This is a genomic window from Arthrobacter sp. TMS2-4, from assembly GCF_054511075.1.
In genome coordinates this window covers 1-194,280 of record NZ_JBTNDI010000007.1, presented here as the reverse complement: position 1 = coordinate 194,280, position 194,280 = coordinate 1, and the positions used below count along the sequence as shown (strand labels likewise).

Annotated in this window: 176 protein-coding genes and 1 tRNA gene; 65 read left to right on the top strand and 112 right to left on the bottom strand. The window is 69.2% G+C overall.

Annotated elements, in window-relative coordinates:
- Nucleotides 1-87: 87 nt before the first annotated feature.
- The 3 genes from ACX80F_RS11270 to ACX80F_RS11260 form a co-directional block, all read right to left on the bottom strand.
- A complete protein-coding gene (locus ACX80F_RS11270) occupies nucleotides 88-2,007 on the bottom strand; it encodes a DEAD/DEAH box helicase (RefSeq protein ID WP_459336478.1) in 1,920 nt (639 codons plus the stop codon).
- 337 nt (nucleotides 2,008-2,344) lie between these two features.
- Nucleotides 2,345-3,001: an MOSC domain-containing protein gene (locus tag ACX80F_RS11265; RefSeq protein ID WP_459336477.1), complete on the bottom strand. Its 657-nt coding sequence runs from the start codon at nucleotides 2,999-3,001 to the stop codon at nucleotides 2,345-2,347.
- A gap of 169 nt (nucleotides 3,002-3,170) precedes the next feature.
- On the bottom strand, nucleotides 3,171-4,499 hold the full coding sequence (locus ACX80F_RS11260) for a glycosyltransferase 87 family protein (RefSeq protein ID WP_459336476.1): 1,329 nt from the start codon (nucleotides 4,497-4,499) through the stop codon (nucleotides 3,171-3,173).
- Nucleotides 4,500-4,642: 143 nt separating this feature from the next.
- Here ACX80F_RS11260 and ACX80F_RS11255 point away from each other — a divergent pair, with 143 nt between their 5' ends.
- From ACX80F_RS11255 to ACX80F_RS11245, 3 genes are all read left to right on the top strand, one after another.
- Nucleotides 4,643-5,842 carry an amidohydrolase gene (locus tag ACX80F_RS11255; protein ID WP_459336475.1) on the top strand — a complete coding sequence of 400 codons (1,200 nt, stop codon included), beginning with the start codon at nucleotides 4,643-4,645 and terminating at the stop codon, nucleotides 5,840-5,842.
- A gap of 9 nt (nucleotides 5,843-5,851) precedes the next feature.
- The gene (locus ACX80F_RS11250; protein WP_459336474.1) at nucleotides 5,852-6,268 is read left to right on the top strand and encodes a hypothetical protein; all 417 of its coding nucleotides are present in this window, start codon (nucleotides 5,852-5,854) and stop codon (nucleotides 6,266-6,268) included.
- A gap of 230 nt (nucleotides 6,269-6,498) precedes the next feature.
- Nucleotides 6,499-8,046 carry an LTA synthase family protein gene (locus ACX80F_RS11245; protein ID WP_459336473.1) on the top strand — a complete coding sequence of 516 codons (1,548 nt, stop codon included), beginning with the start codon at nucleotides 6,499-6,501 and terminating at the stop codon, nucleotides 8,044-8,046.
- Nucleotides 8,047-8,153: 107 nt separating this feature from the next.
- Here the strand turns inward: ACX80F_RS11245 and ACX80F_RS11240 are convergent, their stop codons facing one another.
- The 3 genes from ACX80F_RS11240 to ACX80F_RS11230 form a co-directional block, all read right to left on the bottom strand.
- On the bottom strand, nucleotides 8,154-9,317 hold the full coding sequence (locus ACX80F_RS11240; protein ID WP_459336472.1) for a cystathionine gamma-synthase: 1,164 nt from the start codon (nucleotides 9,315-9,317) through the stop codon (nucleotides 8,154-8,156).
- A gap of 21 nt (nucleotides 9,318-9,338) precedes the next feature.
- Complete coding sequence (locus tag ACX80F_RS11235; protein ID WP_459336471.1) at nucleotides 9,339-10,715, bottom strand: cystathionine beta-synthase; 1,377 nt, start codon at nucleotides 10,713-10,715, stop codon at nucleotides 9,339-9,341.
- 98 nt (nucleotides 10,716-10,813) lie between these two features.
- On the bottom strand, nucleotides 10,814-12,064 hold the full coding sequence (locus tag ACX80F_RS11230; RefSeq protein WP_459336470.1) for a CapA family protein: 1,251 nt from the start codon (nucleotides 12,062-12,064) through the stop codon (nucleotides 10,814-10,816).
- Nucleotides 12,065-12,265: 201 nt separating this feature from the next.
- Between ACX80F_RS11230 and ACX80F_RS11225 the strand changes: the two genes are divergently transcribed.
- Both ACX80F_RS11225 and ACX80F_RS11220 read left to right on the top strand, forming a co-directional pair.
- Entirely contained in the window at nucleotides 12,266-13,240 is a 975-nt protein-coding gene (locus ACX80F_RS11225) for a DNA-3-methyladenine glycosylase family protein (RefSeq protein WP_459336469.1), read from the top strand.
- Nucleotides 13,241-13,378: 138 nt separating this feature from the next.
- Nucleotides 13,379-13,666, top strand: coding sequence for a putative quinol monooxygenase (locus ACX80F_RS11220; protein WP_459336468.1), 288 nt, complete (start codon nucleotides 13,379-13,381; stop codon nucleotides 13,664-13,666).
- 72 nt (nucleotides 13,667-13,738) lie between these two features.
- On the opposite strand, the gene trxA is transcribed toward ACX80F_RS11220, so the two are convergent.
- Nucleotides 13,739-14,128 carry a thioredoxin gene (gene trxA, locus ACX80F_RS11215; protein WP_459336467.1) on the bottom strand — a complete coding sequence of 130 codons (390 nt, stop codon included), beginning with the start codon at nucleotides 14,126-14,128 and terminating at the stop codon, nucleotides 13,739-13,741.
- An 85-nt stretch (nucleotides 14,129-14,213) separates the two neighbouring features.
- On the opposite strand from trxA, the gene ACX80F_RS11210 reads away from it, so the two are divergent.
- Nucleotides 14,214-14,648, top strand: a complete 435-nt coding sequence (locus ACX80F_RS11210; RefSeq protein WP_459336466.1) for a DUF1810 domain-containing protein — start codon at nucleotides 14,214-14,216, stop codon at nucleotides 14,646-14,648.
- Nucleotides 14,649-14,668: 20 nt separating this feature from the next.
- Here the strand turns inward: ACX80F_RS11210 and ACX80F_RS11205 are convergent, their stop codons facing one another.
- A complete protein-coding gene (locus ACX80F_RS11205) occupies nucleotides 14,669-15,112 on the bottom strand; it encodes a MarR family winged helix-turn-helix transcriptional regulator (protein ID WP_459336465.1) in 444 nt (147 codons plus the stop codon).
- Between the two features lie 107 nt (nucleotides 15,113-15,219).
- Between ACX80F_RS11205 and ACX80F_RS11200 the strand changes: the two genes are divergently transcribed.
- Nucleotides 15,220-15,657, top strand: a complete 438-nt coding sequence (locus tag ACX80F_RS11200; RefSeq protein ID WP_459336464.1) for a DUF6314 family protein — start codon at nucleotides 15,220-15,222, stop codon at nucleotides 15,655-15,657.
- Nucleotide 15,658: 1 nt separating this feature from the next.
- On the opposite strand, the gene ACX80F_RS11195 is transcribed toward ACX80F_RS11200, so the two are convergent.
- The 6 genes from ACX80F_RS11195 to ACX80F_RS11170 form a co-directional block, all read right to left on the bottom strand.
- Complete coding sequence (locus ACX80F_RS11195; protein WP_459336463.1) at nucleotides 15,659-16,708, bottom strand: acyltransferase family protein; 1,050 nt, start codon at nucleotides 16,706-16,708, stop codon at nucleotides 15,659-15,661.
- A gap of 612 nt (nucleotides 16,709-17,320) precedes the next feature.
- Nucleotides 17,321-20,401: a type ISP restriction/modification enzyme gene (locus ACX80F_RS11190; protein ID WP_459336462.1), complete on the bottom strand. Its 3,081-nt coding sequence runs from the start codon at nucleotides 20,399-20,401 to the stop codon at nucleotides 17,321-17,323.
- A 1,749-nt stretch (nucleotides 20,402-22,150) separates the two neighbouring features.
- Nucleotides 22,151-22,951, bottom strand: coding sequence for a DNA-processing protein DprA (locus ACX80F_RS11185; protein WP_459336461.1), 801 nt, complete (start codon nucleotides 22,949-22,951; stop codon nucleotides 22,151-22,153).
- 369 nt (nucleotides 22,952-23,320) lie between these two features.
- Nucleotides 23,321-23,746 (bottom strand): hypothetical protein, encoded by a 426-nt coding sequence (locus ACX80F_RS11180; protein ID WP_459336460.1) that lies wholly within the window; start codon nucleotides 23,744-23,746, stop codon nucleotides 23,321-23,323.
- A complete protein-coding gene (locus ACX80F_RS11175) occupies nucleotides 23,743-24,150 on the bottom strand; it encodes a hypothetical protein (RefSeq protein WP_459336459.1) in 408 nt (135 codons plus the stop codon). The genes ACX80F_RS11180 and ACX80F_RS11175 overlap by 4 nt, the downstream gene beginning before the upstream one ends.
- 514 nt (nucleotides 24,151-24,664) lie before the next feature.
- A complete protein-coding gene (locus tag ACX80F_RS11170) occupies nucleotides 24,665-25,384 on the bottom strand; it encodes a hypothetical protein (RefSeq protein WP_459336458.1) in 720 nt (239 codons plus the stop codon).
- A gap of 361 nt (nucleotides 25,385-25,745) precedes the next feature.
- On the opposite strand from ACX80F_RS11170, the gene ACX80F_RS11165 reads away from it, so the two are divergent.
- Nucleotides 25,746-26,390 (top strand): hypothetical protein, encoded by a 645-nt coding sequence (locus ACX80F_RS11165; RefSeq protein WP_459336457.1) that lies wholly within the window; start codon nucleotides 25,746-25,748, stop codon nucleotides 26,388-26,390.
- Complete coding sequence (locus tag ACX80F_RS11160) at nucleotides 26,383-27,606, top strand: tyrosine-type recombinase/integrase (protein ID WP_459336456.1); 1,224 nt, start codon at nucleotides 26,383-26,385, stop codon at nucleotides 27,604-27,606. The genes ACX80F_RS11165 and ACX80F_RS11160 overlap by 8 nt, the downstream gene beginning before the upstream one ends.
- Before the next feature lie 106 nt (nucleotides 27,607-27,712).
- Here the strand turns inward: ACX80F_RS11160 and ACX80F_RS11155 are convergent.
- Nucleotides 27,713-27,794 (bottom strand) — tRNA-Tyr (locus ACX80F_RS11155).
- A gap of 290 nt (nucleotides 27,795-28,084) precedes the next feature.
- On the opposite strand from ACX80F_RS11155, the gene ACX80F_RS11150 reads away from it, so the two are divergent.
- Entirely contained in the window at nucleotides 28,085-28,573 is a 489-nt protein-coding gene (locus ACX80F_RS11150) for a YajQ family cyclic di-GMP-binding protein (RefSeq protein WP_104051037.1), read from the top strand.
- Between the two features lie 78 nt (nucleotides 28,574-28,651).
- Here the strand turns inward: ACX80F_RS11150 and htpX are convergent, their stop codons facing one another.
- The 3 genes from htpX to ACX80F_RS11135 all read right to left on the bottom strand — a co-directional run bounded on the left by htpX (nucleotide 28,652) and on the right by ACX80F_RS11135 (nucleotide 31,699).
- Nucleotides 28,652-29,533, bottom strand: coding sequence for a zinc metalloprotease HtpX (gene htpX, locus ACX80F_RS11145; protein ID WP_459336455.1), 882 nt, complete (start codon nucleotides 29,531-29,533; stop codon nucleotides 28,652-28,654).
- 118 nt (nucleotides 29,534-29,651) lie between these two features.
- Entirely contained in the window at nucleotides 29,652-30,938 is a 1,287-nt protein-coding gene (locus ACX80F_RS11140; RefSeq protein ID WP_459336454.1) for an MFS transporter, read from the bottom strand.
- Nucleotides 30,939-30,994: 56 nt separating this feature from the next.
- Entirely contained in the window at nucleotides 30,995-31,699 is a 705-nt protein-coding gene (locus ACX80F_RS11135; RefSeq protein ID WP_459336453.1) for an esterase/lipase family protein, read from the bottom strand.
- A gap of 92 nt (nucleotides 31,700-31,791) precedes the next feature.
- Here ACX80F_RS11135 and ACX80F_RS11130 point away from each other — a divergent pair, with 92 nt between their 5' ends.
- From ACX80F_RS11130 to ACX80F_RS11115, 4 genes are all read left to right on the top strand, one after another.
- A complete protein-coding gene (locus tag ACX80F_RS11130) occupies nucleotides 31,792-32,274 on the top strand; it encodes a Fur family transcriptional regulator (protein ID WP_459336452.1) in 483 nt (160 codons plus the stop codon).
- Nucleotides 32,275-32,281: 7 nt separating this feature from the next.
- Nucleotides 32,282-33,769 carry a catalase gene (locus ACX80F_RS11125; protein WP_459336451.1) on the top strand — a complete coding sequence of 496 codons (1,488 nt, stop codon included), beginning with the start codon at nucleotides 32,282-32,284 and terminating at the stop codon, nucleotides 33,767-33,769.
- A gap of 193 nt (nucleotides 33,770-33,962) precedes the next feature.
- Nucleotides 33,963-34,973 carry an adenosine deaminase gene (locus tag ACX80F_RS11120; protein WP_459336450.1) on the top strand — a complete coding sequence of 337 codons (1,011 nt, stop codon included), beginning with the start codon at nucleotides 33,963-33,965 and terminating at the stop codon, nucleotides 34,971-34,973.
- An 87-nt stretch (nucleotides 34,974-35,060) separates the two neighbouring features.
- Nucleotides 35,061-35,432 (top strand): hypothetical protein, encoded by a 372-nt coding sequence (locus tag ACX80F_RS11115; protein ID WP_459336449.1) that lies wholly within the window; start codon nucleotides 35,061-35,063, stop codon nucleotides 35,430-35,432.
- Here the strand turns inward: ACX80F_RS11115 and ACX80F_RS11110 are convergent.
- From ACX80F_RS11110 to ACX80F_RS11095, 4 genes are all read right to left on the bottom strand, one after another.
- Nucleotides 35,429-36,442, bottom strand: coding sequence for a glycine betaine ABC transporter substrate-binding protein (locus ACX80F_RS11110; protein ID WP_459336448.1), 1,014 nt, complete (start codon nucleotides 36,440-36,442; stop codon nucleotides 35,429-35,431). The genes ACX80F_RS11115 and ACX80F_RS11110 overlap by 4 nt on opposite strands.
- Nucleotides 36,439-37,203, bottom strand: a complete 765-nt coding sequence (locus tag ACX80F_RS11105) for an ABC transporter permease (RefSeq protein WP_459336488.1) — start codon at nucleotides 37,201-37,203, stop codon at nucleotides 36,439-36,441. The genes ACX80F_RS11110 and ACX80F_RS11105 overlap by 4 nt, the downstream gene beginning before the upstream one ends.
- Before the next feature lie 64 nt (nucleotides 37,204-37,267).
- Nucleotides 37,268-38,563: an ATP-binding cassette domain-containing protein gene (locus ACX80F_RS11100; protein ID WP_459336447.1), complete on the bottom strand. Its 1,296-nt coding sequence runs from the start codon at nucleotides 38,561-38,563 to the stop codon at nucleotides 37,268-37,270.
- Complete coding sequence (locus tag ACX80F_RS11095; protein ID WP_459336446.1) at nucleotides 38,556-39,197, bottom strand: ABC transporter permease; 642 nt, start codon at nucleotides 39,195-39,197, stop codon at nucleotides 38,556-38,558. The genes ACX80F_RS11100 and ACX80F_RS11095 overlap by 8 nt, the downstream gene beginning before the upstream one ends.
- Nucleotides 39,198-39,415: 218 nt before the next feature.
- Between ACX80F_RS11095 and ACX80F_RS11090 the strand changes: the two genes are divergently transcribed.
- A complete protein-coding gene (locus tag ACX80F_RS11090) occupies nucleotides 39,416-40,051 on the top strand; it encodes a YitT family protein (RefSeq protein WP_459336445.1) in 636 nt (211 codons plus the stop codon).
- 101 nt (nucleotides 40,052-40,152) lie between these two features.
- Here ACX80F_RS11090 and ACX80F_RS11085 read toward each other — a convergent pair whose 3' ends face one another.
- Both ACX80F_RS11085 and ACX80F_RS11080 read right to left on the bottom strand, forming a co-directional pair.
- Nucleotides 40,153-42,708 (bottom strand): MMPL family transporter, encoded by a 2,556-nt coding sequence (locus ACX80F_RS11085; protein ID WP_459336444.1) that lies wholly within the window; start codon nucleotides 42,706-42,708, stop codon nucleotides 40,153-40,155.
- A 56-nt stretch (nucleotides 42,709-42,764) separates the two neighbouring features.
- On the bottom strand, nucleotides 42,765-43,415 hold the full coding sequence (locus tag ACX80F_RS11080) for a TetR family transcriptional regulator (RefSeq protein ID WP_459336443.1): 651 nt from the start codon (nucleotides 43,413-43,415) through the stop codon (nucleotides 42,765-42,767).
- An 83-nt stretch (nucleotides 43,416-43,498) separates the two neighbouring features.
- Between ACX80F_RS11080 and ACX80F_RS11075 the strand changes: the two genes are divergently transcribed.
- Nucleotides 43,499-44,413: a cation diffusion facilitator family transporter gene (locus tag ACX80F_RS11075; protein ID WP_459336442.1), complete on the top strand. Its 915-nt coding sequence runs from the start codon at nucleotides 43,499-43,501 to the stop codon at nucleotides 44,411-44,413.
- Nucleotides 44,414-44,415: 2 nt separating this feature from the next.
- Entirely contained in the window at nucleotides 44,416-44,790 is a 375-nt protein-coding gene (locus ACX80F_RS11070) for an ArsR/SmtB family transcription factor (RefSeq protein WP_459336487.1), read from the top strand.
- Here ACX80F_RS11070 and ACX80F_RS11065 read toward each other — a convergent pair.
- From ACX80F_RS11065 to ACX80F_RS11045, 5 genes are all read right to left on the bottom strand, one after another.
- On the bottom strand, nucleotides 44,787-45,188 hold the full coding sequence (locus ACX80F_RS11065; protein ID WP_459336441.1) for a DUF779 domain-containing protein: 402 nt from the start codon (nucleotides 45,186-45,188) through the stop codon (nucleotides 44,787-44,789). The genes ACX80F_RS11070 and ACX80F_RS11065 overlap by 4 nt on opposite strands.
- A gap of 8 nt (nucleotides 45,189-45,196) precedes the next feature.
- Nucleotides 45,197-46,720 (bottom strand): acetaldehyde dehydrogenase ExaC, encoded by a 1,524-nt coding sequence (gene exaC / locus ACX80F_RS11060; RefSeq protein ID WP_459336440.1) that lies wholly within the window; start codon nucleotides 46,718-46,720, stop codon nucleotides 45,197-45,199.
- A gap of 129 nt (nucleotides 46,721-46,849) precedes the next feature.
- Entirely contained in the window at nucleotides 46,850-48,913 is a 2,064-nt protein-coding gene (locus ACX80F_RS11055; RefSeq protein ID WP_459336439.1) for a M23 family metallopeptidase, read from the bottom strand.
- 129 nt (nucleotides 48,914-49,042) lie between these two features.
- The gene (locus ACX80F_RS11050) at nucleotides 49,043-50,395 is read right to left on the bottom strand and encodes a GAF domain-containing protein (protein WP_459336438.1); all 1,353 of its coding nucleotides are present in this window, start codon (nucleotides 50,393-50,395) and stop codon (nucleotides 49,043-49,045) included.
- A 61-nt stretch (nucleotides 50,396-50,456) separates the two neighbouring features.
- Nucleotides 50,457-51,878, bottom strand: coding sequence for an FAD-dependent oxidoreductase (locus ACX80F_RS11045; protein ID WP_459336437.1), 1,422 nt, complete (start codon nucleotides 51,876-51,878; stop codon nucleotides 50,457-50,459).
- Between the two features lie 197 nt (nucleotides 51,879-52,075).
- Here ACX80F_RS11045 and rarD point away from each other — a divergent pair, with 197 nt between their 5' ends.
- Nucleotides 52,076-53,038 carry an EamA family transporter RarD gene (gene rarD, locus ACX80F_RS11040; RefSeq protein ID WP_459336436.1) on the top strand — a complete coding sequence of 321 codons (963 nt, stop codon included), beginning with the start codon at nucleotides 52,076-52,078 and terminating at the stop codon, nucleotides 53,036-53,038.
- A 23-nt stretch (nucleotides 53,039-53,061) separates the two neighbouring features.
- Here rarD and ACX80F_RS11035 read toward each other — a convergent pair whose 3' ends face one another.
- The 4 genes from ACX80F_RS11035 to ACX80F_RS11020 all read right to left on the bottom strand — a co-directional run bounded on the left by ACX80F_RS11035 (nucleotide 53,062) and on the right by ACX80F_RS11020 (nucleotide 57,877).
- Nucleotides 53,062-53,904 (bottom strand): universal stress protein, encoded by an 843-nt coding sequence (locus tag ACX80F_RS11035; protein ID WP_459336435.1) that lies wholly within the window; start codon nucleotides 53,902-53,904, stop codon nucleotides 53,062-53,064.
- A gap of 99 nt (nucleotides 53,905-54,003) precedes the next feature.
- Nucleotides 54,004-55,524 carry an APC family permease gene (locus tag ACX80F_RS11030; RefSeq protein WP_459336434.1) on the bottom strand — a complete coding sequence of 507 codons (1,521 nt, stop codon included), beginning with the start codon at nucleotides 55,522-55,524 and terminating at the stop codon, nucleotides 54,004-54,006.
- Complete coding sequence (locus ACX80F_RS11025) at nucleotides 55,521-56,411, bottom strand: universal stress protein (RefSeq protein ID WP_459336433.1); 891 nt, start codon at nucleotides 56,409-56,411, stop codon at nucleotides 55,521-55,523. The genes ACX80F_RS11030 and ACX80F_RS11025 overlap by 4 nt, the downstream gene beginning before the upstream one ends.
- 2 nt (nucleotides 56,412-56,413) lie before the next feature.
- Entirely contained in the window at nucleotides 56,414-57,877 is a 1,464-nt protein-coding gene (locus ACX80F_RS11020) for a flavin monoamine oxidase family protein (RefSeq protein WP_459336432.1), read from the bottom strand.
- Between the two features lie 84 nt (nucleotides 57,878-57,961).
- On the opposite strand from ACX80F_RS11020, the gene ACX80F_RS11015 reads away from it, so the two are divergent.
- On the top strand, nucleotides 57,962-58,633 hold the full coding sequence (locus ACX80F_RS11015) for a TetR/AcrR family transcriptional regulator (protein WP_459336431.1): 672 nt from the start codon (nucleotides 57,962-57,964) through the stop codon (nucleotides 58,631-58,633).
- Nucleotides 58,634-58,756: 123 nt separating this feature from the next.
- On the opposite strand, the gene gabT is transcribed toward ACX80F_RS11015, so the two are convergent.
- On the bottom strand, nucleotides 58,757-60,142 hold the full coding sequence (gene gabT, locus ACX80F_RS11010) for a 4-aminobutyrate--2-oxoglutarate transaminase (RefSeq protein WP_459336430.1): 1,386 nt from the start codon (nucleotides 60,140-60,142) through the stop codon (nucleotides 58,757-58,759).
- Nucleotides 60,143-60,170: 28 nt separating this feature from the next.
- Nucleotides 60,171-61,601 carry a gamma-aminobutyraldehyde dehydrogenase gene (locus tag ACX80F_RS11005; RefSeq protein WP_459336429.1) on the bottom strand — a complete coding sequence of 477 codons (1,431 nt, stop codon included), beginning with the start codon at nucleotides 61,599-61,601 and terminating at the stop codon, nucleotides 60,171-60,173.
- A 168-nt stretch (nucleotides 61,602-61,769) separates the two neighbouring features.
- Between ACX80F_RS11005 and ACX80F_RS11000 the strand changes: the two genes are divergently transcribed.
- Both ACX80F_RS11000 and ACX80F_RS10995 read left to right on the top strand, forming a co-directional pair.
- Nucleotides 61,770-63,227 (top strand): PucR family transcriptional regulator, encoded by a 1,458-nt coding sequence (locus ACX80F_RS11000; RefSeq protein WP_459336428.1) that lies wholly within the window; start codon nucleotides 61,770-61,772, stop codon nucleotides 63,225-63,227.
- Nucleotides 63,228-63,325: 98 nt separating this feature from the next.
- Entirely contained in the window at nucleotides 63,326-64,579 is a 1,254-nt protein-coding gene (locus tag ACX80F_RS10995) for an ATP-binding protein (RefSeq protein WP_459336427.1), read from the top strand.
- Nucleotides 64,580-64,626: 47 nt separating this feature from the next.
- Here ACX80F_RS10995 and ACX80F_RS10990 read toward each other — a convergent pair whose 3' ends face one another.
- On the bottom strand, nucleotides 64,627-66,312 hold the full coding sequence (locus ACX80F_RS10990) for a sensor histidine kinase (protein ID WP_459336426.1): 1,686 nt from the start codon (nucleotides 66,310-66,312) through the stop codon (nucleotides 64,627-64,629).
- A 220-nt stretch (nucleotides 66,313-66,532) separates the two neighbouring features.
- On the opposite strand from ACX80F_RS10990, the gene ACX80F_RS10985 reads away from it, so the two are divergent.
- The 3 genes from ACX80F_RS10985 (at nucleotide 66,533) to ACX80F_RS10975 (ending at nucleotide 68,529) form a co-directional block, all read left to right on the top strand.
- The gene (locus ACX80F_RS10985; RefSeq protein ID WP_459336425.1) at nucleotides 66,533-67,633 is read left to right on the top strand and encodes a PP2C family protein-serine/threonine phosphatase; all 1,101 of its coding nucleotides are present in this window, start codon (nucleotides 66,533-66,535) and stop codon (nucleotides 67,631-67,633) included.
- 109 nt (nucleotides 67,634-67,742) lie between these two features.
- Nucleotides 67,743-68,075, top strand: a complete 333-nt coding sequence (locus ACX80F_RS10980) for an STAS domain-containing protein (protein WP_459336424.1) — start codon at nucleotides 67,743-67,745, stop codon at nucleotides 68,073-68,075.
- Nucleotides 68,068-68,529: an ATP-binding protein gene (locus tag ACX80F_RS10975; protein ID WP_459336423.1), complete on the top strand. Its 462-nt coding sequence runs from the start codon at nucleotides 68,068-68,070 to the stop codon at nucleotides 68,527-68,529. The genes ACX80F_RS10980 and ACX80F_RS10975 overlap by 8 nt, the downstream gene beginning before the upstream one ends.
- 42 nt (nucleotides 68,530-68,571) lie before the next feature.
- Here the strand turns inward: ACX80F_RS10975 and ACX80F_RS10970 are convergent, their stop codons facing one another.
- Nucleotides 68,572-69,540 carry an alpha/beta hydrolase gene (locus tag ACX80F_RS10970; RefSeq protein WP_459336422.1) on the bottom strand — a complete coding sequence of 323 codons (969 nt, stop codon included), beginning with the start codon at nucleotides 69,538-69,540 and terminating at the stop codon, nucleotides 68,572-68,574.
- 116 nt (nucleotides 69,541-69,656) lie between these two features.
- On the opposite strand from ACX80F_RS10970, the gene ACX80F_RS10965 reads away from it, so the two are divergent.
- From ACX80F_RS10965 to ACX80F_RS10955, 3 genes are read left to right on the top strand one after another with little or no spacing between them, the layout of a single operon-like run.
- On the top strand, nucleotides 69,657-70,277 hold the full coding sequence (locus tag ACX80F_RS10965; RefSeq protein WP_459336421.1) for a trimeric intracellular cation channel family protein: 621 nt from the start codon (nucleotides 69,657-69,659) through the stop codon (nucleotides 70,275-70,277).
- A 59-nt stretch (nucleotides 70,278-70,336) separates the two neighbouring features.
- Nucleotides 70,337-70,762: a hypothetical protein gene (locus ACX80F_RS10960; protein WP_459336420.1), complete on the top strand. Its 426-nt coding sequence runs from the start codon at nucleotides 70,337-70,339 to the stop codon at nucleotides 70,760-70,762.
- The gene (locus tag ACX80F_RS10955) at nucleotides 70,762-71,235 is read left to right on the top strand and encodes an HIT family protein (protein ID WP_459336419.1); all 474 of its coding nucleotides are present in this window, start codon (nucleotides 70,762-70,764) and stop codon (nucleotides 71,233-71,235) included. The genes ACX80F_RS10960 and ACX80F_RS10955 overlap by 1 nt, the downstream gene beginning before the upstream one ends.
- A 109-nt stretch (nucleotides 71,236-71,344) precedes the next feature.
- Here ACX80F_RS10955 and ACX80F_RS10950 read toward each other — a convergent pair whose 3' ends face one another.
- From ACX80F_RS10950 to ACX80F_RS10940, 3 genes are read right to left on the bottom strand one after another with little or no spacing between them, the layout of a single operon-like run.
- Nucleotides 71,345-72,433: a polyprenyl synthetase family protein gene (locus ACX80F_RS10950; RefSeq protein WP_459336418.1), complete on the bottom strand. Its 1,089-nt coding sequence runs from the start codon at nucleotides 72,431-72,433 to the stop codon at nucleotides 71,345-71,347.
- A 9-nt stretch (nucleotides 72,434-72,442) separates the two neighbouring features.
- Nucleotides 72,443-73,759 carry a geranylgeranyl reductase family protein gene (locus ACX80F_RS10945; protein WP_459336417.1) on the bottom strand — a complete coding sequence of 439 codons (1,317 nt, stop codon included), beginning with the start codon at nucleotides 73,757-73,759 and terminating at the stop codon, nucleotides 72,443-72,445.
- Nucleotides 73,760-74,524, bottom strand: a complete 765-nt coding sequence (locus ACX80F_RS10940) for a demethylmenaquinone methyltransferase (RefSeq protein ID WP_459336416.1) — start codon at nucleotides 74,522-74,524, stop codon at nucleotides 73,760-73,762.
- A 102-nt stretch (nucleotides 74,525-74,626) separates the two neighbouring features.
- On the opposite strand from ACX80F_RS10940, the gene ACX80F_RS10935 reads away from it, so the two are divergent.
- From ACX80F_RS10935 to ACX80F_RS10920, 4 genes are all read left to right on the top strand, one after another.
- Nucleotides 74,627-75,967, top strand: a complete 1,341-nt coding sequence (locus ACX80F_RS10935; RefSeq protein ID WP_459336415.1) for an isochorismate synthase — start codon at nucleotides 74,627-74,629, stop codon at nucleotides 75,965-75,967.
- Nucleotides 75,968-76,085: 118 nt separating this feature from the next.
- On the top strand, nucleotides 76,086-76,874 hold the full coding sequence (locus ACX80F_RS10930) for a basic amino acid ABC transporter substrate-binding protein (RefSeq protein WP_459336414.1): 789 nt from the start codon (nucleotides 76,086-76,088) through the stop codon (nucleotides 76,872-76,874).
- Between the two features lie 84 nt (nucleotides 76,875-76,958).
- Nucleotides 76,959-77,744, top strand: a complete 786-nt coding sequence (locus tag ACX80F_RS10925) for an amino acid ABC transporter permease (RefSeq protein ID WP_459336413.1) — start codon at nucleotides 76,959-76,961, stop codon at nucleotides 77,742-77,744.
- Nucleotides 77,745-77,749: 5 nt separating this feature from the next.
- The gene (locus tag ACX80F_RS10920) at nucleotides 77,750-78,517 is read left to right on the top strand and encodes an amino acid ABC transporter ATP-binding protein (RefSeq protein ID WP_459336412.1); all 768 of its coding nucleotides are present in this window, start codon (nucleotides 77,750-77,752) and stop codon (nucleotides 78,515-78,517) included.
- Here ACX80F_RS10920 and menD read toward each other — a convergent pair.
- The 3 genes from menD to ACX80F_RS10905 form a co-directional block, all read right to left on the bottom strand.
- Nucleotides 78,514-80,316, bottom strand: coding sequence for a 2-succinyl-5-enolpyruvyl-6-hydroxy-3-cyclohexene-1-carboxylic-acid synthase (menD, locus tag ACX80F_RS10915; protein WP_459336411.1), 1,803 nt, complete (start codon nucleotides 80,314-80,316; stop codon nucleotides 78,514-78,516). The two genes, ACX80F_RS10920 and menD, sit on opposite strands and share 4 nt — an antisense overlap.
- A 76-nt stretch (nucleotides 80,317-80,392) precedes the next feature.
- Nucleotides 80,393-82,555 carry a PhoX family protein gene (locus ACX80F_RS10910; protein ID WP_459336410.1) on the bottom strand — a complete coding sequence of 721 codons (2,163 nt, stop codon included), beginning with the start codon at nucleotides 82,553-82,555 and terminating at the stop codon, nucleotides 80,393-80,395.
- A gap of 110 nt (nucleotides 82,556-82,665) precedes the next feature.
- A complete protein-coding gene (locus tag ACX80F_RS10905; RefSeq protein ID WP_459336486.1) occupies nucleotides 82,666-83,607 on the bottom strand; it encodes an o-succinylbenzoate synthase in 942 nt (313 codons plus the stop codon).
- Between the two features lie 175 nt (nucleotides 83,608-83,782).
- On the opposite strand from ACX80F_RS10905, the gene ACX80F_RS10900 reads away from it, so the two are divergent.
- From ACX80F_RS10900 to ACX80F_RS10890, 3 genes are all read left to right on the top strand, one after another.
- Nucleotides 83,783-84,694 (top strand): phosphatase PAP2 family protein, encoded by a 912-nt coding sequence (locus tag ACX80F_RS10900; protein ID WP_459336409.1) that lies wholly within the window; start codon nucleotides 83,783-83,785, stop codon nucleotides 84,692-84,694.
- 106 nt (nucleotides 84,695-84,800) lie between these two features.
- Complete coding sequence (locus tag ACX80F_RS10895) at nucleotides 84,801-85,949, top strand: zinc-dependent alcohol dehydrogenase (RefSeq protein WP_459336408.1); 1,149 nt, start codon at nucleotides 84,801-84,803, stop codon at nucleotides 85,947-85,949.
- 9 nt (nucleotides 85,950-85,958) lie between these two features.
- Nucleotides 85,959-86,549 carry a hypothetical protein gene (locus ACX80F_RS10890; RefSeq protein WP_459336407.1) on the top strand — a complete coding sequence of 197 codons (591 nt, stop codon included), beginning with the start codon at nucleotides 85,959-85,961 and terminating at the stop codon, nucleotides 86,547-86,549.
- Nucleotides 86,550-86,766: 217 nt separating this feature from the next.
- On the opposite strand, the gene ACX80F_RS10885 is transcribed toward ACX80F_RS10890, so the two are convergent.
- From ACX80F_RS10885 to ACX80F_RS10835, 11 genes are all read right to left on the bottom strand, one after another.
- On the bottom strand, nucleotides 86,767-87,999 hold the full coding sequence (locus ACX80F_RS10885; RefSeq protein ID WP_459336406.1) for an MFS transporter: 1,233 nt from the start codon (nucleotides 87,997-87,999) through the stop codon (nucleotides 86,767-86,769).
- Between the two features lie 41 nt (nucleotides 88,000-88,040).
- The gene (locus ACX80F_RS10880) at nucleotides 88,041-88,514 is read right to left on the bottom strand and encodes a VOC family protein (protein WP_459336405.1); all 474 of its coding nucleotides are present in this window, start codon (nucleotides 88,512-88,514) and stop codon (nucleotides 88,041-88,043) included.
- Nucleotides 88,515-88,523: 9 nt separating this feature from the next.
- Nucleotides 88,524-88,904: a fluoride efflux transporter CrcB gene (gene crcB, locus ACX80F_RS10875; RefSeq protein ID WP_459336404.1), complete on the bottom strand. Its 381-nt coding sequence runs from the start codon at nucleotides 88,902-88,904 to the stop codon at nucleotides 88,524-88,526.
- The gene (locus ACX80F_RS10870; protein ID WP_459336403.1) at nucleotides 88,901-89,374 is read right to left on the bottom strand and encodes a fluoride efflux transporter FluC; all 474 of its coding nucleotides are present in this window, start codon (nucleotides 89,372-89,374) and stop codon (nucleotides 88,901-88,903) included. Before ACX80F_RS10870 ends, crcB begins: the two co-directional genes overlap by 4 nt.
- Nucleotides 89,375-89,455: 81 nt before the next feature.
- Complete coding sequence (locus ACX80F_RS10865) at nucleotides 89,456-89,863, bottom strand: DUF1801 domain-containing protein (RefSeq protein WP_459336402.1); 408 nt, start codon at nucleotides 89,861-89,863, stop codon at nucleotides 89,456-89,458.
- Nucleotides 89,864-90,680: 817 nt separating this feature from the next.
- Nucleotides 90,681-91,589, bottom strand: a complete 909-nt coding sequence (locus ACX80F_RS10860) for an aldose 1-epimerase family protein (RefSeq protein ID WP_459336401.1) — start codon at nucleotides 91,587-91,589, stop codon at nucleotides 90,681-90,683.
- Complete coding sequence (gene arfA / locus ACX80F_RS10855; RefSeq protein WP_459336400.1) at nucleotides 91,586-93,097, bottom strand: arabinosylfuranosidase ArfA; 1,512 nt, start codon at nucleotides 93,095-93,097, stop codon at nucleotides 91,586-91,588. Before arfA ends, ACX80F_RS10860 begins: the two co-directional genes overlap by 4 nt.
- Before the next feature lie 45 nt (nucleotides 93,098-93,142).
- Nucleotides 93,143-94,072, bottom strand: coding sequence for a carbohydrate ABC transporter permease (locus ACX80F_RS10850; RefSeq protein WP_459336399.1), 930 nt, complete (start codon nucleotides 94,070-94,072; stop codon nucleotides 93,143-93,145).
- A 3-nt stretch (nucleotides 94,073-94,075) separates the two neighbouring features.
- On the bottom strand, nucleotides 94,076-95,026 hold the full coding sequence (locus tag ACX80F_RS10845; protein WP_459336398.1) for a carbohydrate ABC transporter permease: 951 nt from the start codon (nucleotides 95,024-95,026) through the stop codon (nucleotides 94,076-94,078).
- Between the two features lie 101 nt (nucleotides 95,027-95,127).
- Nucleotides 95,128-96,474, bottom strand: a complete 1,347-nt coding sequence (locus ACX80F_RS10840; RefSeq protein ID WP_459336397.1) for an ABC transporter substrate-binding protein — start codon at nucleotides 96,472-96,474, stop codon at nucleotides 95,128-95,130.
- A 279-nt stretch (nucleotides 96,475-96,753) separates the two neighbouring features.
- Entirely contained in the window at nucleotides 96,754-97,770 is a 1,017-nt protein-coding gene (locus ACX80F_RS10835; protein WP_459336396.1) for a LacI family DNA-binding transcriptional regulator, read from the bottom strand.
- A 143-nt stretch (nucleotides 97,771-97,913) separates the two neighbouring features.
- Between ACX80F_RS10835 and ACX80F_RS10830 the strand changes: the two genes are divergently transcribed.
- Nucleotides 97,914-99,182: an FAD-binding protein gene (locus ACX80F_RS10830; protein WP_459336395.1), complete on the top strand. Its 1,269-nt coding sequence runs from the start codon at nucleotides 97,914-97,916 to the stop codon at nucleotides 99,180-99,182.
- Between the two features lie 13 nt (nucleotides 99,183-99,195).
- Here the strand turns inward: ACX80F_RS10830 and ACX80F_RS10825 are convergent, their stop codons facing one another.
- Both ACX80F_RS10825 and yczE read right to left on the bottom strand, forming a co-directional pair.
- Entirely contained in the window at nucleotides 99,196-100,059 is an 864-nt protein-coding gene (locus ACX80F_RS10825) for an MBL fold metallo-hydrolase (RefSeq protein ID WP_459336394.1), read from the bottom strand.
- Nucleotides 100,056-100,688: a membrane protein YczE gene (yczE, locus tag ACX80F_RS10820; protein ID WP_459336393.1), complete on the bottom strand. Its 633-nt coding sequence runs from the start codon at nucleotides 100,686-100,688 to the stop codon at nucleotides 100,056-100,058. The genes ACX80F_RS10825 and yczE overlap by 4 nt, the downstream gene beginning before the upstream one ends.
- Before the next feature lie 61 nt (nucleotides 100,689-100,749).
- Between yczE and yczR the strand changes: the two genes are divergently transcribed.
- Nucleotides 100,750-102,162, top strand: coding sequence for a MocR-like transcription factor YczR (gene yczR / locus ACX80F_RS10815; RefSeq protein WP_459336392.1), 1,413 nt, complete (start codon nucleotides 100,750-100,752; stop codon nucleotides 102,160-102,162).
- Between the two features lie 15 nt (nucleotides 102,163-102,177).
- Here yczR and ACX80F_RS10810 read toward each other — a convergent pair whose 3' ends face one another.
- The 5 genes from ACX80F_RS10810 to pdhA form a co-directional block, all read right to left on the bottom strand.
- Complete coding sequence (locus ACX80F_RS10810; RefSeq protein ID WP_459336485.1) at nucleotides 102,178-104,724, bottom strand: excinuclease ABC subunit UvrA; 2,547 nt, start codon at nucleotides 104,722-104,724, stop codon at nucleotides 102,178-102,180.
- Between the two features lie 91 nt (nucleotides 104,725-104,815).
- Nucleotides 104,816-105,157, bottom strand: coding sequence for a hypothetical protein (locus ACX80F_RS10805; RefSeq protein WP_459336391.1), 342 nt, complete (start codon nucleotides 105,155-105,157; stop codon nucleotides 104,816-104,818).
- 47 nt (nucleotides 105,158-105,204) lie between these two features.
- A complete protein-coding gene (locus ACX80F_RS10800) occupies nucleotides 105,205-106,857 on the bottom strand; it encodes a dihydrolipoamide acetyltransferase family protein (RefSeq protein WP_459336390.1) in 1,653 nt (550 codons plus the stop codon).
- A 1-nt stretch (nucleotide 106,858) separates the two neighbouring features.
- Nucleotides 106,859-107,935, bottom strand: a complete 1,077-nt coding sequence (locus ACX80F_RS10795) for an alpha-ketoacid dehydrogenase subunit beta (RefSeq protein ID WP_459336389.1) — start codon at nucleotides 107,933-107,935, stop codon at nucleotides 106,859-106,861.
- Nucleotides 107,932-109,128, bottom strand: coding sequence for a pyruvate dehydrogenase (acetyl-transferring) E1 component subunit alpha (pdhA, locus tag ACX80F_RS10790; RefSeq protein ID WP_459336388.1), 1,197 nt, complete (start codon nucleotides 109,126-109,128; stop codon nucleotides 107,932-107,934). Before pdhA ends, ACX80F_RS10795 begins: the two co-directional genes overlap by 4 nt.
- Nucleotides 109,129-109,336: 208 nt before the next feature.
- On the opposite strand from pdhA, the gene ACX80F_RS10785 reads away from it, so the two are divergent.
- Nucleotides 109,337-109,780, top strand: coding sequence for an Lrp/AsnC family transcriptional regulator (locus ACX80F_RS10785; RefSeq protein ID WP_043441957.1), 444 nt, complete (start codon nucleotides 109,337-109,339; stop codon nucleotides 109,778-109,780).
- A 63-nt stretch (nucleotides 109,781-109,843) separates the two neighbouring features.
- Here ACX80F_RS10785 and ACX80F_RS10780 read toward each other — a convergent pair whose 3' ends face one another.
- From ACX80F_RS10780 to ACX80F_RS10770, 3 genes are all read right to left on the bottom strand, one after another.
- Nucleotides 109,844-111,595, bottom strand: coding sequence for an alkaline phosphatase D family protein (locus ACX80F_RS10780; RefSeq protein ID WP_459336387.1), 1,752 nt, complete (start codon nucleotides 111,593-111,595; stop codon nucleotides 109,844-109,846).
- Nucleotides 111,596-111,707: 112 nt separating this feature from the next.
- A complete protein-coding gene (locus ACX80F_RS10775; RefSeq protein ID WP_459336386.1) occupies nucleotides 111,708-112,835 on the bottom strand; it encodes a serine hydrolase domain-containing protein in 1,128 nt (375 codons plus the stop codon).
- Between the two features lie 102 nt (nucleotides 112,836-112,937).
- Nucleotides 112,938-114,146 carry a cysteine desulfurase-like protein gene (locus ACX80F_RS10770; RefSeq protein ID WP_459336385.1) on the bottom strand — a complete coding sequence of 403 codons (1,209 nt, stop codon included), beginning with the start codon at nucleotides 114,144-114,146 and terminating at the stop codon, nucleotides 112,938-112,940.
- A gap of 414 nt (nucleotides 114,147-114,560) precedes the next feature.
- On the opposite strand from ACX80F_RS10770, the gene ACX80F_RS10765 reads away from it, so the two are divergent.
- Nucleotides 114,561-116,048 carry a peptidase M16 family protein gene (locus ACX80F_RS10765; RefSeq protein ID WP_459336384.1) on the top strand — a complete coding sequence of 496 codons (1,488 nt, stop codon included), beginning with the start codon at nucleotides 114,561-114,563 and terminating at the stop codon, nucleotides 116,046-116,048.
- A 161-nt stretch (nucleotides 116,049-116,209) separates the two neighbouring features.
- Here the strand turns inward: ACX80F_RS10765 and ACX80F_RS10760 are convergent, their stop codons facing one another.
- Nucleotides 116,210-116,908: a DinB family protein gene (locus tag ACX80F_RS10760; RefSeq protein ID WP_459336484.1), complete on the bottom strand. Its 699-nt coding sequence runs from the start codon at nucleotides 116,906-116,908 to the stop codon at nucleotides 116,210-116,212.
- Nucleotides 116,909-117,267: 359 nt separating this feature from the next.
- Between ACX80F_RS10760 and ACX80F_RS10755 the strand changes: the two genes are divergently transcribed.
- On the top strand, nucleotides 117,268-117,927 hold the full coding sequence (locus ACX80F_RS10755) for a dihydrofolate reductase family protein (protein ID WP_459336383.1): 660 nt from the start codon (nucleotides 117,268-117,270) through the stop codon (nucleotides 117,925-117,927).
- A 17-nt stretch (nucleotides 117,928-117,944) separates the two neighbouring features.
- Here ACX80F_RS10755 and ACX80F_RS10750 read toward each other — a convergent pair whose 3' ends face one another.
- From ACX80F_RS10750 to ACX80F_RS10720, 7 genes are all read right to left on the bottom strand, one after another.
- Entirely contained in the window at nucleotides 117,945-118,724 is a 780-nt protein-coding gene (locus ACX80F_RS10750; protein WP_459336483.1) for an enoyl-CoA hydratase/isomerase family protein, read from the bottom strand.
- A gap of 60 nt (nucleotides 118,725-118,784) precedes the next feature.
- Nucleotides 118,785-119,915 carry a 1,2-phenylacetyl-CoA epoxidase subunit PaaE gene (paaE, locus tag ACX80F_RS10745; RefSeq protein WP_459336382.1) on the bottom strand — a complete coding sequence of 377 codons (1,131 nt, stop codon included), beginning with the start codon at nucleotides 119,913-119,915 and terminating at the stop codon, nucleotides 118,785-118,787.
- Nucleotides 119,915-120,427: a 1,2-phenylacetyl-CoA epoxidase subunit PaaD gene (gene paaD, locus ACX80F_RS10740; RefSeq protein ID WP_459336381.1), complete on the bottom strand. Its 513-nt coding sequence runs from the start codon at nucleotides 120,425-120,427 to the stop codon at nucleotides 119,915-119,917. Before paaD ends, paaE begins: the two co-directional genes overlap by 1 nt.
- Before the next feature lie 21 nt (nucleotides 120,428-120,448).
- On the bottom strand, nucleotides 120,449-121,273 hold the full coding sequence (gene paaC, locus ACX80F_RS10735; protein ID WP_459336380.1) for a 1,2-phenylacetyl-CoA epoxidase subunit PaaC: 825 nt from the start codon (nucleotides 121,271-121,273) through the stop codon (nucleotides 120,449-120,451).
- Nucleotides 121,270-121,563, bottom strand: a complete 294-nt coding sequence (gene paaB, locus ACX80F_RS10730) for a 1,2-phenylacetyl-CoA epoxidase subunit PaaB (RefSeq protein WP_459336482.1) — start codon at nucleotides 121,561-121,563, stop codon at nucleotides 121,270-121,272. Before paaB ends, paaC begins: the two co-directional genes overlap by 4 nt.
- A 54-nt stretch (nucleotides 121,564-121,617) precedes the next feature.
- Entirely contained in the window at nucleotides 121,618-122,595 is a 978-nt protein-coding gene (gene paaA, locus ACX80F_RS10725; protein ID WP_459336379.1) for a 1,2-phenylacetyl-CoA epoxidase subunit PaaA, read from the bottom strand.
- Nucleotides 122,596-122,745: 150 nt separating this feature from the next.
- The gene (locus ACX80F_RS10720) at nucleotides 122,746-123,198 is read right to left on the bottom strand and encodes a helicase associated domain-containing protein (RefSeq protein ID WP_459336378.1); all 453 of its coding nucleotides are present in this window, start codon (nucleotides 123,196-123,198) and stop codon (nucleotides 122,746-122,748) included.
- 170 nt (nucleotides 123,199-123,368) lie between these two features.
- Between ACX80F_RS10720 and ACX80F_RS10715 the strand changes: the two genes are divergently transcribed.
- Entirely contained in the window at nucleotides 123,369-123,983 is a 615-nt protein-coding gene (locus ACX80F_RS10715; protein WP_459336377.1) for a TetR/AcrR family transcriptional regulator, read from the top strand.
- Nucleotides 123,984-124,442: 459 nt separating this feature from the next.
- Nucleotides 124,443-125,252, top strand: coding sequence for a type IV toxin-antitoxin system AbiEi family antitoxin domain-containing protein (locus tag ACX80F_RS10710; RefSeq protein ID WP_459336376.1), 810 nt, complete (start codon nucleotides 124,443-124,445; stop codon nucleotides 125,250-125,252).
- A 178-nt stretch (nucleotides 125,253-125,430) separates the two neighbouring features.
- On the opposite strand, the gene paaZ is transcribed toward ACX80F_RS10710, so the two are convergent.
- The 4 genes from paaZ to ACX80F_RS10690 are packed head-to-tail and all read right to left on the bottom strand — an operon-like array spanning nucleotide 125,431 to nucleotide 130,476.
- Nucleotides 125,431-127,518, bottom strand: coding sequence for a phenylacetic acid degradation bifunctional protein PaaZ (gene paaZ, locus ACX80F_RS10705; RefSeq protein WP_459336375.1), 2,088 nt, complete (start codon nucleotides 127,516-127,518; stop codon nucleotides 125,431-125,433).
- A 53-nt stretch (nucleotides 127,519-127,571) separates the two neighbouring features.
- Entirely contained in the window at nucleotides 127,572-128,531 is a 960-nt protein-coding gene (locus ACX80F_RS10700) for a 3-hydroxyacyl-CoA dehydrogenase family protein (RefSeq protein WP_459336374.1), read from the bottom strand.
- Nucleotides 128,528-129,268, bottom strand: a complete 741-nt coding sequence (locus ACX80F_RS10695; RefSeq protein ID WP_459336373.1) for an enoyl-CoA hydratase/isomerase family protein — start codon at nucleotides 129,266-129,268, stop codon at nucleotides 128,528-128,530. The genes ACX80F_RS10700 and ACX80F_RS10695 overlap by 4 nt, the downstream gene beginning before the upstream one ends.
- Nucleotides 129,268-130,476, bottom strand: coding sequence for a thiolase family protein (locus ACX80F_RS10690; protein ID WP_459336372.1), 1,209 nt, complete (start codon nucleotides 130,474-130,476; stop codon nucleotides 129,268-129,270). The genes ACX80F_RS10695 and ACX80F_RS10690 overlap by 1 nt, the downstream gene beginning before the upstream one ends.
- 146 nt (nucleotides 130,477-130,622) lie before the next feature.
- Between ACX80F_RS10690 and ACX80F_RS10685 the strand changes: the two genes are divergently transcribed.
- Nucleotides 130,623-132,818 (top strand): S9 family peptidase, encoded by a 2,196-nt coding sequence (locus ACX80F_RS10685; RefSeq protein WP_459336371.1) that lies wholly within the window; start codon nucleotides 130,623-130,625, stop codon nucleotides 132,816-132,818.
- Here the strand turns inward: ACX80F_RS10685 and ACX80F_RS10680 are convergent.
- The 5 genes from ACX80F_RS10680 to ACX80F_RS10660 are packed head-to-tail and all read right to left on the bottom strand — an operon-like array spanning nucleotide 132,749 to nucleotide 138,487.
- Complete coding sequence (locus ACX80F_RS10680; RefSeq protein ID WP_459336370.1) at nucleotides 132,749-133,828, bottom strand: LacI family DNA-binding transcriptional regulator; 1,080 nt, start codon at nucleotides 133,826-133,828, stop codon at nucleotides 132,749-132,751. The two genes, ACX80F_RS10685 and ACX80F_RS10680, sit on opposite strands and share 70 nt — an antisense overlap.
- Nucleotides 133,828-135,297, bottom strand: coding sequence for a glycoside hydrolase family 1 protein (locus ACX80F_RS10675; protein ID WP_459336369.1), 1,470 nt, complete (start codon nucleotides 135,295-135,297; stop codon nucleotides 133,828-133,830). Before ACX80F_RS10675 ends, ACX80F_RS10680 begins: the two co-directional genes overlap by 1 nt.
- A complete protein-coding gene (locus ACX80F_RS10670; protein ID WP_459336368.1) occupies nucleotides 135,294-136,208 on the bottom strand; it encodes a carbohydrate ABC transporter permease in 915 nt (304 codons plus the stop codon). The genes ACX80F_RS10675 and ACX80F_RS10670 overlap by 4 nt, the downstream gene beginning before the upstream one ends.
- Nucleotides 136,205-137,191 (bottom strand): carbohydrate ABC transporter permease, encoded by a 987-nt coding sequence (locus ACX80F_RS10665; RefSeq protein ID WP_459336367.1) that lies wholly within the window; start codon nucleotides 137,189-137,191, stop codon nucleotides 136,205-136,207. The genes ACX80F_RS10670 and ACX80F_RS10665 overlap by 4 nt, the downstream gene beginning before the upstream one ends.
- 3 nt (nucleotides 137,192-137,194) lie before the next feature.
- Nucleotides 137,195-138,487 (bottom strand): ABC transporter substrate-binding protein, encoded by a 1,293-nt coding sequence (locus ACX80F_RS10660; RefSeq protein ID WP_459336366.1) that lies wholly within the window; start codon nucleotides 138,485-138,487, stop codon nucleotides 137,195-137,197.
- Nucleotides 138,488-139,010: 523 nt separating this feature from the next.
- On the opposite strand from ACX80F_RS10660, the gene ACX80F_RS10655 reads away from it, so the two are divergent.
- Together ACX80F_RS10655 and ACX80F_RS10650 are read left to right on the top strand one after the other, a co-directional pair.
- Nucleotides 139,011-139,382 carry a hotdog fold thioesterase gene (locus ACX80F_RS10655; RefSeq protein ID WP_459336481.1) on the top strand — a complete coding sequence of 124 codons (372 nt, stop codon included), beginning with the start codon at nucleotides 139,011-139,013 and terminating at the stop codon, nucleotides 139,380-139,382.
- Nucleotides 139,383-139,508: 126 nt separating this feature from the next.
- Nucleotides 139,509-140,447, top strand: coding sequence for an SGNH/GDSL hydrolase family protein (locus tag ACX80F_RS10650; RefSeq protein WP_459336365.1), 939 nt, complete (start codon nucleotides 139,509-139,511; stop codon nucleotides 140,445-140,447).
- Here ACX80F_RS10650 and ACX80F_RS10645 read toward each other — a convergent pair.
- Nucleotides 140,444-141,247 carry a tyrosine-protein phosphatase gene (locus ACX80F_RS10645; RefSeq protein WP_459336364.1) on the bottom strand — a complete coding sequence of 268 codons (804 nt, stop codon included), beginning with the start codon at nucleotides 141,245-141,247 and terminating at the stop codon, nucleotides 140,444-140,446. The genes ACX80F_RS10650 and ACX80F_RS10645 overlap by 4 nt on opposite strands.
- A 120-nt stretch (nucleotides 141,248-141,367) precedes the next feature.
- On the opposite strand from ACX80F_RS10645, the gene ACX80F_RS10640 reads away from it, so the two are divergent.
- Genes ACX80F_RS10640 through ACX80F_RS10630 form a run of 3 tightly spaced genes read left to right on the top strand, consistent with a single transcriptional unit; the run spans nucleotide 141,368 to nucleotide 144,395 of the window.
- Nucleotides 141,368-142,321 (top strand): 1,4-dihydroxy-2-naphthoyl-CoA synthase, encoded by a 954-nt coding sequence (locus tag ACX80F_RS10640; RefSeq protein WP_459336363.1) that lies wholly within the window; start codon nucleotides 141,368-141,370, stop codon nucleotides 142,319-142,321.
- Between the two features lie 7 nt (nucleotides 142,322-142,328).
- Nucleotides 142,329-143,459 (top strand): AMP-binding protein, encoded by a 1,131-nt coding sequence (locus ACX80F_RS10635; protein ID WP_459336362.1) that lies wholly within the window; start codon nucleotides 142,329-142,331, stop codon nucleotides 143,457-143,459.
- 48 nt (nucleotides 143,460-143,507) lie between these two features.
- Complete coding sequence (locus tag ACX80F_RS10630; RefSeq protein WP_459336361.1) at nucleotides 143,508-144,395, top strand: 1,4-dihydroxy-2-naphthoate polyprenyltransferase; 888 nt, start codon at nucleotides 143,508-143,510, stop codon at nucleotides 144,393-144,395.
- Between the two features lie 37 nt (nucleotides 144,396-144,432).
- Here the strand turns inward: ACX80F_RS10630 and ACX80F_RS10625 are convergent, their stop codons facing one another.
- Nucleotides 144,433-144,738 carry a DUF4229 domain-containing protein gene (locus ACX80F_RS10625; RefSeq protein ID WP_459336360.1) on the bottom strand — a complete coding sequence of 102 codons (306 nt, stop codon included), beginning with the start codon at nucleotides 144,736-144,738 and terminating at the stop codon, nucleotides 144,433-144,435.
- A gap of 30 nt (nucleotides 144,739-144,768) precedes the next feature.
- On the opposite strand from ACX80F_RS10625, the gene ACX80F_RS10620 reads away from it, so the two are divergent.
- The gene (locus ACX80F_RS10620) at nucleotides 144,769-145,218 is read left to right on the top strand and encodes a PLD nuclease N-terminal domain-containing protein (protein WP_459336359.1); all 450 of its coding nucleotides are present in this window, start codon (nucleotides 144,769-144,771) and stop codon (nucleotides 145,216-145,218) included.
- Between the two features lie 598 nt (nucleotides 145,219-145,816).
- On the opposite strand, the gene ccsB is transcribed toward ACX80F_RS10620, so the two are convergent.
- From ccsB to ACX80F_RS10595, 5 genes are all read right to left on the bottom strand, one after another.
- The gene (ccsB, locus tag ACX80F_RS10615; RefSeq protein WP_459336358.1) at nucleotides 145,817-146,842 is read right to left on the bottom strand and encodes a c-type cytochrome biogenesis protein CcsB; all 1,026 of its coding nucleotides are present in this window, start codon (nucleotides 146,840-146,842) and stop codon (nucleotides 145,817-145,819) included.
- The gene (resB, locus tag ACX80F_RS10610; protein ID WP_459336357.1) at nucleotides 146,842-148,563 is read right to left on the bottom strand and encodes a cytochrome c biogenesis protein ResB; all 1,722 of its coding nucleotides are present in this window, start codon (nucleotides 148,561-148,563) and stop codon (nucleotides 146,842-146,844) included. Before resB ends, ccsB begins: the two co-directional genes overlap by 1 nt.
- 51 nt (nucleotides 148,564-148,614) lie before the next feature.
- Entirely contained in the window at nucleotides 148,615-149,370 is a 756-nt protein-coding gene (locus ACX80F_RS10605; protein WP_459336480.1) for a cytochrome c biogenesis CcdA family protein, read from the bottom strand.
- A gap of 57 nt (nucleotides 149,371-149,427) precedes the next feature.
- Nucleotides 149,428-149,997, bottom strand: coding sequence for a TlpA family protein disulfide reductase (locus tag ACX80F_RS10600; RefSeq protein ID WP_459336479.1), 570 nt, complete (start codon nucleotides 149,995-149,997; stop codon nucleotides 149,428-149,430).
- 90 nt (nucleotides 149,998-150,087) lie between these two features.
- The gene (locus tag ACX80F_RS10595; protein WP_459336356.1) at nucleotides 150,088-150,765 is read right to left on the bottom strand and encodes a histidine phosphatase family protein; all 678 of its coding nucleotides are present in this window, start codon (nucleotides 150,763-150,765) and stop codon (nucleotides 150,088-150,090) included.
- Nucleotides 150,766-150,917: 152 nt separating this feature from the next.
- On the opposite strand from ACX80F_RS10595, the gene ACX80F_RS10590 reads away from it, so the two are divergent.
- Nucleotides 150,918-151,475, top strand: coding sequence for a YceI family protein (locus ACX80F_RS10590; RefSeq protein ID WP_459336355.1), 558 nt, complete (start codon nucleotides 150,918-150,920; stop codon nucleotides 151,473-151,475).
- 201 nt (nucleotides 151,476-151,676) lie between these two features.
- Nucleotides 151,677-152,312, top strand: coding sequence for a hypothetical protein (locus ACX80F_RS10585; RefSeq protein ID WP_459336354.1), 636 nt, complete (start codon nucleotides 151,677-151,679; stop codon nucleotides 152,310-152,312).
- A gap of 25 nt (nucleotides 152,313-152,337) precedes the next feature.
- On the opposite strand, the gene ACX80F_RS10580 is transcribed toward ACX80F_RS10585, so the two are convergent.
- The gene (locus ACX80F_RS10580) at nucleotides 152,338-153,024 is read right to left on the bottom strand and encodes a redox-sensing transcriptional repressor Rex (protein WP_459336353.1); all 687 of its coding nucleotides are present in this window, start codon (nucleotides 153,022-153,024) and stop codon (nucleotides 152,338-152,340) included.
- A 196-nt stretch (nucleotides 153,025-153,220) separates the two neighbouring features.
- Nucleotides 153,221-153,484, bottom strand: a complete 264-nt coding sequence (locus ACX80F_RS10575; RefSeq protein WP_459336352.1) for a glutaredoxin family protein — start codon at nucleotides 153,482-153,484, stop codon at nucleotides 153,221-153,223.
- A gap of 53 nt (nucleotides 153,485-153,537) precedes the next feature.
- On the opposite strand from ACX80F_RS10575, the gene ACX80F_RS10570 reads away from it, so the two are divergent.
- Nucleotides 153,538-154,350, top strand: a complete 813-nt coding sequence (locus tag ACX80F_RS10570; protein ID WP_459336351.1) for an HAD family hydrolase — start codon at nucleotides 153,538-153,540, stop codon at nucleotides 154,348-154,350.
- 111 nt (nucleotides 154,351-154,461) lie between these two features.
- Here the strand turns inward: ACX80F_RS10570 and ACX80F_RS10565 are convergent, their stop codons facing one another.
- The 4 genes from ACX80F_RS10565 to ACX80F_RS10550 all read right to left on the bottom strand — a co-directional run bounded on the left by ACX80F_RS10565 (nucleotide 154,462) and on the right by ACX80F_RS10550 (nucleotide 156,939).
- A complete protein-coding gene (locus ACX80F_RS10565; protein WP_003792170.1) occupies nucleotides 154,462-154,560 on the bottom strand; it encodes a 30S ribosomal protein bS22 in 99 nt (32 codons plus the stop codon).
- A 194-nt stretch (nucleotides 154,561-154,754) separates the two neighbouring features.
- Nucleotides 154,755-154,967 carry a helix-turn-helix domain-containing protein gene (locus ACX80F_RS10560; RefSeq protein WP_459336350.1) on the bottom strand — a complete coding sequence of 71 codons (213 nt, stop codon included), beginning with the start codon at nucleotides 154,965-154,967 and terminating at the stop codon, nucleotides 154,755-154,757.
- Between the two features lie 164 nt (nucleotides 154,968-155,131).
- Nucleotides 155,132-155,677 carry an ArsR/SmtB family transcription factor gene (locus tag ACX80F_RS10555; protein WP_459336349.1) on the bottom strand — a complete coding sequence of 182 codons (546 nt, stop codon included), beginning with the start codon at nucleotides 155,675-155,677 and terminating at the stop codon, nucleotides 155,132-155,134.
- Between the two features lie 59 nt (nucleotides 155,678-155,736).
- Nucleotides 155,737-156,939, bottom strand: a complete 1,203-nt coding sequence (locus ACX80F_RS10550; protein ID WP_459336348.1) for an acetoin utilization protein AcuC — start codon at nucleotides 156,937-156,939, stop codon at nucleotides 155,737-155,739.
- A 135-nt stretch (nucleotides 156,940-157,074) separates the two neighbouring features.
- Between ACX80F_RS10550 and ACX80F_RS10545 the strand changes: the two genes are divergently transcribed.
- The 3 genes from ACX80F_RS10545 to ACX80F_RS10535 are packed head-to-tail and all read left to right on the top strand — an operon-like array spanning nucleotide 157,075 to nucleotide 160,445.
- Nucleotides 157,075-158,487 carry a TrkH family potassium uptake protein gene (locus tag ACX80F_RS10545; protein WP_459336347.1) on the top strand — a complete coding sequence of 471 codons (1,413 nt, stop codon included), beginning with the start codon at nucleotides 157,075-157,077 and terminating at the stop codon, nucleotides 158,485-158,487.
- Nucleotides 158,480-159,148 carry a potassium channel family protein gene (locus ACX80F_RS10540; RefSeq protein WP_043441864.1) on the top strand — a complete coding sequence of 223 codons (669 nt, stop codon included), beginning with the start codon at nucleotides 158,480-158,482 and terminating at the stop codon, nucleotides 159,146-159,148. Before ACX80F_RS10545 ends, ACX80F_RS10540 begins: the two co-directional genes overlap by 8 nt.
- The gene (locus ACX80F_RS10535; protein WP_459336346.1) at nucleotides 159,132-160,445 is read left to right on the top strand and encodes a glycosyltransferase 87 family protein; all 1,314 of its coding nucleotides are present in this window, start codon (nucleotides 159,132-159,134) and stop codon (nucleotides 160,443-160,445) included. Before ACX80F_RS10540 ends, ACX80F_RS10535 begins: the two co-directional genes overlap by 17 nt.
- Here the strand turns inward: ACX80F_RS10535 and proC are convergent.
- Both proC and ACX80F_RS10525 read right to left on the bottom strand, forming a co-directional pair.
- Nucleotides 160,414-161,268: a pyrroline-5-carboxylate reductase gene (gene proC / locus ACX80F_RS10530; RefSeq protein ID WP_459336345.1), complete on the bottom strand. Its 855-nt coding sequence runs from the start codon at nucleotides 161,266-161,268 to the stop codon at nucleotides 160,414-160,416. The genes ACX80F_RS10535 and proC overlap by 32 nt on opposite strands.
- A 304-nt stretch (nucleotides 161,269-161,572) precedes the next feature.
- Complete coding sequence (locus ACX80F_RS10525; RefSeq protein WP_459336344.1) at nucleotides 161,573-162,127, bottom strand: TetR/AcrR family transcriptional regulator; 555 nt, start codon at nucleotides 162,125-162,127, stop codon at nucleotides 161,573-161,575.
- Nucleotides 162,128-162,190: 63 nt separating this feature from the next.
- Between ACX80F_RS10525 and ACX80F_RS10520 the strand changes: the two genes are divergently transcribed.
- Nucleotides 162,191-163,072 carry an alpha/beta fold hydrolase gene (locus ACX80F_RS10520; RefSeq protein WP_459336343.1) on the top strand — a complete coding sequence of 294 codons (882 nt, stop codon included), beginning with the start codon at nucleotides 162,191-162,193 and terminating at the stop codon, nucleotides 163,070-163,072.
- A gap of 93 nt (nucleotides 163,073-163,165) precedes the next feature.
- On the opposite strand, the gene ACX80F_RS10515 is transcribed toward ACX80F_RS10520, so the two are convergent.
- The 5 genes from ACX80F_RS10515 to trhO all read right to left on the bottom strand — a co-directional run bounded on the left by ACX80F_RS10515 (nucleotide 163,166) and on the right by trhO (nucleotide 170,543).
- On the bottom strand, nucleotides 163,166-163,963 hold the full coding sequence (locus tag ACX80F_RS10515) for a sugar phosphate isomerase/epimerase family protein (protein WP_459336342.1): 798 nt from the start codon (nucleotides 163,961-163,963) through the stop codon (nucleotides 163,166-163,168).
- A 1-nt stretch (nucleotide 163,964) separates the two neighbouring features.
- Nucleotides 163,965-164,978 (bottom strand): Ppx/GppA phosphatase family protein, encoded by a 1,014-nt coding sequence (locus tag ACX80F_RS10510; RefSeq protein ID WP_459336341.1) that lies wholly within the window; start codon nucleotides 164,976-164,978, stop codon nucleotides 163,965-163,967.
- Nucleotides 164,979-165,036: 58 nt separating this feature from the next.
- Nucleotides 165,037-167,784, bottom strand: a complete 2,748-nt coding sequence (gene topA / locus ACX80F_RS10505) for a type I DNA topoisomerase (protein ID WP_459336340.1) — start codon at nucleotides 167,782-167,784, stop codon at nucleotides 165,037-165,039.
- 120 nt (nucleotides 167,785-167,904) lie between these two features.
- Nucleotides 167,905-169,617 carry a DUF7059 domain-containing protein gene (locus tag ACX80F_RS10500; protein WP_459336339.1) on the bottom strand — a complete coding sequence of 571 codons (1,713 nt, stop codon included), beginning with the start codon at nucleotides 169,615-169,617 and terminating at the stop codon, nucleotides 167,905-167,907.
- Nucleotides 169,617-170,543, bottom strand: coding sequence for an oxygen-dependent tRNA uridine(34) hydroxylase TrhO (gene trhO, locus ACX80F_RS10495; protein ID WP_459336338.1), 927 nt, complete (start codon nucleotides 170,541-170,543; stop codon nucleotides 169,617-169,619). Before trhO ends, ACX80F_RS10500 begins: the two co-directional genes overlap by 1 nt.
- Before the next feature lie 84 nt (nucleotides 170,544-170,627).
- Here trhO and ACX80F_RS10490 point away from each other — a divergent pair, with 84 nt between their 5' ends.
- Together ACX80F_RS10490 and ACX80F_RS10485 are read left to right on the top strand one after the other, a co-directional pair.
- Entirely contained in the window at nucleotides 170,628-171,278 is a 651-nt protein-coding gene (locus tag ACX80F_RS10490) for a GNAT family N-acetyltransferase (protein ID WP_459336337.1), read from the top strand.
- A 47-nt stretch (nucleotides 171,279-171,325) separates the two neighbouring features.
- Nucleotides 171,326-173,806 (top strand): DEAD/DEAH box helicase, encoded by a 2,481-nt coding sequence (locus tag ACX80F_RS10485; RefSeq protein WP_459336336.1) that lies wholly within the window; start codon nucleotides 171,326-171,328, stop codon nucleotides 173,804-173,806.
- A gap of 175 nt (nucleotides 173,807-173,981) precedes the next feature.
- On the opposite strand, the gene ACX80F_RS10480 is transcribed toward ACX80F_RS10485, so the two are convergent.
- From ACX80F_RS10480 to ssd, 7 genes are all read right to left on the bottom strand, one after another.
- Nucleotides 173,982-174,380, bottom strand: a complete 399-nt coding sequence (locus ACX80F_RS10480; protein ID WP_459336335.1) for an Rv3654c family TadE-like protein — start codon at nucleotides 174,378-174,380, stop codon at nucleotides 173,982-173,984.
- Between the two features lie 94 nt (nucleotides 174,381-174,474).
- Nucleotides 174,475-174,858 carry a TadE/TadG family type IV pilus assembly protein gene (locus ACX80F_RS10475; RefSeq protein ID WP_459336334.1) on the bottom strand — a complete coding sequence of 128 codons (384 nt, stop codon included), beginning with the start codon at nucleotides 174,856-174,858 and terminating at the stop codon, nucleotides 174,475-174,477.
- On the bottom strand, nucleotides 174,858-175,190 hold the full coding sequence (locus tag ACX80F_RS10470; RefSeq protein ID WP_459336333.1) for a DUF4244 domain-containing protein: 333 nt from the start codon (nucleotides 175,188-175,190) through the stop codon (nucleotides 174,858-174,860). Before ACX80F_RS10470 ends, ACX80F_RS10475 begins: the two co-directional genes overlap by 1 nt.
- Before the next feature lie 403 nt (nucleotides 175,191-175,593).
- Nucleotides 175,594-176,286, bottom strand: coding sequence for a hypothetical protein (locus ACX80F_RS10465; RefSeq protein ID WP_459336332.1), 693 nt, complete (start codon nucleotides 176,284-176,286; stop codon nucleotides 175,594-175,596).
- Complete coding sequence (locus ACX80F_RS10460) at nucleotides 176,283-176,963, bottom strand: type II secretion system F family protein (RefSeq protein ID WP_459336331.1); 681 nt, start codon at nucleotides 176,961-176,963, stop codon at nucleotides 176,283-176,285. Before ACX80F_RS10460 ends, ACX80F_RS10465 begins: the two co-directional genes overlap by 4 nt.
- A 101-nt stretch (nucleotides 176,964-177,064) precedes the next feature.
- Nucleotides 177,065-178,309, bottom strand: coding sequence for a TadA family conjugal transfer-associated ATPase (locus tag ACX80F_RS10455; RefSeq protein WP_459336330.1), 1,245 nt, complete (start codon nucleotides 178,307-178,309; stop codon nucleotides 177,065-177,067).
- Nucleotides 178,310-178,476: 167 nt separating this feature from the next.
- Nucleotides 178,477-179,550 (bottom strand): septum site-determining protein Ssd, encoded by a 1,074-nt coding sequence (gene ssd, locus ACX80F_RS10450; RefSeq protein ID WP_459336329.1) that lies wholly within the window; start codon nucleotides 179,548-179,550, stop codon nucleotides 178,477-178,479.
- Nucleotides 179,551-179,655: 105 nt separating this feature from the next.
- On the opposite strand from ssd, the gene ACX80F_RS10445 reads away from it, so the two are divergent.
- Both ACX80F_RS10445 and ACX80F_RS10440 read left to right on the top strand, forming a co-directional pair.
- The gene (locus tag ACX80F_RS10445) at nucleotides 179,656-181,350 is read left to right on the top strand and encodes a bifunctional 3'-5' exonuclease/DNA polymerase (RefSeq protein ID WP_459336328.1); all 1,695 of its coding nucleotides are present in this window, start codon (nucleotides 179,656-179,658) and stop codon (nucleotides 181,348-181,350) included.
- 102 nt (nucleotides 181,351-181,452) lie between these two features.
- Nucleotides 181,453-182,943 carry a hypothetical protein gene (locus ACX80F_RS10440; RefSeq protein WP_459336327.1) on the top strand — a complete coding sequence of 497 codons (1,491 nt, stop codon included), beginning with the start codon at nucleotides 181,453-181,455 and terminating at the stop codon, nucleotides 182,941-182,943.
- Here the strand turns inward: ACX80F_RS10440 and ACX80F_RS10435 are convergent.
- The 3 genes from ACX80F_RS10435 to ACX80F_RS10425 form a co-directional block, all read right to left on the bottom strand.
- Nucleotides 182,855-183,535: an NUDIX hydrolase gene (locus tag ACX80F_RS10435; RefSeq protein WP_459336326.1), complete on the bottom strand. Its 681-nt coding sequence runs from the start codon at nucleotides 183,533-183,535 to the stop codon at nucleotides 182,855-182,857. The genes ACX80F_RS10440 and ACX80F_RS10435 overlap by 89 nt on opposite strands.
- A gap of 96 nt (nucleotides 183,536-183,631) precedes the next feature.
- Nucleotides 183,632-184,435: an endonuclease III gene (gene nth, locus ACX80F_RS10430; protein ID WP_459336325.1), complete on the bottom strand. Its 804-nt coding sequence runs from the start codon at nucleotides 184,433-184,435 to the stop codon at nucleotides 183,632-183,634.
- A 50-nt stretch (nucleotides 184,436-184,485) separates the two neighbouring features.
- Nucleotides 184,486-185,874, bottom strand: a complete 1,389-nt coding sequence (locus ACX80F_RS10425) for a cation diffusion facilitator family transporter (protein ID WP_459336324.1) — start codon at nucleotides 185,872-185,874, stop codon at nucleotides 184,486-184,488.
- Nucleotides 185,875-186,161: 287 nt separating this feature from the next.
- On the opposite strand from ACX80F_RS10425, the gene acs reads away from it, so the two are divergent.
- Entirely contained in the window at nucleotides 186,162-188,120 is a 1,959-nt protein-coding gene (gene acs, locus ACX80F_RS10420; protein WP_459336323.1) for an acetate--CoA ligase, read from the top strand.
- Between the two features lie 79 nt (nucleotides 188,121-188,199).
- Here acs and ACX80F_RS10415 read toward each other — a convergent pair whose 3' ends face one another.
- Entirely contained in the window at nucleotides 188,200-188,622 is a 423-nt protein-coding gene (locus tag ACX80F_RS10415; protein WP_459336322.1) for an organic hydroperoxide resistance protein, read from the bottom strand.
- Between the two features lie 83 nt (nucleotides 188,623-188,705).
- On the opposite strand from ACX80F_RS10415, the gene ACX80F_RS10410 reads away from it, so the two are divergent.
- The 5 genes from ACX80F_RS10410 to ACX80F_RS10390 all read left to right on the top strand — a co-directional run bounded on the left by ACX80F_RS10410 (nucleotide 188,706) and on the right by ACX80F_RS10390 (nucleotide 194,193).
- Entirely contained in the window at nucleotides 188,706-189,308 is a 603-nt protein-coding gene (locus tag ACX80F_RS10410; RefSeq protein WP_459336321.1) for a TetR/AcrR family transcriptional regulator, read from the top strand.
- A gap of 82 nt (nucleotides 189,309-189,390) precedes the next feature.
- Nucleotides 189,391-190,755: an MFS transporter gene (locus ACX80F_RS10405; RefSeq protein ID WP_459336320.1), complete on the top strand. Its 1,365-nt coding sequence runs from the start codon at nucleotides 189,391-189,393 to the stop codon at nucleotides 190,753-190,755.
- 3 nt (nucleotides 190,756-190,758) lie between these two features.
- Nucleotides 190,759-191,241 (top strand): type II 3-dehydroquinate dehydratase, encoded by a 483-nt coding sequence (gene aroQ, locus ACX80F_RS10400; RefSeq protein WP_459336319.1) that lies wholly within the window; start codon nucleotides 190,759-190,761, stop codon nucleotides 191,239-191,241.
- A 55-nt stretch (nucleotides 191,242-191,296) separates the two neighbouring features.
- Nucleotides 191,297-193,153, top strand: a complete 1,857-nt coding sequence (locus ACX80F_RS10395) for a dipeptide ABC transporter ATP-binding protein (RefSeq protein ID WP_459336318.1) — start codon at nucleotides 191,297-191,299, stop codon at nucleotides 193,151-193,153.
- Nucleotides 193,154-193,236: 83 nt separating this feature from the next.
- Nucleotides 193,237-194,193, top strand: a complete 957-nt coding sequence (locus ACX80F_RS10390; RefSeq protein ID WP_459336317.1) for a DUF5996 family protein — start codon at nucleotides 193,237-193,239, stop codon at nucleotides 194,191-194,193.
- Nucleotides 194,194-194,280 lie beyond the last annotated feature (87 nt).

Genomic DNA, 194,280 nt, shown 5'->3' with positions numbered 1-194,280 from the left:
AACCGCGAGCTCCTCGTTGGGGTGACCCCCGGCTCCCGTGTCGGCCCGGGAGGGGAACTGCTCCCGACGGGGTCGATCAGCTAGGTCCTACCACTGCTCGGACTGCGTGGCGGGGCGTCCCGCCCCGGCGCCGGCACCCTTGGCCTGGCGAGGCTTGCGGGTGGTGTCGCCCGAGAAGCGGGTGTCGCCGTCGCGCTTGGGGTAGTCCTTCTTGAAGGGCTTCTTGAACTCGCCCGCACCACGGTTGCCCGCGGGCTTGCGACCCTTGTCGAGCTCCAGGTGGATCAGCTCGCCACCGATGCGCGTCTTGGAGAGCGCACGCAGCTGGTCCTTGGAGAGATCCGCCGGGAGCTCCACGAGGCTGTGGTCCGCACGGATGTCGATGCCGCCGATCTGCGAGGAGGACAGGCCGCCCTCGTTCGCGATGGCCCCGACGATCGAGCCCGGCATGACGCGCTGGCGGCGGCCCACGGCGATGCGGTACGTGGCGTTGCCCTCGGTGAGCGTGCGCGTGGGGCCGCGGGACCCGAAGGCATCCTTGCGACCGTCGGCGCGCTCGCGCTGCCCGGCGGGAGCCACCGGGATGTCCTTGACGAGCACGGGCTGTCCACCCTGCGCCATGATGGCGAGGGCTGCGGCGATCTCGGCTGCGGGCACGTCGTGCTCGCGCTCGTAGTTCGCGATCAGGTCGCGGAACAGCGAGACGTCCTCGGTGGCCAGCGTGGTGGTGATCTTGTCCGCGAACTTGCCGAGGCGCAGCTCGTTGATCTTCTCCGTGGAGGGCAGCTGCATCTGCTCGACCGGCTGGCGGGTCGCCTTCTCGATCGAACGGAGCAGGTACTTCTCACGAGGGGTGATGAAGAGGATCGCGTCGCCGGAACGGCCCGCGCGGCCGGTACGGCCGATGCGGTGCACGTAGGACTCGGTGTCGTGCGGGATGTCGTAGTTGACGACGAGCGAGATGCGCTCCACATCGAGGCCACGGGCAGCGACGTCCGTGGCGACGAGGATGTCGATCTTGCCGTCGCGCAGTGCCTCGACGGTGCGCTCGCGCTGCTGCTGGGGGATGTCTCCGTTGATGGCGGCAGCCGAGAAGCCCCGTGAACGCAACTTGTCCGCCAGGTCTTCGGTCGCCATCTTGGTGCGGACGAAGGCGATGATGCCGTCGTAGTCCTCCACCTCGAGGATGCGGGTCATCGCGTCGAGCTTGTGCGGGCCCATGACCTGCAGGTAGCGCTGACGCGTGTTGGTGCCCGTCGTCGTCTTGCCCTTGACCGAGATCTCGGCGGGGTCGTTCAGGTACTTCTTGGCGATGCGGCGGATGGCCGGGGGCATCGTCGCCGAGAACAGTGCAACCTGCTTCTCCGCCGGGGTCGAGGCGAGGATCTTCTCGACGTCCTCGGCGAAGCCCATGCGCAGCATCTCGTCGGCCTCGTCGAGCACCACGTACTCGAGGTTGGACAGATCGAGCGAGCCCTTCTCGATGTGGTCGATGACGCGACCCGGGGTGCCGACGACGACCTGCGCGCCGCGGCGGAGCCCGTTCAGCTGGGGGCCGTAGGGCGATCCGCCGTAGACCGGGAGGACGGTGAAGCCCTCCATGTGCTTGGCGTAGGAGGTGAAGGCCTCCGCGACCTGGAGCGCGAGCTCGCGGGTCGGTGCGAGGACCAGGACCTGCGTGTTCTTGCTCGGGCCGCCGTTGACGTCGGCGAGCTCGGCCATCTTGGACAGCGCGGGGATGGCGAATGCGGCGGTCTTGCCGGTGCCGGTCTGCGCGAGTCCGACGACGTCGCGACCCTCGAGCAGCGCGGGGATGGTCGCTGCCTGGATGGGTGAGGGCTTCTCGTAGCCGACGTCTGCCAGGGCGGCGAGGACGCGCCCGTCGAGCTTCAGGTCGGTGAAGCGGATCTCCACGGCGTCGTCGTCTGCCGGTGCTGCCGGGGCCGTCGCGGTCTCGTCGGTGACGGGCGTGGAGTCGGTGATCTGTTCGGACAGGTTTTCAGGCACGGGAAATAATCCTCCAGGTAGGTGCCGGACGGCCCTGGCAGGATGGAGCCCGCAGTGCCGAATGAACGTAGGAATTCGGCACTGTTTCAATCCCGGCGCCGAACTCCGGGCCACACGGTTCTCTCTGCTCTCTCAGCAGTGACGTGTGACGTTTCTTCTAGCCGGCGCTCCCTGATGAATCTGCTCGCGAGTCTGTGCTCCGAGCCCCAACACAACCAATCCGGCCCGAAAGGGCGGATATAAAGGGAATACCGGTGTGGGGGATGCTCCCAGTCTACGGCACGCAGGCATCGCACCGCGCCACGAGGCCGACGACGGACGGGTGACGTTCGGCACGTCAGGCCGGGGTCGCGACCCTCAGTGCCTGCAGGGCGGCCTTGCGCACCTGCGGCGTGAGCGTCAGGGAGCCGTCCGTCGCGGCATCGAGGAGCGCCAGGGCCCTGGGCTCGTCGAGGCCGGCGTAGACCTGGGCGGCGGTGACCCCGTGGTCCGGGACGCTGTGGACCCGGACGGTGTCCCCGGCCGTGATGCTGCCCTTCACCACCACGCGCAGGTAGGTGCCCACACGGTTGGCCTCACTGAAGCGCTTCACCCAGGACTTCTCCCCCAGGTATCGCGCGAAGTTCACGCATGGTGTCCGCGGCATGGTGGCCTCGAGGACCACCGTCTCCCCCACGCTCCACCGTTCGCCGATGACCGCGTTCGAGGCGTCGATGCCGGCGACGCGGAGATTCTCGCCGAAGAGCCCCGGCGAGATGTCCCGCCCCAGCTGTGCAGCCCAGAAGTCGGCATCATCCTGCGAATAGGCATAGACGGCCTTCGTGGGCCCGCCGTGGTGCTTGCGGCTGGCCTGGATGTCTCCCGTGAGTCCCAGCGGGTGGACGTTCACCGGCCCCGCCACGGCCCGCTTGTCGATCGCGGTCACGCCGGTCGAGTCCCGGGTGGGCAGGAGTTCGTGTACGCGGCATACCGCGAGGAGGGTGCCGGAGGTCATGGCGTCCATCCTAGGTCGCCGGCAGGGCACAGCCGGGGAACCCGGCGACGACGGCACCCACGGCTCGGGTTCGGGCACCATATCGCCCTCCATGACGAGCCGCATCGCGCACTGCTGGGCGGCGCCGCGTTGCCGGAGCCCTGCACCGACGGCCCGCCCGCCCAGGCCATCAGCGGTGCGGGGTGCCCGGGACGACGTCGTCGGGCGCTGTCGGGCGGTGTGCCCTGGACGCGCCGTGGCCCGACCCTGCGGGTACCGGCAAGGACCGGCGCGCACGGGACAGAAGGACCCAGAAGACGGTGATCGCGAGCGCGCAGAAGACACCCGCGCTGGAGGCCATGAGCCAGCCCGTGGTGAGCTGCGAGTTCAGGTCCTCGGCACCGAGGAGCAGGCCGATCGTCTTGGGCGAGTAGATGAAGACGACGAGCGTGACTACGCACAGGACCGTCGCGACCGTCCGGTAGGTCGACAACCGCGCAGGGAGGCGGGCGGCCTGGCCGGCGAGGACCGCGAGGACGACGACGATCCAGACCCAGTGGTGGGACCACGAGATCGGCGAGATGAGCAGCATCAGCAGCGAGGTCATCGCGGTGGGCAGGAACCGGTCGCCCTGGTGCTTCGAGGCCCGGATGACGTAGGCGGTTGCCCCGACGAGCAGGAGGGAGACCACCAGCCACGGGACGGTGGAGGGAAAGTCGGAGCCCAGGAAGTGCAGGATGGCACCGCGGACCGAGAGGTTGTCCACATACCCCTCACCACCGATGCGCCCGGTGTCCCGCAGCATCTGGAGCCAGTAGGTCAGGGACTCCCGCGGCAGGAGGAGGAAGCCGAGGGCGATGGTCCCGAAGAAGCCGCCCGCCATGGTGAACAGCTGCTTCCATTCGCCGCGGACGAGGAAGTACAGGCCGAAGACCAACGGCGTCAGCTTGATCCCGGCCGCAATGCCGGTGAGCAGTCCCGTCGGCATCCGGCGGTGCGGCCCCGAGAGGAGATCGACGGCGATCATGGCGAAGAGCACGATGTTGATCTGCGAGAAGGCCATGGTCTCCCGCCAGGGGCCGAGCAGGCACACGAGGCCGGTTCCCGCGATCGCGAGCGGCAGGGCGGTCGGGTGACGGAGCACGTCACGGACGGCGGAGAAGCCGCCGAGGTAGCGGGTGATCAGCAGCGACGTCGCACCCGCGATCGCGACGGACAGCGCGACGAAGAGGGCGGCCCCCGTCTCGGCGCTCACCAGCGTCAGCACGGTGAACGCCAGCGCCGCGAACGGCGGGTAGGTGAAGAGCAGGGAGCCCTCGCCCTCCCCGAACGACCGCGAGTACAGCGACCCGTCGGCGTCGACCACGGACTGTCCGCCCATGCGGTACACCCGGAAGTCGAGGCCGATGAAGTCCGCCCAGGCGAACGCCCAGGCTGCCAGTGCTGCGGCCACCACCACCGCGGCCACCAGGCCCAGCGCCCGCATCCTCGCCGTCATCGGAGCGCTGCGGTGGCTCATGCTTCTCCATTCGAGGGATCGGGTTGTGGAACCGGCCCGGGAAGCCCGACGAACGGCTCATCCAGTGTAGGCACGCCCCGGCATACCGTCCCGCGTGCCGATATGGTGGAAATCACCCACCCCCTGTGAAAGGTCTCCTCCCGATGTCGCACTCCAGCGGAAACACCGCGCCCGTCACCGCCATCACCAACGCGCACGTCGTCCCGATCGACGGCGAGCCCTTCGACGGCACCGTCGTCGTCGAGGACGGCCGCATCACGGCCCTCGGCACGTCCGTCTCCGCGCCCGACGGCGCAACCGTCGTCGACGCAGCCGGCAAGTGGCTGCTGCCCGGTTTCGTCGATGCCCACGTCCACCTGGGCACGCATGAGGAGGGCGAGGGCTCCGCGGGCGACGACACCAACGAGATGACCAACCCGAACACCGCCGGCGTCCGCGCGATCGACGCGATCAACCCCTTCGACCCGGGGTTCGACGACGCCCTGGCAGGCGGCGTGACGACCGTGAACGTGAACCCGGGGTCCGGCAATCCGATCGGCGGGCTGGCCGTCGCCCTCCACACGCACGGCCGGTACCTGGAGGAGATGGTGCTGCGCTCCCCCAGCGGCCTGAAGTCGGCGCTGGGCGAGAACCCGAAGCGCGTGTACGGGGGCAAGGACAAGACGCCGTCGACCCGTCTCGGCACTGCGCTCGTGATTCGCGAAGCGTTCATGAAGGCCCAGAACTATATGGGCAAGGCCGACGAGAACGCCCGCGACCCGCACCTCGAGGCACTCGCCATGGTGCTGCGCCGCGAGATCCCGTGGCGCCAGCACGCACACCGGGCCGACGACATCGCGACTGCGATCCGGATCGCCGACGAGTTCGGGTACGACCTCGTCCTGGATCACGGCACCGAGGCGCATCTGCTCGCTGACGTTCTCGCGGAGCGCGGGACCCCGGTGCTGATCGGCCCCCTCTTCACCACGAAGTCCAAGGTGGAGCTGCGCGGCCGTTCGATCGCCAACCCCGGCAAGCTCGCCAGGGCCGGTGTCGAGATCTCGATCATCACGGACCACCCGGTCATCCCGATCAACTTCCTCGTGCACCAGGCGACGCTGTCCATCAAGGAGGGCCTCGACCGCGAGACGGCGCTGCGCTCCATCACCATCAATCCGGCGAAGGTCCTCGGGCTGGCCGACCGCCTCGGCTCGCTCGCCGTCGGCAAGGACGCGGACCTCGTGCTGTGGAGCGGTGACCCGCTCGATGTCATGCAGCGAGCCCTGCAGGTCTGGATCGGTGGCACGGAGGTCTACTCCTACGACACCGAGACCCGCACCGGCACCGTCGCACCGCGGGTCTAGGGACTCTCCTTGGCGAAGCCCCTGCCGCCACGGCCGTTCACCCTGCGCGCCGCCGTCGTGCTGTGGCTCGCGATCGCGGTCCTGCTGCTCGTCGCTGCCGGCACCTTCATCACGTCGGCCGCCGTACAGGACGCCGACCGCGCAGGGTTCATCGGCCTCGGTGCGCTCTTCGGGGCTCTCGCCGTCCTGCAACTGGTCCTCCTGCTCCCGCTGCGCCGGGGCAGGAGGAGCGCCCGCGAGCTGCTGAGCACCGTCGGTATCATCGCGGGCGTCCCGATCGTGGTCCGCGGGACGCCCGGACTGTCGCTGATCGCGGGGGCGATGCTCGTCGCCGTCCTGCTCATGTGGCTGCCGCAGAGCAGTGACTACTTCCAGCTGACGCAGCCGAAGGCGAAGAAGCGCCTGCGGCTGCCAGGATCCAGGTAGCCGCGCGACGGCGCGGCACGGTCATCCTCCGACCGTTACCCGGGCAGGAAGTCACCCACCGGCCCGTCGAGCCACTGAAACTGGGAAAAGCATGTGAACGGTTCACCACTGACGGGTGAACCGGAGTTGAACGGGTAGCGTGACGATACTAGGATCTTCCGAACCCGGGAACGGGTGCATTGTCAAGGGTGTACGGCGAACACGCGGGCATCTGGAACGCGAGGTGGCGCATGTCTGACCCGATTCTTCCCCGGACCCGATGGGTCGGCGTCACTGCGGGACGCGTCCTGCTCTACGTGCTCCTCTGGGCCGGACTCGCGCTGCTCATCGCGGCCGCCGGCATCCGTTTCCTCTGGGGGGAGATCTCCGTCAACCAGATGCTCCTCAACCTCGTCTCCGTGGAGACCGATGGTGGGGGCGGCTCGATCGTCTGGTTCGGCATCCTGGGCGTCGGAGTCCTGCCCCTCCTGATCACCGCCGGGGTCGCCGTGTGGCAGCACATGCGACGTCGCCGCCTCCGCGAGAGCGAGGGGACTCGGCGCCCAGCGTGGGTCGGACGCACCGTGTCCACGGCCCTGGTCGCAACGGTGGCCGTCGGCGGCACCACCGCCTTCAGCAGCGCCGTGGGGATGGGCGACTACATCAAGGCGGCGAGTTCCGAGTACGACCTCGGCGAGTACCACGTGGATCCCGTCGTCACCGGTCACGGGCAGAAACGCAATCTCGTGCTGATCTACCTGGAATCGGGCGAAGCCACCCTCGCCGACGACCAGCTCTTCGAGAAGGACGCGTTCGTGCCCCTGAAGGACGCCACGAAGGCCGAGGACGGCTGGCAGAGTATCGACGATCTCCAGCAGTACAGGGGTGGAGGCTGGACCATGGCCGGCCTCGCCTCGACCCAGTGCGGCATCCCGTTGAAGGGCGGCGGTCCCGCCGCGACGAGCGGCTCCCCCAACGAGCTCGGCAATGACGTCGACACCTACCTGGGAGGGACGACGTGCCTCGCCGACGTCCTGGCGACGCACGGTTACAAGAGCGTGTTCATGGGCGGTGCCAATGCCGCCTTCGCTGCGAAGGAGACGTTCCTCCGCAGCCACGGGTACTCCGAGGTGAAGGATCTCGCCGACTGGCGTGCAGCCGGCGAACCCGTCACGAGTTTCCGCAGCGACTGGGGCCTGAGCGATCAGCGCCTCCTGGCCCGCGCCCGGGACGAGGTCGATGCGCTGCACGCGGAGGCGGAGGCAACCGGCACCCCCTTCAACCTGTCCATCCTGACGCTGGACACCCACGAGCCGGTGCACGTCTACGACTACTGCCCGGTGGACACGCAGAACGCGGTCACGTCCGTGTTCGCCTGCTCCATGACCGAGGTGGCCGGTTTCGTGGACCATCTGGACGAGCAGGGCTACCTCGAGGACACCGCCGTGGTGATCATGGGTGACCACCTCAAGCACATGAACGCCGGAGACGCCTTCCACGAGCAGCTGGACGACCACCCCAACCGGACGATCTTCAACCGGATCTGGATCCCGGGCGCCACGGGCGACACCGGTGACAGCACGCTCCGCCCCGGCATCGACCAGCTGAACATGTACCCGACCCTCCTGGAGGCCGCGGGCCTGACCCTGCAGGACGGGCAGGCGGGGATCGGGGTGTCCGCCTTCGCTGCGACGATCCCGGACGAGTCGGCGCAGGCCATGAGGCCGGGTCCCTACGCCGAACTGCTGGACTCGCGCTCCGCGAACTTCTACGCCGACGCCTGGACCGCCGCTCCGTAGCACCGGCGGATCAGGCCGGTCGCACCACCCCTGGGAGCAGCGGGTGAGCGTGTGGCACCGGGACATGGAGAAGGCCCCTTCCTGAGAAGGAGCCTTCTGCGTGCGGTCTAGCGGAGGGCCGCGATGGCCTGTTCGAGGTCGCCGATCAGATCCTCGACATCCTCGATGCCGACGGACAGGCGGATGAGGTTCTCGGGGACCGCCAGCTCGGTGCCCTTCACCGACGCATGCGTCATGTCGCTCGGGTAGTTCATGAGCGACTCGATGCCGCCGAGGGACTCCGCGAGCGTGAACACGTGCGTGGACTCGGCGACCTTCTTCGCCGCCTCCGCGCCGCCCTTGAAGGTCACGGAGATCATGCCACCGAAGTCCTTCATCTGGGCTGCGGCGAGATCGTGGCCGGGGTGCTCCGGCAGACCGGGGTAGAGCACGCGCTCCACCTCGTCCTGCTCCTGCAGCCAGCGGGCGATCGCCGTCGCGTTCGAGGAGTGGCGGTCCATGCGGACGCCGAGGGTCTTGAGGCCGCGGGTGGTCAGCCAGGCCTCCATCGGCGCGGACACGGCCCCGACGGCGAACTGCACGAAGCCCACCTTCTCGGCGAGCGCGTCGTCGTTCACGACGACGGCCCCGCCGCTGGCGTCGGAGTGCCCACCGATGTACTTCGTGGTCGAATGCACGACGACGTCGGCCCCGAAGACGAGTGGCTGCTGCAGGTACGGCGAGGCGAACGTGTTGTCGACGACGAGCAGGGCTCCCGCCTCGTGCGCGAGGTGGGCCGTGGCCGCGATGTCGGTGATCTTCATCATCGGGTTGGACGGCGTCTCGACCCAGACCATCTTCGTGTTGTGCGCCGCGATGGCCGCCTCGACGGCGGCGGTGTCCGCCATGTCCACGGCGGTGTTCGTGATGCCCCACTCGGAGAGGACGCGGTCGATCAGGCGGTAGGTGCCGCCGTAGGCGTCGTTGCCGAGCACGATGTGGTCGCCCGGACGCAACGCGGCTCGGATCAGGGCGTCCTCCGCGGCGAGGCCCGAGGAGAAGCTGAAGGCGTGCTTCCCCCCTTCCAGCGCCGCGATCTGGACCTGCAGCGCATCCCGGGTGGGGTTGGTACCGCGGCCGTACTCGTAGCCGTTCCGCAGTTGGCCGATGCCATCCTGCGCGAACGTGGTCGTCTGGTACAGGGGCGGGATGACCGCTCCGGTCGTCGGATCGGGGGTCTGGCCTGCGTGGATGGCCCGGGTGTTGAAGCCCTGGGCGTCAGAGTGCGTCACGATGCTCCTGGAGTTCGGCGGTTACTTGCTCATGTAGGTCAGCACGTCGTGGCGGGTAAGAATTCCCACCGGCGCGCCGACGGAGGTCACCATCAGCGTGTCGTGGTGCTCGAGCCGCTCGCGGGCCGTGTCGACGGGTTCGAGCGACCCGATGAGGGGCAGCTTGGCGTCCAGGTGTTCCGAGACCGGGTCCGTCAGCTTGGCCTCGCCGCGGAAGATCTTCGCCGTGAGGGACCGTTCGTCGATCGACCCGAGCACCTCACCCATCTTGACCGGCGGGGCCTGCGACAAGACGGGGATGCTGGACACGCCGTATCGGCCCATGACCGAGATGACGTCGCGCACCGTCTCGGTGGGGTGCGCGTACACGAAATCGGGCAGGACGCCGCTCTTGGCGCGCAGCACCTCCCCCACGTGCTCGCCCTCACCGCCGTCCATGAAGCCGTAGGACTTCATCCACTCGTCATTGAAGATCTTGCCGAGGTAGCCGCGGCCGCCGTCGGGCAGGAGGACCACGACGACGTCGTCCTCCGTCAGGTCCTTCGCGACGCGCAGCGCGGCGACGACGGCCATGCCGCACGACCCACCGACCAGCAGGCCCTCCTCGCGGGCGAGGCGTCGGGTCATCGCGAAGCTCTCGGCGTCGGTGACGCCGTGGATCTCGTCCGGCACGGAAGGGTCGTAGGAGTCCGGCCACATGTCCTCGCCGACCCCCTCGACGAAGTAGGGGCGGCCGGTGCCGCCGGAGTAGATGGAGCCGTCCGGGTCCGCACCGATGATCCGGACGGGGCCGCCCTCGCGGTCGGCGGAGACCTCCTTGAGGTACCGGCCCGTCCCGGTGATGGTCCCGCCCGTACCGACGCCGGTGACGAAGTGCGTCAGTGTGCCGTCGGTGTCGTTCCAGATCTCTGGCCCGGTGGTCTCGTAGTGGCTGAGCGGACCGTTCTGGTTGGAGAACTGGTCCGGCTTGTAGGCGCCGGGGATCTCGCGGACGAGGCGGTCCGAGACACCGTAGTAGGACTCCGGGCTGTCCGGGGCGACGGCCGTGGAGGTGACCACGACCTCCGCGCCGTACGCCTTCAGGACGTTGCGCTTGTCCTCGCCCACCTTGTCGGGCACCACGAACACGCATTTGTAGCCGCGCTGCTGGGCGACGAGGGCGAGGCCGACACCGGTATTCCCGGAGGTCGGTTCGACGATGGTGCCGCCGGGCTTGATCTTTCCCTCGGCCTCTGCGGCGTCGATGATCTTCGCCGCGATGCGGTCCTTCACCGACCCGCCGGGGTTGAGGTATTCGACCTTCGCGAGAACGGTGGCCCTGATGCCCTCGGTGACGGAATTGAGCCTGACCAGCGGGGTGTTGCCGATCAGGTCGACGATGGAATTGGCGTACTTCATGGTTACAAAGCTACCGGCTGGCTCCCCCAACCTCCGCGCCGCGGTTACGCTGCGGGTCGTACGACGGTATGACGACGGCTCGGCGCCACCGTCCCGTCCTAGCGACCCTCGGCAGACAGCTCCCACTGGCGGGCTCCGGCGCCGGCTGCACCGAGGGATTCGACGACGCTCCGGGTGCGCTCCCGAACGGCTGCCTCCTGCTCGGGCGACGAGCAGGCGCCGACCGGCCGGTCCGGAGCGAGGGAGCACCAACGATAGGGGCCGCTGACGATCAGGGACGGCAGCCAGTCCAGCCCCGAGACCGACCAGGTGCCCGCATCGTCTCGGCTGAGGCGGGCCCGGACCATCAGCCCCTCGTTGTTGACGTCATGGACCGGTGACAGCTCCGTGACACCGTTCCCGAGGCCGTACACGATCCAGGTGCCCTTGTACCGCTCGATGGGCAGGACCGAGTGGGTGTGATGGCCGTAGATGAAGTCAACCTGGCCGCTGTCGGCGAGCGCATGCGCGATCTCGGCCTGCTGGGCGTTCGGCGTCGAGGCGTATTCGTCGCCCGCGTGCACTGCCGCGATCACCACGTCCGCTCCCTGCGCCCTGGCGGTCCGTGCCTTGGCGATCATCGTCGGCGCATCGAGCAGGTCCACCCGCCAGGGCTGATCGGGGACGGCCCCGTTCAGACCGTAGGTCGCTTCGATGACCGCCACCTTCACCCCCGCGCGATCGAGGATCAGGATCTCCTCCGCGTCCGCGGCACTGGCGTACGAGCCGGTGTGTTCGAGGCCCTCCGCGTCCAGGGCTGCGAGCGTCCGCTCGACGCCCTCGGGTCCCCAGTCCAGGGAGTGGTTGCTGGCGGTCGTGCAGGCGTCGTAGCCGACGTCCCTGGCGGCGCCGATGATCTGTGGGGGGACGTTGAACCGCGGGTACCCCGCGAAGGGTCCGTCGGCGTCGGCCACCGGCGTCTCGAGGTGGCAGATCCCCAGCGTGGCATCCGAGAGGTACGGGCGCTGGGCCGCGAGCAGCGGCTCGAAGTCGAGCGGAAGCTTCCCCGTCACCGCCGCATCCACCGCTGCCTGCTCCCACAGCTGCGGATGGACCAGGAGGTCCCCGGTGAGGACGATACTCGCGCAGTCCTCGCACGCCTCGGCAGTCGGCACCGGCACTGGAGTCGGAGCCGTCGACTCCCGGTCCGCACCCGTCGCCCGTGGTGCCGGGGTCTCCGCCGCGCCGCCGGACCCGTTCCCCGCGCAGCCGCCGCACAGAAGAGCCACCCACAGGAGGACGACGAGACGCATCGCCCTGCTCGGCATCGGACGGCGCACGTCAGGCAGGACCGAGGAGATTCTCCTCACCCGATCCCTGAGCCAGCTGTTGTCCTCATGACGATTCCACCGCATTCGATGCTACTCCCGTGTGGACGGTGGGAGGGCGGTCGTGTCCACGCAGGCCCTGCGTAGCGGTCACGGACCCGCGCTGGTAGCCTCGGCGCCCGTTGCCGCAGGAGGGAGCGTTCCTTACACCGGACCGTCCGAACCCCGTGGCACGATTGACGTATGACCATCGCTCCCGCCGTCGTGCCGTCGGGCGCCGAGGCCACGGAGTGGGTGCCCGACGGCCCGTACAGCCTGGCCAGGACGATCGGCACCCTGCAGTGCGGGCCACACGACCCGTCCTTCATCGTGCAGGGCCCCGACCACTGGCTCGCGTTCCGGACCGCCGACGGCCCGGTCACGCTGGCCCTGCGCCAGCGCGGGTCACTGAACGAGAGCCGCGTCCAGGCGACGGCGTGGGGACCCGGCGCGGCCTGCGCGCTCTCCTCCGTTCCCCGGCTGCTCGGCGCCGACGACGACTGGAGCGCCTTCGACGCCTCGGAGTTCCGGGCCACCCTCCCCGATCTGGCCCGCAAGGGCCGGTACCTCGCTCCCGGACTGCGCCTGCCGTCGTCCGGGCGCATGCTCGACACGGTCGCGCGCGCGGTCCTCGAGCAGAGGGTGACCGGCATCGAGGCCAAGCGTGCCTGGCGCTATCTGCTGCTCCGGTACGGGGATGCCGCCCCCGGCGCCGGCGGGGCCGCACCCGCTGCGCTCCGTCTCCCGCCGACCGCCGAGCAGTGGCGCCGGGTCCCGTCCTGGGAATGGCACAAGGCCGGCGTCGACGCCCAGCGCTCCTCCACCGTCCTGAAGGCGGCCCATGTGGCGACCGGCCTCGAGCGCCTGGCGTCGCTGCCGGGAGGCGACGCCGTCCGGACCGGCCTGCGGTCCGTGTCGGGGATCGGCGTCTGGACGGTGGCCGAAGTGGTGCAGCGGACGCACGGCTGCCCCGACTCCATCTCGGTGGGCGACTACCACCTCGCCGCCTACGTGGGCGCCGCGCTCACCGGCCGACGCACCGACGACGCCGGCATGATCGAACTCCTGAAGCCGTGGAAGGGCCAGCGCCAGCGCGTGGTCCGCTCCCTCTATGCCAGCGGATTCCGCAAGCCCACGTTCGGTCCGCGGCTCTCGCCCGAGGACCACCGCCGGCGCTGATCCAGCAGTGACCCCTGCATCGGCCGACCGGTGCGGGCCTGCACCGATGCGGGCCGGTTCCGCTGCGGGGTGCGGGGCAGGTTAGGGCATGACCCGTAGTGGTCCGGCGGACCGGCGGACCACCGCTAGGGTTGGAGGATGAGCCAGCCCGTAGACGTCACAGCAGTGTTCACCCCGCTCGACGGCGAATTCTTCCGTGTGAAGCTCGCCCTCGACATCGCCATCGAACAGGTGGTGGAGGAGCCCGGCTGCATCCGCTACGAGATCACGGACGCCCAGGAGGACCGCATCGTGCTCACCGAGCAGTGGGAGTCCACCGAGCTCCTCGACCAGCACCTGCGCGGCCCCGCCGTCCAGGACCTCGGCGAGTCCCTGAGCGCCCTGCTCGCCCGGCCGGTCGACGTCGTACGCTCCGACCAGGCCTGACCGCGCGCCGCTGCACCGACGAAGAAGCCCCGCACTCGATGGAGTGCGGGGCTTGCCTCGTTCCGGGGGCGACTACTGACCGTCGGCGGCTGCGGGCCCGTCGGCCTGCTGCTGGGCGATCTGCTCGTGCACGGCCTTCATGTCCAGGCCCTTGACGGCGTCGACGAGTTCGCCGAACTGGGTCGCATTCAGGGCGCCGGGCTGCGAGAAGACGAGCACCTTCTCGCGGAACGCCATCAGCGTGGGGATGGAGGTGATGCCCGCGGCCGCGGCGAGCGACTGCTCCGCCTCGGTGTCCACCTTCGCGAAGGTGACGTCCTCGTGCTGCTGCGACACGGCATCGTACACCGGCGCGAACTGCTTGCACGGGCCACACCATTCGGCCCAGAAGTCCACGAACACGATGTCGTTACCCTCGATGGTTTCTGGGAAGCTTGCCTCAGTGATATTGATTGTCGACATCCTTCAACGCTAGCGACCGAGCGCAGCCATGTCAGGTGTGTTCGCTACCGATGAAGACCCAGCACCACCGATCCCGGAGGCACACATGACCGACGACCCCTATGATCTCGCGCGGTTCGTCGCGGCCCAGGACGCCCAGGGTACCTACGCGCAGGCCCTGGCCGAGCTGAACCGGGGCCGGAAGACGAGCCACTGGATGTGGTTCGTCTTCCCCCAGATCGCAGGTCTCGGCAGCAGTCCGACGGCGGTCCGGTACGCCGTCGCGTCACTCGACGAGGCGGAGGCCTATCTGTCGCATCCCGTGCTCGGGCCCCGGCTGATGGAGAGCACGCAGGCCCTCCTCAGCCTCGACGGCAACGACCCCGTGGCGGTGTTCGGCGGGATCGACGCGCGCAAGCTGCAGTCCTGCATGACGCTGTTCAACCGGGCTGCGCCCCAGGAGCCGTGGTTCCAGGCGGTGCTGGACCGCTACTACGGCGGAGTCGAGGACCCGGCGACGACGTCGATCCTCGCCGGCTGACGCCGTCGGGCCTGCCCCCCCTACCCGAGGGAGTGGTTGATCTTCTCGATGACGGGCAGCGCCGCGGCGAGCGTCGCCCGCTCCTCGTCGTCGAGCCGGTCGAGCAGCGCCGCCACACGCGCGTTGCGGCGCCGGCCGGCCTCCTCCCAGGCTGCGCGGCCCTGCTCGGTGAGCTGGACCAGGACGGCACGGGAGTCGGTCGGATCCGGCCGGCGGTCGACGAGGCCGGCCTGCTCGAGCTTGATGATCTGCTCGGTGGCGGACGGGACCCGGATGCCGAGATTCGCGGCGACCCGGCTCACGCGCAGCGGGGCGTCCGCCGCCATGCCGAGCGTGCTCAGCTGCATCGTGGTGATGTCGCTCTCGCTGTCCATGGAACGGCTCAGGTAGACGGCGTGGCGCAGCGTGGTGCGGAAGGACTGCGCGAGGGCCAGGAGGTCCCGGTCCGAGGTATCGGGGCTCATGATGAGGCAGCCTAACATTATGGGTGTCAGGCGGACGCCGCCACTCGTGCCGTACCGCGGTGGACGACACCGACCGGAAGGGGAACCATGCAGGAGGAGATTCCGTGATGCGCGCCGGCCTGGTAGGCGTGGACGATCCGCTCGCCTTTCTCACCGGCGCCTGGGCCACGGAACGGACCCTCCTGGACCGGTCGGGCGGCGGGACGGGCACCTTCACGGGCACCACGATCTTCACGCCCGACGACGGCGGCCTGTGCTGGGACGAGGAGGGCCTCGTGCGCTTGCCCCACTTCCACGGCACGGCCTCGCGCTCGTACCGCGTTGTCGCCGACCGCACCGGGATGGTGGTGACCTTCCCGGATGGACGGGTGCTGTGCCGTCTCGATCTCCGCACGGGGACGGCACGCGACGAGCACCTCTGCACCCCTGACACCTACCGGGTGGACTTCGCCGTGCCGTCGCCCGACACCGTGCGGTACACCTGGGACGTAACCGGACCGGCGAAGGACCTCCTGCTGACCACCACGCTCACGCGCCGGGGCTGAACTACTGGCCCGTCAGGGAATCCCGGGCGCGCGGCGCGTCCGGCGCGGCCCGGTGGGGACGGCGCTTGAGTGCGGGCAGCTCGAACAGCAGCGTCACTGACGCGTGCTCCCGCCGGGAGTACGCCCAGGCGAGCCCGCCGGGGATCCCCACCCCGGCGAGCAGGAGCACCGGCAGCAGCCACGTCCCGGTGACACCGATGGCGTCCGCGAGCGCGAGCACGCCCATGATGGGTCCGAGGTGCACGACATAGAAGACGATGGAGTGTCGCCCGACGAACTCCAGGGCCGCCGTCGCCCGGTTGTTGCCGAGCCGCGGGAAGAGCCAGCACACGACACCGAGCGCGCCCAGCACGCCCCAGGCGAATTCCGACCGGTAGAGCACGTCCCTGCCCTCGACGTTGAGGACGCCCACAGTGATGGCCGAGGCTGCCGCCAGCGCCAGCACCCACAGCTTGCCGATGGCACGTTCCACCATGCCCGCGTGCTGCGCGCACCACGCGCCGAAGAAGAAGAAGGCGGCGAGGAAGGTCATCGTCGCGGGACGGCCGCCGTCCGGGAGCACGAGTGACGCGGCGAGGGTTGCACCAGCGACCCCCAGCGGAGGGATGCGTCGCAACGGGTAGGCGGCGGCGTAGAAGATGAGGATGAACCACAGGTACCAGAGGTAGGTCGGCGAGAGGTAGGCGATCTCTGCGACAGCGCCTGGGCTGAGGCCGCCGGTCGCGGTGAGGATGATCAGCGACCAGAGGAGGTACGGCCACGCCACCAGCGAGAGCTTGCCGGCGAAATAGGTACGGGCGGGCTTGGCCACCGACCGCGGCAGCAGGATGCCGGAGAGGAACATCAGCACGGGCATGCGGAAGGGCTCGAGGAAGAGGTTGACCTGGTCGAGGCCGGGCGTCGGCCCGGCCGTCATCCTGAGAGCTTCGCCGGCGTGGAGCAGGACGACAAGGAGGATGGCGACGCCGCGAAGGCTGTCCAGCCATCCGATTCGAGCCTGTGTGGTGCTGCTGATCGTGGTCCCCCGCCGTCGAGCGTCAACTGTACGCATGCACAGGGAGTTCGTCGGACCCGCCCGGGGGGATTGCCCACGTCGACGATCCGTGCCGGGCGGCTGGCATCGGAAGCGTCAACGGCGAAGGGCCCGCTCCGGTTGGAGCGGGCCCTTCTCTTGCTGTGGCAGATGAGGGATTCGAACCCCCGTAGGCGTTGCCAGCTGATTTACAGTTGCCACTTCCCAATGGTCACCCGTGGCCCGCAAGCATCAGCAGCGCCACTTCCTCCCCTGAACGCTGCGAGAACTTGCCCCTCAGTGATCTCCTTTGTGCTGGGTTGGCTTCCTCTTCCCCATCATTTCCCCAGCACTATGACAGCGCCACACAAGACATCCTCCGAGGGACTCCCGCGCGCCGCTCCGGATCAAGCTCCGCTACGCCAGCCCTGGCCAGGGCCGGTTGACGCCAGTCCCACTAACCCATGGGCACATTGCTGCCGGGCCAGACGCGTCCCTGAATGAGGCATAGTGCCTACGCTTCGCCTCAATTAACTTCCAAACGATGTGTACGCCGCGGGCCAGGGAGGTGGCTGCAGCTGATGCAGTCCTCGTTCGGCAGGGAAGAGAGCCAGAGCCACCGCAACGTCGATCCGCTTCGGCTACTCAGCCTCAACCTACGTCAAGAGTCATTTCACGTCGCGGCGTTGCTTTGCTGGTAGGCCAATGGACACCCGCCGCGCCTAGTTCACGCTTTCCAAGCACTGGCTCTTCTACAATCCTACCGAGCAGCGCAGCCTGCGAAGGCTCGAGATCGACCAGCCTTGTTAGTACCGCAAGAAGTTCAGTCAACTCCAACGACCATTCTGCTGGCCAATCCTCCTGGACTATCAGATCGAGATCAGAAACACCCTTCGTGATCGGTGACTTGAGGCGGTACTTGAACCAAGTCTCAATTATATTCTTTCCTCCAACCTCGTAATCTCGAACCGCTTGGGTCACGCCATGCCATTCGCCCTTGATTCCTACATGCAGAACCTCTGAAGTGGAGTCATAACTGATGCTCTCTGGCATCTCATCCACCGACTTCTGATAGGAGGGCAGTTTGAGTCGGGAGGATGACACGATAGAGGCATCTTCTTGGCCGTCAACGTAAGACTCCCCATAGGTGTGTAGCCAAAGAACAACTTTGCCTAGTCGAACTGCCTCCGTCCACAATTCCCCGTTCGAGGTAAACGGAATCCGAATGCCCGGAGTCATAAGCTCTTCAGCAAACTGGACCGTAAACCCGGGATGACTGGCGACACCGGCAATGTAGGCAAGAACATCTTGTGCTGAAACTGACTTACCTAAGATATTTGTAAGCGTCGCTGTCAGCCCTTTCACGATATTAGGTTCTCCGTTAGGGTGAAGCAACGGCAGTACTCGTCCGCCGCGCATATTGAAGTGATGCATGTCAGGCACCAAATTGGTAAATGTGAGCGCCGGACCCCCTTCAATAGTCGAGGTGTGCTGCTCGGTAACAAACACTTGATCGGCACCCCGACTCTCCCACAGGTGCGGGCGGGGATTATGAATTACGCGCTTGTCCGCAATAACCCACTGACGATCGAAGGATCGATACCCAATCCTTTCGTACGGTGGTTCTATGAGGCCCAATTCCTTATCGAACGGCTGGGTTGGATCGACCGCTGTCTTCACAGATGGCAGGTAATTTTGTCCCTTGCCGAGATGTGTGTCCCGGTTCTCGGTGAAGAGTGCGCTCTTCAACTGCTTGTTCGTTTCGAGCGCGACACATCGCCACCTCTGCCAGAGGACTTGCTTACTTGGCGCATAGACCCAGGTTCGCGCGGCCACCATTCCTTGCTGCCACCATCCGAAAATATCGTGCATGGCCGGGAAATCATCCCAATCGCCTTGCGCGGCAGCAGTAAACGGGGAGGTCCACCCGGTTCTGGCGTTCTTCCAAAGCGGTGAATCCAAAGTAAGTTCACTCAGCTTTGCGAACTTCTCTTCCCGCGTGCCACTCAATGAAATGTACTTTATATCCGCCGGGACACTACTAGAGGTGTTGGAGTCACGAACGAACATTCCAATTCCAACAGGAGTCTCGATAGAGAAAATTGCGTTTTTCTGAGGTGGCCGCTTGTCCTCAGGAGTTAGGTTGATGATCCACCCCTTGGATGCTTGTTGGCGCATGTGACGCCGCATGCCAGCGAAACCAGGACCGGTCAAATAACCCTGCGCAGTGATGAATGAGACTATGCCTGTATCACCATTTGGCTCTTGGGGTGAGTTAGTCGACTCAAAGACTTTCCAAAAGGCCCACCGCCAAAAGTAGACATACAGATTCTTCGCCTTCCGTTCGTATACGCCTTTACCTGCCTCCTTGAAATCCGCCATCAGGGAGTACTCACCTTTGAGGCCATTTCCGTTCTCAACCCAATCCCCTAGGCCGCCAGCATTCTCCATATAGGGTGGGTTGCCGATGACAACTTGGATATTTTTCTCTCGTTTGACTTCGCTTGCTCTCTGGGATTGCTGAGCAATGAGTTGCAAAGCGCTTCCCAAGTTTTGCTGCTTTGACTCTGGATCAGACAAAGTGTTTGTAACGAACAACTGCAGGCCAGCTTTGGGGAGTTTTGCTCCACTTTCTTTTAGTAAACCGGAGATTCGAAGCTCGGCCACGGAGAATGGACCTGACTGCAGTTCGAATCCATACAAGCGGGACATGAGATTGTTCAGCGCTTCGGGAGCTGCCCCTGGGCCGTGGGTCTTACTCGCTTGGTCAGCGGCACGCCGCATAATTGACAAGGGATACGTGCCGGTTCCCATGGCGGGATCAATCACGCTCACTCGAGGATCTCGGAATTTGTCGGGGCGATCCAAAACCTGCTCGAGTACGTCCTCGGTCAGGCGGACCATCTGGTCAACAACTTCGACGGGCGTATAGTACGAGCCCGTTTTTTTCCGTGCCTCATAGTCATAAACCTGAAGGAAGTTTTCGTACAGGTGTAAGTAGACGTCGTTCTTGCCAGTCTCTATATTGGCCCAATTGACTGCGGAAATGACCCTCATCATCAACTCGACGGCAGTCAAGAACTTATCGTCAAGTTGATCAGTGAGTAGTTGAAGGGTGCGGCCCATTAGCGAGTGGCTTTCATGCAAGTCTTTTCCTATGGCATGAAGATCCTCCTTTAGGAGATCAACGCCTTCCGCTTGTGCCAATAACAGCGCAAACGTGATGGACTGAGAGTAACCATCTGCAAATTCTTCGTCAGTGGCCCTGGGGAAAAGGAGGTTACGCCAGTCTGATCGAAGGCCAAGAAATACCTGCTGATCCACCGGTTCGCCCGCTCGAATTCTCATGCGTTCGAGAGCAAGTTCTTCTCGAACCTGGTCTTTCAGATGCCGGGTTAGGGGTGCAACCGCCTCAACGAGCTTGGTTACGGTATTTATCGGTGATGGTTTCCATCGAAAGAAGTCAGTCAGTATCTCGATGAAGTTTGGGGTGGCGGCCAGCTTCCCTTTAGCTTTTGTAAGGTCCGCGGCTCCGGTCAGATGTGCGACACTTCCGACAAGTTCCCCTTGACGCCACAGGCGCCATTCAATCCCGTTGGTGTAGATCAGGTTGGGCAGCTCGCGCAGCTTTTCCCACTGCTTGTAGTTATGAGTGGTTTTCCCATAGGTGGATGGGTCGAGTGACACGCCTGGAGCCTTCAGCTCCACGTGGCCGGTGATCACGCCGTTCACGTTGATCGCATAATCAGGGCGGACCGTGCCGTCGACCTCGGATACTTCGTCGTGGGGGACGACCTTCAGTCCTAGTACGTCACCGCACCGTTTCAAAAGGTTATCGAGGGGGCTCCTTAGAAGTGCTTCGCGTTGCCCCGGACCCCCAAGCTTCGTTGCTGCTTCATCTCCAAAGGACCGGACGGCACTGTTGAAATCCTGCATAGTCTCCCCGTTTCGTTTGAACCCAACTGTAACTTCGCTGCTCCAGTGAACTGGGGCAAGAACTGCCACTCACCCGGAAATGTTGCGCTAGGTACGCACGAACGGAACTGCACGGATCGACCTAGATCACGATGCCCTAAGGTTTTTTTGCCGCTTTCGCGACAGAGGTGTCTCATCTGTGGATCAGGCAGAAACGCCCGCATTGACGCCGATGTCGTGATGACTGTCGTTGGGACGCTGATCTCCGAGCGCGGCGAGCACGACGTCGCCCTGTGCCGCGCGGCTGAACTTTTGAGAGAAGGCTAGGTAAGCGCTCGGGCTTCCTCCATCCGACGGAAGGAGGAATCTCGATGAGAAGCTACACGTCGAAGTTGATGTTGGGGCGCGTCGGCGGCGGCAGCACTGGCCCGATGCCACGGAGGGGTTGCAGTGGATCATCGACAAGAAGCCGCCGTGGAGAATCCCACGGTGTCGGCAAGGCGTTTGCGAGATAGTCCATAAGCGACGCTCCCCTGTAGCCCCGTGGTGGGCGTAGCGGCGTCTAAAGGTAGCCTGCCGCGCGGCTCGACGTAGAGAGCCAAGGCGTCAGGGTGCTTGTCATTGTTCCAGGCATACACGTCGGCCCCTCTCCTCGGACTTCTCAGGTGCAAAAATTCAGTGCAGCTCGTTTCGCTCAGAGTCAGTCATCTGACGCGCGAGTGAGGCGGGAGCCTGACGGGATAAAGCGTAAGGGCGCGCATGCTAGCCGGTCGCGTTCACCTCTCACTTATGCAGGGCAGGCCCCGCGTGTGACTGGGCAGAAGGACATGTCGAAGGGCACGTCCGAGACACTTGTTGCCAACCACTCCGCTGTCGGTGGGTGCTGGCGCCGGAGGTATCGTGCGATGGAAACGATCGACACCTCGGTTGCACCTCGTCGACGGGCTTGTAGGGCAACTGCTAGGGCGTTGTTCCCTGAAACCCATGAGTCTTCAAGGATCAACAGGTGATCGTCTACGGGGTCTGTCGTGAAGGAGAAGTCGTCTGGCCGTATACCTTCTGCCCGTCCGGTTCGCACCTCGCCAACATAGGCGGCCTTGCTCTTCTTCAGCCGATCAGGGAAGTACATCAGAAACAAGTCCAACGGATGCGGGTCGCGCCCTTTTCCCGAAGGGACCGTCAACACGGAACTGATCGGCATCCCGACAGTCTTGCGAATGCAGCCGGAGTGGAGCTCTGTAAAGTACTTCACCAGGATGCTAAGTCGGCGGACGGCAGGAGCGTTCGGAGGCGTGTCCTTGTACTGATAGACGTCCGATAAAGACTGGCTGGTAGCGCCCGCGTAAGTAAGGGGCACGACTATCGAAGGCAACTCTTGACTGTAGGACTGACGTGCTGAGTTACATGCCCAACAGTAGGAGTACCCAATGGCAACCTGAGTCGCGCACATTTCGCAGTAGTCGATCGTCGGTAATGCGCCATTCGGACCCGCCATGATCGGCATGCCTGGGTTCCTCATGATCTGCGCAACCTCAGGCAGCAGAGCGATGTGGTCAGCGGACGGCTCTACCACTCCGCGTCGACCAGTTCTTGGGACGGCTTTGCAACATGAATTGGTTGCGCTTTTGCGGCCGCGGCGCGAATCGCTTCTTCGAGCGAGTCGACAACGGTCACGTCCAAGCGCTTGGGATCGCTAGACAGCTTCTGACCCCATGTCGTCTGTGAGGCGACCTTTCTCGACAGGATCAAGGGCCTTCCATGGGCAATGGCACGGAAAGCTTGATGGCGCGTGCCCGATTTCTCGGCTGCTTCTACGATGACCGTTGCCCGGGAGAACGCGGACATTACGACGTTGCGCATAGGAAAGCTGAACTTTGTAGCCGATGATCCGGGCCAGAACTGCGATAGGACGAGCCCCTCACCACTTTCCATCCGTCGTTGCAGGCTCTCCGACGATTTCGGGTAGTACCGATCTATACCAGTGCCAATCACTGCAACGGTTCGTCCATGAGTCTCAAGTGCAGCAGCATGAGCCGCTGAATCGATTCCCGCGGCCAACCCGGACACCACTGAGATACCGCGTTCGACTAGCGCCTTCGCTAGGCGTGCAGCATCTCGTAGTGCCGGTGAAGAGGCGTCGCGCGAACCGACGATACTGACCCCGCGCTCGGCTTCCGCCATCATATTCAACGTTCCCCGCGCGAACACGAAGGGAGGGAGATCGTGCACCTCCCGCAGCTGTCGTGGGTATTCCGGGTCTAGGTAGGTGAGGAAACGGGTGCCGTCAGACTCCCAGCGCTGAATACGGAGAGCAGCAGTGGACAGCTCGGCGTCGAGGGCGCTAGCGCTGGCGCTGGCTTCGACCAACCTTTCTCCTAGGATCTGGCTAGGCAGTAGCTCGTCCTCGAGGAGTGAGTCTCGCAGCGGCGCCCATTTGAAGTCACGGGGCGGATGCAAGAGAGCAACTAACGAGGCTCTCTCACGTGCCAAATCGACCATAAATCTCACATCCTTCCGGCGAGCAGGGTCACCCTCACACGTTAACACTTAGTGATGCCTCGATGTCATGTCCTCGATGGGCTGCCCTCGCGCAGGCCCTCGCCGTTCTCCCTAGCCCTCTCAGGGTGAGTGGCCAGCCCTTGAGGGCCGATCGTGCCGGCCTGGCGGCGATGCCCACAACGTAACCGGCGCCTCCGACAAATTTGGACACCAGAGTGTGTCCCGCTCTCTTCCCGCTCACAGGTACTCGAGACCGCACAGTTCCACGTACAGAGCCATAGCGTCAGGGTGCTTGTGAGCGTTCCAGGCGTACGCGCCCGGTCCGTGCTCGGGCTTCTCGGCCGCGAAGATGCGGTGCAGCTCGGCCCGCTCAGAGTCGGTCAGCCGCTCTGGGTGGAAGCGTGCCGTAATCGAGAACGCGACGGCCTTCAACAGTTGATGCTCGTGCGATTCCTGCAGCCCAAGCTGCGAGTACCCATGACGGTCAAGGCTCACGTCTTCGTCATAGGCGATCCAGGCATGCGCGCTCAAGAGGTCCAGCCGTGTCGGTTCCGTGAGGGGGACGCCGTTTCGCTTGCTCTTGGCGATAATGCGCGCTTGCACCTCCAGGTCTGTCAGCCGCTTTCTCTGCTGCGTTCTCTGCGCTGCGGTCAAGGCCATCACTGCCGCCCTCCCTCAGCCTGATCCAGCATCTGCTGCGTGAAACCGCGCTCGAGTTCGGATAGCCGTTCATCGACGTCCTGCTCCCTCAGCTGTATCCCCGCTTCGAGCAGGCGAGACGCCGCCCGGAACTTCACGGTTTCGCTGTCGTCATTCAGCTGCTCCCACAGCACGTTCACGGCCTGCAATTGTGCCGCCCGGAGCGCTTCCAGTGACTGCTCGCTGTTCTGTCGTGCCTGCTCCCGAAAGGCTGCCCTGAAGGGAGGCTGGTGAATCCAGCGGCGGATTGTGCGCTCCGTGACTCCAGCCCTTACCGCCGCTTTCCCGGTGTTATTGCACAGGGCGAGCTCGATCACCGCCTGCTGCTGCTGCGGTGTCAGCCGGTCATTTTGGTCGTTTCCGGTCATTTCCACCGACTCCTCCCCGTGCCTTGATCCTGCGAGGGACAAATTCCGCGTTCTACTGGCTCTTTTAGTTCTTCCACCCGGGTGCTGATTTCCCAACTTGGCGCGGCCTCAGCGGACTCCTTGGCGCGCTCGGCCCTCGCATCCTTGGTCGGCAGGGGCTGCGGCGTCAACGGGCGAGCGCCTGCGGCTGCCCGGTTTAGGTCCTCGATCGTGACGTGCTTCGGCACACGGTTGAATCCTTCAGGGATCACCCTGCCGCCCGCATCTGTCGGCTTCCTGCATTCCAGACAAAAGTCCGGCCGCGGCGTCACCGGATGAGAGTTACAGCCCGGCCCTTGCATGGGGATGAACCGGATCTCGTGACAGCTCTTGTAATCAAGCCACGCTTCATCCCGTTTCCGCGACCAGCCCTCGGGATAACCCACCCGGTCGTAGCAGACTGAGCAGATCGAACGCCCGTGCTCAGCGAGCCCAGTACAGCTATCCGTTGTGCAGGGAAACCCATCCGTGAACATCACGCGGCCTTCCCGTTGGGATAAGCCTTATCCCAAGCCTTCTGAGCATCGGACTCCTCCATACCCCGCTTCTGAGCGAGCTCGCCAACGGTCGTGATGCCATGTTCCTCAATCCACTTCCGTAGGCGGATAGCTGTCTGCTGCTCGTGGTCGTTGGATTCAGAACCGTTCGGAGGAACCTCCTCATACATGCCAGGCCTGTCCCTTTCGGTTCTCGATTCGCCTGGCGGTTCGGTTAGCGACTGGGTTTCAAACCTTGTACTGGCAAGGGTAAGAACCGGTTCGGTTCCGGGATGTCTCTTTACCCACTGGGTTGTCGGTTCGGTTTTCGATTCGCTTAGCGGTTCGGTTAGCGACTGGGTTGTTCCTTGGGTCACGTCCCCCACCTGTTCACGCCCTTTACCTTTGGGCCGCCCACCCTTGCCCCCGTTCTGGCGGTTGGTGTCCTGCTGTTTGATGACCGCCTCGCGAGTCCGTTGGTACTGGGCGTGGTGCCGGATTAGATACCTGTCTCCAACGTCTTTCCAGAAGCGTTGGTCTAGAAGCTCAGTTACAGCTTCTGGGTGCTTGGCGAATCGGGGAACGTCCTCTTTGGGTATGAGTAGGTCCAAAAGTTTGCGGTTACTCCACACAAGTCCTTCAGAGTGGAGCCGGTATGCGGCATCTGAGAGCGACCAACAGTCATCCGTGAAGTCGTCGCTGAGTTTTGTCCAGGTCATGAGGTTCACCTTCTTCAGTACGCTGCACGATCTAGGTGGCGATGGGGGCCTGGGCATGTTGGTCCAAGCCCAGGACCCGCAGGAGCCCAGTCTTGGGGACCCTGATTGTTCGCCCCATCCTGACGACGGGGCACGGGAAGGCGTTGGCGCGAACGAGCCTGTACCCGGTGACGCGGCTGATTCCCAGCGCCTTGCTGGCCGTATCTATGTCCATCGAAGGGGGCAGGTTCAGAAGATCTTCTGTACTCAGTTGGGGTCTCATAGCATCAATTCTATGCAGGCGTGCTTTCCGCTTGCATCTAATTCACGTAAGCTGGGCTGACACAGTTCAAAAAGTGTCTTCGATGCAGGAGAGGTACCTATGAAGAGGGAAGTTGTAACTGTCTCCTACGGCGGAACTGGCGAGGTCGCACCGCTTCCCGCCGCGGCAGCTGCGCTGCCCCACCTGCGCGACTGGCTCCGCGCTAGCACTCCCTGCGTCTTCGTGGACTTATCTGCGCCTTGGCTCGTTCAGACCACCTGGGAATGGAAGCCCGGCGAGCAACCACAGCCCGTAAGGATAGACCTCAGAGGGAGGGACGGTCAGCCCATCCCTGTGGCGATGTTCCGGAAGATTCCCGTTGGTGAAGTCCTAGAGGACTCACGGGAGCGGCTGGTGCAGATGCTCGAGTCGGTCGCCTACTTCTGGGAATCGCATGGTGCCGTGAAGCAAGCAGCAAGGGTGCGCAACGTGGAGAACTCTAGATCCCGACGCGGCCGCAAACCTGTACTTCTGACGCAGTACCCGCAGTTGCTTGAAGATGTCGCGAAGTACTACCAGCGTGAACGCGTGAAGGGCACACCGAAGATTATTCAGGCTGTTCAGGAGGATCTCAGGAGGGACCCGACGTACACCGCCTTGATCGAAGATTTCGGCGGCACGAAGGATCACCGCCTCAGAGGCTGGATCAACAGGGCAAAGAACATAGGACTCATTCCCCCGGCGGAAGGTAAGCAAGATGGCTAAGACAGCAGGCGTTTCCCAACGGTGCAGGCCGGACTGTCCGGCGCGGTGCAAGCGCCATAAGTGGAGTTTCAGTATCGAGTTCCCTCCGGGCTCGGACGGGAAGCGCCTGAGGGTCACGGAGTCGGGATTCCCGGACGCAAGCGCGGCGAAGGAAGCCAGAGACGCCGCGGTGAAGGGTTACAGGCTGGGCACCCTCGAGACAGACCGGCGACGGGAAACGACTGGCGCATACCTGCTCAGGTGGCTGCAGGCGAAGGAATCAGCGAAGACTATCCGCCCCGCGACGATCCGCTCCTACCGCGGCCATCTAGACAACTACCTGATTCCGGATCTCGGCCGGGTGCGGCTGTCCGAGCTGAAGCCTTCGCACGTCGACGCGATGCTCGCCAGGATTCGCAGGGACAACGCTGGCAAGCCTGCCAATCAGGTCGTTAGCGCCTCTACTGAGCGCCGCATTATGGCCACGTTGCGCTCTGCGCTCCGCGATGCATTGCGGACAGGTCAGATACACCGGGACCCGACGATAGGCGCCCATGTGTCCAAGGAAGCCGGGAAGCGACGCGATGTGTGGAGTCCGGAGGAGTTCCGGAGGTTCCGGACTTGGATGGACGCCCAAGCGGGCATGCCGGGCAATACCCACACGGAACGGCTTGCACCGCTCATCCTGTTCGCGGTGGGTACCGGTATGAGACTGGGAGAGATCTGCGGCCTCCGCTGGTCCGATGTGGACTTGGAGACCGGGGCACTCACGGTAAGGCAACAGGCACAGCTCCAAGGCACCGCGATAGCCTTCCAGCCCGTCAAGACGAAGGCGGGACAGGACCGGTGGGTGCCGGTGGCCGGGTGGGTTCCGGACGTCCTGAAAGCGTGGAAGTCGCAGCAGAGCCAGGAACGGCTCGTGGCCGGTGAAGCGTGGGCCAATGACAGGAATCTCGTATTTACCGATCCGCTGGGCGGGCCGCTAAACCCCTCGAACGCGTCCAAGACCTTCGGTCGGATGGCGGAACGGGCTGGATTGCCCAAGGTGGTCTTCCACAGCCTGCGCCACCTGGCCGCGACGATCATGCTCCAGAACGGCCTGCCCCTCCCGGTGGTGTCCCGGATCCTTGGGCACTCGACCATCACCGTCACCGCTGACCTGTACTTCGACGTGGTGAAGGATCAGCGGCTGCGAGACGACGTGAGCGCCGCCTACGCGAGGGCCTTCAGCGCGTAATCCTGACGCATCCCCAGCAATCTCCCCAGCATTCGGGCAAAAAGTAAGCCCATCCGAACCTCCTAAGAGGCCCTGACGGGCTTACTTCCTTGCTATTCCGGCGATGTGGCAGATGAGGGATTCGAACCCCCGTAGGCGTTGCCAGCTGATTTACAGTCAGCCCCCTTTGGCCGCTCGGGTAATCTGCCGAACGTCTTCACAGGAAGACCACCCGCAGCAAGGGCGGGCAAGACAACTTTACCCACAAACCGCCCCGGAGACGAATCGGCCCGGAGACGCCACGAGGCTGCCGCTACCCGGCGCTCGGTCCGTGCACAGATTCCGGCGCCCTGCTCCGGCGTGCCCAGGCGCAGCACGACGGCGTCGTCGAGGTCGGCCCGGTCGGCCCGCCTCCCTGCACCGCCCCGGCACCCGCTGTGAAGTGCGTGGATGCGGATAGGCTTGACGCCAAGGAACCCAACCACCCCGAGGAGGCATCGTGGCGAGTGAATCCACGTTCGACGTCGTAAGCAAAGTGGACAAGCAGGAGGTCGCCAACGCGCTGAATCAGGCGCAGAAGGAGATCGCACAGCGGTACGACTTCAAGGGGGTCGGCGCGGAGGTGGACTTCAGCGGCGAGAAGATCCTCATGAAGGCGAACTCGGAGGAGCGCGTCCTCGCGGTGCTCGACGTCCTGCAGTCGAAGATGATCAAGCGCGGCATCTCCCTGAAGTCGCTCGACACCGGTGAGCCCTTCCCCTCGGGCAAGGAGTTCCGCCTCGAGACCTCCATCAAGGAGGGCATTGCCCAGGACATCGCGAAGAAGATCAACAAGCTGATCCGTGACGAGGGCCCCAAGGGCGTCAAGTCGCAGATCCAGGGTGACGAGCTGCGCGTCAGCTCGAAGTCGCGCGACGACCTCCAGGCCACCATGGCCCTGCTCAAGAACTTCGACGAGGCCGACCTCCAGTTCGTGAACATGCGCTGATACACGCGAAACACGCGATCAGCACGGACGACGGCGGCCCCACCTGCGCACGGTGGGGCCGCCGTCGTCCGTGGGTGTCTACCGGCTGAGCGGACGGCCCGCCATGCCCTCGAGGCGGGCGATGCGCTGGTCCATCGGCGGGTGGGTGGCGAACAGCTTGCCCACGCCGCCGCCCTTGAACGGATTCGCGATCATCAGGTGGGAGGTGTTGACGAGGCGCTGGTCCTGCGGCAGCGGGGCCCGCTGGGTCCCGCTCTCGAGCTTCCGCAGGGCGGACGCGAGAGCGAGGGGGTCGTCGGTCAGGATGGCGCCGTCCTCGTCGGCGTCGTACTCCCGGGTGCGGCCGATCGCGGTCTGGATGAGGCCCGCGGCCAGCGGTGCGAGGAAGGCGAGCAGCAGCGCCGCGATGGGGTTGCCGCCCTGGTTCCGGTTGCCGCCCATGATGCCGGCGAAGGCGAACATCTGCGCCACCGAGGTGATGACACCGGCGACGGCGGCCGCGATGGACCCGGTGAGGATGTCCCGGTTGTAGACGTGCATGAGCTCGTGCCCGAGGACGCCGCGCAGTTCACGCTCGTTCAGCAGCCGCAGGATGCCCTGCGTGCAGCACACCGCGGCGTTCTCCGGGTTGCGACCGGTGGCGAACGCGTTGGGGGCCATGGTCGGCGAGACGTAGAGCCTGGGCATGGGCTTGTCGGCCCGCGTGCTGAGCTCCCGGACGATCCGGTACATGGCCGGCGCCTGCTGCTCCGTCACCTCGACGGCGCCCATGCTGCGGATGGCGATCTTGTCGCTGTTCCAGTAGCTGTACGCGACCGAGCCGACACCGAGCAGCGCGAACAGCCAGATGAACATGGAGCTGCCCGTCGCCCCGGCGATGACCGCACCGAAGACGAGGAAGATCCCCATCAGGGCGCCGAACAGCAACGCCGTCTTGGCACCATTGAAATGGTTGTGCACTGCTTTCTCCTTGCGCTGTGGAGGCCGTGGCGATCACCAGTTGAACGCGGGTGCCGGGTGGCCTGTTCCGTTCATCGTACGGGCCGGTACTGCAAGCCGGCAGGGAGCCGGCACAGGGTCAGGGCTGGGGATGGCGCGCGTCGTACTGCGCGAAGCGCGGCTGCCAGCGGGCGACGGCGAGCACCAGGACGGCGCTCGCGATCCCCCCGACGACGGCGGTCCAGCCCTCCCCCAGCCAGGCGGCCTGGCCGCCGGCCACCATGTCACCCAGGCGTGGTCCGCCGGCCACGACGACGATGAACACACCCTGGAGCCGCCCGCGCATCGCGTCCGGCGTCGCGGACTGGAGGATCGTGTTGCGGAAGACGCTGCTGACGGAATCGGCGATGCCGGCGAGCACGAGGCAGGCGGCCGCGGCGAGCACCCAGCCGGAGATCTCGCCCTCGCCCGCCGCGGGCCGGCCGTCCGCGGTGGCCATGACGACGACGAGCCCGAAGCCGGCCACGGAGGCACCCCAGCCGACGATCGACCAGATGACGGCCTGGCCCTGCCGGTGGATGTTTCCGAGCGGGCCGGAGAACAGCCCGGCCAGCACGGAGCCGAAGGCACCGGAGGCGAGCAGGATGCCGACGGTCAGCTCGCCGCCGCCGATGAGCACGGCGCCCACGGCGGGCAGGAGTGCGCGCGGCTGCGCCAGGATCATGGCGATGAGATCGAGGATGAAGGTCATGCGGATGTTCGGCCGCGTGCCGAGGAAACGGAACCCCTCGAGCACGGTCGCGAGGCCTGCCCGCCGCGTGGGACCCTCCGGAGGCAGCGGCGGCAACCGGTACAGGGCCCACAGCGCGAAGGTGAAGGTGACGACGTCGACCGTGTACGTCCAGGCGTAGCCCACCTGTGCCACCAGGAGGCCGGCGAGCAGCGGCCCGACGGTGAAGGCGAGACCGAAGGTGATCATGCTCAGGGCGTTGGCGGCGGGCAGCAGTGCCGGCCGGACCAGGCGCGGGATGATCGAGCTCCGCGTGGGCTGGTTGATGCCGGCGGCACCGGACTGGACCGCGATCAGACCGTAGAGCAGCCAGACGCTGTCCACGCCGATCCACGCCTGGAGCGCGATGGCCGCGGTGGTGGCCCAGAGGGCCAGCCCCGACAGCAGCGCGACCGTGCGGCGGTCCTGCGCGTCGGCGATGGCACCGCCGTAGAGGCCCGCGACCACCAGGGGCACCAGGGCGAAGAGGCTGAGCAGCCCGACACTCAGGGTGGACTGCGTGAGGGAGTAGATCTGCAGACTTACCGCCACGATGGTGAGCTGCGTGCCGATCGCCGAGAGTGCCGTCCCGATGTACAGCCTCCGGAAGGCCGGACTCTCCCTCAGCGGGGTGATGTCGGCGAGGAGTCTGGGCACGGGGAAAGTCTAAGTGATTCGCTCTGGCAACGGTCACCGCGTCGCGGAGGGGCCACTCAGGCGGTGCCGACGCCTCCGGCCGCGATCGCCCGGTCGATCTCCCGCAGGACACGGCTGTCCGCGACGGGCCGGAAATGGCCCATGGTCTCGAGCTGCACGTTACGGGCGCCCTCCACGAAGCTGCCGCCGGGGATGTGCGGATCGAATCTGCTGTAGATCGAGGTGATCCGGGCGTTCAGGGAGAACTCGGCGCGGAGCTTCTGCAGCGTGCGGTTGTACGGCGAGAACGCCCTGATGCTGGGCAGGAAGAAGAAAGCGGCGTAGATGGACCCCGAGAAGGGCGTGTTGATGGCGACGAGGTGGTGGACGCGCGGCGACGCGCCGGACATCGTCAGGAGGAACTTGCCGATCAGGCCGCCCTTGCTGTGCGCCACGATGACGACGTCGCTGAGATCGTGCTCCTCCAGGTGCGCGGCGGCGAGATGCGCCATGTCCTCGACGGTCCCGAGGTTGTAGCCCATCGTCTGCACCACATGGACCGGATGCCCCGCCTGGTGCAGGTGGTGGGCGATCGGCCGCATGAACTGCCAGGTCTCGTAGATGCCGGGAAGGAGCAGGACGGGCGCCTTGCCCGCCGGCGCCCCTGGCGCCGGCGTCCGGTACTTCATGGGATCCGACCGCAGCACGAACCCGTGCGCCTGCCAGAAGCCCACGTAGGCATAGTCCAATGCCCAGGCCCAGCCGCGCGTAAAGAAGTTCATCCCGTCAACGGTACCCACTACACAGGGTGCGTGGGGCACAAGTTAGTGGCACCTTATTATGAACAACTCAGATTTACTGGTTCACTGAAACAATGACCGAGACGACGGAAGCGACCCGCGAGGCCCGGTGGTCCGCTGCCCTGCGCGCGCACCAGCGTCGCGTGACGCGCCAGCGCCTGGCCGTCCTCGCCGCCGTCGAGCAGTCGCCGCACGCCACCGCCGACGACGCCGTCACCGCCGTCCGCGCGGAACTGCCCCACATCACGGTGCAGTCCGTCTACGTGATCCTGGCCGATCTCACCGGCATCGGCCTGCTGCGCCGCATCGAGACACCCCACTCCCCCGCCCGCTACGAGACACGCGTGGACGACAACCACCACCATGCGGTCTGCACCGGCTGCGGGCGGATCGAAGACGTCGACTGCGCCGTCGGGCACGCCCCCTGCCTCACCCCCGAGTGGACGCCCGGTGCCCCCCGGATGACCATCCAGATCGCGGAGGTCCTCTATCAGGGCCTCTGCGACGACTGCCGCCCGGCAGCCCCACACCACCCCGTATCCCACCACCAGGAATAGGAGCACTATGTCCGCGAACTTCAGCACCACGCAGTCCGGCGCCCCCGTCATCGATGACAGCAACTCGTCCGTCCTCGGCCGCGACGGCGCCATCCCCCTGACGGACCACTACCTCATCGAGAAGCTGGCCCAGTTCAACCGTGAGCGCGTTCCCGAGCGCGTCGTCCACGCCAAGGGCGGCGGAGCATTCGGCGTCTTCGAGACCACAGAGGACGTCAGCATGTACACGCGTGCCGCGCTCTTCCAGAAGGGCACGACGACCGAGACGCTCCTGCGCTTCTCCTCCGTGGCCGGGGAGCAAGGCTCCCCCGACACCTGGCGGGACCCCCGCGGCTTCGCCCTGAAGTTCTACACCTCCGAGGGCAACTACGACCTCGTGGGCAACAACACGCCGGTGTTCTTCATCCGCGACGGCATCAAGTTCCCCGACTTCATCCACTCGCAGAAGCGCCTGCCCGGCACCAACCTCCGCGACGCCGACATGCAATGGGACTTCTGGACCCTCAGCCCCGAGTCCGCGCACCAGGTCACGTGGCTGATGGGCGATCGCGGCCTGCCGAACTCGTGGCGCACCATGAACGGCTACGGCTCCCACACCTACATGTGGATCAACGAGCTGGACGAGAAGTTCTGGGTCAAGTACCACTTCAAGTCGAACCAGGGCCACGAGGTGCTGACGGTCGACGAGGCCGAGGCGCTCGCTGGATCCGACGCCGACCACCACCTCCGCGACCTCTCGGAGAACATCGCCAAGGGCAACCACCCGAGCTGGGACCTCAAGGTCCAGATCATGCCGTACGACGACGCGAAGACGTACCGCTTCAACCCGTTCGACCTCACGAAGGTATGGCCGCAGGGCGACTACCCGCTCATCCCGGTCGGCAGGCTCACGCTGAACCGCAACCCGGAGAACTACTTCGCGCAGATCGAGCAGGCCGCGTTCGCGCCGTCGAACTTCGTGCCCGGTATCGCCGCGAGCCCCGACCGCATGCTGCAGGCGCGTATCTTCTCGTACGCCGACGCGCAGCGCTACCGCGTGGGCACCAACCACGCACAGCTGCCCGTGAACATGCCGAAGAACGAGGTGCGCAACTACTCGAAGGACGGCGCGGCGCGCTACCACTTCAACACGGCCTCCACCCCGGTCTACGCACCGAACTCGGTGGGCGGACCCGCCGCCGATCCGGCGCAGTACGGCGCCCACGGCGGCTGGGAGAACGACGGCGACCTCGTGTACGCGGCACACTCGCTGCACGCCGAGGACGACGACTTCGGCCAGGCCGGGACGCTCTACCGTGAGGTGTTCGACGACGCCCAGCGTGCACGCTTTCTGGAGACCATCACCGGTGCCGTGGGCGGCGTGCAGAGCGACGAGATCCGCGCGCGGGCCATCCAGTACTGGGCCAACGTCGACGGCGAGCTCGGCGCGAAGCTCGCCGCGAACCTCGGCAGCGGCGAGACTCCGGCCACCGAGTCCGAAGCAGCGCTCTACTAGAAGCTCCGGCACACCCGAGGAGGGCGGACCCGTACGGGTCCGCCCTCCTTCCGCGTGACCAGGGTTGTCGCGGGGCAGGTTCCCGGCAGCGCAAGTGCGCAGGAGCCCGCCGGGTGCCGGCCATCGGCGCTGTCCCCCGGGAAGGGCCGCCGAGCTGTGGCGGCAGGGCAGCCGTCCCTCCTAGGCTGGGGTCATGCCGCCACTGCCCTGCGCCGAACTGCACCTGCACATCGAGGGGACCCTCGAACCGGAGCTCATCTTCGCGCTCGCGGCGCGGAACGGCATCGCCCTCCCCTACGCCGACCCCGCCGACCTCGCGGCGCGATACGCGTTCACGGATCTGCAGTCCTTCCTGGACCTCTACTACGCGAACATGGATGTGCTGCGCACGGAGCAGGACTTCACGGACATGACCCGGGCGTATCTCCGGCGGGCGGCTGCGGCAGGTGTCCGCCATGCGGAGATCATGATGGATCCGCAGGCGCACCTCGCCCGCGGCGTCTCGCTCGCGACGTGCGTCAACGGCGTCGCGGCGGCCCTGGCGACGAGCGAGGCCGACGTCGGCATCAGCACGTCCCTCATTGCCGCGTTCCTGCGCGACCGTCCCGCGGAGGAGGCGCTCGGGGTGCTGCGCGACCTCCTCGCGATGGACGCCCCGATCATCGGGATCGGTCTGGATTCGGCGGAGCTGGGGTACCCGCCGTCGCTCTTCCGGGAGGTGTACGACGTCGCGCGCGGCGCCGGACTGAAGTGCGTCGCGCACGCCGGTGAGGAGGGGCCGCCCGCCTACGTGTGGGAGGCGCTCGACCTCCTGGCCGTGGACCGCATCGATCACGGGATCCGCTGCCTCGAGGACGACGCGCTCGTGGAGCGGCTCGTCGAGGATCAGGTGCCGCTGACGGTCTGCCCGCTGTCGAACGTCCGGCTGCGGGCAGTCGATGCCATCGGGGATCACCCGCTGCCGGAGATGCTGGCCCGGGGCCTGAACGTGTCCGTCCATTCGGACGATCCGGCCTATTTCGGCGGGTACCTGGACGCCAACGTGGCGGCGCTGGTGGATTCCTGCGGGCTGGGCGTGGACGACCGCGCACGGCTCGCCGCGAACTCGGCCCGGTCGGCGTTCGTCGGCGAGGACCGGCGCCGGGAGCTGCTGGCGGAGATCGAGGCATGGCGGGTTTCCGCCCACTCCCCGTGCGCCGGATAGGCGTCGACGCCGTGCGCAGTGGGAGACTTCTCTGCACAGGGTCTGCACCGGGCCTGCACCGTGGGGGTACCGACCGAGGGAGGCTCCATGGATGACTTCAGGATCATCGACGACGCAGGCATCCTGGAAGTCCTGTGGCGGCCGGGTATCGGGATCGGATCCGCGGAACTCGACGTCCTCGCGAACACGATCACGCATTTCCCGCGCTGGCACGCCTCGCCGGTGCTCGTGCACCTCAACCTCGTCCGGCACATCACGACGCCGGCGCGCCGGATGCTCGTCGCCTACCGTCATGCGGGGCCGATCGGGCTCACGGGCAGCGATCCCGTGGACCGGGTCCTCGCGGCGTTCATCGCCCAGTCGCGCAGCCGGACCCGCTACTTCACGGAGACCGGGGAAGCCCGCGCCTGGCTGTCCTCGGTCGGTGCCGCGGCCCGGCGGCACGTCCCGACCGGCTAGGGCCGGGAGATGAAGCCGTTGTCCACCATGAAGTCGAAGGCGACGTCAGCGGGTTCCTCACCCTCGACGTCGACGCGCAGGTTCAGGACGCGCAGTGCCTCGTCCGTGAGGGTCGGCGTGATGGCGTCGAACACCTCCTGCAGCTCCGGGAACTCCTCGAGGGTCTCCCCGTAGTACACGGGTGCCGCGTTGTAGGCCGGGAAGAACCCGAGATCGTCCTCGAGGAGGGTCAGGTCCAGGGCCTCGATGCGGCCGTCCGTCGCGAAGACCTCCCCGAAGTTGCAGGCTCCGGTATCGGTCGCCCCGTAGATGGCTCCTGTGTCGTAGATCCCGATGTTGTCGTCGGGGACGCCGGTCGCCGCTCCGCGCTCGAGGCCGTAGTGCTCGAGCATGGGCGTCATCCCGTCCGCGCGGGAGTTGAACTCCGCCTCCACGCAGAACGTCCGCTGTTCGGGTGGCAGCTCGGTGAGCCCCGACATCGTGGTGATCCCGCCCAGCTCGGCGACCGCCTCGGTCCGCACGGCCATGGCGTAGGTGTTGTTCAGCGGCGCCGGCCCACCCCACACGAGCCCGTTGGCGAGGTCGGCGTCGCGCACCGCCGTCCATTGCTCCTGCTGGTCGGGAATGCCGGACTCCTTGCCCAGGAAGGCGAGCCAGGCCGTGCCGGTGTACTCCCAGGTGACGTCGGCCTCGCCCGCGAGGATGAGGTCGCGGGGTGGCTGCGATCCGGGTGCATTGGTGAGGTCGGTGACCTCGAAGCCCGCAGCCTGGGCCGCGAGGACGGAGATCTTCCCGAGGATCAACTGCTCGGTGAAGTTCTTGGACGTCACGGTGAGCGGAGCGCCGTCGACCCCCTCGATGGGCTGGATGGAGCCCGGGCCCGCATCCGGGACGTAGGACGTGGCGGGCTGCAGCCCGCAGCCGGTCAGCAGGAGGCCGACAGCGGCGGCACCGGCAAGCGCGACGGCGGCGCCCGGCCGATGCCTGCGGGGGCCTGGGCTGCGGCTCATGCGAGTCCTTTCGGGCGGGCGAGGAGTTCGACGACGCGGCCCACCCAGTCGACGAGCAGCGCCAGGAGGGCGACGCTCACCGCACCGGCGACGAGGACGCGCGTCAGGCTGAGATTCACCCCGGTGGTGATGAGGACGCCGAGACCGCCACCGTTGATGAACGTGGACAGCGCGGCCGTGCCGACGAGCAGCACCAGCGCCGTGCGGATGCCCGCGAGCATGATGGGCACTGCGAGGGGGAGCTCCACGCGGAAGAGAACCGCGGCGGCGCTCATGCCCATGCCCCGGCCGGCCTCGACCAGCCGGTCGTCCACCTGGCCGATCCCGACCATGGTGTTCCTCAGGACCGGCAGCAGCGCGTAGACGACGAGCGCCGTCACGGCCGCTCGGAACCCGAAGCCGAGCCACGCCGCGAGCAGCACGACGAGCCCGATGGCTGGCGCGGACTGGCCGACGTTCACGACCGCGAGCACGGGCCCGGCCAGCCGCCGGAACGGTTTCCGGGTCAGCAGGATGCCGAGCGGGATGGCGAGCAGGAGCACGATCGCGGCGGACAGCAGCGTCAGCGCCAGATGTTCCCGGGTGTAGGCCAGGAGGGAGGACGGATTGAGGGTGGTCTGCTCGGTCGCGGTGAGCTGCGCCGTCACGAGCCAGGCCGCCAGCACACCGCCGGCCAGGAGGATGCCTGCGAACTGGAGGAGCAGCGGGCGCCAGTCACGGCCCGTGCTGACGGTCAGGGGATCGGCTCCGTCGCGCGGCAGGACGGGGGCGCCTGCACCCGTCGTCGGACCGTGGGCCGCTGCGTCGGGGCGAGCGCTGATGGGCTCACTCACCGTCGGCACCCCTGACGGCCGGACGTACAGGTTCGGGCTCGTCGCCGGATGCCGGGAGGGTGGTGAGCGTGCCGGTGTTGATGCCGACCGGCCTGCCCTCGGCATGGGACGTGCGCGCCCGCGCGTGCGCCTGGGTCATCGCCTCCATCACGGTCTCGACATCGACGACGCCGCGGAAGCTGTCGCGTCCACCGGTGACGAGCGCCGCACCGACACTCGAGACGAGCATGATGTCGAGGGCGTCGTTCAGGGTGGCGCGCTCCCCGATGACAGGAAGACGCGGATCGCTGTCGCCGCCGATCCGCTCGATCCGGGCGAGCTGCCGGCGCGACAGCCACTGCAGCGGCCGGTTCCTGCCGTCGAGGATGACCGCGTGGTCGTCCCCCTCCTGGTCCAGGCGTGAGAGCACATCGGAGGCGAGATCGCCCGGCGACGCGGTGACGGCGGAGTGCAGGGCGACCTCGTTCACACGCGTCAGGGTCAGCTGCTTCAGACCCGCACCGGCGCCGATGAAGTTCTCCACGAACTCGTTGGCGGGTTCCGCGAGGATCCGCGCCGGGGTGTCGTACTGCACCAGCTGCGCGCCCTCGGTGAAGATGGCGATCCAGTCCCCCAGCTTCACCGCTTCGTCGAAGTCGTGGGTGACGCAGACGATGGTCTTCTGCAGCTCCTTCTGGATGCTGATGAGCTCGTCCTGCAGGCGTACCCGGGTGATCGGGTCCACGGCGCCGAAGGGCTCGTCCATGAGCAGCACGGGCGGATCTGCCGCGAGCGCCCGGGCCACGCCCACGCGCTGCTGCTGCCCGCCCGAGAGCTCCCGGGGGAACCTGTCGCGGTACTGCTCCGGGTCGAGGGACACGAGTTCCAGGAGCTCGTCGACGCGGGCGGCAACACGCTCCTTGTTCCAGCCGAGCATCTTCGGGACGATCGCGATGTTCGTCGCGACGGTCATGTGGGGGAACAGGCCGCCGGCCTGGATGACGTAACCGATGCGGCGGCGCAGGGCGTCCCCGTCGATCGCCGTGACGTCGTCGCCGTCGAGCACGATCCGCCCCTCGGAGGGCTCGATCAGGCGGTTGATCATCTTCAGGGTGGTGGTCTTGCCGCAGCCCGACGGGCCGACGAGCATGACGATCTTGCCGGCCGGGATCTCCATGGTGAGTCCGTCGACGGCGGCGGTGGCCTGGCCCGGGTACCGCTTGCTGACGTTGTCCAGGAGGATGCTCGCGCCCGTGATTCCGGCGGTCGGGCCCGGGGACGTGGCGGTGGCGGGAATGTTGTCAGACACGGATACCTCGCGGGATTGTGAGTCGGCCGAGGCCGATGAGTAGGAGATCGAGCACCATGGCCAGGATGACCACGGCGATGATCCCGGTAGCGACGGATTCGAGGGCGTTGGCGCCGCCTAGCCGGGCGAGGCCCGTGAAGATGAACCCGCCGAGGCCGGGCCCGAGAACGTACGCGGCGATCGCGGCGATGCCCATGACCATCTGCGCCGAGACGCGCACGCCCGCGAGGATGACGGGCCATGCCATGGGCAGCTCGATCCGCCGGAAGGTCTGGAAGCGGCTCAGCCCGACACCACGGGCGGATTCGACGATCCCACGGTCCACGCTGGTCAGGCCGACGACGGCGTTACGGAGGATGGGCAGGACGGCGAAGAACACCACCACGATGACGGCCGGGGCGACGCCGAAGCCGAACGGGGCGATCAGCAGGCCAATGAGGGCGAAGGACGGGATGGTCAGGCCGATCGCCGAGACGCTGTTCGCGGCGGCGGTGAGTGCGGGGCTGCGGTAGACGAGGGCCGCGACGACGATGGCCAGGAAGGTCGCAATCACGAGGCACTGGACCACGAGAGAGAAATGCTGCCAACTGGCGAACAGGATCTGCTCGAACCGGCTGCCCACGTACTCGACCACGTCCGCCTCCTCGTTGCGGCGAGGCCGCGTCTTTGCCCAGCGCACAGCGCACCCGAGGGGCGAAACCATAAGCCAACTTGTTGCTCAACCGTATCGGAGATCGACGGCGCGCAGGGAACTGATTTGCGCGCGGTGGAGCGTGCACCACGGCTGTGCCCTTGTTCACATCGGCGGCCGCCGGTGCCTCGGCCCGCGCCGGCCGGTGATAGCTTGCCGCCATGGACACCACGACAGCCCCCGCCCCGGACGCCACCGACGCCATCGTCCGGCACTCGGTGCCGGAGGACATCCTGGGCATGGTCACCGGCACCTTCACGGTGTCCCTCGGCCTGTTCCTGCTCACCACGAGCGGCGCCGTCACCGGTGGCACCGCCGGCCTGGCCATGCTCCTGAGCTACGCCGGCGAGCTGTCCTTCAGCGCCCTGTTCCTCGCGGTGAACGTCCCGTTCTTCGCCCTCGCCGTGTGGAAGAAGGGCTGGAGTTTCACAGTGCGCACCGTGCTGGCCGTGGCACTCGTGGCGGGGCTGGCCGCCGTACACCCGATGGCGCTCGGCGGACTGACCGTCCAGCCCCTCTACGCCGTACTCGGCGGGAACCTGCTCGCCGGCGTCGGACTCCTGATCCTCTTCCGCCACCGGGCAAGTCTGGGCGGATTCAACATCCTCGCCCTCATCCTGCAGGAACGGCTCGGCTGGCGTGCCGGCTATGTCCAGATGGCGCTCGACACGACCGTCATCCTCGCGGCACTGACGGTCGTCGACCCCGCGGGCGTCCTGCTCTCCGCCGTCGGCGCCGTGGTACTGAACCTCGTGGTGGCGCTCAACCACCGGCCCGGGCGCTACCTCGGCGCCTGAGCGTCCCGGGCGGGGACGGCCCCTTCAACCGGGTTCCTGCGAACCCGGCATCAGGCCGGGACCGGGACGGCCCCTTCAACCGGGTCTCTGCGAACCCGGCATCAGGCCGGGGCCGGGACGGCCTCCTTCTCCTTCTCGTCGCGCACGAGCCGGGCCCCCTCCACGTCGACGTCCGGCAGGATCCTCCCGAGCCATGCCGGGAGCCACCAGGCGTGCCGGCCCAGCAGGTACATGGCGGCCGGGACGAGAGTCATGCGGACCACGAAGGCGTCGAGCAGCACCCCGAAGGCGAGACCGAAGCCGATCGGGCGCACCATGGCCAGGTGGGAGAACACGAACCCCGCGAACACGGCGACCATGATGATCGCGGCGGCCGTGACCACGCGGGCGCCGTGGCTGAAGCCGATGCGAACCGCGGCTTTCGGGTCGTCCCCGTGGACGTACGCCTCCCGCATGCCGGACACCAGGAACATCTGGTAGTCCATGGCGAGGCCGAAGAGCACCCCGATCAGGATGATGGGCAGGAAGCTCAGGATCGGCCCGGGGTTCGTGACCCCGAAGACATCGCCGAGCCACCCCCACTGATAGATGGCCACGGTCGCGCCGAAACTGGCGAGCAGGGAGAGCAGGAACCCGGCGGTCGCGATGATGGGCACCAGGATGGAGCGGAACACCAGCAGGAGCAGGAGCAGGGACAGCCCGACCACGATGGCGAGGTAGACCGGCAGCGCTTCCATGAGCTTGGCGGAGACGTCGATGTTCGCGGCGGTCTGTCCTGTGACGGCGATCGGGACGCCCGTCTGGTCCTCGAACTCACCGGTCGCTGCGCGGAGATCGCGGACCAGGTTCTCGGTGGCCTCGCTGGCCGGGCCCTCCTCGGGGATGACCTGGAAGATCGCGGTGCGGCCGTTCTCGCTGACCGTCGCGGGCACGGACGCGGCGACGCCCGACACCTCCCGCAGGCGGTCGTTGACGTCGAGCCGGAGCGCGGTGAGCTCCGCGTCGTCAGCGGTGTCGGGGAAGGAACCGACGACGATCAGCGGGCCGTTGGTGCCTGCCCCGAACTTGTCGCCGATGGTGCTGTACGCCTGGAACGCCGTGGAATCGGCCGGTTCGGTACCGCCGTCGGGCAGGCCGACGCGCAGCTGCGCGGCGGGGATGGCGATGACTCCGAGCAGGACCACACCGGCGAGGACCGTGAGGACGGGCTTCCGGGTCACGAAGCCTCCCCAGCCCGCACCCCTGGCCGCGCGCTGGTCGGCCAGGGCGGTGCTGTCCCCGGAGTCCGGGGGCATGGCGGCGGAGTGCTTGTGACCGGCGGCCTTGGCCCACCGGCGCTTCGAGATGACACGACGCCCCATCAGCGCGAGGAGCGCCGGGGTGAGGGTGAGCGCCACGAGGACGGATACCGCCACGGTGCCCGCTGCGGAGAGACCCATGACGGTCAGGAACGGCAGTCCCGGTACGGCGAGCGCGGCGAGGGCCACGATCACCGTGATGCCTGCGAAGAGCACCGCGTTGCCGGCGGTGCCGGTGGCACGGGCGATCGACTCCTGCAGGTCCATACCGTGGAGAAGCTGCGTCCGGTGCCGGTTCACGATGAACAGGCAGTAGTCGATGCCGACGGCGAGGCCGAGCATCAGGGCGAGGACCGGGGAGATGCTGTTCATCTCGACGATCCCGGACAGGGCGAAGGTGATCCCCACGCCCACTCCAACCCCGACGATCGCCATGAGCAGCGGCAGCCCGGCGGCGACGAGGGTGCCGAGCATCAGGACGAGGACGATCGCGGCGACGGCCAAGCCGACGATCTCCGCCGCCCCGATGATCCCTGAGACGTCCTCGACGATCTCCTTGCTGTATTCGACCGTCACTCCCGCCGCTTCCGCCTCTGCGGCGGTCTCCTGCACCATCTCGCGCAATTCCGGCGAGACCGCGTTGATCTGCTGGTCGAACTGCACACTCGCCACGCCGGTGGAGCCGTCCTCGGACACCAGCCTCACCCCGGAGGTGGCCTCGAGCTGGCGCTCGGCGAGGTCGAGTTCGAGGCGCCCGGCTTCGAGCTGCTCCCGCCCGGACTCCAGTTCGGTGCGGCTGGCATCCAATGCCGCCTGGCCCTGCTCGAGTTGCCGGGCGGTAGCCGCCGCCTGGGCGGCCGGGAGCTGTGCCCGGGCCTGGTCGAACTGCGCGCGCTGCTCATCGAGCTGCTGCTGGCCCTGCGCGAGCTGGTCCTCGCCGGCGCTCAGCTGCTGCTCGCTGGCGTCGAGCTCGGTGCGCCCGGCCTCGAGCTCCTCGCCGCCGGACGCCACCTGGGCGGCGACGTCGAAGGGGTCGACGACGCTCCGTACGCCGTCGAGCGCCGTGATGTCCGCGAGCGCCGCCTGGATGCCCTCGCGCTGCGCGGGCGTGAACGCGGTGCCGTCGTCGGACGTGAACACCACGGTGCCGGTGCCGCCGACCGCCTCCGGCAACTCCTCCCGCAGCCGGTCGGAGATCCGCTGCGACTCGGTGCCGGGGATCGTGAAGTTGTTGGTGAGCGTCCCGGAGAAGGCGACGGCGGCAGCACCGACCGCGAGCATGATGGCGAGCCATGCGGAGACGACCCACCACCGCCTCCGGAACGCGAAGGAGCCGAGCCGGTAGAGGAGGAAAGCCATCGAGGAGTCCTAGCAGGAAAGGAGCGGGAAGGGGGTGTGCAGGGAGAGTACGGGGATCAGGCCCGGGGGGCGGGACCGATGGGGTGGCGGGAGAACCCGTCGCGGAGCATGGTCAGCGCGGCGAGGATGCGCTCTTCGAGCTCCTGTCCGGGGTCGCCGGCGGAGGCGGGGGCCATGGCGGCCCAGTCGCGCATCGCCGCCTTGGTGCAGGACAGCACGCTCCCCACGAGGGCCGTGAGGTAGAGCTCGGAGGCGTCCGGCCCGAGGCGGAGGCGCAGCCCCTCGACGATCCGGGCCTCGGCGCGCTCCCACGCGTGCAGCTGCGCCCGCAGGAGGTCCGGGTTGGTGCCCGCCATGCGGAACAGCGCCCCGTGCAGCGAGAGGCCCTCCATCCGCGTCGTCTCGGTGAACGCGCGGATGATGGAGTCGAAGAGGGGCTCGTCCTGCGGCATCCGTCCGAAGACCTCCAACGCCAGGTCGAGGAATCCGTCCGTCCGGACGGTCAGGGCGTCCTCCGCACTGGGAAAATAGTTGAAGAACGTTCGGCGGGACACTCCGGCGCGCTCGGCGATCTGGTCGACGGTGAACGACCCCGGGCCCACGGACAGCGCCAGGTCGAAGGCCGCGTCCGCGATCGCCCGTCGCGTATCGATCTTGTTCTGCTCGCGGCGGCCCAGGGGCACGGAGTCGTCAGTGGTGTACAGCACCATCCCAGACTAGGCGAAACCTTGCACGGCGTGCAAGAAAACGCAGTGGACGCAAGGTTCACCAGCGGATGTACTATCAGGACATGGGTTCCCACCATCACGCAGCAGCGGGCGCCGACCGGCGCGGCCCGCTGGCGGGCGCGCTCGCCATCACGCTCGGTGTCTTCGTCCTCCAGATCGTCGGTGCACTGTGGACCGGAAGCCTCGCCCTCCTCTTCGACTCCGTGCATGTCCTGACGGACGCCGCCGGGCTGGCGATGGCACTCGGCGCCGCCACACTCTCGGTCCGGCCGACGTCGGCGCGACGCTCGTGGGGTTTCCGCCGTGCGGAGGTCATCGCCGCGTTGCTGCAGGCCGCTTTCCTCCTCGCCGTCGGGGCCTATGTCCTGGTCGAGGGGGTACGTCGCCTCATCACGCCGACGGATGTCGCGGCCCCGGAGATGATCGTCTTCGGGGTGCTCGGCCTCGTGGGGAACCTCGCCGCACTCGGACTGCTGGCACGGCACCGGACCGCCAGTTTCAACCTGAGGGCGGCGTTCCTCGAGGTGCTCAACGACGCCCTGGGCTCGGTGGCAGTCATCCTGGCCGCCGTGATCATCACGCTGACGGGGTGGATGCGGGCGGACGCCGTCGTTGCCATGCTCATCGGCGCGCTGATCATCCCGCGGACCCTCAAGCTGCTGCGGGAGACGATCGACGTGCTCCTCGAATCCACCCCCGCGGGCATCGACCTCGAGGAGGTCCGCACCCATATCGGGCGCCTGGCCCATGTCCGTGACGTCCACGACCTCCACATCACCCAGATCGCCACCGGGCTGCCGGTCCTCACCGCGCACATCGTCGTCGACGACGACTGCTACCGGAACGGCTCCGCGCACGCCGTGCTCGACCAGCTGCAGGAGTGCGTCGGCGAGCACTTCGACGTCAGCATCGACCACTGCACCTTCCAGATCGAGCCGCTCGGCCACATCCGCCACGAGACGGAGCTGACCCACTGATGCTGCAGACCCTGACCTCGACCTCGGTCCTCGAACGCGTGGGCACGGCCCTGTCCGACCCGACGCGCGTGCGGATCCTGGTGGCGCTGCGGGACGCCCCGGCCTACCCCACCGAACTGGCCGGGCTGCTCGGCGTCAGCCGCCAGAGCCTGTCCAACCACCTCTCGTGCCTGCGGGGCTGCGGCCTGGTGGTGTCCGTCCCCGAAGGGCGGCGCTCGCGCTACGAACTCGTGGACCCGAAGCTCGGGCACGCCCTCACGGATCTCCTCGGCATCGTCCTGGCCGTGGATCTCGCCCACCGCCGTCATCCCTTACAGGCGGAGCACACGGAGAAGGGCCCGGCGCATCGTCTGCGCCGGGCCCTTCTCCCGCCCTAGCCCATCAACCGGGAGCGGATGAGGAACCTCTTGCCCTCAGGGGCCTCCACGGAGAAGCCACTCCCCCGACCCTGGACGACGTCGACCGTCAGATGCGTGTGTCGCCAGTACTCGAACTGCTCGCGCGACATCCAGAACTCGATGAGCCGCGGCCCGGCGTCCGTGGGCGCTCCGTCCGAGAGGTCCAGGACGCCGAGCAGCACGTCCGCCTCCGCCGTGATGAACTCGCCCGCCGGGTAGCACATCGGCGACGACCCGTCACAGCACCCCCCGGACTGGTGGAACATCAGCGGCCCGTGGATGAGCCACAGCTTGTCCAGCAGTTCGACGGCAACGTCGGTGAGCGCCACCCGGGACGTGGTCTCACCCGGAATGGTCACCGAGGCGTCGACGGTCACGGCCGCTCCTAGAAGAACCCGAGCTTGGACTCGGAGTAACTGACCAGCAGGTTCTTGGTCTGCTGGTAGTGGTCGAGCATCATGGCGTGGTTCTCGCGGCCGATGCCGGATGACTTGTAGCCGCCGAACGCCGCTCCCGCCGGGTAGGCGTGGTAGTTGTTCACCCACACGCGTCCCGCCTGGATGTCGCGTCCTGCGCGGTACGCCACGTTCCCGTTCCGCGACCAGACACCCGCACCCAGCCCGTAGAGGGTGTCGTTGGCGATGTCCAGAGCGTCCGCGTAGTCATCGAACCGTGTCACCGAGACCACGGGGCCGAAGATCTCCTCCTGGAACACCCGCATGCTGTTGGTGCCCTCGAACACGGTGGGCTTCACGTAGTAGCCCTCGGCGAGGTCGCCGCCGAGGATGTTCCGCTCGCCGCCGATGAGGACCTTCGCGCCCTCCTGCCGACCGATGTCCATGTAGGACAGGATCTTCTCGAGCTGGTCGTTGGAGGCCTGCGCCCCCACCTGCGTCTCGGTGTCCAGCGGGTTGCCCTGCACCATCTTCTCCACGCGGGCGATCGCGTCCGCCATGAAGGAGTCGTAGATGGAGCCCTGCACGAGTGCGCGGGAGGGGCAGGTGCAGACCTCGCCCTGGTTCAGGGCGAAGAGTGCGAAACCCTCGAGAGCCTTGTCGTAGAAAGCGTCGTGGCTGTCCGCGACGTCCGAGAAGAAGATGTTCGGGCTCTTGCCACCGAGCTCCAGAGTGACCGGGATCAGGTTCTGGCTCGCGTACTGGCTGATCAGGCGACCCGTGGTCGTCTCGCCGGTGAAGGCGATCTTGCGGATGCGCTTGCTCGACGCGAGCGGCTTGCCGGCCTCCACGCCGAAGCCGTTCACGACGTTGATGACGCCCGCCGGCAGGATGTCGCTGATCAGTTCCATCAGTACGAGGATCGACGACGGCGTCTGCTCCGCGGGCTTGAGTACGACGGCGTTGCCGGCAGCGATCGCGGGAGCGAGCTTCCACGTCGCCATGAGGATCGGGAAGTTCCAGGGGATGATCTGCCCGACGACGCCGAGCGGCTCACGGAAGTGGTAGGCCGTCATGTCCTCGTCGAGCTGGGAGAGCTGGCCCTCCTGGGCGCGGATGGCGGCGGCGAAGTACCGGAAGTGGTCGATCGCGAGGGGGATGTCTGCGGCGAGGGTCTCCCGAACGGGCTTGCCGTTGTCCCAGGTGTCCGCCACCGCGAGCATCTCGAGGTTCTCCTCCATGCGGTCCGCGATGCGGTTCAGCACCTGGGCACGCTCGGCGGCGGAGGTCTTGCCCCAGGACGGCGCGGCCTTGTGGGCCGCGTCCAGTGCCAGTTCGATGTCCTCGGCGGTGCCCCGCGCCACCTCGCAGAAGGCCTTGCCCGTCACCGGGGAGATGTTCTCGAAATACTGGCCCTTGATGGGTGAAACCCACTCACCACCGATCCAGTTCTCGTACCTCGGCTTGAAACTGACCTTCGATCCGTCCTGGCCAGGCTGGGCGTAAACAGTCATCGTCGAACTCCTTGAACTCCGTTGTGTAGGACGTCGTCGTCCCTGAGACACATTAGGAGCGCGAACGTTGCGACAACGTTGCATTCATCCGACGGCGCCTTGGTTTCGTCGTGGCGCGGGGTCGGAGCGTCAGCCCTGCCCGGATGCGGTCGCGGCAGCGTCCTCGGCCGGCCGAGCGGCTGCGGGATCGGCGGTATGTGGCGTCGGAGCAGGAGCCGGCTCCGCCGGCGCATCCGGGTCCTCGCACGACGGGGCTTCAGCATCCTCGGCGCCGGGCGCCGGCTCCGTACCGTCCTCGGCACCTGGCTCCGCACCCGTACCGGCCTCCGGGGTTGTCGCCGCTGGTGCGGTCACTGGCCCCGTGGGCGGCTCCGCTGCGCCGGGCTTCTCCGACTGCGTCGTGGCGTCGGCACCCGCGGCGGCGTCTGCTGTCTCCGGGTCCTCCGGCGTCGAGGACTCCGCGTCACACGGTGCTTCCGGGGTCGCTGGGTCGGGCGTCGGCGCGGGTTCGGGCTTCGGGGCAGGAGCAGGTGCCGGTTCGGGTTTGGGCGCGGGAGCCGGCGTCGTCGCATCAGGCTTCGGAGCCGGCGTCGTCGAGTCCGGCTTCGGAGTCGGCTTCGGCGTCGTCGCATCAGGCTTCGGGACCAGCGTCGCATCAGGCTTCGGCGGCGTCGTCGAGCCCGGCTTCGGAACCGTCGGTGTGTCAGGCTTCGGCGGCGTCGTCGAACCCGGCTTCGGGACATTCGGCAGGTCGGACTTGGGCGGCGTCGTCGAGCCCGGCTTCGGGACATTCGGCAGGTCGGACTTGGGCGGCGTCGTCGAGCCCGGCTTCGGAACCGTCGGCAGGTCGGACTTGGGCGGCGTCGTCGAGCCCGGCTTCGGAACCGTCGGCAGGTCGGACTTCGGCGGCGTCGTCGAGCCCGGCTTCGGAACCGTCGGCAGGTCGGACTTCGGCGGCGTCGTCGAGCCCGGCTTCGGAACCGTCGGCAGGTCGGACTTGGGCGGCGTCGTCGAACCCGGCTTGACCGCTCCGACGGAGGGAGGCACCGCACCCTTCGGGGTGGACTTCTCCGGGACGACCTGCCCGCGAGGTACCCCAGCCTTCTCGACATGCTTCTCCGCGCGCTTCTCCGCGGGCATGGACGTGGTACCCGACGATGCTGCGGGCAGGTCGGGACGAGGCACCGGCATCTGACGTCCGGGTGCCGTGGCACCGGACGGTCCAGCCGCATTGCCGGCATCGGCGACGACGTTCGCGTTCCCGTTGCCGTTGCCGTTGCCGTTCCACGGAAGCCCATCGAACGGGAGGTCGCCGTGTATGCCCTGATCGGTCCGGGTGGTGGATTGGGCCCATCCCGGGATGTCCCCTGCGCCGGTGCCCTCGGGGCTGTAGTCCGTGAAGACTCCGGTGCGCTTCCCATGCTGCGCGGGCGCCATCTTCCACCGGGTGGGGTCCACGTGCTCGCCATCGAGGATGGTCTCGAAGTGAAGATGGCACCCGGTCGAGGAACCCGTCGTCCCGAGTTCAGCGATCGAGTCCCCGCCGTTGACCGTGTCGCCCTTCTGGACGGAGACGCCCTGCAGGTGGTTGTAGCTGGTGATCAGGCCGTTGCCGTGGTCGATCTCGACGCGATTACCCCCACCCCAGGCATGCCAGCCCACAGCCCGCACCGTGCCGGCGTCGGCCGCGTAGACGAGTGTTCCGCAGGGAGCGGCGTAGTCCTGGCCCGTATGGAACTCGCCGGGTTCCCCGGAAATGGGGCTGGTCCGGTAGCCGAAGGAGGAGCTCGGCACGAGTGCATCGAGCGGCGCGAAGAGGGTGCCCGCCACGGGTCGTCGAACGGTGGACGTCGTCGAGACCGCGGGGCCGGCAGGCTTGCCTGCGCCGGTGGTGGGAACGGCAAGTGGCGACCGGCCGGGAGTCAGTGCGCGCAGGGGATCGAGGGCCTCGATGGGCGTCAGCAGCGACGGTCCGACGATGCCGGTCGGCGGGAGTGCGTGGTCCCCGGTCCGGGCCACGCTCGACGCCGACAGCGAACCGGCGGAGATCGCGGAGGCGGCCTCCCATGACTGCGGGACGAAGCCCTGGAAACCGACGAAACAGACCACGATCGCGACACTGGCATGCCTGGTGGTGCGCGATGTTCGAACGCTCCGGGCCGGCCCGGCCGGATGCCTTGCGGACTGCGTCATGAGTATCCCCCCTTGCCCGCCCGCTGCATCAACGCGGTGGCCGGGACATGTTGTACGGCGGAATCATCAGCCACCAGCCATAACGTTAACCCCTGCCCGGCCCGCACGACGACGGATTATTGCAATTGGCTAACAAACTTTAGGAGAACTTGAGGGCACCGGTGAGGGTGTGGCCAGCTCGGCGTCGAGCCATTCGGCATGCGCCACCACCGCGGCCCGCCGTGGGGAGCGCGGCGGCAGCACGCGCAGGGCAAGCTCCCACGCCTCGGCGTCGTACTCCGCCTCCGCGAGCGCGAGGTACTGCAGCACGGTCTCGGGTGCACCGTCGTTGAGGACCGCGTCCCTCAGGAGGACCGATACCTCGTTGCGCAGCCTGACGATCGCGGGGGCCTGCGAGCGTGGGAGGACAGGTCCGCGGTAGATTCCGAGGGCCATGCGGTGGGCTCCGCGGTGCAGGTAACTGAGGACCTGTACCGCGTCCACGACCAGCGGTCCCGGCAGCCGGTAGGGGCGGGACTGCGGCACCGTCGCATCCCCGTACTGCGCGAGGACCTTCCGCAGCCGCAGGATTTCCGCACGAACCGTCGTACCGGACGCCTCTTCGGGGTAGGCCATGGTGGCCAGCTGGTCCGCGGTGAGCCCGTCGGGGTGCAGGGCCAGGATGGTCAGCAACTCGGCATGGCGGAGGCTCAACTCGAGCGAGGCACCGCCGGTGTGGACCACCCCGTGGTCCATGCCCAGGATCTGCAGGCTGTTCCGGTAGAGGGTCACCTTGGTGCGCCCCGGCCGACGACGCTTCGTGCGCGGCAGCCTTCCCTGCAGCCGATGGATGCTCAGTTGTGCCTCCGCCGCCGCCACAGCGGCCTCGACGAGCGCCAGGGTGTGGGGGGCAACGGCATCGTGGGTCCCCGTGATGTCGACGACGCCGAGCACCGTCCTGGAGTCGGGGTCGCGTACCGGTACTGCGGTGCAGCTCCAGGGGTGGGCCTTGCGATTGAAATGCTCCGCCCCGGCGATCTGCACGCTCCGGTCGAGCGCGAGCGCCGTACCGGGAGCACTCGTGCCGACGGTTGATTCCGACCAGTCCGCACCGGCGACGAAGAGCATGCCTTCCGCCCGGCGCCGCAGCTCGCGGTCGCCGTCCACCCACAGGAGTCGCCCGTTCTCGTCACCGACGGCCACGAGCATCCCCGCCTGCAGGCTCGGCTGGACGAGCAGGCGGTCGATCACCGGCATGACCGCCGCCAGGGGGTGCGCCTGGCGATAGCTTTCGAGCTCCTCCTCGGAGCAGAACAGCCGGGCTTCGGCGGCGGCGGGATCACGGAGGAATCCGAGCGACCTGCGCCAGGACTCGCGGACGACGCCGCGGAGGTCACCGTCGACCCCTGACCCCCGCCCGAGGGCCTCGTGCGCTGCGAAGGCTCTTCGCTGCAGCGCGTCGGACGAGAGCTCGGCTTCGGCTAGTGAACGGGACGGCGACATCGGCACTCCGCTTCGTGACCAGTCCCATCAATGACGTGGGACAGACCACAGTGTAGCCGTACTACTCACCGCGGGAAATGGCCACCATGTCCTCGCGCGGAACGAGCTTCACGCGCTCCCTGACGAGCTCGGCATTGCCCGACGTGTTGACGAAGTTGGCCCCCAGCTTCATCTCGTGGGCGTCCAGCTTCAGCCACCCCTCCCAGGTCGTGTATTCGACTCCGCGCTCCTCGAGGAGGTCGATGATGGCGTCCTCCGACCCGTCCTCCGCCGGCGGGAGGTTCAGCCGGTCCTCGAGCAGGTAGCCGATGGTCTCGAGGGCGTCTCCCTTGGTGTGACCGATGAGACCCACGGGTCCGCGCTTGATCCAGCCGGTGGCGTAGATGCCGGGCACCGGCATGCCGTCCTCGTCGATGACGCGCCCACCCTCGTTGGGGATGACGCCGCGCTTCTCGTCGAACCCGACCTCGGGCAACTCCGACCCGAAGTAACCGATGGCCCGGTAGACGGCCTGGACCGGGTAGTCGACGATCTCGCCGGTCCCGCGGACGCTGCCGTCCCCGGTCAGTTCCGTGCGCTCGAACCGGATGCCCGCAACCCTGCCGGGGGTGTCCGGCGAATCGTGGACCTCGACCGGCGAGTGGAGGAAGTGCAGGTGGAGGCGGCGCGAGGCGCCCGTCGGCTCGTCCTCGACGAGCCAGTTCGTGAGCGTCTTCACCATGGTCTTCGTCTGGTTGTTCGACGCGATCTGCGCCTCGGAGCCGGCGTCGAAGTCGAAGTCCTCCGGGTAGAGGACGATGTCGACGTCGCGCGAGTGCGAGAGCTCCCGCAGTTCCAGGGGCGTGAATTTCACCTGTGCCGGTCCGCGGCGGCCGAAGACGTGGACGTCGGTCACGGGCGAGGCCTTGAGTCCCTGGTAGACGTTGTCCGGGATCTCGGTGGAGAGGAGGTCGTCGGCGTGCTTGGACAGGATGCGGGCGACGTCGAGTGCCACGTTCCCGTTGCCGATCACGGCGACCTCGCGGGCGTCGAGCGGCCAGTCCCGGCTCACGTCGGGGTGACCGTCGTACCAGGACACGAAGTCGGCTCCACCGAAGGAACCCTCGAGCCCGATGCCCGGGATGTCCAGGTCCGCGTCCCGGATGGCGCCGGTCGCGAAGATGACGGCGTCGTAGAAACGGCGGAAATCGGAGAGCGTGAGGTCGCGCCCGTAGTTAACGTTCCCGAGGAAGCGGATGTCACCGCGGTCCAGCACCTTGTGCAGCGCGTTGACGATGCCCTTGATGCGGGGGTGGTCCGGAGCGACCCCGTAGCGGATGAGTCCGTAGGGTGCCGGGTACTGGTCGAAGAGATCGATACTGACGGCGAAGTCGCCCCCCTGGACCTCGTTCGACTTCGTCAGGATGTCGGCGGCGTAGACGCCGGCCGGACCGGCGCCGATGATCGCGACCCGCAGCGGTCGTGCCGCAGCTGAGGTAGACACTGATTAGCCTTCTTCCCGGTGGAATGCTCCCGATGGTTACCGCGGTGCACAATAAGCGCACAGTTCCCTATTCTAAATGCCCCACGGCGGCACCGACGAAAACAGTGGTACGCATCTCCCCCTGGATTCGTCACCGGCGGAGCGCGGGATCGGGAAACCGGGGGAATAAAGGTCTTCCGGGTCCGGTTCACGACCTCGTGACTGCAACACGCGGGAAGACACCGAAGCCGGCACGGAGCGAGAACTCCACGGGCATCCTCTTCGGCATCGGCGCGTACGGCCTCTGGGGCCTGCTCCCGCTGTACTTCCTCGTCCTGGCGCCCGCCGGCCCCGTCGAGATCGTGGCGAACCGCGTGCTCTGGTCCCTGATCTTCTGTGCCCTGCTCCTCACGGTGCTGCGCTCGTGGCGGCCCGTCCTGACGGCCCTGCGCACGCCGCGGATCGTCGGGACCCTGACCGTGGCCGCACTGCTGATCGCGGTGAACTGGCTGGTCTACACCTACGGGGTCACGACGGGTCAGGCGATCGAGGCCGCCCTCGGCTACTTCATCAACCCCATCGTCTCCGTCCTGCTGGGCGTGGTGGTCCTTCGTGAGACTCTCCGTCCGCTGCAGTGGACGGCCATCGGCATGGGCATCCTCGCCGTGATCGTGCTCGCGGTCGGGTACGGCGCGGTGCCGTGGATCGCCCTGACCCTCGCCTTCTCCTTCGGCCTCTACGGATTCACGAAGAAGAAGGTGGGCTCACGCGTGGACGCGATCTCCAGCCTCAGCATCGAGACGGTGGTCCTGGCGCCGATCGCCCTCGCCGTCATGCTGTGGCTCGGGTCGACGGGCAACGCGACCCTGACCACCGAGGGCGCGGGGCACTTCTGGATCATGGCAGCCTCGGGCGTCATCACAGCGGTCCCCCTCATCTTCTTCGGCGCTGCAGCGCGCCGTCTGCCGCTGACCACCATCGGGCTGCTCCAGTACCTCGCCCCGGTGCTCCAGTTCCTCCTCGCGCTCCTCGTCCTCGGGGAAGAGATGCCGTTCGAACGATGGATCGGCTTCAGCCTCGTATGGGTGGGGCTCATCCTCCTGACGGTGGACATGCTCCGCACCGTGCGCCGCCAGCCGAAGCCCGCGCCGTCGGCGGAACCCGCGGCAACCGCCGCCTGAGCCCCGACCCGGACGGGCAGGGATCAGAGCGGGGGGCGCACCCAGTCCCGGGGGACCACGACCATGGGCACCGGCAGTGCGCGCAGCATCTGGTTCGCGGTGGTGCCGAGGAAGATCTGGCGGCGCTGGGCGAGACGGCTCGACCCGACGATCACGAGCTCTCCGGGATCCCACTCGATCTCGTCGATGGCCTGCTCGATCGTCCGGCCGTGGGCCACGGCGACCGACGCCTCATGGTCCGTCGGCAACTGCTCGACTGCGCGTGCCAGCACCGAATGGGCATGCTGGTGCGCCTTGTTGATGGCTTCGCCCGAATCGGACGCCTCGTGGACGTCGAGGGCCACGAGGGAGATCAGCCGCAGGGGGAGACCACGCCGCGCAGCGGACTCGACGGCGACGTCGAGCACGCCGTCCGCCCCGGCGCGGGTGCCGACCGCACTCGTCATCCGGGTGAAGGCGGACCGGTGCCGGTATCCGCGGGGGGCGAGCGCCACCGGGACACTGGAGCTGTGGAGCACGGCGTTCGCGACGCTGCCGACGGTGAAGCGCCGCAACAGGCCGTTGCTCGACGCGCCGACCACGATCAGTCCGGCGTCGACGTCGGACGCCACCTCGAGGAGCCCCTGCGCGAACGAGTCCGCGAGCCGCACGTGCGTGGTGACCTCGACGCCGTCGGGCACGCCCGCCGCAGCGCGGTCGAGCGCGTCCTGTACGCGCTGGCGGCCGGCTGCGACGCTGCCGTCCTGCGGCCAGTCCAGGACGGTGACCAGGTCGATGGCCGCCGCCTGCGTGAGGGCCAGTGAGGTGGCCAGCTCGAGGGCGTCCTGCCCGCGGTCATTCCCGGTATAGCCAACGACGTAGCGCACTGCGGTTCCTCATGATTCGTTCGGTGCGAAGGCGGCGCGGCCTTCGGAAGCGCCGCGGAGTCGGTTCACTCTAGCGCAGCGGCACCGCCGTCCGTCCCGCTACTGCCTCGGGGCCGAGCCCTGGATGATCACCTCCTGGCGGAAGAACGCCGGGTTGATGCGCCACCAGATGAGCATGAGCACGGCGCCGAGCAGGATCACGCCGACGCCGAGGATGAACACCATGCCGATACCGAACAGCTCGGAACCGGAGCCGTAGGCCGGGTCCATCGAGTCGGTGGCGGTCTTGAAGAACATGACCAGCAGGATGACTCCGCCGAGCAGCGGCGCGAGGAACCGGAACAGGGCGTTCCTGGCGCTGCTGAAGGCCTGGGCGCGGAAGTACCAGACGCAGGCGAGTGCAGTGATGCCGTAGTAGAAGCAGATCATCATGCCCAGCGCCGTGATGGTGTCCCAGAGGGCGTTCTCGGACACGAGCCGCGTGAAGACGTAGAAGCCGGCGGCCGCGACCGCCGCGGCGATCGTCGCGTAGCTCGGCGACTTGTACTGAGGGCTGATGCGGCCATACCCCTTCGGCAGGGCCTTGTAGTGGCCCATGGCAAGCAGGGTGCGGGCCGGGGAGACGAACGTGGACTGGAGGGATGCCGCCGAGGAGCTGAGGACGGCGATCGACATGAGGATGGCGAACGGGCCCATCACCGGACCGGCGAGCGCCGCGAAGATGCTCTCCTGGTTGTCCGGGTTGCCGGCTCCGAGGTCCCCCTCGCCCACGCCGGCGAAGGAGAGGGTCGCGAGGGCGACGGTGAGGTAGATGACCACGATGACGACCACCGTCAGGGCGCCTGCGCGGCCCGGGGTCTTCTCCGGGTTCCTGGTCTCCTCGTTCATGGTCAGTGTCACGTCCCAGCCCCAGTAGATGAAGATGGACAGCGAGACACCGGCCGCGAAGGCGGAGAAGGAGCCGACGGCGAACGGGTTGAACCATTCCGCGCTGATGGCGGTGGCGTCGAAGGCCGTGCCGTTGGCCACATGCAGGAACGCGGCGATCGCGAACCAGGCGAGCACCGCGAGCTGGAAGGTGACCAGGACGTACTGGACCGCTTTGGTGGTCTCCATGCCGCGGTAGGAGACGTAGCAGGCGAGCGCGATGAAGACGAGCGTCGTCGCGATGTTGACCGGCAGGTTGAGCGTGAGGTCCGCGAGGCCCGGGTTGCGGAACACCTGCGCGAGCATCAGGTAGAAGAAGTCGACGGCGACCGCGGCCAGGTTGGACAGGACGATCACGGTGGCGGCGATGAGCCCCCACCCGCCCATCCAGCCGACCCAGGGACCGAAGGCGCGCGTGGCCCACGTGAAGGTGGTGCCGGAATCCGGCATGGCGCTGTTGAGTTCCCGGTAGCCGAAGGCGACGAGCAGCATGGGGATGAAGCCGACCAGGAAGATGGCCGGCAACTGCACCCCGACCTCGGCGACCGTGGGCCCGAGGGCCGCGGTCAGCGTGTACGCGGGGGCCACGCAGGACACCCCGATGACGACGGCGCCCAGCAGGCCGACGGTTCCGGCGTCGAGGCCCTTCTTGCTGAGCCCCGTCCCTCTCTGTGTTGTCTCATCGATACTCATGCGTCCGCCTCTGTGGTAACGGCGCCCGGGCCGGTGGAACCGGGCGTTGCGTACGTACGCGGGACGACGATCATGGGGATCGTCAGCGTACGCAGGATCTTGTTCGCCGTGGAGCCGAGGAAGATGCGCATGTGCTGCGCGAGGCGGCTGGAGCCGACCAGCAGCACCTCGCCCTCGTCCCAGGCCAGGGCCTCGATGGCCTCCTCGATGGAGGCGCCGTGGGCCGTCTCGACGCTCACCCTCCCGCCGGCGGCGAGGGCGGACGCGGCGTCCGCGAGTCGGCGGTTCGCCTCGTCCTCGACGCCCTCCGGATCCTCGTGCCCCGCGTCTAGCGTGACGAGGGACACCAGGCGCAGCGGGAGGCCGCGACGTTGCGCCGAGGACACGGCGACGGAGACCACGTCGTCCGCTCCCGCCCGGTTGCCGACCGCGCAGGTCAGGCGGGTGATCGGATCGGTGCGGCGGTAGGACCTGGGGGCCAGCGCCACCGGGACCGGCGAGGCGTGGAGGAGGCTCCGGGCCACGTTGCCGACGTTGAACAGGTTGGTGAGCCCGCGGGAGCTCGCACCGATGACGATCAGGGACGCCTCGGTGTCCTCGGCCGCCCGGATGAGGCCCTCTGCGTTGGATTCGGCACGGACCACCACGCCGCGAGCGGAGACGTCCTCCGGCACGAGCGCCAGGCCCTGGTCCATCCACTCCCGCAACTGGACGGTCAGGAGGCTCTCGAACCCCCTGCCCGGGAGGTAGGTTCCCGCGTAGGGGGAATGCGCGGGGGTGACGAGGACGAGGTCGAGGGACGCGTCCTGGCGACGCGCGAGGGCGACGGCGAGGCAGACGGCGTCGTGCCCGCGCCCATCGGCGGTGTACCCGACGACATACCGCATGATCACGCCCCCCGACCGGTCGGGGCGGCCTCCACGCCGGCGGACAGCGCGCGGTGGATCTCGGCCGCGGTGTGCCGGCCCATCCGGATGGCGCCGTCGACGTGCTGGTAGCCCTCGGCCGCGATGTCGGAGCAGGACCAGTGGATGGGGCCCACGGGTGTGCGCTGGTCGCGGCCGTACCGGTGCAGCCCGCCGAGGTCGTAGCTCGAGGCGTAGGCGCCGCGTGTCCACTCCTCCGACGCCCAGTCCGATTCGTAGTACACCTCCGGCTCCAGGGCCTTCGGGCCGAGGAAGTTCGCGATCGCGGAGAGAATGCGCTCGCGGCGTTCGTGCGGAGCCAGCTCGAACATGGCGTCGGCCTTCTCGTCGGAGACGAAGCCCACCAGGGTGCCGCGGGGGTCCTCGAAGTTCGTGTTGTCGTAGACCTCCTGCACGATCGACCCGGCGCTGAAGCCGGTCCCCGAGAGTCCCTCCTCGCGCCAGAACGGCGTGGTGTAGACGGCGTGGACCTTGATCACCAGGCCGAGGGACTGGTGCTGGTGCATCTGGTGCTGGCGTCGCGGCAGCGGCGGGTCGTAGCTGATGCGCGAGTAGAGGTTCGGCGGGACGGCGACGACGGCGTACCGCGCCCGCACCGTCGTCGTGTCCGAGACCACGGTGACGCCCTCGGCGGTGTCGGGGCCGTCCATGCCGCTCCAGCGGAGCGTGCGCACGGGGCTCGAGAGGATGACGTCCTCCCCCAGCTCGGCCGCCATGCGCTCCGACACGGACTGCATGCCGCCGACGACGCGCTTGTCGAGGATGAAATCCTCGTCCACCAGGTTCGAGAAGGAGCCGGCGGTCGCCGCCATGAGGATGGCCTGCAGGGTGGAGAACGAGTGCGCCGGCTTGGTCAGCATGCCGCCGGCGATGAACAGGCCGATGTTGTCGCAGGCCTCCTCGTCGTCGGACTGCTGCCGGAGCCAGTGGTGGAAGGAGATGGTGTCGAGGGCCCTGGCGTCCGGGTGGTTCCAGGGTGCTTCCGGCCCGGCCTCGTCCACGAGCCGGTCGAGGATCACGATGAGGCGTTCCATCTCCTCCCGCGTGTAGTCGCTGACGGGGAACATCTCGCCGCTGTAGCGGATCGGTTCGCCGTCCGGGCCGATGTACACGGAGTCGCCCTCCCGGTAGCGGGAGAACGTCGTCAGGCCGAGTTCACCGAGGAGACCGATGAGGGCGGTCTGGTCCGGCGACACCCACTGCCCCCCGACCTCGAAGACGGCGCCGTCGATGACGTCCGTGTGGGTGCGCCCGCCCACACGGTCGCGCGCCTCGAGCACGGCGACCGAGTGCCCGGCCTTCTTCAGCTCGCGGGCGGCGGTGAGGCCCGAAGGCCCTGCTCCGATGATGACGACGTCGCGTTCGATGGTGTTCACGTGCTCCTCCTCGTGCTGCATGACGCAGGACACAAAATGAATGATATTCATTATTGCGCCTACTATAGCCACAGGGCCCCGCGGAGGGAAGGCCCGGAAGTAGGGTTAACGCCATCGCAACAGGGAGCAGGATCGATGACCTCAGCACTACCGACCCCCCGGCGCGCCGGACGTCCTCCCCGCAGCATCCTGTCCCGGGATCGGATCACGGCGGCGACACTCGACCTGATCGCCGCGGAGGGCTACGAGGGCCTGACGATGTCCGCCCTCGCCCGAAGGCTCCATGTGGCTCCCTCCGCCCTCTACAACCACGCCGCCTCGAAGCAGGAGGTGCTCCGCTGGGTCCAGGACCATGTCATGACCATGGTCGACTTCAGCGCGTTCGCCGTGCAGCCCTGGGACGAGGCGGTACGGCAGTGGGCCTGGTCCTACCGCGAGGTCTTCGCGCGGCACGCCCCGCTGATCCCGGTGATCGCCGTCCTGCCCGTGACCGATGCTGCGGAGACGCTGCGTATGTACGAGGAGGTGGCTCGCGGTTTCGCTGCGGCGGGCTGGCCGGAGGCGCGGATCGTACCGGCGATCGTCGCCCTCGAATCCTTCATCTACGGCTCCGCGCTCGACGTCGCCGCTCCGGGCGACATCTTCGACTCCGGCACGCTCGCGGACGACTTCCCCGTGTTCACCTCGGCGGTGCGCAGCGCCTCGAAGGCGGCAGGGGCGGAGCGGGCGGCGGATGCCGCCTTCCGGGCCGGGCTCGACGGCATGATCGCCGGCCTCCGCCAGCAGCTGGCCACCCACTCCTCCTGAGCTCCGCGTCCCGCAGCACGACCCCCGTGACGGGCAGGGCTCCCTGCGCGCTGCGGGTCGGCGTCCCCCGAACGCACGAAGGCCCCGCAGCACTGCTGCAGGGCCTTCGTCACCGGTCCGGGGTCAGCCGGCGCTGACCGCGCGGATCGCGGCCTCGAGGACGTCCAGTCCGTCCTCGAGCAGCTCGTCGGTGATCACGAGCGGCGGCAGCAGACGGACCACGTTGCCGTAGGTGCCGCAGGTGAGGATGATGACGCCCTCGCGCAGGCACTGGGCAGCGATCGCCTTCGTGGCCTCGGCGTTGGGGGTCTTGCCGCCCGGCTCGACGAACTCGATGGCGAGCATGGCGCCGCGTCCGCGGAGCTCACCGATGATGCTGCGGTCGCCGAGGTCGGCCTGCAGCGCGGCGACACGCTCCGAGACCCGGGCCTCGATGCTGCGGGCGCGGCCGGCGAGGTCCTGGTCCTTCATGGTGCCGATCGCCGCCAGCGCCGCCGCGCAGGCCACCGGGTTGCCGCCGTAGGTGCCGCCGAGCCCGCCGGCGTGCACGGCGTCGAGCAGGTCCGCGCGTCCCGTGATGGCCGAGAGCGGCATGCCACCGGCGATCCCCTTGGCCATGGTGATGAGGTCCGGCACGACACCCTCGTGGTTCACGGCGAACCACTCGCCGGTGCGGCAGAAGCCGGACTGCACCTCGTCGGCGATGAACACGACGCCGTTCGCCGTGGCCCACTCCGCGAGCGCGGGGAGGAAACCGTCGGCGGGCACGATGAAGCCGCCCTCACCCTGGACGGGTTCGATGATGATCGCGGCGACCGACCCGGCGCCGATCTGCTTCTCGATCATCGTGATGGCACGCTGCGCCGCCTCGGGACCCGTGATGGCCGGGTTCTCCTCGCGGAACGGGTAGCTCATCGGGACGCGGTAGATCTCGGGCGCGAAGGGACCGAAGTTCGCCTTGTACGGCATGGACTTGGCGGTCAGGGCCATGGTCAGGTTGGTGCGGCCGTGGTAGGCGTGGTCGAAGGCGACGACGGCGTCCCGGCCGGTGGCAAGCCGGGCCACCTTGACCGCGTTCTCCACCGCTTCGGCGCCGGAGTTGAAGAGGACCGTCCGCTTCTCGAAGTCGCCCGGCGTCAGCTCGGCGAGCTGCTCCGCGACGGCGATGTAGCCCTCGTAGGGCGTGACCATGAAGCACGTGTGCGTGAAATGCTCCACCTGCTCCCTCACCGCGGCGACGACCGCTGGGTCGGAGGCGCCGACGCTCGTCACGGCGATGCCGGAGCCGAGGTCGATGAAGGAGTTGCCGTCGACGTCCCGGATGATCGCGCCGTCGGCGTCCGCCGCGTACACGGGCACGCCCGAGGCGACGCCCTTGGCGACGACGGCGGACCGGCGTGCGGCCAGCTCGGTGGACTTCGGGCCGGGGAAGTCGCCGGTAATGCTGCGCTTCTGCTCGAGCCGGAAGGTCGGTGCGACAGCACCGGGTGTGGTGGCGAAGGTGGTCATAAGGGGGTTCCTATCCAGACGGGGACGCTCAGGCGTCCAGCACGCTCATCACGTGCTTGATGCGGGTGTAATCCTCCACGCCGTACATGGAGAGGTCCTTGCCGTAGCCGGAGTGCTTGAAGCCGCCGTGCGGCATCTCGGCGGTCAGCATGATGTGCGTGTTGATCCAGACCGCACCGAAGTCGAGGTCGCGGGAGACCCGCATCGCGGTGCCGTGGTTCGAGGTCCAGACGCTCGAGGCCAGCGCGTAGTCCACGCCGTTGGCGAGCTCGACGGCCTCTTCCTCGGTCGCGAACGTCTGCACCGTCACCACGGGGCCGAACGTCTCCTGCTGCACCACGGAATCGTCCTGGCGGGCGCCGGTGACGATCGTCGGCTCGAAGAAGTAGCCCTTGTCCCCGGCCCGCCGGCCGCCCGTCGCGATGCTGCAGTGGGACGGCAGCGCGTCGATGACGGCGTTGACCGCGTTGAAGTGGTTGATGTTGTTCAGGGGCCCGAAGTAGTTCTCCGAGTCCTCCGCGCTGCCGGTCTTCAGGGTGGCCGTGTGCTCGACCATCGCCGCGACGAACTCGTCGTGCGCCTGCTCCTGCACGAGGACGCGGGTGATGGCCGTGCAGTCCTGGCCGGCGTTGAAGAACGCGAACTCGGCGATGGCCTGGGCGCTCTTCGTGAGGTCGGCGTCGGCGAACACGACGGCGGGAGCCTTGCCGCCGAGTTCCAGGTGGGCCCGCTTGAGGCCCTTCGCAGCGCTCGTGGCGACCGCGATGCCGGCGCGCACGGATCCCGTGATCGACACCAGTCCGGGGACGGGGTGCTCCGTCATGGCGGCACCGGTCTCGCCCGTGCCCAGCACGACGTTCAGGACGCCGTCGGGAAGGATGCCCTGCGTGAGGCGCGCGAGGACGAGGGTCGATTCCGGGGTTGTGTCGCTCGGCTTCAGGACCACTGTGTTGCCTGCGGCGAGGGCGGGGCCGATCTTCCAGATGGCCATGAGCAACGGGTAGTTCCACGGCGCCACCTGGGCGACGACGCCGATGGGTTCGCGGCGCACGTAGGAGGTGTGACCCTCCATGTACTCGCCCGCGGACTTGCCCTCCATGAGCCGCGCCGCGCCGGCGAAGAACCGCAATTGGTCGGCACCGACGGCCACTTCCTCGGCGGCGATCATCGCGCGCACCTGGCCTGTGTTGCGGTGCTGCGCCTCGACGAGTTCGTCACTGGCGGCCTCGACGGCGTCCGCGAGCTTCAGGAGCATCAGCTGGCGCTGGCTCGGTGTGGTCCGCTTCCAGGTGGTGAAGGCACGCGCTGCGGCGCGCATGGCGTCGTCGACGTCCGCCGCTGTGGAGATGGGCGACTGCGCCACCACCTCGCCGTTGGTGGGGTTGACGATGTCCAGGAGCTCGGTCCCGGCGGGCGTCACGAACGCTCCGTCGATGTAATTCTGAAGGGTCTCGGCCACGCTGCAGTGCCTTTCACGAGGATGGGGTCCGCGGCGCGGACGGGGTACATCCGGCCACGGGGTATCGACATGACGGTACCGGGGCACCGTCCGGCGTGCCAGAGCTATCTGCACAGCGTCCGCCCCTTGCGTGCGTGCAAAGGCACAGCGCCGCCCTAAGCTGGATCCATGGCCATCACCCTCGCCGATCTGCTGTCCGATCCCGCCCTGGGCCTGGTCGTCGAGGGGTCCCCGGAGCCGCCGGTCCAGCCCATCCAGTGGGTCGCGGTGACCGAGCTCGAGGACCCGCGGCCGTTCCTCAACGGGGCCGAAGTGGTGCTCACGACGGGCGTCCGGCTGAAGACGGGCGCTGCGCAACGGGCCTTCGTCCGGCGGGTGCACGAGGCCGGGGCCCTGGCCATCGGGTTCGGCGTCGGGCTCACGCATCGGAGGATCCCGGCGGCCGTGCTCGGGGAGGCGGACGCCGTCGGCCTCCCCGCGTTCCGGGTCCCGTACGAGGTCCCCTTCATCGCCATCGGCAAGCGGGTGGCCGATGCCCTCTCCGCCGACCACTACGCGGGGCTCGAGGACCTCCTCGAGGGCCACGCCGTCCTGGCCGCGGCGCTGCTGGGCCCGGGGGGCCTCACCGCACTCCTCGACGAGCTCGCCCGGATGCTCGGCACCGACGTCGCGCTGTTCCAGTACGGTGCGTGCATCGCGCGCACCTCCCGTCCGCGCGCAGGAGCCGACGCCGCGGGCGTCGCCGCCCGGCCGACCGGGGCGCCGGACCCGACGACGTGGCACCGGCTGCCGGTCGCCACCGGTCTCAAGGACCGCTGCACTCTCGCCCTCGCCGAGCCCTACGACCGGACCGCCGTCGTCGACTACGCGCAGAGCCTGATCTCTGTCGAGCTGACCAACCAGGCCAGGAACCGGACCGGGGCGCGCGCGGCGTCGGGCCAGCTGCTCGAGGACGTGGTGCGCGGCACGCTCGCCGGCGCGGAGGCGGCGGCCCGGCTCGCCGGGTCCGGCCTCGACACGACGCAGCGGCACAGCGTGCTGATCGTGGACGTCGCCTCCGGCCAGCGGCGCGCGCTGCGGACCCTCCCGCTGCCCGACGGCTGGAACGGCGGCGTCGCGGGGCTCGTCGACGAGCGACTCGTGCTCGTCCTCCCCGCCGGCCCCACGCCCGATCCCGTCGAGCTGAGCCGGTACCTGCACGGCGCCGGTCTGACGGCGCGCATCGGCGTCGGCGGCACCTACGCCCAGCCGAACGGACTGCGGTGGAGCTACTTCGAGGCCCGGGAGGCGCTCCAGCGGGGGCAACCCCTCAATGTCGCCGACCGCCTGAGCCTGACGTCCCTGCTGATGGCCAGCGCGGACGTCCCGCTCGCCGACCTCGCGGCGGAGACGCTCCGGCCGCTCGAGGCGTTCGACGGGGCCCACGGTGCGGGGCTGCTGGCCACGCTGCAGCGCTACCTCGACCTCGACGGCTCGGTGGCCGCGGTCGCCGCGGACCTGGACCTGCACCGCAACACGATCAGGTACCGGCTCCAGCAGGTCGTAACGCTCACGGGCTACGATCCCGCGGTCACCGCGGACCGCGTACACCTGTACCTGGCGCTCCGTGTCCGGGCCCTAGGCTGACGCGACCCGCCCCGGTACCGGCACCGTCCCGGCACTGTCCCGCCGGCGTGGGATAGTTGACCCACCTGTACCGGTCTCACTGTCCTTCGGGGGTCTTCGTGTCTCTGCTTTCTTCCGGGCTTTCCACCAACGAGTCCGATCTCGAGGAGCTCGCCCGCCAGGCGGTCCTGCAGGACTACCGGCTTCCCTACGGCGAGGCGGACGCCTCACCGGCGGGGGACCCCGGCTACGCGACGCCGCCGGAATTGCTCAACCTCGTGAAGCTCGCCGTGCGGGTGAGCGGCATGGACGCCGGCGCCATCAATATCATCACGGCGGACCAGCAGCATCAGATCGCGGCCGTCGGGGTGGACGCCAGCGTGTGCTCACGCGAGGACTCCATGTGTTCCAAGGTCTTCACGAGCGGGGACACCACCGCCCTGGCGGACGCCTCCCTCGACCCGCGGTTCGCCGACAACCCCTTCGTCAACGGCGGCATCGCCCGCGTGCGCTCCTACGCGTCCGTCCCGCTCGTCACCGAACGCGGTGCGGCCCTCGGCAGTCTCTGCGTGTTCTCGCCCGTGATCCGGACGATCGACGACGAACAGCGGGAAGGACTCGAGATCCTGGCACGGCAGATCGTGGAGGTCCTCGAACTGCAGTTCACGACGCGTCAGCTCGTCGAGGCCCTCGAGGTGGTGCGGCGCAGCAACGAGGACCTGGCGGGGTTCGCCGCGCGCGTGAGCCACGACCTGCGGAACCCGCTGACGGCGATCCTCGGCTACGCGGAACTCAGCGAGCAGGACGACGACGTCGCGCCGACCGGGCCGGCGGCACGCTACTTCAGCATCATCCGGGGCAGCGCCAGCCGCATGCTGTCCACCGTGGAGGAGGTCCTCCAGTTCTCCCGCATCGGCGGGACGATCTGCCGCAGGACGGTACGCCTGAACACCATGATGAACGCCGTGCTGCAGGACGTCCTGCCGCTCAGCAGCGCGTGCGACGCCATGGTGACGGTGCAGGACGCCGAGTTGAACGTCGACCAGGCGCAGGTCACCGCGCTGCTGCAGAACCTGGTGGCGAACGGGATCAAGTACTCGACGCCCGGCTCTCCCCCTCGCATCGAGGTGATCGCGAGCGTCGGGGAGACGCAGCTGCTGCGCGTCATCGACCACGGCAAGGGCATCGCCCCGGCGGACCGGCAGCGGGTCCTGGAACCCCTCGTGCGGCTGAACCGGGACGGCGATCCGGCCGGGAGCGGGATCGGCCTGGCGACCTGCGCGCGGATCGCGGCGGCGCACGGAGGGTCGATCAGCCTGTCCGAGACGCCCGGCGGCGGCACCACGGCCACCGTGGATCTCGGCCCCGCCTGACACACCCCTGGTTCCGCCACCGCGGCCGGCGGCTCGCCGGCGCGCCGCTAGCGGTCCTGGGGCTGCAGTTCCTGGACCTGGTCCGCGTGGGCGAGCGGGAGGCGGAACGCGAAGGTCGAGCCTTCGCCTGCGACGCTCCGGCAGGTGATGGTGCCGCCGTGGCGTTCCACGATCGCCTTGGAGATGGCGAGGCCGAGGCCCACCCCGGGAATCGCCGCGTTGCGGGCCCCCGAGGTGCGGAAGAACTTGGAGAAGACACCCCGCTGCTCCTCCGCCGTCATGCCGCTGCCCTGGTCGGTCACGGAACATTCCACGTCGCCGTCGACCTCCCTGGCGCGGATGCTCACGCGCCCGCCGCCCGGTGAGTACTTGACGGCGTTCGAGAGCAGGTTGTCCAGGACGTCACCGATCCGGGAGGCGTCGCACAGCGCGACGAGCCCAGGGTCGGTGAGGTCCTCGAACCGCACCAGCGGATTCGTGTTGCCCCGCTCGGCCGAGGCGACGCGGCGCCCCACGAGGCCGGAGAAATCCGTGGGCACGGGGGTGATCTCGGGAGAGCCCTCCGCGGCAGACAGCAGGTCCACCACGAGCTTGTGCAGCCGTTCGGAGTTCCTGGACACCACCTCGAGGCCCGAGGCGACGTCGGGGTCGAGGTCCGGCGTCCCCAGGAGCAGTTCGAGGTATCCCCGGATCGCCGTCAGCGGGGTCCGCAACTCGTGCGAGACGGTCGCCACGAACTCGTCCTTCGCATTCAGCGCGGTGACGAGTTCCGTGACGTCGTTGAACGTGACGACGGAGCCTTCGCGGTCGCCCGCCTGATTGCTCATCAGCCGCGACGACGTCGAGAGGACCCGCTGGTGGGGCCGCTCGCCCCACCACAGGAGATAGTCGGAGAACACCTGACCGTCCGCCGCACGCCGCGTAGGACGTCGGGCGGCCGGCACGTCCGTCTCGCCGTCCTGCTGGAAGATGCGCAGGGCGGCCTCGTCCGTATCGTGTGCCCCGCCGGCGAGCACCCGGAACTGCTCGAGCTTGCGGTTCGAGAGGACCGTCCGACCCTCCTCGTCGACGGCGGTCACGCCGATGTCCACACTGTTGACCACGGTGTCCAGCAACCGTTCGCGACGTGCGCTCTCCTCGAACAGCACCCGCAGGGCGCGGTCCTTCTCCTCGACGACGGACTGCTGCGCCATCATGCTCGCTGTCATCACGTGGATGGTCACGCCGATGGCGAGCATGATGAACGGCAGGAGGAAGGACTGCGTCAGCGACTGCGAGGTGACCGCTGTGTCCGTGACGAAGACCGGCACCCAGACGATACCGAGCGAGGCGAGGAACCCTGCGGCGAGGACTGCCCGCGGGTACAGGCCGGAGGCCGCCAACCAGATGACGGGGAACACGGTGAGGAGGCCGACACCCGTGATGACGGTACCCGCCCCGTAGCGCATGAACCCGATCGGGATGAAGTCGAGCAGCGGGATGACCAGGAAGCTCGCGTACGGAAGCCGGTCCCACGGGACGAGTACGCACAGCGCCAGCAGGACGGCCTGCAGCCAGAGTCCGATCATGAACGACGGGCTGGAGAAGAGGTCCCGGTGGAAGACCAGGCCGCCGGCGACGATCAGCAGGACGGTCAGGGACAGCGGCAGCTGGCTGAGGATCACGCGCGCACGCAGGGACAGTTCGTGGAACTGCTTCCTGTTGAGTGTCAGGTAGGAGAGCACTCTGTCCATCGTCCGGCCGTCCCCCTGGTGGTCATCGGATTCGTCCGCCGGAATGGCGGGGCGATGCTCCTCGCCAGCCACACACTAACGCGGTAGTCCCGCGATTCCGGGTGGTGAAAGTCGAGAGACCCCTCAAGATCACATCAAGTTCGCCACAACAAGCCGGCCATTCGGGCGAAGCATCGCGGCGCGCCCGGAAGTCCGTGCGCCATAGCGTTTAATGAGGATCATGACTGCTGCCCCGGAGATCCGCCGTGCCCTCGTTGTCGAGGACGACGTCGATATCCGGGGTCTCCTCGTCCAGATCCTGCAGCGCGAGGGCTTCGAGGTCGCCGAGGCCGCGACCGCGCGCGAGGGCCTCGCGAAGGCGCGCGCGGGCGCCGACCTCATCACCCTGGACCTCAACCTCCCCGACGGCGACGGCGTGGAGATCTGCCGCGAGGTCCGCACCTTCTCGGACGCCTACATCCTCATGATCACGGCACGCACCGACGAGATCGAACGCCTCACGGGCCTCGAGACGGGCGCGGACGACTACATCAGCAAGCCCTTCAGCCCGCGGGAACTGGTGGCGCGCATCAATTCGCTGTTCCGCCGCCAGAGCCGCCAGGCCGCCGTCGACGTCGCGAACGCCGACGAGCGCCAGCGCGCCGCGGAGGTGCAGCAGAGCCTGCTCCCCCGCGACCGGCTCACGCTCGCCGACTTCGAACTGGCCGGGCGCTTCAGGCCGTCGAGGAGTGTCGGCGGCGACTTCTACGACTGGTACCCGACGCCGGACGGCCTGCACTTCACCGTCGCCGACGCCATGGGCAAGGGCATGGGTGCAGCGCTGGTCGCGGCGACCGTACGCGCGATCATGCGCTCCGTCGCGTCCCAGCCGAGCCTCGAGACCGCGTTCGCGACGGCGGCGCGGGCGACGGAGGCGGACCTCGACCACGCCGGTTCCTTCGTCACGCTGTTCCACGGCCGCCTCGACGCGGCCAGCGGCGTCGTCGGTTATGTCGACGCCGGACACGGCCTCGCCCTGCACGTCGCAGCGGACGGGACGGTGATGCGCCTGCCGTCCGCGGGCCCACCCGTCGGCGCGTGGCCCGACCAGACCTGGCCCGCCGCCACCCTGCGTCTGGAGCGGGGAGACGCGCTCGCCATCGTGAGCGACGGGCTGCTCGACATCTTCGAGACGGTCGACCTGTTCACCGAGGCGGTGGCCGGCGTGGTCTCGGCGGCCACGAGCGCCGAGGAAGCCTGCGCAGTGCTGCTGGAACTGGCCGACGTCCCCGAGGTCGCCGACGACGTGACGGTCGTCATCCTGCGCCACTCGCGCGACTGACACCGCCTCCGACCTGACACTGTCCCGGGCAGGGGCGGGCAGAGCGCGCGACCGGCGCGCATCGATTTCGAACACACCGATCCACGGCATGGCAGCGGAAGAGGAGCACATGGAATTCACGGTCCAGGACAAGGGGCGCTACACCGAGGTCGCGGCGAGCGGGCGCCTCAACATGGTCGCGGCACCGAAGCTGCGCAAGGTCGTCGACGAGGTGGTGAACGGGGGCGGCACGCGGATCGTCGTGAACCTCGCGGACACCAGCTTCATGGACTCGTCCGGCCTCGGCGCCCTCATCGGCTGCCTGAAGCTGGCCCGGCAGTCCGGCGGTGACCTGCGGATCGCCGCCGTCCAGCCGCAGGTCACCATGGTGCTCGAACTCACCAGCATGCACCGCGTGCTCACGCCCCACGCGACGGCGGACGAAGCCTTCGGCAATGACTGACATCCTGGCGCGGCGCACCCTCGAGGAGCCCGCCGCGGAGCAGGCCATCGAGAACCTGCACGTCCTCCTGGAGCAGCTGTGGCTGGACGCCGCCTTCGTCCCGGCACCCGACCAGATGGCCTTCACGACGGCGGTGATCGAGTCCGCGAGCAACGTCGTGCAGCACGGCGTCCCCGCGGACGGCGCCACGCTGCTCCTCGGCGTCGAGCTCACGGTCGCCGTCGAGCGCCTGCGCGCCGTCATCAGCGAGATAGGCGCCGCGCCGCTGGACCCCGTCCCGGATCTCGAGGGGCCCACCGGCCCTTCCGGTCCGGACGACGACGCGCTGCTGGAGGACTACGACGAGTCCGGGCGCGGCCTCTCCATGATCCGCGCCCTCGTCACCACCGTCACGGTCGAGCGCGAGGGCGACACCAACGTCTGGGTCCTGTCCCGGGACTCCGGCCGGGCCTGACCTCGCGCGGGGCCGGCCCGCGTGGCGTCCCTCGCATGTCCGTCACGGGAGGGCCGGCCTGCCCAGGAATGCGGTGAGGTCCGCGTAGACCTCGCGGGACTCCGGAAGGCGGGGGAACGCCGGGAACACATGGAAGCCGCCCGGATACACCTTCAGCTCCACGGCGGCCCCCGCGGCGACCGCACGGTCCCGGAACACCGTGGCGTCCGCCATGCAGACGTCGCGCGTCCCCTGGTAGATGCGGGTGCGCGGCAGGACCGCCAGCAGGTCCTCCGGTGCGCAGGCCGGGCTGACCAGCGGCGTCCGGGGGTCATCGCCGTCCGCCCACCACAGCCCCGCCTGCACCCCGCCCGCCACGGAGAGCATCGGATCGACGGCCTCGAAGGCGGGGATCTCGGGGTTGGTGGCAGTGACGTCGAGCCAGGGCGAGAAGGCGACGACGCGTCCCGGCCCGGGGAGTCCGGCCTCCCTGAACGCCCACGTCTGTGCGACGGCGAGCCCGCCGCCTGCAGAGTCCCCCATCAGCGTGACGTCGTCGGCCGCGGCTGTCCTGAGGACGTCGCGGTACACGGACACCAGGTACGGGAAAGCGTCCCGGTAGCTGTTCTCCGGTGCCAGCCGGTACAGGGGCACCGTGACGGCGGCGCCGGTGCGCTTCGTCAGCTCGGCGATGATCCACCAGTGCGGTCGGGCGAGCTCGTTGAGGTAGGTCCCGCCGTGCGTGTAGATGATGTGCGAGCGGGTGGAACCCTGCAGCGGGCGGATCGTGATGGTCCTCAGGCCGTCGATCCGCTGCTCCTGGATGGTGTGCGTCCGCTTCAGCGTCCACGGGATGGCGGCGGTCGCCGGGTAGGTGCGGCCCGGGTACTTCGCGTTGCCCCAATCGGTGGTGCTCATGTTCCTCTTCGTCGGCAGGAGGCCGATCAGCCGGGCTGCCACGCGCATCGCTCGCGAGCCGTCCTTCGCACTCGGCGTGATCGTCTCCGTGCTGCTCGCGTCTGTGCCCGTCATGGGGCCAGCCTAGTGCCCGGGTGCACCGCCCCGTCTGTCATGCTGGATAGGCCCTCCCGGCGTCCGTGGATCCTCCGGACCCCGAGGGCACCCCCGCCGGAACCCCGAAGGATCAGATGGACACCGTTCTGCACGTCGCGCTCGGCGCCGACCTCCTCGGCGTCTTCTTCTTCGCCGTCTCCGGCTCCCTGCTGGCGGCCCGCAAGGGCTTCGACCTCGTGGGGTCGCTCCTGCTCGCATCCCTCGCATCCCTCGGCGGCGGCGTGGCCCGGGACCTCATCCTCAACGTCCCGCCCGCTGCCTTCACGAATCCCGTCTACCTGGTGCCTCCGCTGCTCGCCACCGTCCTGGTGTACTTCGTGTTCTCCGGCGTGGAACGCGGCAAGCGCATCCTGGTCGTCTTCGACGCCGGCGGGCTGGCCCTGTTCTGCATCACCGGCACCCTCAAGGCGCTCGACGCCGGCCTCCACCCGGTGTCCGCAGCCCTGCTGGGCGTCACGACGGCCGTCGGCGGCGGCCTGCTGCGCGACGTCGTCGCGAACGAGGTGCCGCAGCTCTTCGATCCCCGGGACATCTACGCGCTGCCCGCGATGCTGGGCTCCGTCGTCGTCACCGTCCTCTACCTGACCGGGACCTTCACGATCGTCACGGGGACCGCCGCCGCGTCCCTCGTGTTCTCGCTGCGGGTCCTCGCGTGGCGTTACGGCTGGCACGCGCCACTCGCCGCGCGGACGTAGCCCGCGCGGCGCATGCGGCAGCTAGGATGGGGTATCCCCAACCCCCTCCTGGAGTACTTGTGACTGAGCTGTTTTCCGACAAATTCCGCGCCCTGGTGCCCCAGTACTTCGAGGACGAGTGGGCCGAGGAAGACGGCCTGTCCGACGACGAGCTGGCCGAGATGCTCGAGGGCAAGGACTTCGACCTGCCCCTGGCGCTGCGCGACTTCTACCGTGCTGTGGGTGCCACCGAGGACATCATGGAGGCGTTCCACTTCTTCTGGGACCCCGACGAGCTCGAGATCGAGGACGGCTTCCTCCTGTTCCTCGAGGACGAGGACGAGCAGTACACCTGGGGCATGCGGGCGGACCAGCTGGACGTCCCCGATCCGATCGTCTGGCGGCGCAACAACGTCCGCGGCGAATGGCAGAGCGAGGAGGGTACCTTCAGCGAATACGTGCTCGATCTGTTCGAGTGGGTCTTCGAGGAGGACGACCAGGACTGATGCAGTTCGCCCACCACGCGCCGGAAGGGTACCGGTGCCCGTTCTGCGACCTCGCGCGGTCGGACTTCGGCAATGCCAGGAACCTGTGCCGCCCGGGTGATGTCATCTACGCCGACGACCTCGCCCTCGCCTTCATCGCCTCGCACGGCTTCGACCCGAACCCCGGCCACGTCCTGGTCACCCCGCGGGCGCACGTCGAACTGCTGTACGAACTGCCGGACGACGCCGCGGCCCGCATCATGACCCTGACACGCGACGTCGCGATCGCCATCAAGCTCGCCTGGAAGCCCGACGGCATCTCCACCCGGCAGCACAACGAGCCCGCCGGCAGCCAGCACGTGTGGCACTACCACCAGCACGTCCTGCCCCGCTGGCACGACGACGGCTTCTACTTCACGCCGAAGCGGCCGATCGTGGACCCGGAGATCAGGGCACGGAAAGCGGACGAGCTGAGGGCGTTCCTCCCCCGCTAGCCCCGCCGGTGGACATCACGTGCGTGTCGCGTGTGGACACGCCGGGAGCGACGACGGCCGGAACCCCCGGAGCACGACGACGAGTCGGCGAAGCCCGGAACGACGGGGACTAGACGTCCCGGCTGACCACGGCCTGCGCGAAGCTCGCCAGCGCCTGCTTGACGACGCTGTCCGGCAGCGGCGCGAGCGCCGCTACGGCCTCGTCGGCCCACTGCTGCGCCACGGCCCACGCCTCCTGCGTCTGCGGGTGCTCGCGCACGGCCGTGACGGCGGCGGCGAGGGCCTCGTCGGAGGACAGGTCACCGTCGACGAGCGCGACGACGTCGGCAGCCGAGCGGTCGCCCGCAGCAGCCGCACGGCGCAGCAGGATGACCGGCAGGGTGGGGACACCCTCGCGGAGGTCGGTGCCGGGGGCCTTGCCCGACTTCACTTTGAGGCCGGTCACGTCGATGACGTCGTCCGCCAGCTGGAACGCGACACCGACCTTCTCGCCATAGGCGACCATGACGTCGATGACCTCCCGCGGGGTGTCCGCGAAGAGGGCGCCGAGCTGCCCGGAGGCCGCCACGAGGGAGCCGGTCTTGTCGGCGATGACCGAGAGGTAGTGCTCGAGGGCGTCCTGGCCGTCGCGCGGCCCCACGGTCTCGTGGAGCTGGCCGAGGCAGAGTCGTTCGAAGGTGCGGGCCTGGATGCCGAGGGCCTCGCCGCCGAGCTCGGAGACGAGGATCGACGCGCGCGCGAAGATCAGGTCCCCGGTGAGGATGGCCACCGAGTTACCCCACACCTCGTGCGCGGTCGGGGCGCCACGGCGGTAGGGCGCGGAGTCCATGACGTCGTCGTGGTAGAGCGTGGCGAGGTGCGTCAGTTCGACGACGACGGCGGCCTGGACCACCTTGGCCCGCGTCGGGTTGCCGAGGTGCGAGGCGAGGATGGTCAGCAGCGGCCGGATGCGCTTGCCGCCGGCCTCGACGAGGTGGCGGCTCGTCGCGTCGGCGAGCGGGTCCGAGTTGGCGATGGCGTTGCGGAGCTGCTTCTCCACCTCGGCGAGGCAGGAGGAGACGGAGGGTCCGAGTTCCGGGTCCTCGGCGATGAGGGCGAACCCGGGAGGCAGGCGCAGGGCGTCGCCGGGGGTGTCTGCTGTGTCCAGCGCGCTGTTCAGGCCCGCGCTGGTCCACCCGGAGTCGAAGGATTGTGTCACGGTCTAAGACTAACGAAGTGGGGCGGCGCTTTGCGCACGCAGGTGACCGGCGAGGGACGGCTGGTTGGAGGTAGGCGGAACCAGTGACTCGAGCACGTGGATGACGCGGTCCTCGAACCCGCGGCCCCCGGTATCCGTGAGGTTGGCGAGCATGCGCACCACGAACCGCATGAGGATCGGCACGGGCATGCCGGTGCGCAGGGCCAGGGAGAGGATGGCGGGCTTGCCGATCAGCTGCGCGAAGACGCGGCCGAGCGTGAAGTGGCTGCCCCACTGTGCACGGACGTAGGGGGCGTAGCCCGACATCACCTGGTCGCGGCCGAGGGGGGACGCCACGCCCTGCGCCCGTTCGATGAACTCGGCGGCGTAGCGGGCGGACTCCATCGCGTAGGAGATGCCCTCGCCGTTGAACGGCGACACCATGCCGCCGGCGTCACCGAGGAGCAGAAGCCCCGGGCTGTAGTGCGGCGTCCGGTTGAAGCCCATGGGCAGCGCCGCACCGCGGATCTCGCCGACCATGTTCGACGGCGTGAAACCCCACTCGGGCGGCATGCCCGCAGTCCAGTCCCGCAGCACCTGCTTGTAGTCCAGCTTGCCGAACTCGGCGGAGGAGTTCAGGATGCCGAGGCCCACGTTGGAGGTCCCGTCGCCGACGCCGAACACCCAGCCGTACCCGGGCAGGGGCTTCCCGGTGGCGTCCGGAAGTTCCAGCCAGCCTTCCATCCAGTCGTCGTCGGTGCGGGGGCTGGTGAAGTAGGTACGGACGGCGACACCGAGCGGGCGGTCGTCGCGCTTCTGCATCCCGAGGCTGACGGCGGTCCGGGTCGAGTTGCCGTCGGCGGCGAGGACGACGTCGGCCGTGAAGGTGCGGGTCTCGCCCGTCTTGCGGCCCTCGGCGTCGAGCAGGTTCACGGTGACGCCGGTGACGCGTCCGGCGTCGTCGCGGACGGCCGAGGACACGGAGTGGCCCTCGAGGATCGTGGCGCCGGCGGCGCGGGCGTGCCGGGCGAGGGCCTCGTCGAAGCCGAGGCGCGTGCGGACCAGGCCGTAGTCGGGGAAGTCGCTGAGCTCGGGCCAGGGCACCTCGACGGTGCGCTTGCCGGCGATCAGGCGGAGGCCGCGGTTGCGGCGCCAGCCCTCGCTCTCGTCGTGCGGCAGGCCGAGCAACTGCAGTTCCCGCGTGGCGCGGGGCGTCAGGCCGTCACCGCAGACCTTCTCCCGGGGAAAGAACGTCTTCTCGAGGACCGTCACCTCGATCCCGGCGCTCGCGAGGTAGTAGGCGGCGGTGGAGCCGGCGGGGCCCGCCCCGACGATGAGGACCGACATCTAGTCGACCGCCGTCGTCCGTCGGCGCAGCCGTACCTGGCCCGGCAGGAGGGGCTCCTCGCCGGGTGCCGCGGGCGCCTTCGTGGCGCGGTGGACGGCGACGATGCCGCCATTGAGGTTCCGGTACTGGACGCCGCCCCAGCCGCTGTCGCCGATCCAGGCGGCGAGCTGGTCCTGGTTCGGCCAGGCCCTGATGGACTCCGCGAGGTACACGTAGGCGTCGGGATTGGAGCTGACCTTGCGGGCGATCGCGGGCAGCGCGCGCATGAGGTACTCGGTGTAGGTGGTGCGCCAGAGCGCGACGGTGGGCTGGGAGAACTCCGCGATGACGAGGCGTCCGCCGGGCCGCGTGACGCGCAGCATCTCGGCGAGCGCCTTCTTCGGCTCGTCGACGTTGCGCAGGCCGAAGGAGATGGTGCTCGCGTCGAAGGAGTTGTCCGCGAAGGGGAGGTCGGTGGCGTCCCCTGCCACGAAGGCGATGTCCGGCCGGCGTCGCTTGCCCACCTTGAGCATGCCGAGCGAGAAATCGCAGGCGACGACGTCGACGCCCGCGTCCGCGTACGGCTCGCTGGAGGTGCCGGTGCCTGCCGCGAGGTCCAGCACGCGCTGTCCCGGCTCCGCGCCGACGGCATCGACCACGATGCGCCGCCACCGGCGGGTCTGCCCCATCGACAGGACGTCGTTGACGACGTCGTATTTGGGCGCCACGTCGTCGAACATGGCTGCTACTTCGTCAGGCCGCTTCTCCAGCGATGCGCGATTCACTCGCCCATTGTCTCAAAGAAACACCGGTCGACCGACCGACGTGCCCAACCTCACGGGAGCGCACGGCGTCGGCCGGACGCTGCGGAGTACGCTTGAGGCATCATGAGCACTCCGTCCCTCACTGCGCTGCCCCCTGCGCCCGGGCAGTCCCGCGGGCTCCGCAGCATCACCGTGGCACGGGCGGACATGGACCCGCAGACCGGGCTCCTCGACTACGTGGTCCGCAACGACGCCCACACGTGGATCCGCCGTGGGTCCGGGCTCGTGGCCTACGGCGAGACCGCCCGGTTCACCGTCACCGGCCCCGACCGCTTCACGCAGGCCCAGGAATGGTGGCGCCGCGAACTCGCCGCCGCGGACGTGCTGGACGACCTCGGCGTCCCCGGCAGCGGCCTCATCGCCTTCGGCTCGTTCGCGTTCTCCAAGACCTCCGCGCACGAGTCACGCCTGATCGTCCCCGAGGTCGTCGTGGGCTGCAGCGACGGGCAGACCTGGCTGACCCTCATCACCGACGACGCCGAGGCCGAGCTGAGCGCGGAGGCGGCCGAGGCGGCCCTCGCGGCCTTCCTCGTGGAGCCCGACGCCGGTCGCTCCCCCAGCCCGGGCGACCGCCTCGGCCCGGGTGTCCTCAGCGAGGACCAGTACCAGCGCGCGGTCGCCGAGGGCGTGAAGCACGTGCAGGCCGGCGAGCTGAGCAAGCTCGTCCTGGCGCGGGACGTCGTCGCGCACCTCGGGACGCCCGTGGCGACGGCGCAGGTGCTGCGCGAACTCGCGGTGCGGTACGAGGACTGCTGGACGTACGCCGTGGACGGCCTGATCGGGTCGACGCCGGAGATGCTCATCAAGGTGGAGAACAACACGGCCCGCGCCCGCGTGCTCGCCGGGACCCTCGACCGGGCCAATGCCCCGACCGGCGACCCCGACTACGCGGACCGCGTCCTCGCAGGGTCCGAGAAGCAGCTCCACGAGCACCAGATCGCCATCGACTCGCTCACCGAGACCCTCCAGCCGTTCACGAGTTCCATGACCTCCCACAGTGAGCCCTTCGTGCTGCAGCTGCCGAACGTGTGGCACCTCGCATCCGACGTCACGGCGCAGCTCGCGGCGGACGGCGACGGCCGGGTGCCGACGTCGCTGGCCCTCGTCCAGGCGCTCCACCCCACCGCCGCGGTCTGTGGCACCCCGACGACGGTCGCCGGAGCGCTCATCCGCGAGCTCGAGCACCTGCAGCGCGGGCCCTACGCCGGGCCGGTCGGCTGGATCGACGCCGGGGGCAACGGCGAGTGGGGCATCGCCCTCCGCGGTGGCGTCGTCGAGACGCCCACTCGTGTGCGGCTCTATGCCGGGTGCGGGATCGTCGAGGGTTCGCAGCCCGAGGCGGAGCTCGCGGAGACCTGGAGCAAGTTCCGGCCGATGCTCGAGGCCCTGGGCCTGTCCCGGTAACCGACTCCTCCGACCTGTCGGGGTGACCGGTAGGCAATTCCTGTCGCCTGTGATGCACCTCTCCCTGACGTTAGAATCAGCAGGACCGTCCCTGTTCCACCCGCCAAGTGAGGTACCCATGCTTTCCAAGAAATCAGCACTGCTGGCCGCAATGGCCGCCGGCGCGCTCGCGTTGAGCGCGTGCGGCGGAGGCTCCGACGACGCCGCCTCCGAGGAGGCGAGCGGCCTGAACCTCGTCTCCGAGGGCACGCTCACCGTGTGCTCCGACATCCCCTACCCGCCCTTCGAATACGAGGAGAACGGCGAGTACACCGGCTTCGACATGGATCTCATGAAGGAGATCTCGTCCGGGATGGGCCTCGAGCTCTCCGTGCAGGACGTCGGCTTCGACGGCCTCCAGAGCGGCGCCGTGCTCGGTGCCCGCCAGTGCGACATCGGCGCCAGCGCCGTGACGATCACCGAGGAACGCAAGGCGAACCTGACGTTCTCGGACCCGTACTACGACTCGCTGCAGTCCATCCTGGTGCCGACCGACTCGGACATCGCCTCGATCGACGATCTCGCCGGCAAGCAGGTCGGCGTCCAGCAGGGCACCACCGGCGCGACCTACGCCGCGGAGAACGCGCCCGAGGCCGAACTGGTCCAGTTCCCGTCGGACGCCGAGATGTTCGCCGCCATCCAGGCCGGGAACGTCGACGCGCTCCTGCAGGATCTCCCCGTGAACATCGGCCACACCGAGGAGGGCGCGTTCACGATCGCCGAGGAACTGCCGACCGACGAGCAGTACGGCTTCATCATGGCGAAGACCGGCAGCGAGGAACTCGTCGCCGCCGTCAACGAACAGCTCAGCACGCTGCGGGACAACGGCACGTACCAGGAAATCTACGACTCCTACTTCGCGGAGTAGTCCAGCCCTGCCCGTGCGGCCCCGGATGTCCGTCGACTCCGGGGCCGCGCGGGTGCCACCTCCCGAAGGAAGGTAGATCCCCGCGTGAAACGTTCAACCCGCAGACGCCTCACCCAAGGCGTCCTCTACGCGGTCTTCGTCGCCGTCGTCGTCCTCGTGCTCCTTGCCGCCGACTGGGCGACGATCCGTGCGTACTTCTTCAACCTCGACGTCGCCATGGGAGTGTTCCCCGAGATCGTCACGGTCGCGGCGAAGAACACGGTCGTCTACACGGCCATCGCCTTCGTCGGAGGCCTGCTGCTCGGCCTCCTGCTGGCGCTCATGAAGCTCTCCCCCGTGCTGCCGTACCGCTGGTTCGCGACCGCCTGGATAGAACTGTTCCGCGGACTCCCCGCGCTGCTGGTCATTTTCGGGTTCGCCTACGCCATCCCGATCGCGTTCCAATGGCAGGCGCCCGGTGGAAATGCCGGCGCGGGTCTGATCGCCCTGATCATCGTCTCGTCCGCCTATATCGCGGAGACCATCCGGGCCGGCATCGAGGCCGTGCCCAAGGGCCAGGTCGAGGCAGCGCGCTCCCTCGGCATGAACGGGGCGTGGACCATGATCACGGTGACCCTCCCCCAGGCCTTCCGCATCATCACGCCCCCGCTGACGAACGAACTGGTCATCCTCATCAAGGACACCTCCCTGCTGTTCATCGCGGGCATGGCGATCGGTGACCGCGAACTGACCACGTTCTCCCGGGATGCCCTGACCAGCCAGGCCAATGCGACACCACTCGTGGTCGCCGCATTGCTGTACCTGGTGATCACGCTGCCGCTGACCCAGCTCGTGGCGAGGCTCGAACGACACAACAAGAGAGGCCGGTGATCCCGGTGGCACACCCAGCATCGGCTGCTGCGCGTCCGACGGCTTCACCCGCCATCGAGGTCCGCGAGCTCTGCAAGAACTTCGGCGCCAACGAAGTGCTCAAGGGCATCGACTTCCACGTGGACCACGGCGAGGTGGTGTGCGTGATCGGGCCCTCCGGCTCCGGCAAGTCCACCCTGCTGCGCTGCGTCAACCGGCTCGAGGAACCCACCAGCGGCACGATCATGGTGGAGGGCGTTGACATCACGGACAGCGAGACGGACCTCGACGGCGTGCGCACGCGCATCGGCATGGTCTTCCAGCAGTTCAACCTCTTCCCGCACCTGAGCGTCCTGAAGAACCTGACGCTCGCGCAGCAGCGGGCCAAGAAGCGCAAGAAGGCCGAAGCGGTCGAAGTGGCCCACCGGAACCTCGCCAAGGTCGGTCTTGCGGAGAAGGCCGACGCCTTCCCCGCACAGCTCTCCGGCGGCCAGCAGCAGCGCGTGGCCATCGCCCGCGCCCTGTCGATGGACCCGGACATGATGCTGTTCGACGAGCCCACCAGCGCCCTCGACCCCGAGCTCGTCGGTGACGTCCTCGAGGTCATGAAGCAGCTGGCCAAGGAGGGCATGACGATGATGGTGGTCACGCACGAGATGGGCTTCGCCCGCGAGGTCGGCGACCGCGTGGTCTTCATGGACGGCGGCGTCGTCGTGGAGCAGGGCAAGCCCGAGGACGTGCTCGGCAACCCGCAGCACGAGCGGACGAAGCTCTTCCTCTCGAAGGTGCTCTAGCCCGGAGCCACCGCGGACGCCACCGCCCGGCGGACGCGCGCGTGGAGGTCCCGGAGCGTCGAGCGCTCGGCGCGGACCTCGAGGATGGAGCGGCCCCTGATGGGCCGCTCCATCGCCGTATCCAGCTCGTCCAAGGTCGTCGCCCGGTCGTGGCGCAGCCCGTAGGCGGCGGCGAGCGCGGCGACGTTCACTGTGTGGGGCGTCCCGAACAGTCGTTCGACAGCGGGCCCGTAGCGCGCCGTCGTGCTCTCCGCCCCGTGCTCGAGCAGACCGAAGATCCCGCCCCCGCCGTCGTTGAGGACCACGATCTGCAGGTCCGGCTGCGGTTCGCCGCTGCCCAGCAGCAGGCCGCCGACGTCGTGCAGGAACGTGAGGTCCCCCAGGAGCGCGCGGGTGGGGATGCCCGCCGCGAGAGCCACGCCCGTCGCCATCGAGATGGTGCCGTCGATCCCCGCGAGCCCGCGGTTGGCGAAGACCTCCAGCGGATGCCAGTCCGTCGCGGCCACCAGATCCACGTCCCTGATCGGGTTGGACGAGCCGAGCACCAGGTTGCCGTCCGTATGCTCCCAGACGGCGTCGGCCACGTGCAGGCCGGTGAGGTGCGGCTCGTCGGCCAGCAGGGACTGGATGCCCGCCTCCGCCGCTGCACCCCCCTCCCGCCAGGACCGAAGCCACCCCTCCGCGCCGTGCCCCGCGAACGCGAGCAGCTCCGGCAGGGTGTCGATGATGCGTTCGGGGCGCCGGCCCGGCTCGAACCACGCGACGGGCTCGGGCAGGTACAGCGCGTGCTCGACGTCGTGCCGGGCCAGCAGTGCGGTGACCGGGCGGGACAGCGTGGGGCGCCCGAAGGTCACCACCCGGGTGATGGCGGAGCCGAGGTGCTCCAGGAGCAGCCGGTACGGGGCGATGGCGCTGCTGCCGAATCGTGCGTTCGAGGACGGCTCCGCGAAGAGGGGGAGGTCCAGGTGCGCGGCGAACACGGCGGCGAGCTCCCCCGCGCCGTGACCGGCGACGACGACGGCCCGGCTGGTCGAGCCCAGGTCCGATGTGCCGGCGCTGCGGTGCCCCGCGGCGGCCGACACGCCCCCGGCTCGGACCGCCTCGCCGGCAGTGGGGTCCGGCGCCTCCGGGGGTCGGATCGCCGGGTCCGCCGATATCGCCGTCGTCCTTCCCCCGTGCACCGGCGCATCGGCGGCGTCCGGCCGTGTGCCGTCGGGTACCAGCGGGTCGCGGAAGGCGAGATTCAGGTGCACGGGACCGGCAGGTCGCGAGGCCACGCCGTGCGCGGGGTGGCCTCGCGCCGCACGCAGGGCGTCCCCGATCGGGCCGGTCGGATCCTCCCCCGCACCGAGATCCACGCCCGCGCGCACGTGCACGCCGAACAGGCCCGGCTGCACCGTGGTCTGGTTGGCCCCGGTGCCGCGCAGCTCGGCAGGCCGATCGGCGGAGACGACCACCAGCGGTACCGCGGCGTGGTTCGCCTCCATGACCGCGGGCAGCAGCTCTCCCACAGCCGTGCCCGACGTCGTCACCACCACCGCCGGGCGCTGGGCGCCGAGCGCGAGCCCCAGGGCGGTGAAGGCGCCGGACCGCTCGTCGATCCGCACGTGCAGCCGGACGAGGCCGGCGTCCTCCGCCTCGGACAGCGCGTAGGCGAGGGGGGCGCTGCGGGACCCGGGCGCGACGACGACGTCCCGCACGCCGCCGGCTACGAGGGCCCGGACGGCGCGCGCGGCCGAGGTCGCGGAGTCGAGGGGTGTCGCTGCTGGTCCGGTCTCTGTGTCGCCCACGTGTGTCACCGTTCCATCCTTCCACCCCGACGCTGACGCGACCCCACCCGGAGGTGGGGCCGCGTCAGCGTCGGGGTGTCAGTGCCTACTTGGCGTCACGGCCGCCCCGGGTCTCGTTCGGGTTGCCCTTGGGGCGCGGCTTGCCGGGCTGCCGTCCGCGCCCACGGCCCGAGTGGTCCTCGTCGCGGCGACCCTCGGACGCCTTGTAGACCTGGACGACCGACGGGCGCGGCAGCGCGGCGTCGCCCTTGCGGGGGCTGCCGCCCAGGGGCACGTAGTCGGGGAAGAGCGACGCCTGCGCCTCCCAGCTGCCGTCTTCGCCGGGGTGCTGCACCGCGACGAACACGGTGCCGTCCTGGTCGTGGATGATGGGGCCGCACGTCTCGGCGTCCCGGGGGACGGCGAGGAACTGCTGCACCCGGCCGCGCTCCGTGCCTTCGAGTCCCACCTTGAACAGGCCATCTGCGAAGCCGATGGCGCTCGGCTGACCGTCCGTCGAGATCCACAGGTTGCCCGCCGAATCGAAGGCCACGTTGTCGGGGCAGGAGATCGGGGAGACCTTCTCGGTCGGGTAGCCGGCGAAGTAGGTGGTGGGGTTCCGGGCCGGATCACCGCAGACCAGCAGCAGGTTCCACGTGAAGCGCGTGCCGGTGGCGTTGCCGCCGGCCTCCGTGAGCTCGACGACGTGCCCGTCGCGATTCGCGGTGCGGGGGTTCGCCTCGTCCGCGACGGCTCTGGTACCGACGCCGCGGTTCGTGTTGTTGGTGCACGCCACGTACACCTTGCCGGTCCGCGGGTTGGGCTCGACGTCCTCGCACCGGTCCATCTTCGTCGGACCCATCTTGTCCGCGGCGATCCGCGTGAAGACGGACACCTCGGCGGCGGTCATGCCCGCGACCACGGACCGGTTGTCGATGAGCAGCGGCAGCCACTCGCCCACGCCGTCGAACGCGCCGTCGGACGGGAGCGCGCCGGTTCCGTTGATCTCGGCCACGGAGTTGCCCTGGAAGCGGGCGACGTACAGTGAGCCCTCGCTCAGCAGGGTCATGTTGGCCTTGCGCGCAGCAGGGCTGGTGCCCGGCTGGACCTTCTTCGTGGACACGAACTTGTACAGGTAGTCGAAGCGCTCGTCGTCGCCCATGTAGGCCACGACGCGCCCGTCGGCGGCGACGGTCACGTTCGCACCCTCGTGCTTGAAACGTCCCAGCGCGGAGTGCTTCCTCGGCGTCGACGTGGGGTCGAACGGGTCGACCTCCACGATGTAGCCGAAGCGGTGCTTCTCGTTCTCGTAGCCTGCGGTGCGGGTGTCCCAGCGTGGCTCGTCGACCTCCCACCCGCGCGCCGTCGGCTTGCTGGTGATGCCGTAACGGCGGTCGCCGTCGCTGGTGCCGGCAGCCACGAAGTAGCCGTTGAAGTTCTCCTCGCCGGAGAGGATGGTGCCCCATGGCGTGGTGCCACCGGCGCAGTTGCCGAGGGTGCCGAGGATGGTGCGGCCGGCCGGGTCGTCCTTGGTCTTCAGCAGGTCCGACCCGGCGGCCGGGCCGGTCACCTCGTAGGGGGTGGTGGTCAGGTAGCGGCGGTTGAGCGGGGCGCCCTGGACGTAGGACCACGGCTTGTTCCTGTTCTTGCGCTCGAGTTCGACGACGGACAACCCGTGGGCCGCCTTGCCGATACCACGGACCTCCGCCGCGGGCGTCGTCGGGGGCACCATGATGTTCTCGTTCGTGTACTCGTGGTTGGCGAACAGCACCGCACGGCGGCCCTTGCTCCCTGCGATCTCGAGGACGTCGGTGTAGTCGCAGTTGTATCCGAACTGCAGCGCCTGCGCGGCGGCGGTCTGGTTGTTCGCGTCGAAGTCCGGTGAGGTGCGGAAGAGCGGATCGCCCCACCGGATGACGGGCTTCCAGCCGTAGCCCTGCGGCACGGTCATGTCGTCGACCAGCGCGTCCACGGGCGCGATGGCGTTGAAGGCCAGCGCGTTCGCCCTGGCGCCGCCGGGGGCGGCCTGCGCCGAACCCGCGCCGGTCTGGCCCGCGACGAGGAGCGTCAGCGCGCCTGCCGCTCCGGCGCCGAGGGCGCTGCGGCGTGAGAACTCACGCGAGACGATGTCGCGGAAGTAGTTGTTGCCCGAGGTGTTGCAGACCGCGTCGGCACAGGCATTGTCACACTTCAGGGCGCACGTGACGGCGCTGCGCTTTCCCTTGGTGTGGCCGAGCATGGGCAGCAGGCGGCGCGCGGTGTCAGTCATGGGGGTACCTCTCGACAGGATGGACAGTGTTCCACCTCACCCTGCCGAGGGCAGCTGAACAGCCGCGGTGCCCGCCGGTGAACCGCCGGTGAACGGGACCGGAACACGCATCAGCGCTGCCGGCCCGCGGCGAGCACCCCGTGGCAGCGCCCCAGCCGGTCCAGCCACCAGCGCCGCCGTCCATCATCGGCCGCGTGGCGCTCCAGCAGGTCCTCCGAGACCTCGACGTCGCGCACAGGAAGGTACCCGCGCTCGGGGACGAGGGAGGCCTCGGCGACGTCGCCGGCCATGAGCGAGACGGTCGCGAGTCCGCACGCGTACGGCAGTGAAGGGAGCGCGGCGGCGAGGGCCACACCGGCGCGGATGCCCACCGACGTATCGAGGGCGGAACTGACGACGGCGGGCAGCCCGGCACGGCCGATGACGTCCAGCGCCCGCCGGACGCCGCCGAGCGGTGGCGCCTTGATGACGAGGAGGTCGGCGGCGTCCTCGCGGGCCACCCGCACCGGGTCGTCCTGGCGGCGTACGCTCTCGTCGGCGGCCACGAGGACCGGCTCGCCCCGCCGGCGCAGTTCGAGCCGGACGGCTCGGAGGCCAGGGATGTCCGCCACGGGCTGCTCGACGTACTGCAGCTCGAACCGGGCGAGCGCGTCGAGGGCCCGGAGGGCCTCCTCGACCGTCCAGCCCCCGTTGGCATCGACCTTGATGCCGGCGTCGGGAAGGAGGCGCCGCACCTCGGCGACCCGCGCGACGTCCTCCGCCAGCGACTGGCCCCGCTCGGCCACCTTCACCTTGACCGCGTGGATGTCACCGAAGCGGGACAGCACGCCCTCGACGTCGGCGGCCCCGACGGCCGGGACCGTCGCGTTCACCGGGACCGTGGACCGAACCGGCGCAGGGAAGCCGTCCCAGGCCGCTTCGAGGGCGCCCGCGAGCCAGGGCGCGGATTCCGCGTCGTCGTACTCCAGGAACGGGCAGAACTCGCCCCAACCGGAGGGCCCCCGGACCAGCAGGGCCTCACGGACGAGGACTCCACGGAACTTCACGCGCATGGGCACGGAGACGATCCTCGCCGAGGCAGACACCTCCTCGAGGGTCGGGAGGGTGAGGGCGTCCGGCTGGGGATGGTCCGAGGTTCGCACGCCCTCAGGCTACGGGAGCCACGACCACAGCGAAGGTCACGGAACGGTGGGGAGGCACGCAGGATCGTGTGGAACGATGGACGGGATGACGTCCCAGCGAACCCCGACCGGATCGGCCCGGGCAGCACGCTCCCCGCTGCTGTTCGTGCTGGCTGCAGTCTTCTGCGCCTCGGCGCTCGGCTGGACCTATTGGGCGTTCGTGCGAACCACCAGAGGGCAGTTCGCGGACGAGTCGGCCTGGCGCGAGGCCGATATCGCCGCGCCTGATACCCAGCTCCCGTTCCTGCGCTTCCTCGACACCCTGCCGCTCGTCTCGGTGGTCGTCGCGGCCGCCGCGATCCTGTTCGTGGCCGTGGTCCGTCGCCGGGTCGCAGCCGCAGTCATCGCTGTCGGCGTCATCTTCGCCGCGAACCTGACCACGCAACTGCTCAAGAACTTCGTGTTCGACCGCCCGGACCGCGGCGTCGAGACCCTCGCCTTCAATTCATTACCCTCAGGGCATACAACGCTCGCGGCCTCGGCCGCGGCTGCGGTGTTCATCATCGTGACGCCGCGCTGGCGGCCGTTCGCCGCTGCCGCCGGCGGGGCCTACTCCGTCCTCGCCGGCGCGGCCACGTTCATCAACCTCTGGCATCGCCCGGCGGACGTCGTCGCTGCGTTGCTCGCCGTCGGCACGTGGACGCTCATCGGCGGCCTCATCATCATGCGGACCGGCGACCACTGGAACAACTGGCGTGGCTACAACGCGCACTGGGCGTCCTGGCGCGGCTGGCTGGCAGCGTGCTGGGTGTTCGGGATCGGCGCCCTGGCACTCTCCCTGCTGCTCTATCTCTCCGTCCTGGCCATCGGGCCGGCTCCCGAGCCCGGCACGGCGAACATCCCGCTGTTCTTCTGGTGGGGCCTGACCTGGATCATCGGCGTCGGCTTCACCCTCGCGGCCGCCGCCGGGTGGCTCTTCTCCGCGCAGGCCCGCGTCGCCGCTGCCCCGCGCAGCTAGCACCTCCGCCGTCGCCGCGCACGTCGCGCGCCGTGCCTCCCCCGGACGTTGCCCTGCTGCGGGCAGGGTGTAACGCTGACCGGACCAGCGACGAGGGAGACTATCGATGAGAGCCATGGTGTACCGCGGCCCCTACAAGATCCGGGTCGAGGAGAAGCCGATGCCGACGATCGAGCACCCGAACGACGCCGTCATCCGGGTGACCACGGCCGCGATCTGCGGGTCCGACCTGCACCTGTATCACGGGCTCATGCCGGACACCCGTGTGGGCACGACGTTCGGCCACGAGTTCATCGGAGTCGTCGAGGAGGTCGGGTCCTCGGTCCGGAACCTGAAGCGCGGGGACCGCGTGATGGTGCCCTTCAACGTGTACTGCGGGTCCTGTTACTTCTGTGCCCGGGGCCTCTATTCGAACTGTCACAATGTGAACCCGAACGCGACGGCCGTGGGCGGCATCTACGGCTACTCCCATACGTGCGGCGGATACGACGGCGGCCAGGCCGAGTTCGTGCGGGTGCCCTTCGCCGACGTCGGACCGACGGTCATTCCCGACTGGATGGACAGCGAGGACGCGGTCCTGCTCACCGATGCCCTGTCCACCGGCTATTTCGGTGCGCAGCTCGGCGACATCGTCGAAGGCGACACCGTGGTGGTCTTCGGCGCCGGCCCCGTGGGACTGTTCGCGGCCAAGTCGGCGTGGCTGATGGGGGCCGGGCGGGTCATCGTCATCGATCACCTGGAATACCGCCTCGAGAAGGCCCGGGTCTTCGCGCAGGCCGAGACCTTCAACTTCGCGGAGTACGACGACATCATCGTGGAGATGAAGAAGACCACCGACTACCTCGGGGCAGATGTCGTGATCGATGCGGTCGGGGCGGAAGCGGACGGCAGCTTCCTCCAGCAGGTGACCGGGACCAAGCTGAAGCTGCAGGGCGGCTCCCCCGTGGCCCTCAACTGGGCCATCGACTCCGTACGCAAGGGAGGCACTGTGTCCGTCGTCGGGGCATACGGACCGATCTTCAGCGCCGTGAAGTTCGGGGACGCGCTCAACAAGGGCCTCACACTGCGTATGAACCAGACACCGGTGAAGCGCCAGTGGCCGCGCCTGTTCGACCACATCCGCAACGGTTACCTGAAGCCCAGCGACATCGTCACCCACCGGATCCCCCTGGAGCACATCGCCGAGGGATACCACATGTTCTCGGCGAAACTCGACGGGTGCATCAAGCCGCTCATCATCGCGGACCCCAGCTAGGAGGCCACCATGACATCACCTACTCCGCCCACCCCCTACGTCGCGAACAAGCCGAAGGACGTCCCGAGCCCCGAGGCGCTCCGGGCGAGGATCCCGGGCTGGGGCGTGGATCTCGACCCCAAGGATCGGCCCTCCTACCCGCGCGAGGTGTTCGATCCGGCCGGCACGGGAGCCCACTGGGACTACCCCGAGGAGCAGCAGGATCGTGAGGGGCGGGAGCGGTCGATCGAGCACGGGCAGTTGACGCCCGTCTTCGGGACGAGCGCGCCGCTGCACGGTGTGTCGGGAAGCATCCGCCGATACGCCTACCGCTACGGCGAGGGACGTGCCGCACACTGGCTCATCCTTCTGGCCGGCGACCGTGTGGACGCCTGGGGAGCGCACCTGGGATCCTTCGCGTCGTTGCGGCCCGACAATCCGATCACCGAGACGGGTGTCCTCGCGGAGGGGCGCCGCCACGGTATCGCCTCGCGTGTGGGCAAGCGGCGGGCGGACGTGAATCATCTCTGGCTGGATCCGGTCGTCGTCGCAGGACCGTGGATGGCGGCCGCGGCGGGGGCGATCGTGGTGGTGCGGGCGGTCGTCCGCAGGGCCCGCTGACGCCGGGGGGCGTCGAGGTCCGTGTGTCGAACTCGGAGCACTGCGCGCTCCCGATACCGTCATCCAGCCCGGTCACGGGCGGCCTCGACTGGGCATGACCGCACATGCCCACCCGACGCTCCCACTCGCTGGGCGGAACAGTCCCCGAGCCGGATGCTGTGCACCGATGCTCCCGCTCACTGGACGGAACGGTCCCCTGACGACGCAGGAGAGTCCGTCAGCCCCGCGACGGCGCCGGTTCGGCCGATCCCGGCGCTGCCCGCGGGATCCAGTACCAGAGCACCCCTGCCCCGAGGAAGCCGAGGACCGCGGTCGCCCAGATACCGGCGGACAGGGTGGCGAGTGCGGTCACGAGGGCGAGCAACCCGGGACCGGTCATGGTCCCGACGTCCGTGAGCAGGCGCCAGATGCCGAGGAACTGCGGACGGCCGGGCGACGGCGAGAAGTCCGCCCCGAGCGTCATGACGATCCCCGAACCGATGCCGTTACCGAACCCGATGAGCAGCGCTACCAGGAGCAGGCCCGTCGCGTCGCCGGTGAGGGGCAGGAGCGTGAGGGCGATGCCCATGATGAGCATGCACGGGACCGCGATCCAGCGGCGGCCCCGGACGTCCATGATCTTGCCGGACGGGTAGAAGATCAGCATGTCGATCGCGCCCGACAGTCCGTAGATCAGGGCCGTGGCGGAGGCGTCCAGGCCGATGTTCTCGGCCCACAGCGGCAGGACGGCCTGCCGTGTGGCCCGCACCGCCGCGATCAGCAGGACCCCGATCCCGACGGTGAGGAAGATCCGGGCGTGGCTGCGCACCATGGAGCGCACCGTGGGCGGAGCTGTGAGCGCGGCCTCGACCGGGGTCCGGGCCGTCGTGGCGATCCGCCCCGGTGCGTCGAGCTCGGGGACCTGCCAGCTCAGGGCCGCCGCGGCGAGGCTCGCCATCCCGCCCACCCAGTAGGCGCCGTCGAGCCCGACGGCGCTCATGGCCAGGGCGGCCGCGAACGGCCCGGCGAAGACCCCGATACGGGTGACACCCCCGAGCGTGGACAGGGCCCGGGCGCGGAAGTGGGCGGGGACGGCCTCGGTGAGGTAGCTCTGGCGCGCGAGCCCGAACACGGCGCCTGCCATGCCCACCATGAAGACGGCGGCGGCGAAGACGGGCAGGGTGGGGGCCGCGAGCGCGAGGAACATGGCCGCCGCGCACCAGAGCGCCGCTCCCACCAGCGCCTTCCGTTCACCGAAGCGCGTGGCGATGAGCGTGGCCGGGACGTTCGTGACGAGTGAGCCGATGCCCGAGAGCGTGATGACCAGTGCCGCCGTCGCCACGTCCGCGCCGAGGTCGCGGGCGGTCAGCGCGATGACCGGCAGGATGGCTCCGGTGGCGACCCCGTACAGCAGCGACGGGCCGTACGCGCCGACGGCGATCGCACGGAGGTCGAAGGTTTCCCGGGGCACCCGTCCAGCCTAGTCCGCGGACCCAGGGACGTAGGCCCGCGTTACTCCCCGACGGTGTCGGAGGTGCCGGCCCCGCCGACCGGCCCGAGCTCCTCGAAGAGGGTCAGCTGGAGCCCCGCCGGACCGTCCAGCCGCGCGTTGAGCGAGCGCCACGGCGTCTCGACCGGATCAGCGATGACCCGTGCGCCACCGTTCCGGGCCCGCTCGGTCGCGGCCACGGCATCGTCCACCTCGAGGGCCACACGGATCCGCGGGCTGGGCCGACCGCCCGCTTCGACGGCGTCGATGAGGCGCTTCTGGGCGGGATTGGCGAGCTCGAGGGTCGCCCTGCCGGCGTCGAGGATCGTCACCAGGGCACCGTCGCCGCCCTGGAACGCCGCCTCCTCGGGCAGGCCGAGGACGTCGCGGTAGAACACGACGGCGGCGTCGTAGTCCTCGGTCTCGACGACGAGCCGCAGCTGACGGACGGGCGACGCAGGTGGCACGGGCGATTCGGAACCGGTCGGATCATTCATGGCTGCAGCCTAGGCGAGCAGCAGCCCGGCGGACAGGCCCAGGGCAGCCGCCGCGAGCGCGGCCAGCGCGGTGCCCGCTCCCGAGAGCAGGGCGGCACCGACGCGTCCTGCCTGGAGCAGGCGCACCGTCTCGCTGCTCGCCGTACTGAAGGTGGTGTAGGCCCCGAGGAAACCGACGCCGCAGACCAGTATCCACTCCGGGGGGAGCACGCTGGCCATGCCCAGCGCGGTGAGCAGACCGAGCAGGAAGGAGCCGCTGATGTTGACGGTCATGGTCCCTATGGGGACCACGCCCGGGAGCGGCGCGCGGATGACGCCGTCGAGCACGAAGCGCGCTACCGCGCCCAGCCCGCCCGCAGCGCCCAGCGCGAGGACCAGTGCGAGGTTCACGCCCGTCCTCCCCGGACGCCCTGCGACCGTCGGTGGACCAGGTGTCCCGCCGCGATCCCGAGGGCCGTCGCCCCGAGCCCGACGACGACGGTCAGCGCGAGGTAGCCCAGGCCCTCGGCAACCCTCCCGCCACCCACGAGCACCGCGGAGTCGACGGCGAGTGCGCTGTAGGTGGTGAAGCCACCGAGGAAACCGGTCCCGAGGAGGAGCCGCAGCGCCCGGCGCCGGCCGGCGTCGGGGCCCCTGCGCGCCAGTGCTTCGAGGAGCAGACCGAGGGCGAAGGCCCCGGAGAGGTTGATCAGGAAGATCCCGAACGGCAGGCCCGACGGGGTCGGCAGGAGTTCGGACAGCCCGAAACGCGCGAGGGTCCCGCCCATGCCGCCCAGGAACACCAGGCCGAGATACCCGGGCCGCCAGTGCGGCGGCGTCTCCCTCGGTGAGGGACGGCGCCGTCCCTGCGGATCAGGCAATGTGCCGGGGAAGGACGTTCAGGGTTCGGGGCCGCGGAACCGGCACCGGGCCGGTGGTGGTCGGGGTGTCCTGGAGCGGGCTCATCCGCCTAGGTTGGCACGCTTGGTGATGCTGCGCCAACCGCCGTTGCGGTTGTCCGCGATGACGGCGCGGAAGATCTCTCGCAGGGCGTCCTCGTCCACGGGACGGTCCTCGTAGACGGCGATCGTCCGCCCGGTCGCGTTCCCGTGGCCACCGGTGATGATGCCGTGCGGATCGGGGGCCAGGCCGCCGTCGTAGAGGAAGACGTTGACGTGGTCCTTGGTGGCGAGAAGAGCGCACACGTTGCCGCGGAGCACGAAGTAGGGCTGACGGGTGCGCTTGATCGTCTCCTCGACCTCTGGATCGGCATCGTGCACCACGCGCCGCACGATGCTGCAGATCTCCTGCTGCCAGGCGGGCAGCCCCGCGATGTAGTCGTCGATGCGGGTGTCGGAGGTTCCGGCCATGGGGACAGTGTGGCAGCGGGAGGAAACGGTCGGAAGGGCCTTCAGGCGAGAGGTGGGGACACCACCCGGAGTTCGTGCAGCGGCGGGGTGAACCGGTCGTCGTCCTTACTGGTACCGTCCAGCGCCCACCCTCGCCGCCCGTAGCGCCGAGGGCCTGGGCGATCGGGACAGCGGAGGCGGCGGCCCACGCCTGCGGGCTGCACGACGTGAAGCCTCGGGCAGGGCCGCTCCCTCGATCAACGCGTCGGCGGGTGCCGTGGGGGAACAGCCGGACCAAAGCCCCTGCCGCTCCTCCCGGCCACGGCCGATTATGGGCGTGACGGTGGCGCGGGGAACGACTGCCGCCGTCCCGGGAGGAACCATGACGCCGGCACCGGCTGTGCCCGTACGACGGCGATCGGCCATGATCGTTCTCACCGTCGCGCTGGCACTCGCCGTGGTGATCGCCGTCGTGATCGCGAGCAACACCGGCGGGCCGCCGGCGAACCCGCCCGGTCGGTCCGGATGTCCCCCGCCCCGACGGCGCCCTCCTCCGGCGCAGGGTCGGAGCCTGCGTCGCGGTCCTCGGACCCTGTCCTGCCGGCCGGCGTCGCACCCCCGACGCCCGCACCGGAACCGGGACCGGAGCCGACGCCCCCACGCTAGGACCTGCTCCTGGGCCGGGGCCAGTACCCCTCCACCTGGCTGACCGGCAGCACGGACGCCGCATCGCCGGGCGGGACCAGAGGCCTCCGTCAGGCCGAGAGGACACGAAAAGACCATGACCGGGGAGCGCGGGCGGCCTTTTCTGTCCTCCCGGCGGCAGGGGCGGGCCGGGCTACAGGGCCGAGATGGTCCAGCCGGTCCGGTGCGTCTCCCCCGGCTCCAGGACGATCAGGTCCTCGCCGGTGTTGAAGGCATCGGGCGGGCAGGTCATGGGTTCGACGGCGAGCCCGAGCCGCGTGCTCTCCGGTTTCAGCGGCAGATCCGCCGTGTGGATCTGGACCCACGGGCAGCTTTCGTCCCACTCCATCGCAGTCCCGGTGCCGTGGACCGGGTCGGTGACCCGCACCGTGGCTCGGCCGGCGTCGTCGCGCGCCACGTCGGTGAACGCGTGGTCTATCTGGACGTCGCCGAGCGCGTGAGCGGTCCGGAAGTCGGACGGCGTCCCGGCGACGTGTTCCTTCGCCACGGGCAGCAGCCTGTCGGGCGTGACGGTCAGGACCGTGGCGGCGGGGAGTTCGAGCACCCATTCGTTCAGCGGCGACGGCCCTGCCACGAGGTACGGGTGGGGGCAGACGCCGTAGGGGGCGCGCCGGTTCCCGGTGTTGACCGCCGTGACGTCCGTGCGGAAGCCCTCGGCACCGACGCTGAACCGCGCCTCGAGCGAGACCTCGAAGGGATAGGCGTCCGTCGGCGCGATGACGCACGTGAGCGTCACCGCGGAGGCTGTGTGCTCCACGAGGGTCCAGGGGACGTCGAACACGAGCCCGTGGAGCGCCGTCGCGCGTTCGGGTTCGTTGATCGGCAGTTCGTAGGAGGAGCCGTCGAACGAGTAACGGCCGTCGGCGATGCGGTTGGGCCACGGGGCCACGAAGGCGCCCCGGAAGTTGGGCATCTCCTCGTCGGCTCCGAAGCCGACGACCAGGGGCCGGCCCTCATGGGTGAGTTCCCGGACGGCGGCACCGAGACCGAGGACGACGGCCGAATAGCCGCCACCCTCGATCCTGTAGTCGGGGGAGGTCATACGAGACTCAGGGCCGTCCATGACACAGGGGGCAGCGTGACGGTGACGGCGCCGCCGTCGAGCGTCGCCGAGGTGTTGGGCTTCATGGTCACGCGCTCCGGCTCCTCGAGGGTGTTCTTCGCATACACGTCCGTATCGTACAGGGACTGTGCATCCACCGAACTGAAACCGCTGAGCGCCGCGATGTCGATGGTTACGGTGATCTCCTCGGTCTGCGAGCGGTTGACGAGGAACACGGCTGCAGCGCCTGTGGCATCGTCGTGCGTGGCCACGGCATCGACGAGCGACACCTCGCCGTACTCGCCGGTCTCGTAGGTGCCGGCGTCGAGCTTGAGTTCGAGCACCGAGCCCTGCGCCAGCGTGGAGGTGATGGCGAAGGGGAAGAACGTGGTCTGGCGCCAGGCTGGTCCGTTCGGTTCCGTCATGATGGGCGCGATCACGTTCACGAGCTGCGCGAGCGACGCCGAGGTGACGCGATCGGCGTGCTTCAGGAGCGAGATCATGAGGTTGCCGAAAACGACGGCGTCCGCCACCGAGTAGCAGTCCTCGAGCAGGCGCGGTGCCACGGGCCAGTTGTCGAGGCCCTGGATCTTGTCGACGTTTTCGAAGCGGCTGATGTACCAGACATTCCATTCGTCGAACGAGATGTTGATGGTCTTCGAGCTGCCGCGGACAGCCTTGACGTGGTCGGCTGTCGCGACGACGGACTCGATGAAATGGTCCATGTCGACGGCAGAAGCCAGGAACGAACCGAGGTCGCCGTTCTTCTCCTCGTAGTAGGCGTGGCAGGAGATGTAGTCGACGTCGTCGTAGGTGTGCGAGAGGACCACGCGCTCCCACTCGCCGAAAGTGGGCATGTGGGCACTGGAGGAGCCGCAGGCCACGAGCTCGATCGAGGGGTCGAGCTGCCGCATGGCCTTCGCCGTCCGTGAGGCGATCTTCCCGTAGTCCTCCGCCGAGCGATGGCCGAGCTGCCAGGGGCCGTCCATCTCGTTGCCGAGGCACCAGATCTTCACGTCGAAGGGATCGGGCCGACCGTTCGCCATGCGCTGGTCGGCCAGGGCGGTGCCCTTGGGGAGGTTCGAGTACTCGAGGAGATCGAGGGCCTCGAGCGTGCCGCGGGTGCCGAGGTTCACCGCGAGCATCAGGTCGCTACCGACCTTCTGGAGCCAGGAGGCGAACTCGTGCATGCCCACCTGGTTGGTCTCGGTCGAGTGCCAGGCGAGGTCCAGGCGCGTGGGGCGCTCCTCACGTGGCCCCACGCTGTCCTCCCAGCGGAAACCGGAGACGAAGTTCCCTCCGGGGTAGCGGATGGTGGAGACTCCCATCTCCTTCACGAGGTCGATCACGTCCTGGCGGAAACCCTCGTCGTCGGCCGTGGCATGTCCGGGCTCGTAGATGCCGTCGTAGACGTGGCGACCGAGGTGTTCGACGAATCCGCCGAAGATGTTGCGGTTGATCCGGCCGACCGTGAAGGAGGGGTCGAGCGTGAGGCGAGCGTTCTGCATCGAACTGCTTTCTGTTCGGGTGACGTGGAGTGCGGGCGGTGTGGACTACTTGAGCGAGCCGAGCGACAGTCCGCCCTGCCAGTACTTCTGGAGGGAGAGGAACGCGATGATCAGCGGGATGATCGAGATGAAGGCACCCGTGGTGATCAGGTTCCACAGGGCCTCGCCGCCGCTTCCGGCGTTGGAGAGTGCCTGCCAGCCGTTGAGGCCCACCGTGACCGGCAGCAGGAGCGGGTCGGTGAGGACCGCCAGGGGCAGGAAGAAGTTGTTCCAGGTCCCGACGACGGAGAGCAGGAGCACCGTGACGATGGCCGGCCGCAGCAGCGGCAGCGCGATCTGGAAGAAGGTGCGGAGCTCACCGGCGCCGTCGATCCGGGCAGCGTCGAGCAGTTCGTCCGGCACGGCCTCCTGGGCGAAGACCCGCATGAGGTAGACGCCGAAGGGGCTGAGGAGCGATGGCAGGATGACCGCCCAGATGGTGTTCACGAGATCGACCGAGCTCAGCAGGACGAAGGTCGGGATGACCAGGGCGGTCAGCGGCACCATGACCGCGCCGAGCAGGACCCCGAAGAAGGCACTGCGTCCGCGGAATCTGTACTTGGCGAACCCGTATCCCGCGAGGACCGCGAGGATGGTCGCTCCCACCCCTCCCGAGATCGCGTACAGGAAGGAGTTGCCGAGCCAGCGCCAGTAGATACCGTCCTGCCGCTCGAACAGGCCCTGGATGTTGCTGAAGAAGTGGAACTCGCTGTCGAACCAGAGCGGGCCGCCGCTCCCGCCGAACAGTCCGGCGGTGTCCTTGGTGCTCGCGACGGTCAGCCACCAGAGGGGCGTGATGAAGTAGATGACCAGGATGAGCAGGAAGATGTGCGATCCGATGCGGGGGCCGCCGGTACGGGCGCGGTTCCGGGATGCAGCACCGCGGACCTTACGCCCACCGCCCTGGTGCTGTTCAGTGTCTGTGACGAGTGCCATGGCTTATTTCAGTCCGCTCTGCTTGCGGGTCAGGAAGAGGAAGAAGAAGGAGAAGACGAAGACGACGATCCCGAGCGCGAAGGAGATCGCGGACGCGTAGTTGAACTGGCTGTAGGAGAAGGCCAGCGAGAACGCGTACATGTTCGGTGTGTAGGACACCGGGATGGCGCCCTGCGCCACCCCCCTCAGGACCTGTGGTTCGGTGAAGAACTGGAGGGTGCCGATCAGGGCGAAGATGACCACCATGACCAGGGACGAGGAGATCATCGGGATCTTGATGCGCCAGGCGATCTGCCGGTCGGAGGCACCGTCGAGCACGGCGGCCTCGTAGATCCCGGGATCGATACCGCGTAGGGCTGCGTAGATGATGATCATGTAGTAGCCGGCCCACTGCCACGTCACGATGTTGACGAGGCTGCCGAAGATGTTGTCCTGCGACAGGAACTCGGGTGCAGCGAGTCCGAGGATGTTGAAGAGGTCGGTCGCCGGACCGAAACGGGGGCTGTAGAGGAAGCCCCACATGAGTGCTCCGATGACCACCGGGACCGCGTAGGGCACGAAGATCATCAGCCGGGAGAACTTGGACGCCCAGGTGGCGAGGTTGTCGAGGACGAGCGCCGCGAGGAGTGCCACGATCATCTGCGCGGGGATCATGATGAGGGCGAACTTCGCGACGGTGCCGAGTCCGCCGAGGAAGATCGGGTCGGTGAACGCCTTCACGTAGTTGTCGGCGCCCACGAAGTCGGTGCCGCTCGCGAGCGTGTTGGTGAACAGGCTCATCCTGAAAGCGAAGACCAGCGGCAGGATGAGGAAGGTCAGGAAGATGAGGGCGAAGGGTGCCACGAAGAGCCATCCCCAGCGTTGCCTGCGCCGGTAGTTCCGGTCCGGGCGGTGCTTGCCCTGCGGTGGTACCTCGACGCGGTGGGACGATGTCGGCGCGGTGGTCGTGGCCATGAAAGAGTCTTTCCTCGAAGCTGGTGGATAGCACGGTGGGTGGGCCCGGGACGGACCGGGGAAAGGCGCCCGCGATGGGCGCGGGCGCCTTTCCCGCGTGACTACTTGAGGGTGAAGCCCTGCTCGGTCGCGTACTGCTCGAGTGATGCCTGGAGGTCGTCGAGCGCCTGGTCGGCGTCCTTCTCGCCCTGCACCATCGCGTAGATCTGCTCGGTGAGCTGGTCATACGCGTAGTTCTGGAACGGACTGAAGGTGGCTCCCTCGTAGCCGGCAGCGGCATCCAGGAACACGTCCTTGTTGATCTGCTGGCCGCCGAAGAACTCGTACTCCTTGGCGGCGAACTCGTCCGACTCGAGGACCGGGGCGTAGGACGGGAAGAGTGCTCCCGCGTCCACCCCGAGGTTCATGCCCTCCTCGTTTCCGAAGATGCCCATGGCCACCTCGGCCGCCAGCTCCTTGTCCTTGGCCTGTTCGGTCACGGCGAAGGTGGAACCACCCCAGTTCACCTGGACGGGGTTCGCCGCATCCCACTGCGGGAGCGGGGCGGCACGCCAGACCGCGTCCGGGTCGGCGTCGGAGAGGCCCTGCAGGTAACCGGGACCCCAGGCTGCCGCGAGGTACACGGCGTACGAGCCGTCGACGAGCTTCGTGTTGTAGTCGGCGGTGAAGGCGTCGTCCGTTGCGACGAGCCCGTCCTTGACGAGTCCGTCCCAGTACTCGAGGACCTTCTTCGCGCCCTCGTCGTTGACCTTGATGCCGATCTCCTGCGGGTTCGCGGAGTCGTACACGAAGGGCTCGGAACCGGCCTGCGCGAACAGTGCCTGGTTGAACGCCCGTCCGTTGGTCGGGAAGTCCGCGATGACGGCGTCGCTGCCCGATTCCTTGAGCGTGCGCGCCGCTGCTTCGAACTCCTCCCACGTGGTCGGTACCTCGATACCGGCGGCGTCGAAGATGTCCTGGCGGTACAGCATGCCCATCGGTCCGCCGTCCACCGGGATGGCGTACACGGCGTCGCCGCTCGAAGCGTCCTCCCACGCGCCCTCCGCGTAGTCGGCCTCGACGTCGTTGGCGCCGTATTCGGTCAGGTCCACGAGCGCGTCGCGGATCGTGAAGCTGGAAAGGACCTCGGATTCGAGCTGGATGACGTCGGGAGCGCCGGAACCCGACTCGATCGACGTCGAGAACTTGGTGTACTCGTCGTTGCCCTGACCGGCGTTCGTCCAGCAGATCTGGACGTCGTCGTGGGCGTTGTTGAACTGATCCACCACCTGGTCGAACGCCGGGTACCAGGCCCAGACCGTCACCTGGGGTGCTTCCGCGTTGACGATGGTGTTGGTGCAGGACGCGGCTTCGGGACTACCTCCGCTGTCGCTCCCTCCGGAGCAGCCGGTCAGTGCGACGGCAGTAGCGGCAACGATGCCGGCCGTTGCCAGGAACGTGGCTTTCATATTTCTTGCTTCCTCTCGCGGTGGTGTTCCACCGTGGTCCGCCCAGGCGGACGGTCCAGGTGCTGCAGGGAGGAGGATCACCGGAGCGCGTGATGTCGGGCCCACTCGAATCTTCCTTGATCCGGGTCCGTGCTCCTGCGTGCCTGCCCGAAGAGGGCGGGTGCAAGAGTGCCGGTTCCGTGATTTACATCGTTGTAGGTAAACGATGTAAAGAAGCATGCAGAGTAACGCTGGTCACTGTCAAGAGGCTGGGCGAAAAAGTCGTGGGAGCTTCCGCCGTCACCGGGACGAGGCGGAGGACTCCCGCTCGATGACCTGGAACCGCGCCTCGAACTCACGGGGCGGAACAGAGCCGTCGCGTCCTGAAATGCGCTCCAGCAACACCCGCACCGCGGTGTCCGCGATCTCGTCCCTCCCCGGGTCGATCGTCGAGAGCGTCGGGAGCGAGTACCTGCCCTCATCCAGGTCGTCGAAGCCGATCACCGCGACGTCGTCGGGGATCCGCCGCCCTGCCTCCTGCAGCGCGCGCATCGCGCCGAGCGCGAGGGTGTCGTTCATGCCGAACAGTCCATCGAACTCGACTCCGGAGGCGAGAAGCTCGCGCATCGACGTGGCCCCGTTCGCCCGGTGCCACAGTGTCGTGTAGGCGACGAGGTCCGGGTCGAACGGGATGCCTGCCGCACCGAGTGCCTGCCGGTAGCCGCGCAGGCGCAGGCCTGCGGATCCGATGACCTCGCCCTCGTGCGCGCCGACGACGGCGATCCGGCGCCGGCCCCGTGCAATCAGATGCTCGGTCGCGGCGCGTGCAGAATCGACGTTGCTCATGGTCACGTGATCGGTGGGACCGCCGAAGATCCGCTCACCCAGCAACACCAGCGGGAATCCGACCTTCAGATGGTCCGCGTCCTCGTTGGACATGCCCAGCGGGCTGAAGAGAAGCCCATCCGTCATCTGCAGCCGGGGGCTGGACAGGATCTCGAGTTCACGGGAGCGGTCGCCGCCGGTCTGCTCGATGAGTACCTTCACCCCCCGCCGTTCCGCCGCCTTGATGGTCGAGTCGGCCAGTTCGGCGAAGTAGCTCAGCGAGAGTTCGGGGACGGCGAGTCCGATCACTCCCGTCCGTCCGGAGCGCAGGCTCCGCGCGGAGAGGTTCGGGCTGTAGCCGAGGTCGGCAATCGCGTCCAGGACCCGCTGCTTGGTATCGGCACGGATGTGCTCGTAGTCGTTGATGACATTGGAGACGGTCTTGATCGAGACACCGGCAGCAAGCGCGACATCCTTCAGTGTGGCCGCCATGCCGCCCCCTCGAGTTCTTTCGTGATGCCCTGCACGTCACGCGTGAGGCGATTCTACAACGTTGTAAGATGGGCGGGCACAACCTCCGAACAGGCCGCCGCGGCCGCGCTGTGCGCCGCGACACCGGCCGGACAAGGACCATCATGCTCGAGCAACACGTGCGGGACAGGCTCAACTGGGCGGGCAACTACGAGTACCAGGCCCGGATGATCGAACACCCCACCTCCCTCGCCGACCTCCAGCGAATCGTCGCCGGGTCCACCCGCGTCCGCGCCCTCGGCTCACGCCACTCCTTCAACGACATCGCGGACAGCCCGGGAACGCTCGTCTGCCTCGACGTGCTCGATCCCGGGGTGCTCATCGACGAGGATGCGCTCACCGTCACGGTGTCCGCGGGCGTGCGGTACGGCGTCCTCGCCGCGCAGCTCCAGCGGCGTGGCCTCGCTCTGCACAATCTCGCCTCGCTGCCCCACATCTCGGTCGGGGGCGCCATCGCCACCGCCACCCATGGGTCAGGGGACGCGAACGGCAACCTCGCCACCGCCGTCGTCGGGCTCGAGATCGTGACCGCGACCGGCGACGTCCTGGCCCTGGCCGCCGGCGACGACGACTTCGACGGGGCCGTCGTCGGCCTCGGCGCCCTCGGCGTCCTCCACCGCGTGACCCTGCGGGTCGAGCCCTCCTTCGACGTACGCCAGGACGTGTTCACGGACGTCCCGTGGGACGCGGTGCTCGCGGACTACGACGCCGCCACGTCCGCCGCGTACAGCGTCAGCCTGTTCACCGACTGGTCGGGAGACACCATCGGCCAAGCGTGGCTGAAGAGCCGCGTCGACGGCGCCCGCCCCGCGCCGTCCGCGTTCTACGGCGGGACCCCGGCGGACCGTGCCCACCATCCGGTGCCCGGGGTGGCCGCCGACCACTGCACGCAGCAGCTCGGCGTCCCGGGACCGTGGTCGGACCGGCTGGCCCACTTCCGCCTCGCATTCACCCCCAGCAACGGTCAGGAGCTGCAGACCGAGTACCTCGTGGGCCGCGAGCACGCGGTCGAGGCTATCCAGGCGGTCCGCGCCCTCGCCCCGAGGATCGCACCGCTGCTGCTGGTCTCGGAGGTGCGCTCCATGGCGGCGGACGGGCTGTGGCTCAGCAGCAACTACCGCCGGGACGGGATCGGCCTGCACTTCACGTGGAAGCCGGACCAGCCCGCGGTGGAAGCCCTGCTGCCGGAGCTCGAGGCGGCTCTGCTCCCCCTCGGAGCCCGGCCGCACTGGGGCAAGCTCTTCGCGGCGGACGCCGCTCAGCTGGCGCCGCTCTACCCACGCTTCGACGACTTCCGGGCCCTCGCCCGCCGCCTGGACCCCGACGGGACGTTCCGTAACGCGTTCCTGGACCGCACGGTCTTCGGCACCTAGGCGGACACCGGCCTCAGTGCTTGCGCGTCAGCCACTTCCAGTGCGCGAGGGTGCGCAGCCGGATGAGCAGGGCGCGGGACTGCTCGGGGCCGTACGGCAGGATGGGGATGGCCTTGGTCATGTCCACCGAGGCCTCGTCCATGGCCACCCGGGTCACCCGGACGGCGCTGCGCATCGTGTTCATCTGCGTCACCACGTCCTCGACGGCCAGGGGCTCGCCGTGACCGGGCACGAACACGTCGTAGAGGTCCTCGAGGGCGGCCATCTTGCCGAGCGTCCGCACCCAGTCCACGGGGAACGAGTCCTGGAAGACCGGATCGGCCCCCTCCTCCAGGAGACCCCCCGCGAACAGGACGTTCCCCGCCCCCACGAGCAGGTCGTGGTCGGTGTGGCCAAGTCCGAGGTGGAACAGCGTCACCGACTGGCCGCCCAGGTCGAGATCGACCGGCGTGCCCTCCACCAGGCGGTTGGCGGGGAGGATCCGGGTGTGCACGCCGTCACCCGCACCCATGGAGGGCTCGACGGCGAGGACCTCCACCCGCTGGTCCTCGCCCTTCTCGGCCTGCACGGCGCTGCACCGCGACGTGGCCCAGAACTGCTCGACGCCGTGAGCGGCGAAGTAGTCGTTGCCGAAGAAGTGGTCCGCGTGGGCATGGGTGTTCACGACGACGAGCGGCAGGCCGGTGACGGTCCGCACGTGCGCATACACCTCCGCTGCCCCGAGCGGTCCCGCGCCCGTGTCGACGACCAGCGCCTGCTCGGAGCCGACGACGAGGCCGACGTTCACCCGGAAACGCGCGGTGCGCAGCACGTAGATGCCCGGTCCGAGTTCCCGCCACGGGCCGGCGGTCTCGGGGCTGGTCACGTCGGTGGTCATGGAGTCCTCTCTGACGGCAGGAGTTCCAGTCTAGGTCCGGCACGCTCGGGCATGCGGAAGACCGGCAGCGCGACGTTGATCATCGGCCCGATGAGCAGGGCGAAGGCGACGGTGCCGAGGCCGACCGTCCCGCCGAGCAGCCATCCGAGCAGCAGCACCGTCCCCTCGATGGCCGTCCGGACTGCCCAGATCGGCAGCCCGAAGCGGGAGTGGATCCCCGTCATGAGACCGTCGCGCGGCCCCGGCCCCAGGCGGGCACCGAGGTACAGGCCGGTGGCCACCGCCAGCAGCACGAGTCCCCCGGTGAACAGCAGGAACCGCGCCCACAGCTGCCCGGGCTCCCCGAGCAGCGCGAGGCCGATCTCGGCACTGGGTCCCACGAGCAGGACGTTGAGGACGGTTCCGACGCCCGGGCGCTGCCGGAGCGGGATCCACAGCAGCAGCACGATCGCGCCGATGATGTTGGTCATGAACCCGAACGGGATGCCGGTCTGGAGCGATCCGCCCTGCCCGAGGACGTCCCATGGGGACACGCCGAGCGTGGCCCTGATCATCATGGCGAGCGAGAAACCGTACAGGAAGAGACCGATCAGCAGCTGCAACCAGCGCCGGGTACCGAGGAACGTCATGGTCCCAGTAGAGCCGGAAATTGGACTTACATCAAGATGCCAATCGTGCCAGAGTGGATTCATGATGGTTCTTCCTGCGCGCCGCCTCGCGATCGAACTCGGGACGTGGCGCACCGCCGGACCGGCCTATGGAGCACTGGCCGACCGCATCCGGCTGCTCACCCTCGATGGGCGCATCCCCCTGGGCACGCGACTGCCCGCCGAACGCGAGCTCGCCGCGCAGCTGGGCGTCAGCCGTACCCTCGTGGCGGCCGCCTACGCGCGGCTGCGGTCGGCCGGCTACGTGGAGAGCACGCGCGGCTCGGGCAGCGTCGTCGCCATGCCGGGCCGTGAGGTCCTGGCGCACGACGACGGCGGGCCCGGCATCGTCCTGGACTTCGGCAAGGCGGCGCTCCCGGCGGCCCCGCAGGTCGGCGAGGCCGCCGCAAGAGCTGCGCAGGAGCTGCCCGCCTACCTGAACGGCAGCGGCTACGACCCGCTCGGTCTGCCCCGTCTGCGGCAGGCCCTCGCCGACCGATATGCGGCGCGGGGCGTCCCCACGGCACCCGGACAGATCATGGTCACCCTCGGAGCGCAGCACGCCATCTCACTCCTGGCCCGCGCACTGCTCGGACGCAGCGACTCGGCGCTCGTCGAGGCGCCGAGCTACCCCCATGCGTACGAGGCCCTGCGCGCTGCAGGCCGGCGACTCCTGCCGGTCTCCGTCGATGTCCGCGACGGCTGGGACGACGACGGCCTCGAGCAGGCGTTCCGGCGGGGGCGGCCGACGCTGGCCTACGTCATGCCGGACTTCCACAACCCGACCGGGGCCGTGATGCCCCCCGATCAGCGGGATCGGCTGATGACTGCGGCAGTGCGACAGAGCACGGTCGTCGTCGCGGACGAGACGATGGCTGAGCTGCGGATCGACGGTGACCCTCTGCCTCCCCTCGGCGCCTTCGGACCCGCCGTGCTGGTCGGGTCCATGGGCAAGACCGTGTGGGGCGGCCTCCGCATCGGATGGATCCGGGCGGAGGAGGACCTCATCCATCGTCTCGTCCAGTCCCGGTACGCGCAGGACCTCGGGACGCCGATCCTCGAGCAGCTCATCGCCCTCGAGATGCTGGGTACGTACGACGAACTGCTGCTCCTCCGCTCGAAGCAGCTGGCCGAGGGCCGGAACCACCTCGAGGGACTCCTCCACGAGGCCGTGCCCGCGTGGGATGTCCCTCACGTCCAGGGCGGACTGTGCACGTGGGTGAATCTGGGAGCGCCCGTCAGCTCGCAGCTGGCGCTCGCCGCCCGGGACCGTGGCCTGCTGCTCGGCGCCGGACCCCGCTTCGGGATGGACGGGGTGTTCGAACGCTTCCTCCGCGTCCCCTTCGGCTATCCGCCCGAGGACACCCGCCGGGCGGTGGACATCCTCGCCTCGGCCTGGCGGTCGGTGGACGCCGGGGCCCCGGTCAGGGACGTCTTCGCACCGGCCCTGGTGTAGGCCCGAACGGCCGGATCACACCCCGACCGGCGTTCCGAGGTACTCGGCGAGGTACGGCGCCGTCGCGCTGACGTCGGCCGCGAGCCCGGCGATCCGGTCCGGCGTCCCGGCGGCCACGACCCTGCCGCCGGCGGACCCTCCGCCCGGGCCGAGGTCGATCACCCAGTCCGCGGACGCCACGACCGCCATGGTGTGTTCCACCACGACCACCGTATTGCCGGCATCGACCAGCTTCCGCAACTGCGCGAGGAGCAGCACCACGTCCGCGGGATGCAGTCCGGTGGTCGGCTCGTCCAGCAGGTAGAGTGTGTGGCCGCGCCGGGCGCGCTGCAGTTCGGTGGCCAGCTTGATGCGCTGGGCCTCTCCTCCGGAGAGTTCCGTGGCCGGCTGCCCCAGCCGCAGGTACCCCAGGCCCACCTCCTGCAGCGTGGCGAGCGAGCGGGCCGCGGCCGGGATGGTCCCGAGGAAGGAGGCGGCGTCGTCCACCGTCAGCCCGAGGACGTCCGCGATGGTGCGGCCCTCCAGCGTGACCTCGAGGGTCTCCTCGTTGTAGCGGGACCCGGCGCAGGCCGGGCAGGGGCCGTAGCTCCCGGGAAGGAACAGGAGCTCGACAGCGACGAATCCCTCGCCCTGGCAGGTCTCGCACCGTCCGCCCTGCACGTTGAAGGAGAACCGGCCGGCACCGAACCCCCGTGACTTCGCGGCGGGCGTGGCGGCGAAGGCCTTCCGGACGGCGTCGAACAGGCCCGTGTAGGTCGCGAGGTTGGAGCGCGGTGTCCGCCCGATGGGTTTCTGGTCCACGCTGACCAGGCGGTCGAAGGCTTCGAGTCCGCTGATGCCCTCCACCGTGGAGCCGGGGTAGGCCTCGTGGTCCGTGCCGTCGTCGACCGGCTCGGCGTCGGCGGGGGTGTCGTCGCGGACGTGTGCCCCCACGGCCTCGGCGAGGACCTTGCTGACGAGTGTCGACTTCCCCGATCCGGACACGCCGGTCACGGCTGTCAGCACGCCCACGGGGATGGCGGCGTCGAGCCCCTGGAGGTTGTGGCGGCGGATGCCCTCGAGGTGCAGCCAGGCCGAGGGGTCCCGGCGGACGCTGTCCGCCCGGGACGCCGGCGCGGTCCGCGCGAGGAACGGCGCCGTGAGCGAGGTCGGGACGTCGACGAGCCCGTCGGCGGGACCGCTGTAGATGATGCCGCCGCCGCCCTCCCCGGCGAGCGGGCCGACGTCGACGATCCAGTCCGAGCGGCGGACGACGTCCATGTTGTGTTCGACGACGAACACCGAGTTGCCGGCGTCCTTCAGTGCTTCGAGGACGGCGAGGAGCGGCTCGACGTCGGCGGGATGCAGGCCGGCGGACGGCTCGTCGAGCACGTAGACGACGCCGAACAGCCCGGACCGGAGCTGGGTGGCGATACGCAGCCGCTGCATCTCACCCGGCGAGAGCGTGGGGGTGGCGCGGCTCAGGCTCAGGTAGCCCAGGCCGAGGTCGACGAGGACGTCGAGGCGCTGCACGAGGTCGCGGCTGATGGTGACGGACACCTCCGTCCCCTCCCCCGACGTCCACGACCTGTGGGCGGCGACCGGGTGCTCGAGCGTGGCCGCCGGCCCGAGGTGCGTGGCGAGTTCCGCGAGCGGCAGGGCGTTGGCCTCAGCGATCGACAGCCCGGCGAAGGTCACGGCGAGCGCCTCCGGACGCAGGCCGCTGCCGCCGCACTCGCCGCACGGGCCGGACTCCATGTAGGGCAGCACGCGCTCGCGCATCTGCTGGCTCTTGGAGTCCCGGAGGGTGTGCATCACGTAGCTCTTCGCACTCCAGAAGCGCCCCTTGTAGGGCTTGGCCACGCGGTCCCGCTGGGGGGTCACCTCGACGACGGGCTGCTCGTCGGTGAACAGCAGCCAGTCCCGCGCCTCGCGTGGAAGTGCCCGCCAGGGGACGTCGATGTCGTAGCCGAGCTCGCCGACGACATCGCGGAGGTTCTTACCCTGCCAGGCACCGGGCCACGCGGCAATGGCACCCTCGCGGATGGTCAGGTCCGGGTCGGGGACGAGCGTCTCCTCCGTGACATCCCGCGCAATGCCCAGCCCGTGGCACCGCGGGCACGCTCCCCCGGCGGTGTTCGGTGAGAAGGCGTCGGACTCCAGGCGTTCGACGGCGTCCGCCGGGTAGGTGCCGGCGCGCGAGTAGAGCATCCGGAGCGAGTTGGAGAGGGTGGTGAGCGTCCCGACGGTCGAGCGCACGCTGGGCGTGCCCCGCCGCTGCTGGAGCGCGACGGCGGGAGGGAGCCCCGTGATCGAGCCGACGTGCGGCGAGTGGCCCTGCTGGATGAGCCTCCGCGCGTAGGGGGCGACCGACTCCAGGTAGCGGCGCTGTGCCTCGGCGTAGATGGTCCCGAACGCCAGGGAGGACTTGCCCGAGCCCGAGACCCCGGTGAAGGCGACGACGGCGTCCCGCGGGACATCGACATCGACACCCCGCAGGTTGTTCTCGCTCGCGCCTCGGACGCTGACGAAGCCGTCACGTGCCGTGGCGGGGTGGGCAGGGGCGTTGTTCGGCGACTCGATCACCGACCCAACCCTACGGTTCCGGAGGCAGCGCGTGGGACAGGACCATCCGGAACCCGGGCCCTTGCGGCAGGGCCGACGACGGAACCCGCTAGGAACTCCCTGCGTCCTTCGGGGAATCAGCCGCGGGCCCCTCCGGTCGACGCCTCTGCACCGCGTAGTGGTGGCCGAGGGAGTCCGTGTGGACCTCGATGGACCGCAGGGCGCTCTCGGACTCCTCCTCGGCGGCGTCGTGGCGGTGCACCACCGGCGTACTCGCATCGGAGCGTGCCGCCGGTCCGAACAACGTCCCCGCAGCGGTGTCGAGCCCGTCGAAGAAGGACCGGTGGTGGCGGCCCTCCGGGTGCGGCGGCGGCTCCTGGTCCGTCCCACCGACGGCGGTCAGCGACGGGACGGCCTGGTCGTGCTTCCTTCGATTTCGGCGGATTTTCATTCTGCACCTGATTCATCGTGGGACGGACATTCTACTCCGTCCCGCGTCTACAGGTCGGCGAGCAGGCCGCCCGGATTCTCGATCGCATCTGCGACGAACCGCAGGAATCCACCGGCGGTTCCGCCGTCGCACACCCGATGGTCGAACGCGAGCGTCAGCTCCGTCACCTTCCGCACCGCGAGCTGACCGTCCACGACCCACGGGCGGTCGATGATCCGGCCCACCCCGAGGATCGCCGATTCCGGGTAGTTGATGATGGCCGCGCTGCCGTCCACGCCGAACACGCCGTAGTTGTTCAGGGTGAAGGTGCCGGAGGAGAGGTCCGACGGTGTGGCCCTGCCCTCGCGGGCCAGGGCGGCCAGGCGGCGGATCTCGGCGTCCAGGCCGCGGGCGGACAGCGTGTCGGCCCGCCGGACACTGGGCACCACGAGCCCACGCTCGGTCTGCGCCGCGATCCCGAGGTTCACGCCGTCGACCCGCACGATCTCCTGGGCGCCGTCGTCGCCTGTCACGATCCGGCTGTTGAGTTCCGGGTAGCGGGCGAGGCCGGCGACGACGAAACGCGCCACGAAGGCCAGCAGGCCGGGCACCGCGTCCGGCGTCCGGCGCTTCATCGCCTCGCGCAGGTCCACGAGGGCGGTGGCGTCGACATCGACCCAGACCGTGGCCTCGGGGATCTCGCGCCGGCTGCGGGTCATGGCCTCGGCGATGGTCCGCCGGACTCCCCTCAGCGGGGTGCGCTCGAGGACCGCGAGGCCGGACCGGGAATCGACCTCGGCGGCGGATGCGTGAGCGGTCGCGGGCGCCGCGCCGGGCACGGCGTCGACGGGGTCCCCGCGGTCCGGCGACGCCGCCGTCCTCACGGCGACCGCCTGCTCCACGTCACGGCGGAGGATCAGGCCGTTCTCCCCCGATCCGTGGAGGTCGGCGAGCCGGATGCCGTTGTCCCGCGCGAGTTTCCGGACCAGGGGCGAGACGCACGTCGGCGCGACACCGAGGTCGGGCGCGGCTGCAGTACTAGGCGCGGCGGGCCGGCCGTCGGTTGCCGCTTTCGCCGCGGGCGACGACGTCCCGGAGTCGGTCGCCGCCAGGGCGTGAGGTGCGGCTACGGTGGGCGTCGCAGCAACCGGGGCAGCGGACGCCGGCGCCGATGCGGCCACGGCTCCCTGCGTCCGGCCCTTGCGCGGCCGGGTGCGTCCACCGGTGAGACCACCGGGCGTGCCGTAGCCGATCAGCACGTTCCCCGATCCCCCGCCGGCTGTCGAGGCATCACCTGCGGAGCCGGTGGCAGCGGCGGGGACCCCGGCCTCCTCGCGGAGCTCCGCCGCTGCGGCGTCGATGACGGCGTCGGTGGCGGTGTCAGTGTCTGCGGTGATGTCAGCGGTGTCAGCTGCGCCGGTGCCGGCGGTGTGGGCTGTCGGTGCCGCACCCGCACTGCCCTCAGGCCGGACGGAGAGGAACGGGGCGCCGACGTCGAGCACCTCGCCGGGCCGGCCGTGCAGCACGGCGACGGTCCCCGCGAAGGGCGAGGGGACCTCGACGACCGACTTGGCGGTCTCGACCTCCGCGATGGGCTGGTCGACGGCGACGGTGTCCCCCTCGGCGACGAGCCAGGACACCAGCTCGGCCTCGGTCAGGCCCTCTCCGAGGTCGGGGAGGGCGAACACCTGGAGCCCCGATTCGACGGCGGGTGCACTCATGTCAGTCCTCCCACTGCAGGTCGTCCACGGCGTCGAGGATGCGGTCGACGCTGGGCAGGTAGAAATGTTCGAGCTTGGGCGACGGATACGGGATGTCGAATCCGGTCACGCGCAGCACGGGCGCCGCGAGCGAGTGGAAGCAACGTTCCTGGACCCGGGCCACGATCTCCGATGCCACGGACGCGAAGCCCGGCGCCTCCGCGACGACGACGGCGCGGCCGGTCCGGCGGACGCTGGCACACACGGTCTCGTCGTCGAACGGCACGATGGAGCGGAGGTCGATGACCTCGATGGAGCGGCCTTCCTCGGCGGCCGCCGCGGCTGCGGCGAGCGCCGTCGGCACGGACGGACCGTAGCTGATGAGGGTCGCGTCGGTCCCGGGACGGGCGACGACGGCCTTCCCGATGCGCCGGGGCGCCTCGCCGGCCTCGAAGGTCCGGCGGAGCTCCGTGAGGTCCACTTCCTCCTTCGCCCAGTACAGCTTCTTCGGTTCGAGGAACACCACCGGGTCCGGGGACGCGATGGCCTCGCGCAGCATGAAGTAGGCGTCGCGGACGGTCGCCGGAGCCAGGACGGTCAGGCCGGGGGTGTGCGCGTAGTAGGCCTCGGAGGAGTCGCAGTGGTGCTCCACCCCGCCGATGCCGCCGGCGTACGGGATCCTGATGACCAGGGGCAGGCGGACCTTGCCCTTGGTGCGGTTCGGCATCTTCGCGACGTGGCTGACCACCTGCTCGAAGGCCGGATAGGCGAAGGCGTCGAACTGCATCTCGACGACGGGCTTCATGCCGTTCATCGCCATGCCGATCGCCATGCCCATGATGCCCGCCTCCGCGAGCGGCGTGTCGAAGCAGCGCTGCTCCCCGAAGCGTGCCGTCAGGCCGTCCGTGATGCGGAAGACGCCGCCGAGCGTCCCGACGTCCTCGCCGAACATCAACGCGGACGCGTCGGCCGCCATGGAGTCCGCGAGGGCGGCGTTGAGGGCTTTGGCGAAGGTGGACGTCGCCCGTCCTTCGGGCACCGGGGCGGCGTCGCCCCGGGCGGCCACGCCCCCGGCGGGGGCCTCCGTGGTCTGGGTCATCGTCCGTCCGCCTTCGTCTCTGCCGTGGGGGTTCCTGGGCCGGCGGCATCGCGCGCCAGTTCCTCGCGCAGCTGCTCCGCCTGCTCGCGCAGCTGTGTCGTCTTCTCCGTGTACACGTACTCGAACAACTCTGCCGGGTTCACTGTGACCTCCGTGTTGAGTCCCTTCCGGATGGCGGCGGCGATCGCGTCCGCCTCCTCGGCCAGCGACTGCTCCTTCCCATCCGTCAGCAGGTCCAGCGAGCGCAGGTAGGTGCGCATGCGCGTGATCGGGTCCTTCGGCACCCAGCGCTGGACGTCGTCGGCGGAGCGGTAGCGGGTCGCGTCGTCCGCGTTGGTGTGCGCCTGCATCCGGTACGTGTGGGCCTCGACGAGGCTCGGCCCACCACCGTCGCGGGCCCTCTGCACGGCGCTTCCGAGCACCGCGAGGAGCGCGGCGAGGTCGTTGCCGTCCACGCGCTCTCCCGGCATGCCGTACCCGATGGCCTTGTGGGCGAGGGACGGCGCGACGCTCTGGCTCCGGAGCGGGACCGAGATGGCGAACTCGTTGTTCTGGACGAAGAACACGACGGGCACGTGGAACACGGCCGCGAAGTTCAGGGCCTCGTGGAAGTCCCCCTCGCTGGTCGCTCCGTCACCGCACATGGCGAGGACCACGGTCGGCTCGCCGCGCAGCTTGGCCGCGTGGGCGACGCCGACGGCGTGGAGCAGCTGCGTGGCCAGCGGCGTGGCCTGGGTGGCGACGCGGTGCTCGTGCGGGTCGTAGCCGCCGTGCCAGTCGCCGCGCAGCAGGGTGAGGACCTGAAGCGGGTCGACGCCGCGGGTGATGACGGCGACCGTGTCGCGGTAGGTCGGGAAGAGCCAGTCCTCGGCGTCGAGGACCACGGCGGCGGCGACCTGGCAGGCCTCCTGCCCGTGGGAGGAGGGGTAGACGGCCATGCGGCCCTGACGGACGAGGGCGTTGGCCTGGTCGTTGATGCGGCGCCCGGTGATGAGGCGCCCGTAGGCCTCGAGCAGCGCAGCGCCGTCGGGGAGCAGGTAGCGCTCGTCGGTGGAATGGTGGCCGTCCGGGTCCACCAGCTGCACGGGCTCCGCCGACGGGAGCAGGGCGCCGTCCGGCGTCGTGCCGTGCGCTCCGCCTCCGGCGGCTCCGCCCAGCAGGCCGCCGAGGCCCTCATTCGTTGCCGTACTCATTGCGCCTCCATCACCAGCCGCTGCAGCGGCAGTCCATTTCCGGCGGCGAGCGGTAGCTCCGACGCTGGATGCTGTGTGAGACCAGTATGGCCAGCAGACGTTATTTGTATCCACGGAGTGGATGAAGTGTGGATTTTTTCTCGCCTTGAGCAGTATTCTTTGGACGAATTGACAGTGTGAGCTGGATTACGTGAAGGAGCGTGGACGCGTGGTGGACGGAGTGCTCGACGACGTCGATCGGAAGATCCTCGCCGAACTCACGCGGGACGGCAGGCAGTCGGTGACCTCGGTGGCGGAGCGTGTGCACATCTCACGCGCGCACGCCTATTCCCGTATCGCGAAGCTCACCGAGGACGGGGTGCTGACGCGCTTCACGGCGATCATCGACCCGGCGAAGGCCGGCCTCCGGTCCTCGGCCTACGTGACCCTCAAGGTGCGGCAGCACTCCTGGCGGGAGCTCCGGGACAGGCTGCGCAGCGTCCCGGAGATCCACCACATCGCGCTGGTGGGGGGTGACTTCGACGTCATCCTCCTGGTGCGGGCGGAGGACAACGTGGGGTTGCGGCGGGTGATCTTCGACCAGCTGCAGTCGATGCCGGGTGTCCTGGACACCCAGACGTTCCTGGTCTTCGAGGACCTCGACACGCGCTGACTCCCCCGGTTGCACCCCGGGCCGGGCGACACCTGCAACGAGGTGGATGCGGCGACCCGTTCCCTATCGTCGCCGTCCTCTCGGTGCCCGATTGCCCTTGGACGGCGAAAGCGCCGCCTCGGGTACTGCCTCCCCGCCCGGCACGTTCCCGGACCCACGCCGCGGCACTGTCATGGCGGCAACTTCCCCGAGCCGGGGGGTGAGATGATCGTCGCCGTCCACCGTTCCCGATCGCCACGACAGCGTGAGCCCGTCCGCGGTGTCCTCGAGCGACGCGAGGTTGTTGTCGAACCACGGTCCCCTGATGTTCCGCCAGCGGAACGGTGGGTCAGGGACCTTCACGGAGCGCGCCACGAGGGCTCCGATAGGGGCCGCCACGGCGTAGGACAGGATGGCGGTGGAGGAGCGCAGGAGCCGCGGCAGCGGATTACGGATCGGGGAACACACCACCTGGAGGATGCGGCTTCCCGACGTCCTGTCCACTTCCGCGACGTACGAGAAGTGGACGTCTCCCGACAGGAAGGTCACCGTCTCCGGCGCCGGGCCCCGGTTGCCGTCCGCGACGTCGATCGCCATGCGGGCCACGGCGCGGAAACTGTTCTGGAAAGCGCCCCAGTGTTCCAGATCCATGCCCTGCCGCAGCTTCTCTCCCAGCCGTGCACCCAGTGAGCCCCATGCACCCTGTGCGAGGGCCTCGTCCCACGACTCGATGTGATGCAGTCCCAGCGGCAGGAGGAACGGCAGCGAGGTTCCCACCAGCAGATGCCGGAATCCGCCGACCATCCTGTCATCCAGCCACCCCGTCTCCTCCTCGCTGAGCAGGGCCCGTGCATCGGGTGTCAGCACGCGGGATACGCGGGAGTCCACCACGATCAGGCGCGTGTCATCGAAGTCGCGGCAGTAGCTCCAGCGGTAGCTGGCCGGGTCCTTGTCCGCCCGATCGGCGAAGGCGTCGAGCTCTTCGCTCAGGTCGAGCTCGGCGGCGTCGTCGTGGTCGACGATCCGTTGCCAGATGGGGTCCTCGGCGCGCCGGTCCGGCGACAGGTTGCCGAGGTGCTGGTACACCCAGTACGACGCGAGGCCTGCGACGATCCGGTCCTGCCACCAGGAGGTGGCCTCCATTTCCTGCTTCCAGGAGGTGGAGGCGTTCCAGTCATCGCGGATGTCGTGGTCGTCGAAGATCATGGCACTGGGAAGGGTGGACAGCAACCAGCGGTTGGCGTTGTCGGACCAAGCCAGCTTGTACAGGTGGGCGTACTCCTCGTAGTCCTTCAACTCGGCGCCGGGATCCTCCTCGATGTCCCTCCGTCCGCGGATGAACTCCTGCATCTCCTCACTGGTGGAATCGGCGTACACCTGGTCGCCGAGGAACAGGACCAGGTCCGGCCGCGGTGAAGCATCGTCCTTCGCCCGGTGGAGCGCGTACGCACGCATCGCATCGACGCCGTGGGTCCGGTTGCCTTCCTTGGTGTGCGGGACGCTCGTGCGGCAGGACCCGAAGACCAGTCGCAGGGGCTTCCCCGGGGTGCGTGTCGCAATGCTCGACGGCGGGAATTCGGGCACGGATCCCGGGTCCGGCCAGACCTGGTGTCCGTCGATCTCCACCGTGTACGAAGTGACGCTTGCCGGCTCGAGTCCGTCCACCTCGACGAGCGCGTAGTGGTGCCCGTGGACCGCGAACGTGCGTGCTTCCCAGGATCGCTGGGCGGCCCGGACGGCGACGCGTGCCGCGGCGCCGACCTCCACCCAGATACTTGCCGAGGTTTCGTCGACGTACCGCAGCATGGGGCCAAGGACCAGGGGCGTCGGTGTCATATGTAAGTTCTACCCTTCTACCTCTCGGCCCGCAGGTCGATGTCGAAGAGCTTACCCTCGGGCTGGTTCGAGCGGCCCTCGACGAAGGAAGCGGGCGGACCGGGATTCTCGTTCAGCGGGCGAGTGACATCTCAGCTGCGTTGGTGAAGGTCTCGAACAGGTCATGCGACGGGGGCATGACCTGCGTCATGAGAACTACTGCGGTCTCGTGCTCGGGCCACGTGTACCAGAGGGTACCGAGCCCGCCGCCCCATCCGTAGCGGCGGCCACGCATGCTACGGGTGATGCCTACGCCATATCCCCACCCACCGCCGTCGAGGAAGGCATGCGCTAACGGTGCGGATCGCTGCTCCTCGGTGAGCTGGTCCGCGGTCATGGTCGCGACAAGTTCCGGAGAAAGGAATCCGCAGCCGCCGTCGAGCAGCATGCGGGCGAACCGCAGCATGTCACCCGCTGTCGAGACGAGGCCGCCGCGTGCGTCCGGAAAGGCCGGTCGGGTCGACCATCGGCTCTCGACGGCACTGTCGAAGACAACGAGGCCGTCCTCGTTCCGGGCAAAGGACGGCACCAAGTGCTCGAGGGCTCCGACGAATCCTGTCTGAGACATGCCCAGCGGGGTGAACAGCTTCTCGCGCATCAATCGATCCAAGGGCATCGTGGATGCTCGTGCGAGGACGACGCCGAGGACGGCGTACGCCAGCTCATACCGCCAGACGGTACCGGGCTGCTCGAGAAGGGGCAGGGCAGCGAAACGAGAGATCCAGTCCGAGGGCGCCGGCAGTGCCGGAGGATCGGGAGGCCCGAAGCCCAGTCCAGCGGCCGCAGCCGCCTCGACTGCTGGACAGTCACTGTCGAAGACGAAACCGAACCCCATACGCATCGTCAGCAGGTCCTCAACGGTGATCGGCCGGTGGGCCGGCACTACATCGTCGAGCGGGCCCGCGAGGCGGCGCAGAACACGGCGGTCGGTCAGTTCGGGAAGGAACGTCTCCACCGGGTCGTCGAGGTGAAGCACGCCGTCCTGCACCAACAGCAGGGCCATCGCCGCGACCATGGGTTTCGTGTTGGAACTGATGCGCATGACGGCGTCGACGGGCATCGCCGTATGTCCATCGGGATCACGTGTTCCCACCGCGGCAGCGGTCGCAAGACCTTTCTGCAGGACACCCACGACAGCACCTGGTACCTCACCGGCATCCACCATCGGGCGGATCTGATCAAGCAGGTGTTGTGCTTCCACGGCCTGAGAGTATCAGCGGGATACCTCCGGCCCCGATGCCCGCGAACCGGCATCGGCGTGCAATGCGTGCAGTGCGTGCAGTGCGACTACCGTCACCTCGCGCTATGAGGCAACGAACTCTCCGAGCGCGGCCAGTAGACGGTCGATATCGTCGTCGTTGTTGTACGGCGCCAAGCCGATCCGCAGGGCGGCGCTGTCCTCGAGGTCGAGACGACGGAACGCTTCGTACGCGTAGAAAGAGCCGGCCGGTGCGAGGATGTTCCGTTCGATGAGGAACCGATAGGCGTCCGCGGAGGACCGGCCCGGAATTGTCACCAGCAGCGTCGGTGTCCGATCCTGGGCTTTCGAGTGCAGCGTGACGGCGTCGCCCAGTTCGGCGAGCCCTGCCTCGATGCGGGAGCGTAACGCGAACTCGTACTCGTCGACCACGTGGGCGGATGCGAGGAGGCGCGCACGGCGGCCGGTTGCGCCGCCGGGCGCGATCGCGGCGAGGAAATCCACGGCCGCTGTGGCTCCGGCCATGATCTCGTACGGGAGGGTACCGAACTCGAACCGCTCGGGAACCTCGTTCGTGGACGGCAGCAGCTTGTCCGGCTGCAGTGACTCCAGCAGATCCGGGTCGGCCACGAGGACGCCGCAATGGGGCCCGAGGAATTTGTAGGGCGAACAGGTGAAGAAGTCAGATCCCAACGCCTTCACGTCGACCGACGCGTGAGCGGTGTAGTGCACCCCGTCCACGTACACCAGGGCGCCGACGGCGTGAGCGGCATCGGCGATGCGGCGCACCGGCGGTTTGGTGCCGAGCAGGTTCGACGCGGCGGTGATCGCGACCAGCTTCGTGCGCTCGGTGATCGCGGCGGCGACGGACGCTTCGTCGATCTCCGTGGTGTCCGGGTCGAATTCGATCCAGCGCACGATGGCGCCGACCGCGGCGGCTGCTTGCAGCCAGGGGCGGATGTTGGAGTCATGATCCAGGCGTGACACGACGACTTCGTCACCCGGCTGCCAGGTCTTCGCGAGGTGGCGGGAGAAGTCATAGGTGAGCTGCGTTGCGCTTCGCCCATAGACGACACCGCGAGGGTGCGCCCCGAGGAGGTCCGACATCGCCGATCGGAATCCACCGACCGCCGACTCGGCGTTGCTCTCCGAGCCCATGCCGGAGCCGCGGTTGGACAGCGGTCCGGTGATGGCGTCGGCTATCGCGGTTCCCACGACAGTGGGGGTTTGCGTTCCGCCGGGGCCGTCAAAATATGCGGTGCCGGTAAGCAGGGCGGGGAAGTGCGCGCGGAGGGCCGCGATATCCAAAGTCATGTCGTTACTTTCTCAGGTGAAGGTCGATGCGGAAAAGGGCGCGGCGAAAGCCGTCGTACATCAGTTCGAGAAGTTCGCTCCGGGATCGGCATCCGAGCTTGTGCGGTTTCTTATGGGCGCGGGACTCCGGACGACGCGGTCCAGGGTAGGACTTCGCCGAACTCGGGCCCACCCTCGACTTCATCAGCGCCCACAATCAAAGCAGCCTCAAACGCATCCGACGGCACGTCTTTGAAACGTCGGACAGCTCCGACGACCCGCACAGCCAATGGAACGATGCCCGAACAGAGCTGGTGGACGACCGCGCCTACGACCGGCCCGAAGTGCGCCAGCCACGACGCAGCGATAGCGGGAAGCGTGCAGGCCAGAGGAACCGGGTACCGGACTCCTGAGCGTGCTGGAAGGATTCAGGTCATGCTGCAGACGGTCAATCGTGATGTTCACCGAGGAATCTCTTCGTACTGGCTCGATGAAGCCGGCATGTGCGCTGGGACGTTGATCTTCGGTGTCGGGTTTCGGAACGAGCCGGTGGGGCTGGCTGGTGTTACGCATCTGGTCGAACATCTTGTCCTGCGACGGGTTCACCCGACCACGGTCCGCCACGGAGGCGTCGTGGACACGAATACGACACAGTTCCACGCCTTTGGTAGCCCGGACGGAGTCGCGGATTTCCTGAACAGGGTTGCCGACGTGATCACGGGTTTCGCCGACCTCACAGACCAAGACCTCGCCCTGGAGAAAGCGACTATCCGGGCGGAGAACCCGTGGGCGTACCGGCGCCTGTCGGCAGGATTGCTGACCAACCGCTTCGGCGCGGAAGGCCCGGGAATCGGCCAATTCGGCGCGCCGGCGACCACCGGTTTCAGTAGAGAAGAAGCCATCGAGTGGACCAGGACATGGTTCACTCGGCACAACGCGGCCGTCACCTTCTCCGGGCACCTCCCGGACGAACTGGACCTCCAGCTCCCACCTGGCAAACCGACCGTCAGGACGGAACCAACACCGCTCATCACGGTGCCGACCCTGGTCCTGTCGGAGAAAGCCGGTGTGGCGCTGTCCCTGATCGTCCCCCTCCGCCATGCAGGGCTGCTCGCCGACGCTCTGGTCTACGAACTCCGCGAACGCCTGGGCCACGACCAGGGACTGATCTATTCCGTGGAACCGATCATGACCGTGCTTGGTAGTGACTCCGTCCAGCTCGAGTTGGTGCTGGATCCGATCGAGGAGAACACCCGCAAGACTCTGAAGAAAGCCCTCACAGCCGTTCGGGATATTGCTGACCGAGGGTTCAGCCCGCACGCAGTCGACGCCGCACGACACGCATATGTGGCGGACCTCGCGTGGGACCACACCGTTCCCACTGACTTTCTCGAGCAGACCGCCGTCGATGGGTTGTTCGGAAGGACGACGCCCACCCGCGAGGCACTACTCGACCTCGCGAGCGGCACCGACGCCCAAACGCTGACAGCGCTCCTCAAAGCCAGCTTGGAGACGCTCATGCTGGCGATCGACCGAGACGTGGAGATCCGGGAGCAGGACGGGAAGTATCTGGGGCTGACCGTCGATGCCTCGACGATGTGGGAGCCCTACAACCGGACCGTGGAATCGACCGTTTCCGGGATCACCGGCGAGTTGCAGGCGTGGAGGAACAAGAACACCAAGAGCACGCTGCAGCTCACCGGCACGCACCTGATCAAGCACGCCGCCGCCAGGTCGAAGGCGATCACCCTCGCGGACGTCGTCCTCGTCGGAGACCGTACCTGCGGAGGAATCGCTCTCATGGACCGTCGTGGACGGACCACAGAACTGAAGCTTCAGGAGTGGAGACGCAACAAGAGCCTGAGAAAAGCCCTACTGAAAGCCTTCCCGGGCGCCGTTGTCCGGGCGTTCCCCGCAGCATGAAACCCGACCGACATTTTCGCTGAACCACCGTTCAGGGGGATCTGGCGCGCATTCTCATGGTCGGGTCTGAAACTCGGCGCAACACTCCTGGCAATTGCGGCCATCCCCATGCTGGTTGCCAACGGGATCTATCTGTTCTCCTTCAGATCGGTGGAAGGATCCTACGGAGACATCGGCGGGTTCGGCCTGATGTTGCTGGGTCTTGCCGCTCTCCTCGTTACCTCGCTGGCCTGCGCCGTCGGGCTACCAATAGCGCGGCCGGCCGTCGTCACGCGACCACAAGCAAGCACGGGGCCTCGCACCTGACGTGCAGGACCGGACGACCGCTCAGGGATCGGCCTACGGGACCTGGCCAGGATCCCAGGAGTGGCAGGCAAAGAGCCCCGAGCTGTCCTCGCTGCGCAGCTGCTGGCGACCCGGGTGGGCTGCAAGGGTGGATCCGGATCCTCCTTGCCTAGTCGCCGATGGATCCGTCCAGCAGCTCGCAGAATATCCAGGTGGCCGCAGTGCCTACCTGTTTCCTCGATCATGTGCACCAGAACCCATCGCACGCTGTGGCCGCCGTCGCCACCGCGGCAAGGCTCGTCCACTCCATACCCCTCCAGGACTTCGCGGGACTCGCGGCAAGCGGCCTCGTAGTCCGCGATGATGCCCGCCAGGCTGTCCTCATCGCTCACCCGGAATTCGCCGTCGGGATCCTCCGCGGACCATCGGGTGGGCACATCCTGCTGCCCGTCGATGCGGTCCCGGAACCAGAACCGCTCAACATCTGTCAGGTGTCGCACCAACCCTGGCACCGTCGTCAACGACGGCAGGAGCCGCTTCACGCCGTCGGCATCGCTGAGGCCACTGGCCTTCATCGCCACGGTGGCCCGGAAGTAATCCAGGAAGCCGGTCAGTGTCTCCCGTTCTCCGGCTGCCGCAGGCGGTTCCGTCCGGGTGTCGTTTTCCATCTGACCAACCTAGTCAGGGGAGTCGAGCCGCAGCGCAGGCGCGCCGGATGCAGCAGACCGGGACCTGCAGAACGGCTCGACCCACATCCACCGAGGCACGGCTCCGTACGAGGCTCCCGAGACGTTCGTCAGGTACGTGACAGGGGAGCCGGTGGCCCTGTGCGCCAAGCGGGCATGTACATCGGGGGTCGGACTCCCTAGTGTCGGTCGTCAGTCGCCCTATCCGGCGATCGGTTGATGATGAACGACAAGCACCAGGAGGTCCCATGTCCCTCGTCCGAGTCCACAACTTCTCCGTGTCGCTCGACGGCTTCGCCACCGGCGAGGGCCAGCGACTCGACGCCCCCTTCGGTCACGCGGGCACACGGCTCATGGAATGGGCAATCGGCACCCGCACGTTCCGTGAGATGGGCCTTCACGGGGACTCGGAGGCGTCCTTCGGCGTCGACGATGCGTTCGCCAGCGCATGGGGCCCCGGGATCGGCGTGGAGATCATGGGGCGGAACAAGTTCGGCCCGCAGCGCGGGCCCTGGGAGGACGAGGACTGGAAGGGCTGGTGGGGCGAGGACCCCGTCTTCCACACGCCCGTCGTCGTCCTCACTCATCATTCCCGGCCGGTACTGGAGATGGCCGGCGGGACGACCTTCCATTTCGTCGACGCCGACCCCGCCTCCGCACTGGAGCAGGCCCGCGCCCTGGCCGGCGGTCGCGACGTGCGGATCGGCGGCGGCGCCATCACGATCCGGCAGTTCCTCGCGGCCGATCTGATCGACCACCTGCACGTGGTCCTCGTACCGATCGTGCTGGGGCGGGGCGAACGCCTGTGGGACGGCCTCGAAGGGCTGGAGGAACGCTTCGACATCGAGGCGACCCCCTCCCCGACCGGGGTCGTCCACCTGGTCTTCACCCGTCGCGCCTCCCGGTAGGCCCGGGCAGCCGAGGCTCAGGCGCCGAAACGCGGGGGCCGCTTCTCCCGGAACGCCTCGAGGCCCTCGCGGTAGTCGTCCGAGACCCCGAGCACGCCCTGGACGTCGTTCTCGTCACTGATGGCCCGCCAGAGTCCGAGCCGCTCGTCGCGGATCCGCGCGACGAGCTTCTTCGAGGCGACCAGCGCCTGCAGCGGACCGCTCGCCGCCCGCGCCGCCTTCGCCCTGGTGAAGTCGAGCAGCTCCGGGGCGGGCACGGCGCGGCTGAAGAGCCCTCCGGTCACCGCCTCCGCCCCCGTCATCAGGTCCCCCGTGTACATGAGGTCCAGCGCCCGGTGCGGGCCGAGCCGCTCGGTGAACAGCCAGTGCCCCCCGGAGTCCAGTGCCAGCCCGAGGGCGGCGAACGGCGAGCCGACCTTGGCGTTCTCCGCGACGTACACGACGTCCGTCGCGAGCAGCAGGCCCAGTCCGACGCCGAGGCACGCGCCCTGCGCGGCCGCGAACGTGGGTGCGGGGAAGTCCGCCATCTTCCGCAGCAGCGGAGTGAGCGTGGCGTCGAGGAACCCGAACGCGTCGTCGGCCCCCGGCTGGATGGAGCCCAGGTCCCGGCCCGCGCAGAACGCGCGCCCCTCCCCGCGCAGCACGAGCGCGCGGACAGTGCCGTCCTGCACCCCGGCAGCGGCGGCGTCGTACGCGGCGGAGAGTTCGGCGAGCGCCTGCCCGTCGACGGCGTTGAGGCGGTACGGCGCGTCCAGGACGACCTCGGCGATGCCGTCCTCGATGCTGAGGCGGATCATGCCGGCGGAGGAGTCACCGGTCGACGGCGTCGCCGTGGAGGGAGTGGTCATCATTGCCTCTCAGGCGTCGTAGTCGACGGCGACGTCGGTACTGGTGGGGTGGGCCTGGCACGTGAGGACGAACCCTGCGGCCACCTCATCGGGTTCCAGGGCGTAGTTCTCCTCCATGGACACCGTGCCCTGGACGAGTTTCGCGCGGCACGTGCCGCACACCCCGCCGGCGCAGGCGAACGGCACGTCGGGCCGCACCCTGAGGGCAGCGTTGAGGATGGACTCGCGGGCGTGGGTGGGGCTCTGCACGGAGCCCTGCAGTCCGTCCAGGTTGAAGGAGATGGTGTAGTTGTCCCCGTTGTCCGCGGGCACCACCGGGCGTCCGTGGCTGCCCTCCGGCCGGGTGGGCTCTCCGGTGGTGAACAGTTCGAAGCGCACCTTGTCGGCAGGCGTACCGCGTTCGCTGAGGTAGTCACGGCACAGCTGCACGAGCTCGAACGGTCCGCAGAGGAACCACTCGTCCACGCGGTCGGTATCGATCACCGTACCGAGCAGTGACTCGAGCTTCTCCGCGTCGATCCGACCCGACAGCAACGGCGAGATGCGCTGTTCGCGGGACAGGACGTGGTGCAGCGCGAAGCGTGCGGGGTAGCGGTCCTTGAGGTCGGCGAGCTCCTCGAGGAACATGACGTCCATCGCCGCCCGGTTCGCGTAGACGAGGTCGAAGCGCACATCCGGGCCGGCGGCGAGCATGGACCGGGCGATCGCGATGACCGGCGTGATGCCGGATCCCGCGGCGACCGCGACGAACGAGGCGGGCTGCTCCGCCGGCATCGTGCGCGGGGTGAACTGCCCGAGCGGGCTCATCACCTCGAGGGTGTCCCCCGCCTTCAGGGACTCGTTGGCCCAGGTGGAGAAGACCCCGCCGAGGTCGCGCTTCACGGCGACGCGCAGCTCGCCGGGGCGGGGATCGGCGCAGATCGAGTAGCTGCGGCGGACCTCCCGTGGCACGCCGTCGACGTCGAGCGTGGTGCGGAGCGCGACGTACTGCCCGGGCAGGTACCCGAACGCGTCCTGCAGGTGGGGTGGGACGTCGAGAGTGACTTCGACGGCGTCCTCCGTCAGTCGGCGGACACTGCGGACGGTGAGCGTGTGGAACGCACTCCGCCGCTTCGTGGAAGGGGCGAGGACAACGGCCATCAATGCACCTTGAAGTAGTCGAAGGGCTCCCGGCAGTCGTTGCACACGTACAGCGCCTTGCAGGAGGTGGACCCGAAGCGGGTCAGTTCGCGGGTGTTCAGGGACGAGCACTGGGGGCACTTGACGCTCAGGCCGAGGCGCACCGGTCCGACGGCGGCCTTGCCTGTCGGCGGCGCGATCCCGTACTGCGCGAGCTTCGCCTTGCCGTCGTCGCTCAGCCAGTCCGTGGTCCAGGCCGGCGAGAGCACGAGCCGGACGCCGACGTCGTCGTACCCGGCCGCATGCAGCGCCGCGGTGACGTCGTCGCGGATGGCATCCATGGCCGGGCAGCCCGAGTATGTCGGCGTGATGGTCACCTCGACCCGGCCCGACGGCGCCACGTGGGCCTCGCGCAGCACGCCGAGGTCCTCGATGGTGAGGACGGGGATCTCGGGGTCGCAGACCGTTGCCGCGACATCCCAGGCCGCCGCGTCGGTTGCCGCCGAAGGCCGCAGGTCCATGCCGGTCACCATGCCGCGCTCACGACGACGCCCTCACCACGACGCTCCGGGGTGCTCGCGGGCGAGGACCTGCATCTCGGCGAGCATGTACCCGAGGTGCTCGCTGTGGCGTCCGAGGCGTCCGCCGCCGACGGCGCCGGGCACGGCGGGGACCTCGAGTTCGGCCTCGGCGAGGACCTTCCGCACGGCGTCGTCGAACGGCGCACGGAGTTCGCTCGGGCGCACGCCGGCGTCGCCCACCTCGTCGATGAGCGGGTAATCGGTGAACAGTTCCTCCACGTACGGCCAGGTGAGCCGGAGTCCGGCGATCATCCTGCGGCGCGACTCCTCCGTGCCGAGTGCGAGGCGCAACACCCACTGGGCGCTGTGGTCCCGGTGGTAGTCGACCTCCTTGACGGCCTTCGCGGCGATCGCGGCGATCGTCGGGTCGCTCGAGTCGACGAGGCGCGAATAGAGCTCCCACTGGTAGAGGGAGACGACGAACTGCCGCGCGATGGTGCGCGCGAAGTCACCGTTGGGCTGCTCGACCAGGTGCACCGAGCGGAACTCGGGTTCGCGGCGGAAGTAGGCGAGGTCGTCCTCGGTCTTGTCCCAGGCGCGGCCGGCGTAGCTGAGGAAGGACCGCGCATGCCCGATCTGGTCCAGCGCGATGTTGGCGAGCGCCACGTCCTCCTCGAGTTCGGGCGCCCGGGAGATCCACCAGCCGAGCCGCTGCGCGAGGATCAGGGCGTCGTCGCCGAGTCCGAGTGCGTACCGGGCGACGGCGTCCGACGGCTTCACGTCCTGAAGGGCGATGTCCTCGGGGCGCAGCGCGTTGCCGGGGGTGATGCGGGTAGCACTGGCGTTCGCCTCGCTCACAGGTGCTTCACTCCCTCGCTCTTCGTGTAGTACGTGGCGTGCCGGTAGTCCTTGCCCTGCGGCGATTCGAAGAAGGAGTCCTTGGCGTCCGGGTCGCTCGTGACGATCGACGACGCGGGGACCACCCACAGGCTCACGCCCTCGTTGCGGCGTGTGTACAGGTCGCGCGCGTTGCGGACAGCCATTTCGGCGTCGGGCGCATGCAGCGATCCGGCGTGCACGTGCGAGAGCCCGCGGGAGGAGCGCACGAACACCTCCCACAGTGGCCAGGCCGCGCGGTCCTCGTGCAGGCCCGACGACGGTGCCGTCGAGCCGTCGTCGCCCGTCGTCGATCCGCCGGTCACCTAGGCCGCCTTCGTCGTGTGCTTCGCGGCCTGCCGGGCGGCGTACGCCGAGGCGGCGTCGCGGACCCAGGCACCGTCCTCGTGGGCCTCCCGGCGTCGTTCCATGCGCTGCGCGTTGCAGGGGCCCCGGCCGGCGAGGACTTCCTTGAATTCGTTCCAGTCGAGGGGTCCGTGCTCCCACCGGGCGGTCTCCTCGTCGAAGCGGACGTCCTTGTCCGGCAGCTCGAGCCCGAGGACCTTGATCTGTTCGACGATCATGCCGACGAAGCGTGAGCGCAGCTCGTCGTTGGAGAACCGCTTGATCTTCCATTCCATGGACTTCTGCGAGTTCGGCGAGTCCTCGTCCGGAGGGCCGAACATCATCAGGGACGGCGCGTACCAGCGGTTGACGGCGTCCTGAGCCATGGCGCGCTGCTCGGGAGTGCCGTTGGCCAGTTCGAGCAGGATCTCGAAGCCCTGCCGCTGGTGGAACGATTCCTCCTTGCAGATGCGGACCATCGCCCGACCGTACGGGCCGTACGAGGCACGGCAGAGGGGCACCTGGTTGCAGATGGCCGCTCCGTCCACGAGCCAACCGATGGCCCCGATGTCCGCCCAGGTCAGCACGGGGTAGTTGAAGATGCTGGAGTAGCGCGCCTTGCCGGCGATGAGATCTTCGGTCATCCGATCGCGCGGGGTCCCGAGGGTCTCCGCGGCGGAGTACAGGTAGAGCCCGTGCCCGGCCTCGTCCTGGACCTTGGCCATGAGCACTGCCTTGCGCTTCAGGGACGGTGCGCGCGTGATCCAGTTGGCCTCCGGCTGCATACCGATGATCTCGGAGTGCGCGTGCTGGGAGATCTGGCGGGTCAGGGCCTTGCGGTAGTCGGCGGGCATCCAGTCGCGCGGTTCGATCCGGGCGTCCCGACTGATGAGGTCGTTGAAGACCTGCTCGCCGGCGGCGTCGTGGTCCGCGCGGGTATCGATCGCTGTAGCCGTCATGGTGCCTGCCTCGCTCGTCCGGACGTCCGGTTTAATTACCGACCGTTCGTTCAGTATAGGGAGCGTGGGTGAGGGTCGTCAACGGTTCGATGGGGAGCCAGGGGCGTGAACTGGTCCGCTTCCTGCAGACCGGGTGCAGGGTCGGCTGGGTCAGCCGACCCGAGCGAGCGGCGCGTCCCGGCTGTCCTGACTCCCGGCCAGGAGTTCCCGCAAGGCCCGGGCCGGAGCATTCTCCTCGGCGCGGGAGGAGAGCTGAGCGTTCATCCAGGCGGCAAGGCGCTTCTCCCCGGCGGAGGCAGGGGACGAAAGGGACGGCAACCGGCCCTCGTCCTCGATGAACTCCGAGATGCTGTCGACCCTCAACCAGGCAGCCCCGGTGCGCTGGTGCTCGGCCACGTCTTCGGAGAGCAGGCCCGCATCGCAGAGCTTCGCGCGGTGCGCCGCCGTCAGCCGGCCCGCGCGCGCGGCTTTGCGCTGTTCGTCGAGCCACATCGCCAGGCGGTGCTCGCCCGGCGTGGATGCCCGGAAATACGGATCACGCCCCTCGCTTTCGCGGAAGGCGATGAGTGCCCGCAGGCGGAGGTCCCAGGAGGTCGTCAGCACGGGAGCGCCCTTTCAGAGTGGAGCAGGTGATAGTAGTAAGGCTACTACTTACTAGGCAGACTAACTATCACCCATTTCGAATGATGTTTCCGTTTTTCGCTACCGCCCGGCGGGCAGGTCGGCCATGCGGTCCCGCATGACCGACCGGTCGGTCATGCAAAAATGAGCGCATGACCGTCGATGGATCACGCCCTGCCGCCACTGCTCGGCGCGGACGCCCCGGATACGACCAGCAGTCGGTCCTCGCCGTTGCGGTCGCAGCCTTCAACCGGCACGGCTACGAGGCCACGTCGATGGGGATGCTCGCCGAGGAACTCGGCATCAGCAAGTCCGCGATCTACCACCACGTACCGTCCAAGGGCGACCTCCTGCGCCTGGCCCTCGATCACGCGCTGGGCGGACTCGAAGCCGTGCTGCAGGATCCGCGCTCGCACACCGGCCCCGCGGACGCCCGGCTCGAATTCGTACTGCGGGGGACCATCGCCGTGCTGACCGAACGGCTCCCCTTCGTCACGCTGCTGCTGCGGCTGCGTGGCAACACGGAGATCGAGCGGGAGGCGCTGGAGCGGCGCCGCACCTTCGACCGCGAGGTGGCGGCACTCGTGGACGCCGCACGGCACGAGGGCTCGATCCGGAAGGACATCGACCCGAGAACCACCACGCGCCTGATCTTCGGCACCATCAACTCCATCGTCGAGTGGTACAAGCCGGGCGGACCCCTGACCGCCGAGAAGCTGTCCGACGACGTCATCCATATGGTGTTCGACGGACTGCACCGCCGCTGAGCGGTCCCCCAGCCCGGGGACTTCTGCCTCGCCGACCCTTCTGCCCGCCGACCCCTACCCGGGCGACCCTTCTGCCCGCCGACCCCTACCCGGGCGACCCCTCTGCCCGCCAACCCCTACCCGGGCGACCCTTCTGCCCGCCAACCCCTACCCGGGCAACCCCTCTGCCCGCCAACCCCTACCCGGGCGACCCCTCTGCCCGCCGACTCCTACCCGGGCAACCCTTCTGCCCGCCGACTCGCCAGTCTTGGTGGGCATCGTCAGTCATGCCCACCGGCTCAGGTGTGTCGATGGGCAGAATCGTCGACGCCCTCACCCGTATGGGTCCGTGTCAGTGGGCATGACCCCCGGAAGCTCTGCCCGCACGAACCGGTCCCGGTGAACATGAGAGTGTGTGGTCTTTTCCACATAGGCCGGTCCGGTGAGGCAGCGGGTGAGCGCGCCTGCCACGGTTCCCTCATGAATCCATGTGATGCGCTGGAGTCCTTCGGCGGTGTAGCGCGCAGCACGAAACTCCTCCGGGCCGGAGTCACCCCTCACCGGCTCCGACGAGCCCTCGAGCGCGGCGAGGTGCTTCGCCCGGCCCGCGGTGTTTACTGCCTGCCCGGTCATGCGAGTGCACTCCTGGCGGCGACTTGCGCGCACGCGGAACTCGCCTGCGTCAGTGCCGCGCAGCATCTCGGCCTCTGGGTCCTTCACCGGCCGACGCTGATCCACGCGAGCGTGAACCACGGGCGCGCCCTCGACGCCCGATTCCGTGTGCACCGATCGGAAGGAGCGCTCACTCCGTTGCGGATCTGCCTCCAGGCGATGCGGTGCCTCCCCGAACTCGACGCCCTGTGCATCGTCGAGTCCGCCGTCGTGCTGGGCCACGTCCCGCTCGCCCGGTTGAGGGACGCGGTGGGAGGACGACGGGATGTGGCCCTCCGGCGGCTCGTCGATCTCATCGACCCGCATGCGCAGTCCGTCATCGAGACGGTGGCCCGCTACCACCTCCGCTCTGCGGGCTTCAACACCCAGTCACAGGTGTACATCCGGGGCGTGGGCCGGCTCGATCTGTATGTCGACGGCATCCTCGGCATCGAAGTCGACGGACGGCAGTACCACAGCGACCACCGCGAGTTCGAGGAGGACCGCCGCCGCTGGAACCTGCTCACCACGCAGGGCGTGCCGGTCCTCCGCGTGACCCATGCCCTGCTGAACCGTCAACCGGAGCACTTCCTGACCCTCGTGCGTGACGCCATCGCCTCGCACCGGCCCCGTGGCTGAGCGATTTCGGTGGGCAGGGACGCCGATGCCCACTGAGATGCGCGTGTCCGTGGGCAGCACCACCGGACCGGCGCCCGGCGGCGGGAAGCACCAGCGAAACCAGGCGGCACCCGGACAACAGCGCCCGCACGGTGGGCAGCGCAGCGCAGCCTACCTGCCCGGCTGCGGGAAGCGCCCGCTACTTCTGCACGAGGGTCAGGACGTCGTAGGTCGCCACGATCTCGTCGTCCTGGTTGTGCAGGACGGCGTCCCAGGCCACCTCGCCGTACTCGTCGGTCTCGCGCGGCGTGATGCGCTTGGCCGTCAGGGTCACCCGGATGGAGTCGCCTGCCGCGACCGGTGTGATGAACCGCAGGTTCTCCAGCCCGTAGTTCGCGAGCACAGGCCCCGGGGCGGGGTCCACGAACAGCCCGGCTGCCCAGGACAACAGCAGATACCCGTGGGCCACGATCCCCGGGAAGAACGGGTTCGCGGCCGCGGCCTCCGCGTTGGTGTGCGCGTAGAAGGTGTCCCCCGTGGTCTCCGCGAAGGCCTCGATGTCCTCGAGCGTCACCCGGCGCAGCTCCGACCGCACGGCGTCGCCGATGCGCAGCGTCGCCAGATCCTTCCGGAACGGGTGGGTATCGTCGAACCGCCGGTCCGCCCCCGTGTGCCACTCCCCCGTGATGCTCGTGAGCATGTTCGGTGAACCCTGCACGGCGGTGCGCTGCATGTGGTGCAGCACCGAGCGCATGCCGCCCAGTTCCTCGCCGCCGCCCGCGCGGCCGGGTCCTCCGTGCACGAGGTGCGGGACCGGCGACCCGTGGCCCGTGGAGCTGCGGGCGTCCTCGCGGTTGAGGATGAGGACGCGGCCGTGGTGTGCAGCGATGCCCAGCACGAGTTCCTGGGCCACCGCGGGGTCGTTGGTGCACACGGTGGCGACGAGGGAGCCCGAGCCGAGGGCGGCGAGGTGGACGGCGTGCGCGAGGTCGTCGTAGCCGATGACGGACGCGACCGGTCCGAATGCCTCCACGGAATGCAGGGCGCCGGCCTCGACGTCCTTCCAGGTGAGCAGCACCGGCTCCATGAACGCGCCGCCGGGTGCCTTCCCGGAGGTGTTGTCGGCGAGGACGACGTCGGGCGCGTCCAGCGAGCCGAAGGCCAGCGAAGCGCCGCCGTCGAGCAGTTCGCGGACGGCGTCCTGCACGCCCTCGAGCTGCGCGAGCGACGCGAGCGCGCCCATGGTGACGCCGTCGGCGCGCGGGTCCCCCAGCGTCACCCGCGAGCGGATCCGTTCGCCGGCGGCGCGCACGACGTCGTCGACGAGCGCCTCGGGCACGATGGACCGGCGGATGCTCGTGCACTTCTGCCCGGCCTTGACGGTCATCTCGGTGACCAGGGACTTGATGAACGCCTCGAACTCGGGGGTCCCCGGCACGGCATCCGGGCCCAAAATGGCGGCATTGAGGGAGTCGGTCTCGCAGGTGAACCGGACGCCGCCGCGCTCGACGGACGGGTGGGACTTCAAGTGGTTCGCGGTGGACGCCGAACCGGTGAAGGACACGAGGTCGCGGTAGTCGAGGTGGTCGAGGATGTCGCGGGCCGGACCGGAGACGAGCTGCAGGGATCCCTCGGGGAGGATCGCGGAACCGATGATGAGCTTCACGACGGCGGCCGTCAGGAACCCGGTGGGTGTTGCCGGCTTCACGATCGTGGGGACCCCTGCGAGGAACGCGGGGGCGAGCTTCTCGAGCATGCCCCACACCGGGAAGTTGAACGCGTTGATCTGCACTGCGACGCCCGGGATGCGCGTGTGGATGTGGGTGCCGAGGAAGGAGCCGTCCTTCGAAAGCACCTCAGGCGGACCGTCCACGATGACGTGCGAGTTCGGCAGCTCGCGGCGCCCCTTGGATCCGAAGGTGAAGAGCACGCCGATGCCGCCGTCGATGTCCACCATCGAGTCGACCCTCGTGGCGCCCGTCTTCGCCGACAGCTCGTACAGCGGTTCGCGCTGCGCGTTCAGGTACTGCGCGAGCTCCTTGAGCTTCAGCGCGCGCTCGTGGAAGGTGAACCGCCCGAGGGCCGCCTGGCCCGTGGTTCGCGCGAACCGGACGGCGGAGGCGGTGTCGATCCCTGCGGTGCTGACGAGGGCGAGGTCCTCGCCGGTGCTGGCGTCGCGCACCACGGTGCCGTCGCCCTCCGCGGCGGTCCGCTCGGGCGTCCACCAGGCGTCCTCGAGGAAGCTGGGGACGACGTCGATCTGTACTCGTTCCGGGGCGGTGGTCATGGTCCGCTCACCTTTCACTGGTGCTGCCTGGATGGGTGCTGGGGCTGGTCGGGTCAGGGAGCGGACGACGGCGGCGCGTCGTCCCAGGCGAAGAAGCCGCGGCCGCTCTTGCGGCCCAGTTCGCCGCGCGCCACCTTCTCGCGGAGGATCGCGGGCGGGCCGAAGCGCGGGCCGAGAGTGGATTCCAGGTACTCGGCGATGCCGAGGCGGACGTCGAGTCCCACCAGGTCCGTGGTGCGCAGCGGGCCCACCGGGTGCCGGTAGCCGAGGACCATCGCCGCGTCGATGTCCTCCGCCGTGGCGACGCCCTCCTCGAGCATGCGCATCGCCTCCAGGGCGATGGCCACGCCGAGGCGCGAGCTCGCGAAGCCGGGTGAGTCGCGCACGACGACGGGCGTCTTGCCGAGGGCGGCCACCCACGACCTCGCGGCGTGCTCGAGTTCCGCCGAGGTCCCCGTCCCGAGGACCACCTCGATCAGGGCCGATGCCGGGACAGGATTGAAGAAGTGGAGCCCGCAGAACCGCGCGGGGCGTTGCAGGGCGTCGGCGAGAGCGTCGACGGACAGGGACGAGGTGTTCGTCGCGAGCCAGGCGCCGTCGTCGAGCACGTCCTCGACGGCCCGCAGCGCCTGCCGCTTCAGGGCGGGATCCTCCGGCACGGCCTCCACCACGAGACCGCATCCGCCGAAGGCCGCGTAGTCCGTGGACACGGAGATCCGGGCCACGAGGTCCGCGAGCGGGACCGTCGTCGTACCGCGCTCGACGCTGCCGGCGAGGGCGCGGGTGACCCGGTCGAGCCCGGCCTGCGCCGCGGCGTCGTCCCGTTCGACGACGACGACACCGGCCCCCGCGAGGCAGAACGCGTGGGCGATGCCGGCGCCCATCCGCCCGCCGCCGAGGACGCCGACGCGCGCGGGGACGCCGCGAACGTCGGCGCTGGGATTGTTGCCGGAATCGCTGCCGGAGTCGCTGCCGGGGACGCCGGCCGGGTCGTTGCTGGGATCGCTGCTCATGAGCCCTTCTTCCGGTCGAGGAACCGCTGCATGCGGTCGAACTTCGCGTCGGACTCGAAGAGGACGGACTGCGCCAGCTGGTCGATCATCGGGTGCGCGTCCCGGGGTGCGTGGAAGACGCTCTTGGTGATGCGGACGGCGAGCGGGTCCTGCCGCGCTATGCGGTCGGCGAGCGCGTGGGCCGCGGGCAGGAGGTCCTCGGGCGCGTGGATCTCCGTGATGAGGCGGGCAGCCAGGGCCTCCTCGGCGGAGAGGATGCGCCCGGCGAGGAGGATCTCCAGGGCGAGGGGCTCCCCCACGAGCTCCTTGAGCCGCCAGGTGGCGCCGGCGGCGGGCAGGATGCCGAGGCCGGTCTCCGGGTTGCCGATCCTCAGCCGCGGCGTCCCGAGCCGGAAGTCGGCCGCGAACGCGAGTTCCGCACCGCCGCCCAGGGCGAAGCCGTCGAGGGCGGCGATGACGGGCATGGGCAGCCCGGCGATGCGGGCGAAGAGGGTCGAGTTGATGCCGGCCAGGGCGTCGTCGCGGCGGCGCTCGCGCAGCTCGGCGATGTCGGCGCCCGAGGCGAAGACGCCGTCGGACCCGGTCAGGATCAGCGTGCGAGGTGAGTCCTCGAGGTCCCGGCACACGGCGTGCAGCTCGTCGACCATCCGACGGTCGATCGCGTTGCGGGCCTCCGGTCGGTGCAGTTCGACGACGAGGCGGCCGGGCGCCTCGGTGAGCTTCAGCGACGAAGCCATCAGACGGCCTCGACGAGCAGCGCGGTCCCCTGACCCACGCCGACGCACATGGTCGCGAGGCCGAGGCGCCGGGCGGGGCCGGCGAGTTCGCGCTCGAGCCGGCCGAGCAGGGTGACGGCGATCCGTGCTCCCGAGGATCCGAGGGGGTGGCCGAGCGCGATCGCGCCGCCGTCGAGGTTCACGATCCCCTCGTCGAGCCCGAGCCGGCGGATACACGCCAGCGACTGCGTGGCGAAGGCCTCGTTGAGTTCGACGGCGCCGAGGTCCGCGACGGTGAGCCCGGTGCGCTCGAGCACCTTCTGCGTGGCAGGCACCGGGCCGATGCCCATGATCTCCGGCGGGACGCCCGCGGACGCACCATCGAGGATCCGGGCGCGCGGCGCCAGTCCGTACCGCTCGATCGCCGCCTCGGACGCGACGATGACGGCGGAGGCGCCGTCGTTCAGTGAGCTGGAGTTGCCGGCGGTGACGACGCCGTCGGGCCGGACCACGGGGCGGAGACCGGCGAGGGCCTCGAGAGTGGTGTCGGCCCGCGGTCCTTCGTCGGTGTCCACCGAGAAGGACGTCTTGCCGCGGTTCACCTGCACGGGAACGATCTCGTCCGCGAAGCGTCCCGCGTCGATGGCCGCGAGGGCCCGCCGGTGGGACCGCAGCGCAAAGGCGTCGGCGTCGTCGCGCGTGATGCGGTCCAGCGCGGCGAGCTCCTCTGCAGTCTCGGGCATCGAGTAGGTGGCCTTGTCACGGGCAGCCAGCAGCGGGTTGGTGAAGCGCCACCCGATGGAGGTGTCCAGCACGGCGCCGGGCTTCGCGAACGCCTTGGTGGGCTTCTCCATGACCCACGGCGCACGACTCATGGATTCCACCCCGCCGGCGACGACGATATCCGCGGCCCCGGCCCTGACCATGTGGGACGCCATGATGATGGCGGAGAGTCCCGAGGCGCAGAGCCGGTTGACGGTGATGCCGGGGACGCTGTCCGGGAAGCCCGCGAGCAGGGACGCGAGGCGGGCGACGTTGCGGTTCTCCTCGCCCGCCCCGTTGGCGTTGCCGAGGATCACCTCGTCCACGGTCGCCGGGTCCACGCCCGCGCGCTGCACGACGGCGGAGAGCACGAGCGCCGCGAGATCGTCCGGCCGGACCCCCGAGAGGGCGCCGCCGTACCTGCCCACGGGGGTGCGGACGCCACCCACCAGGAAAGCCTCGGCCATGTTCGTCTCCCTCGTCGTCGTGGTCGGCCCGCTCCTGTCGAAACGAATTACTGAACGTTCGTTCTGTAAAGGCCTGCTCCAGAATTGCACGGCCGCCCAGCACGGTCAACCGGCCGCTGCAGACCGGCAGTGGCAAGATGGACGCCATGACCGCTGACGCCACCGTGACCGAGATCCCCCTCCCCGCGCCTGCCCGGAAAGTGCCCACCGAGCGCACCCACCACGGTGACACGTTCGTCGACCACTACGAGTGGATGCGCGACAAGGAGAGCCCGGAGCTGATCGAGTACCTCCAGCGCGAGAACGCCTACACCGAGGCCGTCACCCGCGCCCAGGAACCGCTGCGCGAGGCCATCTTCGGCGAGATCAGGGACCGGACGCAGGAGACGGACCTGTCCGTCCCCGCCCGGAAGAAGGGGTGGTGGTACTACTCCCGTACCGAGGAGGGCAAGCAGTACGGCATCCAGTGCCGGGTGGCCGCCGAGGACACCGGCGACCTCAGCCGCGACTGGGCGCCTCCCGTCGTGGTTCCCGGGCAGCCCGTCCCCGGCGAGCAGATCATGCTCGACGGCAACGAACTCGCCAAGGGCAAGCCGTTCTTCTCCCTGGGGGGCCTGTCCGTCACCGAGGACGGCACGCTGCTCGCCTACAGCGAGGACAACGCGGGCGACGAACGCTTCACGCTGCGCATCAAGAACCTCGAGACCGGGGACCTGCTGCCGGACGCCGTGCCGAACGTCTTCTACGGCCTGGCGTTCTCCCCGGACGGCACGCGGGTCTACTACACCGTCGTCGACGACTCCTGGCGCCCCTACCAGGTGCGTGCGCACACATTGGGCACACCCGTCGAGGAGGATGACGTCGTGTTCCAGGAGGACGACGTCGCCCTGTGGACCGGTTTCGAGGTCTCCGCGGACCGCACGCAGCTGCTCATCAGCATCGGCTGCTCGGAGTACAGCGAGTACCGCGTGCTGGACCTCGCCGCCCCGGAGCGGGGGCTGACCACGCTGCTCTCCCGCGACGAGCGCATCCTGTACGACGCCGAGCCCCTCACCCTCGACGGCGCACCGCACTACCTGCTCACCCACAACCGTGGTGCGAAGAACTCGATGGTGAGCCTCGTGGCCGCCGGCGAGTTCGCCAGGCCGCTCGCCGAGCAGTCGTGGACGACGGTGGTCCCGCACGACGACGCTGTCCGCGTGGAGGGTGCCTCGGTCACCCGCACCCACCTCGTCCTGTCCGTGCGGAAGGACACCATCGAGCGCGTGCAGGTCCTCCCCCTGGCGGGCCTCGGGACGCCCGGACAGGGTGTTCCGGCGGAACCCGACTTCGACGAGGAGCTGTTCACGAGCAACCTCGCGAACGCGGAATTCGACTCCCCGATCATCCGGCTCTCCTACACGTCCTACCTCACGCCGCCGCGCGTCTACGACTACGTGCTCGAGGACGGTTCGCTGGAGCTGAGGAAGGAGACCGAGGTGCGCGGCGGTTACGACCCCGCCGACTACATCGCCGAACGGCATTGGGCGCCCGCCGCGGACGGCACACTGATCCCGCTGTCCGTGATCCGCCGCGCGGACCTCGCCCAGGACGGCTCCAACCCCGGCGTGGTCTACGCGTACGGCAGCTACGAGGTGAGCATGGACCCGGCGTTCTCGATCGCCCGGCTCTCCCTGCTCGACCGCGGCATCGTGTTCGTCGTCGCGCACATCCGCGGCGGCGGCGAGATGGGCCGCAGCTGGTACGAGCAGGGCAAGAAGCTGGCGAAGAAGAACACGTTCACGGACTTCGTGGACGCCACGACCTACCTCGGCACGACGGGGTGGGTGGACGCCGACCGGATCGCCGCGATGGGCGGTTCCGCGGGAGGGCTGGTCATGGGCGCCGTCGCGAACCTGGCGCCGGAGAAGTACCGGGCGATCGTGGCGCAGGTGCCATTCGTGGACGCCCTCACGACGATCCTCGACCCGGAGCTGCCGCTCTCGGCACTCGAGTGGGAGGAGTGGGGCAACCCGATCACCGACCCGGAGGTGTACCGGTACATGAAGGAGTACACCCCCTACGAGACGGTGCGCCCCGTGGCGTACCCGCGCATCGCCGCGGTGACCAGCTTCAACGACACGCGGGTGCTCTACGTGGAGCCCGCCAAGTGGGTGGCTCAGTTGCGCGAGACCACCACCGGCACCGAACCGATCGTCCTGAAGACCGAGATGGACGGCGGCCACGGCGGGGCCAGCGGCCGCTACTCGCGCTGGCGCGACATCGCCTGGGACTACGCGTTCGCCGCCGACGCGGTGGGCGCGACGGCGGTGCTGGCGCGCTCGACGAGCTCCGTCGGGTAGATGACGGGCTCCGGGTGCGAGCCCGGGGCCTCGATCTCCTCGAGCAGCATCTCCCCCGCCCTGACGGCCATCTCGACCATCGGCTGGGTGATCGTGGTGAGGGGCGTGGGCGCCGTCTCGGCGACCGCATGATTGTCGTAGCCCATCACCACGATGTCCCCGGGGACGGTCTTCCCTGCGGCGTGGATGGCCTCGATCACGCCGAGCGCCATGAGGTCCGACGCCGCGAAGACGGCATCGATGTCCGGGTGGTCGGCGAGCAGCCTCCGGGCCGATGAGGCGCCGCCCTCCGTGGTGAAGTCGCCGTACACCACGGGCGTCTCGGGGAGTCCCGCCTCGGCGAGTCCCTCGTTCCAGCCGCGTAGCCGGTCGACGGCGGCCGTCATGTCGGCGGGGCCCGCGACGGTGGCGAGGCGGCGGCGTCCGAGCCCGACGAGGTGCCGGGCCGCCAACCGGCCGCCGCCCACGTTGTCGGAATCCACATACGTGACATCCGAGCCCGCGTCCCACGGGCGGCCGATGAAGATGGTGGGAAGACCCGACTCGGCGAGCGACCTCGCCCAGGAGTCGGCCTTGTGGTGCGAGACCACGATGGCACCGTCCACGTGCCCGCCGCGCAGGTAGCGCAGGGTGCGGGTCGAATCGTCCTCGGCCCGGGACATGAGCAGCACCAGCTGCACGTCGGTCTCCCGGAGAGCCTCCGTGATGCCGGTGATGACGACGGCGAAGAAGGGATCCAGCATGACGCGCACGTCCGGCTCCGGGATCACCAGGGCGATCGAGGAGGTCCGGCGCGTCACGAGGCTGCGCGCCGCCCGGTTCGGGATGTACCCGAGGTCGACGACGGCGCGGTCCACTGCGGCCTGCGCCTCGGGGCTGACACGGTCCCCCCCGTTGATGGCGCGCGACGCCGTGGACCGCGACACCCCGGCCGCTACCGCGAGATCCTCGAGCGTGGGGCTCGGGCGGCCGGCGGTCCGGCGCGGCGACCGGGGCGGGGAGGTGTTCATCACCCCGACAATACGACACCCGCCGTCCCGGCGTCCTGCGCCGGGTCCATGACCGGCACGGCGTTGGAGGCGGCCAGGCGCGCGTACCAGATAGCGCTCGCCTTCGGCGTGCGCTGCAGCGTCTCGTAGTCCACACGCACCAGGCCGAAGCGCTGGTGGTAGCCCCATGCCCACTCGAAGTTGTCCATCAGGGACCACGCGAGGTAACCGCGGAGGTCCACGCCGTCGTCGATGGCGTCCTTCATGGCCCGGACGTGGACGTCGAAGAAGCCGAGGCGGTCCTGGTCGTCCACGAAGCCGTCGGCGTCCGCGACGTCGTCGTAGGCGGCGCCGTTCTCCGTGACGTAGATCGGGATGCCGGCCGGTCCGGTGTACTCGTCCTGCAGGCGGTTGAGCAGGCGGCGGAGCCCCTCGGGCTGCACTTCCCAGCCCATGCCCGTCACGGGCAGCCCGCGCGGAACCGAACGGACGCCGTGCGCGGCGACGTAGGGCGAGGAGACCGGGCGCTCGAGCGGGGCGTGGCCCTCCTGCGGGGCGGCGTCGCCCGCGGGCGACGTCGTCACGGCCTCGCCGTGGTAGTAGTTCACGCCCAGCACGTCGATCGGGGTGCCGATGATGGACAGGTCCCCGTCACGGATGTGCTCGGCCATGCCCAGGTGCTCGACGTCGCTGAGGACGTCCTCGGGGTAGGAGCCCCGCAGCACGGGGTCGAGGAAGATGCGGTTGAACTGCCCGTCGATGCGCCGGGCGGCGTCGCGGTCGGCCTCACTGGCGGGATCGAGGGGATCCGGGACCGTGAGGTTCAGGGTGATGCCGAGCGTCGCCTCCGGATCCCGGCGGCGCAGCTCCTGAGTCGCCAGGCCATGACCGAGCAGGAGGTGGTGGGCTGCGGCCAGGGCCGCCGTCGGCTCCTGCCTGCCGGGCGCGTGCACGCCGGCGGCGTAACCGAGGAACGCCGCGCACCAGGGCTCGTTGAGCGTGGTCCAGATACGGACGCGGTCACCGAGGGCCTCGTGCATCACCGCCGCGTACTCGGCGAAGCGGTAGGCCGTGTCGCGGTTGGTCCACCCGCCGTCGTCCTCCAGCGCCTGAGGGAGGTCCCAGTGGTACAGGGTGAGCCAGGGCTTGATCCCGGCTGCGAGCAGCTGGTCCACGAGCTCGGAGTAGAACCGGATGCCCTCGGGGTTCGGCGTGATGCCGTCCGGCATGCAGCGCGACCACGACGTGGAGAACCGGTACGCCTGCAGGTGGAGGCTCTTCATGAGTGCGACGTCCTCGGCCGACCGATGGTAGTGGTCGCAGGCGACGTCGCCGTTGTGGGCGTCCGCGACCGCGCCGGGGACACCGGAGAACGTGTCCCAGATGGACGGCCCCCGGCCGCCCTCGCGGGCAGCGCCCTCGATCTGGTAGGCGGCGGTCGCCGCGCCCCAGAGGAAGCCCTCGGGGAAGGTGATCTCGGTACTGCTCATCCTTTGACTGCTCCTTGCATGATTCCGGAAACGAGGTGGCGTCCTGCGACTGCGAAGAGGAGCAGCAGGGGGATGGTGGAGAGCACGGCTCCGGCGAGCACGATCGAATAGTCGACGAAGTGCGCGGCCTGGAGCAGTTGCAGTGCCACCGGGAGGGTGGGATTGGAGGGGTCCAGCACGATGAACGGCCAGAAGAAATTGGTCCACGTGGCGACGAACGTGAACAGGGCGAGCATAGCCGCGGCCGGGCGCGCCGCGGGCAGCCCCACGTACCAGAACGCCTGGATCATCGAGGCCCCGTCGATGCGCACGGCCTCGATGAGCTCGTCCGGCAGCGCGTCCCGGAGGTACTGGGTCATCCAGAACACGCCGAACGCCGTGACGACGCCGGGCACGATCACCGCCCAGAGCGAACCGGTCCACCCGAGCTTCGCCATGACGATGAACAGGGGCACCACGCCCAGCTGGGTCGGGACAGCCATGGTGGCGATCACGAACACCAGCAGGCCCTTGCTCCCCCGGAACCGGAGCTTCGCGAAGGCGAACCCGGCGAGCGTGGAGAACAGGACGACGGAGAACGCCGTGACCGTCGAGACGACGATGCTGTTGCCGAGTGCCTTCCAGAACGGGATGCTGTCCAGCACGGTGGCTGCGTTCGCGAAGAAGTTGCCACCGGGCACGAGGGGGACACCCTGGCTGATCACCGAGCTGTCGTGGCTGCCCACCAGGAAGGACCACCAGAGCGGGAACACCGACCCGAGGATGACGGCCCCGAGGAACCCGTAGGTGAGGAAGCCCGGGCGCCGCACGGCGCCGCTCGCGGCGCCACGACGCCGGCCGCCGAGGCCTCGCTGGGCGGCCCGGGCCGCGCCCTTGCCCGCCGTCTGCTCGATCATGGGGATGGAACTCATCGTCGGCCTCCCTGGGTTGCGATGCGGCGGGTGATGAGGAAGTTGGCCAGCGCGATGACCACGATGATCAGGAACAGGAGCCAGGCGACCGCCGCGGCCCTGCCGAAGTTCCGCTGGCCCCAGCCGAGCTCCCAGATGTACATGGTGAGCGTCTGCCATTGCCGGTCAGCGCCGCCGAGTCCCGCCTGGTCGAAGACCCTGGCCTCGTCGAAGATCTGGAGGCCTCCGATCGTCGCCGTGATCACCACGAAGATGATGGTCGGCCGCAGCATCGGGACGGTGACGGAGAAGAACTGGCGGAGCCGTCCGGCGCCGTCGATGGTCGCCGCCTCGTACACGTCCCGGGGGATCGCCTGCATGGCGGCGAGGAAGATCAGCGCGTTGTAGCCGGTCCAGCGGAAGTTGACCATCGTGGCGATGGCCGCGTGACTTGCGAGGGAGTCGGCGTGCCAGCGGACCGGGTCCAGTCCGATCGCCGTCAACAGCTCGTTGACCAGGCCCGCCTGGTCCGCGAAGAGGTTGTTGAAGATCAGCCCGACGGCCACGGGGGCCACCACGAAGGGGACGAGGACACCCATCCTCCAGAACGTCCTGGCCCGGAGGTTGGCGTCGAGCACCGCCGCGATGGCGATGGCGAGGACGACCTGCGGGACGGACGAGAGGAGGAAGATGCTGAACGTATTGCCTACCGCGTTCCAGAAGAACGGCTGCGCGAGGACGAACTGGAAGTTCTCCAGCCCGGTGAACGCGCCCTGCCCCCCGATCAGGTTCCAGTCGTGGAGCGAGACCCATGCGGTGTACAGCAGGGGGAACAGGCCCGTGACGGCGAAGAGCAGGAAGAACGGGGAGATGTAGAGATACGGCGACAGCTTGACGTCCCACTTCGACACCTGCTGGGAGAAAGCCAGCCGCTTCACGCCCTTGTCGCGCGGCGCCTGCTCGTCCGAGGGGTGGGGTGATTGGACCCGGTCCGTGACAGCCATTGGTTACAGAGCGCCTACAGCGGTCACGAACTTCTCCCAGGAGGAGGCCGCGTCGTCGGTCTGGTCGACGTCCACGCGCGTCAGGGCCTGCTGCATCGCGTCGTTGATCGCGAAGTACTTGGGTCCCTTGAACGGCGTGACGTCGACGGCGGCGGCCCGGTTGGCGAGGATCTCACCGGTGGGGGCGTCGTTGAAGAACGCGTTGGTCTGGCCCTGGAGCGTGTCGCTCTCGAGTGCATCGACCTGGCTGGGGAAGGTGCCCTTCGACTCGAAGGCCTTGATCTGCTGCTCGGGGGCCGTCAGCCAGTCCGCGAGCTTCTTGGCCTCGGCCTGGTTGTCGCCCTGGGTGGGGACGGTCAGGTAGGAGCCGCCCCAGTTGCCGCCGCCGCCGGGGAAGACATCAGCGATGTCCCAGCCCTCGACGCCTTCGGCGTTGCCCTCGATGATGCCCAGCATCCAGCCCGGGCAGAGCTTGGTGGCGAAGGCGTCGGACTGGAAGCTGGCCACCCAGTCGTCCTCCCACTGCGTGAGGTGCGCAGACAGGCCCTGGTCGACGGAAGCCTGCAGGACCTGCTCGTAGATGTCCTTGACCTCGGGGTTCTCGGTGGCGATGACCGTGCCGTCGTTGTCCTCGTAGGCGTTCTGCACCTGGTTGATCATGCCCTGGTAGGTCGCTCCTGCGGAGTCGAACCAGGCAACGCCGTCGCTCGCCGCGACGAACTTCTCGCCGGCGTCGAAGTAATCCTGCCAGGAGCCTTCGAGCAGCTCCGCGACGGACTCGCGATCACTCGGGAGCCCGGCCTTCTCGAACAGGTCGGCGCGGTAACAGACGGCCTGGGGCCCTGCATCCGTGCCGTAGCCGATGAGCGCGCCGTCCTCCGTCGTGGCGGCGGCGGTCTTCCAGTCGAGCCAGCGTCCCTCGACGGCCGGGTCGGAGAGATCCGCGAACTGGTCCGGGTACTCCAGCAGCTCGGGCAGCCAGTCGACCTCGATGCCCTCGATGTCGGAGAGGCCGGACCCGGCGGCGAGCCGCGTGGTGAGGTTGTCGCGGGCCTCGTTCGAGGTGGCGGCCTTCTTGTGCTCGATGGTGACGTTCGGGTTGAGCTCCTCGTATTCGGTGAAGAGCTCTTCGTAGCCGAATTCGTTGAACGTACCGACGGAAAGGGTGACCTCCTCGGTGCCGGTCTCCCCCTCCACTCCGGCGCTCGTGTCGCCGCCCGACCCACAGGCGGTGAGGGTCAGGGTGAGGCATGCCGCCGCGGCGGAGAGGGCGGTGATTCGTGCTCGGTTCTTCACGGGTGACTCCTTCGTCAACTCGGATCCTCCTGCGTCTGCAGCGGCTCCTGGATGGAACTTCCTGATGGCACCCGCGTCCGTCGGGGGCGCAGGCTGGAACGGTCGGCTGGTGCCTTTCCTTCACGAGGTCGAAGGCGCCGACGGACGTGGGAGCACATGGATGAGCTCCCCGCGGATGCGGGTGGTGGTAGCGGCGAGGAGTGCACCTCCTCCGGGAAGTAACCCCGGTGGGAGCGCTCTCACGCTATGTCCTCCATGGTGGCTGTGACGTACGACACTGTCAAGTGGGAGCGCTTCCACGGTGGCGCCGGCAACGGTGGGGCCAGCATCGCTGCAGGTCAGCGCAGTAATCCCGAGCCCGCCGCGACCGAATCGTTACAAAGAGCGCCTGCCGCGGGGCGGAATGCCCCGGCACTAGAGTGGCGGACGACCCCCGTCCCTCGACCCATCGCAGGAGCAGCACGCCGTGACCGACGAAGCCCTACCCCCCTGGACCATCACCCTCGGAGAACTCGACGAACGGATGGGGGTCGCCATCGTCGAGCAGTCGGTCGAGCGGGTGGTGGCGACCATGCCGGTCGAGGGCAACCGCCAGTCCTTCGGGCTCCTCCACGGTGGCGCGTCCCTCGCGGTCGGTGAAGCCGTAGGGTCGTGGGCCGCGGTGATCCACGCCTCGACGCTCGGCAGGACCGCCGTGGGCGTCGACGTGTCCGCTACGCATCACCGCAGTGTCAGGGAGGGCACCGTCACCATCACTGCCACGCCCATCCACCTCGGCCGCACCCTCACCACACACGAGGTGCTGATCACGGACGACGCCGGACGGCGCCTGTGCACGCTCCGCATCACCAACCTGCTGCTGGACCGGCCGATCCCGGGCACCGCGAGCTCCTGACCGGGCCGGCCCGCACCGGACAGCTCCGGACCCGGGGATCCGTTGTGCAACGTCGATGCAACGGACATGGTCCTACTGTGGGCTCCGGGCCGCTGAGGTCCGCACCCACGGAGTCCAAGGAGCTCGATGATGACTGATGACGCCCAGCCCCGCCAGGACGACCCGAAGGTCACGAAGCACGCGAGCGGCATCCGTGCGGCGACACTCCTCGCCGTTGTGACAACGGCAATAGCTGCACTGGTGGGCGGGGCGGCCGGGCCCGCCGCCGCCCACCCCAGGGACCCGGTCTCCTATGTCGCGCTCGGGGACTCGTATGCCTCGGGGTTCGGCGCGGGCCCCTACGTGAACGCATGCGGGCAGTCTCCTCGAGGGCTGCCCGGCCTCCTCGACGGCAAGAAGAGGGTGGACCTGACTGCCGATGCCACCTGCGCCGGCGCCAGCGCCAGAACGACCATCGAGCCAGGCGGCGCCCTCGACCTCCCGGAGCAGGTGGCCCAGGTCATCGAGCTGAAGGCCCTGACGGAGGACACGGACCTGGTCACCGTCTCGGCGGGCGGCAACGACGTCCGCTTCGGCGACGTGGTCACGGTGTGCGCCTCCCAGCCCACGGCGGTCTGCTCGCAGGCCATCGCGGCGGCGATCGCGACCCTGCCCCGCCTGGCCGACGACCTCGACGCACTCTACGCAAGCATCCGCGACGCCGCGCCGCATGCCACCGTCGTCGTCACCGGGTATCCGCATCTCTTCTCCCCGGAGTTCGGGAACGAGGTCATCTTCTCTTCCCCAGGATTCGCGGACGTGGTCGTCCCCCTGGCATCGCAGGAGGCCTTCAACGCGGGGACGGACACCCTCAACGCCCTCATCGAGCGTCACGCTGAGGCGTACGGCTTCGAGTTCGTGGACGTGGTGCCGGCCTTCGAGTCCCACGGCCTCGGCTCCCGCCACCCGTGGATCACCTTCCAGCTCGGCGCCGTCGACAGTCTGCACCCGACGGCGAAGGGCTACCGGTCCGGCTACTTCCCCGCGGTGCGCAGCTCCGTGAACCTGGCCCAGCTGCAGCGCTAGAGGGGCCAGGCGGGGTCCGTCAGGCGCGCCCTGACGCCGGTGAGCTCCTCCGGCGTCAGGCCTGCGTCGCGGAGGTATTGCGCGGCGTCGAGCGATGACAGCAGGTCCTCGAGTTGCCGGCGCGCCCGGGCGAGCCAGACCGCGAGCTCGGCGTCCGTCTTCGGCGTCTCGTGCGGCGTCGCCTGGCCGCGGTAACGCTCGTTCATGGTGAGGACGGCCCGCTCGTAGTCGGCGATGATCGCCGAGGTGCCGATGCCCGCCGCGCTGAGCAGCAGCGCGACCACGAGCCCCGTGCGGTCCCTGCCGGCGGCGCAGTGGATCACCACTCCCCCGGCCGGCGCCGCCGCAAACGCCCGGGCGACGCGGGCGAATTTCTCCGGCCACCGGCTGAGGTTCTCCCCGTAGTGCTCCGGGGAGCTGAGATAGGGCCCGCAGAGCGCCATGAACTCCTCGTCCGCCTGGTCCTCCGTGGGGAGGTTGAGGAAGGCGAACCGCTCGACCCCAGCGGGGCTGACAAGCGGGTCCGTTCCACGGCGGCCCAGTTCGAAGGGGTGGCGGAGATCGACGACGGTCCGGACGCCCTGTTCCCAGGCCCGGCGCCACCCCGCCTCCGTGAGCCACTCGTTGCGGCCCATGCGGTAGAGCCTGCCCGGCTGGACGGAGCCTCCGATGCCGCCGAGGTCCCGCGCGTTCACCGCGCCGTCCCACGGGGCGGCTACCGTCGCCGGTCCGGCGCCCGGGGTGGCGACGGCTGCCGTGTCGACGGCAGCGTCGAGGCCAGTGAGCGGAGTCGCGTCCATGGCCGAAGCGTAGCAACCGCCCCTGCGCGCCCACCGCGCGGTGGGGGCCTCGCACACCGGGGCATCGCCCGACCGGGAGGACCGGGCACCCCGCCCTGCCCGCGCCGCTAGACTCGACGGGTGACTTCAGAGCTCCCCGCCAAGGTATCGGACATCTTCGACCCCACCCGCTGGCGGGTCGTCACGGGCTTCGAGGACTTCACGGACCTCACCTACCACCGCCAGGTGGAGCGCGACGCCGGCGGCGCCGTCGTCCGCGACCTGCCCACCGTGCGGATCGCCTTCGACCGTCCCGACGTGCGCAACGCGTTCCGGCCCGGGACGGTCGACGAGCTGTACCGGGCCCTCGACCACGCCCGCATGACGCCCGACGTCGCCACCGTCCTGCTCACCGGGAACGGACCCAGCCCCCGCGACGGCGGCCACTCCTTCTGCTCGGGCGGCGACCAGCGGATCCGGGGGCGCGACGGCTACCGGTACGCGGAGGGCGAGACGAAGGAGACCATCGACCCGGCACGGGCCGGGCGGCTCCACATCCTCGAGGTGCAGCGCCTGATCCGCACCATGCCGAAAGTGGTCATCGCGGTCGTCAACGGGTGGGCCGCCGGCGGTGGGCACAGCCTGCACGTCGTCGCGGATCTCACCATCGCCTCGGCGCAGCACGGCAGGTTCAAGCAGACCGACGCCACCGTGGGCAGCTTCGACGCGGGCTATGGCTCGGCCCTCCTGGCCCGCCAGATCGGCCAGAAGAAGGCGCGGGAGATCTTCTTCCTCGCCCGCGAATATTCCGCCCAGGACATGGTGGACATGGGCGCGGTCAACGAGGCCGTGGACCACGAGGAGCTGGAGGCGACGGCGCTCGCGTACGCCGCCGACATCGCACGCCAGAGCCCGCAGGCCCTCAGGATGCTCAAGTTCGCGTTCAACCTCGCCGACGACGGCCTCGCCGGCCAGCAGGTCTTCGCGGGCGAGGCGACCCGCCTCGCCTACATGACGGACGAGGCGGTGGAGGGCAAGGAGGCGTTCCTCGAGAAGCGCTCCCCGGACTGGTCCTCGTTCCCCTACTACTTCTAGGAGCGGCGTGGAACTCCTCCCCGTGCACACCCCCGAGGGCTTCGACGCCCTCGGATTGCTCGAGCCCCTCGCCGCAGCCCTCGCCGGTGAGGGTCCCGCCGTCGCCCCCCATGCAGCGGCTGACCAGGTGTTCCCGGGCGACCTGCCCCATGACGGGATCGGGGCGGTCCTCAGCACCTCGGGATCGACGGGGACTCCCAAGCAGACCATGCTCGGCGTCGACGCGCTCGCGGCCTCGGCCATGGGCACCGCGTTCGCCCTCAAGGCGGAGGGCCAGTGGCTCCTCACGCTGCCGGTGCACCACGTCGCGGGCTTCCAGGTCCTCGTGCGCTCCCTGTATGCCGGGACGCAGCCCTGGGTCATGGACACCTCCGCCGGGTTCACGCCGCAGGCCTTCACCGACGCCGCCGCCGAACTGACCGACCGCGTCCGGTTCACCTCCCTGGTGCCCACGCAGCTCCACAGGCTGCTCACGGACCCGTCGTCCGAGACGCTCCGGCTGCTGCGCCGCTTCGACGCCATCCTGCTCGGGGGAGCACCGGTCGGGGCGTCCCTGCGGTCCCTCGCCCGGAGCCAGGACCTGAGGATCGTCGAGACCTACGGAATGAGCGAGACCTGCGGCGGGTGCGTCTACGACGGGACACCGCTCGACGGCGTCGAACTCCGCTCGGTGGACGGCCGCCTGCGCATCGGCGGCCCCGTCCTCGCCGACGGATACCTCGATGCCCCGCGACTCACCGAGGAGAAGTTCGTCTCCGTCTCCGGTCAGCGCTGGTTCGTGACCGACGACGCCGGGGACGTGGCGACGGACGGATCCGTGACCGTGCACGGCCGGCTCGACGACGTCATCATCACCGGTGCGCTGAAAGTCTCGGCGACAAGGGTCTCCGACGTCATCCAGGCGCTGCCCGGCGTCGAACAGGCCATGGTGCTCGGGATCCGCAGTGAGGAGTGGGGCGCCGCCGTCGCCGCGGCGATCGTCGGCGAGATCGACGCCGAGATCATCCGGCAGGCGGTGCACGTCGAACTGGGACCGCAGGCCGTGCCCAAGGTCATCCTGACCCTGGACGCCCTTCCCCTGCTGCCGGGCGGCAAGCCCGACCGTCGGGCCATCCACGCGCTCCTCGAACGCGCCTAGGCGTTCGACGCCATTCCGTAGCACGCATCCGATCCGAAGGACTGACCCGTGGCGACTGCCGCTCAGTGGCTCGAAGGAGCCCGCCCCCGCACGCTGCCGATGGCGTTCGCCCCCGTGATCGTCGGAAGCGCGGCCGCCTTCGGGCTCGGATCCTTCAAGCCCGTCAATGCCGCGCTCGCGCTCATCGTCTCGGTGCTGCTGCAGGTCGGCGTGAACTATGCGAACGACTACTCGGACGGCGTCCGCGGGACGGACGACGTCCGCGTGGGCCCACTGCGCCTCACCGGCTCGGGCGCGGCGCAGCCCCGGCACGTCAAGCTCGCTGCGTTCGCCTGCTTCGGCCTCGCCATGCTCACCGGGCTGGGCCTGATCCTGCTGTCGCAGGCGTCATGGATCCTGCTGCTCGTCGGCGTGGGCTGCATCGCGGCCGCGTGGGGCTACACGGGTGGCAAGAACCCGTACGGATACCTCGGGTTGGGCGACGTGTTCGTCTTCGTGTTCTTCGGGCTGGTCGCGACCCTCGGCACCACGTTCACGCAGGCGGGCCAGCTCAGCGCGGCCGCGTGGACCGGCGCTGTCAGCACGGGGCTGATCGCCATGGCCCTGCTGATGGCCAACAACGTCCGGGACATCCCCACCGACACCGTCGTGGGGAAGAGGACCCTGGCCGTGAGGCTCGGCGACACGGCCGCGCGGATCAGCTACGTGATCATGCTCGCCGCCGCCGTCCTGCTGCCGTCGCTCCTGAGCGGCGAGTATCCGTGGATGCTGCTCGTCCTGCTGCTCGTCCCGGCGTGCCTCAGGCCGAGCCGGCTGATGCTCACGGGCAGCCAGCGCATGAGCCTGATCCCGGTCCTCAAGCAGACGGGGCTGATCAGCCTGGCGTTCAGCATTCTGTTCACGGCGGGGATCGTGGTCACGCGGACCCTCGCCTGACGTGGCGCTCGCCCGCCCGACGACGCCGCGGTGGGAGTCAGGCGGCGTCGCGGCGGGGCTTGCGGTCGGCGTTGACGGGGGTGTTGGGGTCCAGCGCGTCCTCGGCGGCGGCGTCGTCGAGCTCGACGGCCGTCCGGACCGGCGGGGCGCCGGGCGTCATGCGGCGCTGCAGGGAGGCCGCGGCGGCATCCCGGAGATCCCGCGCGAACAGGTACGTCACGCACCACGCGAGGATGGCGGCCACGACCGCCGAGAGGAACAGTCCGAGCCCCAGCAGCACGCTCGCCACGTAGAAGACGACGATGAGGAGCAGTCGGAGAGCAGTGAATTTGAGGAAGGGCACTCTCCAAGTTTACTCGCCTACAATTGGCGCATGCCCCGCCTCCTGCTGTTCGCCGCGATCCTCGGAGTCGCCGTCATCATCTATGCATTGATCGACTGCGTCATGAGCCGAAAACACGAAGTGCGGAGCATCTCGAAGACCGCGTGGTTCATCACCATCCTTCTCCTTCCGCTCATCGGAGCGGGTATGTGGTTCCTGCTGGGCCGTCCGCGCACGGAGCGGCCCCCCGGTCCCCGCCGCCCGGCACCCCGCCATCCGACGGCCCCCGACGACGATCCCGCCTTCCTGCAGAACCTCGAGGCCCAGCGCTGGCAGCAGGCCCGCGAGCAGGAGAGGCGCCGCCGCGAGCAGGAGCAGAAGGAGCGCGAGGCGAAGGCCCGCGAGGCCGGGGAGAACAAGCCCGCGGAGGACGGCAAGCACGACGGCGGAGACGACAACGACGACGCCGGGCCGGGCCCCACAGGCGCGCGCCAGCCCTGACGGGCGCTCCTCACAAGCGATTGCTCGACGGGCATGCCCACCGACCGAGGAGGTCGGTGGGCATGTCGGTTCATGCCCACCGGAGTCCGCCGGTCGGTGGGCATATTCCGCGCCAGGAGAGCCCCTCGCACAGTCCGCGAGAGCCTCTCGCACAATCCGCGCCGGGAAAGAGCCCCTCGCACAATCCGCACTGGTCGCAGGACCCTCGACGACGGACACCCCCACCGACCGACGAGGTCGGTGGGCATGTCGGTTCATCCCCACCGAAGTCCGTCGGTCGGTGGGCATATTCTGCGCCAGGAGAGCCCCTCGCACGATCCGCGTCGGGAGAGAGCCCCTCGCACAATCCGCACTGGTCGGGTGAGACCCTCCACGACAGACACCCCCACCGACCGAATGAGGTCAGTGGGCATGTCGGTTTATCCCCACCCAAGTCCCTCGGTCGGTGGGCATATCGCGCCGAAGACCCGGACACCCTGGCACCCTGGCACCCTGGCACCCTGGACACGGAACCCGGACACAGGAGATCCCCGCAGCTGCTGCTGCGGGGCTCTCCTGTGTCCGGGCTGGAGAACCGTGGTGGCTCCCCGTCGCTCGTCTATACCCCCGAGTAGCTGTGGAGGCCCGAGAAGTAGATGTTGACGATCGTGAAGTTGAAGACGATGCAGAGGTAGCCGACGATCGACAGCCAGGCGGCACGCGTCCCCGTCCACCCTCGTGTTGCGCGGGCGTGGAGGTAGCCGGCGTACACGGTCCAGATCACGAAGGTCCAGACCTCCTTGGTGTCCCAGCCCCAGTACCGGCCCCAGGCCTGCTCGGCCCAGATGGCGCCGGCCATGAGGGTGAAGGTCCAGCCCACGAACGCGATGGCGTTGAGGCGGTAGGCGAGGTTCTCGAGGCTCAGCGCGGACGGCACCAGCCGCAGGAACCGGGCCGAATCCGCCTTGCCCGCGAGGAGCTTCGCCTCACGCGAGGACTGGAGCAGCTGCAGCACCGACATGGCGAAGGTGATGGTGAACAGCGCGGAGGCGGCGACCGCGATGGAGACGTGCACGATCAGCCAGTAGCTCTGGAGCGCCGGGATCAGCCGCGCGACAGGGGTGGGGAACCCGACGGTGGCCGCGCACAGCATGACGACGACGAGGCCGATCACGAAGGACCCGACGAAGCGGAGATCCTTGCGGGTCAGCGTGACGAGGAAGATCACGGCGACGAGGAATGCACCGGTGGTGCAGAACTCGTACATGTTGCCCCACGGCACACGGTTCGCTGCGACGCCTCGGGTGACGACGGCAGCTCCATGGATGACGGCGGCCAGCACGGTCAGGGCGACCGCGATGCGGGCGGCACCGCGCCGTGGCCCCGAGCCGTAGTCCATCGAGTCGTCGGCCGTCGCGGGACCGGTCGACGCGTCGGTCGACGACGCGCCCCGCCGCGCACCGACGCCGGCGAGGGCCGGTGCGGCCAGTTCCGCGGCGAGCCGGGCCTCGAGTGAGCCGATGGTCTTGCTCGACCGCACGAGATCGAGCACGAAGAAGATCAGGGCCACCACATAGGCGATGGAGGCCAGCAGCATGAGGAGCTCACTGACCTGCCCGAGCTCTGCGTTGACTGGTTGTGGCATCAGTTGTCCTTTGCGTTGTGGTGCGACTGCCCCGTGCCTGCCGACGACGCGGCCTCCGGCACCTTATATTCTCCCGTGCCGCCGTCGGGCACCAACCAGCGGTCCCTGAGCAGCTTCTCGACGGCCTCCCCCTCCGCGGGCAGTCTGTGGTCCTCGCCGCGCGCGAGCAGCCCGTACTCGACCATGAGACGGCCGTCCGGGTGCTCCCCGGTGCGGACCCAGAGCCTCCGGCGTCCGATGAACAGCGACGCAGTCAGCCCGAGCAGTGCGAGGGTGGAGAAGACGAGCGCGCCGACCTCCCCCGGATCGTGGTGGATGTCGAGGGCGACGTAGCGCTTCAGCCCGTCGAACGTGACCGATCCCTTGCCCTCGGGCAGGTCGTAGGTCTGGCCCACGCCGAGCACGATCCCGCCGTCGTCGCTGGTACGGCTGTTCAGTTCCGTGAGGTCCTCGGTGTCCAGCACGTACACGTTCTCCGGAGTGCCGTCGTCGAGCCCCAGGTCCCCGTAGTAGGAGTTCAGGTTGAGCTGCGGGTTGAAGGGGTCCGGGTCGCGGGAGAAGGACACGCCCTCCTCGTCCACGAACGCGGTGGGGAGGAAGAACCCCACGAACCCGAGCTGGTCCGGCTTCGCGTCCGGAGCCTTGATGACGATGAGCGACGTGTAGAGGCCGTCCGACGGGACCGAGACGACCGGGCCCTGGGAAGCGATGTTGCCCTCGCCGTCGCGCACCGTGACCACCGGCGCGTAGCCGTTGCCGACGAGGTACACGTTCGTCCCGCCGATCGTGAGCGGCGCGTTGACCTTGAGGACCCGGGACTCCTCTGCGGCGCCGGGACCGTCCTGGGTGGTCACGTTCGCGGTGAAGTCCAGGGGCTGGCCGTAATGGCTCTCCTGGTCACGGTCGAAGCGGACGTCGAAGGAGTCCAGCCGGAGGGAGTACGGCTCGAGCCGCTCGTCGGAGAAGTTGGAGCCCGGGCTGAAGGAGTCGTAGCCGATCAGGGTGTTGACGAAGCTGTCACCCTCCACGACGATCTTCTGCCCGTTGTACCCGAACAGCCCTCCGACGGCCACCGAGACCAGGACCCCGATCAGGGAGGTGTGGAACACGAGGTTCCCGAGCTCCTTGGCGAGTCCGCGCTCGGCGCCAACCGAAGGGCGGTCCGTCCCGGCGTCCCGCACATCCACGCGGTAGCCGCGCTTCCGGAGGATGGCGGCGGCCTGCTCGGCGGCGGTCGCGGGGGTGAGCCCCGCAGCACGCGCCTGGTCCGACGGCACCTCGAGCGTGCCGTGGACGGGCAGGCGTGAGAGCCGCTTCGGCGTGCGGGGCGGCTTCGAGCGCACGGCGCGGAAGTGCGCGATCGCCCGGGGAATCACGCACCCGATGAGCGAGACGAAGAGCAGGAGGTAGATGGCCGAGAACCAGACCGACGAGTAGACGTCGAACAGCTGGAACCAGTCGAGGATGGGCCCCGTGTCCGGGTTGTCCTGGATGTACTGCGTGACGACGGCCGGATTGGCGGGGCGCTGCGGGAACAGTGAGCCGGGAACCGCGGCGACGGCGAGCAGCAGGAGCAGGAAGAGCGCAGTGCGCATGCTCGTGAGCTGCGTCCAGGCCCAGCGGAGGGTCCCGAGGAACCCGAGGGAGGGCAGGACGACGTCGGACCGGGACGGCGCGGCGCCCGGCCTGTCCCTCGTGTCCTGCGTGACGTCCTGCTTCACTGTGGGCCTTCCATCAAGTCGTTTCGATTCCGTGCCGTGCGCCCCCGCCGATCAGATCGGGAGGACGACGTTGCCGATCAGCAGATCCTGCAACTGGGTGATCCAGAGGTTCCAGACGCCCGTGACCATGAGGACGCCCACGAGCACGAGAAGTCCGCCTCCGGAACGCTGGAGGAGGAGCCGGTGCCTCCGGAAGAACGCGAGTGCACCCATGCCCCGCCGCACGCCGAGGGCGATCAGCAGGAACGGCAGTCCGAGCCCGAGGCAGTACACGAAGGTGAGGACAGCACCCTTCAGGGCCGTGGCGTCGTTGCCGGAGATGGCGAGCAGCTGCACCGCACCCAGGGTGGGACCGATGCACGGCGCCCAGCCGAGCCCGAAGGTCACCCCGAGGAGCGGAGCGCCCAGGAGTCCCGCCGGCACCCTGGCGTGGAGGCGGCTCTCCCGCTGGAACCAGGAGAACCCGCCCATGAAGATGATGCCCAGGAGGATCACGATCACGCCGAGCACCTGGAGGAGCCACCCCTGGGAGACCCGAAGGAAGGCCCCGAGCTGGCCGAAGAGCGTGCCGTAGGCCATGAAGACCACCGAGAAGCCGAGGACGAACAGGCCGATCCCCGCGAGCATGCGGCCCTTCTTCTGTTTCTCGAGATCGACGCCGGTCAGCCCCGTCACGTATCCGAGGTAGCCGGGGACCAGGGGAAGGACGCAGGGCGAGGCGAAGGAGACGAGTCCCGCCAGGAGTGCGACGGGCAGTGCCAGCAGCATGGAGCCGTTCAGGACGGCGTCGGCGAAGGCGTTGCCCACGGCGAAGGGCGTCGACGCGGCCAGGGGCCCCGTCATCGGCGTTCCTGGCCCCGCGCGCTATTCGGCGAGGGCATCGGAGATCAGGGCCTTGAGCGTGCTGCGGTCGGCGAGTCCGAGGATCCGGGCCGAGACGCGCCCCTCGCGGTCCAGCACGATCGTGGTGGGGACAGCCTGCGGCGGGACGTACTGCGTCATGTCCAGCAGCACGCCGCCGTCCTTGTCGTCGAAGCTCTGGTACGGGATGTCGAAACTCCGCTCGAAGGCTTCCGCCGTGGCCTTCTCGTCGCGGATGTTCACGCCGTAGAAGGCCGCGCCCTGCGGGGCGTAGTCCTCGTGCAGGGAGACGAGGTCGGGGGCCTCCTCACGGCAGGGGGCACACGCGGCGTACCAGAAGTTGAGCACGGTGACCTGGCCGTCCCAGTCGGCACTCGACACCGCGGTGCCGTCGAACAGGGTGCCGGAGACCTCGACGGGCTCTCCCCTGTCGCTCACCGCGTACTCGGTGACCGAGCCGTCGCCCGCGATGTAGTTCTTGCCGTCTCCCGCGGCGGCCTGCTGGGCCAGGGGATCCTCCGCTGCGCAGGACGTCACCCCGAGCGAGAGCGGCAGGGCGAAGGCCAGCGCCATCCGCAGCCTGAGCAGGCGGCGGCGCGGTGCGGGACGGAGGGGTGGAGTCACGGCTTCTTCCGTTGATTTCTACGACGTGTAGTAATTCTATTACGCGCCGGGGACATTCGCCGCCTCGGGCAGCAGGTCAGCGCACGGCTCGGCGTAGCGCACCCGTCGGATGGCCCCGCCATCGAAGTCGAGGGACGTGATGGACGTGAGCGTGCACTCGCGCTGACGAGGGTCGTGCCAGAGCCGGCGGTGCTCGGCAGCCAACCGCGTGACCCAGATCGGGAGCTGGTGACTGATCAGAACGGCCTCGGCGGGCCGGTCCGAGCCCTTGTCGGCGCTGAGCTCGAGGGCCAGGCGCCGTGCGTCGTGGATCCCGGCCATCATGCGTTCGACCTGCGCCCGGTAGGGCTCGCCCCATGACGGGCGGAGGGGGTTGACGAGCAACGGCCAGTGGCGAGGGTGCCGGATCCTGCTCTTGATCCCCGACATCCCCTCGAAGCGGTTCTCCGCCTCGATGATGCGTTCATCGGTGGAGATGGCGAGCCCGAGGGTGTCCGCGAGCGGCCGTGCGGTCTCCTGCGCGCGGTCCAGCGGCGAGGCCACCAGATGCACGATGTCGGCGCCGTCGTCGCGCTGTTCCTGGAAGTGTCGGGCCATCTGGGCGGCCATCCGACGGCCGAGGTCGGAGAGATGGAACTCGGGGAGCCTCCCGTAGAGGACCCCCTCGGGGTTGTGGACCTCACCGTGGCGCACCAGGTGGACGGTTGATCGCTGCATCCTTCCAGTTTCGCGCATGCCGTGCGCGACAGCCAATCGACCCCTGCACCGGCTTTTGTTGAACCTTTGACGGATTCGCGGAATAAAACATGCATATGCATGCTTCTGGTATCTGTAAGCACCCGTACGCCCCCCATCCTCAGGAGTTCTCCATGACTGTTCCCTCAGGCCTCACCTCCGGCACCTGGTCCTTCGACCCCTCCCACAGCGAGGTGGGCTTCAGCGTCCGCCACGCGGGCATCAGCAAGGTCCGCGGCTCGTTCCAGGACGTCGACGCCGCGCTCACCGTGGGCTCGTCCCTCGAGGACTCGAGCATCTCCGCGACCATCAGGACCGCCTCCTTCACCTCCGGCGACGAGAACCGCGACGGCCACGTCAAGGGCGCCGACTTCTTCGACGTCGAGCAGTTCCCCGAGATGACCTTCGTCTCCACCTCCCACGAGGGCTCCGGCGAGACCTACAAGATCAACGGTGACCTCACCATCCGCGGCATCACCAAGCCCGTGGTCCTCGACGCCGAGTTCAACGGCGTGGCCGTGGATCCCTTCGGTGCCACCCGCGCGGGGGTCTCCGCCTCCACGAGCATCTCCCGCAAGGACTTCGGCCTCACCTGGAACGCGGCCCTCGAAGCCGGCGGCGTCCTCGTGGGCGACAAGGTGACCATCACGATCGAGGCCGCCTTCGTGGCGCCCGCGGTCGCCACGGTCTGATCCGTCGCCTCCGGGCCCGGCGCCCGGCTGCAGGCCCGACGGCCGGCATCGCCATCACGGCGACGCCGGCCGTCGGCGTTTCGACACGCCGTCACCAGGAGCCTGCGGACTAGGCTGACGGTGACCACATCCACGATCGGCGCGTCCATGGGGGGCACCATCGGCCGGATGACCACCACCTGATCAGCGAAGGACGCGACGATGAGCACACCACAGGACAACCCGAACGGGCCGAACGGCGGGGCCGGCTGGAACCCTCCGGCATCGGGCGGTAACCAGAATCCCTCGTCCCCGCAGGCCCGGTCGCCGTACGGGCGGCAGGACGACGGCCTCCAGTCCCCGAACTACGCCTACCCGACGTCGGGTGCTCCCGGCGTCGCCGAGAAGGGACCGGCACCCAAGGAGGTCCAGCGGGCCTATTACCTCATCCTCGCCGCGGGTGTCGTGTACCTGGTGTCGTCCATCATCTCGGCCCTGACGACGGAGGTGCCCGATATGGCGGGAGCAGCGGTCGGGGTCGGGATCGGCGTGCTCATCTCGGTGATCATCGCAGCCCTGTACGTCCTCCTGGCCGTCTTCATCCGTCGGGGCCGGAACTGGGCACGAATCACCGCGACCGTCCTCGCCGCGCTCAGCGTGCTCGGCACGCTTGCCACCGTCCTGCTGATGCCCATGCTCGCCGCCGCCGCGGAGTCGGCCGGACAGCCGGTGGCCGATACACCCGTGCTGTCCGTGGTGTCCAGCGTGCTGGTCACGCTCCTCCTCGTCGCCGGCGTCGTCCTGACCTACCTGAAGCCGTCGCGGCCGTACTTCGCGCCGCAGAAGTTCGGGTACTGAGAACGGGGCTTACGCAGAACCCTGCCTACTGGGCGCGGGAGATCGGACCGAGGTCCGGCTCCTGCGCCCTTTGCGCGTGATAGGCCAGGATCTGCAGCTCGGTGGACATGTCCACCTTGCGCAGCTGGACGTGCGGCGGCACCTGCAGCACTACGGGCGCGAAGCTGAGGATGCTGCAGATCCCCGCCGTGACGAGCCGGTCGCACAGCTCCTGGGCTACCGGCGCCGGGACTGCGAGCACCGCCATGTTGGTCCGGGTCCGCTCCAGCACGGTCTCGAGGTCGTCCACGGCGCTGACCCGGAGGTAGCCCACCTCGGAGCCGATGACGAGTTGGTCGGCGTCGAAGAGCGCCACGATCTCGAAGCCGCGCGAACCGAACCCCGAGTACCCGGCGAGGGCCCGTCCCAGGTTGCCCGCGCCCAGGATCGCGACACGCCAGTCGAGCGTCAGTCCCAGGGCGACCGAGATCTGCCGGTTGAGGTACTGGACGTCATAGCCGACGCCCCGGGTGCCGTAGGACCCGAGGTAGGACAGGTCCTTGCGGAGCTTGGGCGAGTTCACTCCGGCGGCGTCCGCGAGCTCCTCGGAGGAGACCCGCTCGATGCCCTCGGCGAGCAGGGAATTCAGGGCCCGCAGGTAGATGGTGAGGCGGGCGAGAGACGCGGGAGGGATGTGGCGCGCCGCCTCGTCCACGCGGTGAAGGCCTGGCATGTCCGGCGTTGTCACTGTCATCGGCTCCGTTGCTAGCACCGCCGATCCCCGGTGCGGGAGCCGCGGTTCCGTGAACCCTCGGCGTCGGGGGCGGAAGTACCACCACTGTATGCCGCCGAGGCGGGGCCTCCAAGCCGGACGACGGGCGGCCGCGAGCTAGCGCCGACCAGGTTCGGCGAGGGTCGGCCGGAGTCCGTCAGGGGGCGGCCAGCAGCCGTCTCAGCCTCGCCTCGTCGATCGACCAGAAGTCGCGCTGGACGCCGTCGATGAACAGGACGGGCAGTTCCTCCGCGAAGCGTGCACCGAGCACGGGGGCCTCGGTTGCGCTCACCTCACGCCAGCCCAGTCCGAGGTCGGCGGTCACCCGCCGCACGACGGCGCGGGCGTCCTCGCAGAGATGGCACCCGTGGCGGGTGAGGAGCACGACGCCGACACCGGGCAGCTCCGCAGGAGATTCCATCCCCCCACGGTACTGCGATCGTGCGGCGTCGGCCGAAGAATTAGACTCGGGGCATGCCGGACGCCGCCCGGGTCACGCACCCGATCCTCCAGCCTTCGGCGACAGTCGCGGGAGAAGCAGCTTTCTTCGACGTGGACAACACGCTGATGCGCGGCGCGAGCCTCTTCCATGTGGGCCGCAAGATGTACCAGCGCAAGGCGTTCACGCTGCGCTTCGCCGCGGGCCTGGCGTGGAAGCAACTCCGCTTCATCATGCGCGGCGAGACGATGACCGATGTGAATTCCGTGCGCGACGCCGCCCTCGCCTTCGCGATCGGGATCGCCCACGAGGACGTCCTGGCCCTGGGCGAGGAGGTCTACGACGAGATGATCGCCTCGAAGATCTGGCCCGGCGCGCGAGCCCTCGCCGAACAGCACCTGAGCTCGCACCGGCAGGTCTGGCTGGTGACCGGCACCCCCGTGGAGGTGGCGGGCGTGATCGCGAGCCGCCTCGGACTCACCGGGGCCCTCGGCACCGTGGGGGAAGTCGCGGACGGCCTGTACACCGGCAGACTGGTCGGCGAGTTCCTGCACGGGCCGGCCAAGGCCGTAGCCGTGCTCGAGTTGGCGCAGCGGGAGAACCTGGACCTCACGCGCTGCTGGGGCTACAGCGACTCCTACAACGACATCCCGCTGCTGAGCGCCGTCGGGCACCCGGTGGCGATCAACCCGGACAGCCGGCTCCGCCGCCATGCCCGCACGAACAACTGGCCCGTCTACGACTTCCGCAGCGGACGGCGGGCCGCGACCCTCGGCCTGCGCGCCGCCACCGTCGTCGGGTCCGCCTACGGGCTGTGGCGCGGGTACTCCCGGTTCAGGCCCCCCTGACCTCCGGAACGTCGGTCGAAAGACCCCGCGAACGACGACGGCCCGGGTTCCACGCGGAGAAGCGGGAATCCGGGCCGGTCGGCATATTCCGGCGCTGGGCCGGACTACTGCCTACTTCTTGTTGCGACGCTGGTGACGGGTCTTGCGAAGCAGCTTGCGGTGCTTCTTCTTTGCCATACGCTTGCGGCGCTTCTTGATTACTGAACCCATAGAGTCCTCACAAACTGTTGTGTTGCCAGGGCGGACTGCGGCGAGATGCCTCGAGACACGCCCCGGTGATGACGAAAGACGCGTGCCTGCTGGCAGTTGCCCGTGTGATGCACTAAGTCGGGCGGGCTCGAGACCCGCCCAAAACGCTCCTTAACAGGGTACATCCGTTTGGAGAACCCGCGGACGACCGGCGATCAGGCGCTCGCGGACTGCCCGTCGACCTGCGCCCGGTGGAGGAACCCCTCGACCGCGGATTCGGGGACACGGTAGGAGCGGCCGAACTGGACGGCGGGCAGGTCTCCCGCGTGGACGAGCCGGTACACGGTCATCTTCGAGACACGCATGAGGTCGGCCACTTCCGCGACCGTCAGGAACTGCACATCCGAGAAGTTGTTCCCGTCTGCCATCTCACCACTTTTCCTTTGCATGGAGGCTTGCACTTCACCCTCGGGCGGCATCGAGGCCGCTGCCCGGGTGATCGTTCGGCGTGTCGCCTTGTAGCAAGAGGATAATCCGCCTGAAGGATCACTCTAGTGGCTGAAGTGACTGGAGTGAAAGACGGCCGATCGGCCTACGACGACGGATCGCGCCGCCGGCGCAGCTGGGCCAGCAGGTCCGCCGCGCGTTCCGCCGCGCGGCCCATGGTCCGGCCCATCGGGGGACGCGGTGCGTCGCTTCCGCCAGGGGTCGACGGCGTCGCGAGGACCGCGGCGGCCAGCACCGTCGTGTCCGCCGTGCCCGGCGCGTCGATCGTCTCCGGTTCGAGCGCGGCGACGACCTCGGCGACCGTTGCGACGTCCGGGGACGGCCGATCCTTGCGGGCGTCCCCGGCGACCGCGGGAGTCGCCGGGCCCGCTGCCGCCTCGAATCCGCCGAGCCAGTCGCGCACCACGCCGAGCGGCGCGGTGTCGAGCGAGTAGTAGCGCTTCTGCCCCTGCGCACGCATGCTCACCAGACCCGCCTCACGCAGGACCTTCAGGTGCTTCGACACTGTCGGCTGACTGACCTGCAGCTCGATCACGAGCTCCCCCACCGCCCTGTCGCCGCCGCGCAGGTTCTCGAGGATCTGCCTGCGTGTGCCTTCGGCGATGACGGCGAATACATCATCGATTCCCATTCGCCTACCCTAACGATATATACGCCGCAGGGCATCCGGACGCGACCGGCGGGTCCCGGTCAGTCGAACCAGGGGTCCAGTCCGTGGAGCGGGAAGAGGGCCTTCCGGGTCGCCATGACCGTCCGGTCGAGATCGTCATTGGGGTCGTAGCCGACTTCCCACGAGCGCCACCAGATGTCCGCGCCGTCACCCATCAGGCGGGGCGCTTCCACACCGTGCCGCTCGAGCACGTACTCCCGCCACGCGGCCGGGACTGGGGTCGTGGGGCCCGTCGGTGCACCGGCGGCCACCGCGACGAGCAACGACCAGGACCGCGGCACCACGCTCGCCAGGGCGTACCCTCCTCCCCCGGTCGAGATCCACCGTCCGCCGCACAGGCGGTCCGCCAGGTCCCGTACGCCCACCATCAGCGCGTGCTGGGCATCGACGCTGACCCGCAGGTTCGTCAGGGGGTCCTCGCGGTGCGAGTCGCAGCCGTGCTGGCTCACGATGACCTCGGGTGCGAAGGCCCCGGCGAGTTGCGGCACGACGGCGTGGAAGGCCCGCAGCATCGCCGCGTCCCCGGCGACGGTGGGCAACGCGACGTTCACCGCGTACCCCTCCGCTCCGGGACCCCCGATCTCACTGGCGAAGCCGGTGCCCGGGAAGAGACTCATGCCCGTCTCGTGCAGGGAGATCGTCATGACCCGGGGGTCGTCCCAGAAGATGCTCTGCGTCCCGTCGCCATGGTGCGCATCGACGTCGATGTACAGGACGCGCTGGACGCCGCGGTCGAGCAGTCGCTGGATGGAGGCCGCGGCGTCGTTGTAGATGCAGAAACCGCTGGCGCGGGACCGCGCCGCGTGATGCATCCCGCCGCCGAAGTTCACCGCCCTGACGGCGGAGCCCCGGAGGATCGCCTCGGCCGCGTCGAGCGACCCGCCGGCGAGCCGGGCGCTGGCCTCGTGCATCCCGGCGAAGGCGGGGGTGTCCTCCGTGCCCAGGCCCCTCGCGGCGTCCGAGGCACCCGGGTCGCTGCTGACCCGCCGGACGGCCCTGATGTAGTCGGCGCTGTGCACCGCCGACAGCTCGTCGTCCGAGGCCACGGGCGGAGCGGCGACCGTCACGCCGTCGAGGTCCAACAGCCCGCAGTCGCGCGCGAGGCGGGCGGTCAGGTGCAGCCGCTCCGGGTTCATGGGATGCTGCCCGCCGAAGTCGTAGGCCAGCATCGACTCGTCCCAGGCGACCTGGAGGGGCACCGCCGACCGTGAGTGCGTAGACATTCCTGAAAGGCTACGCGATGCGGGATATCTCCACGACGCGCAGCGGTGAGATGCTTTACTACTGCAAGGGACAATCAGGCATGGTTTCGCGCCGGTACGGCGGAAGGACCAGCGGACAGGGCAGAGCAGACGTCAATGTTAGGTCAACAGCCACGGTGGCTGACCGACGATCGCCGCGGGTACATCAGGCTGCTGGCCTCGATCCGCGACTTCGTCGACTCCTTTGCGAACAGCTCGCCCGCGCGCCTGGCCCTGTTCATCTTCAGCGCCGTGATCCTGGTGTTCACCGCGCTGCTGAGCCTGCCGATGGCCACCAGCGGCGGGACGGCGGCGCCCCTGCACGATGCTTTCTTCACGGCGGTGTCCGCTGTCTGCGTCACAGGCCTCACGGTGGTGTCGACCGCCACCTACTGGTCCTTCTTCGGCCAGTTGGTGATCCTGCTGGGCATCTTCATCGGAGGGCTCGGCACCCTCACCCTGGCCTCGCTGCTCGCGCTGATCGTGAGCAAGCGGCTCGGGGTGCGCGGGAAGCTGCTGGCCCAGTCGGCGCTCAACAATGCGAGCCGGCTCGGCGAGATCGGCACGCTCCTGCGGATCGTCATCACGACGTCGGTTCTGATCGAGATCGTCCTCGCCATCGTCCTCATCCCGCGCTTCATGATCCTGGGGGAGCCCTGGTGGCAGGCGCTCTGGCACGGCATCTTCTACGCCATCTCCGCCTTCAACAACGCCGGATTCACCCCGCACAGCGACGGGCTGGTCCCGTACGAGACGGACCTCTGGATCCTCACCCCGCTGATGGTCGGGGTGTTCCTCGGCAGCCTCGGCTTCCCGGTGGTCATGGTTCTCGTGCAGGTGCGCCACCGCCTCAGCAAGTGGACGCTCCACGCGAAGCTCACGGTGTCCGTGTCGCTGATCCTGCTCGTGGCAGGAACGTTCGCGTGGGGCTTCCTGGAATGGGAGAACGACGGCACGATCGGCACGCTCAGCGTCACGGACCGGGTGATCCATGCCATCTTCGCCTCGATCATGACCCGCTCCGGCGGGTTCAACCTCGTGGACCAGAACGACATGACAACCACGACGATGCTCCTGACGGACGCCCTGATGTTCGCCGGCGGGGGTTCCGCATCCACGGCCGGCGGTATCAAGGTGACCACCATCGCCGTCATGTTCCTCGCCATCGTTGCCGAGGCCCGCGGTGACTCGGACGTCCGGGCCTGGGGCCGGACGATCCCCTCCGGCGTGATGCGGGTGGCCATCTCCGTGATCTTCATGGGCGCCACCCTCGTCCTGATCGGCAGCGGCCTGCTCCTCAGCATGACGGACGAGCCGCTCGACAAGGTGGTCTTCGAGGTGATCTCGGCGTTCGCGACCTGCGGCCTGAGTACCAACCTGAGCGCCGAGCTGCCGCCCGAAGGAAAATATGTCCTGTCCGCCCTGATGTTCGCCGGGCGCATGGGCACCATCACCCTCGCCTCGGCCCTCGCGCTGAGGCAACGCAGCACGCTGTACCGCTACCCCGACGAGAGGCCGATCATTGGCTGAAAGACCCGCCCACAACGCACCCGTCCTCGTGATCGGCCTCGGCCGGTTCGGCGCGGCGACCGCGGAACAGCTCGTCCGCCAGGGACGGGAGGTGCTCGCGATCGAACGGGATCCGCAGCTCGTGCAGAAGTTCTCCGGCATCCTCACGCACGTCGTCGAAGCCGATGCGACGAACCTCGACGCCCTCCGCCAGCTCGGCGCCCAGGAGTTCTCGGCGGCCGTGGTGGGGGTCGGCACCTCGATCGAATCGAGCGTACTGATCACCGCGAACCTCGTGGACCTCGGCATCGACCACCTGTGGGTCAAGGCCATCACGCCCTCGCACGGCAAGATCCTCAAGCGCATCGGTGCCAATCACGTGATCTACCCGGAGGCGGATGCCGGCCAACGCGCCGCGCACCTCGTCGGCGGCCGCATGCTGGACTTCATCGAGTTCGACGACGGCTTCGCGATCGTGAAGATGTACCCGCCGAAGGAGACCCAGGGCTTCACCCTCGCGGAGTCCTCGGTGCGCTCGAAGTACGGCGTCACCGTCGTCGGCGTCAAGTCCCCCGGCGAGGACTTCACCTACGCCCGCCCCGATACCAAGGTCTCCAGCCGCGACATGCTGATCGTATCCGGGCACGTGGACCTGCTGGAGCGCTTTGCCGGCCGACCCTAGCCGCACGGACACCTCCGGGCCGTCGTCGCGACGGGAGCGCAGCTCCGGAGTGTCGGGCCGCCGGACACCCGCCGCAGCTGCGCGGTCGGCGGCCGGCCGGTGGGCTGCCGCGGCGGGCGGCGCCCTCGTGCTCGCCGCCGTCGTGCTCGCCGCACAGATCCACGGGCTCGATCTCTCGGTGTACCGCGAGGGCGCCCTCGCGCTGCTCGGCCGCGCGGGTGAGAAGGACCTGTACGACGACGCCCTGATCCAGACCGACACGCGGGGCCTGCCCTTCACCTACCCGCCGTTCGCCGCCCTGCTCTTCGTGCCCCTCGCACTCGTTCCGGAGGCCCTCGCCCTCGGGATCGTAACCGCCCTGACGTGTGTATGTCTCGTAGGCGTGTCCGTCGTCGTCGTGCGCTACCTGCGCGCGTCGGGGGTGCTGCCGGGAGCGCCGCGGGCCGGCTGGCGGGGTCCCGTCGCCGTCCTTGTCGCCATGCTGCTCATCGGTGTGGGCGGGCCCTGGCGCGAGGGCCTCGGGTTCGGACAGGTCAACGCCCTCCTCATGGTGCTGATCCTCGCCGACCTGCTGCGCTCCACCCGGCTGCCCTCGGGCGTACTCATCGGGATCGCCGCCGGGATCAAGCTGACACCGCTCGCCTTCGGCCTGGTGTTCCTCGCGCGCCGCGACTGGCGGTCCCTGGCCTGGCTGGCCACGTCCTTCGCCGCGACGGTGGCCGTGGGGTGGTTCCTGGCACCCCGCGAGTCCGCGATCTTCTGGTTGGGCGCGCTCTTCGACGCCTCGCGCGTGGGGGCGACGGCCGATCTCTACAATGTGTCCCTGAACTCGGTGGTGGCCCAGTCGGGCCTGGTGGAGGGCCTGCAGCGGCCCGTGTGGCTCCTGGCGTCCCTGGCCGTCATCGCGGTCGGCTACGTCGCGATCCTGCGGGCGGACGACGACGGCGACCCCGTGCGGGCGATCGCCGCCAACGCCGTGGTCATGCTCGCGATCTCGCCCATCTCGTGGTTCCACCACTGGGTGTGGATCGCCCTGGTGCTCCCGGCCGGCTGGGTCCTCGCCCGCCGGCAGGCGAGGGCCCCACGCGCAGTGGGACGGACGCTGCTGGCGCTCCTGGTGCCCGTGATGATGTTCTCCTCGATCACCGTCACCCTCACCCTCACCGGCGCGGTCTCCGGCGAGGGGCCGCTGCCGCTCCGGCTCTTCACCGGCCTCGGCGTGGTCCTCCCGGTGGCCCTGCTGATCCTGTGGTCGCTCCGGCCCGTCAGCCGGCGGGACGCGTCAGCTCGCGGGTGATCTCCGCCGCGCGTGCCGTGGCGGCGCGGGCACCGTCCGCGACGATGCCGGGAAGGCCCAGCTCGTCGAAGGTCTCGATAGCGCTCTGCGTGGTCCCGTTGGGGCTGGTGACGGCGCGGCGGAGGGTCGCGGCGTCCGCGCCCTCCTCGGCGAGCATGAAGCCCGCTCCCGCGACGGTCTCCCGGGCGATGAGCGCGGCCAGGTCGGCGTCCAGCCCCAGTTCGACGCCGGCGGCGGCCATCGCCTCCGCCAGGTAGAACGCGTAGGCCGGCCCGGATCCGCTGACCGCGGAGAGGGCGTCCACCTGGTCCTCGGGGATCTCGACGACGGTCCCGGCGGACGCCAGGAGCTCCCGGGCCTGCGCCATCTGCCCGGGACCCGCGGCGGTCCCGGCCGAGATCGAGAGCACTCCCCTGCCGAGCCGCGACGGCGTGTTGGGCATCGAGCGGATGACGGGCTGGCCGTCGGGGAGTGCGGCCTCGATCATCGCGGTCGAGACGGCGGCGGCGACGCTGAGGACGACGGCGGCAGGCTTCAGGGAGGGGCCGATCTCGCGGGCGAGCGCGACGGTGCCGGCGGGCTTCACCCCGAGGATGACGACGTCGGCATCCTGCGCGGCCGTGGTGTTCGCACCGTCGTCGTCGGTCGTCGCGAGGGCCGTGACGCCGTGCCGCTGCCCGAGCTCCGCCGCGCGCTCGGCACGCCGCACCGTCGCGGTGACCCGCTCGGGGGCGAGGCCGGCGGCGAGGAGGCCGGCCAGGATGGACTCGTTCATGGATCCGCAGCCGAGGAAGGCGATGCGCGGGCCGCCGTGGGTCGTCATGGTCCCATCCTGCCACGAGGGCCTCACAGGCTACTCCCAGCGTGCGTGGTGTTGCAGCACAAGGAGGGACCCTACTGTTGGAGGTACCTCATAAGGGTGCGAGTGATGCGGCCGGAACTTCCTGATCCGGCCCGGCGTCGGTGGCACCGGATGGATCCCCCACCATCCGGACCGTCCACCGGCGCCATTCCTCGTTAACGGCGGAGGGGGTCGGGGGTGTCACAGCTCCTTCACCGGGCGGGCGCAGTCGGTCGGAGATGGAGCTGCTCCGGCGGTGTCGAACCTCCGGTGGCTGATCGTCAGGTCAGTAGACCGCGAGGGCGTGCACCGTGCGTTCAATAGCAGGGCGGATGTCGAGCTCGGGGTCGACGGTGAGCCTGTGGAGGAGCAGTCCTTCGCCGAGCGCCATGAGCGCGCGGGTCGCCGGCGCCGGGTCGGAGATGCCGACGGCTGTCACGATTGCCTCGGTCCACCTCTCGAACTCGCGGCGTTGCCGTCGCAGCGGCTCGCCGAGTTCAGGCTCACCGGCGAGTTCGAGGAAGAGGGCATGACGTGCTCGCGTCCTCACGGCGAACTTCCCGGCCTGCAGTTCGACCATGGCGCACAGGCCCTCGACGAGTCCGTCGGATCCCGTAACGGCGAGCAGCGTGGTCGGGTCGAAGTCGGCTCGTTCGCACTCCGCGATCCAGTCGACCACGCCCCCGAGCAGCGCCCGGCGGGTGCGGAACCAGTTGGATGTGGACCCGGACGGCAGACCTGCTCGTTCGTCGACCCGCGCGTGGCTCAACGCGCGCACCCCCTCCGTACCGAGCAAGTCCACGGCCGCCCTGAGTGAGCGCTCGCGGGTGGTCGCCGGCATGGACACCCCCTCTCGAGCGTTCTACTATGAACATAGTATCTCCGCCGCACGAAGGAGGTCGCCATGTCAACGCCTGCCTCTACCTGGGTGCCGCCGTTACCCGACGCCGTCGGCTTCCATCATGTCGTCATCGAGACTCCCGGCTTGCGGACGCATGTCGCAGTAGTCGGCGAAGGCGAGCCCGTCGTGCTGTTGCACGGATTCCCTGAGCACTGGTGGCAGTGGAGTGCGATAGCACCGGTCATCGCCGCTCGCGGCTACCGGGTTCTGTGCCCCGACCTGCGGGGTGCCGGCTGGACAGTGGCGGACGACCCCCGGGTGGAACGCGAGACACGGCTCCGCGACCTGCTCGCCCTCTTCGAGGCCCTCGGCATCGACCGCGCGCACATCGTCTCCCACGACATGGGCGTCATCACCGCCATGCAGTTGGCCTACGACCACCCCGAGCGGATTCGAACGGCGGTGCAACTCGCGGTGCCGCCGGCCTTCTTCAGGTTCAGCCCGAGGATCATCCCAGGTTTCCGGCACCTGCCCCCCTTCATCTGGCACCGTCCGGGCGCCTCGCTACGCGGCGTCTTCTCGGACGCATACGCGGCCCACCCGATGTCCGAGGCAACCGTCGAAAGCCATCTCGCGCCACTGCACCAGCCCGACATCGATGACGCTGTGCGTCAGCTCACCCGCGGAATGGTCCTCCCCGAGGCAATGCGCATGATGCGTGGCGTCTACCGCCGCCGTCGACTCACGGTGCCGACCCTCGTCGTGTACGGCCGCAGGGACTATCCGTGGACCGAGCAGGTCCTACGCCGCATCTGCCGCGACAAGGAGCGGTACGCCGATCGCGTCGAGTTCGCGTTCGTCGACGATGCCGCGCACTTCATCACCGACGACGCCCCCGCCGCGGTCGCCGACCTCGCACTCGACTGGTTCGAACGCGCCGGCTGAGGCCCGGAGCGTGTCGCGGCAACTGCTTCCTGCCGACCTTCCGCCGGGACTTCGCGGTTCCCGACCAATTCCGCGATCCGAGCCGTCCGAGCGTCAGTGGCTCAGGTGCTCCCGGGCGAACCGCAGGGTTTCCGCGAGCCAGTCCTCGCGCTCACCGGCGGCCTTGGCGCGGCGCGTACTGACCTCGACGGCGACCACGCCGTCCCACTCCGACGCCGCGAGGTGGGCCAGCGCCTCCGCGCACCGCTGCTGGCCCTGGCCGGGGAGGAGGTGTTCGTCCCTGCCGTTGGGCGTCCCGTCGGTCAGGTGCACGTGTGCGAGCCTGCTGCCGAGCGTCCTGATCTCCTCGAAGGAGTCCATGCCGGCGATCGCCGCGTGGGAGAAGTCCCAGGTGATCCGCTCGTACGGCTCGGGGATGGGGTTCCAGTGCGGCAGGTACGCCTTCGCCTCGCGGCCGCGCACCTTCCACGGATACATGTTCTCGACGGCGATGTCGACGCCGTACTCGGTCGCGATGCGCGCGATGCCCTCGGGGAACTCCTCGGCGTACCCCGTCTGCCAGCGGAACGGCGGATGGGTCACGACGGTCGAGGCACCCACCTCAGCGGCCATCGCCGCGGACATCTCGATCTTCGTCCAGGCCTTGCCCCACACCTGCTGGGTCAGGAGCAGGGTGGGGGCGTGGATGGCGAGGATCGGGAGCTCGTAGCGGTCGCTGAGCGAGGAGAGCTGGCCCGGGTCCTGGCTGACCGAGTTGTTGGTGACCATCACCTCGACGCCGTCGTACCCGAGGTCCTGGGCCAGCGCGAACGCGTCGTGGACGGCGAGGGGGTAGACCGACGCGCTGGAGAGGGCGACGGGGATCGAGGGCAGGCTGTCGGCGCGGGACACGTCAGGCCCCCCGCGCGACAGGGGAACGCGGCGTCGCGTCGAGCTGGGTATGCCCCACCCCGGTTCCCGGGAGGGGTTCGTCGGCGTCGAACATCTTCGCGTCGAAGCGCCTGAGCAGCAGTCCCTCGCGCAGCGCCCACGGGCAGATGCTGATCGACGAGACGCTGAACAGGTCGAGCGCGGCCTCGGCCACGAGTGCGCCGGCGAGCACCTGCGGGGCGCGCAGCTCCGAGACGCCGTCGAGGTGGGTGCGGTCCTCCACGGTCATGGCCGCGAGCCGCCTGGTCCAGAGGCCGAGATCCTCGAGGCGCAGTTCGCGCCGGACGAAGGGCCCGGCGGCCGACGGCGCGGCCCCTGCCATCCGGGCCAGGGAGCGGAAGGTCTTCGAGGTGCCGGCCACCAGGTGGGGGGTGCCGAGGTGCGCGAACTGGGGAACGGCCTCCCGCAGGGTCGCCCGGATGTAGCGGCGGAGCTCCTTCACGTTCCTGGCCGACGGCGGGTCCCCGTGCAGCCAGTCGCGCGTGAGCCTCCCCGCGCCGAGCGGGACGGAGAGGGCCACCTCGGGCAGCTCGTCCGTGCCCATGGCCATCTCGAAGGAGCCGCCGCCGATGTCGAGATTGAGGATGGATTCCGAGCCCCAGCCGTACCAGCGGCGCACGGCCTGGAAGGTCACCGCGGCCTCCTGGTCCCCGGACAGCTCCTGGAGGTCGACGCCGGTCTCCCGGCGCACACGGTCGAGGACCTCGCGACCATTGGCGGCCTCCCGGATCGCCGAGGTGCAGAACGCCAGGAAATCCTCGGCGTCGTGGCCTGCCGCGAACGCGCGGGCCTCACGGACGAAACCGACGAGCTCGTCCTGTCCCTGCCGCGAGATGCCGCCGTCCTCCTCGAGGTAGGCCACGAGCTGCAGGGGCCTCTTGTGGCTCGCGAAAGGCACGGGTCGCCCCCCGGGGTGGGCATCCACAAGGAGCAGATGAACCGTGTTCGAGCCTATGTCCAGTACGCCTAGCCGCATCGTTCCTGCGCTTCCAGATCATTCCCCGCCAACATGTGTGCCTGCCGTGCCCTTCGGGTCACTTTCCTGCGGCGACCTTGCGCTTCGCGGGCGCCCGGCGGGTCGTCTTCTTGGGGGCCGGTCCCTTGGCACGCTTCTCGGCGAGCATGTCGATCGCCTGTTCGCGTGTCAGTTCCTCGATCGCCATGGAGCCGGGAACGGTGATGTTCGTGTCGCCGTCGGTGATGTAGGGGCCGAAGCGGCCGTCCTTCACCACGATCGGCTTCTCGCTCACCGGGTCGTCGCCGAACTCGGCCAGCGGCGGCGTGACGGTCCGGCCGCCGCGCTGCTTGGGCTGCTTGTAGATCTCCAGCGCCTGGTCGAGGGTGATCGTGAAGATCTCCTCCTCCGAGCCGATGGACCGGGAGTCGCTGCCCTTCTTCAGGTAGGGGCCGAACCGGCCGTTCTGCACCGTGACCTCCTTGCCCTCCTCGTCCGTGCCGAGGACCCGCGGCAGGTTCATGAGCCTGAGGGCGTCCTCGAGGGTCACGGTGTCCACCGACATCGACTTGAAGAGCGACCCGGTGCGGGGCTTGACCTTGGCGGGCTTCTTCGGCGGCTTGGGCTTGCCGTTCTTGTAGTACTCGACGGGCTGGCTGGCGAGTTCCTCCGCCGTCGGCTCGGTGATCAGTTCGATCACGTACGGTCCGTAGCGGCCGTCGCGTGCCACGATGGTCCGTCCGGTTTCCGGGTCGGTGCCGAGGACGCGCTCCTGCGACGTCGGCGCCTCCATCAGCTCGATGGCCTTCTCCGCCGTCAGCTCGTCGGGCGCGAGATCCTCGGGGACGTTGGCGCGCTGCGGTTCCGTGCCCTCGGGGGCGTCGGCCGGCAACGGCTTCTCCAGGTACGGCCCGAACTTGCCGACCCGTAGCGTGATCCCCTCGGCGATCTCCACCGAGTTGATGCTGCGCGCGTCGATCTCACCGAGATCGTTGACGATGGTGTGCAGCCCGGTGTCCTTGCGGTCCCCGTAGTAGAAGCTGTTGAGCCACTCGACGCGACCCGTCTCGCCACGCGAGATGCGGTCGAGGTCCTCTTCCAGCTCGGCGGTGAAGTCGTAGTCCACGTAGTCGTTGAAGTGCTCCTCGAGCAGGCGCACCACCGAGAACGCGATCCAGCTCGGCACCAGGGCCTGGCCGCGGGTGCGGACGTAGCCGCGGTCCATGATGGTGGACATCGTCGCGGCGTACGTCGACGGGCGGCCGATGCCTCGCTCGTCGAGCACCTTGACGAGCGAGGCCTCCGTGTAGCGCGGGGGCGGCGACGTCTCGTGGCCGAGGGCCTCGATCGCCGTCGCGCCGAGCGCATCGCCCTTGGCGACGTTGGGCAGGCGCGTGCCCTGGGCGTCGCCGTCGCTCCCGTCTTCGTCGCGGCCCGCGTCGCGACCCTCCTCGTAGGCGGCCATGAAGCCGCGGAAGGTGATGACGGTGCCGGAAGCCGCGAACTCCGCGTCCCGGCCGTCCGCGCTCCTTGCGCCGAGGCGCAGTGACGCCGTCGAGCCCTTGGCGTCGGCCATCTGGGAGGCGACGGTGCGCTTCCAGATCAGTTCGTACAGGCGGAACTCGTCACCGCGCAGGGACTGGGCCACCTGGGCGGGGGTCCGGAAGGAGTCGCCGGCAGGACGGATGGCCTCGTGGGCCTCCTGCGCGTTCTTGGCCTTGCCCTTGTAGACGCGCCGGGATTCGGGCACGTACTCGGGACCGTACAGCTCCGAGGCCTGGCGGCGGGCGGCGTTGATGGCCTGGTCCGAGAGCGCCGACGAGTCGGTACGCATGTAGGTGATGTAGCCGTTCTCGTACAGCCGCTGCGCCACCTGCATGGTGACCTTCGAGCTGAACCGCAGCTTGCGGGCAGCCTCCTGCTGAAGGGTCGACGTCGTGAACGGCGCGGCGGGACGGCGCGTATAGGGCTTGGTCTCGAGGGAACGCACCGCGAAGGCGGCGCTCTCGAGCCCGGTGGCGAGCGAGCGGGCGGCCTCCTCGTCCAGACGGACGACGTTCGCGGCCTTCAGCTCGCCGCGGTCCGAGAAGTCCTTGCCGGAGGCGACCCGGCTGCCGTCGACGGCCACGAGCTTGGCCGGGAAGGTGCTGCCCTTGGCCGCGTCCTCGGGCGTGAACGTGCCGGTCAGGTCCCAGTACGACGCCGTGCGGAACGCCATGCGCTCCCGCTCCCGCTCCACCACGAGGCGGGTCGCGACGGACTGCACGCGGCCTGCGGAGAGACCGCGGGCCACCTTGCGCCACAGCACGGGGGAGATCTCGTAGCCGTACAGGCGGTCGAGGATGCGCCGGGTCTCCTGGGCGTCGACCATGGGGATGTCGACGTCCCGCAGTTCGCCCATGGCGCGCGTCACTGCCTCCTTGGTGATCTCCCCGAAGGTCAGCCGATACACGGGGACCTTCGGCTTGAGGACCTGCAGCAGGTGCCAGGCGATGGCTTCGCCCTCGCGGTCGTTATCGGTGGCGAGGTAGAGCTCGTCGGCGTCCTTCAGGGCGGCCTTGAGCTCGGCGACGGTCTTCCGCTTCTCGGGGGAGACGACGTAGTAGGGCTCGAAGTCCTTGTCGAGGTCCACCGCGAACTTGCCCACCGAGGACTTCTTCAGCTCGGCGGGAAGGTCGGACGGCTGGGGGAGGTCCCGGATGTGTCCCATGGACGCGGCGACCTGGAAACCCTCGCCGAGATAGCCCGAGATGCTCTTGATCTTGCTGGGGGACTCAACGATGACGAGCTTCTTGCCGTGCTTCTTGTCCGTGGCCTTGGTCGGCACTTCTCTCCTATATATACGGGTCGATGCCGCGGCAGATCCTGGGTGTCCGGTCCGGATCCCGCTGCCGGGCTCACCTCACAGTATGCGCCATGAGTACCTGCACAAGACTAATGGCAGGTCTCAGGAGGCTGGAAGGAGGAAGCCCTCGCGGACGAGTTGCTCGACGTCGAGCAGCAACTCCGAGGTGAACGCGGCGTCGGGCCTGTCGAGCAGCATGGCGAGGGCCCCCGCGATCTGCCCGGCCGTGAGATCGCCGTCGCACGCGGACGCGAACCCGGCCAGTTCGGTGCTGAGCAGGCTCGTTCGCCGGAGGCCGGCACCCTGCCGCAACAGGATGACGCCGGGATGTTCGGCGCCGGGCCGCTGGTGGCGTTCCTCGGTGACGTCCTCGGCGACGAGCAGGAACTCGTCGGCGATGCCTATCCCGGAGGCGGCCTGCTCGGTGTGGGCTGCGAGCCAGTCGCTGCGGCCGATCGCCGCGGCGAGGTGCGGGCCCACGGGCTGTTCGATGTCGTGGGTGATCTCCTCGAGCGTCACCCGCACGAGGTCGCTGGGGGTCCGGGGGCGCCTCAGCCAGACGGACCCGAAGCCGATGCCCTCGACGTCGCGGGCGGCGAAGTCGGCGAGGTAGGCGGCGAAGCCCGCCACATAGGCGCCGCGGTCGCGATTCTCGGCAGCGTCCCGCAGCCACGTCTCGGCGTACTGCACCGGCGTCAGTTGCTCGCGCTGGATGATCCATGCGTCGACGCCGGGAGGCACGAACCCGCGGATGCGGCGGTCCCACGGGGTTCCTTCGGTGATCTCCCAGTTGCCGAGCAGCTGCGCAGCCCCGCCCGGCGCGAGGACGTCCGGTAGCCCCCGGACCAGCGTCTCGACGATCGCATCACCTGCCAGCCCGCCGTCGCGGTAGGTGTAGGACGTGTCAGGGGTGCCGGTGCGCGGCGTGATGACGAAGGGCGGGTTGGACACCACGAGGTCGAACTCGTCCCCGCGGACGGGCTCGAGGAGGCTGCCGCGGCGGAGGCTGACCCGCGTGCCGGGCCGACGCGGATCGATGTCCAGTGCGGGCGCGTTCAGGAGGAGGTTGAAGCGGGCGAAGGCCAGGGCCCGGTCCGAGATATCGGTCACCGTCACGTGGCCGGCATGGGCCAGGAGGTGGAAGGCCTGGATGCCACAGCCCGTCCCCAGATCCAGCGCCCGATCGACCGGCGTCCTCATGACGGTCTGCGCGAGGGTCAGCGAGGCGCCGCCGATCCCGAGGACGTGGTCGTGGCGCAGCGGGCCGGGGCGTTGCTCGGAGCCGAGGTCGCTCGCCACCCAGAGATTCCCCCCGACGTCCGAACCGTACGGGCGGAGCTCGACGACGGCACGCCAGCGGGGCGCTGCCGGCGGCGCCGGGGCGCGGTCCGTCGTGTTGTCCGTCGCGTTGTCCGACGCGCGCTCCGGCGCGTTGTCCAGCGCGCTGTCCGGCGCGCTGTCCGGCGCGCGCTCGATGAGCCTCAGCTGTTCGAGGCCCGCCACGCCGCTGCCGGGGAAGGCCCGTACGAGGTCCTGCTCCGTCACGGTCTCGCCGAGCAACCACAGCAGGACGGGCGTGGCACGCGCATCCTCCGCATCGGTACGGCGACGCGATGCCAGCAGCGCCGGGACGAGCTGGCCCCGGCCGAGGGCCGCGTACGCCGCCGCGCCGAGGAAGCCCTCGACACCTTCGACGGTGTAGTCGAGGGCTCCCAGGTCCTCGGCGAGGACCGCGAGCGACGCGAGGTCACGGCTCGACGGCGCGGACGCGACGTCGTCGGCGAACTCCGGCCAGGCCGGGGCCTCCACCGGCATCACGCGGCGCCCGCGGCCGTCGCTTCGGCCTCGTCCGGCTCACAGCCCTGGGGGCAACGCAGGGTCGAGGAATCGGCCGCGCATGAGGCGCAGAACAGGGTGAGGTTGCGGCAGGACTGGTTCGAGCAGTTCTCGAAGGTGCTGGTCGGCGCCTGGCAGCGCACGCACTTGCCGATCGTCACGGCGTCGTCGCTGAATTCGAGGTGCATCCTCTTGTCGAAGACGTACAGCGAGCCCTCCCACAGCCCGGCGTCCCGGTACTTCTCGCCGTACCGGACGATCCCGCCGTCGAGCTGGTAGACCTCCTGGAAGCCCCGGTTGATCATGAGGCTGGAGAGCACCTCGCAGCGGATGCCGCCCGTGCAGTAGGTGACCACGGGCTTGTCCTTCAGGTCGTCGTACTTGCCCGAATCGAGTTCCCGGACGAAGTCGTGCGTCGTGCGGACGTCGGGGACGACGGCGCCCTTGAAACGGCCGATCTGCGCCTCGAGCGCGTTGCGCCCGTCGAAGAAGACGACCTCCTCCCCCACCTCGCGCCTGGCGTCGACGAGCGCGTGCAGTTCTTCCGGCGCCAGGTGGACGCCGCCGCCCACGACGCCGTTCTCGTCGACCTTCAGCTCGCCCGGGGCGCCGAACGAGACGATCTCGTCACGCACCCTGACGCTGAGCCGCGGGAAGTCCTCCGCGCCCCCGTCTGACCACTTGATCTCCAGGCCCTTGAACGCCGGATACTCGCGCGTGGTCCTGACGTACTGCTTCACCGCACCGATCTCGCCGCCCACGGTGCCGTTGATCCCGTCCTTCGAGATGAGGATCCTGCCGCGCAGCCCCCACTTCTCGCAGAGGGCCCGTTGCCACAGCCTGACGGCTTCGGGATCGGGCAGGGGCGTGAAGGCGTAGTAGAGGGCAATCCGGTTCATCGACACGGTTCAAAGCCTACGGTGCGACTAAAAACCGCCACGTCGAAACTTCCTATGTCATCGGCGCCGCCGGACAACTATCGTCAACCCATGAACGCCCATGCAGACAAGCAACTTTTCCAGACCTGGATCACTGGATGGTCCACGTGCCGGGGGTACGAGCGTCATGACGACGGACGAAGCACGTCCGTCGTGCTCACGGATGAGCAGAACCAGACCGAACATTTCCTGTTCGAGCCGACTACCGAGCAGTTCCTCGAACTCGCCGCCGAGACGAAACAGGATCCCACGCGGATCCTGATGGTCGTCACCAACCGGATGCGGGAGCTGATCGACGCCGCGAACCCGCTGGGTATGCGGATCACCGACCGACAGCAGGCCCTGATGAGCGTCGACATGAGCGGGCAGGACGTCGAGGATCCGCGCCCTCCCGGTGACGGCTACACGCTGGAGCGTACCGCCGACGGCGCCTGCCGCCGCGTGCTGGTACGCGCCCACGGGGAACTCGCGGCCCGCGGGTCCGTGGTGACCGTGGGCGACTACGCGGTCTACGACCGGATCATCACCGAGGAGGCCTTCCGCCGGCGGGGACTGGGCAGCTTCGTCATGCGCGCACTCACCGCGGGGGTCCTGGAGGACGACGTCACCACCGGCCTGCTCATGGCCTCGGCCGACGGCCGCGCACTCTACGAGTTCCTCGACTGGGAGTACCTCGCCGATGTGTTCGTCATCAGAGGATAAGCCGCCTATCCACCGTTCTTGCGGACCGCCGATGGAAGAATGGCCCGGTGGCTGCGCGCGATTCCCTCATCCCGCTGCTCGGGGGTGGACCCGACCCCGAGCAGCTGCTGCATGTCCGTGAGATCCCGGCCCGCGACGCCGAGCACGCCCCGTGGCCCGTCTGGGCGCACCCCGACGTCGTCGAGGCGTTCACCCGGCGCGGCGTCCACCAGCCCTGGCGTCACCAGGTGGAGGGGGCCAACTCCGCCCACGACGGCGAGCACACCATCATCGCGACCGGGACCGCGTCCGGGAAGTCCCTCTGCTACCAGCTGCCGGTGCTCGACGAGATCCACCGCAGCGAACTGCTGGACCGCGCGACACTGGCGCCCACCGGGGCCGTCTCCCTGTACCTGGCTCCCACGAAGGCGCTGGCCGCCGACCAGCTCTCGGCCGTCAACGCGCTGGGCCTGCCCACCGTCCGCGCCGAGACCTACGACGGCGACACCGAGTCGGGGGCCCGCCGCTGGATCCGCGACCACGCCAACCTGGTCCTCGCGAATCCCGACATGCTCCACTACGGCATCCTGCCGAACCACACCTGGTGGGCGCGGTTCTTCCGGCGGCTGAAGTACGTGATCATCGACGAGGCCCACAGCTACCGGGGCGTGTTCGGGTCCCACGTCGCGAATCTCCTGCGGCGCCTGCGGCGCGTCTGTGCGAGCTACGGCGCGGATCCCGTGTTCATCGGGGCGTCCGCGACGTCGGCGGAGCCCGCCGCGTCGTTCGGGAAGCTGATCGGCGCCCCGGCGCGCGCCGTCGACCGGGACAGCTCGCCGCATGGTTCCACGACGGTCGCGTTCTGGGAACCGCAGCTCACCGGCCGGAAGGGCGAGAACGGGGCCCCGACCCGGCGGACCGTGATCGCCGAGACCTCGGACCTCCTGGCCAACCTCGTCTCCTCCTCCGTACGGACCATCGCGTTCATCAAGTCACGACGGGGCGCGGAGAGCATTGCCCAGACCTCGCGGCGGATGCTCGAGGACGTGCACCCGAGCCTGCCGCACCGCATCGCCGCGTACCGCTCCGGGTACCTGCCGGAGGAGCGGCGCGCCCTCGAGGCGTCGCTGCGGAGCGGCGAACTGCTGGGTGTGGCGAGCACCTCGGCTCTGGAACTCGGGATCGACATCTCCGGCCTCGACGCCGTCCTCGTGGCGGGGTGGCCCGGAACCCGCGCGTCGCTGATGCAGCAGATCGGCCGGGCGGGCCGCTCCGGCCAGGACGCCCTCGCGGCTTTCGTGGCGAGCGACGACCCCCTGGACACCTATCTCGTCCACCACCCGGAAGCGGTGTTCGATCTCGCCGTCGAAGCGACCGTCTTCGATCCGTCGAATCCCTACGTGCTCGGCCCGCACCTGTGCGCCGCCGCGGCCGAACTGCCGCTGACAGAGAAGGACCTTCCCCTGTTCGGGCCTACCTCGGAGGACCTGCTGGGCACGCTGTGCGAGCAGGGCTTCCTGCGGCGCCGGCCCGCCGGATGGTTCTGGACGCACCCCCAGAGTGCCGCCGGGATGGTCAACCTCCGGGCCGACGGCGGCGGTCCGATCAACATCGTCGAGGCCGAATCCGGCACCCTTCTCGGGACGATGGACTCAGCGCAGAGCCACTATCAGGCCCACCCCGGCGCCGTGTACGTGCATCAGGGCCGGACCTACGTCGTCCAGGACCTCGACGAGCAGGACCACTGTGCCGTGGTGGCACGGGCCCACCCGGACTACTACACGCAGGCGCGGGACGTCACGCAGATCGAGGTCATCGAGCGGGACGTGAGCAGCCTGTGGGGCGGCGTCCTCGTGAATTTCGGGGACGTGAAGGTGACGACCCAGGTGGTGTCCTTCCAGCGCAAGGCCTTCTCCTCGAACGAGATCCTCGGCGAGGAGCCGCTCGACCTGGCGGCCCGCGACCTGTTCACGAAAAGCGTGTGGTTCGAGATCAGCCCGGAACTGCTGGAGGCCGAAGGAATTCTCGCCGAGGAGCTCCCGGGGGCGCTCCACGCCGCGGAGCACGCGGCGATCGGGCTGCTCCCGCTCGTCGCCTCGAGTGACCGCTGGGACATCGGGGGCGTGTCGACGGCCCTGCATGCCGACACCGGCCTGCCGACCATCTTCGTGTACGACGGCCATCCCGGGGGCGCCGGATTTGCCGAGCGGGGGTTCGAGGCCGCCCGGACCTGGCTGTCGGCGACCCGCGACGCCATCGAAGCCTGCGAGTGCGAGTCCGGCTGTCCCTCCTGCGTCCAGTCCCCGAAGTGCGGCAACCGGAACAACCCGTTGAGCAAGGGTGGTGCCGTGGCCGTGCTGTCCCTGATCCTGCAGCAGGCCGCAGGCAGCGTCGCCTCCGACGGCGTCCTTCCCGGCACCTCCACCCCGGACGCGCCGTCCGGGGTGGACACCCCGTCAGGGCCGGACGCACCGTCGGCACTGGACCCACCGTCGGCACTCGACAGTCCGTCGGAACTGGACCCGGGTACGAGTACCTCCGGACCCTGACGTCGAGGGCCGCGACGGATCCGTCGGACTCCCCCTCGGGCACATTGCCGGGGACATTGCCGGGTGCGCAGGCGGGGTGGCCGGGTGCTCAGGCGGGGTGGCCGGGTGCGCAGGCGGGGTGCCTCCGTCGGAGGGCTCCTCGGAGGTCGACCGCCGGGGCACCCGCGTCCGGCCGTCAGGGAGGTGGGCCTGCCCGAGCCGCGCCGGCGGCGTCCGGAAGCACTCCCGGTATGTCCACCGACACCCGGATGATGGCGGTCCCCGGTCCGGTTGCGCCGATCTCGCAGTCCGTGACCACGGCGCCGTGCAGGTCCGCCACCGTGCCTGCCACCGAACAGGGGTCCCCGGAGGACAATCCCCGTGCGGTGTCCGCGGCGGCGAGCGCCGCGAGGTCAGCGGCCGTCGCTGCCTTCGAAGCCGCCGAGGCAGCCTGCAGCAGGAGCGCTGCAGTCGCAACCAGCAGCAGCGCCAGGAGGGCGAGTGCCCCCATCAGGATCGTGCCGGCGCCTCGCTCGGAGTCGACGCGTGCCCGCGGCACGGCATGGCCCTGACGGACACCCCGTGGATCACCCATTCTGCTCCTTCCTTCCCGATGCCGATGCGTGCAGTTCGATGTCCATGAGTTCCACGAGTGGACCCTCCACCCGCGCCGAGACGTCGATGGTCGTTCAGTCCCCGTCCGACGTCACCTGCGCCGTGGCGGTGCGCCCGGCAAGGCGTTGCACCGTCTGTTGTACGCTTGCGCCGCTCTCGCCCCGCATCACCTCGCGGGCTCCCGCCCGCGCAGCCTCTTCGAGGCGCAGCTGCACGGTACCGACGTGGGCCGTCGCGAGCAGGAACGCGAGCAGGACGATCAGGGCGGGAAGCACGACCGCGACCTCGGCGGTGACGGATCCCCGCTGCGATCCCGCTGCCCGGTCGCGCCGGGTGCACCCCGCGTGGAGAATCCCCGCGGCCACCCCGGCGCGTGGCGCTGAGCAGCGCCGCTGCTCGCCGGCCGGTGTCGTCGGCTCCCCGCCGTCACAGGTGGCCCCGCCCTGGCCGGTCCGCATCACCCGAAGCTCAACGCCGAGGTGATGAGGGACATCAGGAGTCCCTTGATCTCGCCGCTCGACAGGACGGCGACAAGAAGCGCGGCGAATCCGACGGCGGCGAGCGTGGCGATGGCGTACTCCGCCGTTGCCATACCGGCTTCCTGATCCGTGGTCCGCCCCCGGCCCTGCCCGATGACCCGATCATTGGCCCGCCGCCGTCGCGCCTCGGCCCGGCTCGTCGACCTGCCCGTGCGCCGGCTGGGTCCACCGACTCCGAACCGCTCCACCTCGACCTCGGACCCGGACCCGGTGCGAGCACCCTCGGACCGAGGCCACTGGATGACGGACACGGGGCTCCCCGGGCGCTCCCCGACGCGTGGGGACCGTTGGGGCGTCGGGGGCCGGAGGGGCGCCGGTGGCATCACGGGCAACGGCTCCGGCTCACTCCGCCCCTTCCTCGACGCTTCGTCCTGAGCTCTGTCCTCGGCAAGGTCTGTGAGCGCACCGCTCCGACCGCGGCCGGGGTTCCTGGGCTCCACATGAGGAGCCTTGAATGCCGAGCCCCGTTCCTCCGTATGCTGCGTCTGTGCCGACATGGCATGCCCTTTCATCGGTGTGGGGTCTTCCCCACGTGCGGTGGGCGACGGTCGTCGCTGAACCCACTCTGTCGATCCGAGAGACGGCCGAGGGGCGGAAGATCGGGTAAGTGGATAACCCGGCGTCCCTCCTGCAGCTGGTGTCCGGAACGGCCGGCTACAGGTCGGGAAGCAGGCCCAGGACCACGGGGACCACGCCCAGGCAGATGAACGCCGGCAGGGAACACAGGCCGAGCGGCAGGACGAGCTTGACGCCCAGCGCGGCGGCCCGCCTGTCCACCTCGCGGTTGTGCCGTCGTCGGAGCTGGGCTGCATGCGCATGCAGGAGCGCGGCGGACGGTGCCCCGGTCGCGGTGGCGAACCGCAGGCCCTGGCGAACGTCCTCGATGGTCGGCACGGGATCGGGTCGGCGGCGGATCCGCCGACCACGTGCCGGTCGCTGCGCTGTACGTCGCGAGCCTGGAGCCCATCGATCGGCTCCCCGGCCGCCCGCCCGCGACACTCCGGTAGGCACGGTGGACAGGCCCTCGTGTGCTGCCCCGGCCGTCCACGCGGCATTCCAGGAGGCGTCCCAGGAGGCACCGAGGAGCCTGGCAGCACGAACCCGGGTCAGCACGGAGCCGACGGCCGGATCGCACGCTTCCCCGACCACCAGGAGCGCGTTCTCGACAGATGCTCCCGCGGAGAGCGCGGCGGCCAGCAGATCGAGGATGAGGGGGCCGTCCTGGATGCCGCCGCGAAGCGCTGTCTTCATCGGGGCGTCGCTGACGGGCTGCAGGCGGCCCGACGGTGCCGTCAGCACCAGTGCCCCTGCGGCGAGGAGGAGGCCGACGATCAGCCCCGCCATCACGGCGTGCCGTCGACTCGACCGACCAGGCGGCGGGACCAGAGGCGTGCCGCGAGCATGAGCAGGATGCCAGTGGCGAGTACCAACCGACCCAGTGCGGACCCCAGGAGCACCTCCAGCGGATTGACGCCGAGGGCGAAGGCCAGGATCAGCCCCACCGCCGGAAGCCACGCCAGGAGGACGACCGTGGCCCGTGGTCCGGCGAGCGCCGTCTCACGCGCCGCCAGGCTGTCGAGCTGGGCGTCGAGCTGCGCGGCGTACTGCTCGAGGATCCCGGCGAGGGGCGCGCCGCTCCGCTCCGCGACGATCAGGCACCCGGCGAGGTCGACCCACATCCGGTCGACATGTGTGCTGGTTCGGCCTCCCCTCGATGTGCCGGGACCGGCGTGCAGCCCCTGACGGAGGGCATCAGGGACGCTCAGCCCGAGCTCGGCCGCCCGACGGGCCGTCGCGATCACCGGTAGCACTGTCCCCGCGAAGGCGGTGCGTCCGTCCGCGTGGACACGCTCCATGTCCTCCCACAGGACATGCGGAGGGCGTCCCGCGCGGAGCAGACCCGCGAGCTGGTGCACGAACAGCGGAAGCTCATGCGGGTCGACGGTCCGGTGTGCAGGGGAGCGCCCCGGGACGCCGTCGAGGTAGCTCCGCGACTGCTGGGCGGAGCCTGCCGTCGGGATCATTCCCGCACCAGCCCGGTGCACCGCCCCGTGTCGTCGGCCAGGGCGCGGGAGAGCGAAAGTGATGCCGGCCGCAGCGAGCAGGACGGTCACAGCGACCCCGGTCACGGGGCCCGCCGTGCACGCCCGGGCCCGGGTTCCTGCCCGTCGTCGTGGTCCGGACGCCGTCGCTCACCCGTCGGAGGGCCCGGCCCCGTCCCCGCGCCGGCCTCCCGACCGTTCCCGGGCCAGCCCACCCGATGCGCGAAAGCATCCCACCCCGCAGCGCGGCGGTAGCCCTCCCCTGAGTCGGTGAGGATGGGCGTCACAGTGAGCTCCCCCGCGTGGGCACGCTCGAGGCTGCCGATGCTCGCCACGCGCCTGCCCCGCGCATCGCGCACCACGTGCACCACCACATCGACGGCGCTCGCTGCCTGGAGCGCCAGTCCCTCCGGGGTGAGTCCCGCGAGCGCCGCGAGCGCACCCAGCCGCGCGGGTACCGCCTCGGCGGAATTGGCGTGGATGGTCGCCCCGCCGCCGTCGTGCCCCGTGTTCATCGCCGCGAGGAGTTCACGGACCTCGGCGCCCCGGCACTCCCCCACCACGAGCCGGTCCGGTCGCATGCGGAGCGCCTGCCGGACGAGTTCGGTGAGGTCCAACACACCTGCGCCCTCCAGGTTGCCGTGCCGCGCCTGCAGCCCGACCGTGTGCGGGTGCTCGGGGTTCAGCTCCGCGGCGTCCTCGACGAGTACCACGCGCTCGTGGGGTGCGGCCAGGCCGAGCAGGGTGGCCAGAAGGGTGGTCTTGCCTGTTCCCGTTGCTCCACTGATGAGGAAGTTCAGGCGGTGCAGCATCATCTGCCGGAGCGCCTCGGCCATCATCGGCGCCACCATCCCGCTGTCCTCGAGGTCTGCGAGCGAGAACATGCGCGCGCGGCGGATCCTGATGGACAGCAGGGTTCCCGCCGTCGAGATCGGGGGGAGGACCGCGTGCACGCGCAGGCCCTCGAGCCGGACATCGACGGCGGGGCAGCCGTCGTCGAGGCGCCTTCCACCCGCCGCCACCAGACGCACGGCCAGTGCCCGCACGTCCTCGTCGGATGCGAAGGCGACCCCGGTGCGCCGCAGGCCGGTCGAGCCGTCGACCCACACATCGTCCGGCCCGTTGACGAGGATGTCCGTGACCGATTCATCGGCCAGGAGGTGCTCTAGCGGGCCCAGCCCTTTGAGTTCCGCCCGCACGCGGTCGAGCGCGGACAGCGTGCCCTGCGAGCCGAGCAGCCTGCCGCTCGCGCCGACGGCGTCCGCGAAAGCTGCTCCGGTCGCCTGCACGGTCCCCGCAAGAACGGCCCGGCGTACCGCGTCAACCATCGAGACCCCACCCGGATCACCACCCGATCCCCGGTCGGGTGCCCCGTCCGCCGGGATCGCGGAGGTCGACGCCCGGCCACCGGCAGCTCGCAGCTGTCGTCTCGTGGGCGCTACCGCGGTTTCCCGGGCCACCCCTTCCTCTGTCGCACCACTCTCCCCGTGCCCTTTCATGCCGCCCGCTCCAGGCCGGCGACAACCGATTCGACGAGCTTCCTGGCTCGTCGGGGCAAGGGGAAGTCCAGCATCCTACCGGTGGCTTCCGCTGTGGAAGACCCTCTGACGAAAGGCAGGTACGGCAGCGGACCGGGGCGCCCGGCGAGGTCGGCGACGAACCAGGCATCCAGTCCGTCGAGCACTGGACCGCGCAGGACGACGGTGGTCGGCAGGGAGTTGTATACCTCGAGGATGCGGGTCACCGCGACAGCGCTCCGCGGTCTGGACGGCACCAGGAGGACGAGTTGGTCGCACAGCGGCACCAGTGCCTGGATCGCTGCGCTTCCGGCGCTGCCGAGATCGACGACGCTGAGCTCGAAGGCCCCGCGGGCGGCGTCCAGAACGGCTGCGGCAGAGTCCATCCCGTGCCCGGGGTGAGGGCCGGCCCCTTCGCGGTGCGCGGCATGGGACAACACCGCCAGGCCCCGCTCGGCAGGCAACGCCGCCACGAGCTGTTCCACGTTGAGGGTCCCCCGGAGATCACGCAGGTCGTCCCAGCGCACGCCGGGGCGCTCCTCGATCCCGAGCGCCAGGTCCAGGCCGCCGCCCAGGGGATGCCCGTCCACCAGCAGCGTGGACGTCCCGAGGCCGGCTGCGTGGCGTGCGCACCAGAAGGCGAACGTGCTCACCCCCGCCCCGCCGGCGGCCCCGAGGAAACCGACCACCGCTCCGGAAGCAGCGGGACTGAGGCGTCGCCCGAGGTGCTCCGCGAGCCAACCCGCCCCCTGCGGGACGATGACCACGCGTGAGGACGCGACACGCGCCGCGGCGGTCCACGCCCTCGTCTCGTCGTCGGCCGCGCCGACCACGATGACCTCACGGTGCCCGGGCAATCCGCCGACCGCCTGCTCGGCGCCGAGGAGCAGCACGGCAGGCTCGAGGGGAAGTGCCTGCGCAATGTCGGGGGCGAAGTGCGGGGTGACCCCCGCAGCCGCGCAGGCACGCGCCACCTGGTCCTTGACGAACTGGGAACCGCCGACGAGGACCACCGGCCGTCGTCCTTCCTCTGTCAGTGTCTGCTGCGTCATTCCTGCAGCATTCCCTGGCTGGAGTGACCCGGCGTGGTCGCGTCACCCTATGTGGACAACGCGCCGGATTGCAGGAATGACACCGGTGCGACCGATGATATGGACATGTACATCGCCATGGCGCCCGGGCCGGCGACCCGCGACAGCCGCGGCTCCGTGGCGCTCCAGCCGCTGGACGCGTCCGGCAACCGCGCCGGTGAGCCGCTGCTGGTGGAGGCCGACCGGCTCCCGGCCGCCGTCGCCCGAACAGGGCCCCGACGACCGATCTGGGTCTGGGCCGGCACGAGGCTCTGGTACCCCGATCTCCTGTCGGCGGGGGTCGACGTCGACCGCTGCCGCGATCTCGGCCTCACCCGCGCCCTCCTCGCGAACTCCCCGTCCTGCCCGCCGTCGCCCTACCTCACGTCGATCCGGGCCGCCGCCCTCGCTGCCGACGGCACCGAGCCTCCCCGGACCCTGCTCCCGCCTCCGCCTCCGCCGAACCAGCACTCGCTCTTCGACGAGCCGCCCGAGGACACGGGTCCGCTCCTCGACGACGTCGTCGAGGAGTTCGCCCGTCAGCTCGCCACCATCGCCGGCGCCACCGACCCCGGGCGCCTGAGCCTCCTCGTCGCCGCCGAATCGGCGGGCGCCCTGATCGCGTCCGAGATGGAACACTGGGGGCTCCCCTGGCGCACGGACGTCCATGAAGACCTCCTCGAACGGTCCCTGGGGCCGCGGCCGGCCGAAGGTGTCCGGCCTGCGAAGCTCGAGCAACTGGCCAGGGAACTGAGGGAGGCCCTGGGAAGTCCGGCGCTCAACCCGGATTCCCCGCAGGAGGTCCTGCGTGCCCTGCACCGGGCGGGGATCGAGGTGAGGACGACCCGGTCGTGGGAACTCGAACAGCAGCAGCACCCGGCCATCGCACCACTGCTCGCCTACAAGAAGCTGTCGCGGCTCCTGACGGCGAACGGCTGGACCTGGCTCGACACCTGGATCCGGGACGGGCGCTTCCGACCGGAGTACGTGGTGGGCGGAGTGGTGTCCGGCCGATGGGCCTCCCGCGGCGGCGGAGCCCTGCAGATCCCGCGGCAGGTCCGGGACGCCGTGCGCGCCGACACGGGTCACGTCCTCGTCGTCGCGGACGCCGCGCAACTCGAGCCACGGGTCCTCGCCGCCCTCGGACAGGACTCGGCGCTCGCGGCGGCGGCCCGGGGCAGGGACCTCTACCAGGGCATCGCCGACCAGGGCTTCGGCGGTGACCGCTCGAAGGCGAAGCTCGCCATGCTCGGTGCCATGTACGGCGCGACGAGCGGGGAATCGGGGCGCCTGATGCCCCAGCTGACACGCGCCTACCCGCGGGCCATCGGCGTCGTCGAAGCGGCCGCGCGGGCCGGGGAAGCGGGTGACGGTGTGTCGAGCCACCTCGGCCGGGGCTGCCCTCCCGCGTCGGAGGAGTGGCGTGACCGGCAGCGCACGACGACGGCGGAGGAACAGCGCCGCGCGGACGGCGCAGCGCGGGCCCGCGGACGCTTCACCCGGAACTTCGTGGTCCAGGCGACAGCAGCGGAATGGGCGTTGTGCTGGCTCGCGGAGGTACGGAGGCGGCTCGGCGAGAGCACCATCCCGAGGCCGCGCGGCCGGATCGCGTTCTTCCTCCACGACGAGGTGGTGCTGCACGTCCCCGAGGACCGGGGAGCCGAGGCGGCGGCGATCCTCGACGACGCCGCGCGGGCCGCGTCACGGCTGGTCTTCGGGGAGGTCCCGATCGAGTTCCCGATCTCCACGGTCACCGTCACCTCCTACGCCGACGCGAAGTAGCCGTCCGGGCGCCGCCGCGTTGTCCACATGGTCCGTCCCCGGTTCCCGTCCCGGTCCGGGCGCTCCTATCGTGGCATCACCGATGGGGGAAGGGTGGAGTGCGTGGGCGTCCTGCGGATCGATACGGACCGGTACGTGGAGGCATCGGGGTTGGCGTCGTCGGCCGGCCGCGGACTCGCCGCCGCGGGCGACTCCGCGGTTGCTGCGCTCCTCCACACCGGCGGCATGGCGGGATGGGACGCGGTGGGAATGGCGTGGGCGGCAGCCTATGATCCGGCAGCGCGCGAGGTGCTCGCCGCGTCCAGGGACCTCGCGCTGGCGACCTGCGACACGGCGCGGGCCCTGATGCTCGCTGCGGGAAACTACATCATCGCCGAGCATGCCGCCTCGATGGGTCTGTCCGCGCTGATCATGCCCGTCGTCCCATCGGCCGTCCCGGAGTCGGTAGTCCCCTGTCCCCCGTCGGCCTGCGATGCAGGACCGGGATTCCCGCCGCTGCACTGGGACATCGTGGAGGGCATCGCCGGCGTCGCGTGGCCGGCTGGTGATCCCCATCGACTGCGCACGGCGAGTGCAACCTGGGCGGCGTTCGCGGACGGGATCGAGGCGGCCATGGAGGGGCCGTCACGTCTCGCTCTCCGGACGGTGGACGGGTTCGACGCCGAGGACCTGACCCTCTTCAGGGATCGCAGCGCCGTCGTCGAGGAGTCAGGGCATCTGGTTGCGCACGCGTCGAGGGGCATTGCCGAGGGGTGTCTGGGGCTCGCAGCCGCCATCGAGGCCGCGCATCAGGAACTGGAGGACGAGGCCCGGTCCTTCGCCCTCGAATGTCTCGCCATGGCGGCGGTCGGCACCACCCTCAGCCTGGTCACGCTCGGAGGCTCCGCCGCGGTCACCGCCCTGGTCGGCGCGGCCCGCACAGCGCAGATGGTGGCGCGCGTGCATCAGGTGATCGGACGCCTCGACATGCTCGCGCGCACGGCTGCGGTCGTCGCCGCCCGGATGCCGGGAGCGGCCAGGCTGACATCGGGGCTACGGACGCTGGGCAGGACAGCGGCGTCCGCCCCGACCGCTGTCCGCTCCGCCGGTCGGGCGCTCGGCCCGGCGCTGGAGGCCCGAGGATCATTGGTCCGGCTTGCGCGTCTCGCCCCGGCGGTGCGCCTCGTTCGGCCCGTCGGAGCCGCGGCACTGCGGGTCCTCGACTCCCGGGCGGTCACGGTGGTCGTTGCGAGCCCCGCGGCCCTCGCCCGGGAGCAGGTATCGCGCGGGGTGCGACGGTTCTTCCCGGATGCAGCCCCGGGCAGCATGACCGACCAGGTCCTCGCGACTCTGCGCACGCGGACCGGCTCATCGCCCGTCATCCCCGCCATCGAATCCGCCCTCCTGAATAAGGGGCGCCTCGAGACCGCCGCCGCACTGGCGACCCTCCCGGGTGCCCTCCGGGACCGCTATGCGCCGGGACGGATCGCCGCCCTCCCGACGGGTGGCACCGGGCCGGGACGTCTCACAGCGGTGCAGGCATCTCCTGCGAACCGTCCCACGGCCTCGTCCAGCCGAGACCGTCGAAGATCGCATCCAGGAGCATCGCCGTGAATCCCCAGATCACGGCATCCGGGGTGAGGAAGGCCGGGGTCCTGCTCACGAATCCGTCCCGGCGCACCACGGCGGTCCGCCGACGCTCCGGGTCGAGGAGCGTACTGACGGCGCACCGGAAGACGAGTTCGGACTCTGCCGTGTCAACCGCATGGACCGGGGATTGTTCGGCCCACCACGCGAGCACAGGGGTGACCAGGAAGTTGCTGACCGGAAGGCCCACTTCGGGCAACGTGCCCAGAATGTCGATGCCGTCGGGATCCACGCCGGTCTCCTCGCGCGCCTCGCGCAGCGCCGCCGCACCCTCGTCCCGGTCCTCCGCGTCGATGGTCCCGCCGGGAAACGCCACCTGCCCTGGGTGGTGGGCGAGGGAACTGGCGCGCATCACGAACAGGAGGTCGAGGTCGTCAGGCGCAGACCGAGGCGGGGAGGCGGGCGGCACATCCGCCCTCGCCCCGAACAGGATGAGCACGGCGGCCCGCCGACTCTTCGCGGGGTCGAGCGTCGCGAACTGCCATCCGTCCGTCCGCACCAGGGCCGTCGTCACCTGCATGGACTGCACCCAGCGCGCGAGCTCGTCGCGCGCTGTCACCTCCAGGCCCCCTCGGGGCGACCGGTGACCGCGTCCCGGCCGGTCCGGCACCGGTGTCCGACCCTGCCTTCCTGTACGGGCCGCGGGCGGGGAACCCTAGGCACCCAGCCCGTGCCCTGCCTCGCGGAGCTCGGAGCGGGTCCGTCCGGCGCGCATCGACGCGAGCAGTTCCTCCCGACCGGGCGCGAGTTCGTACTTCAGCAGCTTCGCCGCCTTCAGCGGGTCCGTTTCCCCGTCACCGTAGGACGGGCAGAGCGCGGCCACCGGACAGACACCGCACGCCGGCTTCTTCGCATGGCAGACCCGCCGACCGTGGAAGACCACGTGATGGGAGAGCATCGTCCAGTCCCTGCGGTCGAACAGGGCCGCCACATCCTGCTCGACCTTCACCGGATCCTCCGACGCCGTCCACCGGAAGCGGCGGGCGAGGCGACCGAAGTGCGTGTCCACCGTGATGCCCGGAATGCCGAACGCATTTCCCAGGACGACGTTGGCCGTCTTCCGTCCGACGCCCGGGAGGGTCACGAGCTCGTCGAGCGTGCCCGGCACGTCGCCGTCGAACTCGTCCACGAGGCGTCGGGACAGCGCGAGGAGGCTATTCGCCTTCGCGCGGTAGAACCCCGTGGGCCGGATGAGCTCCTGGAGGTCGGTCTCCTCGGCCTCGGCCAGCGCCCGCGGATCGGGGTACCGCGCGAACAGCGCCGGCGTCGTGAGGTTCACGCGCACGTCCGTGGTCTGAGCCGAGAGCACCGTCGCGACCAGCAGCTCGAACGGGTTCCGGAAGTCGAGTTCGGCCACGGCGTAGGGGTACGTCTCACCCAGGACCCTGTTGATCTTCCGGGCCCGCCGCTTCAATGCGACCGGCAACTCCTCGTCGGCCCGTGCTTTCCTGCCTGCCACTCGCGTGTCTCCTTCCGGTGCTGCTGCCCGTCGGCGTCGCAGCGGTGGGGTCAGTCCTGGGGGGCGCGTTCGATGTTGCGGAGATTCCGGAGGATGCCGACCGCGCCCGTCCGCTTGTCCTGGACGAGGAACTCGGTGCCGCGGTCCTCGATGCCGACCTCCCAGTCGCCGGGCTGCAAGGTGAAGACCTCATGGCCCGTCTGTTCGTCGAACACCGGCCGAGGGGATCCGACGGCGAACCAGAACGCCTCGATGACAGGCTCCTCCTCCGTCGACCGCGTCGCGGTGATGGGCTCGTGGCGGTCCCGCACCTCGGCAGGTTGCGCGGTGTCTGGAGCGGGCTCCTCCCGGACGGCCTCGTGGACCCGGGTCTCGCCGACGGACGACGCCTGCACCACCGTGGAAGAACTCTCGTCATCCGCGGTGCCCTGCGCCGCGGCGCGACCCTCGACAGCATGCGCCCCGCCCTCGGACGCAGCCGACGTACTGCGGGAGGCGTCGTCCGATGTGCCTGCGGACTCCTCGGCGGACTCGTGGCGGGAGGTGCCGGTGGACGTCTGGCCTGCTGCCACGGACGTCCCGTCGGTGCGCGGTTCCATCCCCGACTGGCCCGCTGCGGCTGCACCCGCACCCACGGCGCCGGCGCCCCCTGCCCCGTACAGGCCGGCGCCGTTCTGCAGGACGCCCGCAGCGGCGGGGTTCACGCCGGACTTGTCCTTGCGGCCGAACCGGAAGCCTGACGCGGCAGTGTCCTTCGCGGGCGCATCCGTCGAGGCGGCGTTCGTCGAGCCCGTGTCCGTGGTGAGGGCCTGCTTCTCGGGAGCATCCTTCACCGGCTTGGCGGGGCGGGGCTGCGCCGCCGTGATGGAGCGCGCCGCCGGGTGGGCCGAGGTCTCGGGGCGGTCGGCGAAATCGTCCTTCAGGACGGGCAGGAAGGGCGCGAGCACGGTCGCCGTCAGCATGATCAGCCCACCGATCAGCGCCACCAGGGGCCCCGCATGGAACTGGGTCACCGTCTGCAGGAAGAAGTACGTCGCAGCCAGCACCGACGAGACCGACGCGAACTGGTCGACGGACAGCGAGCCGACGCGCAGCCCCGAACTTCCCAGCCGGCGTCCGGCGACGAGGGCCAGGGCGATCACGGGCAGCAGGATCCCGATCCCGACGAAGAAGAGCGGTGCGGTGTTCCAGAAGTTCTCGTAGCGCACGATGCCGTCGAGGAACGGCAGGAGGGTGCCGATGAAGACGAGCAGCACACCGCCACCGAACAGCACTTCACGCAGCGTGAACGGTCCGACGAGGGCCCGGCTCCGGCCTACGGGGCGGCTCTCCGTGGCCGGAGCCTCCGATCCCGCCGCCTGCACGGAGGACGAGGACAGCTCCGCGCCGCCCGCCGGCCCGTGGCCCGTGCTGCGGTGTTCCTCGGATGCTTCGGTCATGGTGTTCTCCCGTTCATGGCGCTGGTGTCCGGCGGAGCACCAGCGGCCTCCGACGTCGATTACCTCCCTCCACCCTAGCCACCGCCCCAGTCCTTCTCCAGCAAGCACGGGCCCCCGCGTCCGTGCCGCTCGTCGCACAATCGCCGCAGTTCGGCTAGGTCGTGTGACGGCGGGCACATACGGTCGGGAGAACTCGATAGGGTCTGCGTAGAGCACGTGGTGGTGCGCCGGACGAGCGCACCCCGCTACTTCTGTCCGTTACCGACCACGTCACAAAGGGGTAGATCATGACCGCCGAACGACAAGGCGACGCCTTCGAGAACCTGCTGCACGAGGAGCGCCGCTTCCCGCCGAGCGAGGAGTTCGCGGCGCAGGCGGTCGCGCAGCCGTCGCTCTACGACGAGGCCCGTGAGCAGGGCACCGAATTCTGGGCGAAGCAGGCCCGCGAACTGCTCACCTGGGACCGCGACTTCACCCAGACCCTCGACTGGTCGGACGCTCCGTTCGCCAAGTGGTTCGTCGGCGGGACCGTGAACGCCGCCTACAACGCGCTGGACCGGCACGTGGAGGCCGGCCTCGGAGACCGGGTGGCCATCCACTTCGAGGGCGAGCCCGGAGACACCCGTACCATCACCTATGCGGAGCTGACCCGGGAGGTGAAGAAGGCCGCCAACGCGTTCGAGTCCCTCGGCGTGCAGAAGGGCGACCGCGTGGCCGTGTACCTGCCCATGATTCCCGAGGCCGTCGTCACCATGCTCGCCTGCGCGCGGATCGGCGCCGTCCACTCCGTGGTGTTCGGCGGCTTCTCGGCCGACGCCCTCCGCAGCCGCATCGACGACGCCGAGGCCAAGCTCGTCGTCACCGCCGACGGCACGTACCGCCGCGGCAAGCCGAGCGCCCTCAAGCCGGCCGTGGACGGCGCCCTCGAGAAGGAAGGCCACACCGTCTCGCACGTCGTCGTGGTGCGCCGCAACAACGAGCCCGTCACGTGGACCGCGGGACGCGATCTCTGGTGGGACGACGTCGTCGAGGGCGCCTCGGACGAGCACGCGGCGGTCGCACACGACGCCGAGCACCCCCTGTTCATCCTCTACACGTCGGGGACCACGGGGAAGCCGAAGGGCATCCTGCACACGACAGGCGGGTACCTCACCCAGACCGCGTTCACCCACCGCAACACGTTCGACCTCCGCCCGGAGACCGACGTGTTCTGGTGCACCGCGGACATCGGATGGGTCACGGGGCACAGCTACGTGACCTACGCGCCTCTTGTGAACGGCGCCACCCAGCTCATGTACGAGGGGACGCCGGACACCCCGCACCAGGGCCGCTGGTGGGAACTCATCGAGAAGTACAAGGTGAGCATCCTCTATACGGCGCCCACTGCCATCCGCACCTTCATGAAGTGGGGCCGGGACATCCCGAAGAAGTACGACCTGTCCTCGATCCGCGTCCTCGGCTCGGTCGGGGAGCCCATCAACCCGGAGGCCTGGATGTGGTACCGGGAGGTGATCGGCGGGGGCAAGGCGCCGATCGTGGACACCTGGTGGCAGACCGAGACGGGGGCGCACATGATCGCCCCCATGCCCGGCGTGACAGCCACCAAGCCCGGCTCGGCGCAGGTCGCCGTGCCCGGGATCGCGATCGATGTCGTCGACGAGATGGGCGAGTCCGTCCCGGACGGCGCCGGCGGCTACCTCGTCATCCGCGAGCCCTGGCCCGCGATGCTGCGTGGCATCTGGGGTGACCCGCAGCGGTTCAAGGACACCTACTGGTCACGCTTCGACGCCATGTACTTCGCCGGCGACGGCGCGAAGAAGGACGCCGACGGCGACATCTGGCTCCTCGGCCGGGTCGACGACGTCATGAACATCTCGGGCCACCGGCTCTCGACCACCGAGATCGAGTCGGCCCTGGTCAGCCATCCCTCGGTGGCGGAGGCTGCCGTCGTCGGGGCGAGCGACGAGACGACGGGCGAGGCGATCGTCGCGTTCGTGATCCTGCGCGGCTCGGCGAAGGACGACGACGACATCGTCACCACCCTGCGCAATCACGTGGGCACGGAGATCGGCCCGATCGCGAAGCCGCGGAACATCCTGGTGGTCCCCGAACTGCCGAAGACCCGCAGCGGGAAGATCATGCGGCGGCTGCTCAAGGACGTCGCGGAAGGCCGCGAGGTCGGGGACGCCACCACACTGTCCGATCCGACGATCATGCAGCAGATCGCCGGGTCGCTGCGGAAGTAGCGACAGCACCAAGGACGAGGAAGGCCCCCGCGGATGCGGGGGCCTTCCTGATCTCGGGAACGGGTCAGGTGAGGTCAGGTCACTCGACCGTGGCGTCGACCGTGACCTCGATGTTCCCGCGCGTGGCGTTCGAGTAGGGGCACACCTGGTGCGCGTGCTCCACGAGCCGGTCCGCGGTCTCCTGGTCCACCCCGCCGATCTCGGCATGGAGGGCGACCGCGAGCTGGAACGCCCCGCCGTCGACCGCGTTGATGCTGACCTCCGCGGTGACCGCCGTCTCGCTGATGGTGGCCTTGCTGCGGGCCGCGACGAGCTTGAGGGCACTGTGGAAGCAGGCCGCATAGCCGACGGCGAAGAGCTGCTCCGGGTTCGTCGCGCCGCCGGCGCCGCCCATCTCCGTGGGGACCGCGAGGTCGACGACGAGCTGCCCGTCGTCGGTGCGCGCCTTGCCGTTGCGGCCGTCACCGGTCGCCGTCGCCACTGCCGTGTAGAGAGCGCTCATGGTGTCGATCCTTTCGTCGTGGGGGCCGGATGCCCTTGCCGACTATGTAGACTAACTAGTAACTCTACTTGCGCCAAATCGGCATGAGATCCGCAGATCGGAGCATGATGACCGCCCTTCCCGTCCGCGAGCGCATCCTCGCGTCGGCGACCCGCCTGTTCGACGCCACGAGCATCCGCTCGGTCAGCGCCGACCGGATCATCGCCGATGCCGGCACCACGAAGGTGACCTTCTACCGCCACTTCCGGTCGAAGGACCACCTCGTCGTGGCGTACCTCGAGGATCAGCTGCACCGGCTGCAGGTGGCGGTCGCCCGCGAGCGGGCCGAGGGCGCGGACGCCTGTGAGGTCCTGCTCCGGCTGGCTGCCGCGAACGGCTCCGCGGCGTGCCGGCCCGGGTTCCGCGGCTGCACGTTCATCAATGCGGCCGCCGAGTATCCCGCGGAGGGCAGCATGGTGCGCGATGCCGTCGAACAGTACCGGACCTGGCTGCACGGCGTGGTGACCGAGCTCCTGGCCGAACTCGCGGTGGAGGAACCCGACGTCGTCGCGGACCAGCTCATCATGCTGCGCGACGGCGCCATGGTGCAGGGCTTCATGGGAGACCCGACGGCGGTGACCGAGTCCCTCACCACGGCGGGGCGGGCGATCATCAGCGCGCGACGCCGTACACCCCTGCGCGCCTGAGCCGCACCCGACCGGCACCGAGGCGGTGTGACGTTCGTCCTGAAAGGTGGCAGGCGCCCCGGGGCGAGAGGATGATTTCAGCGTGTCCACTACCCTGCAGCAGCCTCCCGTCCCGAATCCGCGCATGGCCCGCCGCGTCGCCGGCGCGTCCTTCGTCGGGACGGCCCTCGAGTCCTACGACTTCTACGTGTTCGGCACGGCAGCGGCGCTCGTCTTCAACACGGTCTTCTTCACCTCGCAGGATCCCCTGGCCGGAACCCTCTCGGCGTTCCTGGTCTTCGCGATGGGCTTTGTGGCACGCCCGCTCGGCGCCATCCTCTTCGGCCATCTCGGCGATCGGATCGGCCGCAAGCGCACGCTGATCCTGACCATCACGCTGATGGGACTGGCGACCGGCACAGTGGGACTTCTGCCGGACTACACCACGATCGGGGTCTGGGCACCGATCATCCTCACCGTGCTCCGCCTCCTGCAGGGACTGTCGCTCGGCGGTGAGTGGGGCGGCTCCATCCTGATCGCCACCGAGCACGCGGAGCCGCGCAAGCGGGCGCTGTACGCCTCCATCCCCCAGCTCGGCTCGCCCGTGGGCACCATGCTGATCTCCGCCATCTTCCTCGCCCTCACCGTCCTCGTACCGGACGTCATGACCACCTGGGGCTGGCGCATCCCGTTCCTGCTCGCGTTCCCGTTCCTCGCCGTCGCGATCTACCTGCGGCTCGCGATCGACGAGACGCCCGTCTTCAGGGAGACGAGCCGGGAGCGCGCGCTCCCCCGCGTCCCCTTCCTCGAGGTCCTGAGGTCCCAGCCGACAGCCATCGTCGTCGCCATCGCCTCCGCTGTGCTGGGCATCGGCTCCTACTTCCTGATGGTCACCTACACGCAGGCGTACGGCACCGGCACCCTCGGCCTGTCCCAGGAGACGGTCCTGAATGCGGCGCTCGTCGGGTCCGTCCTGCAGCTCGTGACCATCCCCGCGTTCGGCTACCTCGCGATGCGCGTCGGATCCGCGCGGGTGGTCACCGGCGGTGCGCTCGGAACAGCGCTCATCGCCTTCCCGCTGTACTGGGTCATCAGCATCGCCACGGAACCCGTGTACATCGCGGCGATCATCCTCGGCGGCATCCTCCCGACCGCCAGCTGGGCGGCGCTCGGCGGGCTCATGGCGGACATCTTCAAACCGGCGACGGCGTTCACCGCACTGTCCTTCGCCTACAGCATCGCCGCGATCGTCGCCGGCTTCGCCCCGTCCATCACACAGCGCTTCGGCATCGCCACCGACGGCGCGTGGTGGCACCCCGGCGTCGTCCTCGCCGCGATGAGCCTCGTCACCGTGGCCGGCGGGCTGGGCGCGGTTCGCCTGCGGTCGCGGCTCGCCGATCCGGTGACGGCGACAGTGACGGCTACGGCGACCGTCGCCTCGCCCGCCGCACCGGTGCGGCATAGTTAGGGCATGACCCCGCGCACGCCCAGCATCCTCGTGATCAACGGACCCAACCTGAACCTGCTCGGCACGCGGGAACCGGACGTCTACGGGACGGCGACGCTCGACGACGTCGTCCGTCTGGCCTCGGACACCGCACGGGCACGCGGCTGTGCGGCCAGCGCGCTGCAGTCCAACCACGAGGGCGAGATCATCGACGCCATCCACGCCGCCCGGACGACGGCGGACGGCATCGTCATCAACGCGGGCGCCTACACGCACACCTCGATCGCCATCCGTGACGCGCTCGCGGGCGTCGGTCTGCCCGTGGTCGAGGTCCATATCAGCAACGTGCACCGCCGTGAGGACTTCCGGCACCACTCGTACATCTCCGGCGTGGCCGACGCCGTGATCGTCGGTGCGGGCATCGACGGTTACCGGCTCGCCGTCGAGCACCTCGCCGGCCGACTCGGCGCGCCCGCCGCGAACGCCGCACCGACACCACGGAGTTAGCTCCCGCACAGGCGCCACGACACCGAACACCCGGCCCATAGGGCACGATGGTCCTATGACGGACATCACTCCCGCCGGCAGCACGGCCGCCCAGCCCGAGAACCCCGACGCACCCCTGCTCGAGGTGAGGAATCTGGCGGTGAGTTTCCGCACCACCCACGGCGAGGTCCAGGCGGTGGAGGAGGCGAGCTTCACCCTGAAGCGCGGCAGCGCCCTGGCCATCGTCGGCGAATCCGGTTCGGGCAAGTCGACGACGGCGATGGCCTGCATCGGACTCCTGCCGGGTAACGGACGGGTCACCTCGGGCAGCATCTTCTTCGAGGGACAGGACCTCACGAGCCTGTCCGAGGCGAAGATGCGCTCCATCCGCGGCCGGGCGATCGGTCTCGTCCCGCAGGACCCGATGTCGAACCTCAACCCGGTCACCAAGATCGGTACGCAGGTCGCCGAGACCCTCCTCGTCCACGGGATGGCCACGAAGAAGAACGTCAAGCAGCGCGTCATCGAGGTCCTCACCGCGGCAGGCCTGCCCGACGCCGGGGAGCGCGCCAAGCAGTACCCGCACGAGTTCTCCGGAGGCATGCGCCAGCGCGCGCTCATCGCGATCGGCCTCGCCTGCCAGCCGCGCCTGCTGATCGCCGACGAGCCGACGTCGGCCCTGGACGTGACCGTCCAGCGCACCATCCTCGACCAGATCGAGACCATGACGGAGCAGATCGGCACGTCGGTGCTCCTCATCACCCACGACCTCGGCCTCGCGGCCGAGCGCGCCTCGCAACTCGTGGTCATGCACCGCGGCCGGGTCGTCGAGACCGGCCCGGCCGAGCAGCTGCTCAACGACCCTCAGCACCCCTACACGCAGTCGCTGGTGCGCGCGGCCCCGAGCGTCGCCGCCGTCCGCCTGAGCCCGGGTGCCTTCACCGCGGACACCGCGAGCCGGCGGAAGCTCGCCGAGGCCGCGTTCGCGGAGACGGGCGCCGGGCACGACGGCGGTCCCGCAGCGGAGGGCGCTGATGCCTCCCGGCCCGCCACGCAGGCGGTGGGCGGCGCCCACGCGGCGACGTCGTCGTCGGACCGGCCGGCAGCGCCCGAGAGTACCGGGACGCCCGCCGCGCCCGCGAACATCGTCGAGATCCGGGACCTCACGAAGGTGTACAAGCGGCGCGGCAGCAAGGAGGACTTCTACGCGGCGAAGAACGTCACCCTCGACATCCCGCGCGGGCAGACCGTCGCGATCGTCGGCGAGTCCGGCTCGGGCAAGACCACGACGGCGCGCATGCTGCTGAAGCTGATCGAACCGACGTCGGGCTCGATGACGTTCGACGGCATGGACGTCGCGACCCTCGACAAGGCGCAGTTGAACGACTTCCGGCAGCGTGTGCAGCCGATCTTCCAGGACCCGTACTCCTCGCTGAACCCGATGTTCACGATCGAGCGCATCGTCGAGGAACCCCTCAACGCGTACAAGCGGGGGTCGAAGAAGGAGCGTGCGGCCCGGGTCCGCGAACTGATGGACCAGGTCTCGCTGCCGCAGAACGCCCTGCGCCGCTACCCGGCGGAGCTCTCGGGCGGGCAGCGGCAGCGCGTCGCGATCGCGCGGGCCCTCGCGCTGAAGCCTGAGCTGATCGTGTGCGACGAACCGGTCTCCGCGCTCGACGTGCTGGTGCAGGCTCAGATCCTGAGACTCCTCGGCGACCTCCAGTCGGAGCTCGGCCTCAGCTACCTGTTCATCTCGCACGACCTCGCGGTGGTGCGGCTCATCTCCGACTACGTCTGCGTCATGAAGGACGGCGAGCTGGTCGAGGCCGCCAGCTCGGAGGAGGTCTTCCAGAACCCCCGCCACCCGTACACGCGGAAGCTGCTCGCATCCATCCCGGGCAACGAACTCAACATCGGGGAGCTGGCCTCCTAGGGACCCTCACCGACTCCGGGCCGGCCCTGTACGGGCAGTCCGCGCGGCGCATACATTGTCCCCAGACGACGACGGAGGACATCATGAGCGGACACGGAACCATGAGCGGGACGACGACGGCGGGCGACTGGCCCGCGCTTCGGGTCGAGGACTGGGAGGACACCCGGGCGACACTGCACATGTGGCTCCAGGTCGTCGGGAAGGTCCGGTTGGCCCACGCTCCCCTGGTCAACCATTGGTGGCAGGTGCCGTTCTACGTGACGCCGCGTGGCTGGGGGACGTCGTCGATCCCGTACGGCAGCGGCTCCTTCGACCTGGAGTTCGACGTCGTGCACCACCGCCTGCTCATCCGCGCCAGTTCGGGTGAGGACCGTGAGGTCCCCCTCGAGCCGCAGTCCGTGGCCCGGTTCCACGAGCGGACCATGGCGGCACTGACCGAGGTGGGAATCGATGCGCCGATCCGGCCGGTCCCGACGGAGGTGGATCCGGCAGTGCCCTTCGCCGAGGATCACCAGCACGCCTCCTACGATGCCGGTGCCGTCACGGCGTTCTGGCGCCAGCTCGTCCAGGCCGAGCGGGTCCTCACACGCTTCAGGGCCGAGTTCCTGGGCAAGGTGAGCCCCGTGCACTTCTTCTGGGGAGCCATGGACCTGGCCTGCACACGGTTCTCCGGACGGACCGCGCCCACTCATCCCGGGGGTGCCCCGAACTGCGCGGACTGGGTCATGGAGGAGGGCTACTCCCACGAACTCTCGAGTTGCGGGTTCTGGCCCGGCGGCGGCGAGGAAGGCGCGTTCTACTCCTACGCCTACCCGGAACCCGACGGCTACCGCGACGCGCCCGTCGACGTCGAGGGCGCGTTCTACAGTGACGAGTTCCGCCAGTTCCTGCTGCCCTATGAAAGGGTCCGGTCAGCCACCGACCCGGATGCGGTGCTGCTCGCCTTCCTGCGGACCACGTACGAGGCCGCCGCGACGACCGGCGGTTGGGGCGACGGTCTCCTGACGGACCCGCGACGGCTGGACGTGCACGCCCGCTGACCCCCGGACGCGGGGGGGGGGAGAAGAACAGAGGAGAGGGGGGGGATCTGCCTCTCCGTTTCCTCCGGCCCCCCTCCCCTCCTTCTC

What these genes read in the sequence shown, in the direction of transcription:
- ACX80F_RS10715 (WP_459336377.1), top strand. Translation starts at nt 123,369, where the DNA reads ATGACCGTCGATGGATCACGCCCTGCCGCCACTGCTCGGCGCGGACGC.
- ACX80F_RS11090 (WP_459336445.1), top strand. Translation starts at nt 39,416, where the DNA reads ATGGACACCACGACAGCCCCCGCCCCGGACGCCACCGACGCCATCGTC.
- ACX80F_RS11130 (WP_459336452.1), top strand. Translation starts at nt 31,792, where the DNA reads ATGACCGAGACGACGGAAGCGACCCGCGAGGCCCGGTGGTCCGCTGCC.
- ACX80F_RS10880 (WP_459336405.1), bottom strand. Translation starts at nt 88,514, where the DNA reads ATGAATGATCCGACCGGTTCCGAATCGCCCGTGCCACCTGCGTCGCCC.
- ACX80F_RS10590 (WP_459336355.1), top strand. Translation starts at nt 150,918, where the DNA reads ATGACTGTTCCCTCAGGCCTCACCTCCGGCACCTGGTCCTTCGACCCC.
- proC (WP_459336345.1), bottom strand. Translation starts at nt 161,268, where the DNA reads ATGACGACCCACGGCGGCCCGCGCATCGCCTTCCTCGGCTGCGGATCC.
- yczE (WP_459336393.1), bottom strand. Translation starts at nt 100,688, where the DNA reads ATGACGTTCCTCGGTACCCGGCGCTGGTTGCAGCTGCTGATCGGTCTC.
- ACX80F_RS11050 (WP_459336438.1), bottom strand. Translation starts at nt 50,395, where the DNA reads ATGTCGCCGTCCCGTTCACTAGCCGAAGCCGAGCTCTCGTCCGACGCG.
- ACX80F_RS10460 (WP_459336331.1), bottom strand. Translation starts at nt 176,963, where the DNA reads ATGATCCCGACGGCAGGCTCCGCCCAGCAGTCGCGGAGCTACCTCGAC.
- ACX80F_RS10600 (WP_459336479.1), bottom strand. Translation starts at nt 149,997, where the DNA reads ATGGCGCTGGCCTTCGCCCTGCCGCTCTCGCTCGGGGTGACGTCCTGC.
- ACX80F_RS11075 (WP_459336442.1), top strand. Translation starts at nt 43,499, where the DNA reads ATGGGTTCCCACCATCACGCAGCAGCGGGCGCCGACCGGCGCGGCCCG.
- ACX80F_RS11255 (WP_459336475.1), top strand. Translation starts at nt 4,643, where the DNA reads ATGTCGCACTCCAGCGGAAACACCGCGCCCGTCACCGCCATCACCAAC.
- ACX80F_RS11165 (WP_459336457.1), top strand. Translation starts at nt 25,746, where the DNA reads ATGAAGAGGGAAGTTGTAACTGTCTCCTACGGCGGAACTGGCGAGGTC.
- ACX80F_RS10620 (WP_459336359.1), top strand. Translation starts at nt 144,769, where the DNA reads ATGCCCCGCCTCCTGCTGTTCGCCGCGATCCTCGGAGTCGCCGTCATC.
- arfA (WP_459336400.1), bottom strand. Translation starts at nt 93,097, where the DNA reads ATGCAGAACGCTCGCCTCACGCTCGACCCCTCCTTCACGGTCGGCCGG.
- ACX80F_RS11200 (WP_459336464.1), top strand. Translation starts at nt 15,220, where the DNA reads ATGCGCGCCGGCCTGGTAGGCGTGGACGATCCGCTCGCCTTTCTCACC.
- ACX80F_RS10865 (WP_459336402.1), bottom strand. Translation starts at nt 89,863, where the DNA reads ATGGCCGGAACCTCCGACACCCGCATCGACGACTACATCGCGGGGCTG.
- ACX80F_RS10675 (WP_459336369.1), bottom strand. Translation starts at nt 135,297, where the DNA reads ATGAGCAGTACCGAGATCACCTTCCCCGAGGGCTTCCTCTGGGGCGCG.
- ACX80F_RS10935 (WP_459336415.1), top strand. Translation starts at nt 74,627, where the DNA reads ATGAGCACTCCGTCCCTCACTGCGCTGCCCCCTGCGCCCGGGCAGTCC.
- ACX80F_RS10830 (WP_459336395.1), top strand. Translation starts at nt 97,914, where the DNA reads ATGCTCGAGCAACACGTGCGGGACAGGCTCAACTGGGCGGGCAACTAC.
- ACX80F_RS11000 (WP_459336428.1), top strand. Translation starts at nt 61,770, where the DNA reads ATGGCCATCACCCTCGCCGATCTGCTGTCCGATCCCGCCCTGGGCCTG.
- ACX80F_RS10645 (WP_459336364.1), bottom strand. Translation starts at nt 141,247, where the DNA reads ATGGACGCGACTCCGCTCACTGGCCTCGACGCTGCCGTCGACACGGCA.
- ACX80F_RS10510 (WP_459336341.1), bottom strand. Translation starts at nt 164,978, where the DNA reads ATGCGGCTAGGCGTACTGGACATAGGCTCGAACACGGTTCATCTGCTC.
- ACX80F_RS10475 (WP_459336334.1), bottom strand. Translation starts at nt 174,858, where the DNA reads ATGCGGACCGGCCAGGGCGGGGCCACCTGTGACGGCGGGGAGCCGACG.
- ACX80F_RS11225 (WP_459336469.1), top strand. Translation starts at nt 12,266, where the DNA reads ATGACCATCGCTCCCGCCGTCGTGCCGTCGGGCGCCGAGGCCACGGAG.
- ACX80F_RS10905 (WP_459336486.1), bottom strand. Translation starts at nt 83,607, where the DNA reads ATGCGCGTGAAGTTCCGTGGAGTCCTCGTCCGTGAGGCCCTGCTGGTC.
- aroQ (WP_459336319.1), top strand. Translation starts at nt 190,759, where the DNA reads ATGACCCCGCGCACGCCCAGCATCCTCGTGATCAACGGACCCAACCTG.
- gabT (WP_459336430.1), bottom strand. Translation starts at nt 60,142, where the DNA reads ATGACCACCTTCGCCACCACACCCGGTGCTGTCGCACCGACCTTCCGG.
- ACX80F_RS10760 (WP_459336484.1), bottom strand. Translation starts at nt 116,908, where the DNA reads ATGAAGGCCAGTGGCCTCAGCGATGCCGACGGCGTGAAGCGGCTCCTG.
- ACX80F_RS11015 (WP_459336431.1), top strand. Translation starts at nt 57,962, where the DNA reads ATGACCTCAGCACTACCGACCCCCCGGCGCGCCGGACGTCCTCCCCGC.
- ccsB (WP_459336358.1), bottom strand. Translation starts at nt 146,842, where the DNA reads ATGCCACAACCAGTCAACGCAGAGCTCGGGCAGGTCAGTGAGCTCCTC.
- trxA (WP_459336467.1), bottom strand. Translation starts at nt 14,128, where the DNA reads ATGTCGACAATCAATATCACTGAGGCAAGCTTCCCAGAAACCATCGAG.
- ACX80F_RS10555 (WP_459336349.1), bottom strand. Translation starts at nt 155,677, where the DNA reads ATGGGAATCGATGATGTATTCGCCGTCATCGCCGAAGGCACACGCAGG.
- ACX80F_RS10770 (WP_459336385.1), bottom strand. Translation starts at nt 114,146, where the DNA reads ATGACTTTGGATATCGCGGCCCTCCGCGCGCACTTCCCCGCCCTGCTT.
- ACX80F_RS10490 (WP_459336337.1), top strand. Translation starts at nt 170,628, where the DNA reads ATGAACGCCCATGCAGACAAGCAACTTTTCCAGACCTGGATCACTGGA.
- ACX80F_RS10780 (WP_459336387.1), bottom strand. Translation starts at nt 111,595, where the DNA reads ATGACACCGACGCCCCTGGTCCTTGGCCCCATGCTGCGGTACGTCGAC.
- ssd (WP_459336329.1), bottom strand. Translation starts at nt 179,550, where the DNA reads ATGACGCAGCAGACACTGACAGAGGAAGGACGACGGCCGGTGGTCCTC.
- ACX80F_RS11120 (WP_459336450.1), top strand. Translation starts at nt 33,963, where the DNA reads ATGCCGCCACTGCCCTGCGCCGAACTGCACCTGCACATCGAGGGGACC.
- ACX80F_RS11020 (WP_459336432.1), bottom strand. Translation starts at nt 57,877, where the DNA reads ATGAATATCATTCATTTTGTGTCCTGCGTCATGCAGCACGAGGAGGAG.
- ACX80F_RS11025 (WP_459336433.1), bottom strand. Translation starts at nt 56,411, where the DNA reads ATGCGGTATGTCGTCGGGTACACCGCCGATGGGCGCGGGCACGACGCC.
- ACX80F_RS10700 (WP_459336374.1), bottom strand. Translation starts at nt 128,531, where the DNA reads ATGAGCAGCGATCCCAGCAACGACCCGGCCGGCGTCCCCGGCAGCGAC.
- ACX80F_RS10840 (WP_459336397.1), bottom strand. Translation starts at nt 96,474, where the DNA reads ATGAAAGCCACGTTCCTGGCAACGGCCGGCATCGTTGCCGCTACTGCC.
- ACX80F_RS10685 (WP_459336371.1), top strand. Translation starts at nt 130,623, where the DNA reads ATGACCGCTGACGCCACCGTGACCGAGATCCCCCTCCCCGCGCCTGCC.
- ACX80F_RS10650 (WP_459336365.1), top strand. Translation starts at nt 139,509, where the DNA reads ATGATGACTGATGACGCCCAGCCCCGCCAGGACGACCCGAAGGTCACG.
- ACX80F_RS10575 (WP_459336352.1), bottom strand. Translation starts at nt 153,484, where the DNA reads ATGGAATCTCCTGCGGAGCTGCCCGGTGTCGGCGTCGTGCTCCTCACC.
- ACX80F_RS10930 (WP_459336414.1), top strand. Translation starts at nt 76,086, where the DNA reads ATGCTTTCCAAGAAATCAGCACTGCTGGCCGCAATGGCCGCCGGCGCG.
- ACX80F_RS11235 (WP_459336471.1), bottom strand. Translation starts at nt 10,715, where the DNA reads ATGAAGTACGCCAATTCCATCGTCGACCTGATCGGCAACACCCCGCTG.
- ACX80F_RS11030 (WP_459336434.1), bottom strand. Translation starts at nt 55,524, where the DNA reads ATGAGTATCGATGAGACAACACAGAGAGGGACGGGGCTCAGCAAGAAG.
- ACX80F_RS10585 (WP_459336354.1), top strand. Translation starts at nt 151,677, where the DNA reads ATGAGCACACCACAGGACAACCCGAACGGGCCGAACGGCGGGGCCGGC.
- ACX80F_RS10860 (WP_459336401.1), bottom strand. Translation starts at nt 91,589, where the DNA reads ATGACCTCCCCCGACTACAGGATCGAGGGTGGCGGCTATTCGGCCGTC.
- ACX80F_RS10445 (WP_459336328.1), top strand. Translation starts at nt 179,656, where the DNA reads ATGTACATCGCCATGGCGCCCGGGCCGGCGACCCGCGACAGCCGCGGC.
- ACX80F_RS10990 (WP_459336426.1), bottom strand. Translation starts at nt 66,312, where the DNA reads ATGGACAGAGTGCTCTCCTACCTGACACTCAACAGGAAGCAGTTCCAC.
- paaZ (WP_459336375.1), bottom strand. Translation starts at nt 127,518, where the DNA reads ATGACCACCGCCCCGGAACGAGTACAGATCGACGTCGTCCCCAGCTTC.
- ACX80F_RS10520 (WP_459336343.1), top strand. Translation starts at nt 162,191, where the DNA reads ATGTCAACGCCTGCCTCTACCTGGGTGCCGCCGTTACCCGACGCCGTC.
- ACX80F_RS11160 (WP_459336456.1), top strand. Translation starts at nt 26,383, where the DNA reads ATGGCTAAGACAGCAGGCGTTTCCCAACGGTGCAGGCCGGACTGTCCG.
- ACX80F_RS11175 (WP_459336459.1), bottom strand. Translation starts at nt 24,150, where the DNA reads ATGACCGGAAACGACCAAAATGACCGGCTGACACCGCAGCAGCAGCAG.
- ACX80F_RS10390 (WP_459336317.1), top strand. Translation starts at nt 193,237, where the DNA reads ATGAGCGGACACGGAACCATGAGCGGGACGACGACGGCGGGCGACTGG.
- ACX80F_RS10825 (WP_459336394.1), bottom strand. Translation starts at nt 100,059, where the DNA reads ATGACCACCGACGTGACCAGCCCCGAGACCGCCGGCCCGTGGCGGGAA.
- ACX80F_RS11055 (WP_459336439.1), bottom strand. Translation starts at nt 48,913, where the DNA reads ATGACGCAGTCCGCAAGGCATCCGGCCGGGCCGGCCCGGAGCGTTCGA.
- ACX80F_RS10750 (WP_459336483.1), bottom strand. Translation starts at nt 118,724, where the DNA reads ATGATCCGCCTCAGCATCGAGGACGGCATCGCCGAGGTCGTCCTGGAC.
- ACX80F_RS10980 (WP_459336424.1), top strand. Translation starts at nt 67,743, where the DNA reads ATGGAATTCACGGTCCAGGACAAGGGGCGCTACACCGAGGTCGCGGCG.
- ACX80F_RS11110 (WP_459336448.1), bottom strand. Translation starts at nt 36,442, where the DNA reads ATGAGCCGCAGCCCAGGCCCCCGCAGGCATCGGCCGGGCGCCGCCGTC.
- ACX80F_RS11265 (WP_459336477.1), bottom strand. Translation starts at nt 3,001, where the DNA reads ATGACCTCCGGCACCCTCCTCGCGGTATGCCGCGTACACGAACTCCTG.
- ACX80F_RS10945 (WP_459336417.1), bottom strand. Translation starts at nt 73,759, where the DNA reads ATGTCGGTCCTCATCGTCGGGGCGGGCCCCGCCGGCTCCACCGCCGCC.
- ACX80F_RS10970 (WP_459336422.1), bottom strand. Translation starts at nt 69,540, where the DNA reads ATGACGGGCACAGACGCGAGCAGCACGGAGACGATCACGCCGAGTGCG.
- exaC (WP_459336440.1), bottom strand. Translation starts at nt 46,720, where the DNA reads ATGACTGTTTACGCCCAGCCTGGCCAGGACGGATCGAAGGTCAGTTTC.
- ACX80F_RS10480 (WP_459336335.1), bottom strand. Translation starts at nt 174,380, where the DNA reads ATGGGTGATCCACGGGGTGTCCGTCAGGGCCATGCCGTGCCGCGGGCA.
- ACX80F_RS10890 (WP_459336407.1), top strand. Translation starts at nt 85,959, where the DNA reads ATGACATCACCTACTCCGCCCACCCCCTACGTCGCGAACAAGCCGAAG.
- yczR (WP_459336392.1), top strand. Translation starts at nt 100,750, where the DNA reads ATGATGGTTCTTCCTGCGCGCCGCCTCGCGATCGAACTCGGGACGTGG.
- ACX80F_RS10710 (WP_459336376.1), top strand. Translation starts at nt 124,443, where the DNA reads ATGAATCCATGTGATGCGCTGGAGTCCTTCGGCGGTGTAGCGCGCAGC.
- paaA (WP_459336379.1), bottom strand. Translation starts at nt 122,595, where the DNA reads ATGACGGCTACAGCGATCGATACCCGCGCGGACCACGACGCCGCCGGC.
- ACX80F_RS11085 (WP_459336444.1), bottom strand. Translation starts at nt 42,708, where the DNA reads ATGGCTTTCCTCCTCTACCGGCTCGGCTCCTTCGCGTTCCGGAGGCGG.
- ACX80F_RS10690 (WP_459336372.1), bottom strand. Translation starts at nt 130,476, where the DNA reads ATGGCCGAGGCTTTCCTGGTGGGTGGCGTCCGCACCCCCGTGGGCAGG.
- ACX80F_RS10455 (WP_459336330.1), bottom strand. Translation starts at nt 178,309, where the DNA reads ATGGTTGACGCGGTACGCCGGGCCGTTCTTGCGGGGACCGTGCAGGCG.
- ACX80F_RS10415 (WP_459336322.1), bottom strand. Translation starts at nt 188,622, where the DNA reads ATGAGCGCTCTCTACACGGCAGTGGCGACGGCGACCGGTGACGGCCGC.
- ACX80F_RS10550 (WP_459336348.1), bottom strand. Translation starts at nt 156,939, where the DNA reads ATGTCTACGCACTCACGGTCGGCGGTGCCCCTCCAGGTCGCCTGGGAC.
- ACX80F_RS10845 (WP_459336398.1), bottom strand. Translation starts at nt 95,026, where the DNA reads ATGGCCACGACCACCGCGCCGACATCGTCCCACCGCGTCGAGGTACCA.
- ACX80F_RS11170 (WP_459336458.1), bottom strand. Translation starts at nt 25,384, where the DNA reads ATGACCTGGACAAAACTCAGCGACGACTTCACGGATGACTGTTGGTCG.
- ACX80F_RS10680 (WP_459336370.1), bottom strand. Translation starts at nt 133,828, where the DNA reads ATGAACACCTCCCCGCCCCGGTCGCCGCGCCGGACCGCCGGCCGCCCG.
- ACX80F_RS10695 (WP_459336373.1), bottom strand. Translation starts at nt 129,268, where the DNA reads ATGGCTTCGTCGCTGAAGCTCACCGAGGCGCCCGGCCGCCTCGTCGTC.
- ACX80F_RS11260 (WP_459336476.1), bottom strand. Translation starts at nt 4,499, where the DNA reads ATGAGCCACCGCAGCGCTCCGATGACGGCGAGGATGCGGGCGCTGGGC.
- ACX80F_RS10580 (WP_459336353.1), bottom strand. Translation starts at nt 153,024, where the DNA reads ATGCCAGGCCTTCACCGCGTGGACGAGGCGGCGCGCCACATCCCTCCC.
- ACX80F_RS10795 (WP_459336389.1), bottom strand. Translation starts at nt 107,935, where the DNA reads ATGACCCAGACCACGGAGGCCCCCGCCGGGGGCGTGGCCGCCCGGGGC.
- ACX80F_RS11205 (WP_459336465.1), bottom strand. Translation starts at nt 15,112, where the DNA reads ATGAGCCCCGATACCTCGGACCGGGACCTCCTGGCCCTCGCGCAGTCC.
- ACX80F_RS10910 (WP_459336410.1), bottom strand. Translation starts at nt 82,555, where the DNA reads ATGACTGACACCGCGCGCCGCCTGCTGCCCATGCTCGGCCACACCAAG.
- ACX80F_RS10755 (WP_459336383.1), top strand. Translation starts at nt 117,268, where the DNA reads ATGTCCCTCGTCCGAGTCCACAACTTCTCCGTGTCGCTCGACGGCTTC.
- ACX80F_RS10985 (WP_459336425.1), top strand. Translation starts at nt 66,533, where the DNA reads ATGACTGCTGCCCCGGAGATCCGCCGTGCCCTCGTTGTCGAGGACGAC.
- ACX80F_RS10545 (WP_459336347.1), top strand. Translation starts at nt 157,075, where the DNA reads ATGTTAGGTCAACAGCCACGGTGGCTGACCGACGATCGCCGCGGGTAC.
- ACX80F_RS11245 (WP_459336473.1), top strand. Translation starts at nt 6,499, where the DNA reads ATGTCTGACCCGATTCTTCCCCGGACCCGATGGGTCGGCGTCACTGCG.
- paaE (WP_459336382.1), bottom strand. Translation starts at nt 119,915, where the DNA reads ATGGCCGTTGTCCTCGCCCCTTCCACGAAGCGGCGGAGTGCGTTCCAC.
- ACX80F_RS11115 (WP_459336449.1), top strand. Translation starts at nt 35,061, where the DNA reads ATGGATGACTTCAGGATCATCGACGACGCAGGCATCCTGGAAGTCCTG.
- paaD (WP_459336381.1), bottom strand. Translation starts at nt 120,427, where the DNA reads ATGGTGACCGGCATGGACCTGCGGCCTTCGGCGGCAACCGACGCGGCG.
- ACX80F_RS10900 (WP_459336409.1), top strand. Translation starts at nt 83,783, where the DNA reads ATGACGTCCCAGCGAACCCCGACCGGATCGGCCCGGGCAGCACGCTCC.
- ACX80F_RS10425 (WP_459336324.1), bottom strand. Translation starts at nt 185,874, where the DNA reads ATGACCGAAGCATCCGAGGAACACCGCAGCACGGGCCACGGGCCGGCG.
- ACX80F_RS10850 (WP_459336399.1), bottom strand. Translation starts at nt 94,072, where the DNA reads ATGGCACTCGTCACAGACACTGAACAGCACCAGGGCGGTGGGCGTAAG.
- ACX80F_RS10410 (WP_459336321.1), top strand. Translation starts at nt 188,706, where the DNA reads ATGAGATCCGCAGATCGGAGCATGATGACCGCCCTTCCCGTCCGCGAG.
- ACX80F_RS11210 (WP_459336466.1), top strand. Translation starts at nt 14,214, where the DNA reads ATGACCGACGACCCCTATGATCTCGCGCGGTTCGTCGCGGCCCAGGAC.
- ACX80F_RS10670 (WP_459336368.1), bottom strand. Translation starts at nt 136,208, where the DNA reads ATGAGTTCCATCCCCATGATCGAGCAGACGGCGGGCAAGGGCGCGGCC.
- ACX80F_RS10665 (WP_459336367.1), bottom strand. Translation starts at nt 137,191, where the DNA reads ATGGCTGTCACGGACCGGGTCCAATCACCCCACCCCTCGGACGAGCAG.
- ACX80F_RS10765 (WP_459336384.1), top strand. Translation starts at nt 114,561, where the DNA reads ATGCTGCAGACGGTCAATCGTGATGTTCACCGAGGAATCTCTTCGTAC.
- ACX80F_RS10395 (WP_459336318.1), top strand. Translation starts at nt 191,297, where the DNA reads ATGACGGACATCACTCCCGCCGGCAGCACGGCCGCCCAGCCCGAGAAC.
- ACX80F_RS10560 (WP_459336350.1), bottom strand. Translation starts at nt 154,967, where the DNA reads ATGGCAGACGGGAACAACTTCTCGGATGTGCAGTTCCTGACGGTCGCG.
- ACX80F_RS10955 (WP_459336419.1), top strand. Translation starts at nt 70,762, where the DNA reads ATGCAGTTCGCCCACCACGCGCCGGAAGGGTACCGGTGCCCGTTCTGC.
- ACX80F_RS10595 (WP_459336356.1), bottom strand. Translation starts at nt 150,765, where the DNA reads ATGCAGCGATCAACCGTCCACCTGGTGCGCCACGGTGAGGTCCACAAC.
- ACX80F_RS11125 (WP_459336451.1), top strand. Translation starts at nt 32,282, where the DNA reads ATGTCCGCGAACTTCAGCACCACGCAGTCCGGCGCCCCCGTCATCGAT.
- ACX80F_RS10975 (WP_459336423.1), top strand. Translation starts at nt 68,068, where the DNA reads ATGACTGACATCCTGGCGCGGCGCACCCTCGAGGAGCCCGCCGCGGAG.
- ACX80F_RS11220 (WP_459336468.1), top strand. Translation starts at nt 13,379, where the DNA reads ATGAGCCAGCCCGTAGACGTCACAGCAGTGTTCACCCCGCTCGACGGC.
- ACX80F_RS10800 (WP_459336390.1), bottom strand. Translation starts at nt 106,857, where the DNA reads ATGAGTGCACCCGCCGTCGAATCGGGGCTCCAGGTGTTCGCCCTCCCC.
- acs (WP_459336323.1), top strand. Translation starts at nt 186,162, where the DNA reads ATGACCGCCGAACGACAAGGCGACGCCTTCGAGAACCTGCTGCACGAG.
- ACX80F_RS10835 (WP_459336396.1), bottom strand. Translation starts at nt 97,770, where the DNA reads ATGGCGGCCACACTGAAGGATGTCGCGCTTGCTGCCGGTGTCTCGATC.
- ACX80F_RS11195 (WP_459336463.1), bottom strand. Translation starts at nt 16,708, where the DNA reads ATGCGTACAGTTGACGCTCGACGGCGGGGGACCACGATCAGCAGCACC.
- ACX80F_RS10525 (WP_459336344.1), bottom strand. Translation starts at nt 162,127, where the DNA reads ATGCCGGCGACCACCCGCGAGCGCTCACTCAGGGCGGCCGTGGACTTG.
- ACX80F_RS10570 (WP_459336351.1), top strand. Translation starts at nt 153,538, where the DNA reads ATGCCGGACGCCGCCCGGGTCACGCACCCGATCCTCCAGCCTTCGGCG.
- ACX80F_RS10895 (WP_459336408.1), top strand. Translation starts at nt 84,801, where the DNA reads ATGAGAGCCATGGTGTACCGCGGCCCCTACAAGATCCGGGTCGAGGAG.
- ACX80F_RS10965 (WP_459336421.1), top strand. Translation starts at nt 69,657, where the DNA reads ATGGACACCGTTCTGCACGTCGCGCTCGGCGCCGACCTCCTCGGCGTC.
- ACX80F_RS10805 (WP_459336391.1), bottom strand. Translation starts at nt 105,157, where the DNA reads ATGAAAATCCGCCGAAATCGAAGGAAGCACGACCAGGCCGTCCCGTCG.
- pdhA (WP_459336388.1), bottom strand. Translation starts at nt 109,128, where the DNA reads ATGAGTACGGCAACGAATGAGGGCCTCGGCGGCCTGCTGGGCGGAGCC.
- ACX80F_RS10655 (WP_459336481.1), top strand. Translation starts at nt 139,011, where the DNA reads ATGGGGGTCGCCATCGTCGAGCAGTCGGTCGAGCGGGTGGTGGCGACC.
- ACX80F_RS10565 (WP_003792170.1), bottom strand. Translation starts at nt 154,560, where the DNA reads ATGGGTTCAGTAATCAAGAAGCGCCGCAAGCGTATGGCAAAGAAGAAG.
- ACX80F_RS10500 (WP_459336339.1), bottom strand. Translation starts at nt 169,617, where the DNA reads ATGCCGGTGGAGGCCCCGGCCTGGCCGGAGTTCGCCGACGACGTCGCG.
- ACX80F_RS11135 (WP_459336453.1), bottom strand. Translation starts at nt 31,699, where the DNA reads ATGAACTTCTTTACGCGCGGCTGGGCCTGGGCATTGGACTATGCCTAC.